This is a genomic window from Enterobacter cloacae complex sp. SHL022, from assembly GCF_049237785.1.
GTDB lineage: Bacteria > Pseudomonadota > Gammaproteobacteria > Enterobacterales > Enterobacteriaceae > Enterobacter > Enterobacter hormaechei_C.
In genome coordinates this window covers 170,444-400,613 of sequence record NZ_JBMKJH010000004.1, presented here as the reverse complement: position 1 = coordinate 400,613, position 230,170 = coordinate 170,444, and the positions used below count along the sequence as shown (strand labels likewise).

Genomic DNA, 230,170 nt, shown 5'->3' with positions numbered 1-230,170 from the left:
TGGAAACCCTGCGGATCTTTGGTCGTGGTGAAGCGGAAACCGAAAACATTCGCCTGGCGTCGCAGGATTTTCGTCAGCGCACCATGGAAGTGTTGCGCATGGCCTTTCTCTCTTCTGGCGTACTTGAATTTTTCACCTCCCTGTCGATTGCGCTGGTGGCGGTTTACTTTGGTTTCTCCTACCTCGGCGCGCTGGACTTTGGTCACTACGGTACGGCGGTTACGCTTTCCGCTGGGTTCCTGGCGCTGATCCTGGCCCCGGAATTTTTCCAGCCGCTTCGCGATCTCGGCACCTTTTACCATGCCAAAGCGCAGGCGGTGGGTGCTGCCGACAGCCTGAAAACCTTCATGGAAACGCCGCTGGCGCATCCGGAGCGTGGTGAGGTAACGCTGAATACGAACGATCCGGTGACCATTGAAGCACAGGATTTTTCTGTTCTGTCGCCTGAAGGCAAAGTACTGGCCGGTCCGCTGAACTTTACCCTGCCTGCCGGGCAACGTGTGGTGCTGGTGGGTACCAGCGGCTCAGGTAAAAGCTCATTGTTGAATGCGCTTTCAGGTTTTATGGCGTACACCGGATCGCTGCGTATCAACAAAACGGAGCTGCGCGAGCTCGATCCTGATGCCTGGCGTAAACAGCTAAGCTGGGTGGGGCAAAACCCGCAGCTGCCAGCTCCGACGCTTCGCGAGAATGTGCTGCTGGCACGCCCGGATGCGCGTGACGATGAGCTGCAATCGGTCCTCGACCGCGCCTGGGTCAGCGAGTTTCTGCCGCTGCTTGCGCAGGGTATCGATACCGTCATTGGCGATCAGTCTGCCGGGCTGTCAGTAGGCCAGGCACAGCGCGTCGCGGTTGCCCGTGCGCTGCTGAACCCCTCTTCGCTAATGCTGCTGGACGAACCCGCCGCCAGCCTGGACGCTCATAGCGAGCAGCGCGTGATGGATGCGCTTAACGCAGCCTCACGCCAGCAAACCACCCTGATGGTGACTCACCAGCTGGAAGGTATTGCCGACTGGGATCAGATCTGGGTGATGGAAAACGGACACATTGTTGAGCAAGGCGACTACGCCGCGCTTGTTGCCGCGCAGGGGCCGTTTGCGACCCTGCTGGCGAACCGTCAGGAGGATATCTGATGCGCGCCCTGCTTCCGTATCTTGCACTGTATAAACGCCACAAATGGATGCTGACGCTCGGGATCGTGCTGGCGATCGTCACGCTGCTCGCCAGCATCGGCCTGCTTACGCTTTCCGGTTGGTTCCTCTCCGCGTCTGCGGCCGCAGGCTTTGCCGGACTGTACAGCTTTAACTACATGCTGCCTGCCGCCGGGGTGCGCGGCACGGCGATTACGCGAACTGCCGGGCGCTACTTCGAGCGTCTGGTCAGCCACGACGCGACCTTCCGCGTGCTGCAACACCTGCGTATTTATACGTTCAGCAAACTGCTGCCCCTCTCCCCTGCCGGGCTGGCACGTTTTCGACAGGGCGAATTACTCAACCGCGTGGTCGCGGATGTGGATACGCTGGATCACCTCTATTTGCGCGTCATTTCACCCATGGTGGGCGCGTTTGTGGTGATTGTCGTGGTCACGCTGGGGTTGAGTTTCCTGGATGTTCCCATCGCACTGACGCTCGGCGGCATCATGCTGATGACGCTGATTATTCTGCCACCCCTGTTTTATCGTGCAGGTAAAACCACCGGGGAAAACCTGACGCGCCTGCGCGGGGAATACCGCCAGCAGCTCACCGCCTGGTTGCAGGGACAGGCCGAGCTCACCCTTTTTGGCGCCAGCAAGCGCTACCGCGCCCGCATGGAAAATACGGAGCTGAACTGGCATGAAGCCCAGCGTCGCCAGTCTGAACTGACCGCTTTCTCCCAGGCGCTGATGATGTTAATTGGTGGGATTGCCGTAATCGCCATGCTCTGGATGGCCTCCGGTGGCGTGGGCGATAACGCGCAGCCTGGCCCGCTAATTGCGCTGTTTGTTTTCTGTGCCCTGGCAGCCTTTGAAGCCTTAGCCCCGGTTACGGGCGCCTTTCAGCATCTCGGCCAGGTGATTGCCTCTGCGCTGCGCATTACGGATATTGCCGAGCAGGAGCCGGAAGTGAAGTTCAGCGCGGGTCAAACCGCTGTGCCGGAGCAGGTCGCGCTGACGCTCAGCAATGTCACTTTCGCCTACGACAAGCCGGCGCAAAACGCGCTGGAAGACATCACCCTTTCTGTTGATGCCGGGCAGCGCATTGCGATCCTTGGCCGTACGGGATGTGGAAAATCGACACTTCTGCAACTTCTCACGCGCGCGTGGGACCCACAGCAGGGCGAGATTCGGTTTAACGACGTTCCGCTGTCTGGTTTTAGCGAAGCGGCCTTGCGTAAAACGGTCAGCGTCGTGCCCCAGCGGGTGCATCTGTTCAGCGCTACGCTGCGCGATAATCTTCTTCTGGCGGCACCAGACGCCTCCGACGATACGCTGCGGGCAATGCTGGAGCATGTTGGGCTGCACAAACTGCTTGAAGACGATGGCTTGAACAGCTGGCTGGGTGAAGGGGGTCGACAGCTTTCCGGCGGCGAACTGCGTCGTCTGGCCATTGCGCGTGCGCTGCTGCACGATGCGCCGCTGATGTTGCTGGATGAACCGACAGAAGGACTGGATGCCACGACTGAGAGTCAAATCCTTGATTTACTGGCGAATGTGATGAAAGGTAAAACCGTACTGATGGTCACGCACCGTCTGCGCGGGCTGGTGAATTTCGATCAGATAATTGTGATGGACAACGGACACATAATTGAGCAAGGTAGTCACGCAGAGCTGCTGGCAAAACAAGGTCGCTACTACCAGTTTAAACAGCGCCTGTAGACTATATTTGTAGCGTCCTCTCTCGCGTACTGGAGTTCTGTTGTCATGCGCCTGGTGCAGCTTTCTCGCCATAATATTGCGTTCCCTTCACCGGAGGGGGCGCTGCGTGAACCTAACGGCTTGCTGGCTCTGGGCGGCGATCTCAGCCCGGCACGGCTCTTAATGGCTTACCAGCGCGGCATCTTCCCGTGGTTTTCGCCTGGCGACCCGATCTTATGGTGGTCTCCCGACCCGCGAGCCGTGCTGTGGCCTGGGCAGTTTCACCTGAGCCGCAGCATGAAGCGGTTTCATGCAAAATCACCCTTTCGCGTCACGCTCAATCACGCCTTCGGCCAGGTTATCGAAGGCTGCGCTGAAGATCGTCATGAAGGCACCTGGATAACCCGCGATATCATTATCGCCTACCACCAGCTTCATGAGCTGGGCTACGCGCACTCTATTGAAGTATGGAAAGAGGATAACCTCGTCGGCGGAATGTACGGCGTGGCGCAGGGCACGCTGTTCTGCGGCGAGTCGATGTTCTCCCGTGCCACGAATGCGTCAAAAACCGCGCTGCTGGTGTTTAGCGAGGAATTTGCCCGACGTGGCGGACGGCTGATGGATTGTCAGGTGCTGAATGAGCACACCGCCTCGCTCGGCGCCGTTGAAATCTCCCGCCGACACTATATCGAACATCTTGAACAATGCCGAAAAGAGACCCTTCCACGCGATTTTTGGGTTCCCAGAGCGCTCTTTATGCCCAATGCCTAAATGTTTTCCGCATATTTTTTATGAGGGTGTTATAATTATGCCGCAGAGTAGCTTCTGCCTGTTGCCCCGCCGCCGTTTGGGACCCTCGCTTCAGATAACGTCCTGACGTTTATCCTGTCGTCTCCCCTTTACGAATGCGCTTTCCGTTCGGTTGTACCGTGACGCTTGGGCAATACGCTGAGACTGTTTTGCTGCGTTTTAAACGCGCAATTCTTTACTTAATTGAGGAATTTCGGCATTATCTTGCCGGTTCAAAACTTGGTAGTGATACCCCAGAGGATTAGATGGCCAAAGAAGACAATATTGAAATGCAGGGTACCGTACTTGATACGTTGCCTAATACCATGTTTCGCGTAGAACTGGAAAACGGTCACGTGGTAACTGCGCACATCTCCGGTAAAATGCGCAAAAACTATATCCGCATTTTGACGGGCGACAAAGTGACTGTTGAACTGACCCCGTACGACCTGAGCAAAGGCCGCATTGTCTTCCGTAGTCGCTAATTGTTTTCGCCTGTAATGGCAGATGAATATTTAAAAGGTCGGGATATTCCCGGCCTTTTTTATTTATGGTCTTAGTGTGGCTGTGTCGGCAGATGTATAGTCATGCACGGGTTCATGGGTACGATTAAATCTTCAGCCATCGCGTGGGTGATGTCATGCAGCAGTCCCGTCAGGTGCGGCAGCATATCGCGGTCAACATGCGATACCAGCAGCACATGGTTTAACGCCCGGCAGTAGTCGCATTTCGTTTCGGTATCTTCCAGCAACCACTCTTTTTGTCGCGGTTGCTCCGCGTCGTCCTCAAATTCAACCACCTGAAAATCACGCATTGACTCTGTGAGGCCGGATTTCACCTCTTCCAGGTAGGCTCCGAGGCAACGGCAAACGGGCTGCGTTTGCGGAAGTGATTTGCAGTCGAGGAGGATTTCGGTGAGCAGTTTGCAGCGCTCGGCAAGGGTTGGGAGATCGGGGTTGAGGGAGAGTTCGCTATAGAGCTGGGAGATAGACTGGTTTTCCATATTCATAATTTCCATATTAAAAGCTGAAAACTACCACCAGAAACGCCAACTTCGGGTGGCAGACTGAACCGGTTTGGCGTACCGACCATATGGAAAATCGGCGCTTCAAAAGAAGCCCCGGTTCAGTCCACCATAATAGAAGATACGGATTATACCGCAGCTAAAAAAAGAGTGAACGAAACCAATGATGTTGCGTTAGCAACATCTTTCCATATGTGTGTAATCAGGACGCCAATCCCGACACCTGATTTTGCAGGTGCGCCGCCATTTTATTACTGTGAATTTATCCAGCAACTGACTTCGAAAGAATCTGGAAAGCGCCTCGCAAAATTCCTCTGCGGTCTGTTGCCCTCACCCCAACCCTCTCCCACGGGGAGAGGGAGAAAACACTAAAAACGACAACACTGTTGTCGTTTTGCTTTTACCCTGGCACGCATAAAAAAACCGGGCTTTTGCCCGGTTTTTAGACCTACGTAAGAAATCAGTGAGCCGCTTCCGGCTTGTGCTTCGCCGCACTCTGGAAATCGTACGTCAGTTCGTTCTTCGCCTGATCCAGCCCTACCGTGACCTGGCCGCCGTCCACTAGCGAGCCAAACAGCAGCTCGTTCGCCAGCGGTTTTTTCAGGTTGTCCTGAATCACGCGCGCCATCGGACGAGCGCCCATCGCACGGTCGTAGCCTTTCTCAGCCAGCCAGTTGCGGGCCTCCTGGCTCACTTCCAGCGACACGCCTTTCTGATCCAGCTGAACCTGCAACTCGACGATAAACTTGTCCACCACCTGATGGATCACCTCGGTAGACAGGTGATCGAACCAGATAATGTTGTCCAGACGGTTACGGAACTCCGGCGTGAAGATCTTCTTGATCTCTTCCATCGCATCGGTGCTGTTATCCTGGTGGATCAGGCCGATGGATTTACGCTCGGTTTCCCGCACGCCCGCGTTGGTGGTCATCACCAACACCACGTTGCGGAAATCGGCCTTGCGCCCGTTGTTATCGGTCAGCGTCCCGTTGTCCATCACCTGCAACAGGATGTTGAACACGTCCGGGTGCGCTTTCTCGATTTCATCGAGCAGCAGGACCGCGTGCGGATGCTTGATAACCGCGTCCGTAAGCAGGCCGCCCTGGTCAAAGCCCACATATCCCGGAGGCGCACCAATCAAACGGCTGACGGTGTGACGCTCCATATACTCGGACATATCAAAGCGCAGCAGCTCAATGCCCAGCGCTTTGGAGAGCTGAACCGTCACCTCGGTTTTCCCCACGCCGGTCGGACCGGCGAACAGGAAGGAACCAACCGGCTTGTGGTCATGCCCCAGGCCAGCACGGGCCATCTTGATCGCTTCGGTTAAGGCCTCAATGGCTTTATCCTGACCAAAGACCAGCATTTTCAGGCGATTGCCGAGGGTGCGCAGGGTATCACGGTCGCTCTGAGAAACGCTCTTCTCAGGAATACGCGCGATGCGGGCCACCACGGACTCGATATCCGCCACGTTCACGGTTTTCTTACGCTTGCTGGCTGGCATCAGGCGTGCACGCGCACCTGCCTCATCAATCACGTCGATCGCTTTATCCGGCAGATGACGATCGTTGATGTATTTCACCGCCAGCTCCACCGCCGCACGGACCGCTTTCGCGGTGTAACGCACGTCGTGGTGTGCTTCGTACTTGGTTTTCAGGCCGTTGATGATCTGCACCGTTTCGTCAACCGACGGCTCGGTAACGTCGATTTTCTGGAAACGACGCGCCAGCGCACGATCCTTCTCAAAGATGTTGCTGAACTCCTGGTACGTCGTGGAGCCCATCACGCGGATCTTGCCGCTGGAGAGCAGCGGTTTGATCAGGTTAGCGGCATCCACCTGGCCACCGGAGGCCGCACCTGCGCCGATGATGGTGTGGATCTCATCGATAAACAGGATGCTGTTGGTGTCCTGCTCCAGCTGTTTTAACAGCGCTTTGAAACGTTTTTCGAAATCACCGCGGTATTTGGTGCCCGCCAGCAGCGAGCCAATATCCAGCGAGTAGATGGTGCAGTCGGCAATCACTTCCGGCACGTCGCCCTGCACAATGCGCCAGGCCAGCCCTTCGGCAATCGCGGTTTTACCCACGCCAGATTCCCCCACCAGCAGCGGGTTGTTCTTGCGTCGACGGCACAGCACCTGGATGGCACGCTCCAGCTCTTTGTCGCGACCAATCAGCGGGTCGATACCGCCAACGCGAGCAAGCTGGTTAAGGTTGGTGGTGAAGTTTTCCATACGATCCTCCCCGCCTGCTTGCTCTTCATTGCTGTTGATCTGTCCGCTGGGATCCGATGCCTGGTTAGGCTCGTCTTTTCGCGTTCCGTGAGAGATGAAGTTAACCACGTCGAGCCGGCTGACTTCGTGTTTGCGCAGCAGGTAGGCCGCCTGGGACTCCTGTTCGCTGAAGATGGCGACTAAGACATTGGCGCCAGTCACTTCGCTACGTCCGGAAGACTGGACGTGGAAAACCGCGCGCTGCAACACGCGCTGGAAGCTGAGCGTCGGCTGCGTGTCGCGCTCTTCTTCACTGGCTGGCAGCACCGGTGTGGTTTGTTCGATGAAGGCTTCGAGTTCCTGACGTAGCGCCACCAGATCCACGGAGCAGGCTTCCAGCGCTTCGCGGGCAGATGGGTTGCTAAGCAGTGCGAGCAGCAGGTGCTCGACGGTCATAAACTCATGTCGGTGCTCACGCGCTCTGGCGAAAGCCATGTTTAAACTGAGTTCCAGTTCTTGATTGAGCATAGGCACCTCCCCCAATTTTATGCCTTATCAGGCCTTTTCCAGCGTACACAGCAACGGATGCTCGTTCTCCCTCGCATAGTCGTTCACCATCGCTACTTTGGTTTCCGCGACTTCGGCAGTGAAGATGCCGCAGATCGCTTTGCCACGATAATGAACGGTAAGCATCAGTTGCGTTGCACGTTCAACATCATAAGAAAAGAACTTTTGTAGCACGTCAATAACAAATTCCATCGGCGTGTAATCATCGTTCATTAACATAACTTTATACATAGATGGCGGTTTTAGCGCGTCGCGCACTTTATCTTCCGCCAGCTGGTCAAAATCCAGCCAATCGTTGGTCTTACCCATTATGCATAACCACTTTGAATCTACCTCAGATGTTAGATAACAATCATCTATTACTGTCATCCGCGATGTCTGTCACAAACTGTTGCAATAGCGTTAACTGCCTCAAATTTTGGTTGATTATTGTCCCAACTCCAGCGCCAAACGCTTGACGGCTTCTTCCGTTTCTCTAAATTGTACAAGCGTGAGTTGGCGAGGTTTTGAACAGCCCCCACTCCACCACCGGTTCATTCCATCTTAATTTATAAGATTTACGAAGGATGTCGAAGCATGGAAATGGGTACTGTTAAGTGGTTCAACAACGCCAAGGGGTTTGGCTTCATTTGCCCCGAAGGCGGCGGCGAGGATATCTTCGCTCACTATTCCACCATTCAGATGGATGGTTACAGGACGCTCAAAGCCGGGCAGTCCGTCCGGTTCGATGTACACCAGGGGCCAAAAGGCAATCACGCCAGTCTTATCGTGCCCGTTGAAGCAGAAACGGTTGCATAGCTCTCTGATTCATTGTGTACACCCCGCAGGCAAAATGCCAGCCCGATCGGCTGGCATTTTTATTTTCGGGCTATTCCCGCGCCAGCGCATCCACCGGATCGAGCCGCGCCGCGTTTCGCGCCGGCAGCCAGCCGAAAAGAATACCGGTGAAGGTGGAACATAAAAACGCCGTCAGGATCGCCATCGGCGAGAAGCCAATTTCCCAGCCCGGTAAGAAGAGCTGGAGCGCGAAGGCGATCATCATCGAAAGCGCAATCCCCATCGCGCCTCCCACCAGACACACCAGCACCGCTTCAATCAAAAACTGCTGGAGCACGTCGCTGGCTCTGGCCCCGACCGCCATGCGGATGCCTATCTCCCGCGTACGTTCGGTCACCGACACCAGCATAATGTTCATCACCCCAATCCCGCCGACGACCAGCGAAATCACCGCCACCAGCGTCAGGAACAGCTGAAGAGTACGTGTGGTCTTTTCCGCCGTTTTCAAGAGGCCGTCCATGTTCCAGGTGAAGAAATCCTTTTTCCCGTGGCGCAGGGTTAACAGCCGCTCGAGCTGCTGTTCCGCCAGCGCGCTGTCGTAGCCCTCCTTCACTCGCACGGTAATGGAGTTAAGCCAGGACTGCCCCATAATGCGCCCGGAAATGGTGCTGTATGGCAGCCAGACGCGCAGGATCTTGCTGCTGCCAAACATGGACTGTTTCTCTTCCGCCACACCAATCACCGTGGCGGGCATGTTACCCACCAGGATCACTTCCCCCACTACACGGGTTTTATTGGGGAAAAGCTGTCTGCGCGAGTTCGCGTCCAGCACCACCACCTGCGCCCTGCCCGCCAGCTGCTCCGCGTTGAAGGTCGCCCCTTCGCTAAAGGTCATGCCGTAGACGTTGAAGTAATCTCCGCTGACGCCGTTAGCACTGGCCGCCACGTCGATGTTGCCGTAGCGCAGACGCAGGTTTTGCGACACGGCAGGCGTGGCGGAGTTCACCCACGGCTGCTTCTGAATAGCCGCCAGATCGTCGTATTTCAGCGCCTGCTGATACTGCGGCTCGTCGTCGCCAAAATCTTTGCCGGGGTAAACGTCGATGGTGTTAGTCCCGATGGCCCGAATATCCGCCAGCACCAGCTGTTTCGCCGCATCGCCCACCACCACAATCGACACCACCGAGGCAATACCGATAATGATGCCGAGCATGGTCAGCAGAGTGCGCATTTTGTTGGCCGCCATCGCCAGCCAGGCCATGGTCAGCGCCTCGCGGAAACCGCTGGAAAACTGGCCCCAGCCGGTGGACACAGGCAAAGCTTCTTTCGCCGCCGCCGCTCTGGACTGACGCGGCGGCGGGTTGCTGACCAGCTCGCCGTCGTGGATCTCGATGATGCGTTCCGCCTGCGCCGCCACCTGCGGATCGTGGGTGACGATAATCACCGTATGCCCCTGATCGCGCAGTTGATGCAGGATCGCCATCACCTCTTCACCGGAATGGCTGTCGAGCGCACCGGTTGGCTCATCGGCGAGGATCACCTGTCCGCCGTTCATCAGCGCGCGGGCAATACTCACGCGCTGCTGCTGACCGCCGGAAAGCTGCGAAGGCTGATAATCAACACGCTCCGCCAGCCCAAGACGCGTTAACAGCGCCTTCGCGCGTTCAAGGCGTTTTTTGCGCTCGACGCCCGCATACACCGCCGGCACTTCCACATTCTGCGCCGCGCTCAGGTGTGAAAGCAGATGGTAACGCTGAAAGATAAAGCCAAAATGCTCGCGACGCAGCTTCGCCAGCGCGTCGCCGTCCAGGGTGGAAACATCCGTCCCGGCCACGCGATAGGTGCCGCTGCTGGGCTTATCCAGACAGCCAAGAATGTTCATCAGCGTTGATTTACCCGAGCCCGACGCCCCGACAATCGCCACCATTTCACCGGCTTCAACGCGCAGGGAGATGCCCTTCAGCACCTCCACCGGCCCGTCGCCGGACGGATAGCTGCGACGAATGTCATTCAGCTCAAGCAGCGCCGTCATTGCGCGGCTCCAGGCAGGGTTTCGCTGGTGACCACTTCTTCACCCTCTTCCAGCCCTTTTACCACCACCACGTCGGTGTCGTTACGCGCGCCAATCACTACTTCCCGCTCGCGGGTTTCGCCGTTGCGCAGCACTTTCACCTTGTAGCGATTGTCCCCGGCGGATTCGCCCAGCGCGGAGAGCGGAACCGTCAGCACGTTTTTCACGCCGGTCAGCTGGATATGCACCTGGGCGGTCATGTCCAGACGCAGCACGCCCTGCGGGTTTGGCACCTCAAAACGCGCATAGTAGAAGATGGCGTCGTTAACTTTCTCCGGCGTCGGCAGGATATCTTTCAGCACCCCTTCATAGCGGGTTTGCGGATCGCCCAGCACCGTAAACCAGGCTTTCTGCCCCGGCTTAAGGTGAATGACGTCCGCTTCGGATACCTGGGCTTTCACCAGCATGGTGCTCATATCCGCCAGGGTCAGGATGTTTGGCGCCTGCTGCGCGGCGATGACCGTCTGGCCTTGCAGGGTGGTTATCTGCGTCACTTCCCCGGCCATTGGCGCAACGATTTGCGTGTAATCGAGGTTGGTTTTCGCCGTATCCAGCGAGGCCTGATTCCGTTTGATTTGCGCATCGATGGTGCCAATCTGCGCCTGCTTCACCGCCAGCTCCGTGGCGGCTGTGTCCAGATCCTGTTTCGAGATGGCCTGCGTTTTCGCCAGCGCCTGCTGGCGCGTCAGGGTGACCTGAGCGAGATTACGCTCCGCCTGAGCCTGCGCGCGCTGCGCGCGCAGCTCCATCAGCGTCGCTTCCACTTCGCGGATCTGGTTTTGCGCCTGCTCAGGATCGATCACGCCCAGCAGCTGGCCTTTTTTAACCTTATCGCCAATCTCAACTGACAGGGTTTTAAGCTGACCGCTGACCTGCGCGCCCACGTCAACCTTACGCAGGGCATCCAGTTTCCCCGTCGCCAGCACGTTTTGTTGCAGCTCGCCCGGACGAACAATCAGCGTTTGATACTGTGGTACCGGCGCGTTCAGTACCTTCCATAACCAGAATCCGCCCGCTAACACCACTACCGCCAGCAGCAGAAACAGCTTTCTGCGTTTTCCCTTCAGGTTCATAAATATTCCAAATAGTTGTTCTGGCTATCATCACCGTTGATTTTATCTAAACCACTCCTCAACGAAACCCCCGATCCCCGTAATCGTCGGGAATTGTTTACCCGATGTTGATAAAGCGCCTGCTGAAATAGCGATATTCCACCAGAAGCAGGATCTAACATGTCTTCCATCGTCGATACACCTTATTCAACGCTGCCCCAGCCTAAATCGGGCTGGCAACTGTTTAAAAGCCTGACATCGGGTTCCCTCACGCCGGGGCTGGCGTGGCAAAATCCGGCCTATCGACGTAAGTTTATGTTGCGCTCGCTGGCAACGCCGTTCACCACTGCGCGCCTGCTCGGAAACCTTGCAAAACAGCCCCGTCTGATGCAGATCCTGCGCGTGCAGCCCGGCCTGCCGTGCCGCCTGCACCGGCCGTGGCTGACCGTAAATATGGGTCGTCAGAATACGCTGGACGCATTGAACGATCACTATCAGATGATGAGCCGCCATCTTCCGGCGTCGCTGCTCAACGGCTACCTCTCCAGCCAGGGCATCACGCTGGTGACGTTAACGGGCAAAGAGGAACAGCAGTTTAGCGTTCGCCTGAGCGCGGATGCGTTTCTGGACAAAGAAGGGGAAGCGACCCTCACTTTTTGCGACCACCAGAACACGGTGCTGGCCGAGCTGACCTTTACGCTGTGCAAATACCAGGGCAAGACAACGCTCTTCATCGGCGGAATGCAGGGGGCGAAAGCGCATGTCCCGCACGAGCACATTCAGCTGGCGACCAAAGCCTGTCACGGACTGTTCCCAAAACGTCTGCTGGTTGAAGCGGTCATGACGCTGGCAGGCGCCTTCCCGGTCGAGCAGATCCTCGCGGTGAGTAACGCCACCCACATCTACCGCAGCTGGCGCTATCGCAAGAAAAAAGAGGGAAAATTGCTGGCTGACTATGACAGCTTCTGGCGCTCCCTTGGCGGACAGCAGCAGGATAACGGCAACTTTGCCCTGCCACTGACCATGCCACGCAAACCGATGGAAGAGATTGCGAGTAAAAAACGGTCCGAATACCGCCGCCGCTATACCCTGCTTGATAGCCTGATCCAACAGGTTTCGCAGGCGACTGACCGCTAATCGGCCCTCCCGCGAGCCAGCCAGAGGACGCGGGAGAACATTTTACGCAGCAGCGTGGGCACCGACTCCACGCCTCGCCTGCCGGCTTCCGTCGCGACTTCAATGGCCAAATCCGGTTTTGACGACCGATGGATAGCTTTGGCAATCACCCGACGCATGTTCATGGGTACATCCACCGGGATCATCGCCACGCGGTGAAAGACGTCGTCAAATCCCTGACGGTACATAAAGTGCTCCATGTCCATCGCAGGCAGCGCGGTCAGATGTTCCCGCTCCTCTTCACGATCGTTATTGAGCAGGCTGCGCACGGTCGCCGCATATTTTTTACCCGCCTCATCGCCATCCACCAGCACGTGCCACTCTATCCCCATCCGGCGCGCAAATTTGATCAGCGGTTTTAAGCCAGACTGAGCAAATTCGATCACTTTGATCCCTTCGGCATCAAAGTGGTGCCCGCACTGGCGAGCCAGCTCGTTTATCACCCAGGTTTCCGTTTCCCCTTCCACCAGCAACCAGCAGCGAGCAAACAGGGAAGAGGCACGGTTAAAACGGATATGAAACGCAATCCGTCGGCCATCTTCGGCATTTAACCCGCCGGGCCCGAGCCGGTAGGCGGTGACCCGCGACGATTCACGCACCAGGCGGCAGACATACTCTACCGGCGTCAGAGAGAGCAGCTCTCCGGAATTCGTGGTGGTGACTCGCTGCAACGGCAGCAGATTAAGAAGATGCCACGCCACGGAAAGCATAATCGGGTGGAGCCGCGTTTCCGGATCTTCCACCAGCAGCAGCGGGCGCGCGTCCCGATCCAGGCGCACCGTCCCTTTCGCCTGTAAAAGCGTGGAGAATAAACCCAGCAGGATCACCCGATGCGTACGCCCGCCGGGGCGGTCGATCATGCGGTTGATAATATCGAGATAGCGCCAGCTTCGTTGTTCATCGTGCGAGCGGCGACGCATCAGACGGTGGCGCGCCTGCCCCGTTCCCTGCTCGGAGAAGTAGTGCTCCAGCAGTTGTACCATGGCAGACAGTCCCTGACGGATCTGGCCGTCGGTGAGGTTCTGCGGCCGTGAGACCAGTTCACGGGCGAGGAAATCCAGTTCGCGGGCGGTTACTTCCACCTCGGGCATATTCGGCACGGTGCCGTTACGGATCCGCCGCATAAAACGCGCGTCGCGTAAGCGCAATACGGGGGAGAGGCGGATAAGATGTCGGGCAAGCTCGTCAATATTATCGAGCGGGATCGGATTCCCCTTCTCATCAAGAAATTCACGCAGGGTTAATACCCCGTCGTTTTGCGCCATTTCGCCCTCAAGGCGATAGAAAATACGCTGGAACCCATCTTCACAGGGAACCCAGCAGGCCGACATAGGGCGAAAACGACGCACGCGATGGCGGCCGGGCTCGGATTCGCGGAAGGTCAGAATGATATGCAGGTGTTTCTCGCGCCCGTTGACATCCCCCGGCGGAAACCAGAAGTCATCATGAACGAAGTGGTACAAGTTCTCTTCGGGCGAAAGCAGCAGCGTCAGGGCATCCAGCAGGCTGGATTTACCCCAGGCGTTTTCGCCTATCAGGACGTTGTTCTGTTCCAGTTGCAGCGACAGGCGGTTAATCCCGCGAAACCCGACAATCTCCACACGTTCGAGTAGCATACATCCCCCGCAATTCGGCCACTTTTTCCTTCAAGTTATCAGCAGTATAGCGGCAGGCTGTGGGTCACGACAGCAGAATATACGCCCCCTTAATTATTGGGCTATGCTCTAATTACCTCCGTTCTGAACAAGGATTGACATCACATTGCCTTAAATCAAATTTAGTGAATTTATTTGAGTGGCGAAGGGATGTTGATGGTTTCAAAATACTGGCTCTTTGAGTCGTCATCCCTTTATGGCGATATAACCCGCGCGCAGGAATGGGCGCGGACGTTTATTATTGAGGTGGTTATGTTCAGAAAATTAGCGGCAGAATGCTTTGGCACATTCTGGCTGGTGTTTGGTGGCTGCGGTAGCGCAGTACTGGCAGCCGCATTTCCGGAATTAGGTATTGGATTTGTCGGCGTCGCGCTGGCATTCGGTTTAACCGTATTAACCATGGCATTCGCCGTGGGGCATATTTCCGGCGGTCATTTCAACCCGGCCGTCACATTAGGTTTATGGGCGGGCGGACGTTTCCCGGCGAAAGATATTATTGGCTATATTATTGCCCAGGTTATTGGCGGTATTATTGCCGCGGCGGTGCTGTACGTAATTGCCAGCGGAAAAGCCGGGTTTGACGCCGCGGCCAGCGGATTTGCGTCGAACGGCTTCGGCGAACACTCGCCAGGCGGCTACTCAATGCTGTCTGCTATCGTGATTGAAATTGTGCTCACCGCAGGTTTCCTGTTGGTGATCCACGGCGCAACGGACAAATACGCGCCTGCGGGCTTTGCCCCCATCGCTATTGGTCTGGCGCTGACGCTGATCCACCTCATCTCCATCCCGGTGACCAACACCTCCGTTAACCCGGCGCGCAGCACCGCGGTGGCTATTTTCCAGGGCGGCTGGGCGCTTGAACAGCTGTGGCTATTCTGGGTGATGCCAATTATCGGCGGTATTCTGGGCGGCGTGCTGTATCGCACCCTGCTGGAAAAACGCGATTAATGGTTTTCCCCCCTCTCCCTGTGGGAGAGGGCCGGGGTGAGGGCATCAGGCCGCACCACCCCAAATAGACAAGCCGGGTAAGGCGTAGCCGCCACCCGGCTTTTTTTGTAGCTTTACCTCACAGCCTTTATTGGGTAGTGTCTCTGGCGCTTAACTGATACTCAAAAGGACCGGCTGTTCATGTTCTCAGGACTCCTCATCATTCTTCTGCCCCTGATTGCGGGCTACCTTATTCCGCTGCGTCATGAATCGGCCTTAAAGCTTATTAATCGTTTTCTCAGCTGGATTGTTTACGTCATTCTGTTCTTTATGGGGATCAGCCTGGCCTTCCTGGATAATCTGGCGACGAACTTGCTTTCCATTCTGCATTATTCTGCGGTTACGGTAGTGGTTATTCTGCTGTGCAATATTGCCGCGCTGTTCTGGCTGGAACGCACTATTCCCTGGAAAAATCACCATCATCAGGAAAAGCTTCCCTCCCGTATTGCGATGGCGCTGGAATCATTAAAGCTGTGCGGCGTGGTGGTACTCGGTTTTTTACTGGGTCTGACCGGCTGGGCATTTTTACAGCACGCAACGGAAGCCAGCGAATATACGCTTATTTTCCTGCTCTTCCTGATTGGTATTCAGCTGCGAAATAATGGCATGACGCTGAAACAGATTGTCCTTAACCGCCGGGGCATGATGGTTGCCGTTATCGTTGTGGCCAGCTCACTGGCGGGGGGAGTGATTAACGCCTTTATTCTCGATCTGCCGCTGAAAACCAGCCTGGCGATGGCGTCCGGTTTCGGCTGGTATTCGCTCTCAGGTATTCTGCTGACCGAATCGTTTGGTCCGGTGATCGGCAGCGCCGCCTTCTTTAACGATCTGGCGCGCGAGCTGATAGCCATCATGCTGATCCCCGGCCTGGTACGCCGCAGCCGCTCTACTGCGCTGGGCCTGTGCGGGGCCACCTCAATGGACTTTACCCTGCCGGTGTTACAGCGCTCGGGAGGGCTGGAGATGGTTCCTGCCGCCATTGTACACGGCTTTATTCTGAGCCTGCTGGTACCCATTCTGATGGCGTTCTTCTCAGCCTGATACTGCTTTGGCGGTAGTGAACCTGCCGCCAAAATTGCGCTAAATCAATAACCCTCCACTTAGTATAAGAAAGCACTTTTCTCTGCTGTAGCACAGGCATAACCTTAAACATGTATCTCAAATATAACTTTAACAGGTGTGATTATGTTTTGTGTGCAATGTGAACAAACCATCCGTACCCCAGCAGGCAACGGCTGCTCTTACGCGCAGGGTATGTGCGGCAAAACCGCAGAAACGTCCGATCTCCAGGATCTGCTGATTGCGGCGCTGCAAGGCTTGTCCGCCTGGGCCTTCAAAGCCCGTGAATATGGCATTGTCGATCACTATGTCGACAGCTTTGCGCCGCGCGCATTTTTCTCCACGCTGACCAACGTTAACTTCGATTCTCCACGCATTGTGGGCTATGCCCGCGAAGCGATTGCCCTGCGTGAAGCCCTGAAAGCGCAGTGCCTGAATGCCGACGCCAGCGCCCGCGTGGACAACCCGATGGCGGAGCTACAGCTGGTGAGCGACGACCTGGGCGAGCTACAGCGTCAGGCCGCAGAATTCACCCCAAATAAGGACAAAGCGGCAATTGGAGAGAACATCCTCGGCCTGCGCCTGCTGTGCCTGTACGGTCTGAAAGGTGCTGCGGCCTATATGGAGCACGCGCACGTACTCGGCCAGTACGATAACGCTATTTACGCCCAGTACCACAAAATCATGGCATGGCTGGGCACCTGGCCTTCCGACATGAACGCCCTGCTGGAATGCTCGATGGAAATCGGCCAGATGAACTTCAAAGTGATGAGTATTCTGGATGCCGGTGAAACCAGCACCTACGGCCACCCAACGCCAACGCAGGTCAACGTCAAAGCGACCGAAGGCAAATGCATCCTGATCTCCGGTCATGACCTGAAAGATCTCTACAACCTGCTGAAGCAGACCGAAGGCACCGGCGTTAACGTCTATACCCACGGCGAAATGCTGCCCGCGCACGGCTACCCGGAGCTGCGTAAATTTAAGCATCTGATCGGTAACTACGGCAGCGGCTGGCAGAACCAGCAGGTGGAGTTCGCCCGCTTCCCTGGCCCAATTGTTATGACCTCTAACTGCATCATCGACCCGACCGTCGGCGCGTATGACGACCGTATCTGGACCCGCAGCATCGTCGGCTGGCCGGGCGTGAGCCACCTTGAAGGCGACGATTTCGGTCCGGTTATCGCTCAGGCGCAGCAGATGGCAGGCTTCCCGTACAGCGAAATCCCGCACCTCATCACCGTCGGTTTTGGCCGTGAAACCCTGCTGGGTGCGGCGGATTCCCTGATTGACCTCGTCAGCCGTGAAAAACTGCGTCACATCTTCCTTATCGGCGGCTGTGACGGCGCGCGCGGGGAACGTAACTACTTCACCGATTTCGCCACCCGCGTACCGGAAGACTGCCTGATCCTGACCCTGGCCTGCGGTAAGTACCGTTTCAACAAGCTGGACTTCGGCAACATCGAAGGTCTGCCGCGCCTGGTGGATGCGGGTCAGTGTAACGATGCGTATTCAGCCATCATTCTGGCGGTCACGCTGGCAGAGAAACTGGGCTGCGGCGTGAACGACCTGCCGCTGTCGCTGGTGCTCTCCTGGTTCGAGCAGAAAGCGATCGTTATTCTGTTGACCCTGCTCTCTCTCGGCGTGACCAACATCGTCACCGGGCCGACCGCGCCAGGCTTCCTGACGCCGGACCTGCTGGCCATCCTGAACGAGAAATTTGGTCTGCGTTCCGTGACCAACGTTGAAGATGATATGAAGCAACTGCTGAGCGCGTAAGGAGTAACTCATGACCATGCCAACCTCACAATGTCCGTGGCGGATGCAGGTTCATCACATCCATCAGGAGACGCCGGATGTGTGGACGCTGTCGCTGCTGTGCCATGACTACTACCCGTACCGCGCAGGTCAGTATGCGCTGGTGAGCGTGCGTAATTCGGCGGATACCCTGCGCGCCTACACCCTCTCCTCCACGCCGGGCGTGAGCGAATACATTACGCTCACCGTTCGTCGTATTGATGACGGCGCAGGGTCCGAGTGGCTGACCCGGGACGTGAAGCGCGGGGATTACATCTGGCTGTCTGACGCGCAGGGCGAGTTTACCTGTGACGACAAGACGGAAGATAAATTCCTGCTGCTGGCGGCAGGCTGTGGCGTGACGCCGATTATGTCGATGCGTCGCTGGCTGGCGAAATACCGTCCTCAAGCCGACGTGCAGGTGATTTTCAGCGTGCGTTCCCCGGAAGATGTGATTTTTGCCGAAGAATGGCGCAACTATCCGGTGACGCTGGTCGCGGAAAACAACGCCACGCATGGCTTTGTCGCGGGGCGCCTGAGCCGCGAGCTGCTGCAAAGCGTGCCGGATATTGCGAACCGTACCGTGATGACCTGCGGCCCGGCGCCTTATATGGAGATCGTGGAGAAAGAAGTGAAAGCGCTCGGCGTGACCCGCTTCTTCAAAGAGCAGTTCTTCACGCCTGTAGCGGCAGCGGCGACCAGCGGGATGAAGTTCACGAAGCTGCAACCGGCGCAGACTTTCTTTGGCCGCGTGGGCACCACGCTGCTTGAAGCGCTGGAAAGCAACAACGTGCCGGTAGTGGCGGCCTGTCGCGCCGGGGTGTGCGGTTGCTGTAAGACCAAAGTGGTTTCCGGTGAGTACACGGTCACCAGCACCATGACGCTGACCGACGCGGAAATTGCCGAGGGCTATGTGCTGGCATGTTCGTGCCATCCGCAGGGCGATCTTGTGCTCGCATAATCTGTCGTGGTTCACCTGTAGGCCCGGTAAGCGTCAGCGCCACCGGGCTTTTTGCCGGGTGGCACTACGTTTACCCGGCCTATGTTGTGCCTACTGCCTGTACGGCAGCCCGTTATTTGTTTGACTTTGCCAGGCGCGTCGCGCAGAAAAACCACCTGTACTTAAAGAGGACTGAGCAGGCAATACAGCGACTTTCTTCTAAGCTTGTAAGCGATATCACATAAAGGAGAAGGACCACCATGAAACAAACCGTGGCTGCATACATAGCGAAAACCCTGGAGCAGGCTGGCGTAAAGCGTATCTGGGGCGTCACCGGCGATTCGCTGAACGGACTCAGCGACAGCCTCAACAAGATGAAGACCATTGAATGGATGCCCACCCGCCATGAAGAGGTCGCCGCCTTTGCCGCGGGTGCCGAAGCGCAGCTCACGGGCGAACTCGCCGTCTGTGCAGGTTCCTGCGGACCGGGAAACCTGCACCTTATCAACGGTCTTTTCGACTGTCACCGCAACCATGTTCCGGTGCTGGCGATTGCCGCACATATTCCGTCATCCGAAATCGGCAGCGGCTATTTTCAGGAGACGCATCCTCAGGAGCTGTTCCGTGAATGCAGCCACTATTGCGAGCTGGTCTCATCACCGGAGCAGATTCCACAGGTGCTGGCGATAGCCATGCGTAAGGCGATCCTGAATCGCGGGGTTTCGGTGGTTGTGCTGCCGGGGGACGTGGCGCTGAAGGCCGCACCTGAAACCGCCACCACCCACTGGTACTCTGCGCCACAGCCAACCATTACCCCTGCCGAAGAAGAGCTGAAAAAGCTGGCGCAACTGCTGCGATACTCCAGCAATATCGCCCTGATGTGCGGCAGCGGCTGCGCCGGTGCGCATAAAGAGCTGGTGGAATTTGCCGGCAAGCTCAAGGCGCCAGTGGTGCACGCCCTGCGCGGGAAAGAGCACGTTGAATACGATAATCCGTACGATGTCGGCATGACCGGGCTGATCGGTTTTTCCAGCGGCTTCCACACCATGATGAACGCCGACACGCTGATCCTGCTCGGCACTCAGTTCCCGTACCGCGCGTTCTACCCGACGGATGCCAAAATTATCCAGATCGACATTAATCCCGGCAGCATCGGTGCGCACAGCAAGGTGGATATGGCGCTTATCGGCGATATCAAATCCACCCTCGCCGCCCTGCTGCCGCTACTGGAAGAAAAAACGGACCGCAAATTCCTGGATAAAGCCCTGAGCGACTATCGCGATGCGCGTAAGGGGCTGGACGATCTCGCCAAACCGAGCGAAAAAGCGATCCACCCGCAGTATCTGGCGCAGCAGATCAGCCACTTCGCCGACGACGATGCCATCTTCACCTGCGACGTGGGTACGCCCACCGTCTGGGCAGCACGCTACCTGAAAATGAACGGCAAACGACGCCTGCTTGGGTCGTTCAACCATGGCTCAATGGCCAACGCCATGCCGCAGGCGCTGGGCGCAAAAGCGACGGCACCGGAACGTCAGGTGGTGGCGATGTGTGGCGACGGCGGGTTCAGTATGCTGATGGGGGATTTCCTGTCGGTGGCGCAGATGAAGCTTCCGCTGAAAATCGTGGTCTTTAACAACAGCGTGCTGGGCTTCGTGGCGATGGAGATGAAGGCCGGAGGCTACCTCACGGACGGCACCGAGCTGCACGACACCAACTTCGCCCGCATCGCCGAAGCCTGCGGTATCACCGGTATTCGGGTGGAGAAAGCCTCAGAGGTGGACGACGCCCTGCAACGCGCCTTCGCCATCGACGGCCCGGTGCTGGTGGATGTGGTGGTCGCCAAAGAAGAGCTGGCGATCCCGCCTCAAATCAAGCTGGAACAGGCCAAAGGATTTAGCCTCTACATGCTGCGCGCCATCATCAGCGGGCGCGGTGACGAGGTGATCGAACTGGCAAAAACCAACTGGCTCAGGTAAAACATCTGGCATCGCCTTTTTAAATATAAGGACATGCCATGATTGATTTACGCAGTGATACCGTTACCCGTCCGGGCCGCGCCATGCTCGAAGAGATGATGGCCGCCCCGGTCGGGGACGACGTCTACGGCGATGACCCGACGGTCAACGAACTCCAGCGCTATGCGGCCGAGCTGAGCGATAAAGAGGCTGCTCTGTTCCTGCCCACCGGCACGCAGGCTAACCTGGTGGCGCTGCTGAGCCACTGCGAGCGCGGCGAAGAGTATATCGTTGGCCAGGGGGCGCATAACTACCTGTACGAAGCCGGCGGCGCGGCGGTGCTCGGCAGCATCCAGCCGCAGCCGATCGATGCTGCGCCGGACGGTACGCTGCCGCTGGACAAAGTCGCGGCGAAAATCAAAGCCGACGATATTCACTTCGCCCGCACTAAACTGCTGAGCCTCGAAAACACCCATAACGGTAAAGTCTTGCCGCGCGAATACCTGAAAGCGGCATGGGATTTTACCCGCGAGCGCAAGCTCGGCCTCCACGTTGACGGCGCACGTATCTTCAACGCCGTGGTGGAGTACGGCTGCGAGCTGAAAGAGATCACCCAATATTGCGACTCGTTCACCATTTGCCTCTCTAAAGGGCTGGGCACGCCGGTAGGTTCCCTGCTGGTTGGCAGCGCAGACTACATCAGACGCGCCAACCGGTGGCGCAAAATGACCGGCGGCGGGATGCGTCAGGCGGGTATTCTGGCGGCTGCCGGACTGTACGCCCTGAAAAATAACGTGTCACGCCTGAAAGACGATCACGACAATGCGGCGTGGATGGCAGCGCAGCTGCGTGAAATCGGCGCTGATGTCATGCGACACGACACCAACATGCTGTTTGTCCGCGTCGGCGATGAGCATGCTGCCGCGCTGGGCGACTTTATGAAAGCCCGAGGCGTGCTGATCAACGCCTCCCCGGTCGTGCGACTGGTGATGCATCTTGACGTTAACCGCGAGCAGTTGACCGAGGTGGTGAAACACTGGCAGGCGTTTTTACAGCGTTAAGGAGCATACCGTGCCGCAACGTATTCTGGTGCTCGGCGCCAGCGGGTATATCGGTCAGCATCTGACCACTGCGTTAAGCCAGCAGGGGCACCAGGTGCTGGCAGCGGCACGCAACACGGAACGCCTGCAAAAGCTACATTTGCCTGGCGTGACGTGTCACAACGTTGACCTTAACTGGCCGAAAGCGCTTCCTGCGCTGCTGGAAGGGGTCGATACGCTTTACTACCTTGTCCACAGCATGGGCGAAGGCGGCGATTTTATCGCCCACGAGCGTCAGGTGGCGATGAACGTTCGTGATGCGCTGCGGCAAACGCCGGTGAAGCAGGTGATTTTTTTAAGCTCACTCCAGGCGCCTGAGAACGAGCAGTCAGATCATCTGCGCGCCCGACAGCTGACGGCAGAAACGCTGCGAAGCGCCCGTATCCCCGTCACCGAACTCCGGGCAGGGATCATCGTCGGCGCGGGTTCCGCCGCGTTCGAAGTGATGCGCGATATGGTCTACAACCTGCCTGTGCTGACGCCGCCGCGCTGGGTACGCTCGCGCACCACGCCCATTGCGCTGGAGAATTTACTCCACTATCTGGTGGCATTGCTGGATCACCCGGCGGAGCAGCATCGCGTGCTGGAGGCGGCAGGCCCGGAAGTGCTGAGCTATCAGGCGCAGTTCGAACATTTTATGCGGGTGAGCGGCCGCCGCCGCTGGCTGATCCCCATCCCCTTCCCGACCCGCTGGATATCGGTGTGGTTTTTGAATGTGATCACCTCCGTGCCGCCGACGACCGCCAAAGCGCTGATCCAGGGGCTGAAGCACGATCTGCTGGCGGACGATCGCGCGCTGCGCGCCTTAATCCCTCAGGAATTGATCCGCTTTGACGACGCGGTGCGTAATACGCTGAAAGAAGAAGAGAAGCTGGTGAACTCCAGCGACTGGGGCTACGACGCGCAGGCGTTTGCCCGCTGGCGGCCCGAGTACGGCTATTATCCGAAACAGGCGGGCTGTACGGTCAAAACCACGGCCAGCCTGGCAGCGCTGTGGGAAGTTGTGAACCAGATTGGCGGCAAAGAGCGCTATTTCTTCGGCAATATTCTGTGGCAAACGCGCGGCGCGCTGGATCTGCTGGTCGGTCACCGGCTGGCAAAAGGGCGCCCTGCCCATCCCTGGCTGAAGGTGGGCGATACCGTCGACAGCTGGAAGGTGATTATCGTTGAGCCGGAAAAACAGCTGGCGCTGCTGTTTGGCATGAAGGCGCCGGGGCTGGGGCGGCTCTGCTTCACCCTGAAGGACAAGGGCGACCATCGTGAACTGGACGTTCGGGCATGGTGGCATCCGCACGGAATGCCGGGTCTGTTTTACTGGTTGCTGATGATCCCGGCACACCTGTTTATCTTCCGCGGAATGGCGAAACGGATTGCGCTACTGGCAGAAGAAAAGCGGGAAAATAACTAAATAAAACTCTTAATCTTTCACCTTTCCCATTGCAACACATCGTAATTCACGAAAGAATGCGCACGAAATTCTTTTCAACACAGTGGATTGTTATGAAGGTACTGGTTACCGGGGCGACCAGCGGCTTAGGCCGAAATGCGGTCGAGTTTCTGCGCAACAAAGGCATCAGCGTGAGGGCCACCGGTCGCAATGAGGCGATGGGTAAGCTCCTGCAAAAAATGGGCGCTGAATTTGTCCATGCCGATCTGACGGAGCTGGTCTCCTCTCAGGCCAAAGTGATGCTCGCCGGTATCGATACGCTGTGGCACTGCTCCAGTTTTACCTCCCCGTGGGGTACCCAGGAAGCCTTTGATCTCGCCAACGTGCGCGCCACGCGCCGTCTGGGTGAATGGGCCGTCGCCTGGGGCGTGCGTAACTTTATTCATATTTCCTCTCCGTCGCTCTATTTCGACTATCACCACCATCGTGATATTCAGGAAAATTTCCGCCCGGCGCGCTTTGCCTGTGAGTTTGCCCGCAGTAAAGCGGCGGGCGAAGAGGTGATCGACCTGCTGGCCCAGTCAAACCCGCACACCCGCTTTACCGTGCTGCGTCCGCAGAGCCTGTTTGGGCCGCACGACAAAGTCTTTATCCCGCGACTGGCCCAGATGATGCATCACTACGGCAGCGTGCTGTTACCGCGCGGCGGCGATGCGCTGGTGGACATGACCTATTACGAAAATGCCGTTCACGCCATGTGGCTGGCGAGCCAGCCGGAGTGCGATAAGCTGGTGTCGGGGCGCGCGTATAACATCACCAACGGCGAACCCTGTACCCTGCGCAGCATTGTGCAAAGGCTAATTGACGAATTAAAAATCGACTGCCGGATCCGTTCCGTTCCCTACCCAATGCTGGACATGATTGCCCGCAGCATGGAGCGTTTTGGCAGCAAATCGGCGAAAGAGCCTGCGCTGACGCATTACGGTGTGTCGAAGCTCAACTTTGATTTTACGCTGGATATTTCTCGGGCGGAGAACGAGCTGGGATATAAACCGATTGTCTCGCTGGATGAAGGGATAGTGCGTACGGCGGCGTGGTTACGGGATCACGGGAAGTTGCACCGGTAAGCGTTCCAGCCTCATGTAGGCCGGGTAAGCGCAGCGCCACCCTGCAAAAAACAGAGAGTGCGGACTGATGCCCTCACCCCGTCCCTCTCCCACAGGGAGAGGGTGCAGACACTAAAACGGCAACCCTGGGGGTTGCCGTTTGCTTTTACAGAGCCGTCCAGGCTTCAGCCCATGCCAGACCTGCGCCTGGTTCATAGTACGTTGGAGAGTTGTTACACCAGCCGCTGTACGGGAACGGTTTGCACTGGAACAGTTTACCGTGGTTGTTCACGATATCACCGGCGTTGTACTTGCTGTTCGCGCTCCATGCCGGGTAAGACGTATCTTCTCCGGATGGCGTTGCCGCTTTCGCTTTCACGTTCAGCAGGTAAGACGTGGTGCTGCTCAGCTCGCCATCGCTGACGGTCAGGCTCACTTCATACTGCTGCGCCGTCGCAGACTCTGGCGCTGTGAAGGTCACAACCGCTTTGTCCTGACCGGTAACAGTCTGACCATCCTGGGAACGCCAGGTATACGTCAGTTTGTTGCCATCAGGATCGGTGGAGCCTTCCGCACTCAGAGAAACCTGCGCACCTGCTTCCACTGCACCGATCGGACCGGCAATCTGCGCAACCGGCGCGTGGTTCACCACAACAGGTTCGACCGGGGTTTCATCCGGCGTTGGTGTTGGCGCTGGCGTTTCATCGCCAGATGGCGTCGGTGTTGGCGTGACCGGGGTTTCGTCCGGGGTAACGGAAGAACTATCATCGTTAACGATTTTCACGTTAAAGAACTTCTGCACGCACTTGCTGTAGTCACCTTCTTTAAAGGCGCTGAACGGAGTCTGGTAGCCCACCAGCTGGCAAGAGTAGGTTTTGCCGTCCGGGGTATCCGCGCTCCATCCCCAGTCCTGTTCCCAGTAAATCTTCAGGGCGCCTGCGCCACCTTCGTCGAACTGCTTCATGTTGGCGCAACCCAACACTTCGTTCGCCGGAACAGGCACTTTCAGGTAGTTTGCAAACTCTTTGTAGTATTTGATACGGTTCTGAGACTGCGCAATTTCAGTCGGGCCGCCGCACTCAACGCCGCCGTTGATGATCTGGGTGGTCACACCAAAGCCCGGAACCAGACCGTTGGCTTTATCGTGGTCGTTCGGCTGCCATGTACCGTCGATCACCTGCAACATGCTTGGTTTTGGCGGCTGCGGATAGGCGAAGAAGAAGATCGCACTCGCCAGGTTTAGCCAGGTGTCCGCCACCAGCTCAGGTTTGTCGAGCAGCGTACGCACGTCGCCGTACATCGCTTCAGAGAATGGACCGTAGTTGTAGTTGTAAGACAACTGTTTCGCACCGCGTCCGAAATAGCTCAGGAAATCGCCGTCTTTATCTTTACCGCAAGGCCAGGTCTGTCCTTGCCAGACGTCCGGGTTACATTCGCCGTTATAACCGCCCTTCTGCCCTTCGCTCCAGCCCATTTCACGTACGTGGACCAGCGCCTGACGCCATTCGGCTTCCGGACGCCAGCTTTCGTGGCCGCCAGTTTCCTGGGCAAAGTGGGCAAACATGGTGGCCAGCTCTTTGCGACAGATGGCGTCGCTGTCACGACCGTCATTATAGGTTTTACACAGCGCCGGGAATTTACCCACGGCTTTCAGGAAGTTGCTGTAGGTATAGGCCTGGGCGCGCAGCGGGAAGAGATATTCCCAGTCGCTGGCTTTCACAATCCCTTCAACGCGTTTAACGTTGTCCGGGTTCGCCGCCCGGCCTGGCTCAATCAGTTCGACCTGCGCGTTATCCAGCGTCTGGATGGTCTCTTTAACCGAAGCCATCAGCGGGAAGTCCGTCAGTTCCTTCTCTTTCTTCGCCAGATCGCTGGCTTTGATGGTGTACGGCTCACTGCTGGTCTCCTTCAGATTCGCAGCCTGGGCCATGAATGGCGCCACGCAGGCTCCCGCAATGAGTACACTCAGTAACGTCCTTTTGTTCATTTCAGTTTTCCTGTTCGTTTCAAATTAAATGTTAATATCCCGGCTTAGGTATTACTCCGTTAATACATAAACCACATTCAGCTGTTTTCACTTTTCGAAGAACACCTTCAGGAATTCTTCAAAAATAAAAAACGTTAATAACGTGCCGCTAATTTCAGTTGCTGATATTTGGCCCAGACCTTATGGGCATATTTCATCCTCTGCGGATAATTTTCTTTTTTCAGTCCGGCGTTATACGCGCCAACGGCTTCCCAGTTGTAGCCATACACCCTGATCATCCCGGAAAGGATAGAAGCCCCGACCATGATCGAAGTACACGGCTCCGTGATTAATCGATATTCGTCGATGCCTCTGCTTTCCAGCGCGGTAAAATGCGAACTGTTGATTTGCATCAGCCCGACATCCCGCGTGCCATCGCGGTTTTGCCCAACCGCATACGGATTCATTCCGGATTCCACATTCGCTATCGCGTACAGTAAATAAGGATCGACATGATAATAATGCGCCGCTTTATCCCAACAATTTGCCAGTGCGCTTTGGCTTATTATCAATAACAACAAAATTAACTTTTTCATTTTTACCTGCTGACAGTTTCGGTTATTTCTCCTTACCAACATCCTGTAAAATGAATTTTGAATCACTCCCCCTCTAAAGGGGGAGTGATTAATGGGTTAGATTATTTGCAATCTGTTGATGCGCCTTCTTTTACCCATACGTCGCTGTTGGCTGGGTTATCACCACGGGTCCACCATTTCGCACGGTAAACGTTACCTTCATAGGTGGTAGTGTCGCCGCCGTTGTAGACCAGGTCAGAACGCCAGTTCATCTTCACGTTGCTCACCAGCTCCCATGCATCCACACCGAAGCCAGGCTGATTGCCCTGAGTCCAGTACTTCGCTTTCCACACCAGATGGTCGAAGCTTACGGTATCGCCACCGTTGTAGATTTTGCTGGATTCCCACGCCGCGTATTTGCTGGCGTTAGCATCCACAGGTGCATCGCAGCTTCCTTTGTCAGACGGAGGAGTCACATCATCAGCCGGAGGGGTAACGTCATCCACCGGGTTAGTGTCTTCGTCAGCAGGTACCGGTGCAGGCGCCGCTTTCGGATTCACGGTAACCTGGACGTTAGACTGCACGCTGGTCTTACCGTCGCTCACTACCACGCTCAGGGTGTAGGTAGACGTCGAGCTCACTTCCGGCGCCGTGATATTCACGTTCGCGGAGTCAGTTCCGGTGGCGTGCATATCTGCTGGTACGCTCCAGGCGTAGGTCAGCGCATCACCGTCTGGGTCCGCAGCCTGGGCATGCAGCGCATAGGTTTCACCAGATTCAAGCGTGATCGCTTCCATTGGGTTTAAAACCGGTGCCTGGTTAGCTTTCGGTGCCTTGTTCACCACCTGGACATCAATCGCGTTGCTCAGGCCTTTTGCATCGGTCACCGTCAGGCGGAACGTCATGGTCTGGTCGGTGTTCGCTGCCGCAACATTGAAGGTCGCTTTCGCTTTGGTGCTGTTGTTGATGGTGACAGACGGACCAGAGACCTGAGTCCATTTGTAGGTAATCGCATCGCCATCAGGATCGCTGGAAGCAGAGCCATCGAGCGTGACGGTTGCCGGGCCAGACACGTTCTGATCGGCAGAGGACGCGATTGGCGCGTGGTTGGTGACCACCGGATCAACCGGAGTCGAGTCGCCGCCCAGCAGGCTTTCGTTCATCGCATTCAGAATGTCGCCGGTATCAGAGTCGATAGACCACGCGAACAGACCGCCCAGTTTATTGGCCAGAACATACTTGCCTTTCGCCGTGGTTGAACGCGCATCTTCATACGAGATCAGGTCGCCGGTGGATTTGTTGAAGACGTAAGGGGCTTCAGCGGTCGTGTCGTAGCCGTATTCCCAGCCCGGTTTGCCTTTGTATTCGTTCACGATCTGACGATAGTCAACCACGCCCGGTTCCCAGGTGCCTTTCACCATGCCGGTTGCCGTACCGGTGAATGGATTGTCACCGGTGTAGCCATGCACGCCGGTCCAGCCGCGGCCATACATGCCCGCACCCACCACGATCTTGCCTGGCTGTACACCCTGCGCAAGCAGCGCGTTAACGCCGTTTTCAGTGGTGTAATCAGTGTCCGGACGCCATGCTGGCGCACGCAGCGCAGCCTGGTGGCCGAGAACGGTGTTGCTCCAGCCGCCGTAGAAGTCGTAGCTCATCAGGAAGATGTGGTCGAGATACTGCTGAGCCGTGGTGTAATCCACGTCTTCGATCTTATCGCGGCCTGCACCGATGGCGCTGGTCAGTTCATAGGTACGGCCCGTCTGTGCAGACAGCTCGTTCAGCATGGTGCGCAGGTCGTGCATCAGTGCGGTATAGGTCGCTTTATCCTGCTGCGGGTTACCCAGGTTTTCGGTTACACCGCCACCTCCCGGGAATTCCCAGTCGATATCCACGCCGTCAAAGAATTTCCACGTCTGGAGGAAATCTTTCACAGAAGAGACAAAGCGTGCTCGGATAGCCGGGTCGCCCATGTGGAAGAACGGATCGGAAAGCGTCCAGCCGCCGATAGATGGCAGCACTTTCAGGCCTGGATGCGCTTTTTTCAGCGCCATCAGCTGGCCAAAGTTACCTTTGTACGGATCATCCCAGTTGGAGACGCCAGCCTGTGGTTTTTGCAGCGCAGCCCATGGGTCGTGGATCGCCACGGTAAAGTCAGGACGGCCCTTACAGTCGTTCTGAAGCACGCGGAAGCTGTTACCACCTTCAATGGTTTTCAGGCCGTCGTTGATGCCGTCACCGCCACAGATTGGAATGAAGCCGTACAGAATGTGGTTGAGGTTTGCCGCAGGGATCTTATCAACCGGGAAGTTACGGTCGTAAACGCCCCATTCCGGGAAGTAGGCCGCAACCACTTTATCGGTATGCTTCGCGAACGCTTTGTTGTTCTCCTGGAGAGACGTATTCAGCGGCAGCAGGTGGCTACCGTCGGTGTCAGCCACAATAATCAGCTTACTGGCGCTTTTCGCACAGCCGCTGGCATTACAGACTTCAACCTGTTCCTGATAACGCCCGCCTTTTTTCACTTTAAACGTTGCAGAGCCCGTCGCACCGGCTGCGCCGGTCCATACGGTCTGTCCGTCCAGCAGAACTTTCGCAGAAGTTGGCGCATCACCACTCCAGACGTTCCACTCAACTTTTACATCCACGCCATCGTTATGCACTTTGACAAGATTGTTATAATCCTGTGCAGCCTGATCCACTTCCACCAGGGCAAATTTGTCATTGCCATAGCCGATCGTCGGTGCACCTGGCGCTGCTGCAAATGCGGAGCTGGTTGCCGCCGCAATAAAGAGCGCCAGATATTTTGGCTTCATAAATTTCATTTTTATTTCCTGATAAATTTATTTATAACGTAGTAACCCATGTCTTCCGTGAGATCATGGATGCGTTTCGCGTAATGCGTATTTAACCAACGTGAGTGCCGTGAACAAAAAATTGTTGCTGCGTTGTATTCCTCCATTAAAAGATACAAGCCAAATCCCGTGTAGCTTATATCTCTTACGATACACTGAGCGTAAAGGATCGTCCTTTCCTTCCTCCATCAAAAAGATTTATAAAAAATCTTGACCTGTATATTTAAAATGTGAAAGCAATTTGCTGACTAATAAAAACCCCTATTCCAGCAAAGGCGAGATAAGGACCAAAAGAAATAGTGAGGTTATTTTTATTTAAATTATTTACGGCGAAATAACCGACAATACCGCTTAACGCTGCCGCCAGTTCAATAGAGGGCAACGCCTGCCAGCCGCACCAGGCGCCCAGCGCCGCCAGTAGCTTAAAATCCCCGTAACCCAGACCTTCTCGTCCCGTGATCAGACGAAAAGCCCAGTAGAGCAGCCAGAGCGACAGATAGCCCGCCACCGCGCCGAACAGCGCATCGCGTAGCGGCAACGTGTGGTCAAACACATGAAGCAAGAGACCTGCCCACAGCAGCGGCTGGGTCAGGCAGTCCGGAAGCAACTGGTGCTGCCAGTCGATCATGGCCAGCGGCAGTAAAAAAGCCGCCAGTAACCACAAAGAGAACAGTGCCTGAACGTCCGGCATGCACCAGGCCGTGATGCCAAAAAACAAGGCGGAGATCAGTTCGACCAGAAAGAGTCGCAGCGGGATCGCGCTGCCGCACTGGTGGCAGCGCCCCCGTAATAAAAGCCAGCTGAGCAGCGGGATGTTTTCCCACGCGGCGAGCGCATGCTGGCACACCGGACAGTGCGAGGCCGGAATGAGCAGATTACCGCTCCCCTCCTCATCCATCACCATCCCCGGTACGCGTTCGGCGACAACGCCAAGAAAACTGCCCACAATGCCGCCCAGGATCGCACTCATTATCGGGAACCCTACCGGAAAGGCATCCCGCATCAGCGCGAAGGTATTCATGCGTTTTTTGCCCAGGTGAGTTGCACCTGCGCTTTCACATCGCTGAGGTGGTCAACCGGCGTGAGGTTTATTTTTTGCAATCTCACACCGGTGGTCTGATTAATTTCACGCAGCCAGCTTTTTAATTCATACACATTAACCCGATTCACCACGAACGATAAAGTTTGCCCCTCCTGGCGCACATCCGTCAGCGAAAGGTTAATTTCATGGGCGCTATTCTCGACCACCGTACGCGGATTATCCGTTTTGACTAACTGGATCTGAAGATGATTTTTATCAATTTCACTGCGCATCCAGTTAAGCGTCTCTTTTTGTCTTTTAAGTGTCGATTTACTATTTTTAATCATATTATCCAAGGGGATCACTCCTGTGTAATACACCGCTGCCCCCACAATGGCAACGGCACATATTTTTAAAATGATTTTTTCCCGGGCGCTGTAATTCTGATAGCGCGCTTTCAGCTGTGCGATTCGCTCTTTCATTTATGTTTCCCTGCGATCATGGCGGTATACGGTTCGGTTGTTGAAACAGGCTGTAAGGTAAAATCAAAATTCTCACTGGTCTGGTTAACAAACGCCTGCAACGCGGGCTGGTTTTGCGCGCTGACGCTCAGCGTCAGGGTGTTTTGCTGCGCATCGTATTCCAGCAGATCGATCTCCATCGCAGGGACTGACTGCCGGGCTTTCTCCAGCTCCTCAAGCTGAAGAAAGAACCCCTTGCTCTGTTTTTTCAGGCTTTGGCCAAAGTGATATTTGATATTGGTCTGCTGCCGCATGCTGGGGAAATGGTGCTGATAAACCTGGACGATCTCCTGCTGCACCCGATTTTCCTGCTGCACCAGCATCCAGGCCATCGCAATGCGTGGCCCCAGCAGCAGACCAACAGACAGCACGCCCGCCGCCACCATCGCGGCTTTCATCCTTTTCGCTGCCCGCCCATGACCGGCCTTAAGGCTGAATTCACCGTGAAGCAGGTTAACGCGACAGGTTTGCCACTGCGGCTGGATCAGCGCCAGCGGATGCTGCCAGGCATGCTGCACGTCAATGTGCACCTTCGCAGGCGCATCGCCGTAACACCACACTTCCCCGACCCCGGCTTTCTGCATTAACAGCGGCAGCAGGGTTGCCTCCATTTCACCCGCCACATGGGGCGATAAACGCAGCCAGTAGCCATCATCCTGCGCGACCAGCGTGCTGCCCCCTGCCGTCACGGGCAGGAGCCAGGCATCAGGCAGGGCCTGAATCACGTTTAATCCGGCCTCCTGACAGCGGGTTAATGTTGCGCGCAGGCGGTCGGCGTCAATGGCCACGGCGTCGACGTCGGCGCCTTTTTTGTGGAGTACCGTCCAGTGGAGGTTGTCCACGTCGCCAATCAGCGTCTCTTCTGCCATCCACGAGAAGGCCATTCCCTGAGAAGCCACCTTTTTCGGTAGCCTAAAATGGCGGAAAATCATGTCGCTGGCGGGTAACAGGAGACAAACGCGCGTAGCCAGGGGGTGTTCGGCCAGCATCTCCAGGCTGTCGACCACCTCGACGCGCTCGCTGCCGGACTCACACCACATTATTTTCCCGCCCTCGCGGCTGTCGGGACGAACAAAAAGTACCTGTTTCATAACGTTCTACTTTTCTTATTCAATCATTCGGTAACGACGCTGCCACGTCACGATCTCACCGGCTTCGTTATTCACCTGAAGCTGGCTGACCACGCGAAGCGTTAATTCATCGGTATTGCCGGTGTAATTCACGCGGAAGTACCGGCTGTTTATAGAAAATTGATCCACCACCTGCGGGAGATCGTCTTTTAACTGCGGGAAGGCCTGCTCCAGCGCTTTGCTGAACGCTTCCATATTTTCCCAGCCCGATTCCGGACGCGAATCCAGCAGGCGAACGGCGTCATCCCGCGTGAGTTTTCCCGGGAACATGGCCGCCAGCACGGCGGCCTGTTCCGGTTGCAGGGTGTTCACGTCCACCTTGCTGGCGGCGTCCGGCAGCGCGCATAACAGCTTGCTCACCTTTGGATATGCCGTAACAGGGAACGCCGGCAGCAGTTTGATTTCCGCGATGCTGCGCATCATCTGATTTGCCGGTTGCCGCGCGGGCACGACGCCAGCCCACGCATCGCTTTCGGCCCCCTCCTTCGCCGTGGTGCTGTCACCATCGAGATAATCCACCAGCTGGAAATAGACCGCCTCCGCCGTGCCCGGACTGAGCCCACTTTCCGTCAGAAGTTGTTCTACAATCCGCGCTTTACGCGGTGTTTCCGCCACCGCGGGAGCGCTTTGCCCCTGGGGTGCGATGTCGGCGGTCAACAGGTTATTGACGTTAAAGCAGTCCTGCGCATCTTCCACCTGGCTCACGACCGTGTAATCTTCACCCTGCGTCTCCAGCGGCTGATGCCAGTCGCCGTCCAGCGCCAGCGGCTTGCTCTCGCCACTGGCGTCGGTCTGTAACCGGTCCTTCACCACTTTTTCCTGGGCCTGCATCGCCCAGCGCAGCTGCTGCTGGCTTACCTGATAATGCGTTTTCTGCAAATTACGGCAGAACTGCTGGCTGATTTTGGCGGCCAGCGCCGACATCATCACCAGCAAAATCAGCACCACCAGCAGGGCTACGCCCTGTTGTTGACGGATCCGCTTCATGGTCTGGTCTCCGGCGAAGGGGCAGGCGCAGGGGCTGCATCCGGGGGCGTCCCAGGCGCGTCGGCGGCTTTCTCTGGCGCCGCGGCAGCGGCCACCTCCTGCATATCACCCGGCGTGGTGAATACCCAGCGCCAGGTATCCCCGTTTTCCATCGTCAACGTAACCTCCACGCCGTCCGGCAGATGGGCGGCGTCGCTCCAGCTTTTCAGCCAGCCCTGACGATAAAACCGCCACTGCAATGATTTAACGCCGCTGACAATCGGCACTTCGTCAGGCTTAACGTCCGCCGGGCCGTCAATGACCGGCCAGACGTCGCGATACAAACACCCCTCTTCCAGCCGCCAGCGCACGCGCTCCAGCTGGACCGTTCCGCTCACGCCATTCAGGGTGGTCAGTTCAAGGGCATCGCCCGCCTGACGAAACAGCTCCGGCTCATTACGCGGGGCGCGCGCCTGAAGCTGGAAAAAATCACGCTCCATCAGACTCCAGGCGCGCTGAAGCTGGTTGAGCTTTGCGGCGCTGGCATCCGTCGCCGAACTGGTACGCATCGCGCCGTCCAGAATTTGCCAGGCCAGGGTGCTGATCACCGCGAAGATAGTCAGCGCAATCATGATCTCCAGCAGGGTAAATCCGCGCTGGCGTCGCGTTTTCTTCACTTGCTCTCTCCCGGCGGAATGATATGCAGGGAAATAACCGGCTGGCTCTCATCGCCTTCCGCATACACGCGTATTGTATTCGCCCAGACGTTGTCGGCGGTTTTCACCCGCTGCTTACGCCAGTTCCAGCTGCGCCCGCCCATGATTTCCGTCCCCTGCTGTTCAGCATCCGGGAAGTCGGTTTTCGTGAGCTGTGCTTCCGCCAGCTGGTTTTCCGCCACCCAAGTGGCCTGCAAGGTATCGGCCAGGCCATGGGTAAAACGCACGTTCAGGGAGACCGAGTTCATCAGCGCCAGCGCGGCGGTGGAGAAAATCACCAGAGCGACCATCACCTCCAGCAGCGTCATCCCCTTTTGCTTTTTGTTGCCGTTAGCCATCGTTTTCTACCGATACCGGCGCCGCACCTTGCGACACCACGCGGAAATGGTGCTGTTTGTCATAACTTTGCAGCGTCAGCGTAAAGCGGCTGATTTCACCGTCCGGTAAAAAGATCACCTGCGGCTCGGACGTCACCGTCGCGGCCAGGCGCTGCGGCGAGAGCGACACATGCATCTCTTCCGGAAAATCACCTTTGGTGGAAATGCGTCCGGCAGATAATGGCACCCAGTGACGCTCGCCATTTTCATCGGCGATCGTCACCAGCTGATATTTATCGGTGGCGATCACCAGCCCGACAATATTTCCGTCCATCACCGCACGGTCTGAACCATAATCAACGAGCGCTTTTAATTGCTGGCCAAATATATCCGCGCCGCTGCGCGAAGGAATGGTGGACACCACCATCATGGCGCAACTGGCAAATATCACCAGCGCCAGAATAATTTCCAGCAACGTAAAGCCGCGTTGATTTTTCATTATTTCTCTTTCTTATCCAGAGACCAGTTGGTAATGTCATCGGCGGTATTGGCTTCGCCGTCCGGACCGGCTGAGAAGACGTCCACCGCGCCGTGTTCACCCGGGCTCACCAGCAGATAATCATTGCCCCAGGGGTCCTGCGGCAGGCGACGGATATAGCCGTCCGTGCGGTAGCCGTTCGGGATTGGCGCGATTTCAGGTTTGGTCACCAGCGCCTGCAAACCCTGCTCTGTGGTCGGGTAGCGGTGGTTATCCAGCTTGTACATATCCAGCGAGCCTTCGAGCGCGACAATATCGCTGGTTGCTTTTTGCGTATCGGCTTTTTCCTTATTGCCCATTAAATTTGGCACTACCATACTCGCCAGTACGCCGAGAATAACAATGACCACCATTAATTCGAGCAATGTGAAGCCCGCCTGGCGAGCCAGGTTTTTACGTTTTAAAGCCATGATTTAACCTACCATATTATTAAGTTGCAGAAGCGGTTGTAATATTGAAAGCACGATGAATAAAACAATCGTCGCCATGGATACCACCAGCGCCGGTTCAAAGACCGACAGCGTTAATGTAATTCGATGTTGTAAGGCCGATTCCTGATTTTCCGCCGCGCGATCCATTAAATTACCTAATTCCCCGCTCTCTTCACCGGAGGCAATCATATACAGCATGGTGGGCGGGAATAATTTCGCCTGTTCCAGCGCCGCATACAGCGACGCCCCCTGGCGCACGGTGTCGGCGGCCTGCTCCAGCACCTGCCGGGCATAGCGGTTTTCGATACCGTCCATCGCGATATACATCCCCTCCAGCAGCGGCACGCTACTGGCCTGCAAAATACTCAGGGTACGGATATAGCGGGCGCTGTTGATGGCGCAGACCAGCTTTTTAATCGGCGAGCCGTTCACCAGCCAGCTGTGCCAGTGAAAACGGTTTTTGGCATTCCTCAGCCAGGTTTTGAAGCCGATAAAGCCGCCCCCCAGAATGCCCACAATATAAATGCCCCAGGCTTGCAGGAAATCACTTACCGCAATCAGCGTCCGGGTGGTGATCGGCAGCTGCTGCTTCATGTGAGTGAACTGCTCGATCACCTGCGGCACCACCGCCACCAGCAGGATGCTGATGACCGCGATGGCGACCACGGTGAGGGTTATCGGGTAGACCATCGCCTGCGTCAGCTTACTTTTCATTTTCTGGCGCTGCTCGTTGTACTCCGCCAGCTTCTCCAGCACGTCGCCCAGGTGACCGGTTTTCTCCCCGGCCATCACCAGCGTGCAGTAAAGCTTGTCGAAGGTGCGCGGGAACTGGCTGAAGGCATCGAACAGGGTGTGGCCTTCCACCACCTTCTCGCGGATCTCCACCACCATCGCCGCCAGCTTTTTGTCTTCCGTCTGCTTCGAGATCGCCTTCAGCGCGCTCTCCAGCGGCAGCGCGGCGTTGACCAGCGTCGAAAGCTGACGGGTAAACATCGACAGCACCGGAGTGGAGAGCTTCACCCCGGTTTTCGCTTTCCCGCCAGCCGCCGTTTCGCGGGTTTCGGTAATGCTGACGGGCATCAGTTTTTGCTCGCGAAGCCACTGGCGAACCTGCTTCTGCCCCTCGGCCTGTAACGTCCCGCGCTGGGTTTTCCCCGCGGCATCCGTCGCTGTCCAGGCGTAGAAAGCCATTATGCATCCCCCCCACGCTCGGCGGTGACGCGCATGACCTCTTCCAGAGACGTCACGCCGCCGATCACCTTCAGCAGCCCGTTTTCACGCAGGCTGTAGGCCTGCTTAAAGAGCTGCGTTTCGAGGGACATTTCGTCCTTATCTTCATGGATGGCGCGGCGCATGGCGCTGTCCACCACCAGAAATTCATGAATACCGGCGCGGCCCTGATAGCCGCTCTGACGGCAGTGTTCGCACCCCACCGCGCGGTAAATCGCTTCTGGCGGCGCGTCCATAAAGCTGAACAGCGCTTTTTCATTGGCGTCCAGCGGACTGGTGGTCCGGCAGTGCGTACACAGCCGACGCACCAGACGCTGGGCAATGACACCGAGCAACGATGAACCGATTAAGAAGGACTCCAGCCCCATATCCCGCAGACGGGTTATCGCCCCTGCGGCACTGTTGGTGTGCAGCGTCGACATCACCAGGTGACCGGTCAGCGACGCCTGCACCGCAATCTGGGCGGTCTCACCGTCACGAATTTCCCCGATCATTACCACGTCCGGGTCCTGACGCAGAATGGCGCGCAGCCCGCGGGCAAAGGTCATGTCCACGCGCGGGTTAACCTGCGTCTGCCCCACCCCTTCCAGCTCGTACTCAATCGGATCTTCCACGGTCAGAATGTTGCGTTCGTGGCCGTTCAGCGCTGAAAGAATGGCGTACAGCGTGGTGCTTTTACCGGAACCCGTCGGGCCGGTAACGAGGATGATCCCGTGCGGGCGTTCGATCAGCCCTTTCAGCTTCTCCAGTTCTTCATCAATCAGCCCCAGCTTGTTGATGTCGGGCTTGAGATTGCTTTTATCGAGCAGGCGCATCACCACGCGCTCGCCGTACTGGGACGGAATGGTCGACACACGCACGTCGATCGCCTTGCGACCGATGCGCAGGGAGATACGGCCATCCTGGGGGAGACGTTTCTCGGCGATGTCGAGTTTCGACATCACCTTGATTCGCGATACCAGCAGCGGGGCGAGCTTACGCGCCGGTTGCAGCACCGGGCGCAGCACGCCGTCAACGCGAAAGCGAATGCTCAGGGTGCGCTCGAAGGTTTCGATATGAATATCCGACGCGCCGTCCTTCACCGCCTCGCCGAGAATGGCGTTGATCAGGCGGATCACCGGCGAGTTTTCGTCGTTATCGAGCAGATCTTCGTTATCCGGGATCTCCTCGGTTAACGCCATCAGATCGATATCCGCGTCCATGTCGTCCACCAGCTGCTGCGACACGCCGCTGCTCTGCTGCCAGATTTTGGCCAGCATCTCATCAAACGCTTCCGGCGCCAGGGTGATCGGGACGAACGCGCGTCCAAGCACCCGGCGCACCTCCAGCAGTGCTAACGCCGGGGTGTCCTCACGGATATAGACGTCATTGTTGTAAAGCAGAACGCCGTTATATTTTGCGTAGTTGCTGCTACACAGGGATTTACTCAGTTCGTCCACGGTATCCCTCCGCCTTACTCTTTAAACGGATTGCGTGCCGCGGAGGTTTTCACCGGTGCGACGTGAGGGCTTGCTGAAGGAAACGCGGGCAGGACGGCGTTGTCGCTCGGCTCAACAATACCGAGCTTTTTCTCTTCCACGCGCTGCATCTGGCGCACCCGGATCTGGTCATATTTCTCTTTCGAGGCTGCGCTGTAGTTGTCGTCGTCACGCAGGACGGTGGTATGAATAAACACCATCAGGTTGCGTTTAGAGGTATCCTGCGAGGTGTAGCGGAACAGCTGCCCGACCAGCGGGATATCGCCGAGCAGCGGCACTTTGGAGACGGACTGTTTGGTCACATTTTCCATCAGGCCGCCGAGCACCACCGTCTGGCCACTGTGAACCATCACTTCGTTATTGATCGTGCGCGTGTTGAAGGTTGGGCCGAGGCTGGAATCTTCCGTCGCGCTGTTGTCAACGCTGGACACTTCCTGCTCAATCTTCAGGTGGATCATGTCGCCATCGTTGATTTGCGGCACAATCTTCAGCTTGGTACCGACGGTTTTACGCTCAACGGAGTTAAACACGTTGTCGCCGCTGGTGGTTTGCGAACCGGAAAGCACCGGCACATCCTGACCGACGTTGAATGACGCTTCTTTGTTATCCAGCGTGACCACGCTTGGCGTGGAGAGGATGTCGTTTTTGCCGTTGGTGGAGAGCGCGGTCATCAGCGCACCGAAATCACCGTTAAAGAAGCCGGTCGCAAGGCCCGTGAAGCTCGCCCCTTTCATGGTGCCATTTTTAATCTGGCTGATTGGCAGGCCGGTAGCGCCAAACTGCACGCCGCCGTGCTTGCTGGTCCACTGCACCCCAAGATCCAGGCCGTTGCCGTCCTGCACTTCGGCAATGATCGCTTCCACCAGCACCTGCGGACGGCGAATATCCAGCTTGTCGATCACCTTCTCCAGGGAGTTCATCACATTAGGCTGCGCAGTGATCACCAGGGAGTTGGTTGACTCGTCGGCGGTGATATTCAGATCGGTTGAGGCGCTCGCGGTTTTCGCTTTGGCCGCGCCCGGCTTGTCTTTCAGCTGCTCGCCAATCCCGGTCAGCACCGGCACCACTTTGGTGGCGCTGGCATATTTGAGGTAGAAGACGCGGGTATTCCCCTCGTTGTTCTGCTCGCGATCCAGCTGATGGATCAGGGAGCGGGTCCGCGCGCGCGCATCTTCCGAACCGCTGATCACCAGGCTGTTGGTTTCGTCATCCGCCACCACCTTGGTCGCCAGCTGCGGCGCGTTCTGCCCTTTCTGCTCTTCGTTGTTGAGGTTGTTCAACATATCCGAAAGTTCTTTGGCAGAGGCAAAGCGCAGCGGGATGATTTCGCGGCGCTGAATACCGTCTTTATCGACGCGCTGCACCAGATCCACCAGGCGGTTCACCACCGAGGCTTTACCGGTTAACAGCAGGACGTTGGACGGCTCAAAGTGCACCACGTTCCCGATGCCAGTGGCATCGTTGAGCTGACGCAGCAGCGGGGCCAGCTCGCGAACGGGTACGTTTTCCATGCGCACCACGCGGGTGATGATCTCATCACCTTTGCCCGGGTTCTTGCTGTCTGCCAGCGGCGCACCGGCGGTACGCGCCACGCTTGAGCGCACCACTTTGACCATGCCGTTGTCCAACGGGATCACCGACAGGCCGTAGAGATCCAGCACGCTCAGAAAGAATTGGTAGTACTCATCTTCTGTCAGCACGTTGTAGGTTCGGACCGAGACGGTGCCCTGGACGGACGGGTCGACCAGAATGGTTTTGTTGAGATTGCGGCCTACCGTATCGATAAACTCGCGAATATCAGTATTTTTAAAACTCGCGCTAAAGTTAGCTGCAAGCAGCGAACTGGAATATAACGACAATGCGGTCAGCGCCACGCACGCCCAGGGAAATTTTTTCATGTCTGCACACTTGTTAATTGTTTAGAACATTAACCCGAATATTTTCAAGGTGAGCGTGACGCCGCACGACGACATCCGCTTCTTTCATTTTCGACCAGTTGGCAATAATGCTTTTCGCTTTTGCTTCATCGGTCATATCGACAGAGTTAACCTGAACCGCCACATCGCCTTTTTCCAGACCTGACTGACTGTAAAAGGCGGAGGCATTCCTTGGATTTATCCTGTAGCCTTCCAGTCGGCCTTTTTCAATGATGGGTTTTAACACCAGATAATCATCAAGATGCAAACTTTCTGCGCCAGCATCTTTCGTCGATTTTGTAACCGGGCCGCTATCCACGCCCCCCTTAAAATAGTCCGGTTTATTTAACGCCAGTACCTGCGTAGCACCTTCATAATTAACCACCACATTATCTTTGTTTATTTCCTGAATAAATGCGTCGTTAAATCCGGCGAGAGGTTCACCCTCACGGTAGCTTCGCTGACCGCCTGGGGTTTTGATAACAGCAAAGGAGAGCCAGGCGTCATCACTGCGCACAATGCCCTCTATCTCCGCTGCCAGCGGGGCTTTTGCCGCATCCGCTAAGTTCTCCTGACGGACGGCAGCCGTAAAAAGCGTGAAGGGTTTATCTTCACGCGTTTTTTTCAGCGGCTGTAGATCAGCTTTAGCCAACTTATTCGTAACTTTTTTATAATCTTTTAAGGTGAGATACCCTTGCTGGCCGCTAAAAATGAGCAGCGCAAACATAATACAAGGCGTTATCCACCGTGACAGAAATGAGAACCTCATTTTTTATCCGGCCTATAGCAAAGCAAAAATAAGCAGCGTCATACTGCGCCAATATGGAGGAAAATAGTAATAAGCTGTTGCAAATACGACCACTGACTTCGCCACCAACTTTCATACAGAAAAATATTGACCGTATAAAATCCAGATGTTAGGCGCGGCCAGCTGGATATTTTTACCCTGTCTGCAAATTGACCGCTCAGGGGCATTACCTTACTTTCTGCTGCTGTTGCTATTCCTAATCAGAGACGGTCAGTCGTTATGTATCAGAGCCACTTTAATTTTAAAAATCCGCCATTCAGGACAATCACCCGTTTATCCGGTGATTTTCTGGTGCCTTATCATCAGGACGTGTTCAACCTGCTGAAAGAGAAAACCCAGCTGGCGGGTATTATCGGGCTTTTTTGCGACGACGCTCCGCTTCTGAGCCACTTCATCGACGCGCTGAAAGCCAGCAGCAATACCGTTATTGCCATCAACGCGTTTCCCAAACTGAGTGCCAGTAGCCTGCTGTACAAACTCAACCCGGGAACGAAAGCGATTAAAGATCGCATGCAGGCGGTGGATGCCGTCCTGCGCCAGTGGCAGGAGGGGAAAGCAAAATCCAGAGTGCTGACCATCGCCCATTCCGAAGCCATGAAGGAGAGCTGCCGTGAAGTCCTGGGAACGCTGCTCACGCGCGCCCAGGAGCTGAACTTCCGGCTCGCCGTGGTGCTGACGGGTGCTGCGGAGCAGGAACGCCTGCTAAAGCAACCTGAACTGCGCGAATATACGCACACACATCATGTCCTGCGCCCCCTCACCTGCCGCGAATACCTGAGCTATGTGCAGGCGCAGTGCGAAGAACACGACTGTGAACATTCGCCGTTGCCGCCTGCCCGCGTGCGCAAAATGCACACGCTGACCAAAGGCAACATCAGCAAACTGAACGCGCTGGCACACCTGTCAATGCTCGCCGCCTGGACGGAACGCGCGGCGCAGGTCAGCCCACGCCATTTACGTCTGGCGGCGGGAGAGATCCTGCCCGCCAAAAAACACGGTAAGCGCCTGGCAACCGTGGGGCTGTTTGCGTCCGTGCTATTTGCCGCCTGCGGCTGGTATTTTACCTCGTCGATCGGCGCGCGCCTGCCGATCCAGCTGCCGGTGCCCGTCAGCTGGAAACAGCAGACGCCAAAACCTGAGGCAGCCGTAGTGCCGGTTATCGACAACGAAATAGTTAATCAGCCGGATGCGATGCATCAGCTTTATCTCATGTGGGGGTATGACGCCTCGGCCGACGATGCGCTGTGCCAGAACGCCGCTAAAGTGAACCTGATGTGTAAACAGGGGAACGCGTCCCCGCAGACGCTGGCGCAGGAAGGGTATCCGTGGGTCAGTGAGCTGAAAACCAGCGGTCACCTTAACTATGCAGTGGTCGCCAGGGTCGGAGATACATCAATTGACTTGTTAATGAATAACCGGACCTGGCAGGTAAGCCGCAGCTGGTTTAACCGGCATGCGACCGGCAACTTCACCCAGTTGCACCGCCTGACACCGGAAGGAAAAGACGCGATCGGCACGGCCAGCGACAGCAAAGACATGGTCTGGCTCGATCAGCAGTTAAGCATCGCGTTGAGCCAGCCCGAAACGCATGCCCGGATCTGGACCGCAGAAATGATGAAACGCACCCGCGAGTTCCAGCAAAAAATGCATCTGCACGTGGATGGCATCCCCGGTGAAGAAACGCTGATGCAGCTGATGCGCGTGACCAACAGCACGCCGGGCGTACTGATTCAGGCAACCCGCACCACCCCGGACGCAAAAATGCAGGAGAAGAAAGCCTAATGTCGACCATCTGCCTTGCGGCCCAGCGCAGCTATACAACCGGGGAAGCGGTCTGGTTTTCGTACCGCCTCCCCAGCCTGAAAAACGTATTCGGCAAAACAGCGTTATGGCTGGTCGGGCTTTGCGCCATGCTGGTTGTCGGCCTGTATATGCACGTCTACTGGAACCTGCGCCACCCGGCACCTGAACCGGTCAACGCCAGCGTTGCCAAACCGGAAACGCAGCTTTCGGAAATGCATTACGTGTACGTGAGTAAACCGTTCCCGCATCCGCAGCCTAAAGTTGCGCCAGTGCATGTTGATGTTCCACCGATGCAGGATCTGCCGATCAGCAGTGATGATGCCGACTGGCAGCAGGCGCCCGAGGGCGCGGTGCCGCACGATACCTCGCGGGATACCTTACCCGGAACCGAGGCGCATGAGCACGATATCGCCCCCGCCAGCACGAGCAGTGAAGAGTCATCATTAACGGAATTATTTAAGCAGGCATTAAAAGAGCAGGAGCAGGATTATTCTCAAGGAAAAATTCCCGCGCCGCCGGTTGACGAAACGCAGGATAATTCACAAGCGAGTGTAAAAAACAGTGGAAATAGCCGTTCTCCTTTGAGTGAGAAAGGAGAACAGCGGGAGTAAGTATTAATATTTTTCAGGCAGTGCGGTGAGGTTAAGCAATCGACCTTTTTCCACCACAATATATTGACCTTTTTTCAGATCGGAGAGGATTTTGATAATAGTACTACGTGCGAGGTTAGTGTATTCCTGAATGTAATCATAAACGTTAATATCACGTTGCTGATGAACAGTCAGATCGTTAATCTCATATAAAAATTCACGAACAACAGAATACGCACTGCGGGCAACCAGAACATCATCACGTTTGCTCATCACGCATATGTACCAGGAAAGGACTTTGGTCAGGTCAGGCCACAGATTTTTTTCGGTCATCAGCTGGGCGAAGACCTCTTTCTTGATCGAGCGAACGACCGTATTCGTCCGGACAAGGCCGTACATATGGGTGGCGTTGTAATACATTGACGATAGGCCGAAAAGGCATTGTCCGGTGACAGTAAACATGCACAGTTCGTCAGATTCACGTCGAAATTCGACTTCGCCGCTGACGATGACATGAATGTAACCGGAATCAGTAGTGGAAATTTTCTGCCATTTCTTTAACGTTTTTTCTTCAACGCCTGCGGTTGCAGAAATAATTCTTTCCATTTCATATTGTGGACGTAATTTTTTTCCATAGATGCTTAACATTGTTATACCCGATTTAAGATGTGATTTTTTAAAATAAGATGGCTGCGGCATTTACGCCGAACCATAAATTTTTACCTGATGAAAATCTCAAGAATAAAAATAAAAGAGTAAAGTTTTTGATTAATTCGCTACATTACTTAGCGCGCTATGTGTCCATCTTAAATCGGGATAATTTTAAGTCAATTAACTAAAAATGAAATGAGTTTGTACTTAGGATTAATCTGATAGAAACTTAAGAAAATATACTCACTCGGGGGTAATCCGAAGGTTTACCCCTGCCCGTATTTCTCTAAAAGTGCTTCGGCAATCGCCATGGTTTCCACATCCGCTACGCCATTCCATAACTGCGGGCGGAAATGCATCTGGAAAACCATGATGATGCGTTTTTGCTGTGCGGGCGTGCTGTTTTCTGGCACCTCGTAACCGTAGCGCGCCAGCAGATCGAGCAGCGCTGCGGTATCAACCTGCTGATAATGCGGTCGGCCGTTGATATAAAAATTCACCCGCGCCGGATCGGGCCAGGCCCCGATACCCTGCTGCGCCAGCTCGCGCCACGGAAACATCGGGCCAGGATCGTCTTTGCGCTGCGGGGCGATATCCGAGTGTGCCACCACGTTCTGCGGTTTTATGTCGTAGCGGGCGATGATATCTCTGGCAAGCGGGATCAGCGCCGCAATTTGCCCCGGTTCGAAGGGGGTAAAGGTTTTCACGCCATCGGTTTGCCGCCAGCCGCGGTTTTCCAGCTCAATGCCGACGGAGGTATCATTTATGCGGTTGGTGCCACGCCAGAAGCTGATGCCCGCATGCCAGGCCAGCTCGCTCTCCGGGACCAGCTGCCAGATACGCGGTTTGCCCTGTGGTGCTGGGGGCTTTGCGGGAATGAGATAGTGAGAGCTGACGTTTTTATCGGTCAGGGTCGCAAGCGAGGTGTCGAAATCGTCGGCGGTGTAGTGAATAACCAGCACCTTTATACGCGGGTAGGCCGCCTGCGCCTGATGGCGCGTATCCAGATCGTACGCGCCTTTATCAACGATGCCCTCTTCCGAGGCGCATCCTGCCAGCAATATCGCCAGCAGGAGGGTTGAGAGCGAACGCTTCATCGACGGGTTTTCACCGCCGTACCGCTTACGCTCACCATCAGCATGCTGGCATCTTTCCCGACCGTTTCGTAGTCGATATCAATACCTACCACCGCATCCGCGCCCAGCGCTTTGGCCTGCTCGCCCAGCTCCTTAAACGCAATGTCACGCGCTTTACGCAGCTCTTTCTCGTACGCGCCGGAGCGACCCCCGACGATATCCCGAATGCCGGCAAAGAAGTCCCGGAATATGTTCGCGCCCAGAATCGCCTCACCGGTGACCACGCCGCAGTACTCGGTAATCGGTTGACCTTCCAGGGTTGGCGTTGTTGAAAACTGCATACTTTCTCTCCTTCTTTAGCGTTCAATGCGTTAGCAACTGCATTATCGGTTCGTTACGCTATGATTGAAAGGATAGTTAATAAATAAGGAAATCAACATGCGCTACTCTGCTTTAACGCTTTTAGTGCCATGCGCGCTGGTGCTCAGCGCCTGCACAACGCCGGTCACGCCAGCCTTTAAGGATATCGGAACCCGCAGCGGCCCTTGTATTGAGGGTGGCCCGGACGCCGTGGCGCAACAATTTTATGATTACCGTATTCAGCATCGCGGTAATGACCTGACCGCCCTGCGCCCGTACCTGAGCGATAATCTGGCGAAACTGCTCACCGACGCTTCGCGCGATCCGCAGCATAACGCCCTGCTGTCATCCGATCCGTTCTCAAGCCGCGCCACGCTGCCGGACAGCGCCGACGTCGCCAGCGCATCCACCATTCCAAATACCGACGCACGCAATATTCCCCTGCGCGTGAAGCTAACCCAGGGGACGCAAACCTGGCAGGATGAGGTGCTGATGATCCGTGAAGGCCAGTGCTGGGCAGTAGATGATGTACGCTACATTGGCGGCAGCGTTCATGCCCCGGCAGGCACCCTTCGCCAGTCGATTGAGAACCGCTAACGCATCCGTTAAATAAACGTTAACCCCGTAAAATGTCCGGCATTTCAGGCGGAATGCCGACATTTATACTCGCCCCCCTTTCCCGTCGCTATTTTGTGCTATGTTTAAGAGTAAACACGGGTTATATTTAACTTTTAACGCATAAATATTGCATAACTATTCTGTCAACGGTACTATCTGCGGCCTCAATTGCTATAGTTTGCCTGGATGAGTAAAGACTGCCCCGATGAGTATTAAACTAAACGGCATTAACTGCTTCTACGGCGCACACCAGGCGCTGTTCGACATTACGCTGAGTTGCCCGGAGGGCGAAACGCTGGTTTTGCTTGGCCCAAGCGGCGCGGGAAAAAGCTCCCTTCTGCGTGTTTTAAATCTGCTTGAAATGCCCCGTTCGGGAACGCTGGCCATCGCCGGTAACCATTTTGACTTCGCGAAAACCCCTTCTGATAAAGCGATTCGTGAACTGCGTCAAAACGTGGGCATGGTTTTCCAGCAATACAATCTCTGGCCGCATCTGACGGTGGTGCAAAACCTGATTGAAGCCCCGTGCCGCGTGCTTGGCTTAAGCAAAGACCAGGCGATGGCGCGTGCTGAAAAGCTGCTGGAACGTCTGCGTCTGAAACCGTACAGCGACCGTTATCCTCTGCATCTCTCTGGTGGTCAGCAACAGCGTGTGGCGATCGCCCGTGCGCTGATGATGGAGCCAGCGGTGCTGCTGTTCGATGAGCCGACCGCGGCGCTGGACCCGGAAATTACTGCCCAGATCGTGAGTATCATTCGTGAGCTGGCGGAAACCAACATTACCCAGGTCATCGTGACCCACGAGGTGGAAGTGGCGCGCAAAACCGCCAGCCGCGTGGTCTATATGGAAAACGGGTATATCGTTGAGCAGGGTGACGCGAGCTGCTTCACTAACCCGCAAACCGATGCCTTCAAAAACTACTTATCACACTGATGTGTTAGGGAAATTATAATGAAAAAAGTATTGATTGCCGCGCTGCTTGCTAGCGTCAGCCTTTCCGCTACCGCAGCCCAGACCATCCGTTTCGCCACTGAAGCGTCCTACCCTCCGTTTGAATCCATTGATGCGAACAACAAGATTGTTGGCTTCGACGTGGACCTGGCAAATGCCCTGTGTAAAGAGATCGACGCGACCTGTACCTTCAGCAACCAGGCGTTCGACAGCCTGATCCCAAGCCTGAAGTTCCGCCGTATCGACGCCGTAATGGCCGGTATGGACATCACACCGGAGCGTGAGAAGCAGGTTCTGTTCACCACCCCTTACTACGACAACTCGGCGCTGTTCATCGGTCAGAAAGGTAAATACGCCTCCGTTGACCTGCTGAAAGGCAAGAAAGTCGGCGTGCAGAACGGCACCACGCACCAGAAATTCATCATGGATAAGCACCCGGAAATCACCACCGTGCCGTATGACAGCTACCAGAATGCGAAACTGGACCTGCAAAACGGTCGTATCGATGCGGTGTTCGGGGATACGGCTGTCGTGACTGAATGGCTGAAAGCGAACGACAAGCTGGCTGCCGTGGGTGACAAGGTGACCGATAAAGACTACTTCGGTACAGGTCTGGGTATTGCCGTACGTCAGGGCAACACCGAGTTGCAGCAGAAATTCAACGCTGCGCTGGAAAAAGTGAAGAAAGACGGCACCTACGAAACCATCTACAAAAAATGGTTCCAGAAGTAATTCCTGATGAATGAAATTTTTCCTTTAGCAAGCGCCGCCGGGATGACCGTCGGCCTTGCCGTTTGTGCACTGATTATCGGCCTCGTACTGGCGATGTTCTTTGCGGTGTGGGAGTCCGTTAAGTGGCGCCCTGTCGCATGGCTCGGTTCAGCGCTGGTGACTGTGCTGCGTGGACTCCCGGAAATTCTGGTGGTCCTGTTTATCTATTTCGGCTCCTCACAGCTGCTGTTAACGCTGTCGGACGGCTTCACGATTAATCTCGGCTTTGCGCAAATCCCGGTGCAGATGCAGATCGAGAACTTCGACGTCAGCCCGTTCCTGTGCGGCGTGATTGCGCTCTCCCTGCTCTATTCAGCCTATGCGTCACAAACGCTGCGCGGCGCGCTGAAAGCGGTGCCACAGGGTCAGTGGGAATCCGGTCAGGCGCTGGGCCTGTCGAAAGCGGCGATCTTCTTCCGCCTGGTGATGCCGCAGATGTGGCGTCATGCCCTGCCAGGGCTGGGTAATCAGTGGCTGGTACTGCTGAAAGATACCGCGCTGGTAAGCCTGATCAGCGTGAACGATTTGATGCTGCAAACCAAAAGTATCGCCACCCGTACGCAGGAGCCGTTTACCTGGTACATCGTCGCGGCGGCAATCTACCTGGTGATCACGTTGCTGAGCCAGTACGTTCTGAAGCGTATTGACCTGCGCGCAACGCGTTTTGAACGGAGACCAGGCTGATGCTGGATTATTTACCCGAACTGATGAAAGGGCTGCACACCAGCCTGACGCTGACCGTCGCGTCTATCATCGTGGCGCTGATCCTGGCGCTGATCTTCACCATCGTCCTGACGCTGAAAACGCCAGTGCTGGTGTGGATTGTACGTGGCTACATTACGCTCTTTACCGGTACGCCGCTGCTGGTGCAAATCTTCCTGATTTACTACGGCCCGGGGCAGTTCCCGTCGTTACAGGAATACCCGGTGATCTGGCACCTGCTCTCTGAACCGTGGCTCTGCGCCCTGATTGCCCTCTCGCTGAACAGCGCCGCCTACACCACGCAGCTGTTCTACGGTGCCATTCGCGCGATCCCGGAAGGCCAGTGGCAGTCCTGCGGAGCGCTGGGCATGAGCAAGAAGGATACGCTGGCGATCCTGCTGCCCTATGCCTTTAAGCGCGCGCTCTCTTCCTATTCCAACGAAGTCGTTCTGGTGTTCAAAAGCACCTCACTGGCCTACACCATCACCCTGATGGAAGTGATGGGCCACGGACAGCTGCTGTACGGACGCACCTACGACGTAATGGTGTTCGGTGCGGCGGGTCTGGTCTATCTGGTGGTCAACGGTCTGCTGACGCTGATGATGCGTCTTATCGAGCGTAAGGCGTTAGCGTTTGAGCGCAGGAATTAACCACGCAAATGCATAAAACGGTATTCATGGAGCGGGTAACCTGATGGGTTATCCGCTTTTTTTTGTGATTGAAATAATACTTAATCATTTTTATTGCATATAAATTCATTAACTGGCATTGTACATCCAGGCCGCAGACACGGCGCATCAATAAGACAGACGGGAGCATTACAATGAAAAAGTTAGTTCTGGCCGCATTACTCGCAACCTTCGCCGCTGGCGCATCCGCCGCCGATAAAATCAATTTTGGCGTTTCTGCCACCTATCCGCCGTTTGAATCGCTGGATGCCAGCAACCAGATCGTCGGTTTCGACATTGACCTGGCGAAAGCGCTGTGCAAACAGATGCAGGCCGACTGCACCTTTACTAACCACGCGTTTGACAGCCTGATCCCGTCCCTGAAATTTAAAAAATACGATGCGGTGATCTCCGGCATGGACATTACGCCAGAGCGCAGCAAGCAGGTCGCGTTCACCGACCCGTACTACGCGAACTCTGCGGTGGTGATTGCGAAGAAAGGAGCTTATAAATCTTTCGACGAGCTGAAAGGCAAGCGCATCGGCATGGAGAACGGCACCACGCACCAGAAATACCTCCAGGACAAGCATCCTGAAGTGAAAACCGTGGCCTACGACAGCTACCAGAATGCCATTATCGACCTGAAAAATGGCCGTATCGATGGCGTATTTGGCGACACCGCAGTCGTGAATGAGTGGCTGAAAACCAACCCGCAGCTGGGTACAGCGACGGAGAAAGTGACCGATCCGCAGTATTTCGGCACTGGCCTCGGTATTGCCGTGCGTCCGGATAACAAGGCTCTGCTTGAGAAACTGAACGGCGCGCTGAAAGCGATCAAAGCTGACGGTACGTACCAGAAAATCAGCGAGCAGTGGTTCCCTCAGTAATCTCTTTTTGCCGGGTGGTCTGGCCTGCGGGGGTGGTCTGTAGGCCGGATAAGCGCAGCGCCACCCGGCAATTTCTCATAGCGGTACAAAGAACCTGAACCGCGCCCCGCTCACGGACTCCATCAGCCTGATCCCACCGCCGTGCAGCTCCAGCATTCTCTTCACGATTAACAGCCCTAATCCCCCACGGTTCTCCCGCGACGCCTGAGGATTTAACGCTGAAGGCCGCTGGAACAAATCGTCGCGCAGCGAGGCATCTACGCCCGTACCATTGTCTGCCACTTCGACCTGAAGTCGTTCATTCTCCTGCCAGACCGCCAGACGAATTTCTCCGCCGCTCGGCGTATGACGGATGGCGTTATCCAGAAGGTTAGTGACCACGCGCTCGATCATCGACACGTCGGCGTTCACCAGCGGCAATCGCCCCGGCACATCAATACGCAGGTTCACCTCGCGCGTGCGGGCGGTAAGCTCAAACTTCTGCGCCACGTCGGAAATCAGTTCAGCCATGGCAAAACGTTCGCGCTGGGGCTTGATGCCGCCGTACTCAAGACGCGCCAGCTCGAACAGCTGCTGCGACAGATGGCGTACCTTTTGCCCCTGACGCAGCGCGGTAGCGAGGTACTGCTGATGCTCCTGCGGCGACAGCGTGGCGGATTTGAGCGACAGCGTTTCCAGATAACCCAGCAGCGACGTCAGCGGGGTGCGTAAGTCGTGCGAAATGTTGGCGATAAACTCCCGGCGCTGGCGGTCGCTGTCGGCCAGCCGATCCCACTGAGAGGTGATTTTGCGCGCCAGCTCGATAAAGGTATTGCGCAGGATCGCCACTTCATCCTGGCCGGCAGGCTCAAGCGGCTGGGCCGCCAGCTGCTTAATCGCGCTGATGCTTTCCTGCTCCAGCCCGGCCACGTCCAGCGTGAGCTCTTTAACCGGGCGCGTCACCCAGTACCAGAGCAGCACCCCCGCCAGCAGACCAAACAGCGCCACCAGCAGCATCGACCACAGCGCCGTACTCCAGAGCGCTTTGTGCCAGGCCATCTCCGCCAGCGCGTTGGACTCTTCCCCCTGCAAAATAATGTACAGATACCCCTTCAGCTCGCCGTCCTGCCGCAGCGGGGTGGCGCTGAAGACTTTCTTATTCTGGCTTCGGGGATCGTCGCCAAACACCGGCATCACCGTCCCGCTCAGGAAATTCTGTATCGGCGCGAGGTCAATTTTTTGCCGCTGAATGTGCCCCGGCGGGGCGGCATCGGCCAGGATATCGCCATCAGGCGAGACAACATACAGCTCGACGCTCGGATTAAAGGTCATCAGCCGGTCGAACAGCGGTTTTAAGGCGCTGCGATCCACCCTGCCCTGCGAATCCAGAATCGCTTCCCGCTGCACAATCTGCTGCGCCAGCCCGCCGGAGAGCCGCTGCACCATCGCGTTGCCGTACTGCATGCTACTGTAGAGCTGCACCGCACAGGCGACGGTGGCGCAGAGCAGCAGTAACACCGTAAACAGCAGCGTCAGGCGCTGGCTCAGGCTAAAGCGACGCATCATGATTCTGCTCCGCAAATTTGTAGCCTTTGCCCCAGACGGTGCGAACGATCTCCGGCTCGGCGGCATCTTTTTCTATTTTGATGCGCAGGCGGTTAATATGGGTGTTGACGGTGTGTTCGTAGCCTTCGTGCTGATACCCCCACACCTGCTCCAGCAATGCCAGCCGTGAAAAGACCTCTCCAGGATGGCGAGCAAAAAAATAGAGCAGTTCAAATTCACGCGGAGTGAGATCGACGTGTTGACCGTTAAGACGCACGGTGCGCGCCAGCGGATCGATAGTCAGACCGTGCGCCTGAATAATGCCGTCCGTCTGCGCCTGGCCCATCGCCTGCTGTCGGCGGAACAGCGCCTTAATGCGGGCAATCAGCTCCTGCACCGAGAAAGGTTTTGCCAGATAATCATCCGCCCCGGTTTCCAGGCCGGTAATACGGTCAGTTTCACTGCTGCGGGCGCTAATGATGATAATGGGCAGGTAACGGGTCATCTGGCGGATACGGCGGCAAATCTCCAGACCATCAACATTCGGCAGCATCAGATCGAGGATCACCGCGTCCCACGGCTGTGTTTCAAGACGCTGTAAGGCGTTGCCCCCGTCGGGCTCGTGGGTAATGGCGTAGCCTTCATCTTCCAGGTTAAGACGCAGGAGTGCCGCGATATCGTGGTCATCTTCTACCAGCAGGATCTGCTTCATGGGTAAGCCTTCAATCATTTGTTATGTCGTAAGCTTACCTGATTTCGAGCGGGGGAAGAGTTCACATTTTGTTGAACATTGTGTGGGGTTTATGCCGGGGGGCGGCTTCGCCTTACCCGGCCTACGCTTTGGTTAACAACGTCAACACTTCATAATGGGCGGTATGGGGGAACATATCGAAAAGCTGAACGCGCGCGATGCGGTAGCCCGGCAGGCTGGCGATATCCTTCGCCATGGTCTGCGCGTTACAGCTGGAGTAGACGATGTACTCCGGCGCCATCTGGCTCAGGTAGTCGCAGAGCGCCTGGCCGATGCCCCGGCGCGGCGGGTTCACCAGCACCAGCTCCGGCACGTTGCCCTGCCCGGTCGCGAACTGCGTGGAGTCCAGCGCCTGGAAGTGCAGATTCGTCAGCCCCAGCTCCGCGGCGGACTGCTTCGCGCAGGCAATCGCTTCGGCGGAGATCTCAATGCCGGTGAGCTGCATGTCTGGCGTGGCACAGTGCAGGCCAAAGCCGCCGACGCCGCAGAACAGATCCCACATGTGATGAACCTGTAACGCACGCACCCAGTCGCGCGCGGTGGTGTACAGCGCGCTGGCGACGGTGGGGTTAGTCTGAAAGAAGCTTTGCGGACGGATCCACAGCGGCACGCCGTTAAAACGCTCCTCCAGCGCGTGCTGTTCGGTGAAGAAAATCTCTTTCTCCCCTTCCATGATCGCCATATGCACCGGCTGAATATTTGCGGTGATAACCTTGAGCTGCGGAAGCTGTTGCTGCAATCCCGGAAGTGCCGCGCGCAGCTGCTCCAGTTTGGTTTCCGAACGCAGCACAAAGCGCAGCATCATCCCGCCGTCGATCTGGCTTTCGGTCAGCAGAAGGTATTTCAGCTCGCCGCGCCTGCGGGCAACGTTATAGGGCGTTAACCCCGCCCGGGCGATAAACGGTTTCAGAGCGCTAAACACCGGCTCAAACGAGGCGGGATACAGCGGGCAGTCGGTTAAATCTTCCGGCGTACCGTCGCGGTGCAGCATCCCCAGCAGCGGCTTTTCAACGCTGCCGCTGACCACCATTTTGGCTTTATTGCGAAAGCCCTGCTCCGGGCCGCTGACGGGTGCGCACCACTCGCCCACCGCGTGTGCTGCCAGCAGCTGTTGCAGGTTGGCCATTTTGGCGGTGAGTTGTTGAGAGACCGGCTGTTCTATCCACTGACAGGAGCGGCAGCGTCCGGCGTCGTAGAGTGCGCACTGCATATGAAAACCTTAAGAAACAAGAGGGCTGCGATTATACACATTATTGCAGGCGGAAGAACCGCCGGCTCGAAGCTGGTGCAAATAGCAGGAACAGAACCAGCATATCCGGCAGTTTTTGCATCACCAGTGAATGGAAAATCTCACGTCGCGACTCACCGGGTATGCTGAACAGCTCCGGATAGCCATAGCCCAGCGAGGCGGCCCACAGGTAGCCTGCGGCGGTGATCTGCGTCAGCAGATACACCCAGCGCGCCCAGTTACGGCCTTTCACCAGCGAGAACGCACAGTAGATCTCAATAAACACCAGCATCAGGCTGCTGAGAAACACCAGCGTCAGATTCCACGTCTGCGCGCTGCGGTGAATAAATTCCCCCATTCCGCGCGGACCCAGCGTGTTCATTATCATCAGCACATCCAGACAGCGGATCATAATAATGGCGAGCGCCGCCACCTGCACCAGCGCAGGGACGTTCGGACGGGCGTGCGAATGACGTGTTTTTTGTAAGAATCCCAATGTTTTTACTTCCCTGAAAAACAGTGCCGCGTCATACGCGGCACATCACTGGAAATAGTAATTCCTTCAGCCGCGTCTTGCACGCTGGATATCGCGCACACGCTGTTTTTCCGCGCGCGCCATCAAATACCAGGCGATAAATCCGACAATTCCGACCACGCCAAGGATGATGGAGGCCAGGGCGTTGATCTCCGGATTCACCCCCATCCGCACGCTGGAGAAGACCAGCATCGGCAGCGTCGTCGCGCCCGGTCCCGACACAAAGCTGGCGATAACCAGATCGTCGAGCGAGAGCGTGAACGCCAGCAGCCAGCCGGAGATCACCGCCGGCATAATCATCGGCAGCGTGATGATGAAAAAGACCTTCAGCGGCGTGGCGCCGAGATCCATCGCCGCCTCTTCAATGGAGCGATCCAGCTCGCGCAGCCGCGAGGAGATGACCACCGCCACATATGCCGTACAGAAGGTGACGTGCGCCAGCCAGATGGTGAGCATCCCGCGATCCGCTGGCCAGCCGATGGCGTGCGCCAGCGCGACAAACAGCAGCAGCAGCGACAGCCCGGTGATCACGTCCGGCATGACCAGCGGGGCGGTGATCATAAACGCAAAACCATTTGCCCCGCGGAAACGGCCAAAGCGCACCATCACCAGCGCGGCAATCGTGCCCAGCACGCAGGCCATCGTCGCCGCCAGCGCCGCAATGGTCAGGCTCAGCCCCACCGCGCTCATCATCGCATCATCGTGGAACAGTTCGCTGTACCAGCGCGTCGACCAGCCCGCCCAGACGGTGACCAGCTTAGAGCTGTTGAACGAGTAGATCACCAGCATCAGCATCGGCGCATACAGGAAGGTAAAGCCGATAATCAGGATCGCAATTCGCCACGGGGAGCGTACTACCGGTAAGTTGTTCATCCGTGGTCTCCCATCTGTTTCTGCTGATGTTTGTGGAACCACATGATCGGCACGATCAGCAGCAGTAACATGACGATCGCCACCGCCGAGGCCACCGGCCAGTCGCGGTTATTGAAGAACTCCTGCCACAGCACGCGGCCAATCATGATACTGTCCGGGCCGCCGAGCAGTTCCGGGATCACAAACTCCCCGACCGCCGGGATAAACACCAGCATCGATCCGGCGATAATCCCGCCTTTGGTGAGCGGCACAATGACGCTGAAAAAAGTCTTCAACGGGCGTGCGCCGAGATCCAGCGAGGCTTCCACCAGCGAGTAATCGATTCGCGTCAGCGCCGTATAGATCGGCAGCACCATAAACGGCAGATAGGCATAGACAATCCCGATATACACCGCAAGGTTGGTGTGCAGGATCGTCAGCGGCTGGTCGATCACCCCAAGCCACAGCAGGAAGTTATTCAGTATGCCGTTATTCTTCAGGATCCCCATCCACGCGTACACGCGGATCAGGAACGACGTCCACGACGGTAAAATGACCAACAGCAGTAAAATATTTCGCGTCGACGGCTTGCTGTGCGCCACTGCCCACGCCAGCGGGTAGCCCATCAACAAGCAGCAAATCGTAGAAATAGCCGCAACCTGTAACGACTGCAAATAGGCTTCGAAATAGAGCGGATCGTCGGTCAGTTGCAGGAAATTACCGAGGTTTACGGTCAGCGTCAGCTGCCCGTCGGCCCACTCCCACAGATCGGTATACGGTGGGATCGCCCGCGCCATCTCCGCCAGGCTGATCTTAAAGACGATCAGGAACGGCAGCAGAAACAGCAGGATCAGCCAGATATAGGGCATGGCGATGACCAGCTTGCGGCCATGCGCCATCTGCATGCGCGCCAGCCAGAGCGCGAAACCGCCCGGTTTTTTGACGCGGGCTGGAGGTTCAAGTGTGCTCATGACCGCTCCTTATACCGTCAGGACTACGCAACTGTCCGCATCCCAGCACAGGCTCACTTCGTCGCCCCAGGTTGGCTGTCCCTTGCGATACCGGTGTTCGTTCTGTAACTGGGCGCTGAGCATCTGGCCGCTTTTCAGGCGGACATGGTAAATCGACAGATCGCCGAGATAGGCAATGTGTACCACTTCGCCCACGGCAAAGTTATAGCCATCGGCGGGTGGCTCATCGCATAGCATGATTTTTTCCGGGCGCAGGGCAACGTAAACCGGCACGTTGTCCACCACGGAGTTATCAGAATCAACCTTCAGCGGGTGCACCAGCCCCGGCGATTCAATCACCAGACCGTCGTCCTGGCGTTCCTTCAGCAGCCCTTCGAAGACGTTCACCGAGCCGATGAACTCCGCGCTGTAGCGGGTTGTCGGGTGTTCGTAAATCTCTTCCGGCTCGCCGATCTGCACGAACTTACCGCGATTCATGATCGCAATGCGCCCGGCCATGGTCATCGCCTCTTCCTGGTCGTGAGTCACCATCACGCAGGTCACCCCAACGCGCTCGAGGATATCCACCACTTCCAGCTGCATCCGGTCGCGCAGCTTTTTATCCAGCGCGCCCATCGGCTCGTCGAGCAGTAATAATTTTGGACGCTTCGCCAGACTTCTTGCCAGCGCCACGCGCTGACGCTGGCCGCCGGAAAGCTGATGCGGCTTACGCTTCGCAAACTCCTGCATATGCACCAGGCTCAGCATCTCCGCCACGCGCGCGGTGATTTCGGCTTTCGGCAGTTTGTCCTGCTTCAGGCCGAAGGCGATGTTCTGCTCAACGGTCATGTGCGGGAACAGGGCATAGGACTGGAACATCATGTTTATGGGTCGCTGGTACGGCGGCACGCTGGAGAGGTCTACCCCATCCAGCACGATCTGCCCGGCGGTGGGCTGTTCAAACCCGGCCAGCATGCGCAGCAGGGTCGATTTACCGCAGCCGGATGCGCCGAGCAAAGCAAAAATTTCACCTTTGTAGATCGTCAGGCTGACATCGTCCACGGCATGCTGGCCGTCGAAGGATTTGGTGAGGTTACGAATTTCAAGAAGCGGGGTCAGCGCTTTACGGACTTTCGCCTGCGGGCGGGGGATCGCGTCATTCACGGGGTGCTCTCCGGCATAGATCAACACTGGTGCAAACGCACCGTCAGGGTGCGCATCGCCGGGCGGCGCGAACGCTTGCCCGGCCTACGGGATTTGTCGGCCCGGTAAGCGACAGCGCCACCGGGCAACGATATCAAACGCCGTTACTTACCGCTTTTCACCTTGGTCCACGCGCGGGTACGCACACGGTCAATTTTTGGTTCCTGCACTTTCAGGGTGAAGAGCTTGGCAAACACATCGGCTGGCGGGTAGATCGCCGGATTATTGCGGATTTCTTCGCTCACCAGCGGCACGGAGGCCTTGTTACCGTTGGCGTAGTAGACATGGTCGCTGATGTGAGCAATCACGTCCGGACGCATCAGGTAGTTGAGGAACTGATACGCTTCCTCTTTGTTTTTCGCATCAGCCGGCATCGCGAAGACGTCGAAGAACGCCAGCGCCCCCTCCTTCGGAATGAAGTAGGAAACATTCACGCCGTTTTTTGCCTCTTTCGCGCGGTTCGCCGCCTGCCAGACGTCGCCCGCCCAGCCGATGGCCACGCAGATATCCCCGTTCGCCAGGTCGTTGATGTACTGAGAGGAGTGGAAGTAGCGAATATTCGGACGCAGCTTCAGTAGCAGGTCGGTCGCCGGACCGGTGTAGTCGTCGGCCTTGCTGCTGTTTGGATCTTTGCCGAGATAGTTAAGCACGGTGGCGAAAATCTCTTCCGGCGCATCGAGGAAAGAGACGCCGCAGCTTTTCAGCTTCTCGAGGTTTTCCGGCTTCAGCACTACGTCCCAGCTGTCCAGCTTGACGTCCGGGCCCAGCGCCGCTTTGACTTTATCCACGTTATAGCCAATACCGGTGGTCGCCCACAGGTAAGGCATCGCGTATTTGTTGTCCGGGTCGTGCTTCGCCACCAGCTTCAGCACGTCCGGATCGAGGTTTTTCCAGTTCGGTAATTTGCTCTTGTCCAGCGGCTGGAAGACACCGGCGGTCAGCTGACGCTCCAGGAAGCTTGCCGACGGCACCACCAGGTCGAAACCGGTGCTGCCCGCCATCAGTTTGCCTTCCAGCACTTCGTTGGAATCGAACACGTCGTAGACAACCTTAATGCCGGTCTCTTTTTCAAAATTCGCGACGGTGTCCGGCGCAATATAGTCAGACCAGTTATAGACGTGCAGCGTTTTTTGTTCCGCAGCGAGCGTGCCGGCAGAGACGGCCATCAGAGCACCCGCAACCAGACCCGATAACCATTTTTTATTCAAGGCGATCATATTGTTATTCCTTCTGAAAGTTCGTTAACAAACGAACCAAAACTGTGCAGCCTGAAGATATGCAATAATCATGCATAGTTTGTCGCTCTGCCCGAAATAAAATACCCCCCTCATCCCGGCAGGTTCCGCTCGCTTTTTTAAGCACCGCAAGAATAACTGTAGCCCGTGTCTCCGGCTATAGCCCAGACGAAAAAACGCCTTTTATCAATTTTTTATGCAGATTATGTCTACGTGATAAGCCGAAACGGCCGGAGAGGAGGTGAAAAACTCTTTAAAGAAAGGTTAAAAGCAGCAGAAAAAATGGTGTTATGCAGCCGCTCTGGCAGCGACTGCGCAAAAGTCAGACAGGCTTAGTGGAGAAAATTGGGAGATGCATCATTATTCTCGGCGTCATCTTCCGCGCTATACAGCAGGTGATGTGCGTTGGCTTCCATCATTACCATGGAAATTTGCTCTTCGCTCAGGCGCATAAACCAGGCGAACTGCTTGAAGGAGAGCCCCGCGCCGGAGAATAAAGACTGGCAAACCACCAGCTTTGGCAGATTATCATCCTGTATGTCGAGAAACGCTTTCACCGTCAAAGAACTGGCGTTGATCGCTGACAGATCGGATGCCAGCGCCAGCAGCGCGGACGGCTTTACTTCAGCCAGCGCCGAGAACAGGATCACGTCGTTAATCAGATCGATTTTGGCATCAAAAATGCCGTCGAAATTTTGCATGTGAGGCAGATGCAGCGCCTGGCAGGAGTCGCATTCGAAGAAAGTAATACCGGCATCATCGAGCCATTGACGTAACGTATCCAGTGTAGGTACGACCTGTAAATCCATCGCAGTGCAGCCTCTTAAATAAAAACGTTGTCCAGATTACGCAAAAAGTGCGCGCCGATCCATTTAACCGCCCGTTTTCAGGCAAAATCCCGGCGTCGCATGGCGTTCAATCCATGCGATCATTTTACCTGCAATATCGACGCCTGTGGTTTTTTCCACCCCTTCCAGCCCCGGCGAGGCGTTAACTTCCATCACCAACGGCCCGCGGTCGGCACGCAGCAGATCGACCCCCGCCACGTCCAGGCCCAGCGTCTGCGCCGCTTTCACCGCAATCTCACGCTCGCGCTCGCTGATAAGGGCCACCCGTGCGATACCGCCGCGGTGAAGGTTAGAGCGAAAATCGCCCTCTTTCGCCTGCCGCTCTATAGCGGCCACCACTTCATTGCCCACCACAAAGCAGCGGATGTCGCACCCTTTAGCCTCTTTAATATACTCCTGCACCAGAATATGGGCATTCAGACCGCGAAACGCATCGATCACGCTTTCCGCCGCCTGACGCGTCTCCGCCAGTACCACTCCAATACCCTGCGTACCTTCCACCAGCTTAATGACCAGCGGCGCACCGCCCACCATATCGATTAAATCGCTGGTGTCGTCCGGGGAGTGGGCAATCCCGGTGACGGGCAGATCGATCCCCTGGCGCGCCAGCAGTTGCAGCGAGCGCAGCTTATCGCGGGCGCGGGAGATCGCCACGGACTCGTTGAGCGGATAACTTCCCAGCATTTCAAACTGGCGCAGCGCGGCCGTGCCGTAATAGGTGATCTGGGAGCCAATACGGGGAATTACCGCATCAAAATGCGGGAGTTTGCGGCCTTTGTAATGAATCGACGACGCCGCAGGGTCGATGTTCATATAGCAGGACATCGGATCGAGGATCTCAACCTGATGTCCGCGTTTCGCCGCCGCTTCTCGCAGGCGTTTACATGAATAGAGCGTTCCATCCCGGGACAATATGGCAATTTTCACCCTGCACCTCTCTAAAGACATGGTAAAAGCCTGCCTATCATACACGAGGAGCAGGAGGAATGGATTACCGCGTTGCCCAGCCCTGTTTGTGCAGGTAGTCGAGAATGAACGGGCGGTTCTCCTTGATGATGGTGCGACGAATATGGTCGCTCCAGGTGTCGCGGCGGTTGTTGCTGTCGCGCGTCAGATAGTAGTTCGCCAGCTCTTCATCGTATTGATGCAGAACGTCCTGGTCGACCGGCTGGTAGTGGTTTTCATGCACCAGCATCGCAGCAGGAATGCGCGGCTTCAGATCCGGGTTATCCGCCGGCCAGCCGAGGCACAGACCAAACAGCGGCAGCACGTGTTTCGGCAGCTTCAGCAGTTCCGTCACGCTTTCGATGTTGTTACGCAGCCCGCCAATATAGACGCCGCCAAGCCCCAGTGATTCCGCCGCCGTGAACGCGTTTTGCGCCATCAGTGCCGTATCCACTACGCCCAGCAGCAGCTGTTCCGCCAGCCCCAGCTCGGCCTCAGGGCATATTTGCAGGTGACGGTTAAAATCGGCGCAGAACACCCAGAACTCAGCCGCCTGGGCAACGTGCTTTTGTCCGCCCGTCAGCGTTACCAGCTGCTCACGCATCGCCGGATCGGTGATGCGGATAATGGAGCTGCACTGCAAAAAGCTGGAGCTGGAGGTGCCTCTTGCGCTGTCGATGATCGCGTCCCGCTGCGCCTGGGTAATCGGCTCATCGGTGAAATGGCGAATGGAACGGTGGGAACGAAGCAGGTCAATGGTTGGCGTCATTTTGTCTCTCTTTGTGTTGCGTAAAACGTATGGCAGCCAGTATAGGCAATGATCCACCTGATGTAATTGGCGAAACATAGCCTGACTGTATCAAAGTGACAGGTGAAACCTTCTTTCCATGACGGCAGGTTATCGTGCACTATAGGTGCTATTCGCCGTCAGGCTTGTTTTTTGAGGAGAGAGAAATGTTTGCAGTAATTTTTGGTCGTCCAGGATGCCCTTACTGTGTGCGCGCGAAAGAACTGGCAGAGAAACTGACTGAAGAGCGTGATGATTTCAACTTCCGTTATGTGGATATCCACGCGGAAGGCATCACTAAAGCCGATCTGGAAAAAACCGTGGGTAAACCGGTTGAAACCGTGCCGCAGATCTTCCTCGATCAGAAACACATCGGCGGCTGCACCGATTTTGAGGCCTACGCCAAAGAACACCTGGGCCTGTTTGCGGCTCAGTAATGCGAAGACGCCCTCACCCTGAGGGCGTTTTTATTTACGGTGCTTCCGCTGTTGCAGCAGGCTGCGCGTAAATAAGAAACAGAGCGCGCCCAGCGCACACCAGAAAACGCCACTCAGTAGCCACGCCACTTCCTGCCAGACGCTTCTCGACGAGAGAAACAGCACGCGCATCAGAAGCAGGCAGAGCGGGGCCGCAAGCATTGCCCCAATAAGCGGCATCACCACCTCGCCTTTACGTGAGAGAAAACCGGCTACTACCCCCGGCAGGATGAAGAACAACAGGCCCAGCTCGGGATGACCGGACGCTCTGAAGGCGCCTTTCACGTTAAAAGCGAGTGACATGCAAACGACCGTAAACAGCAAAAAACAGCTGATTACGCCAGCCCAGTTTCGTTTAAAGTTCAAACTATCCTCCTGACTTATCTCTATCAAATACAAAAATCGTCCGGTGGACGCCCAGTCAGATAAAGCAATGCGGCAATCCTTGCCAAAGCACGCACAGAAGTCGTGCGATAATAGGTGGCTGTCGGTAGCTATTACGATTAAACTAACCGACTGCTAGTGTTTAGGGTATTTATCAGGAAGCAGGGAGATGCAAAGTGATTCCCTGACTCTGAAAACAGTAGCCCAAATAGTCCTTTCATTCAACAACTTACTGGTAAACAAGAAGTTAGCCTCCGTGAATATAAACGTCGCAGACTTGTTAAATGGGAATTACATCCTGTTATTATTTGTGGTACTGGCGCTGGGCCTTTGTCTGGGTAAATTACGCCTGGGTTCAGTTCAACTTGGTAATTCCATTGGCGTTTTAGTCGTCTCCCTGTTATTAGGTCAACAACATTTCAGTATTAACACGGACGCGCTTAACTTAGGTTTCATGCTGTTTATTTTTTGCGTAGGCGTGGAAGCCGGTCCGAACTTTTTTTCCATTTTCTTCCGAGACGGCAAAAATTACCTGATGCTGGCGCTGGTGATGGTCGGCAGCGCCCTGCTGATTGCGTTAGGGCTGGGCAAGCTGTTTGGCTGGGACATCGGCTTAACGGCCGGTATGCTGGCAGGCTCGATGACCTCCACACCGGTGCTTGTCGGCGCGGGCGATACGCTTCGTCATTCTGGCATGGCCGGCACGCCGCTTTCCTCCGCGCTGGACAACCTGAGTCTGGGCTATGCCCTGACCTATCTGATTGGTCTGGTGAGCCTGATTGTTGGCGCGCGCTATCTGCCAAAACTTCAGCATCAGGATCTCCAGACCAGCGCCCAGACCATCGCCCGCGAGCGCGGCCTGGACACGGACTCCAAACGTAAAGTTTACCTGCCGGTGATCCGCGCCTACCGCGTCGGGCCGGAGCTGGTTGCCTGGACCGACGGGAAAAACCTGCGCGAGCTGGGGATCTACCGTCAGACCGGCTGCTACATCGAACGTATCCGTCGTAACGGCATTCTGGCAAACCCGGACGGTGACGCGGTGCTCCAGATGGGCGATGACATCGCCCTTGTTGGCTACCCGGACGCCCACGCGCGTCTCGATCCGAGTTTCCGTAACGGGAAAGAGGTGTTTGACCGCGACCTGCTGGACATGCGTATCGTCACCGAAGAGATTGTGGTGAAAAACCACAACGCCGTGGGCCGCCGTCTGGCACAGCTGAAGCTGACCGACCACGGTTGTTTCCTCAACCGCGTGATCCGCAGCCAGATTGAAATGCCTATCGACGATAACGTGGTGCTCAATAAAGGCGATGTGTTGCAGGTCAGCGGCGATGCCCGACGTGTTAAAACCGTTGCCGACCGTATCGGCTTTATCTCGATCCACAGCCAGGTGACGGACCTGTTAGCCTTCTGCGCCTTCTTCATTGTCGGCCTGATGATCGGGATGATCACCTTCCAGTTCAGCAACTTTAGCTTCGGCATTGGTAACGCAGCCGGTCTGCTGTTCGCAGGGATCATGCTGGGCTTCCTGCGAGCGAACCATCCCACCTTCGGCTATATCCCTCAGGGTGCGCTGAACATGGTGAAAGAGTTCGGTCTGATGGTCTTTATGGCGGGTGTCGGCTTAAGCGCCGGGAGCGGCATTGGCAACGGCCTGGGCGCGGTCGGCTGGCAAATGTTGGTTTCCGGACTTATCGTCAGCCTGGTACCGGTGGTGATCTGTTTCCTGTTCGGCGCCTACGTGCTGCGCATGAACCGCGCCCTGCTCTTCGGCGCGATGATGGGCGCGCGCACCTGCGCACCGGCGATGGAGATCATCAGCGACACCGCGCGCAGCAATATCCCGGCGCTGGGCTATGCAGGCACCTACGCCATCGCAAACGTGCTGTTGACGCTGGCAGGTACGCTGATCATCATTATCTGGCCAGGACTCGGATAAATCTCAAGTTTGCGTGTGGCGCAAAAAATTTTCGTTACGCGCAGAACTTTTTACGCAGGGTGCAGTCATAACTAGTGCCACTGCTTTTCTTTGATGTCCCCAATTTGTGGAGCCCATCAACCCCGCCATTTTTGGTTCAAGGTTGATGGGTTTTTTGTTGCCTGCTATTATAACCCCTTCTAATCAATCAGTTAGGAACTAACAATTGCGACTGTGGCGGCAAAGTGGCGACAGCGCTCTACTTCCCGTTCCTTAGGCCTGTATCATGTCATCAAAAAATCAATCCCAGTATTTTTCAATTGCTGTATACATCCCTGAGGAATTGAAGCAGACTTTTGTAGAAGAATGCAGTGTTGTCGGCATTGACGCCAAAAGAGTACAATGTTTCTCCTCCAATCCAGGCATATGTGAATATCTGAGCATTTTAGTTGAACGTGGGCAGAAGTTTGCGCCATACCTTCTTAAGGTACTGAACTTGTTGCAGTCAAAATCCAAAATAAGAATTGAAGTCGCAGCCGATAGAAAAATCATAGACTTACAAGGTGTAAGTGTTGATGATGCTCTAAAGTTGATTCAAGCTGCTGATGCCATTCGGGTAATTGACCAGCAAGAACCGGAAGATATGAACAGTGATTCCGCAAAACACACAATCTGACTAATTGAGAATTCCAGTGAACTATATAGATCAATTTTGTTTCTACCTTGTACACTCCTAGAAGAGCCTGCACAACATTATTTATGATATGTGGTGGAGTCCTATCCTTATGTATAACATTACCGCTTCTACATTTATGGCTAACGACTGCAATAAAACCGATAGCACAAAACTATGAAACTTATATTTTATTAATTTCACTTGTAATAGGTGTTTCATTAGGAATTGTTGTTTTCAGCATAGTTGATTTGATTGTATTAACAATCTATGAACACCTCATTTCTAAAAAGAAAAAATCCCAAAGTGAATTAAAAGCGATTAAGGAAAAGAATATACGTGACGAAGTAATATTTTCAAATCTTAAAACTGCTTACTTCCATCTCAGCATTGATAATATTAATATTATTAGAAGCTTAATCACATTCCCTTCCCTTAGCTTTCATAGCGAACATGAAGATGTAAAATTCCTTGAAAAATCAGGGTGGATTGAAGCGTTAACTTACATCAGTGATGAGGAGAAGGTATATCAACTTAATCAAACAATCAGGTTATATGCTGATGATAGATGGAACGAGGAAGTAAATTTCAACACGGATCATTTTCATAGCTTTGACGCAGAAACAGCTATAGCCATTATTAATGCCATGTCCGATGTAAAAATCAAGGCAGAATTAGATGAGTTCAACTTTTCATTTTATAAGAGCGACATTGAAAAATGTTTTGAAGTAAGTGAGCTTACCGAGACGCTTTACTCTTTAAGATTCAAAGAAAGATATGAAAAAAAGTTTTCCGAGCTACACCTCAAACCTTTCAGAAGTGAGCGATTATTTTCTATAAAGGTTCGTGAAAACATTCCAGATTTAGACATTCCTTTTTAGGGTAACAGTGATTTTTTAAAAGTTCCTAATTGTCACTTTTTTCAGTGCATAAATCTTCTCAATATGCTGTCTGGGCTTGTCCTGACTGACATACAAACATATCCATCTAAGAGGCAAATAAATACGGCTCTTGCTTCAAACACACTTAAATCCACCATCGCCCTTAATTATCAATAAGTTACCAAAGAAGCAAGAAATTTGTTATATATTCAAAAATGAAAAACACTGAAATTCTTTTCAACCTTTTCAGTTTTGGATTTCTGCTTAACCGCCAGCACTGGTGCGGCCAAGCGGTCTGGTTTGAAGAAAAATAAAACTGAAAAATTTTTATGATCCAAAAACCGCAGGTGGGTGCGGTGTAGTGCGATTTTGGTCTGCGAAAGATTTTTTTGGCCATGCTGTGACGCGCCAGCGCCCTGCTGGGGGCTCGATCTGCTTTAAGGGTGGCGCTAACTGCCTGAAAGGCTGGAATACGCCAGAGCGCTACTAGTTGCGCGTGGCAAAGTCTGTATGTGATGATATTTCTGTTGGATTTTGGAACGAGTCACTCAATGTTGAACTTATCTATTCGCACTAAAAGCTCGCCGATAAATCGCATATTGGTTAAAAAACATCAAGTCATTATCCTAAAAATACCCTGCTTTTCATGAACATGATCTGCTTTGAACTTCCATATTAGTTACAGATATACGCTGGAGCGGATAGAAACACTATGGAGGGGACAGGAATGCAGTTTTCAAGTTCAGTAATAGCAATGCCGGTCTTAGTGGATGCAGCAAAAAATCGCTCAATTGAGCTGAAGTGCGAGGTCAGTAAGCATGTACCATTCTGAAGAGATCATCCGCCAGCTTCAGAGCCAAAAGATACTGGCAATGAAGCTGGACCGGGCGGTACGTGATGTAGGTGAAGAGGTAAAGAGCCACCTGAATAATATAGGTGCCGGTGCCCAACGCCTGCTGTACTACACCTCCTGCTTTACTGATGAATATTACGATGTATGCACCCGACAAAACCTGGAGGACGCTCGATTCCGAAAGGGCATATTCCATCTCATTTCTCGCTGGAACATCGTCTTTGACCTAATCAACACGTACGTAGAGGAGCTGGTTAAGGATTATTCCCCGGCAGAATTATCAGCGATACAGCATGCTCTAATGCGCGCTAACGTTTATATATCCACCAGCACGCTAACCTCGTATTCATTCTCTGCAGGCGTCGCATCGACTGTTTGCCTCTATGTGACCCTTCCACCTTCAGGGTTAAAGGTCGTTTCAGGATTAACGGGCGCGGCTATTGGAGGGCTGGGGATATACGGGGTTGTGCAAAAAGCTGCTGACAGCGCTCATCGCCTGCAAGTGATGCATCCCGCCTACTATCAAGCGTTATACCTGCAAGAACTGGAGATGATGTATTTCCTGGTGGAGCCTGCTTTTATGCGCGCGGGCGTGCTAACCCAGCAATGGACTGACAGTCAAAGCCCTTATGATGCTGCTGACACGATCCTGAAGCTAATGGGTAGACACTGATGGGCTTTTTAAGACGCTGGTTCAAATCTCAGGCTCAGTTTTTCTTCTGGACCTATGTCCCGATCATCCTCACGTTCATTTTTGGCTATGTCCTTGACGTTTACTTCCCTGAGGTTAGCCAGGGATTCATCCTCCTGTTTTACCTGGTAACACTGGGACTGGCTTACTGGATATGGCATTGAGGAACATCAATGCGTTACGCTTACTAATAAGGAAATTACATGTCTACACCCGCACACCTATGGCTAGAAGACGAGAACGGTTCGCCGATTATCGGTAGCTGCATGATGCCCACGCGTCTTGGTTCCATAGAGCTAAAATCGTTCTCCCACGGTGTAACCATTCCGGTTGATCCAAGCTGGGGTAAACTCACCGGCACGCGCGTCCATCGCCCTATTACGATAGTTAAAGAATTTGATCAGACTACCCCGCTTCTTTACCGCGCCGTGTGCGAAGGGAGAGTTATGAAGAAGGGGATCATTAAGATGTACCGCATTCTGGAGTCCGGGATCGAGGCCGAATATTTCAATATCGTGATGGAAAACGTTAAGTTCACGACAGTGGCACCCTTCATGACCCCTAACGGGATGAGCAGCACCCATCTTGAAACGCTCGAATTGCGTTACGAAGCAATCTCATGGAAGTACACGGAGGGGAATATCATTTACCGTGACACCTGGAACGATCGCTGCTGCGCCTGAGCACAGAAGAGCGTTGAAAGTGAGCAGATATAAAGAAACCGTCCCCCTGGGGCGGTTTCTTTCCCATGACTATCAGGAGTAGTCCGGACAAGCCATAAAGACTATTTTGACCTTAGCGAGTCCTCCAGTCGCTTTTTTATCCTTCCTGCTATCTCCTTCTTCTCTCCTTTACTACAATCACATATGATTTAATGCATATGAAACAAAACATTCAGGATGACAGAATGCTCCACCCGCTCCAGCTCTTCAAAACCCTCTCCGACGAAACGCGGCTCTCCATCGTCATGCTGCTCCGTGAAGCAGGAGAATTGTGCGTCTGCGATCTCTGCGCCGCGACCACCGAGCCGCAGCCGAAAGTCTCGCGCCATATGGCCTTACTGCGCGAGGCAGGGCTGGTCATCGATCGTCGTGAGGGTAAATGGATCTACTACCGTCTCTCTCCCAACATGCCCGCGTGGGCGGCAACCGTTATCGATAACAGCTGGAACTGCCTGCGAGAAGAGACACGTATGAAGCTGAAAAACCGCCTCCCGGGCTCGTGCTGACCAAAACACATTCACAAAAACAGATATAACGGAGTAAAAGATGTTTCTGGCAGGGGCTATTTTTCTGTTTACGCTGGTACTGGTTATCTGGCAGCCCAAAGGGCTCAGTATCGGCTGGAGTGCCACCATTGGCGCCGCGCTGGCGCTGGCGAGCGGTGTGATCCACGTTAACGATATTCCGGTGGTCTGGAACATCGTCTGGAATGCGACGGCCACGTTTATCGCGGTAATCTTTATCAGTTTGCTGCTGGATGAGTCCGGCTTTTTCGAGTGGGCGGCGCTGCACGTTGCTCGCTGGGGAAACGGTCGCGGGCGGTTGCTGTTTACCTGGATCGTGCTGCTGGGTGCGGCCGTGGCGGCGCTGTTCGCCAATGACGGTGCGGCATTGATCCTGACGCCTATCGTTATCGCCATGCTGCTGGCGCTGGGGTTCAGCAAGCAGGCCACGCTGGCGTTCGTGATGGCGGCGGGATTTATCGCCGATACCGCCAGCCTGCCGCTGATTGTCTCCAACCTGGTCAACATCGTCTCAGCGGACTTCTTTAAGCTGGGCTTTAGCGAATACGCCTCGGTGATGATCCCGGTTGATATCGCTGCGATTGCCGCAACGCTGGTGATGCTGCATCTGTTCTTCCGAAATGAAATCCCCCCCGAATATGACCTGGCAAAACTCCGCGAGCCTGCTTTGGCCATTCACGACCTGCCAACGTTCAGAACGGGCTGGATCGTGCTGCTGCTACTGCTCGTCGGTTTCTTTGTGCTTGAACCTCTGGGTATCCCGGTCAGCGCTATCGCAACAACTGGCGCGCTGATTTTGTTTGCCGTTGCTAAACGCGGGCACGCCATTAACACCGGAAAAGTGCTGCGCGGCGCGCCGTGGCAAATTGTTATCTTCTCGCTGGGGATGTATCTGGTGGTGTATGGCCTGCGCAACGCCGGGCTGACGGAGTCTCTTTCAGGCGTTCTTGATTACTTAGCCGGGTACGGACTCTGGGTCACCACGCTGGGAACCGGATTTATCACCGCCTTCCTGTCATCCATAATGAACAATATGCCAACGGTGCTGATTGGCGCGCTCTCCATTGAGGGTAGTGCTGCAACAGGGTTGGTTAAAGAGGCGATGATTTACGCTAACGTGATTGGCTGCGATTTGGGGCCGAAAATTACCCCCATCGGGAGCCTGGCTACCCTGCTATGGCTTCATGTGCTGGCACAGAAAAACATGACTATTACCTGGGGCTACTATTTCAGGACGGGCATCATAATGACGCTGCCAGTTCTCTTTGTGACGCTTGCCGCGCTGGCGCTACGTCTCTCCTTCACACTGTAATGAGTAACGGATATGAGCCATATCACTATCTACCACAACCCGGCCTGCGGCACGTCGCGCAATACGCTGGAGATGATCCGCAACAGCGGTACGGAACCCGAAATTATTCTCTATCTTGAGAACCCACCGTCGCGTGATGAACTGACAAGGCTGATTGCAGATATGGGGATTTCCATAGGCGATCTGCTGCGCAAAAACGTCGAGCCTTATGAGCAACTGGGCCTTTCACAGGGACATTTCACCGACGACCAGCTTATCGATTTCATGCTGCAATACCCTATTCTGATTAACCGTCCGATTGTGGTGACGCCGCTGGGTACCCGGCTGTGCCGCCCTTCTGAAGTCGTTCTCGACATCCTTCCGGACGCGCAAAAAGGGGCATTTACGAAGGAAGATGGCGAAGTCGTCGTTGACGCCAGCGGGAAAAAAATCTCCTGACATCAGGCGTGGCCGGGGCGAGCGCTATCAGACGGTATCCTCGCCTGCAATCCGCCCCACCATCACCCGGATCTCCTCCCGGGTTAACGGCGACCGGTCGGTTACAAAATGCAGCGTCATCCCCTCGATAAACGCATCCAGCGCACGGGCGGTGGCCGAATCAAACCACTGCTCAAGCGTAGTCTGGCTCATCTTCATCCAGTCCTGCATCACCGTTTTCAGCGCGGCGCTGCGGTGCATAAACGCGTATAACTGATACATCAGCGCCATATTGTGTGGCGTGGTCACGGCTGAACTGTGGATCAGCGTGGTAATGGCCTCGCACGCCCTCTCCCACCCGGTCACCCCCGCGAAGAAATCCCGGTACTGCTGAGACATCTGCTGCGTAAACCACGTGAAGGCCTCCTCCAGAAGCGACTCCATCCCGTCGAAATAGTAGGTCATCGACCCCAGCGGCACGCCTGCGCAGGTGGCAATTTTGCGGTGCGTGACGGCATGAATACCGTGCTCAGCAATGGTGTCCAGCGTCGCCTGGAGTATCTTCTCGCGGCGGTTAGGGTCGTTCGGTGGTCTGCTCATAAAATCCTCATCCAGTTTGTGTACAAATGTACACAAAGTTGCTAGTGTTGTCGCTATTGTTGTACTTCTGGTGCTGATCCCAATGACGCTAACTTCTCCTCGCAAAGCCCTGCATCTGCGCATGTGGGCGCTGTTTATGTTCTTCTTCATCCCCGGGCTGCTGATGGCTTCCTGGGCAACGCGCACCCCGGCAATCCGCGATACGCTGTCCGTCTCGACGGCGGAGATGGGGATCGTGCTGTTTGGCCTGTCGATTGGCTCGATGAGCGGCATCCTCTGCTCGGCCTGGCTGGTGAAGCGCTTTGGCACGCGCGCGGTGATTCGCACCACCATGTGCTGCGCCGTGGTGGGAATGCTCGGTCTGAGCGTGGCGCTGTGGTTCGCCTCGCCGCTGATGTTTGCCCTTGGGCTGATGGTATTTGGCGGCAGCTTTGGTGCGGCGGAAGTGGCCATTAACGTCGAGGGGGCCGCCGTCGAACAGGCGATGAACAAAACGGTGCTGCCGATGATGCATGGCTTTTACAGCCTCGGCACGCTGGCGGGCGCGGGCGTGGGGATGGCGCTGACGGCGCTGGGCATTGCGGCCAATGTGCACATTTTGCTGGCGGCGCTGGTCTGCATTATCCCGATCCTCACCGGCATCAGGGCTATTCCCGCAGGCACAGGACAACACGCCACGGACGAACAGAAGACTGCGGCAAAAGGGTTGCCCTTTTATCGTGATTTCCAGCTAATGCTGATTGGCGTGGTGGTGCTGGCGATGGCGTTTGCTGAAGGCTCGGCCAACGACTGGCTACCGTTGCTGATGGTGGACGGGCACGGATTTAGCCCCACCTCCGGCTCGCTGATCTACGCCGGGTTTACGCTCGGCATGACCGTCGGACGCTTTACCGGGGGCTGGTTTATCGACCGTTACAGCCGCGTGGCTGTCGTCCGTGCCAGCGCCCTGCTGGGCGGGCTGGGCATCGCGATGATTATCTTTGTGGATGTGGACTGGATTGCCGGCGTGTCGGTGATCCTGTGGGGACTGGGCGCCTCCCTTGGCTTCCCGCTGACCATTTCCGCTGCCAGCGATACCGGCCCCGACGCGCCGACGCGCGTGAGCGTCGTGGCGACCACGGGCTACCTCGCTTTCCTGGTGGGCCCGCCGCTGCTTGGATTCCTCGGTGAGCACTACGGGTTACGCAGCGCGATGCTGGTGGTATTAGGGTTAGTCATTATTGCCGCCCTGGTGGCGCGAGCGGTGGCAAAACCGGAAGCAGTAACAACGTCAATGGAGAAGGGATATGAGCGTTAAACTGATTGCAGTCGACATGGATGGCTCCTTCCTGAGCGATGCGAAAACCTATAACCGCGCGCGTTTTCTGGCGCAGTACGCGCGCATGAAAGCGCAAGGCATCCGTTTTGTGGTCGCCAGCGGAAACCAGTACTACCAGCTGATCTCATTTTTCCCGGAGATCGCCCATGAAATTGCCTTCGTCGCCGAAAACGGCGGCTGGGTGGTAGATGCGGGCGAAGACGTGTTTAACGGCGAACTGTCGAAAGAGCATTTTCTGACCGTCGCCACCCTGTTAAACGACGTGCCCGGCATTGAGATAATTGCCTGCGGAAAAAACAGCGCCTACACGCTGAAAACGTATAACGACCTCTTCAAAGCGATTGCTGCGAAATACTATCACCGCCTTGAAAGCGTCAGCAGCTTTGACAACCTCAACGATATTTTCTTCAAATTCGGGCTTAACGTCTCTGACGACGAAATTCCGCGCATTCAGGCGCTGCTGCATGAGAAGCTTGGCGACATCATGGTGCCGGTGACCACGGGACACGGCAGTATCGACCTGATTATCCCCGGCGTACACAAAGCTAACGGCCTGCGGATCCTGCAAGCGCGCTGGGGCATTGAGGACAGTGAAGTGGTGGCCTTTGGCGACAGCGGTAACGACGTGGAGATGTTGCGCCAGGCTGGGTTTGGCTTCGCGATGGCCAATGCCAGACCGCACATTAAGGCGGTGGCCCGCTATGAAGCGCCGAACAATAATGACGAAGGGGTGCTGGACGTAATTGATAGGGTGCTGGACGGGGAGGCGCCGTTTAATTGATTCCGTGCGCTCTGGTGCCCTCATCCTAACCCTCTCCCACAGGGCTGAGGGTTCCCCACAAAATAATGCCTGCACAGACGGCCCCCTCTCCCTTGAGGAAGAGGGCTGGGGTGAGGGGGAACATACGGCTCTGGTGGTCATTCCGTTCACTTTATGTTCCTTGCTACTCTGTAGCGACATGAGCGGTGAACGTGCCAGGGTGGCTCAGTCGCCACCACCCTGGCGACCCGGGCTCCCGGCGGAAAATCGCCGCTTCGCGGTGCCTTCGGCTTATTCCTTCCGGCTTATCGGGGACGGGCGGAGGTAACATCCCTGTAAAGCCCGCCCTCTCGGCGCATACCTGCGCCTCGCCCCGGCCTACAGGAAACGCCTCAGCGATTTACAGCCGGACCGAGGCATCGCTGAAAGCCCTCAGTTATTCTGAGGCAACGTTATCGCTTTTGCTTTCAAATTACTGGGGATCCCTCAGCCCACAGGGAGAGGGAACTGTCCCGAGCTCGCCCACGGGGGAGAGGGAATAAGGATTACGGTTGCAGCGCGTTTCCGACGCGTTTGTCCTTCAGGAACACCACCATCAGACCTACCCACAGCACACCGTTTGCGAGATTGAACAGGCTGAAGAGCCCGTTTCCGCCAAACGCATAAGCATGCTTGCTCACCTCAATTCCGACGGTGAAAATCAGCATTTGCAGCATCCCCATCGCGGCAGAGACCGTGCCTTTACTCATTTCACTGGCGAACAGCGTCAGGCGTACCAGACCGGCATTCGCCACGCCGATACCAAACGCGTAAATGCTCAGCCCCGCCGTCATCCACAGGTACGCATGAGACGAGGCTACGGTCGCCACCGCCGCAATAATCAGCCCTGCCGCTATGGGCCAACCGCCCATAATAATCAGCGAACGCACGGTACGGCGTGACGTCAGACGCGCCAGCACCAGGTTACCGATAATCAGCGCGCCAAAAATCGGCACCTGTAACAGGCCATACTCATAGCTGCTAAGCTGTTCGCCGCTGATGATAATGACCGGCGACTGGGCAATCCACGCCAGCAGCGGCAGGCTGACAAAGCCCGTCGCCAGCGCGCCCGCGACGAAACGGCCATTTTGCAGCACCGCCTTATAGTCACGCCCCAGCTCTTTAAGCGAGAGCTTTTCGCCCAGGCGGGTGGCGGTCTCCGGCATCGCACGGTGCAGACCAAAGAAAGAGATGGCCGCAAGCGCGGCAAAGAGCACGAACATCCCTTCCCACGGCGCGACGTGGACCCATGCGGCCCCCACCAGCGGCCCCAGAAGCGGTGCAATCAGCGCCACGTTCGCCATCAGCGCGGTAATTTTGATACATACCGCCTCCTCAAACGACTCCTGAATAGCGGCGTAGCCCACGGCACCAATAAAGCACAGGCTCACGCCCTGAAGAAAACGCAGCAACGTGAACTGCTCAATGTTCTGCGCCAGCAGCGTGGCGAGACAGGTGACGATAAACCATACCACGCCCGTCAGCATCACCGGGCGGCGGCCAATACGATCCGACAGCGGCCCTAAAAGCCACTGTAAAAACATGCCGCCCGCGAGATAGGCGGTCATCGATGTAGGTACCCACTCAATACCTGCGTTGTACTGCTCAACCACAGCCAGCATGCCTGGCTGGATCATGTCGTTGCCGATGTAGGTAGAGAATTCGTAAAGCACCAGACACAGAGGAAAAAGTAACGCCTGACGACCCAGACGATTACCGGAAGAAGAACGGTTTATCATGCAATCTCTTTAATATGAAAAAATCGCGATGAGTGTAATGAATTGCCGCTGTCTGAGATAGCAAATTAACGTGAAAAAACAGAAATAACGCACTTATCGTTGTTGTTTAAGGTTTCCTTAAGTTGCCCTCCTTATGATAGTGCTATTTCACGTTATTGACCGAAACTATGACACACGCCGTCAGCCCTTCAGAATTATCTAAGTTACCGACAAATAAGACAAAACGCCTTTACCGTTTGTCTGCCCGCTTTTATGGTTATCAGCTTTTCGTGCTGATCGTCCTTGCGCTGCTTTTTACCTGGCTTTCGCGCGATGAATCGCTTGACCGATGGATCACCGGCTTCTGGTATGACGCGGCGACGCATCATTTCCCGCTACAGCAAAATCCGCTGCTGGATCTGCTCAACCATCGGCTGGCGAAATATGTGGCCATTGCCCTGGCCGTCATCGCGCTGGTTTACGGGGCTTACAGACGCAATGCCCGGCTGGTGACGGCCGCGCTTCTGATGGGTCTGGGCGCGCTCGTTGTAGGAGCCCTGAAAAGCATGAGCCACCACAGCTGTCCGTGGGATCTGGTGGAGTATGGCGGCAAAGCCGTCTCGTATCCCCTGTTCAGCGCGATTCCGGCAGACAGCGGACCGGGACGCTGCTTTCCCGGCGGCCACGCCTCAAGCGGGTTTATGGTGATGGGGCTGTTTTTTGCCTTCTGGCGTGAACGTCCACGCCTGGCCTGGACCTTTGTCGCGTTGGGCGTTGTTATGGGGCTGCTGATGGGATTCGGGCAGGTCATGCGCGGCGCGCATTTTTTCTCTCACAACCTGTGGGCCGGGTGGTGGGTCTGGTTTTCCCAGGTGCTGGTTTACGGGCTGGTTTCCGCCTGGTTTGCTAAAGAGTAACGAGATTATGTTAGAAAATCTGAACTACGAACTGTTTTACCTGCTCAACGCCACGCCGTCGTCACCGGAATGGATGATCGATCTCGCCACCTTCATTGCGAAAGATGTGATCAGCATTGTACCGGCGCTGGCGGTGATCCTCTGGTTATGGGGACCTCGTACACAGGTCACCGCCCAGCGCCATCTGGTGATCAAAATGGCGATGGCGATCGGCGTCAGCGTGCTGGCAAGCTACGTGCTGGGCCACGCCTTCCCACACGATCGTCCGTTTGTCGATCGCGTCGGCTACAACTTCCTGCACCATGCGCCGGACGACTCGTTCCCGAGCGATCACGGCACGGTGATCTTCACCTTTGCGCTGGCCTTCCTGTTCTGGCATCGCCTGTGGTCCGGCGTAGTGCTGATGGGCGTGGCGGTCGCCATCGCCTGGTCCCGCGTCTACCTGGGCGTGCACTGGCCGCTGGATATGGTCGGCGGTTTCCTGGTGGGGCTGATGGGCTGCGTCAGCGCAGCCATCCTGTGGAGCCTCTTTGGTCCGGCGCTTTATCGTGGATTATCACAGGCCTATCGCGTTCTGTTTGCCCTTCCGATCCGCAAAGGCTGGATACGTGACTAACCCCGGTCCGTCAGGTTACACTTGAGCCCCCGCCCTGCGGGGGCTCACTTTTTTAGCCCGAGGATCTATGGAAACACGTCGCGATGACCGCATTGCTCAGCTGCTCCAGGCGCTGAAGCGCAGCGATAAGCTGCATCTTAAGGAAGCCGCTACCCTGCTTGGCGTGTCTGAAATGACCATTCGTCGCGATCTGAACAGCGACAGCGCCCCCGTTGTGCTGCTTGGCGGGTATATTGTTCTGGAGCCGCGTAGCGCCAGCCATTATCTGTTAAGCGATCAAAAAACACGCCTGGTGGAGGAGAAGCGCAAAGCCGCGCGGCTCGCCGCCTCGCTGGTGCAGCCGCATCAAACGCTGTTTTTTGACTGCGGTACGACAACCCCGTGGATCATCGAGGCCATCGACAGCACCGTTCCGTTTACCGCCGTCTGTTATTCGCTAAACACCTTCCTTGCCTTGCAGGAGAAACCGGCGTGCCGGGTGATTTTGTGTGGCGGCGAATTTCATGCCAGCAACGCCATTTTCAAACCGCTGAATATTCAGGACACGCTGAGCAATGTATGCCCGGATATCGCCTTTTACTCTGCGGCGGGCGTGAATGTGAAACAGGGGGCAACCTGTTTTAATCTTGAAGAGTTACCGGTGAAACAGTGGGCGCTCAACGCCGCACAGCAGCATGTGCTGGTGGTTGATCACAGTAAATTTGGCAAGGTCCGTCCGGCAAGGATGGGTGAACTGTCGCGATTTGACGCCATCGTCAGTGATTGCCGCCCGGATGACGAGCTGGTGGCATACGCGAAAGCGCAGCAGGTGAAGTTGATGTATTGAGGTTATGCCGGGTGGCGGCTTCGCCTTACCCGGCCTACAACGGCTCGAACGTAGGCCGGGTAAGCGCAGCGCCACCCGGCAAAAACTTAGCTGAACCAGCTGCCAAACCAGCCGTGGAATTTCATTAACACAAAGTCCCATATCCGGCTGAAGAAGCCGCCCTCTTCCACCGCTTCCATTACCACCAGCGGACGCTGCTCAATGGATTTGCCGTTAAGCTGGAAATCTATCGTCCCGACCACCTGGCCTTTTTTTAACGGCGCGGTCAGCTGTGGCTCGGTCAGGGTATAGCTCGCTTTCAGGTTTTTCAGCTGGCCGCGTGGAATGGTGACGGACCCCGCTTCACCTGCCCCCAGGTTTACTTCACTTTTATCACCAAACCAGACGCGCTGGCTGACGAAGGTGGCGTCCGGCTTAATCGGCGTGACGGTTTCAAAGAAGCGGAAACCCCAGGTCAGCAGTTTTTCTGACTCGTTAAAACGAATGCGGTCGGTTTTCGTGCCCAGCACCACCGAGATCAGGCGCATATCGCCCTGCGTCGCAGAAGCCACCAGGTTGTATCCGGCCCCGGCAGTTGTACCGGTTTTCATGCCGTCCACGTTAACGTTACTGCTCCAGAGCAGGCGGTTACGGTTAGGCTGGCGAATATTATTGAAGGTAAACTCTTTCTCTTTATGGATGGCGTACTCATCCGGAACGTCATGGATCAGCGCTTTGCCCAGCAGCGCCATATCGCGCGCGGTGCTGAACTGACCCGGCGCATCCAAGCCGTGAACGGTTTTAAAGGTGGTATTGGTCAGACCCAGTTTTTTCGCGTAGCCATTCATCAGCCCAATAAACGAGTCCTGACTGCCCGCGACGTAATCGGCCAGCGCAATACAGGCATCATTTCCCGACTGAATAATGACCCCTTTATTCAGATCGGAAACGGAGACCTGATCACCGGGCTTCAGGAACATCACGGACGAGCCGCGCAGCGCCGGGTTACCGGTCGCCCAGGCATCTTTCCCGACGGTGACCATGTCATTCAGCTTGATCTTGCCCGCTTTTAACGCCTGGCCGACCACATAGCTGGTCATAATTTTCGTCAGGCTCGCCGGGTCGAGTTTTTCGTCGGCGTTACCTTCCGCCAGCACTTTCCCGCTGGCGTAATCCATCAGGATCCAGGCGCGCGCATCAACAGGCGGCGCTTCGGGCGCTGTCTGTTCCGCCGCATGAAGCGTTGGGGCAAAAAGGAAAAGCAGCGCCGAGCCTGCCGCCAGGCTGCGCAGAGAAGAAGTTTTTTGCGTCATAAATGCCACCCGAGTGTCCATTCTAAAAATCACGTCACAATCACCGTGTCGCAAGAAGCGATGAGTAATAGCGCACTACAGCCTTCAAAGAAACCTGTTCCAGGTAAAGTTTTTAAAGTTTATGCAATAACATTCAGATACGCTTTGATTGCGGGGTTTTTTTTAGCATCTGTTGCGTAATTGTTAGGTTTATCTCACCATGGCGAAAAGCTGACTCGGATTCACATCTCATCGGGAGTAAATATGATTACGCTGTGGGGCAGGAACAATTCGACTAACGTGAAGAAAGTGCTCTGGACGCTGGAGGAGCTGGATTTACCGTTCAACCAAATTATGGCTGGCATGGCGTTCGGCGTGAATAAAGACGCCGACTATCTGGCGATGAACCCAAACGGGCTGGTGCCGTTGCTGCGCGATGACGAGACAGACGCCACGCTGTGGGAGTCCAATACCATTGTGCGTTATCTTGCCGCGCAGTACGGCCAGGGTCGCCTGTGGGTTGAAAATCCGGCCCAGCGCGCGCAGGGCGAAAAATGGATGGACTGGGCAAACCAGACGCTTTCCCCCACGCACCGCGTGATCCTGATGGGGCTTATCCGTACGCCGGAAGCCGATCGTGATTATCCCGCCATTCATGCCGCCCAGGATGCGTGTGAGTCGCTGTTTGCGATGATGGACGACGAACTGGCGAAGCATACCTGGTTCTCCGGCGACACGTTCGGCGTGGGCGATATCGCCGTCGCCCCCTTCGTCTGGAACCTCACTAACATGGGTCTCAGCTGGACCCCGCGCCCTCACCTTGAGCGCTGGATCCAGCAGCTCAGCGAGCGCCCGGCGTATCGCAACGTGGTGATGATCCCGGTGACCTGATTACGACCCGGACGGGCTGACTTTCCAAAGCTGCCCGTCCGTCTCGTCGGTCAGCACGTACAGATAACCATCCGGCCCGACGCGCACATCGCGGATACGCTGATCTTTATCCCCAAGAATTCGCCCATCCTCCGTCACGCTATTGCCCTTCACGCTCAGCACGATGACGTCTTTCTCCTTCAGCGCGCCGATAAACAGCTTGTTTTTCCACTGCGGGAAGACGTCGCTGTTGTAGAACGCCATGCCGCTGACGGCGGGCGACACTTTCCAGACAAACAGCGGTTTTTCAGTGCCCTCAACGTGCTCGCCTTTCGCTTCCGGGATTTTCAGCCCGCTGTAATTGATCCCGTGCGTCGCCAGGGGCCAGCCGTAGTTTTTGCCCTTCTCAGGAATGTTAATCTCATCCCCACCGCGTGGTCCGTGTTCGTTGAGCCACAGCGTGTCACTCCACGGGTTCATCGCCATTCCCTGCGGGTTGCGAATGCCATAGGACCAGATTTCCGGGCGCGCTCCGGCGGTGTTCACAAACGGATTATCCGGTGGCACTTTTCCGTCCTCCGTCAGGCGCACCACCTTGCCCTGAAGCTTGTCCAGATCCTGCGCCGTCGGGCGCTGGTTGTTTTCACCCAGGCCAATAAAGAGATGGCCTTTGCCGTCGAACACCAGCCGTCCGCCAAAGTGGTTGCCGGTAGAGAGCTTCGGCATCTGTCGGAACACCACCTGGAAGCCCTCAATGCGCGAAAGGTCATCGCTCAACCGCCCGTAGCCCACGGCGGTACCCGCTTTGCCATCATTACCTGCCTCGGCGAAGCTGAGCCAGACCCGCCGTGACTGTGCAAAATCCGGGGCCAGCGCGACGTCCAGCAGTCCGCCCTGGCCGCTCGCCCACACTTTCGGCACGCCGACAATCGGATCGGAGAGCCCTTTTCCTGCCTGCCAGTGCTTAAGCTGCCCGTCTTTGAGCGTGATGAGCAGCCCCTTGTTATCTGGCAGAAACGCCAGCGACCAGGGGTGATCCAGTTTTGTCTGTAGCACGTCGACCTTAACCGTCTCAGGCGCTGCAAGCAGTGAAAGCGGGAATAACAAGACTGGAAGGAAAATCAGCGAGGATCGAGGCATAACGCACTCCTTTATCGACATATGGCTTAAAGATTAGCCACTGTTCCCGGGTGCGTTACCACTTTTACAAAAGCTTAATCAGAAGGGGGAGTTGCCTCCCCCGGGTTCAGTGCCGGGCAAGCGTTTCCGGCTTGTTCAGACACATGATGCAAAGCGCGAGCGTGGTCAGGCAGTTTTCAAGCTTCTCCGCGTTAACGGCAATAAAATTCGGGCAGTCGTGACGTCCGTTCATCAAACAGACTCCGGCGATGGAGAGCACCTCGGCGGCGCGGCGCAGCGCCACTAATTCGCTTTCAGCGCAGTGCGCTTTCAGGATGGGTGCTTTTTCACGCATGAAATTGCAAAGTTCAAAGAAGTTATCACGCAGATTTTCGCTTTCGCTGACTGACATATACCCTTTCGCCTTGCGGAGTTGCAGATATGCAGCCAGGTCGATTCGGGCGTTGATCAGCTTGTTAAGCAGATCGCGTTTCAGTCTGTCAACGGACATGCTATTCCTCCTCTGTCAGCCATGTTACCTCATTAAGAATAAGGTCATTTTTTGTACAATGTAATGCCTGGGATCAATAAACGATAACTGATTAACATTCTTTACAATGTTACAACGATTGCCGGCCTCAACTGCGCCATCAAGAGTGTATAAATCCCCTGCGATACGCTGTAAAATCCCGCCCTGATAACTCCATAATTGATGAATTTTTAACCTATGAGCAATGTTACGCACCCGCCGAAAATCGGCTTTGTCTCCCTGGGCTGCCCGAAGAACCTGGTGGACTCCGAACGCATCCTGACTGAACTTCGCACTGAAGGCTATGACGTGGTGCCAAGCTACGACAACGCCGACATGGTGATCGTCAACACCTGCGGCTTTATCGACAGCGCGGTTCAGGAATCCCTGGAAGCCATTGGTGAAGCCCTGACGGAAAACGGCAAAGTGATTGTGACCGGCTGCCTGGGCGCAAAAGAAGACCAGATCCGTGAAGTGCACCCGAAGGTGCTGGAGATCACCGGTCCACATAGCTACGAGCAGGTGCTGGAACATGTTCATCACTACGTCCCCAAACCAAAGCACAACCCGTTCCTGAGCCTGGTGCCGGAACAGGGCGTGAAGCTGACGCCGCGCCACTACGCCTACCTGAAAATTTCCGAAGGCTGCAACCATCGCTGCACCTTCTGCATCATCCCGTCGATGCGTGGCGATCTGGTGAGCCGTCCGATTGGCGAGGTGCTGGCAGAAGCCAAACGCCTGGCCGACGCGGGCGTGAAGGAGCTGCTGGTCATCTCCCAGGACACCTCCGCCTACGGCGTGGACGTTAAACACCGTTCCGGTTTCCACAACGGCGAGCCAGTGAAAACCAGCATGGTCGGCCTGTGCGAGCAGCTGGCTAAGCTCGGGATCTGGACGCGCCTGCACTACGTCTATCCTTACCCGCACGTTGACGATGTGATCCCGCTGATGGCGGAAGGCAAAATCCTGCCGTACCTGGATATCCCGCTACAGCATGCCAGCCCGCGCATTCTGAAGCTGATGAAACGTCCTGGCTCCGTTGACCGCCAGCTGGCGCGCATCAAGCAGTGGCGTGAGATCTGCCCGGATCTTACCCTGCGCTCCACCTTTATTGTCGGCTTCCCGGGTGAAACCGAAGAAGATTTCCAGATGCTGCTCGACTTCCTGAAAGAGGCGCGTCTGGATCGCGTCGGCTGCTTCAAGTACAGCCCGGTTGAAGGCGCAACGGCCAACGAGCTGGCGGACCAGGTACCGGAAGAGGTCAAAGAGGAGCGCTGGAACCGCTTTATGCAGCTGCAACAGCAGATCTCTGCTGAACGCTTGCAGGAGAAAGTGGGCCGCGAAATTCTGGTGATTATCGACGAAGTGGACGAAGAAGGCGCGATTGGCCGCAGCATGGCGGATGCGCCTGAAATCGACGGCGCGGTGTACCTGAACGGCGAAACCAACGTCAAGCCGGGCGATATTATTCGCGTGAAGGTCGAAAACGCCGACGAGTATGATTTGTGGGGCAGCCGGGTTTAATCTCCCCACGCCTCTGTTCCAGGCCGGGTAAGGCGTCGCCGCCACCCGGCACATTCCACAGCACTACCCTTTTATCCGCGGATCCAGCGCGTCGCGCAGCCCATCCCCCAGCAAATTAAACGCCAGCACGGTCAGGAAAATCGCCAGGCTCGGGAAGATCGCCACGTGTGGCGCAATCACCATATCCGCCCGCGCCTCGTTCAGCATCGCGCCCCACTCCGGCGTCGGCGGCTGTGCGCCTAACCCCAGAAACGACAGGCTGGCCGCCGAGATAATCGACACGCCTATGCGCATGGTGAAATAGACCACGATAGACGAGACCGTTCCCGGCAGAATATGGCTGAACAGGATGGTGGCATCGCTGGCTCCCATGCTGCGCGCCGACTCGATAAAGGTCTGCTGCTTCAGCACCAGCGTGTTGCCACGTACCAGACGCGCGAAAGCGGGAATCGAGAATACCGCCACGGCGATGATGACGTTCGCCATGCCGCTGCCCATCACCGCCACCACGGCAATCGCCAGCAGAATACCGGGAAAGGCAAACAGCACATCGCAGATACGCATGATGATGCGGTCCCACCAGCCTTCGTAGTACCCGGCCACCAGCCCCAACACGGTGCCAATTGCTGCGCCCATCAGCACCGCAAAGACCCCGGCCGCCAGCGAGATCTGCGCCCCTACCAGCACGCGGCTGAAAATATCGCGCCCGAGCGAGTCCACGCCAAACCAGTGCATCATCGACGGTCCATCGTTCAGCCGGTCGTAATCGAAGTAGTTTTCCGCATCAAACGGGGCTAACCAGGGGGCGATAATCGCCACCAGGATCAGCAGTAACACAAACAACCCGGCGACCATAGCGACGGGCTGACGACGGAATCGACGCCAGAACTCAATCCACGGGGTGCGAATATGGTCCGGCCTGATCCCCGGCATAGCGTTTAAAATGGCCTGGCGACGCCAGTTCAGTAATCGCATCTTACTTATACCTGATGGCCGGGTTAATGGCGGCGTACAGCACATCCACCACTAAGTTGATAAGAATAAACTCCAGCGAGAAAAGCAGGACTTCAGCCTGAATGACCGGATAGTCACGCATATCGACCGAGTCGACCAGCAGGCGCCCCAGCCCCGGCCAGTTAAAGACCTTCTCAACCACAATAGAGCCGCCCAGCAGGAAGCCGAACTGTAGCCCCATCATCGTGACCACCGGTATCATCGCATTACGAAAACCATGCTTCAGAATGACCCATTTCTCACTCACCCCTTTTGCCCGCGCGGTGCGAATGTAATCTTCGCTCAGCACGTCGACAAACGAGGCGCGGGTAAACCGAGCCATCACCGCCGCAACGGCCGCGCCAAGCGTCATAGAGGGAAGAATGTAGTGCTTCCAGGTGTCGGCCCCGACGGTCGGCAACCAGCCCAGCTCAACGGAGAAAATCTGCATCAGTAGCATGCCCAGCGCAAACGCCGGGAAAGAGATGCCGGTGACCGCCAGCGCCATACCGAGCTTATCCGGCCAGCGGTTGCGCCAGACGGCGGCGACAATCCCCGCTCCCAGGCCAAACACTACCGCCCAGCTCATACTGGCAATCGTTAACCAGAAGGTAGGCATAAAGCGGCTGGCAATCTCCTCCGACACCGGACGACGCGACACCATTGAGATGCCGAAATCGCCCTGAAGGACATTGCCAATGTAACGCAGAAATTGCCTGTACAGCGGCTGGTCAAGACCGAGCTGTTTACGCACCAGTTCAATAACCGTCGCATCCGCTTCCGGTCCGGCAATCAAACGCGCTGGATCGCCGGGCAGCATATGGACAAACAAAAACACCAGCACGGCCACAATCAGCAGCGTCGGGATAAGCCCCAGCAGGCGTTTACACACATAATTCAGCATGAGTTTTATTTTAAATCCGCGTCATCAAAGCTAAAGCCCGTATCCGGCATGATGTAAAAACCGGTCAGCGCTTTGTTGTGGGCTGAGACCAGTTTTTCCACCACCAGCGGCACCCACGGCGACTCTTTCCAGATAATGTCCTGCGCCTCTTTGTACAGGCGCGCTTTCTCTTCCGGTTTGGTGGTTTTCAGGGCATCGGCCAGATCTTTATCCACCTGCGGATTACTGTAGAACGCGGTATTGAACAGCGTTGGCGGCCAGTTCTGGGAAGCGAACAGCGGCGACAGGGACCAGTCCGCTTCGCCGGTTGAAGCCGTCCAGCCGGTGTAGAACATCCGCACGCCGCTCTCTTTCTGCCCTTTGCCTTCTACTTCCGCCGCTCGCTGTCCGGCATCCATCGCCGTGACCCTGGCTTTAATGCCCACCTGCGCCAGCTGCTGCTGGGTAAATTGCAGCACCTTCTGCGCGGTACTGTGGTTATGAGACGACCACAGCGTGGTGCTAAAGCCGTTCGGATAGCCCGCCTCTTTCAGCAGCTCCCGCGCTTTCGCCGGATCGTACGGCCATGGCTGGTAGCTCTGCGCATACTCGATGGCTGGCGGCATCACGCCCGTCGCGGGAGTGGCGTAACCGGCAAAGGCCACCTTCACCAGCGCCTGACGGTTAATGGCGTAGTTGATGGCTTCGCGCACCTTCGGGTTATCGAACGGTTTCTGCGTGACGTTCATGCTGATGTAGCGCTGCATAATCGACGGGCTGGCCACCAGCTCCAGCTTGCTGTTTTTCGCCAGCAGCGCCGCCTGTTCGTAAGGGATCGGGAAGGCAAACTGCGCTTCGCCGGTTTGCAACATCGCGGCACGGGTATTGTTGTCCACGACCGGACGCCAGGTGATTGTATCCAGCTTCGGCAGCCCCTGCTGCCAGTATCCGGCGAATTTTTTCACCTTCACATAATCGGTCTGGTTCCAGGTAAGCAGTTCGTACGGTCCGGTCCCCACCGGGTGGAAGCCAATCTCTTTGCCGTATTTTTTCAGGGCAGCGGGTGAAATCATCGCCGTCGCGGGATGCGCCAGGATATTGATAAACGCCGAGAACGGCTCTTTCAGGACGATCTTCACCGTCGCCGGGTCAACCACCTCGGTGCTGGCGATATTTTTATACAGGTTGTAGCGCTTAAGACCGTTCTCCGGATTGCTGGCACGGTCCAGGTTGATCTTAACCGCCTCGGCGTTGAAGTCGGTGCCGTCCTGGAACTTCACGCCGGTACGGAGCTTAACGGTATAGACCAGCCCATCGTCCGACACGGTATAGCCTTCCGCCAGCACGTTTTTCAGCTTCATCTCGCGGTCCAGGCCGAACAGCCCCTGGTAGAAAGATTTTGCCACCGCCTGAGAAAGGGTGTCGTTAGCATCATACGGATCCAGCGTCGTGAAGTTAGACCCCACAGCCACCACCACATCTTTCGCCGCGAACGCGGGGGCGGCGGCCAGCGCAGCCGTCACGCTCGCGGCAAGCAGCCATTGACGAGCAACAAAAGGAACCATTGTGTTCTCCTGCCTGTTGTAAGTTATAACCGCGAGAATGCATTGCCCTGACGCGGTGGTGCGACAAAATGACCGGGACCCACCTCACGCAGCGCCACGCGCTCAAGGGTTTCGCCCCGTTTACGAATATTGCTCGGCATTTCGTCCTGCAACAGCACGCGCTGGGCGTGACGATGCTCAGGATCGGCAACCGGTACGGCGGCCATCAGCTTGCGGGTGTACGGGTGCTGCGGGTTTTCAAACACCGCCCGACGGGGGCCGATTTCAACTATTTGCCCCATGTACATCACCGCCACGCGATGGCTGATCCGCTCCACCACCGCCATATCGTGGGAGATAAACAGAAACGCAATGCCTAAATCCCGCTGTAAATCGAGCAGGAGATTGATGATTTGCGCGCGGATGGAGACATCCAGCGCTGACACGGACTCATCCGCAATCACCACCTTCGGATTCAGGGCTAATGCCCGGGCTATGCAGATACGCTGTCGCTGACCGCCAGAAAATTCGTGCGGATAACGCCAGGCATGCTCCGGCTTCAGGCCCACGCGCTCCAGCAGCCACGCGACGCGGCGCTGCGCGGCTTCACCGTCGAGCAGGTTATGCACCCGCAGCGGCTCCATAATCGAGTACCCCACCGTATGGCGCGGATCGAGCGACGCATAAGGATCCTGGAATATAAACTGAATATCCCGGCGTACCGCCTGCAATTTACTGTTAGGTAGCGTGTCGATGCGCTCACCGTTGAAGGCGATGCTCCCCTCCTGCGACGCCACCAGCCTGAGCAGCGCCCGTCCGGTGGTGGATTTACCGCAGCCGGACTCCCCCACCAGCGCCAGCGTTTCGCCCGGCCAGAGATCAAAACTGACGTTTTCAACCGCATGCACTTCGCGCTTCACGCGATTGAGGATCCCGCTACGCAGCGGGAAACGGGTCACCAGGTCACGCACTTCGAGGATTGGCCTGCCGGGAACCACCGTATCCTGCTCGGTTTCGTCTTCCTGCTTGCCCTGTTCGGTCTGTGAGATCAGCGGAAAACGGCGCGGAAAATCACTGCCATTCATGGCCCCCAGACGCGGGACCGCCGCCAGCAGCGCTTTGGTATAAGAATGCACCGGCGCATGAAAGACCTGCTCCACCGTGCCGGTTTCCACGGCATTGCCCTGATGCATAACCAGCACCCGATCGGCAATGTCCGCCACCACCCCCATATCGTGGGTAATGAAAATCACCCCCATCTCCATCTCCTGCTGCAACACCTTAATCAGTTGCAGGATCTGGGCCTGAATGGTGACATCCAGCGCCGTGGTGGGTTCGTCCGCAATGAGTACCGCCGGACGGCACGACAGCGCCATCGCAATCATCACCCGCTGGCGCATGCCGCCGGAAAGCTGATGCGGGTAGCGGGACAAAATCGCGTGCGCCTCAGGGATACGCACCAGCTCCAGCATCCGTTTTGCTTCGTTGAGCGCCTCATCACCGCTCAGTCCCTGATGCAGGCGGATAGATTCGGCAATCTGCTCGCCCACCGGGAAAACCGGGTTCAGGGAGGTCATCGGCTCCTGAAAAATCATCGCAATGTCTGCCCCGCGCACACCCTGCATCCGGGACGCGCTCAGCTCGTTGAGATCGATAACCTGACGGTTGCGACGGCGCAACAGCATACGCTCGCTGGTGACCTGCCCGCCCGTCTGCTCAAGCAGACGCATCAGCGCCAGCGCGGTAACGGATTTACCGGAACCTGATTCGCCAACAATCGCCAGCGTCTCGCCGCGCCTGAGCGAAAACGATAAATTCTGTACTGCGGGGATGAACTGCCGCTCTTCCTGAAACGCAATATTCAGTTGGTGGACAGCCAGCACTTCGCAGTTGTCCAGCTCTTCACGGTGCGGCACGCAATGCCCCCTTATTCACGATAAATGCCTGTGCTGGGCGCATCGCCGGCATACCCCCACGCCCGGTACATTCCTTCACTGTTGAACGGCAGAGCCACGTTGCCCTCCCGATCCACCGCAATTAAGCCGCCAATCCCGCCCAGCGCCGGCAGTTTCTCCATCACTACCCGCTCGCAGGCTTCACTCAGGCTTAATCCGCCGTAATCCATTAGTGCGGTAATGTCGTAGGCCGCCAGCGCGCGGATAAACACTTCGCCGGTGCCGGTGCATGACACCGCCGCGGTGGCGTTATTGGCGTAACACCCGGCCCCCGGCAGCGGGCTGTCGCCGACGCGACCGGGAAGTTTGTTGGTGATGCCGCCTGTCGACGTCGCGGCGGCGAGGTTACCGGCTTTATCCAGCGCCACCGCGCCTACCGTGCCCATTTTGCTGCGTTCATCGAGCGGCGCGGCATGGTCCAGCTGCGTCATCCCCGCTGTACGGGCCTCCAGCAGTTGTCGGTAACGCTCCTCGGTGGAAAAAAGCTCGGGCGAGACCGTGTCCATACCGTGCTCGACGGCAAATTTTTCCGCCCCCGCCCCGGCCAGCAGCACATGCGGGCTTTGTTCCATCACCAGACGCGCGGCCAGCACCGGATTACGCAGACGGCTGACGCCCGCTACCGCGCCCGCTTTCAGGGTGACGCCGTCCATCACGCAGGCATCCAGCTCGTGCGTTTCATCGCGCGTAAAGACCGAGCCAATACCGGCATTAAACAGCGGACACTCCTCCAGCAGGCGCACCGCTTCGGTCACCACGTCCAGCGCGCTGTCGCCCGCTTCCAGCATCCGCTGGCCTGTTTCCACAATGGCGTTCAGCGCATCGATATAACGCTTCTCCTGCTCGGGACTGAGCTGTGCACGGGTGATTGCCCCGGCACCGCCATGAATTGCGATAACCGCTTTACTCATTTCGCATCACCCATCAGCCTGGCTGGCTGCTTTTTCTATAAATATCATTATCGTCGACGAATCTTCAGATGATTTTTGAATATAGAAAGACGCAACTGTGATGTAAAGCGTACACCCATCGGGTCATACAGTTAGCCGCACTTTTCTGCCATAATGAGCGCTTTCGTTGTTACTCCGCAGGAGCCCACCATGGATTTTACCGCCGGACTGATGCCGCTTGAGACGGCACTCTCGCAGATGCTTGATCGTATTACTCCCCTGCACGACGTTGAGACGCTGCCGCTTGTGCGCTGTTTTGGCCGTATTGCCGCGCGCGATATCGTCTCGCCGCTGAACGTGCCGGGGTTCGATAACGCGGCGATGGACGGCTATGCCGTACGTCTGGCGGATCTGCAAACGGGTCAGCCGCTGCCGGTGGCAGGGAAAGCGTTTGCCGGGCAGCCGTTCAACGGTGAGTGGCCAGCGGGCACCTGCGTGCGCATTATGACCGGCGCGCCGGTGCCAACGGGCTGTGAAGCCGTGGTGATGCAGGAAGAGACCGAACAAACGGACGACGGCGTGCGTTTTACCGCCAGCGTCAAAGCGGGACAGAATATCCGCCATATCGGGGAAGACATTACCCTGGGCGCAACGGTCTTTGCCGCCGGGCAAAAACTGACGGTCGCCGAACTGCCGGTGCTGGCATCGCTTGGCATCGCGGAGATTGACGTGGTCCGCAAAGTGCGCGTAGCGGTGTTCTCCACGGGAGACGAGCTACAGCTTCCGGGTCAGCCGCTGAACGAAGGGCAGATTTACGACACCAACCGTCTGGCGGTGCACCTGATGCTTGAGCAGCTGGGCTGCGAGGTGATTAACCTCGGTATCATTCCTGACGATCCGCAAAAACTGCGCGCGGCGTTTATCGACGCTGACGCCTCTGCCGACGTGGTGATCAGCTCCGGCGGCGTTTCGGTTGGCGAAGCGGATTACACCAAAACCTTGCTTGAAGAGCTGGGTGAAATCGCCTTCTGGAAGCTGGCGATTAAGCCGGGCAAACCGTTCGCGTTTGGCAAACTTCCGCACAGCTGGTTCTGTGGCCTGCCGGGTAACCCGGTCTCTGCCGCGCTGACCTTCTACCAGCTGGTGATCCCGCTGCTGGCGAAGCTTTCAGGCAACAATGCCAGCCCGCTGCCGGAACGTGTGCGCGTGCGGGCGGCAACGCGCCTCAAAAAATCACCGGGCCGTCTCGATTTCCAGCGCGGCATTCTGGCGCGCAACGCCGACGGCGAGCTGGAGGTGAGCACCACCGGGCATCAGGGTTCGCACATCTTTAGCTCCTTCAGCCAGGGTAACTGCTTTATCGTGCTGGAGCGCGATCGCGGCCACGTTGAGGCGGGCGAATGGGTTGAAGTGGAACGCTTTAACCACCTGTTCGGAGGCTGACATGACGATGGAACTGAGCGACCCGGAGATGATGCGCTATAACCGCCAGATCGTGCTGCGCGGATTTGATTTCGAGGGTCAGGAGGCGCTCAAGGCGGCCAGCGTGCTGGTTGTTGGTCTTGGCGGGCTGGGCTGCGCGGCAGCACAATACCTGGCTGCGGCGGGCGTCGGCAGCATGACGCTGCTGGATTTCGACACCGTGTCGGTGTCCAACCTGCAACGCCAGACGCTGCACAGCGACGCGACGGTCGGTCAGCCTAAAGTGGAATCAGCACGCACGGCGCTGGCGCGCATTAACCCCAACGTTCAGTTCACCCTGATTGACGCGATGCTGGATGACGACGCGCTGTTTGCGCAGATTGCACGGCATGACCTGGTGCTGGACTGCACCGATAACGTCGCCATTCGCAACCAGCTCAATGCGGGCTGCTTTGCCCATAAAACGCCGCTGATTTCCGGCGCGGCCATCCGCATGGAGGGGCAAATCACCGTCTTCACCTACGCTGAAGGAGAGCCCTGCTACCGCTGCCTGAGCCGTCTGTTTGGCGAGAATGCCCTCACCTGCGTCGAGGCGGGCGTAATGGCGCCGCTGGTTGGCGTTATCGGTTCCTTGCAGGCCATGGAGGCGATCAAAGTGCTGGCGCACTATGGCACGCCCGCCGCGGGTAAAATCGTGATGTATGACGCGATGACCTGCCAGTTTCGCGAGATGAAGCTAATGCGTAATCCCGGGTGTGAGGTGTGCGAAGGTTAAAGCAAACGGCAACCTTCAGGTTGCCGTTTTAGTGTTTGCTCCCTCTCCCTGTGGGAGAGGGTTGGGGTGAGGGCATCAGGCCACACCCATCAAATAGACGTCCGCCCAAACGCCCCCTGCCAGTCCTGCTCAAACTTCACAATTGCCGCATCCACCGCCGGAGAGGTAATAAACTGCTGCGCCACGTCCAGCGGCAGCGTGATGGACTCGCACCCTGCCAGCAGGCAGTCCAGCGCCTGGCGCGGGGTTTTAAAGCTCGCGGCCAGCACCTTTGACTGCGGCGCGTGCAGGGTCAGCAACTGTTGCAGTTCGACCACCGTCTGGATCCCGTCCCCGCCCTGCGCGTCCACGCGGTTCACGTAAGGGGCCACATACTCAGCCCCCGCCAGTGCGGACAACATCCCCTGCGCGGCACCGTACACCGCCGTACCCAGCGTCGGGATCCCTTCCGCTTTCAGCATCTTGATCGCCGCCAGCCCTTCAGCGGTCACGGGCACTTTCACCACCAGGTCATTGATTATCGCGCGCAGCTTACGTGCGTCTTCCACCATCCCCTCGGCAGTCTTCGCCATCACCTGAGCGAACAGCCGGCCCCTGCCGCCCAGCGCGTCGTGCAGCGCGGGCAGCAGCTCTTCCAGGGGGGTTTTACCCGCCGCCACAATGCTTGGGTTAGTGGTCACGCCCGCCAGCGGGAAGATACGCGCCAGCTTTTTGACTGCCGCAACGTCAGATGTGTCGAGATAAAGTTCCATGATGTCACCCTCAAATTTAGCCTGCACTTACCCTATCACAGCAAAACCTGCTCAGGAATTGACCCATATCAAGATAACTTTCATTCGAAAGTAATTTAATCTTCATATGTAATCCGAGGGCAAAAAAATGATCTTCAATATACAGCGTTACTCCACCCACGACGGCCCAGGTATTCGAACCGTGGTATTCCTGAAAGGCTGCTCGCTGGGCTGTCGCTGGTGTCAGAACCCGGAAAGCCGCTCCCGCAGCCGGGACGTGCTGTTTGATGCGCGTCTGTGCCTGGACGGCTGTGAACTGTGTCAGCAGGCCGCGCCGGGGTGTGTTGAACGCGCGCTGAACGGGCTGGTCATTCATCGTGAGAAGCTTAACGACGAGACGCTCACTGCCCTCACCGACTGCTGTCCGACCCAGGCGCTTACCGTCTGCGGTGAAGAGAAGCAGGTGGAGGAGATTATGGCCACCGTGCTGCGAGACAAGCCCTTCTACGACCGCAGCGGCGGCGGGATCACCCTTTCCGGCGGCGAGCCGTTTATGAATCCTGACCTGGCGCACGCCCTGTTTAAAGCCAGCCATGAACAAGGCATTCATACCGCCGTTGAAACCTGCCTTCACGTGCCCTGGCACTATATCGAGCCGTCATTACCGTACGTCGATCTGTTCCTCGCCGACCTGAAGCATGTCGACGGAGATGTTTTCAAGCAGTGGACGGACGGTTCGGCTAAGCGCATCCTGGACAACCTGAAACGCCTGGCCGCCGCCGGGAAAACGATCACCATCCGCGTGCCGCTGATCCAGGGCTTTAACGCCGATGAAGCGTCCGTTACCGCCATTACCAATTTCGCCGCCGATGAACTCGGCGTCCACGATATTCATTTTCTGCCGTATCACACGCTGGGCATGAACAAATACACCCTGCTCGGCCAACCCTACTCTGCCCCTGACAAACCGCTGGATAACCCTGCCCTGCTGGACTTCGCGCAGCAGTACGCCTGCCAGAAAGGGTTAACCGCGACCTTACGAGGATAAACTTATGACCACCCTGAATCTCAACACCCTCAGCGAGCGCATTAAGGCGCACAAAACGGCCCTGGTGCATATCGTGAAGCCGCCGGTCTGTACCGAGCGCGCCCAGCATTACACCGAAATGTACCAGCAGCACATGGACAAGCCGATCCCGGTGCGCCGCGCCCTGGCGCTGGCGCATCACCTGGCCAAGCGTACCATCTGGATCAAGCACGACGAGCTGATCATCGGGAACCAGGCAAGCGAAGTGCGCGCCGCGCCGATCTTCCCGGAATATACCGTCTCCTGGATTGAGAAAGAGATTGACGACCTGGCGGACCGTCCGGGCGCGGGCTTTGCGGTGAGCGAAGAGAACAAGCGCGTGCTGCATGCGATCTGCCCGTGGTGGCGCGGCCAGACGGTGCAGGATCGCTGCTACGGCATGTTCACCGACGAGCAGAAAGGCCTGCTGGAAACCGGCATCATCAAAGCCGAAGGCAACATGACCTCCGGCGACGCGCACCTGGCGGTGAACTTCCCGCTGGTGCTGGATAAAGGGCTGGACGGCCTGCGCGCCAAAGTGGCCGAGCGCCGCTCACGCATCAACCTGACGGTGCTGGAAGACCTGCACGGCGATCAGTTCCTGAAAGCCATTGATATTGTGCTGGAAGCCGTCAGCCTGCACATCAAACGCTTCGCCGATCTGGCGCGCGAGATAGCCTCCAGCGAAACCCGCGAAAGCCGCCGCGACGAGCTGCTGGCAATGGCGGAAAACTGTGACGTAATCGCCCACGAGCCGCCAAAAACCTTCTGGCAGGCGCTGCAGCTGTGCTACTTCATTCAGCTAATCCTGCAAATTGAGTCCAACGGTCACTCCGTATCCTTTGCCCGTATGGACCAGTATCTCTATCCGTACTACCGCCGCGACGTGGAGCTGGGCCAGAGCCTGGACCGCGAGCACGCCATCGAGCTGCTGCACAGCTGCTGGCTGAAGCTGCTGGAGGTGAACAAAATCCGCTCCGGCTCGCACTCCAAAGCCTCTGCGGGCAGCCCGCTGTATCAGAACGTCACCATCGGCGGCCAGAAGCTGGTCAACGGCGAGCCAATGGACGCGGTCAACCCGCTCTCCTACGCGATCCTCGAATCCTGCGGCCGCCTGCGCTCCACCCAGCCAAACCTGAGCGTGCGCTATCACGCGGGCATGAGCAACGACTTCCTCGACGCCTGCGTGCAGGTGATCCGCTGCGGTTTCGGCATGCCGGCGTTCAACAACGACGAAATCGTCATTCCGGAATTCATCAAGCTCGGCGTTGAACGCGACGACGCCTACGACTACGCGGCCATTGGCTGTATCGAAACCGCGGTGGGCGGCAAATGGGGCTACCGCTGCACCGGCATGAGCTTTATTAACTTCGCCCGCGTGATGCTGGCCGCGCTGGAAGGCGGCCGCGACGCCACCAGCGGCAAGGTGTTCCTGCCGCAGGAGAAAGCCCTCTCTGCCGGTAACTTCGATAACTTCGAGGAGGTGATGGCGGCGTGGGACACCCAGATCCGCTATTACACCCGCAAATCCATCGAAATTGAATACGTGGTGGATACTATGCTGGAAGAGAACGTCCACGATATTCTCTGCTCGGCGCTGGTTGACGACTGCATCGAGCGCGCGAAAAGCATTAAGCAAGGCGGCGCGAAGTATGACTGGGTTTCCGGCCTACAGGTCGGTATCGCCAATCTCGGCAACAGCCTGGCGGCGGTGAAGAAGCTGGTGTTCGAACAGGGCGTCATCGGCCAGCAGCAGCTGGCGGCGGCGCTGGCGGATGACTTCGAGGGGCTAACCCACGAGCAGCTGCGCCAGCGCCTGATCAACGGCGCGCCGAAGTACGGCAACGACGACGACAGCGTGGACCTGCTGCTGACCCGCGCCTACGAAACCTACATTGAAGAGCTGAAGCAGTATCACAACCCACGCTACGGCCGCGGCCCGATTGGGGGTAACTACTACGCGGGCACGTCGTCTATCTCAGCAAACGTGCCGTTTGGCGCGGCGACCATGGCGACGCCGGACGGGCGTAAGGCGCATACCCCTCTGGCGGAAGGGGCCAGCCCGGCTTCCGGTACCGACCACCTCGGGCCGACGGCGGTGATTGGCTCCGTGGGTAAACTGCCGACGGAAGCGATTCTTGGCGGCGTGCTGCTTAACCAGAAGCTGAACCCGTCGACGCTGGAAAACGACAGCGATCGCCAGAAGCTGATGGTGCTGCTGCGCACCTTCTTCGAGGTGCATAAGGGCTGGCATATTCAGTACAACATCGTCTCGCGCGAAACGCTGCTGGAAGCGAAGAAACACCCGGACCAGTACCGCGACCTGGTAGTGCGCGTCGCGGGCTACTCGGCGTTCTTCACCGCCCTGTCACCGGATGCGCAGGACGATATTATCGCCCGTACTGAGCATACGCTGTAATAGTGTATCCCCTCTCCCTTGAGGGAGAGGGAGAAAACACTAAAAACGGCAACCTCGGTTGCCGTTTTGCTTTTACTTTCGAATGAAATTAAATTTGTGCTCCCCGTCACCTTGTTATTAGAATGTTTCAAAACGCAGTGACCCAGGAGCATAGTATGACCGTAAAAGTTATCGTCACCGATATGGACGGAACTTTCCTTGATGATGCCAAGCAGTACGATCGTGACCGCTTCCAGGCACAGTTTAAACAGCTTAAAGCCCGCAACATTGAATTTGTTGTCGCCAGCGGCAACCAGTATTACCAGCTCATCTCGTTTTTCCCGGAACTGAAGGATCAAATCTCCTTCGTGGCGGAAAACGGCGCGCTGGTCTTCGATCGCGGCGAACAGATTTTCCACGGCGAACTGACCCGCCATGAGTCGCAGATCGTGATTGGCGAACTGCTGAAAGACAAAGGGCTGAACTTCGTGGCCTGCGGGCTGGAGAGCGCCTACGTCAGCGATAAAGCGCCGGACGCGTTCGTGGCGCTAATGTCAAAGCACTACCACCGCTTAAAGCGCATCAGCGATTACCGCGACATTGACGACGTGCTGTTTAAGTTCTCCCTGAACCTGCCGGACAGCGATATTCCTAATCTGGTGGATAAACTCCACGTCTCCCTGGACGGCATCATGAAGCCGGTCACCAGCGGCTTTGGCTTTGTCGATTTAATTATCCCCGGCCTGCACAAAGCCAACGGCATCAGCCGCCTGCTGAAGCGCTGGAAAATCTCTCCGCAAGAGTGCGTGGCCATTGGCGACAGCGGCAACGATGCCGAGATGCTGAAGCTGGTGAAATATTCCTTTGCGATGGGCAACGCGGCGGAAAGCATCAAAGAAATCAGCCGCTACAGCACTGACGACAACAACCATCAGGGCGCGCTGAACGTCATTCAGGCCGTGCTCGACAACCACTCTCCTTTCGACGTCTGATCCTTTCCTCGCCGGAGTCCTGCTCCGGCACCCTCACTCATTTTCCCGTCCTGTGGCGCAGGTCAAGTTTTTAAACTTGCATTAACTTATTTTTAACTTAAAGTATCGCTTGTAGATATTTTTACTTTCGAATGAAAGATGCGAGGCAGTTATGACCTTTACCAGTGAAACCTTGCCGGCGGATCACAAAGCGGCAATCCGTCAGTTGAAACGTGAGTTACGCGCGCAGATCGGCGACGTGCAGGCGGTGTTCGACAAGCTCAGCGACAGCATTGCCACCCGCGTGGCGGAAATTAACGCCCTCAAAAATAAAGGTGAATCCGTCTGGCCGGTAATTCCGTTTAACGATGTGAAAAACGGCACGATTACCGACGCGCAGCGCGAGGCCGTTAAGCGCCGCGGCTGCGCGGTGATTAAAGGTCACTTCCCGCGCGAGCAGGCGCTGGCGTGGGATCAGTCGATGCTCGACTACCTCGATCTGAACAAGTTTGACGAGGTGTACAAAGGGCCAGGCGATAACTTCTTCGGCACCCTGACCGCCTCCCGTCCGGAGATTTACCCGATCTACTGGTCGCAGGCGCAAATGCAGGCGCGCCAGAGCGAAGAAATGGCGCAGGTGCAGTCGTTCCTGAACCGCTTATGGACGTTCGAGAGCAACGGCAAGCAGTGGTTCGACCCGGACGTGAGCGTGATTTACCCGGATCGTATCCGCCGCCGTCCGCCGGGAACCACCTCGAAGGGACTCGGCGCGCATACCGACTCCGGCGCGCTGGAGCGCTGGCTGCTGCCTGCCTACCAGCAGGTCTTTGCCCGCGTGTTTGACGGCAACGTTGAGAAATACGATCCGTGGAACGCCGCGCATCGTACCGAAGTGGAAGAGTATACCGTCGATAACACCACCAAATGCTCGGTGTTCCGCACCTTCCAGGGCTGGACGGCGCTGTCGGACATGATCCCCGGTCAGGGGCTGCTGCACGTGGTGCCGATCCCGGAAGCAATGGCCTATATTCTGCTGCGTCCGCTGCTGGACGACGTGCCGGAGGACGAGCTGTGCGGCGTGGCGCCGGGGCGCGTGCTGCCGGTTTCCGAGAAGTGGCACCCGCTGCTTATCGAGGCGCTGACCAGCATTCCTGCGCTGGAGGCGGGTGATTCGGTGTGGTGGCACTGCGATGTGATCCACTCCGTCGCGCCGGTGGATAATCAGCAGGGCTGGGGCAACGTGATGTATATCCCCGCCGCACCGATGTGCGAGAAAAACCTCGCCTACGCGAAGAAGGTCAAGGAAGCGCTGGAAACCGGCGCGTCGCCGGGAGACTTCCCGCGCGAGGATTATGAAAAAACCTGGCAGGACCGCTTTACCGTGAACGATCTCAACATCCACGGCAAACGCGCGCTGGGCATGGTCTAGCTGTCGTACAGCCCTTCCCGCTCCACGGCGGTGCGTCGTTTTCCCTGACGTATCCGCCGTACCGACTCCCGCACGGTCAGCGTGCCGTTCAGCAGCAATGTGCCTACCGGCGCGTCCGGGCGCATGAGCCGCTGCTGGAGCATGTGTACCGCTTCCGTTCCCAGCTCATCGCGGGGAACATGCACGGCCGTTAATGGAACATCCTGAATCGCCGCCAGGTTAAAGCCGTCGATGCTCATCACCGAGACGTCCTGCGGCACGCGCAGGCCGTGGTTTTTTAAGGCGCTGATGGTGCCCGCCGCCATAAAGTCGCCGCCAACCAGGAATGCCGTCGGCAGGTCTTTTCCCTGCTGCTGATTTAGCCAATCGCTCACCAGCTGCTCCGTCTCTCTGGCGCTGAAGCTTGGCACCACCAGCAGATCGCGCTTGTCGTTGAACGCCAGGTTGTGGGACTGCCACGCGTCGCGAATCCCCGACAGGCGCAGCTCCATGGTGTAGCGACGTAGGCACAGCACGTTCATCACCTCGCGGTGCCCCATCTCGAACAGGTACTCCGCCGCCCGCTCGCCGATGGCGCGGTGATCCGGCGCAACGGCAGGCAGACGCATGTGCCGGTCGCGGCAGTTAATCAGCATGCAGGGTTTGCCCACGTCCACCGCCAGATCGTGGATATGCGGATCGTCAATACCAAGAAGAATGGCCGCCTGCGTGTCCGGCTCGTTCATCCGCGCCAGAAACAGCTGGGCGTCGCTGTCGTTCTCCTCCAGCGCGCAGTAGCGCAACCGGACCTCGTGGGAGGCAAGTGCTTTGCTCACGCTCTGGATCACGCGGTAGTAAAAGATGTCGGACCGCTCGTCGAAAGCGCGCTGCGGGGCAAAAACCACCAGGCTGTTAAGCAGCAGACGCCCTGCCGCCATGCCGTCCATTACCCCCAGCTCGCGCGCGCACGCCAGCACCTTTGCACGCGCTTTTTCGCTGGTATTCGCTTTCCCCGCCAGCACCCGCGAAACGGTGCTGATGGAGAGCTGCGTACGGGCCGCGATTTCGGTGATTTTTAGCCTTTTGTCCATTTTGTGATCTGGCTCCATTTGCGAAATGAAAAAATTTTCATAGCGTGTGTGTCAGGCAATAACTGACGTGAATGCCATCATGCCAGAGTGTTTTCGTCGGTTATGAGAAATTTTGCACAAAATCCACTTTTGCCCACTCATTTTCTTCCTTAAGGTGAACTTGTCACACAGCTTCCATACTAGTTGTATAGCAACTTAAGCATTATAAGCGGATTGAAATCAAAGGCATAACAATCTGTGTGACACCTGAACCTCCGTCCCCTTACCGTCCGTCTTGTGGAGAGTAAAATGAGTCAGGACATCAATAACACCATTGCGACAAGCAAAACCCGTCGCGTCATCAAGAACCTGCGCTGGTACGTGCTGCTGCTGTTTTTGCTGGGCGTCACCGTTAACTACATCACCCGAAATTCCTTAGGTATTCTCGCTCCGGAACTGAAAGAGAGCCTCGGGATCACCACCGAGCAATACTCCTGGATCGTCGGCGCGTTTCAGATCGCCTATACCATTTTCCAGCCCCTGTGCGGCTGGCTGATTGACGTCATTGGCCTGAAGATTGGCTTTATGGTCTGCGCCGGGATCTGGGCGCTGATGTGTATTTTCCACGCGGGCGCCGGAAGCTGGCTGCACCTGGCCATACTGCGCTTCTTTATGGGGGCTTCAGAAGCCGCTGCCACCCCGGCGAACGCCAAAACCATCGGCGAATGGTTCCCGAAATCAGAGCGTCCCGTTGCTGCTGGCTGGGCGGGCGTGGGCTTCTCCATCGGCGCGATGCTGGCTCCGCCTATCATCTACTTTGCTCACGCCTCGTTCGGCTGGCAGGGCGCGTTTATGTTTACCGGCGTGCTGGCGCTGCTGTGGGTGATCCTCTGGTGGGCGTTCTACCACAACCCCGAGCAGCACCCGAACCTGAGCAAGGACGAGCTGGCGTTTATCAAGCAGGATAACGAACCAGCGCCGGTCAAATTGCCCTTCCTGACCGCGCTGAAAACCGTTTCAAAAAACAAACGTTTCTACGGTATCGCCATTCCGGCCTTTATGGCAGAACCCGCCTGGGCGGTGCTGAGCTTCTGGGTGCCGCTGTACCTCGCCAAAGAGCACGGCATGGACCTGAAGCAGATTGCGATGTTTGCCTGGCTGCCGTTCCTCGCCGCCGACCTCGGCAGCGTGGCGAGCGGCTACCTGACGCGTCTGTATACCCGCCTGTTCGGCTGCTCCCGCGTGAACTCGGTGGTGGCCAGCTCCGTCACAGGCGCGTTTCTGATGATTTCACTGGCGGTCGTCGCCGTAACCCGCGACCCGTATATCACCATCGTGCTGATCTCCATCGGCGGCTTCGGGCACCAGATCATCTCCTGCATGCTCAGCGCCCTGGTCGTGGAGTCATTCGACAAAGGCCAGATGGCGACCGTCAACGGCATGCGCGGCTCGGCGGCGTGGATCGCCAGCTTCCTGTTCTCGCTGTTAATCGGTGTGACCGCCGACAAAATCGGCTTTAACCCGCTCTTTATCGCCATGGGCTTCTTTGACCTGATTGGCGCTCTCTTCCTGGTAGCATTTATTGCTGAACGTCGCGCCAAGCGCGCCTGATAGTGGATGTATTGCATATGAAAACCCTGAAAAACTGGACCCTTGATACGCAGTCGGCAAACCATCTGGAACTGCTGGTCGATAGCCAGCACCGCCTGTGCCTGTATGTGCTGGAAGAGAACCTGTTCCGCGTGCTGATCAAGCGTAAAGGCGAGCTGGCGCTGGACCGCACCTGGAGCATCGCACCGGAAAAAGACGTGCCGTGGGAAGGTCGCCGTCGTGACGATATCAGCGGCTTCTCCTGCCCCGCCTGGACGCTGACGCAGCAGGACGATACGTTAACCGTGGCAACCGAGCAGCTGCGCGTCACCGTCCACCAGCCGCTGTGGCTGGAGTGGCACTACCGCAATGACGCGGGCGAGTGGCAGCCGCTGGTCAATGACCGCCCGACCAGCGCCTACCTGCTGAACGCCCACGGTGACGGCGTGGCGCACTATCTCAGCCGCCGTAAGGATGAACGTTTTTACGGTCTGGGTGAGAAAGCGGGCGATTTACAGCGCAACGGCAAACGCTACGAGATGCGTAACCTGGATGCGATGGGCTATAACGCGGCCAGCACCGATCCGCTGTACAAGCACATCCCGTTCACCCTCACCCGTCGCGATGATGTGAGCTACGGTCTGTTCTACGATAACCTGAGCAGCTGCTGGCTGGATCTGGGTAACGAGATCGACAACTATCACACCGCCTACCGCCGCTGGCAGGCGGAAGCGGGCGATATCGATTACTACATCTTTACCGGCAGGCGCGTGCTGGACGTCACTAAAGCCTTTGTTCGCCTGACCGGAAAAACGCTGTTCGGACCGAAATGGAGCCTGGGCTACAGCGGCTCAACCATGCACTACACCGACGCGCCGGACGCGCAGAATCAGCTGATGAACTTTATTCGCCTGTGCGAAGAGCATGCCATTCCGTGCGACTCGTTCCAGCTCTCCTCCGGCTATACCTCGATTAACGGCAAGCGCTACGTCTTTAACTGGAACTACGACAAAGTGCCGCAGCCGAAGGTGATGAGCCAGGCGTTCCACGACGCGGGGCTGCGGCTTGCGGCCAACATCAAGCCTTGTCTGTTGCAGGATCATCCCCGCTACAGCGAAGTGGCGGAACGCGGCCTGTTCATTCGCGATTCAGAAACCGATGCGCCTGAACGTTCCAGCTTCTGGGATGACGAAGGATCGCACCTCGACTTCACCAACCCGCAGACGGTGCAGTGGTGGCAGAACGGCGTGACCACGCAGCTGCTGGAGATGGGCATCGACTCCACCTGGAACGACAACAACGAGTATGAAGTGTGGGACGGGGAAGCGCGCTGCTATGGCTTCGGCCAGGAGATCGCCATCAAGCACATTCGCCCGGTGATGCCGCTGCTGATGATGCGCGCTTCGCTGGAGGCCCAGCAGCGCTTTGCGCCGGAGAAACGTCCGTATCTGATCTCCCGCTCCGGCTGCGCCGGGATGCAGCGCTACGTTCAGACCTGGAGCGGCGACAACCGCACCAACTGGGACACCCTGCGTTATAACATCCGCATGGGGCTGGGCATGAGCCTGTCCGGACTGTTCAACGTCGGTCACGATGTCGGCGGTTTCTCCGGCAACAAGCCGGATGCCGAGCTGTTCGTGCGCTGGGTACAGAACGGCGTGATGCACCCGCGCTTTACCATTCACTCGTGGAACGATGACCACACGGTGAACGAGCCGTGGATGTATCCGGGCGTCACGCCTGCCATCCGCGGCGCGATTGAGCTGCGCTACCGCCTGCTGCCGTATCTTTACACCCTGCTCTGGCAGGCGCACGCCGACGACGAACCGATGCTGCGCCCGACCTTCCTCGACCACGAGCACGATGCGCAAACCTTCAAAGAGTGCGACGACTTCCTGCTGGGCCGCGACCTGCTGGTCGCCAGCGTCGTCGAAGCCGGGCAGCGCGAGCGCCGCGTCTGGCTGCCGGATAACGAAACGGGCTGGTACGATTTTTACACTCACGCGTGGTATGCGGGCGGGCAATCCATCGTCCTGGATGCGCCGCTGGAAAAACTGCCGCTGCTGGTGCGCGCTGGGGCCGGTCTGCCGCTCAGCGAGCGCATCCGTCACGTGAGCGCCGATAAAGACGATACCCGTGAGCTGAAGCTGTTCCCGGTGAAAGGCGTCGGCACAACCTCGGGGCTGCTGTTTGAAGACGACGGTGAAAGCTGGGGCTACCTGAACGGCAATGCGCTGTGGGTGGAATGGGAAATGGTGTGTGATGGCGCAAGTATCAACCTGAAGGTGAACGCTCGCGGCGACTATCGTCCGGCATGGAAGGCGCTGAAGGTATCATTACCGGCGGAGGAAAAACGTACGCTGCGGGTGAATGGAGTTGAAGGGGGCGAGTGGGTGGTGTAGTGCGGCCTGTAGCCCTCACCCTAACCCTCTCCCACAGGGAGAGGGGATAAAATGTAGGCCGGGTAAGGCGAAGCCGCCACCCGGCTATTTTTAACTCTCGATACCTTTACTGCGCAGGTAATCTTCGTAGTTACCGGTGAAGTCCACCACGCGCTCTGGCGTAATTTCGATCACGCGGGTCGCCAGCGAGCTGACGAACTCACGGTCGTGAGAGACGAAGATCAGGGTGCCCTGATACATCTCCAGCGCCATGTTCAGGGATTCGATCGATTCCATATCCAGGTGGTTAGTCGGTTCGTCCATCACCAGAATATTCGGTTTTTCCATCATCAGCTTGCCGAACAACATACGGCCCTTTTCACCACCGGAGAGCACTTTGGCGGGCTTTTTGATGTCGTCCTGGCTGAACAGCAGACGCCCCAGAATGCTGCGTACCGCCTGCTCATCGTCGCCTTCCTGCTTCCACTGGCTCATCCAGTCGAAGACAGTCAGATCGTTTTCGAATTCATATTCATGGTCCTGCGCGTAGTAACCAATCTGCGCGTTTTCAGACCATTTCACGGTTCCGTTGTCCGGTTGCAGTTCACCCACCAGGGTTTTCAGCATAGTGGATTTACCCACGCCGTTGGCGCCGAGGATGGCAATCTTCTCGCCCACTTCCAGCAGCAGGTTGAAGTTTTTGAACAGCGGGCCTTCATCGAAGCCTTTGGTGAGGGCTTCCACTTCCAGCGCGTTACGGAACAGCTTCTTGTCCTGCTCGAAGCGGATGAACGGGTTCTGACGGCTGGAGGCTTTAACCTCTTCCAGCTTGATTTTGTCGATCTGACGCGCACGCGAGGTCGCCTGACGCGACTTAGAGGCGTTGGCGCTGAAGCGGCTGACGAAGGATTGCAGGTCCGCAATCTGCGCTTTCTTCTTGGCGTTGTCGGCCAGCAGACGTTCACGTGCCTGGGTTGCCGCCGTCATGTACTCATCGTAGTTGCCCGGATAAACGCGCAGCTCGCCGTAGTCCAGATCCGCCATGTGGGTACACACCATGTTCAGGAAATGACGGTCGTGCGAAATGATGATCATGGTGCTGTCGCGATCGTTCAGCGTCTGCTCCAGCCAGCGGATGGTGTCGATGTCCAGGTTGTTGGTCGGTTCGTCGAGCAGCAGGATGTCCGGGTTAGAGAACAGCGCCTGCGCCAGCAGCACACGTAGCTTCCAGCCTGGCGCAACTTCGCTCATCGGACCATAATGCTGTTCAACAGGAATGCCGACGCCCAGCAGCAGCTCGCCCGCACGCGCTTCCGCAGAGTAGCCGTCCATTTCGCCGTATTGCGTTTCCAGGTCGGCCACTTTGTAACCGTCTTCTTCGCTCATCTCAGCCAGACCGTAGATACGATCGCGCTCCTGCTTCACTTCCCACAGCTCCGCATGCCCCATGATCACGGTGTCGAGCACGGTGAACTCTTCGAAGGCGAACTGATCCTGACGCAGCTTACCGATGCGCTCGTTAGGGTCGAGCGACACGTTACCGAGCGTTGGCTCCAGGTCACCGCCGAGGATCTTCATAAAGGTGGATTTTCCGCTACCGTTGGCACCAATCAGGCCGTAACGGTTGCCGCCGCCAAATTTGACGGAAATATTTTCGAACAGCGGCTTACTGCCAAACTGCATAGTGACGTTGCTGGTAACTAACACGGAGAGATTCCTGCGAAAAGTGTGATAAACGCGGCATTATGCCACAATTCCGAATTGAGATCCCGTGTTGCAGTAATCCACTAAACTTTAACAAAATCGAAAAAAATGTGATTTCGTACACATCTGAATTCCCAGTTAACGGGAATGCACATATAATGCGCTCCCATTACTGATTCAGACTTATCAACTCATCGCCAGAATGGCTTAGATACCTCGCATAACATGAACATGAAATTAACAACGCTTTTTGCGGCGGCGTTAGCCGTAGTAGGTTTTTGTAAGACCGCGTCTGCGGTGACGTATCCCCTGCCGACAGACGGAAGCCGTCTGGTGGGTGAAAACCAGGTGGTGACGGTGCCGGAAGGTAACACTCAGCCGCTGGAATACTTCGCGGCGCAGTATCAGCTCGGCCTGTCTAACATGCTGGAAGCGAACCCGGGCGTTGACCCGTATCTGCCGAAAGCGGGTACCGTACTCAACATTCCACAGCAGCTGATCCTGCCGGATACCGTGCACGAAGGTATCGTAATTAACAGCGCCGAAATGCGTCTGTATTACTACCCGAAAGGCACCAACACCGTTATCGTTCTGCCTATCGGTATCGGTCAGCTGGGTAAAGACACCCCGCTGAACTGGACCACCAAAGTGGAGCGTAAGAAAGCGGGCCCAACCTGGACGCCGACCGCCAAAATGCACGCTGAGTACATTGCTGCCGGTGAACCGCTGCCAGCCGTTGTGCCTGCCGGCCCGGATAACCCGATGGGTCTGTACGCGCTGTACATTGGTCGTCTGTATGCCATCCACGGTACAAACGCCAACTTCGGTATCGGCCTGCGCGTAAGCCACGGCTGCGTGCGTCTGCGTAATGAAGACATCAAATTCCTGTTCGATAACGTGCCGGTTGGTACGCGCGTGCAGTTCATTAACGAACCGGTGAAAGCGACGTCAGAGCCGGACGGCAGCCGTTACATTGAAGTGCATAACCCGCTGTCCACCAGCGAAGATCAGATCAACAACAACGAAATCGTACCGATTAAGCTGACCAGCGCGGTGCAATCCGTTACCTCTCAGGCGGATGTTGACACGACCATCGTTGACCAGGCGATTCAGAACCGTTCCGGTATGCCGGTGCGTTTAAACTAATCGTGATAATTAAAAAAGCGGACCTTGAAGTCCGCTTTTTTTTATCCGTTATTCACGATAACGATGCCGCCATGGTCATAGCGATAGTGACAATGGGCGTACTCCAGCGGCGTACCATCTTCCAGATAGATCACCTGCTCTACCTCCAGCACCGGGTCGGTTGGCTCGCAGACAAGGTGCTGCATATCCAGCGCACTGGGCTTCAGCGCCCGCACCACCCGATACGATCCCATGATCTTCAGCCCCAGCGTCTCCTGCACATACCGGAATACCGAACTTTCAAGATGGGTTTTGTTCAGACCGGGGACCAGATTGAGCGGCATTACCGTGGCGTCCAGAGACATCGGCTCACCGTTTAGTAAACGCAGACGGATAAAGTCATAGATCGGCGTATCCGGATTTATCATCAGCGATGCCTGCTCTTTCTCGTTCGGGAAGCGCAGTTCGAAGTGCACAACCTGACTGCTCACCGTGCCTAAATGTTCCCAGGTTTTGGTCGCCCCGAAGTAGTCGCTGCCGGAGAGATCCCACTGGGAAAGCTGGAGGAAATTTTTGCGGATGAACGTGCCCTGCCCCTGTCGGGTATAGACCAGCCCTTCAACGATCAGCTGGCGCATCGCCTGCTGAATGGTCATCCGGCTGGTGCTGAACTCCGCCGCCAGCGCGAACTGGTCCGGCAGCGGTTCATTGGCGGCGTACTGCTGGGTAATAATGCGTTTCTTAATTTCCCGCGCTATGGTGATGTACTTCGCCGCCATCTTCCTTCCTTTCAGTTAGTTTTCTATCCCGCTGTTTTTCAAGGCCACTCGCTCGGCCACCTTTAGGAAAGGCAGGTAGAAGAATACACCAAATACGATGATTGCCAACTGCACCACCACCGCCCGCCAGTCCCCCGCCGTCGCCAGCCAGGCGCTGAGGATCGGCGGGGTCGTCCACGGGATCATCACCACGCAGCGCGACATGAACCCCAGCGTGGTACAGAGCCACGCAAAGTAAATCCCGATAGCAGGCAGCAGCACAAACGGGATCATAAGCGGCAGGTTAAAGACTATCGGCAGGCCGAAAATCACCGGCTCGTTGATGTTAAACAGACCCGGCGCCAGCGACAGACGCGCCACCTGCTTCGCTGATTTCTGTCTTGAGAAGATGAAGATAGCGATCAGCAATGAGATTGTGCTGCCCGTCCCGCCCACCATGCCAAAGGTCGGCACAAAGATGTTGTTGATGATATGCGGGATCGGCTGACCGTTGGCGAAGGCCAGCATGTTCTCGTTGGTGTTGATCAGCAGGAACGGCTCCAGCACCACGCTGTTAACGACTGACTGATGAATACCGAGGGTGAACAGAAAGTTACCGAAGCTGTAGATGAAAATCGTCCCCGGCAGGCTGGTGTTGATCAGCCGCAGCGGCTGCTGGATAAAGGTCGTAATGAGATGGATCAGGTCCGTGTGTAGAACGTTTGCCAGTATGGCCGCCAGCACCGCAAACAGGGAGAGCGTGAGGATCGTCGGGATCAGCGCGGTAAAGGATTTGCTCACCGCTGGCGGTACGTTCTCCCCGAGCGAAATGTGCAGTGCTCTGAGCCGTGAAATGGCGATAAACAGCTCGGTTGAGAGCAGCCCAATCAGCACCCCGGCGAAAATCCCGGTGGAGCCAATATTGGCGAACGTCAGCACCTGGGTGACGTTCACCGTGGCGTCGCTGCCGACGGGGGTAATCTGTAAGCGCATCGGCATCATGATAATGAAACTGCTGACGGCGATAACCACTGCCGAGACCGGATTGTCGAAATCTTTGTTACGCGCCAGCGACCAGGCGATCATCGGGGCCAGCAGCAGCGCGGCGATGTTCAGCGTGCCGTTGATAATCGCCTCGCCCCACACCTTAAACTGCGTAAGCGTGTCGCCCGCAAAAATCCACGGGAACACCACGTTATTCACCAGCACCGCCAGACCGGCAAGGATGAAAATCGGCATTACCGTGGCGAAGGCATCGCGCAGGGAGCGAAGATGCACCTGGTTTGCCAGGCGCGCCGAGAACTCTACAAATTTATCGACAAAAGACTGCATGTGCGGTGTTATTTTTGTTTCAGACATAGCGGAGTGTTCCCATTAATCAGTCACAAAAACGGCCCGGCAGCGTACGGCTTACATCTCGCGTCCGTTGGTATGGATAACCTGTTTTAACCACGCGTAGCTCTTCTTCGGCACGCGCTTCAGGTCTTTCAGGTCGTGATTTTCACGGTTGACGTAGACCACGCCGTAGCGCTTGCGCATGTCACCCTGCGAGCTGAGAATGTCAATCAACCCCCAGCCGAGATAGCCCATCACCTCTGCCCCATCCTCGAATATTGCCGCTTTCATCGCCTCGATGTGCGCCCGGTGGTAGTCGATGCGGTAGGTGTCCTCAACCGGATTCACGCCATCCCAGGACTCAATCACCCCAATACCGTTCTCAATCGGGAATACCGGCATCCGCCAGTCGTTGGCGTAGCGGGTGATGATGGTGCGAAAGCCCAGCGGATCGATCTGCCAGTTCCACTCGGTGGCCTTCAGGTACGGATTGTTTTTCTCGCCGTGCAGCAGGTAATAGTTAACCGGCGTGCCTTCCGGGATGGCATCGCTGTCCAGCGTTTTGCTGGCGTAGTAGCTGAAGGCCATAAAGTCGTTCTTCGTGCGCGCAAACAGCGCGAGATCGTCTGCGCGGTAGATATCGCCGAAGCCCTCCTGCTCCACCACCGCCATTACCGCCGGGCTGTAGCCCTGGCCCGCGAAGACGCGCAGCAGGTTCTGGTTGAGGAATTCGTCGTACTGCTGGGCGCAGAAGATATCGCGCGGTTTGCAGGTGGCCGGATAAATCAGCTGGTGCGCCAGCATGCCGCCCATCAGCTTGCCCGGCTTAGTCTGGTGCAGGTATTCGGTCAGAGTCATGTGCGCCACCATCGCATGGTGCTGAAGCTCATACAGCTCACGCAGGGTTTGCTCACCTTTCATGTAACCGGAAATGCGAAAAGCTTCCGGCATATGGAAAATGTTCTGCTCGTTGAAGGTCAGCCAGTACTTCACCCGGTCAGCGAAGCAGTCGATCATCTTTTTGCCGTAGCGGATAAAGGCGTCCACCACGCGGCGATCGTTGAAGCCGTTGTACTCCTGCGCCAGCGCCAGCGGCATATCGAAGTGGTAGAGACAGACCATCGGCTCGATACCGCGGGCGAGCAAATCGTCAATAAAGCGGTCGTAAAAGGCGATGCCCTCGTCGTTGAACTCGCCGTCACCCTGCGGGCAGACGCGGCTCCAGGAGATCTGGAAGCGGTAGCAGTTCATGCCCAGATCCTGCATCAGGTCGAAATCTTCCCGGTACCGGTGGTAGGAGTCGGTCGCCACTTTCCAGTCAGAGATGTTTTCACCGGCTTCCCGAATGTCATACACCGACATCCCCTTCCCGCCCTCATTCCAGGCCCCTTCCGTCTGCATGCTGGATACCGAGTTGCCCCATAAAAAGTTGGCTGGCAGTGATTTGTTCATGGTTGCTCCCTTTATGCCTAGTCATTTAAATTTCATGACTAGTCATATAGGCGAAGATGAAATGTCGATCAAAGGTGTGGATCGTTTTTTGTGAGGTTGATGGAAATAAAAAGCCCCGGCAGTTGCCGAGGCTAAGTTCCTGTTTAACGTTTAAAGCCCGCTTTCGGCTGCAATTTTTGCCTGGGCAATTGCTCCGGCATTGAATATGGGATGCTCTTGATTGTTCGTTAAGTCACGAACGCGGTAGATTTTCCATGCATCATCTTCACGACGAAGAAATACTTCAAGGTGAATGCTCCTCCCGCCACCGGCCCCTTCCATCACCTGGACTACTTCCCCGTTTAAAAATGGCCTTGCGTTTTCCACCCGTAACGCAGGTATCCATTCGCGGGCGTAATCCTGGGTATACATAAAATAGTCAGACTCTATTAATTCTTGTTCCGGGATATCCTGAATAGCACCAATGCGAGCAATAGTATCAGCAGAAACATATTTACGCAGTTCGTCGGCAGGATAGGGCCTGGCTTCATTACTGCCGAATGCACAAAGATAGGATTTATAAAATGATTCGGTAGTATCTTTCGCACTCTGATCTTGACTGGCAGCAGAACTACATCCCACCAGCAACATAGCGACTGATAAAAATATCCTTTTCATCAATGCATCCTGTAAATTTTAAAGGATGGTTGCATTTTGCGGTACCCAGGCCCCGGATTCATGCTTTTTTGAACAAAATCAGAAATCCACTGCGTGCCGTCATACATAGTCATGTGACCTATGCCGTTTCCTCCGGGATAAGGCTGTATCACAGCCACATCGCCAGCTATTAAAGTCGAACCGGGCGGCAGCTCACGGAATCCAGCACGTAATAATTCCGCCCCATAATCTTTTGCATAATCTGTATTAGGCACATTAACACCTCCAGCCAGAATCGCCAGACGGGTAAACTTAGCACATTCACTATGAGAGTGCCCCAGCGCGTGTGAATGGAGATACGAAACAGCAACATCTTTATTCCAACTCATTCTTAGTTCCCTTAAGTAAGAACGGAATTATTGTGCCAGTCATTAACCTGATGTTGGTTAAATAATGCTTAAATTTGTCCGGCCAAAATATTACTTTCGCGCCCAATAAAAAGGCCGGATTCGCTGCGCGGATCCGGCCAGAGTCATCGCTGTTAAAAGATTATCCGCGCGGGGCGTCGCCAAAGACGCTGTAGTCTGGCAGCCGCACCTGCTGATACGGCTCCCAGCCGCCGCCGAGGGCTTTGTAGAGCGCCACCAGATCAAGCGCGCTCTGCACCTGCGCCTGCGCCCGCTGCTGTTCGGCCTGAGCGAGCTGACGCTGGGCGTCCAGCACGTCAATAAAGCTGGCGATCCCCTGCCGGTAGCTGTCGCTGGCGAGATCAAAGGCGTTTTGCAGCGCGTCGATGGTTTTCGCCAGGCCCGCTTCACGCTGCTGGTCGGTGCGATAGCTCACCAGCGCGTTTTCAACGTCGCCGAGCGCCGTCAGCACCGTCTGACGATAGTCCAGCACCGCCGCCCCCTGCTGCGCGCGCGCCACCTTAACGCTGGAGACCAGCCGACCGCCCTGGAAAATCGGTATGGAAACCTGCGGGCCAAAGCTGTAGAAGTGGCTGCTCCAGTCGGTTAGCCAGTTGGATTCGCTGTTGCGCAAGCCAAACTGCCCGGAGAGGGTAAAGCTCGGGAACAGCTCTGCCACCGAGACGCCAATCTGCGCCGTGGCGGCATGGAGATTCGCCTCCGCTTCGCGCACGTCCGGGCGACGGCGCGCCAGGGTGGACGGAATACCGGTCTGCACAATATCCGGCAAGGCAGGCATCGACTGCACGGATTGCAGTTCGGCATCCAGCGCCCCCGGCGGTTTGCCAAGGAGGATCGCCAGCCCGTTCATCGCCTGGCGTTCCTGCGCCTGATACTGCGGCAGCTGCGCTTCAAGATTGCCCAGCTGCGCCCGGGCATTCTCCACGTCCATCTGCGGCGACAGCCCGCCCCGCTGGCGGCTTTCGGTCAGATCCAGCGTCTGCTGTGCGCTTTCAATTTGCGTATTAAGCGTGGCAATGATGCTCTGCGCCCCACGCAGCTGTAGCCACGCCCGCGCCACTTCGGCTTCCAGCGAGACCAGCACATCGTTACGCTGCTCGATCGCTGCCCGCTGCTGCGCCTCGGCCGCTTCTACCTGACGGCGCACCTTGCCCCACAGGTCGATTTCCCACTGGGCGTCGAAGCTGCCCTGATAGAGGTTAATCGGCTGCGTCAGCGGGCCTAACGCGCCCCGCAGTTCAGGATCGACATTATTCAACTGGTCGTACACGCCGTGGGATTTTAGCTCCCCTTCCAGCCCAAGCTGCTGGCGCGTCGCCTGCACATTGCCATTCACCGACGGGAAAAACGCCCCGCCGGCCTGGTTAATCTGTTCGCGCGCCCCGGCAATGCGTAATACGGTTTGCTGTAGCGTCAGATTTCCGGCGATGGCGCGTTCAATCAGGCTGTCGAGCTGCGGCGAGCCGAAGGTTTTCCACCAGCGCGGGTTAGTGGCGGCGGAGGAAGTTTGCGATTTCACCGCGCTGTCGCCCTTATCGTTCCAGTGCGTGGTGGCGAGCGGTGCAGGCTGTTGGTAGTCCGGCCCGACGGCGCAACCCACCAGCAGCATCATTATCATCAGGGGGTGTAAACGTCTGTGTATCATCAGTGTGCTCCTGCACTCCCCTCGCTCTTAACCGGCGAGAGCAATAAACAAAACGGAATCAGTAATAAGGCCACCGCGCTCAGAATGGTGAAGACGTCAATGTAGGCCAGAAAGCGCGACTGCTCGATCATCGTCTGGTACATCCGTCCAGTGGCAATGCCGGTCGGATCGCCCACCTGAGTGGTGAAGTTCTGGATCGCCTGGGCGCTTTCGCGAATCGCCAGCTGGAATTGCTCGTTAAACGGCGAAGCGTGGTAAGCCAGATGCGCGCTGTGCGCCTGCGAGCGCTCGGTGATCGCCGCCGTCGAGAGCGAAATCCCAATCGAGCCGGCCACGTTGCGGAACATGGTAAACAGCGCCGCCGCGTCGGCGTTAAGCCGCCTCGGGATCGAGATAAAAGCAATTGTGGTGAGGGGCACAAACAGGAACCCCAGTCCAATCGACTGAGCGCTGCGGAACAGCACCAGCGTTTCGAAATCGATATCCGGCGTCAGCGTGCGGGACCAGAAGAACGACACCGCCAGGCAGGTAAAGCCGAAGGCGATGATCCAGCGCGTCTGCACCACCGGCATCAGCTTCAGCACCAGCGGGATGGTCAGCACAATCAGCACCGCGCCGGGCGAGAGCACCAGCCCGGACCAGGTGGCGGTATAGCCCAAATCCTGCTGTGCCAGTTGCGGAATAACCACCGAACTGCCGTACAGGATCATCGCCATCCCCGCCATCAGCAGGCTGGAGATCGCAAAGTTGCGGTCCTTCATACAGTGCAGATCCACCACCGGCTTTCTGGCATACATCAGCCAGTAGATCGCGCCGATAATACCGACCAGCGTCAGTACAGCGAAGGTGCGGATAAAGTTCGAATAAAACCAGTCATCATCTTCGCCCCGGTCGAGCATCACCTGCAAACAGCCAAGACCGAGGGCGATCAGGCCGATCCCCGTCCAGTCGACGGTGAGCTTCTCTTCCGACTTTTTCTCCCACGGCGGATCTTCCAGCAGCTGATAGATGGCCAGCACCGTCACAATCCCTACCGGGATATTGATAAAGAACACCCAGCGCCAGGAGTAGTTATCGGTGATCCAGCCCCCCAGCGTGGGGCCGAGTACCGGCGCGACGATAATGGCAATGGATGAAAGGCCAAAGGCTTTGCCCCTGTCCTCCGGCTTAAAGTAGTCGAGTAGCACCGACTGCTGGGTAGGCTGCAACCCGCCGCCAAAGAACCCCTGCATCACGCGGAACAGGATGATTTGCCATAGCTCGGTGGCGATACCGCACAGGAACGAGCAGATGGTGAACATCACAATGCAGATCAGGAAGAACTGTTTGCGGCCAAACAGGCGGCTGAGAAAGGCCGAAATCGGCAGCACGATGCCGTTCGCCACCAGGTAGCTGGTGAGCACCCAGGTGGATTCGTCATAGCTGGCCGAGAGCGACCCCGCGACGTGGGGCAGCGCCACGTTGACGATGGTGGTGTCCAGAATTTCCATAAACACCGCCAGGGTGACCACAATCGCCACCGCCCACGGGTTACTGGCTGGCTTCCAGTTATCGTGGCTGTGATCCGTCATTCCACGGTGACCTTCGGTTCAACCGACAGCCCCAGCGGCAGCGGCTTGTTCGGATCCAGCCCTTTATCAATCACGATTTTCACCGGTACGCGCTGAACGATCTTCACAAAGTTACCGGTGGCGTTTTCCGACGGGAAGGCGGAGAAGCGCGAGCCGCTGCCCTGCTGGATGCTGTCGATATGGCCTTCCAGCTCCATATCCGGCCAGGCATCGACGGACACGGTCACTTTGTCGCCCGGCTTCATGCGCTCAAGCTGCGACTCCTTGAAATTCGCCACCACCCACACGTTCGGGGAAACCAGCGAGAACAGCGCCGTGCCGGCCTGCACCAGCGTACCGGGCTGGACGTTGCGTTTGGTGACGAAACCGTCGAACGGGGCGCGGACTTCGGTATAAGAGAGGTTCAGGTTGGCGGTTTCCAGCTGCGCTCTGGCCTGATCGACCTGGCGTTCGCGGGCTTCGACGTTGGTCTCCTGCTGGCGGATTTGCAGCTGGACCTGCTCCGCCACCTCCAGCTGCGCCTGGGCGCTGGCCAGCCCCGCCTGCGCACTGCGCAGCTGAGCGTTCGCGGCATCGATACTTTGTTGCGTGGTCGCGCGCGGGTCAACGTCGCGCTGACGGCGGTACTCCGCCTGCGCGTTGGCCATATCCGCCTGGGCTTTAAGTACCTGGGCTTTGGCTTCATCACGCTGGGCGGGATATTGCACCTTCGAGAGCGCCAGCTGCGCCTGCGCCTGATGCAGCTGCGCAACCGCCAGCCCAAGCTGGGCCTGAGCCTGATCGCGCTGGGCGGTGGTATCACGCGGATCGATCACCACCAGCACATCCCCTTTTTTCACGCGCTGGTTATCCCGTACGCGAAGTTCTGTGACGTAGCCTGCCGTTTTTGGGGCAATGGTCACTACGTCGCCATCGGTAAAGGCGTCGTCGGTGGTCTCTTCGTTACGGGTTAAAAACCACCAGACCAGCGCCACAATCACCATCACGATGACCACGATACCAAGGATAATTAACGGTTTTTTCCCCGGGCGCTTGCGCTCGTTATTGTTTTGATCCTGCTCGTCAGCAGGTGGGTTTTGATCTTCTGCCATAGTTCAGCAACGGTCCTGTCAGTGAGCGGCATCACACTATGCCGTTCACTAAAGCTAGGACGTTGCTATACATTTGCCAGGAAAAACTGACAAATTGCGCACTATATGAGAAGGAATAGTCCGAAACCGACCGCCGCTGACCAGAGCAGCATCGGGATTGACCATAAATGGAAGCGCCACCAGATGCGGCGATCGTTGGCCATCCGCAGGGCGATGAGGTTAGCCAGCGAGCCGGGCAGCAGCCCAAAGCCGCCGACGTTGACCGCCCACGCCAGCAGTACCGTAGGGGGAACATAGTTAAGCAGCAAAATGGTGGACGGCACGTTACTGATCACCTGCGAGAGACCAATCGCCGTCAGCCATAATCCCGGCTGCGACAGACCGCTGACGCTATGGAGAACGTTCTGCAATACCGGGAGCTGGATCAGCAGATGGACGTCAATAAACATCGCCATAAACACCAGCAGCAGCGTCCAGTCAACGCTCACCAGCACCCGCCGGGCGAGGAACAGGAAGCCGCACGCCACCAGCAGCGCGCCCGCCAGCGCCTGGTTTAATTCCAGCGCGGTAAGGAAAACGATATACAGCCCCAGGCAACTCCAGACGAGACGCGGCTGCCACTGGGGGCCGGTTGTACCGCTGTGGTACTGCAACGATTTATTCGGGAAAGCAAACCAGCCCACCGCCAGCAGCGACGCCACGATCGCCAGCGCCAGCGGCGCCATCTGCCCGGTAAATGCGGTAAACGACAGGCCGGAGCGTCCCCACAGCAGAATGTTCTGCGGGTTACCGATCGGCGTGAGCAGCGAGCCCGCATTGACGGCCAGCGCTTCAAAGATAATCAGACGGGTAACCGGTATTTCGCACAGCTTACGCAGCGTGAGCGTAAGCGGCACCACGATAAACAACGCCACGTCATTAGTGAGAAACGTCGACAGCAGCGCCGCCGAAAAGACCATGAACAGGGCCAGCTTGCGCTCGGTGGCGAAGCGGCGCACCATTTTGCGCCCCAGCACGTCAAAATAGCCGCTCAGCTCCACGCCTTTGGTGAGCATCATCAAACCGCTCAGGGTAATTATGGTGCGCCAGTCTATGGCCGCCGGCCAGGTGTGCGGCGTGAAGGGCACAAAGACGCTGAGCCCAACGCCAGTGATAAGTAAAAGATGGAAAAAGCGATCGCGTTTCAGGGCCTGCAAGCCGGGGATGTTCATTCAGCGGAGGGACCGTATTTGAGCGTAAATTCGCGGAACTTCACCAGCGTCTCTTCGCTGACGTGGTGTTCCATACCTTCGGCATCCCGACGGGCAATTTCCGGGCTGACGCCCAGCACCAGTAAAAAATTCTCGACGATCTGATGGCGCTCGCGGCTCTCCTGCGCCAGTTTTTCGCCTTCAGCGGTGAGAAACACCCCGCGCCAGGGGATCATCTCGATCAGCCCGACCGACGCCAGACGTTTTAACATTTTGGCAACGGTTGGCTGCGACACCCCAAGGCGTGCGGCCATATCCACCTGGCGCGCTTCTCCAACCTCACGAATCAGATCAGAGATCAGTTCGACATAATCATCAATCAGCTCCCGGCGATGCGCCTCGCGCACCTGGCGGAAGCCTTCCACATGCTCTTCAACGTTCACCAGTTGCGTCGTTTTTTTTGTTGTTGGCTTACCTGCGCGACGGTTCATTGTGCTTCCTCAATGGGGTTGACGCTTCCAGCGCCCTGTAACGGAGCGCACATTGTAAACCATAGCTCTACAAGCACAAAAAATTAACGAATTAGCCATAGCTATACAATATAGCCTGTGCTATATCTGTATGTAATGCAGTCACCCTTCACGGATCGAAGGGATCATGAATCAGGAGGTCTTATGAATGAATTCAAGAGGTGTATGAACGTGTTTACCCACTCTCCTTTTAAAGTGCGCCTGATGCTGTTGAACATGCTGTGCGATATGTTTAACGCCAAACCCCAGCAGGACGACAACTCTTCCCACTAAGCGGCGTCGCGGTACGCCGCTTCATTTTCCTGTCACACTTTCGCTGTAAGCTGGCCTGTTCCCGATTATTTTTGCGTATTTGCAGCCCCCTTCGCAAAACATCTGTTTAGCAACTGTTGACCTTAATTCACGCTCGCACTATCTTCTTGCAGCCCTGCACAATTTGCGGCTCGCTGAAGCGGACCTCTCATTCCCTTTCCACGCACTGTCCGGCAGGCTTTGACCCTTGACGCCAGGGTGAGCACATGGCGTTTTCGTGATAGTGATCTATGAACGTAACCCTGATTGATACACTTGTTACCCGCAGCCGGGGCTTAAGCCCGTGGACGGGATTCTATTTTTTGCAATCGCTGTTGATTAACTTTGCTCTTGGCTACCCCTTTAGCCTGCTTTATGCCGTCGGGTTCACCTGTATTCTTCACCTTCTCTGGCGAAGCGCACCGCGCATGCAGAAGGTGCTTATCGGGATCTGTTCTCTGGTTGCTGCCGCCTATTTCCCGTTTGGCCAGGCCTATGGCGCGCCAAACTTTAATACCCTGCTGGCGCTCCACTCCACCAATATGGAAGAGTCCACAGAGATCCTGACGATCTTTCCGTGGTACAACTACGTGGTTGGCCTTTTCATTTTTGCCCTCGGCGTGATTGCGGTTCGCCGTAAGCCCGTCGGGAAAAAGGCATGGGGTAAAATTGAAAGCCTGTGTCTGGCCTTTAGCGTGGTGACGTTTTTTGTTGCGCCGGTACAAAATCTGGCCTGGGGCGGCGTGTTTAAGCTTAAAGATACCGGGTATCCGGTGTTTCGCTTCGTCAAAGACGTGGTGGTGAATAACGAGGAAGTGCTCGACGAGCAGGCACGTATGGCCGAGCTTTCCACCATGAAAGACACCTGGAACGTGCTGGCGGTGAAACCGAAGTATCACACCTACGTGGTGGTGATCGGAGAAAGCGCGCGTCGCGATGCGCTCGGCGCGTTTGGCGGTCACTGGGATAACACGCCGTTTGCCAGCGCCGTTAACGGTACGCTGTTTACCGACTACGTGGCGGCCAGCGGCTCGACGCAGAAATCACTCGGTCTGACGCTCAACCGCGTGGTGGATGGAAAACCGCAGTTTCAGGATAATTTTGTCACCCTGGCCAACCGGGCAGGTTTTCAGACATGGTGGTTCTCTAACCAGGGACAGATCGGCGAATATGATACCGCCATCGCCAGCATCGCGAAGCGTGCCGACGAGGTACAGTTCCTGAAAAGCGGTGATTTCGAAGCCGATAAAAACACAAAAGATGAAGCGTTGCTAAAAATGACGGCGCAGGTCTTTGCTACTCAGCGCACCCAGCCGCAGCTGATTGTCCTGCACCTGATGGGGTCACACCCGCAGGCATGCGATCGTACCGGGGGAAAATATGCGGAGTTTGTGCAATCCAAAGAGACGTCCTGCTACCTCTACACCATGACGCAAACCGACGATCTGCTCAGCAAGCTGTACGGGCAGCTGCGCAACAGCGGCGACAGCTTCTCGATGGTCTATTTCTCTGACCACGGCCTGGCGTTTAAGGAGCGCGGTAAAGAGGTGCAGTATCTGGCCCACGATGACAAGTTCCAGCAGAACTTCCAGGTACCGTTTATGGTGCTGTCGAGTGATGACAAAACGCATCGCATTATAAAAGCGCGCCGTTCCGCGAACGATTTCCTGAAATTCTTCTCACAGTGGACGGGGATTAAGGCGAAAGAGATAAAAAATGATTACCCGTTTATCTCCGGGAAGAAGGGCCCGCCAGTTTACATTACCAACTTTAAGTTACAGAAAGTCGACTATAACCATCTTGGGACGGATATTTTCGATATTAAGAGTGAGTAATTTCTGCCGTTTCGTGCGGGCTGATGCTCACCCTGGCCCTCTCCCACGGGGAGAGGGTACAAACAAAAAAAATCCGCCACATTGGGCGGATTTTTTACTGGCTCACCGAAGTGATTAGAAGCGGTAACCTACGCCCGCGATCCAGGTGCCAACGTCAACGTTGCGGATACGGCTCTGCTCATAGGAGAAGTCCAGAGCAACGTTTTCGATTGGGTTGAACTGCATACCTGCGCCATAGGAGAAACCATAGTCGCTGTTGCTTGCAGTACGGTTCAGACCCTGGTTTTCGGTCTGCTGGAATTTACCGTAGCCAACACCTACAACACCGTAGATGCTTGCCCAGTCATTCAGGCGGTAAGCAGGACCCGCGGTGATGCCGTAGTACTGACCTTTATTGTAAGAGCCATTTTCAGTACGATCTTTCTCGGTGTAAGTGAAAGAACCGATCACACCCAGCGGGTTGTTGTCTTGCTCGTAACGGTACTTCAGGTTGAAACCGTTGGTTTTGTTCATCACGCCCTGCATATCGCTCTGAGCGTAACCACCGGTTACAGTAGAAGTTGCCGCTACAGCGGTACCTGCGGAAACAGCCAGAACAGCTGCCAGTGCTGAAAGACATGCAATTTTTTTCATAACCACCTCAAATGTGCTTCAAGTAAGTCCGTAAGTTTTAAATATATCAAAAAATTCTGTGAAACTCTTTGTCATTCACGATGTCTAATGCGACCTTTCCTGTAACAGAACATTTCCAGCACCAGCTATCTCGTTCAAATAACTCCAGATTTTCACCTGTAAATGCTAATAGTGCGCGTCATCGCCATTTAGTTCATCCAGATTATTCCTAATCTTTCAGGCGATAAAATCATCAACGTTTTCTCATTTTACGGATTTTCCCTGGATTTTTTTCAACAGTAGCTCAACCGTTGCAGCATATTTCCATTACACTGCGACTTTTACCTCATTTGACATAAATTGACAGGAGAAAGGATGCCAGGTTTACCCCGTAAATCGTCGGTCTGGATGCCGGTGGCAGTCATACTTATCGCGATGATGTCCATACAAAGCGGCGCGTCGCTGGCAAAATCGCTGTTTCCGCTGGTTGGTGCGCCCGGCGTCACGGCGCTGCGTATCGCATTAGGCACCCTGATCCTCGTGGTTATCTTTAAACCCTGGCGGCTACGGTTTAAAAAGGAGCAGCGACTGCCACTGCTTTTTTATGGGCTGGCACTGGGAGGGATGAACTACATGTTCTATCTCTCTATTCAGACTATCCCGCTGGGGATCGCGGTCGCGCTTGAATTTACCGGCCCGCTGGCGGTTGCCCTCTTCTCTTCTCGTCGTCCGGTAGATTTTATCTGGGTCATACTGGCCGTGCTGGGGCTATGGTTCCTGCTGCCGCTCGGGCAAAGCGTTTCACAAATCGATCTGACAGGGGCAGCTCTGGCGCTGGGCGCGGGGGCATGCTGGGCGGTGTATATTCTCACTGGCCAGCGTGCGGGCGAAGAGCACGGCCCCGCGACGGTCGCCTTAGGCTCACTAATTGCCGCCGTAATCTTTGTCCCAATCGGAATGGCACAAGCGACAGACTCAATATGGCAGTGGTCAATCCTGCCGGTTGGTCTGGCGGTTGCCATTCTCTCTACGGCCCTGCCCTACTCTCTGGAGATGATCGCCCTGACGCGCCTGCCCACGCGCATTTTTGGTACGCTCATGAGCATGGAGCCCGCGCTGGCCGCCATCTCAGGAATGATTTTCCTCGGTGAAACCCTGACCCTGGTACAAACGCTGGCGCTCTGTTCCATTATCGCGGCGTCAATGGGCTCCACCCTGACCATGCGCCCGGAACCTAAAGTGCAAAAAATCGATCTCAACTAGGCCTTAAATTCTGCATGGCTAACCCGCCATGCAGAATATACGCCTCGTCAGTACTTCAAATAATTTCTTACAAACTATCTTGTATTGCCAAAATATTTCACCTTCCCGGCTTCCCGAAGAATGAATTAAGATTGATCTGTATCAACTTTAATAAACTACTTATTTTTCAATAAGTTGATAATACAATCTTACTTTCACTATTAAACCAATAGGCAGAGCCAAACCGCAGAGAAAAAATCCGGTGCTATACTTAGTCCCGTAATTACCTGGGACACAAACATCAAGAGGATATGAGATTATGAGTACCGCTAAACTGGTGAAAACGAAAGCGTCTAATCTGCTTTATACCCGTAACGATGTATCGGATAGCGATAAAAAAGCGACCATTGAGCTGCTGAATCGCCAGGTGGTCCAGTTCATCGATCTTTCGCTGATCACCAAACAGGCTCACTGGAATATGCGCGGTGCAAACTTTATTGCCGTTCATGAAATGCTGGATGGCTTCCGCACAGCACTGGTGACTCACCTGGATACCATGGCCGAACGTGCCGTACAGCTGGGTGGCGTGGCACTGGGTACCACACAGGTGATCAACAGCAAAACGCCATTGAAAAGCTATCCGCTGGATATCCATACCGTTCAGGATCACCTGAAAGAGCTGGCGGACCGCTACGCGATTGTGGCGAATGATGTTCGTAAAGCGATTGGCGAAGCCAAAGATGAAGATACTGCTGATATCTTCACTGCCGCATCACGCGACCTGGATCAGTTCCTGTGGTTTATTGAGTCCAACATCGAATAATCCCTGCGGATTTTCCGAATAACCCTCGCCCCTGGCGGGGGTTTTGCACATTTATGGTGCGCACTTTTGCCCGCAACGGCCGCAAAAGTGAATAAAATGTAATAATCACCTCACACAACCGTTAACGGAAGATTGTTTTTTCGTCAGATTCTGCGCTAAATATCCCCCTGTCAGAAGACCTTAACGAAGCGCACCAAAACGGTGCTCCATTCTGGTGCAACCTGGCAGGATTGCCACGCTTTTCGTGCAATGCGTGACATCATCCCCTTTGCAAAACAACAGCTTGTAAAACTGGCATGATTTTTTCATTGTGCCTGAGGTTCTCGCAGGGGATCGCCCCGTGGATATAAAAGGAAATGCTATGAAGTCTGTATTAAAAGTTTCACTGGCTGCACTTACCCTGGCGTTTGCGGTGTCCTCGCAGGCTGCCGACAAACTGGTTGTGGCGACGGACACGGCGTTCGTACCGTTTGAATTTAAACAGGGTGATAAATACGTTGGTTTTGACGTGGATCTGTGGGCCGCTGTCGCAAAAGAACTCAAACTGGATTACACCCTGAAGCCAATGGACTTCAGCGGCATTATCCCGGCACTGCAAACCAAAAACGTTGACCTGGCGCTGGCAGGCATCACCATTACCGAAGAGCGTAAAAAGGCCATCGATTTCTCTGACGGCTACTACAAAAGCGGCCTGCTGGTGATGGTGAAAGCGGATAACAACGATGTGAAAAGCGTGAAAGATCTCGACGGTAAAGTGGTCGCCGTGAAGAGCGGCACTGGCTCAGTTGATTACGCGAAAGCCAACATCAAAACCAAAGACCTGCGTCAGTTCCCGAACATCGACAACGCTTACATGGAACTGGGCACCAACCGCGCGGATGCGGTGCTGCACGATACGCCTAACATCCTTTACTTCATCAAAACTGCCGGTAACGGCAAGTTCAAAGCGGTAGGTGATTCTCTGGAAGCTCAGCAGTACGGTATTGCATTCCCGAAAGGCAGCGACGACCTGCGTAACAAAGTTAACGGCGCGCTGAAAACCCTGAAAGAGAACGGCACCTATAACGAAATCTACAAAAAATGGTTCGGTACCGAGCCTAAATAATTTCACCTGACTTCAGGTTTGTAACGCCCGGTGGCGCTTAAGCTTACCGGGCCTACGTTTTTCGTTTTTCACCACGGTATACAGGAATACATCATGCAGTTTGACTGGAGCGCCATCTGGCCTGCCATTCCACTCTTGCTTGAAGGCGCTAAAATGACCCTGTGGATTTCGGTCCTCGGTCTGGTTGGCGGGTTGATTATCGGTCTTGTCGCCGGTTTCGCCCGCACCTATGGTGGCTGGATTGCAAATCACATCGCACTGGTTTTCATCGAAGTGATCCGCGGCACACCCATTGTGGTGCAGGTCATGTTCATCTACTTCGCCCTGCCGATGGCCTTCACCGACCTGCGCATCGACCCGTTCAGCGCCGCCGTTGTCACCATCATGATCAACTCCGGCGCCTACATTGCGGAAATTACCCGCGGTGCGGTGCTGTCGATTCATAAAGGGTTCAGTGAAGCTGGCCTGGCGTTAGGTCTTTCCCGTCGCGAAACCATCCGTCACGTGATCCTGCCGCTGGCGCTGCGCCGCATGCTGCCGCCGCTGGGTAACCAGTGGATCATCAGCATCAAAGACACCTCGCTGTTTATTGTTATCGGCGTGGCAGAGCTGACCCGTCAGGGCCAGGAGATCATCGCGGGTAACTTCCGCGCCCTGGAAATCTGGAGTGCGGTCGCCGTTGTCTACCTGATTATCACGCTTGTCCTGAGCTTTGTTCTGCGTCGTCTTGAAAGAAGGATGAAAATCCTGTGATTGAATTTAAAAACGTTTCCAAGCACTTTGGCCCAACCCAGGTGTTGCACAATATCGATTTGAACATCAGGCAGGGCGAAGTGGTGGTGATCATCGGGCCGTCCGGTTCCGGTAAATCCACCCTGCTGCGCTGCATTAACAAGCTTGAGGAGATCACCAGCGGCGATTTGATCGTCGATGGTCTGAAGGTTAACGATCCGAAAGTGGACGAGCGCCTGATCCGCCAGGAAGCGGGCATGGTGTTCCAGCAGTTCTACCTGTTCCCGCACCTCACGGCGCTGGAAAACGTGATGTTTGGTCCTCTGCGCGTGCGCGGGGCCAGCAAAGCGGCAGCGGAAGCGCTGGCAAAAGATCTGCTGGCGAAGGTTGGTCTGGCGGAGCGTGCCCACCACTATCCTTCCGAGCTGTCCGGCGGCCAGCAGCAGCGCGTGGCCATTGCCCGTGCGCTGGCGGTGAAGCCAAAGATGATGCTGTTCGATGAGCCAACGTCGGCACTCGACCCGGAGCTGCGTCACGAAGTGCTGAAAGTTATGCAGGATCTGGCGGAAGAAGGCATGACGATGGTCATCGTTACCCACGAAATCGGCTTTGCCGAAAAAGTGGCGTCCCGTCTGATCTTCATTGATAAGGGCCGCATCGCGGAAGACGGTAATCCGCAGACGCTGATTGCGAACCCACCAAGCCAGCGCCTTCAGGAGTTCCTGCAACACGTCTCCTGATAACCACACACAGAGCCGGGCATGCCCGGCTTTTTTATGCCGGATTGTTCCCAAAAACTCCCCTCCGCTCCGCGCGCTCTATACTTATCATTTTGCACGATATTTTTGTCGGAGGACGCCGTGCCGTGGATCCTGTTGCTACTGTTTAGCCTGTTTAGCGCGCCATCACTTGCTGTAACCCTTCCCGGCGTCACCACCGGAGCCACCGCCACCCAGCAAAATGCGCCGCCAGAGCCAGACGCTGAAAAGAAAAAAGCCGCTTACGGCGCGCTTGCCGACGTGCTTGAGAACGACACGTCCCGGCAGGAGCTGATCGATCAGCTGAGGAAGGTGGCCGCCACGCCGCCTCAGGATCCGGTTCCAGCTGTTGCGCCGCCGGAAGCCGAAGAAGAAAAAACGGTGCTGGAAAACGTCACCGACATCAGTCGCCGCTACGGGGAAGCCCTGTCGTCGCGTTTTGCCCAGCTCTATCGCAACCTGGTTGGCACCTCACATAAGCCTTTTAATCCTCACACCTTTTCCGCCGCCGCCACCCAGTTTGCTATTCTGGCTGGCGCCGTCTTCATTTTTTACTGGCTGTTGCGCCTGTCTGTCTGGCCGCTTTACCGGAAAATGGGACAGTGGGGACGCAAAAAGAATCAGCATAAAAGCAGCTGGCTGCATCTTCCGGCAATGATTACCGGGGCGTTTGTCATCGATTTGCTGCTGCTGGCCCTGACGCTGTTTGTCGGTCAGCTGCTGGCTGACCGCCTTAATACTGGAAACAAAACCATCGCGTTTCAGCAGGGACTGTTCCTCAATGCGTTTGCCCTGATTGAGTTCTTTAAAGCCCTCCTGCGGTTGATCTTCTGCCCGCGCGTGCCGGACCTTCGCCCCTTCGCCATTTCGGATCAGAGCGCCAAATACTGGGCGGTGCGGCTTAGCGTGCTGAGCGGGTTGATCGGTTATGGCTTGTTGGTTGCCGTGCCGATTATTTCCAACCAGGTTAACGTGCAGTTCGGGGCGCTGGCGAACGTGCTGATCATGCTGTGCATTACCGTCTGGGCGCTGTACCTCATCTTCCACAATAAAAAAGCGATCACCGACAGCCTGCTGCACCTGGCCGATCGCTCCCTCTCCTTTTTCAGCCTCTTTATTCGCGCCTTTGCGCTGGTGTGGCACTGGCTGGCCAGCGCCTATTTTATTGTGCTCTGTTTCTTCTCCCTGTTCGACCCGGGCAATAGCCTGAAATTTATGATGGGGGCGACGTTCAAAAGCCTGGCGATTATCGGCATCGCGGCCTTTGTCTCTGGCCTGCTTTCCCGCTGGCTGTCGAAAACGATCACCCTGTCGCCGCAGGTTCAGCGTAACTACCCGGAACTGCAAAAGCGGGTGAATGGCTGGATGACCGTATCCCTGAAGGTGGCGCGTATTCTGACGGTCTGCGTGGCAATTATGCTGCTGCTGAACGCGTGGGGGCTGTTTGATTTCTGGAACTGGCTGCATAACGGCGCGGGGGAAAAGACCGTTGATATTCTTATTCGTATCGCGCTGATCCTGTTTTTCTCCGCCGTCGGCTGGACGCTGCTGGCAAGCCTTATCGAAAACCGTCTGGTGTCGGATGTCCACGGCAGGCCGCTACCGAGCGCCCGCGCCCGCACGCTGCTAACCCTGTGCCGCAACGCGCTGGCGGTGATCATCAGTACCATCACCATCATGATTGTGCTGTCGGAAATCGGCGTGAATATCGCCCCGCTGCTGGCGGGTGCCGGTGCGCTGGGGCTGGCGATCTCCTTCGGTTCTCAGACGCTGGTGAAGGATATTATCACCGGCATTTTTATCCAGTTTGAGAACGGGATGAATACCGGGGATCTGGTGACCATCGGTCCGCTCACCGGCACGGTCGAGAGGATGTCCATTCGCTCCGTCGGCGTGCGTCAGGATACCGGCGCGTACCACATTATTCCGTGGTCATCGATCACCACCTTTGCCAACTTTGTGCGCGGCATTGGTTCGGTGGTGGCGAATTATGATGTCGATCGTCACGAAGATGCAGATAAGGCGAAGCAGGCGCTGCGGGATGCGGTGAACGAACTGATGGAGATGGAGGATATTCGCGGGCTGGTGATTGGTGAACCATCGTTCGCGGGCATCGTCGGGCTGACGAACACTGCCTTTACCCTGCGCGTGTCGTTCACCACCCAGCCGCTGAAGCAGTGGACGGTGCGCTTCGCCCTCGACAGCATGGTGAAAAAACACTTCGATCTGGCGAACGTGAGAGCGCCGGTGCAGACGTATCAGGTATTGTCGCCGCCCGCTTCGCCGCTCCCTCCGCAGGAGCCGACGCTGTAAACGAGCCGGGTGGCGGCTTCGCCTTACCCGGCCCGAGAAACGATTATTTGCGGCGTTTATTATCGTCCATAAAGGACCAGGCAATAAAGCGGCTCTGCTTCTGGCCCTGCGCCATCTCTTTTTTAACCACTTTCACCGCGCCGACGTCGGTCAGCGCGCGGTAAAGCGGCGGCAGGTTATCGCCACGGGAGACCAGCGTGGTAAACCATTTCACCTGACGACCGAAGCCCTTACTCTCGGTAATCATGCGCAGAATAAATGCCACTTCCCCGCCCTCGCACCACAGCTCCTGCTGCTGGCCGCCAAAGTTCAGCGCGCCATCTTCAGCCTGGCCCAGGTTACGCCGCTTGCGTTCACTTCCCGCACGAGCGGAGGCGGCGGAGTCGTGGAATGGCGGGTTGCACAGGGTGGCATCATATTGTTCGTTCTTATGAATAATGCCGTTGAAAATAGCAGCGGCATCCTTCTGACGACGCAGACGAACGGCCCGGCTTAACCCCGGGTTAGCGTTGATAATGGCCTGCGCGCTGGCGAAGGCCTCGGCACCGATCTCGCTACCGGTAAACCGCCACTGATATTCATGTGCGCCTATCAGGGGGTAGATCAGGTTCGCGCCCGTACCGATATCAAGCACGGTGGCCTGTTTTGGCACCACGCCGCCATTGTCATCCGCCAGCAGATCGGCAAGATGATGGACGTAATCCGCACGTCCTGGCACCGGTGGGCAGAGAAAGCCATCCGGGATGTCCCAGTGCGTAACGCCATAAAAATGGGCCAGCAGCGCTTTGTTCAGCGTCTTAACCGCCAGCGGATCGGCAAAGTTTACCGACGGTTCACCGGCTGGTGTCTGAACAATAAAATCCTGCAATTCGGGGCAGCTCAGGCACAGGGCTTTCATGTCGTAGCGGCTACGGTGGCGGTTACGCGGGTGCAATCCCCGCTTTTGGGAAGTCATGGCATTCTCCTTTAAACAGCCGCGTAAGATACCCTGTGACGGCGCGGGGGTAAATATCTGTCTGAGTCGCACAAAAAAACGACAAAAATCATCGACCTGTATGTCTATGATCTGTCAACAAATTGTCAGAATTTATCGTTCAAAAAATAAGCAGATCATCATCAAATTTTTGCGCTAAATCACACGCGTCAGGCTTCTAAACTTAAGAGGAATCACCTGTTGTTTCCCCTGAGGATGTGATTATGAAAAAATATCTGACCTTTATTATTGCGGGTGCGCTGGCAGGCGCATCTTTCTCAGCCTGGTCCGTTCAACCTCTGACCGACAGCAACGACACCAGCCAGCTACGTGCGGCGGGGACGGTCTCTGTCAGCCGGGCAAGCAACCTTGATGACCTTCAGGACAAGCTGGCCGAAAAAGCGCGTCAGGAAGGGGCTAAAGGCTTCGTGGTGAACGCTGCCGGTGGCGATAACCATATGTACGGCACCGCGACCATCTATAAATAATCGATTTCCTTCCCACACTGCATCTGCCAGGCAGATGCAGTTCTCATTCCCTTCCTTCGCCTTGACTGTGCGTTTTTTAACCCCATATTAAGATGAATGGCTTAAACAGATCAGGAGAACATGATGGCTTCCGGCTGGGCGAATGACGACGCCGTTAACGAACAGATCAACAGTACTATTGAAGATGCGGTCGCGCGTGCTCGCGGTGAAATTCCACGCGGCGAAAGTTTGACGGAATGCGAAGAGTGCGGAGATCCGATTCCTGAGGCACGGCGTAAAGCCATTCCTGGCGTACGGCTATGTATTGCCTGTCAGCAGGAGAAAGATTCGAAAAATTCGATACATTCAGGATATAATCGCAGAGGATCGAAAGACAGCCAGTTACGTTGACTTTCCTTTACCGAAGTTAACCGCGCCAGCCGTTTACTTTACGCTCACGACTTTTAGCGAAACGCGTAGCAAATCGTGCCCTTCCGATGGCTTCTGTAAAGCGCATCCACAAGAAGTGTCAATTCCGCTTCTGAATTTATTAATAATCAATAAGTTATTTGTCATTCAATTTTTTTGATCAACCACGTCAATTCTCTTCGATTTTATCTTCCGCTAAAAACCGTGATACTTATCACATCGACGGAACATCGTCCCTTTAACAGAATAACCTGCGAGAATTGACCTATGAAAACCATCAAATATGCTGTTGCCGCTGTTGCCCTGTCCGCTCTCTCTTTCGGCGCTTTCGCCGTAGAGCCAGTCTCCTCTACGCAGGCACAGGATCTGAACAAAATCGGGGTGGTGAGTGCTGAAGGCGCGACCACGCTGGACGGTCTGGAAGCTAAACTGGCGGAAAAAGCAGCCGCTGCCGGCGCAAGTGGATACACCATCACGTCCACTAACGGTAATAACAAACTGAGCGGTACTGCGGTTATCTACAAGTAATCGAACGAATTATGCTCCACCCTCACCATACCCTCTGGTGAGATGCTCCAACCCTCATTGACCCTGTTGTTGTTACCCTTGTTTGCCCGTCCGCCACTGGACGGGCTTTTTTTTGCTTAAAACGACTGTGCCACGCGCTGCAATCCGGCTTCCACGGATGCCACTTCCCCTGCCGCCAGCAGGCAGCAGGCCATTTGCAGCTTGATCGACTGAGGAACCGGCACCTTTCCGGCCAGACACTGTACGATCCAGTGCGCGGTGACCTGCGGATCTTTTGACTCGGGCAAGATCACATCGCAGTTCTCTTCCCCACGTTCCAGTACGACCCGCGTCCCGGCAGGCTCAATCAGCATCAGCTGTGGACAACGCTGCGGGTTGGCATAAACCTCCCCTTCCGTCCCGTGCATCAGCAGCGCCCGCCCGCCGATTTCGGCAAAAAATTGTCCGACCCGCGTCACGTACTCCGGATGGGAGACGCTGGAAAGACGTAGCGCGGCGTCTTCGGCAAACGGCGTCGCCAGCTTCGCCAGGGTGTGGGCGCTGTTACGTACTCCCATTCGCCATCGCATGTCCAGCTGCTTTTCCAGCGGCGGGCAGAGCGCGCGCACGGGAATATAGACCGGCTGGTTCCCCTCCAGTTTGGCCCGCGCCTGGCCAGCATGGAGAGTAGGTTCGATGCCTAATAATTCCAGAATGGTTTCTGTCAGCACGCGCGTTGGATCTTCGCTCACGCCATGCACCACCACCGGGAAACCGAGTTTCTGCAACAGAATAGCCAGCAGCGGCGTGAGGTTTGCCTGCTTACGCGCGCCATTGTAGGTCGGGATCACTATCGGCATCGGCTTCGTGACGGGCGGGGTTAAACGCATCGTCTGCGACTGCATGGCCTCATAAAAACCCCGCATCTCCGCCTCACCTTCCCCTTTGATGCGCAGCGCAATCAGAATGCCGCCCATTTCCAGCTCCGGCACGTCGCCATTCAGCATATGCGTGTACAACGCACGGGCCGTTTCCTGGTCCAGATCGCGAGCATGGTTTTTCCCACGCCCTACCTCTTTGATAATTTTGCGGTAATCCACGACATTTCTCCTGACAGCATCATCTTGTTAACAATATAGCCCGATGGACACGCACCCGATAGTGTTTTGTGATCATTATCAACCTGCTGTTTTCAGATAAAAAAATAAACTCAAGCATTATTTGCAATATTTGTGATTGGGACAAAAGATTCGTCTCTGTCCTTTTTTTGATTAAATAAACATCGAAAAGTCATTAAAGGTCAACGGTGAAACGTCCAGGCAACGTTTTTGCCAGAAACACATCGGGATTTACTATGAACAAGGTTGCATTAGGGTTGTTTATCGCCGCAACGGTGGGATGTTCTGCATCTGCATTTGCGGCAACCAACGGTGAAGGGCAGATTAATTTCACCGGAGAAATTATCGATTCTGCTTGCCAGGTCGTGAATGGATTAAGTAATCCATTAGATGTTCAGTTGGGAAAAGTATCTAAAACGGTATTTACCGGCGCAGGCTCTACCAGCACATTAACGAAGTTTGATATTAAGTTAACCAATTGTCCGGAAACCGTAACCTCGGCAGCGATTAACTTCGGTGGTACCCCGGATGCGGATAATAATGCCGCGCTGGCGTTAACGCCCGATACCGATGCGGCTACCGGTGTGGCTATTCAGCTGGTTGACACGTCCGGGCAGCCTGTCAGCCTGTATACCCCTTCGAAGCAATATCCTTTAGCCTCCGGCACGGCGGTTAACGATCTGGAGTTCGGTGCGCGTTATATTCAAACCCAGGCGGCAGTCACCGCGGGCCCTGCTAACTCTGTATCAACCTTCACCGTTATTTATAACTGATCTTATCAATCCTGAGATATTAATGCTTTTGCGAGCATTAATATCTCATCTTTTTATTGAGAAATCTTTATGCGCCACGGTTATTTACTGAGCATTCTTTTACTGGTAGCAGCCTCGGCACAGGCGGGGGTCGTGATTAATGGCACCCGGCTGGTCTATCAGGGAGATAAAAAGGAATCATCTCTCGGTCTTTCAAACCCGGATACCACGGATTATCTGGTGCAGTCCTGGGTCGATTCTGGCGGTAAAAACCAGGCCAAAGCCCCGTTCCTGATCACCCCGCCGCTTTTTCGACTGGATGCGAAAGAGGATAACGTCCTGCGCGTAGTCCGTACGGGAGGAAATTTACCGGAAGACAGGGAATCTCTGTACTGGCTGAATATTAAAGCGATCCCGTCCTCGAAGCATGTCGAAGGGGTAAATACGCTGCAAATTGCCATTAATACCCGCATTAAATTGCTCTATCGCCCGTCAGCGGTAAAAGGCAGACCAGAAGATGTGGCCGATAAACTTGAATGGCATCGCGAAGGGAATGATTTAGTGGTGAATAATCCCACACCTTTCTTTATGAATTTTCAGACCGTCACCCTGAATGGACAGAAAGTCAAAAAAGCCACCTGGGCTGTGCCGAAAACTGAAACGCATTTTGCTTTACCTGGCAACGTCGGAGGTTCTACCGTCGCGTATTCCATTATTACCGATTACGGCAGCATCAGTCAGACATGGTCTAAACCCGTTCATTAATCGTATTACCCGGTAATAAAATCATCATGTACAGCCATAAAAAGCCGTTCACCTGCCGATTTTCGTCATTGCTGATGGCTATTTGTTGCCTGGCAATGGCGATCTTTGCGCAGCAGGTTTTGGCTGATGATTATTTTAACCCTGCCCTGCTGGACATTGATAACCCGCAGCAGGGAAAGACCGATCTGTCTGTCTATGAAAAAGGTCCCGGCCAGGCACCAGGTAAATATCAGGTCGCGATCTTTATCAATAACAATAAAATTGATACCCGCGACGTGACCTTCAACTTAGTTAAAGATCCACAGGGCACCAGCACGCTCCAGCCTTGTTTTACACTGGACGAATTAAAGAGCCTCGGGATCAAAACGCAAAAATATCCGCAGCTGAGGGCAGAAGGTCAGTGCGCCGATCTACACGCCATCCCTTCGGCATCCGCGACCTTTCGCGTGCGCAATCAGCAGCTGCTGCTGAGCATTCCGCAAAAGGCGCTCGGTCAGGTTCCTCGCGGTTACATCGACCCGAAAGAGTTTGACGAAGGGATCAACGCGGGCCTGCTTAATTACAGCGTCAACGCCAGCCAGAGCCATGCGCGCCAGCAGGGTGAAGAGAATAGCAGCAGCCAGTACGTTAACCTGCGTCCCGGCTTCAACATCGGGGCATGGCGCGTTCGTAACTACTCCACCTGGAATCGCAGCACCACGGGTCATGAGGAGGAACAGAAATTCACCTCCGTTTATACCTATGCGCAACGCGATATTGTGGCGATGAAAAGTGACGTGACGGTGGGCCAAAGCACCTCACCTTCCGACGTTTTTGACAGCGTCCCCTATACCGGCGTGGAGCTAAAATCCGACAGCGACATGCTGCCGGACAGCGAGAAAGGCTATGCCCCTATTATTCGCGGCAGCGCCCACAGCAACGCGCTGGTGATGGTCCGCCAGAACGGGTACGTAATTTATCAGAATACGGTCGCGCCGGGTGCGTTCGAGATTAACGACCTCTACCCCACCGGCAGCAGCGGCGACCTCCGGGTCACGGTGAAAGAAACAGACGGCAGCGAAAGCCACTTCGTGGTGCCGTTTGCCTCCGTGCCGGTATTGCAGCGTGAAAAAAACCTGCGCTACAGCGTAACCGCCGGGCGTTATCGCTCTTATGACAAAGACGTTGAAAAGACCCCGTTTGCCCAGGGAAGCGCCATCTACGGTTTACCCTTCGGCTTCACGGTCTACGGCGGCGTGCAGCAGAGTAACCATTATCAGTCACAGGCGATTGGCGCCGGGAAAAACATGGGCGATCTGGGGGCGTTCTCCATTGACGTAACCCGCGCCAGAGCTCTGTTGAAAAAACAGCAGTCCAGCAAGGGCCAGTCATGGCGCATCCGTTACAGCAAAGATTTCGCCGGTTCGGGCACCAACTTTACCCTTGCGGGCTATCGCTATAACAGCAAAGGGTTTTACACCCTGGACGACACCATGGAGTCATATACCCGCTCCGACAACTGGTCTGCACCGCAGCAGCGCCGCGCCCGAACCGAAGCCACCATCGACCAGACGCTGCCGGAAGGCTGGGGATCCGTCACCCTGAGCATGGTGAAAGAGACGTACTGGAGTCAGAGCCAGAACATGACCTCGATGAGCGTCAGCTACAACAATAGCTGGCACGGGGTGAGCTACAGCCTCAGCTACAGCATGAACAAAAACACCCAGGACAGCGATGAAGACGGTAACGAGGTGACAAACGACAACCAGTTCTCGCTGAGCGTCTCGGTGCCGCTGGACCGCTGGATGCATAACACCTGGGCCACCTACAACCTGAACAACACCAAAGACGGCACGACGCAGAACATCGGCCTGAACGGCACGGCGCTGAAAGAGGACAACCTGAACTGGAACATCCAGGAAGGGCTGAGCAGCATCGGCAGCGGTAACTCCACCAGCATCAACGCCGATTACAAAGCGACATATGGCGAAGTGAGCGCAGGCGTCAGTCAGGATAAGTATCAGCAGACCCTGAACGTCGGTTTGCAGGGCGGCGTGGTTGCCCATGCGAACGGAATAACCCTGAGCCAGCCGCTCGGTGACACCATCGCGCTGGTGAAAGCGCCGGGCACGCACGGAACCCATATCACGAACCAGACGGGCGTCGAGACCGACTTCCGCGGCTACACCGTCGTGCCGTTTGTTACCGCGTATCGCCGCAACACCATCGCGCTGGATACCGAAACGCTACCGGACAACGCCGACGTCACCCACGCGGCGCAGATCGTGACGCCAACCCGCGGGGCCGTGGTGCGCGCCAGCTTTAACACCCGCGTGGGTAACCGCGTACTGATGACGCTTACGCAAAAGGGTAAACCGCTGCCCTTCGGCGCAACGGTCACCACCGAGGATAAGGACAGCGAATTTATTGTCGGGAATGACGGCCAGACCTACCTCTCTGGTCTGCCGCAGCAAGGGCATCTCTACGTTTCCTGGGGACAGGGGGCGAACGAGCACTGCGTCGCTGACTATGCGCTAACGGATGAGAAAGAGAAAACCAGCATCATTAACGCTGCCGCGCCGTGTCACTGATCCACCGTTCAGGCTAACGATTATGCAAATGATTAAACAGTGCTTTTTCTTACTGGTTCTGGGAACCGCCGCGTTATTTATGCCGCATGCGAAGGCGACCTGTACCACGCCGGATCTGCCCAAAATGATTAACATGGCCTCCATTTCTGTCCCGACGACGCTGGCGGTTGGTGCAACCATTCCGGGTACAGAGCAGAGCGTTCATGTTGCCGGGCACTGCGATCAGAGTATCGACAGCGGACTGGAAATTGTCTCGTGTTACTACGGTACCGGAGCGGAAATTCCGGGGCTGAAGGGAGTATACGAATCCGGCGTACCGGGTGTCGGGGTCGCATTGATGAACGATCAGGGTCAGCGAATCAGCGGAGCAGGCGGAGTACAGTGCGATTCACGCGGAACGCCTGTTGGCTATGTTTCTGGCGATGGCACACAGTCGTTTAACTTTGACGTCACGCTTGAACTGGTCAAAACAAGCGACGCCGTGACCTCCGGCACGCTGGTGCAGTCTCAGACCGAATTTGGCATTGGCGTTTTCGGTCACGAAGGGATCGGCAGCCCTAACCATATTGCGTATGCAGGTAACGTCATTTTGCATCAGGTCACCTGCTCTGTTTCGCCAAAAAATCTCACCGTTAATTTGGGTGATTTTCCCGTCAGTGATTTTATGAGCGTGGGTTTTTTATCCAGCCCCGCTCAAACGTTTAATATCACCGTTAACTGTGACACAACCGTTCAGCCTGAGCTAAAAATCACCAGTGCTAACGGCTACGAGACGGCATTCGAGGGGGTGATCAAACTGACGAAGCAGACAGGCATGGCAACGGGCGTCGGGGTGAGAATGCTGTTTGATGACCGCATTGCGACCTTTGATACCTACGTCAACACTCAAAGCCAGGCCGTTGCCAATGAAACGCTGGAGATCCCCTTTCAGGTTCGCTACGAGCAGATCAACGATGTGGTGACGCCCGGCCCCGCCAACACCGTAGCAACCATCACTCTCGCCTATAAGTGACCAACATGAAAAAGACAATCGCGTTTCTGACGATGGGCTTACTGGCCCAGGCCCACGCAGACGATATTCAGATCCAGATGACGGGAAATATTTACGCCAATACCTGCATCATTGACAGCGCCAGCCGCAACCTGACGGTGGACTTAGGCCAGACGGTGTCGGGCAGTTTTAAAGACGTGGGGGATACCGGCGAGTGGAAAGACTTTTCCCTGTCAGTATCGCACTGTCCTGCCACGCTGGCGCTTGCCACGGCCTTTTTCTATGGCCAGGCAGACAGCGTGCATCCGACCAAATTTGCCAATATCGGCAGCGCAAAGGGGCTGGCGCTGGAGCTGGCAGACCGGCAGGACAAAATACTGATTGCCCCGCAGGCCGCCTTTAACGCCGCCATCAATCCGAGCGACCACACGGCAACCTTTCCCCTGTCCGCGCGCTACTACGCCACCTCAATGCCCGTCACTGCCGGGACGTTCAGCAGCGTGATTCAGGTGACATTCACTTACCAGTAGGACCGCGCCTCTTTGCACGGATGCTTTTTGTACGCCCGGCAGAGGGTTTTGCCGGGCGTTTTTTTACCTCCGGCACTTCTGGCTGCTCAATCGGGAAGATCGGCAGCGCATTCAGCAGCCGTTGGCCGTAGTTTTTGGTGAGCAGTCGTTTGTCATAAATCACCACCTCGCCCCAGCAGCCGTGGCTACGGATCAAGCGCCCGACCTGCTGAATAAGGTTAAACGACGCCGCAGGCAGGCTTTGCACTTCAAACGGATAACGGTTCAGGCTTTTCAGCCATTCGCCTTCGGTGATCACCACCGGGCTGTCGATGGGCGGGAAGGCAATTTTGTGGATATGCACCTGCGTCAGGTAGTCACCTTTCAAATCAAGCCCTTCCGCAAAGGACTGTAACCCCACCAGCACGCTGCGCTCGCCGTTATCAATGCGTTTACGGTGGGTTTCCACCAGCCGATAGCGCGGCTGATCGCCCTGCACCAGCAGGAGCAAGCGCAGATCGGTGACGTGCTCCAGGAAGCGTTGCATCGCGCGGCCGCTGGCAAACAGCACCAGCATACCGGGGTATTTTTTACTCTCAACCTGCTCGCGGAAGTAGGCCGCCATTTCCGCAATATGCTGCTCTTCGTTATCGATAAGCGGCTCATAGTTCATGCGCGGGATCACCAGCTTGCCCTGCTCACAGTGGTTGAACGGCGAGTCCAGGGCCACAAAACGGTCCCCCGCTTTCTCTTTCAGGCCGCTCATTTCCTGCAACCTTGAGAAGCTGTTCAGTGAACGCAGGGTCGCCGATGTCACTACCACGTGCGGCACGCTGCGCCAGATCAGCTTTTCCAGCTGATCGGCCACGCGGATGCCCACGCAGTGGAAGAAAAGATGTACCTGCCCGTCTCGCACTTCGCGGGTGGCCCACTTTGTCACCGGCGCGCCGGACGCCTGCGCCATTGAGGCCAGCCGCCAGAGTTTGCTCTGCGCCTCAAACATGCCCAGCGCGCGGTTCATTTGCAGCAGAATGCGGTGCAAGCGCACCACGTCATGGGTACCGGTTTTCTCGCTGAGATCATTTAAGAACATCTCCGCCAGCCCGCGCAGCTTTTCAAGGTGCTTCGCCAGCTGCTGACAAATTTCCATCACTTCCTGCGGCAACTCCCCCATCGCAAAGCGGTGTTCCGCCTCCTGGGTGGCGGGGAGATACAGGTTAAGAATGTTATTCAGCGAGGCGATGAGGCCGTACACCTCTTCACAGTGCTCGCTCAACCGCTCCGGAACCGCCAGCGGCGGCGTGGTTTTCGGGCGGAACTGCTCCATGCAAGTTGCCACCAGCTTACAGAACAGATCCAGTTGCAGGCGAAACCACGGGGCGGTAATTTCCGCGCTCATCTCCAGCGCATCCCGCGCCACGTCGGGCAGATGATGACCTTCATCGAGCACCAGCAGCAGGTTTTTGGGCTCCGGCAGGACCGCTTCACTCTCCAGTGCGGCCATCACCAGCGCATGGTTGGCGACAACCACCTCCGCTTCCTGAATCTCACGCCGGGCAACAAAGAAAGGGCATTCGCGGTAGTAGTGACAGTTGCGGTTCAGGCAGCTCGCTTTATCGGTGCTGAGCCTGCGCCACAGGTCGTCGCCGATCGCCTGGCTGGTGTGATCCCGCAGGCCGTCCCACCTGTAGCTGTCGAGATCGGCCTTCAGCTTTGCGCACTGCTCCTGCTCCGCCTTGTTGTTTGGCGTCAGCTCGTCATCAAGAAACGCGAGCAGATCCTGCTGGGCGGGTTCACTGCTGGCCAGCGCCGCCAGATTGCGCGGGCAGACGTAGCGCCCGCGACCAAAGGCGGCGGTGAAGCGTAAATCGGGGATAATTTTGCGCAGCAGCGGCAAATCTTTGCTGAAGATCTGATCCTGCAAGGCCACGTTGGCGGTGCTGACCACCAGCGTTTTGTCCTCCTCCCGCGCGATGGCGATGCCGGGAATGAGATACGACAGGGTTTTCCCGACGCCGGTCGGGGCTTCAATCGCCAGATGTCGCCCGTCGTCCCCGGCGAGCGTTTTTGCCACGTCGGCAATCATCTGCCGCTGCGGCGCTCGGGGGATAAAATCGGGGATCTGCTGCTGTAGCGCCTTATACCAGGCGCCTATTTGCGCTTTCAGCGCAGCGGTTAAAGCCATCGGTAAACCTGAAATACTGTATAAACAGCCACTATTGTGGCACTTTCTCTCCGCTGCCGCAAAAAGAAAAGCCCGGCTTTACGACCGGGCTTCCAGATTACTGCGGGTTAGCAGGTTTACGCGGGCGGCGTCGGCGCTGCCCCTCGCCTGCCGGTTTCCCTTCGCCGCTACGCCACGGGTTTTCACCGGCTGGTTTGCTGTCGTTATTACGACGCGGCGGTTTGCCCGAAGATTTCGGCGCGCCACCTTCTGAACGGCGCGGCTGCTGACCGCGACCACCGCCGCCCTGACCGCGCCCGCCACCCTGACGACCGTTCTGAATTGGCTCGGCTTTGATCGACGGGTCCACTTCATAGCCCGGGGTTTCAATGCGCGGGATCTCTTTCTTCAGCAGGCGTTCAATGTCGCGTAGAAGCTTGTGTTCATCCACGCAAACCAGAGAGAGCGCTTCCCCGGTTGCCGCCGCACGGCCGGTACGGCCGATACGGTGAACGTAATCTTCCGGCACGTTTGGCAGCTCGTAGTTCACCACGTGCGGCAGCTCTTCGATATCCAGACCGCGTGCGGCGATGTCGGTCGCCACCAGCACGCGAATGTCGCCAGATTTAAAGTTCGCCAGCGCGCGGGTACGCGCGCCCTGGCTCTTGTTGCCGTGGATCGCCGCGCTGCGGATGCCGTCTTTATTCAGCTGTTCCGCCAGGTGGTTGGCGCCGTGCTTGGTGCGGGTAAAGACCAGCACCTGCTGCCAGTTGCCCTGACCGATCATCTGAGAGAGCAGCTCCCGCTTGCGCTTCTTATCCACAAAGTGAACGTGCTGCGTCACCTGCTCAGAGGCGGTGTTGCGGCGCGCGACTTCCACTTCCAGCGGGTTATGCAGCAGCTTTTCCGCCAGCGCCTTGATCTCGTCGGAGAAGGTCGCGGAGAAGAGCAGGTTCTGACGACGCGTCGGCAGCTTCGCCAGCACGCGGCGAATGTCGTGGATGAAGCCCATGTCCAGCATACGGTCGGCTTCGTCCAGCACCAGGATTTCGATGTTATCGAGCTTCACCGCGTTCTGGTGTTCCAGATCTAGCAGACGCCCCGGTGTTGCCACCAGCACGTCCACGCCGCCGCGCAGCTTCATCATCTGCGGGTTAATGCTTACCCCGCCGAAAACTACCAGCGAACGAATGTTGAGGTAGCGGCTGTATTCACGCACGTTCTCGCCAATCTGGGCCGCCAGCTCGCGGGTTGGGGTGAGGATCAGCGCACGCACCGGACGACGGCCTTTGGCGTGCGGCTGGTTTTTTACCAACAGCTCCAGCAGCGGCAGGGTAAAGCCCGCGGTCTTACCGGTACCGGTCTGCGCGCTTGCCATCAGGTCACGGCCCTGCAAAACGGCCGGAATGGCCTGCTGCTGGATAGGGGTTGGCTCAACGTAGCCCTGCTCTGCGATGGCGCGCAGAATTTCCGGGTTCAGACCAAGGGAATCAAAAGACATAAAAACTCCGAACCGCCCCGACCATCACAGGTGTAGTTTTCAGGGAGATATAACGAATAGAAGGACAAAAACCACAATGTCGCGAAGGTGCGGAGTGTAGCAGCTTTTGTGACGTGGCGCATAAAATATCCCCGGCGATGACTCGACGTTTGCGCAAATCAGGCATAATCTTAATCAATCGATTGATTAATTTTTAATGCTGCTATGAATACAACCCCAACGACAACCAAAGGCGAACAGGCGAAAAGTCAGCTTATCGCCGCCGCGCTGGCGCAGTTTGGCGAGTATGGTCTGCATGCCACCACGCGGGATATCGCCGCTCAGGCCGGGCAGAATATTGCGGCCATCACCTACTATTTTGGCTCAAAAGAGGATTTATACCTCGCCTGCGCCCAGTGGATCGCGGATTTTATCGGCACCAGCTTTCGCCCGCACGTGGAAGAAGCCACCGCGCTGTTCAGCCAGCCAGAGCCTGACCGGGCTGCCATCCGCCAGCTGATCCTTAACGCCTGTCACAACATGATCCGCCTGCTGACGCACGACGATACGCTGAACCTGAGCAAATTTATCTCCCGCGAGCAGCTCTCCCCCACTGCCGCGTACCAGCTGGTGCACGATCAGGTGATCGCCCCGATGCACAGCCATCTGACCCGGCTGATCGCCGCCTATACCGGACGGGACGCCAGCGATACCGACACCATTTTGCATACCCACGCCCTGCTGGGCGAAGTGCTCGCCTTCCGTCTGGGGCGTGAGACCATCCTGTTACGTACGGGCTGGACACAATTCGATGAGGATAAAGCCGCGCAAATTAGCCAGGTCATTACCTGTCACGTTGATCTGATCCTGCAAGGCTTAACGCAAAGGAGCCAGAAGTCATGAAAAAACCTGTCGCCATCATTCTGGTGGTTGTTGTCTTGCTTGCCGCGGGAACAGGCGGCTGGCTGTGGTATCAGAGCCAGCAGGATCGTGGCCTGACGCTGTATGGCAACGTGGATATCCGCACCGTGAACATGAGCTTCCGCGTTGGCGGACGGCTTGCCTCGCTGAACGTTGACGAAGGCGATGCCATCAAAGCCGGGCAGACGCTGGGGATGCTGGACAAAGCCCCGTTTGAGAACGCGCTGATGCAGGCAAAAGCAGGCGTCTCCGTCGCACAGGCGCAATACGACCTGATGCTGGCGGGCTATCGCGACGAAGAGATCTCCCAGGCGGCCGCTGCCGTTAAGCAGGCAAAAGCCGCCTATGACTATGCGCAGAATTTTTATAACCGTCAGCAAGGCTTATGGAAAAGCCGTACTATTTCCGCCAACGACCTGGAAAATGCGCGCTCATCCCGCGACCAGGCACAGGCGACGCTGAAATCTGCCCAGGATAAGCTAAGCCAGTACCGCACCGGTAACCGTGCGCAGGACATTGCCCAGGCGAAGGCCAGCCTTGAGCAGGCGCAGGCGCAGTTAGCCCAGGCGGAGCTGGATCTGCACGACACCACGTTAATCGCCCCGTCTGACGGCACGCTGATGACCCGCGCCGTGGAGCCGGGCAGCATGCTCAGCGCGGGCAGCACCGTGTTAACGCTCTCCTTAACCCGTCCGGTGTGGGTGCGCGCTTACATTGATGAGCCGAATCTTGGCCAGATGCAGCCGGGCCGCGAACTGCTGCTCTATAGCGACGGTCGCCCGGACAAGCCTTATCACGGCAAAGTGGGCTTCGTCTCCCCTACCGCCGAGTTCACGCCAAAAACCGTTGAAACCCCGGACCTGCGTACCGACCTGGTGTATCGCCTGCGCATCATCGTCACCGATGCGGACGACGCGCTGCGTCAGGGCATGCCTGTTACCGTGACCTTAAACGACGGGGAACGACATGAATGACGCGGTTATCCAGCTCAACAATCTGGTCAAACGCTTCCCGGGAATGGCTAAACCGGCGGTCGCACCGCTGAATTGTACGATTCAGAAAGGCTATGTGACCGGGCTGGTGGGGCCGGACGGCGCGGGTAAAACCACGCTGATGCGGATGCTGGCGGGATTGCTGAAGCCGGATGAAGGCAGTGCCAGCGTGCTTGGACTCGATCCGATCAAAGACGACGCGGCGCTCCACGGCATACTCGGCTATATGCCGCAGAAGTTTGGTCTGTACGAAGACCTGACGGTGATGGAAAACCTCAACCTGTACGCCGACCTGCGCAGCGTCACCGGCGAAACCCGGGAGAAAACCTTCGAGCGCCTGCTGGCGTTCACCTCCCTCGGCCCGTTCACCGAACGGCTGGCGGGCAAACTTTCCGGCGGGATGAAGCAGAAGCTGGGGCTGGCCTGCACGCTGGTGGGCGAACCGAAGGTGCTGTTGCTGGATGAACCCGGCGTCGGCGTGGACCCGATTTCCCGCCGTGAACTGTGGCAGATGGTGCACGAGCTGGCGGGTGACGGCATGCTGATCCTCTGGAGTACCTCATACCTTGATGAAGCAGAACAGTGCCGCGACGTGCTGCTGATGAATGAAGGCGAACTGCTCTATCAGGGCGAACCCACCGAGCTGACGCAAACCATGGCCGGGCGAAGTTTTCTGCTGCACAGCGCGCAGGAATCCAACCGCACGCTGCTGCAACGGGTGCTGAAGCTGCCCCAGGTGAGCGACGGGATGATTCAGGGCCGTTCGGTGCGCGTGATCCTCAAAAAAGAGGCCACCGCCGACGATATCCGGCGTGCGCAGGGGATGCCTGAGATCGACATGACAGAGACCGCGCCGCGCTTTGAAGATGCGTTTATCGATCTGCTGGGCGGGGCGGGAACCTCAGAATCACCGCTTGGCGCCATTCTGCACACGGTGGAAGGTACGCCGGGCGAAACGGTCATAGAAGCGAAATCGCTCACCAAAAAATTCGGCGACTTCGCCGCCACCGATAACGTCAATTTTGCCGTGAAGCGCGGCGAGATATTTGGCCTGCTCGGGCCGAACGGCGCAGGGAAATCCACCACCTTTAAAATGATGTGCGGCCTGCTGGTACCAACCTCCGGCAAAGCGCTGGTGCTGAACATGGATCTCAAAGTCAGCTCCGGCAAGGCGCGCCAGCACCTGGGCTATATGGCGCAGAAGTTTTCGCTCTACGGCAACCTGACGGTGGAGCAAAATCTGCGATTTTTCTCCGGCGTCTACGGCCTGCGGGGACGGGCACAGAATGAGAAGATCGGCCGCATGTGCGACGCCTTCGGCCTGACCGATATCGTCTCACACGCTACCGACGCTCTGCCGCTTGGCTTCAAACAGCGGCTGGCGCTGGCCTGCTCGTTGATGCACGAGCCGGATATCCTGTTTCTTGATGAACCTACGTCAGGCGTGGACCCCCTCACCCGCCGTGAATTCTGGTTGCATATCAATAGCATGGTGGAAAAAGGCGTGACCGTGATGGTCACCACCCACTTTATGGACGAGGCGGAGTATTGCGACCGTATCGGGCTGGTCTATCGCGGCAAGCTGATTGCCCACGGCACGCCGGATGACCTGAAAGCGCAGGCCGCCGACGACGCGCAGCCAGACCCGACCATGGAGCAGGCGTTTATCACCCTCATTCACGACTGGGATAAGGAGAATACTCATGCGCAGTAACGCCCTCTCCTGGCGCCGGGTGCGCGCCCTGTGCGTTAAAGAGACGCGTCAGATCGTGCGCGACCCCAGCAGCTGGCTGATTGCGGTGGTGATCCCCCTGCTGCTGCTGTTTATCTTTGGCTACGGCATTAACCTGGACTCCAGCAAGCTGCGGGTCGGGATTTTACTCGAACAGCAGAGCGAAGAGGCGCTGGACTTTACCCACGCCATGACCGGTTCGCCCTACATTGACGCCACCATCAGCGACAATCGTCAGGAGCTGATCCAGAAGATGCAGGCCGGGAAGATTCGCGGTCTGATCGTCATTCCGGTGGATTTTGCCGCCAACATGGCGCGGGCGAATACCGATGCGCCGATCCAGGTCATCACTGACGGCAGCGAGCCAAACACCGCGAACTTCGTGCAGGGCTACGCGGAGGGGATCTGGCAGCTCTGGCAGATGCAGCGCGCCGAGGACCGGGGGGAAAAGTTTGAACCGCTGATTGACGTGCAGACACGCTACTGGTTTAACCCCGCCGCCATCAGCCAGCACTTTATTATTCCGGGCGCGGTAACGATTATTATGACGGTGATCGGCGCGATTCTGACCTCGCTGGTGATCGCCCGCGAATGGGAGCGCGGCACCATGGAGGCGCTGCTCTCGACCGAAGTGACGCGCGTCGAGCTGCTGCTCTGCAAGCTGATCCCCTACTACTTCCTCGGCATGCTGGCGATGCTGCTCTGCATGCTGGTGTCCGTCTTTATCCTCGGCGTGCCGTACCGCGGCTCGCTGGTGGTGCTGTTCTTTATCACAAGCCTGTTTTTACTCAGCACGCTGGGGATGGGGCTGCTCATCTCCACCATCACCCGCAACCAGTTTAACGCCGCGCAGGTGGCGCTGAACGCCGCTTTCCTGCCGTCAATAATGCTCTCAGGGTTTATCTTCCAGATAGACAGTATGCCTGCCGTCATCCGCGCCGTGACCTACATTATCCCGGCGCGCTACTTCGTGAGCACGCTGCAAAGCCTGTTCCTGGCGGGGAATATTCCGGTAGTGCTGATTATCAACACGCTGTTTTTAATGGCGTCGGCGGTGATGTTTATCGGGTTGACGTGGATGAAAACCAAACGGCGGTTAGATTAAGGAGCGCGCATGTTTCACCGTTTATGGACACTGATCCGCAAAGAGCTGCAATCCCTGCTGCGCGAGCCGCAGACCCGCGCCATTCTGGTGCTGCCGGTGCTGCTTCAGGTTGTACTGTTTCCGTTTGCCGCCACGCTGGAGGTCACCAACGCCACCATCGCCATTTACAACGAAGACAATGGCAAGCATTCCGTCGAGCTGACGCAGCGTTTCGCCCGCGCCAAAGCCTTTACCCATGTCCTGCTGCTGCAAAGCCCGCAGGCGATCCAGCCCACCATCGACACGCAGAAAGCATTATTGCTGGTGCGCTTCCCGGCGGATTTCTCCCGCAATCTGGATACCTTCCAGACCGCGCCGATGCAGCTGATCCTCGACGGGCGTAACTCCAACAGCGCCCAGATTGCGGCCAACTACCTCCAGCAGGTGGTGAAGGACTACCAGCAGGAGCTGATGGACGGCAAACCTAAGCCCAACAACAGCGAGCTGGTGGTGCGCAACTGGTACAACCCGAATCTGGACTACAAGTGGTTTGTGGTGCCGTCGCTGATCGCCATGATCACCACCATCGGGGTGATGATCGTCACCTCGCTGTCCGTGGCACGCGAACGTGAGCAAGGTACGCTGGATCAGCTGCTGGTCTCGCCGCTCGCCACCTGGCAGATATTTGTCGGCAAGGCGGTGCCGGCACTGATTGTCGCGACGTTCCAGGCCACCATCGTGCTGGGGGTGGGAATATGGGCGTACCAGATCCCGTTTGCCGGATCGCTGGCGCTGTTTTACTTCACGATGGTGATTTACGGGCTGTCGCTGGTGGGGTTTGGGCTGCTGATCTCCGCACTATGCTCAACGCAGCAGCAGGCGTTTATTGGGGTGTTTGTCTTTATGATGCCGGCGATTTTGCTTTCTGGGTACGTTTCGCCAGTGGAGAACATGCCGGTGTGGTTACAGGATTTGACGTGGATAAACCCGATTCGTCACTTCACGGATATCACCAAGCAGATCTATCTGAAGGATGCGAGTCTGGATATTGTGTGGGGAAGTTTGTGGCCGCTACTGGTCATCGCGGCCACTACGGGCTCAGTGGCCTATGCGATGTTTAGACGAAACATCGCGTAGCTTTTTCTCTTTGGTGAGCAACGACACCACCGCGGGTCCTGCGAGGATAGCCAGACCCGCCAGGGCCAGCAGCAGGTTGTTTTGCAGCACGCGTGACAACAGCCACAGGACGATCATTGCCGCACCAAAATACCAGGTGGTGGTGAGCTCTTCGAGCACATCTCCCACTTCGCGCCAGCGCGCGTCGTGATGACGCTGTAAAAACAGCATCGACAGCACGGTCACGCCGTAAACCACGCATAACCCTAAGCCAACACGCACCAGCGTGCCGCTCATCCAGCCCATCACCAGTACGGCCACGACCAGTAAATGCAACATTATCTGCCAGCAACTCAAACCGGTTGCGACACGAACGCGTTGTTGCCACTTCATGGCTTCTCTCCTGAAGGATTTTTCTCTGCTAATTCAGACTACCGCACTTTACGGAAAATTCCGTAACGCCGCATCTTTTTGTGACGCCTACTACACTTTATTTTCATCGGGATAGTCACCCAGGAAGGTGTTTATGAGCAAAAAAACGCAGCATTTCTCGCTTAAGGTGCTGACGATAAACATTCATAAGGGCTTCACAGCATTTAACCGCCGCTTCATTTTACCGGAGCTGCGCGACGCGGTGCGCACCGTCAGCGCCGATATTGTCTGCCTCCAGGAGGTCATGGGCGCGCATGAAGTGCACCCGATGCATTTCGAAAACTGGCCCGACACGCCCCACTACGAGTTTCTGGCGGATACCATGTGGAGCGATTACGCCTACGGGCGCAATGCGGTCTACCCGGAGGGGCATCACGGTAACGCGGTGCTGTCGCGTTTTCCTATCGAGCATTATGAGAACCGGGACGTCTCCGTTGGCGAGAGTGAAAAACGCGGGCTGTTATACTGTCGTATCACCCCCCCAGAGCTCGATTTTCCCATTCATGTAGGCTGTGTTCATCTTGGCCTGCGTGAAGCCCACCGTCAGGCCCAGCTACAGATGCTGGCAGACTGGACAAATGCGCTGCCGGAGGGCGAGCCCGTGGTGGTGGCCGGTGATTTCAACGACTGGCGACAGCGTGCCAACCATCCGCTGAAGGTGAATGCGGGGCTGGAGGAGATTTTCACCCGCGCACGCGGTCGTCCCGCGCGAACGTTTCCGGTGCGCTTCCCCCTGCTGCGCCTTGACCGTATCTACGTAAAAAATGCCCACGCCAGCAGCCCGACGGCGCTGGCTTTACTCAACTGGCGACATCTCTCCGACCATGCCCCACTCAGCGCGGAGATCCACTTATGAAATGCACATGGCAGGAAGGTAACCGTATTACGCTGCTGGAAAATGGCGATAACTATTATCCGGCGGTTTTTGAGGCGATTAGCCACGCACAGCAGAAAGTCTTTCTGGAAACGTTCATCTGGTTTGAAGATGACGTGGGCAGGCAGTTGCATAGCGCACTGCTGCATGCCGCTCGTCGCGGTATAAAAATCGAGGTCCTGCTCGACGGATATGGTTCGCCGGATCTCAGCGACGAATTTGTTAACGAGCTCACCGCCGCAGGGGTGGTGTTCCGCTATTACGATCCCGGCCCGCGTCTGTTCGGCATGCGCACCAACCTGTTCCGCCGTATGCACCGCAAAATTGTGGTGGTGGATGAAACGGTGGCCTTCGTTGGCGGCATTAACTACTCCGCCGAGCATATGTCGGATTACGGTCCCGAAGCGAAACAGGACTACGCGATCCGTATCGAAGGGCCGGTAGTGCAGGACATCCAGCTGTTCGTGCTGGAAAACTTACCCGGCAAGGAGGCCGTCCGCCGCTGGTGGCGACGCCGTCACCGCCCGGAGGAGAACCGCAAGCCCGGCGAGGCGCAGGCCCTGTTCGTCTGGCGTGATAACGAGGAGCATCGGGACGATATCGAGCGTCATTACCTGAAGATGCTGGCGAACGCGAAGCGCGAGGTGATTATCGCCAACGCCTATTTCTTCCCCGGTTACCGGATTTTGCATGCCATGCGCAACGCGGCCCGACGCGGCGTGAGCGTGAAGCTTATCGTGCAGGGGGAGCCCGATATGCCGATTGTGAAGGTGGGCGCGCGTCTGCTCTATCGCTATCTGGTCAAAAGCGGCGTGCAGATCTATGAATATCGCCGCCGCCCGCTGCACGGCAAAGTCGCCGTGATGGACGATCACTGGGCGACCGTCGGCTCCAGTAACCTCGATCCACTGAGCTTATCGCTTAATCTGGAAGCGAACCTCATCATCCACGATCGCCAGTTTAATCACACCCTGCGCGATAACCTTCAGGGTCTTATTAATAAAGACTGCGTGCGTGTGGATGAGTCCATGGTGCCGAAACGGAGCTGGTGGAACGTGGGCATCGGCGTGGTGGTGTTCCACTTCCTGCGCCACTTCCCGGCCATGGTGGGCTGGCTGCCCGCGCATACGCCGAAACTGGCGCTGGTGGATCCGCCTGTGCAACCCGAAATGGAAACCCAGGACCGCGTAGAGGCGGAAGATGGAGGGAAAACCTGATGTCGAAATCTCATCCTCGCTGGCGGCTGGCGAAAAAAATCCTGACCTGGCTGTTCTTTATTGCCGTCGCGGTCCTGCTGGTGGTGTATGCCCAGAAGGTGGACTGGGAAGAGGTGTGGAAAGTTATTCGCAACTACAACCGGACAGTCCTGCTGGGTGCCGTTGGGCTGGTGATTGTGAGCTACCTGATGTACGGCTGCTATGACCTGCTGGGACGCGCCTACTGCGGGCATAAGCTTGCCAAACGGCAGGTTATGCTGGTGTCATTCATCTGCTACGCCTTTAACCTGACGCTGAGCACCTGGGTGGGCGGGATTGGTATGCGCTATCGCCTGTACTCCCGCCTTGGCTTACCGGGCGGCACCATTACGCGTATTTTCTCCTTAAGCATCACCACCAACTGGCTGGGGTATATTCTGCTGGGCGGGGTGATTTTCACCATCGGCGTGGTGCAGCTGCCTGCGCACTGGTACATCGATGAGGCCACTCTGCGCATTCTGGGCATCGTACTGCTGCTGATCATCGCGGCCTACCTGTGGGCCTGCGCCTTTGCCAAACGTCGTCACATGACCATTAAAGGCCAGAAGCTGGTGCTGCCGTCATGGAAGTTTGCCGTCCTGCAAATGGTGGTTTCCAGCGCCAACTGGATGGCGATGGGGGCCATTATCTGGCTGTTAATTGGCGAAGATGTGAATTACTTCTTTGTGCTGGGCGTGTTGCTGGTAAGCAGTATTGCCGGGGTGATTGTGCATATTCCGGCGGGTATTGGCGTACTGGAAGCGGTGTTTATCGCGCTGCTTGCGGGGGAGCATGTGTCTCACGGGACGATTATCGCCGCCCTGCTCGCGTACCGCATGATCTACTACTTCCTGCCGCTGGCGCTGGCAACGGTCTGTTATCTGGTGCTGGAGAGTCGGGCGAAGAAGCTGCGCGCGAAGAACGAGAAGGCGATGGCAAAATAAAAGCAAATCGGCAACGAAGTTGCCGTTTTTAGGGTTTGTTCCCTCTCCCTGTGGGAGAGGGTCAGGGTGAGGGCATCAGACAGCGCCACCCTCACTAACGACGGTTGCCGAAGATACGCAGCAGCATCAGGAACAGGTTGATGAAGTCCAGATAAAGCGTCAACGCGCCCAGAATCGAGTATTTGCGCAGGTTTGAACTGTCACGAACATCAATTTGCTCACCGATGTTTTTCAGCTTCTGGGTGTCGTAGGCGGTTAAGCCCACGAAGATCACCACCCCGATATAGGTCACCGCCCACATCAGCGCGTCACTCTTCAGCCACAGGTTCACCAGCGACGCCAGCACAATCCCAATCAGCCCCATAAACAGCATGTTGCCGAAGCCGCTCAGGTCACGTTTGGTGGTGTAGCCGTACAGGCTCATCACACCGAACATCCCGCCGGTCACCACAAAGGTGCTGGCGATGGAGGAGTAGGTGTAAACGATGAAAATACTGGAAAGCGTCAGCCCGGTCAGCGCCGAATAGAGCATAAACAGCGTGGTCGCCATACCCGAGCTGAGCTTGTGCACCAGCCCGGAGAGCACAAATACCAGCGCCAGTTGCGCAATAATCAGCCCAAAGAAGGTGATTTTGCTGGAGAAGATAAACATCATCAGTTCAGGCGTGTTTGCCGCATACCACGCGATAAACGCGGTAAGCAGCAGGCCAACCGTCATCCAGCCATATACCTGAGCCATGTAGGTTTGCAGCCCGCTACGGGTCTGCTGAACTATCGAATCGGAACGCGGAAATCGGTCCATGATTCACTCCTGATTAAGTAAACACACACGTTAAGACTAACACATCCACGTAAACCTGTTACCAACGGCTGGCGGCATGCTTATCGCTGTCGCGTGATTCCACCCAGCGCTCACCTTCCGGCGTCGCTTCACGTTTCCAGAACGGCGCTTTGGTTTTAAGATAATCCATGATGAACTCCCCCGCCGCAAACGCACTCCCGCGATGGGCGCTGGTGACGCCGACAAACACAATCTCTTCGCCGGGCCACATTTCGCCGATGCGATGGATAACCGTAACGCGACCCAGCGGCCAGCGGCCTCGCGCCTCTTCGACAATGGCCGCCAGTGATTTTTCGGTCATCCCCGGATAGTGCTCCAGCGTCAGCGCTTTTACGCTGTCGCCGAGATTATGATTACGCACTTTCCCGGTAAACGTCACGACCGCGCCGTCTTCATCGCGCTCTGCCAGCCAGCTGTATTCGGTACCGACGCTAAAGCGCTCAGGGCCGACCAGAATTCGGGTTTCCGTCATCCTAACCCCCTGTGACCGGCGGGAAGAAGGCCACTTCGTCCCCATCGGCCAGCGGGTGGGTCAACTCCACCAGCGTCTGATTCACGGCGGCCAGCAGTTTGCCTTCATCCAGCGCCAGCGCCCAACGGTCGCCCTGCGCCGCCAGATGCGCACGCAGGGCGGCGACGTTTTCGAAAGAGCCGTCCAGCGTCAGGCTGTCGGTATTGACCAGCTCACGGACATGGGCAAAAAAGAGCACCTTAATCATGGCTTTCCACCTTAAAATCACCGGATTTGCCGCCGCTTTTTGCCAACAGACGCACCGGGCCAATCACCATATCTTTCTGCACCGCTTTACACATGTCGTAGATGGTCAGCGCCGCCACGGAGGCCGCCGTCAACGCCTCCATCTCCACGCCGGTTTTCCCGGTTAAGCGGCACAAGGACTCGATACGCACGCGATTATGCGCCGGCTGCGCCTGCAAATTTACCTCCACTTTGCTGAGCATCAGCGGATGGCAGAGCGGAATGAGGTCCCAGGTACGTTTAGCGGCCTGAATACCAGCGATACGGGCGGTGGCAAACACATCACCCTTGTGATGGCTGCCGTCGATAATCATCGCCAGCGTCTCCGGCAGCATGGTGATGAACGCTTCAGCACGCGCCTCGCGCACCGTTTCGGCTTTGGCGGAGACATCCACCATATGCGCTTCGCCAGCGGCGTTTATGTGGGTCAGTTGTGACATAGCTTATTTCTTTAAATGGGGATGGAAGTTACACGGACGGGTACGAGCATCCAGCTGCGGGGCAATAATGTTTTCCCACGCGGTGCGGCAGGCTTTGGTCGACCCCGGCATGGCGAAGATCAGCGTCTTGTTCGCCACCCCCGCGACAGCACGGGACTGAAGCGTAGAGGTACCAATCTCTTCAAACGAGAGCATGCGGAACACTTCGCCGAAGCCTTCCACTTCGCGATCGAACAGCGGGAGCAGCGCTTCCGGCGCCTGGTCGCCTGCGGTAAAGCCGGTGCCGCCAGTGATCAGCACCACCTGGACGTCATCGTTCGCAATCCACTGTGAGACCTGAGCGCGAATGGCGTAACGGTTTTCTTTGACGATCGCTTTATCAACAATCTGGTGTCCGGCTTCGTGTGCCGCCTCGCGCAGCCAGTGGCCGGAGGTATCATCCTCTTCACCACGACGTTCGGAAACGGTAAGAATAGCAATGCGTGTCGGGATAAATTCCGCGCTTACTTGACTCATCTTCTGGTTCCTTCTAAAGCCTGATTACCCGCCGATATAGGACAGGTTCTGAGTAATGCCGGTGTTGCCCTGATGCAGGAAATGGGTCTGCTTTTTGTGCGTCAGCGCCTCGGAAATGCGTGCTTCAAGCGCGTCCTGTTGAGCGTCATCTTCCAGCAAATCGCGCAGATCGACGCCGCCATCCCCGAACAGGCAAAGATGGAGCTTGCCAACGGAGGAGACACGCAGGCGGTTGCAGCTGGCACAGAAGTCTTTTTCATAGGGCATGATCAGGCCGATTTCGCCTTCATAATCCGGATGACAAAAAACCTGCGCCGGGCCATCGCTGCGCTGGCGGATCTGATGGATCCAGCCGCGTTTCAGCAGCTCGTCGCGCAACACCATGCCGGAAATATGGTGACGGCGGAACAGCTCGCTGCCCTCGCCCGTTTCCATCAGCTCGATAAAACGCAGTTGAATGGGACGGGATTTAATCCACGCCAGGAAGGTGTCCAGCTGATGGTGGTTTACGTCGCGCATCAGCACCGTGTTGACTTTGACTTTTTCGAACCCGGCGGTAAACGCCGCATCGATGCCGTCCATCACCTGGCGGAACTTGTCCTGACCGGTAATGGCGTGAAACTGCCGGGCATCAAGGCTGTCCACGCTGACGTTGATCGCCGTCAGCCCCGCATCGCGCCAGTTCGCCACGTCACGCGCCATGCGGTAACCGTTGGTGGTCACCGCGATCTGGCGGATACGTTCGTTTTCACGCACGGCGGCAATAATGTCAGGGAAATCACGACGCAGGGAGGGCTCTCCCCCGGTAAGACGCACTTTTTCCGTGCCGAGTTCCGAGAACGCACGCGTAACGCGGCGTACTTCATCCACGGAGAGAAAGCCATTATTGGTGACGCTGCCCGGCTTGTAGCCATCGGGCAGGCAGTAGGTGCAACGGAAGTTGCACACATCGGTAATCGACAGACGCAAGTAGTAAAACTTACGCGCGAAAGCATCAGTAAGTTGTGAAGCCATGTACACCTTTCCAGATCGGGAGGCACAGTCATTTCTTTCTGTACCCTGGTGGCAAATCCGCCACGGCCAGGGCGCCATATCTCTCGACACAGGCGCCAGGGCTAGAGTGTATGTTTTCAGTTTTGAAAACGTGGTTATGGCGATAGTAGCGTGGAAATCGCCACTTCGCCATTGTCGCTTATCGCTATATAAATTTATACATAACGATGTTATCGTGCATTTTCACTACAGAATACGCAAAAACAGCGCTTTCGCATTGATATACGTCATTATGGATTGTGAGAGGCATCGTCTTTTAGGAGTAGTTGCGTTACTGTGACGCAAGCTTAACAGGATAAGGAATAGGTATGCGCAATCGCACTTTTGCGGATCTGGACCGCGTGGTCGCTCTTGGCGGAGGTCACGGGCTGGGACGGGTTATGTCGTCGTTATCGTCACTGGGCTCACGCCTGACGGGCATCGTGACAACAACGGACAACGGCGGCTCAACCGGGCGGATCAGACGTGCTGAAGGCGGGATAGCCTGGGGCGACATGCGCAACTGCCTCAACCAGCTCATCACTGAGCCAAGCGTGGCCTCGGCGATGTTTGAGTACCGTTTTGGCGGGAATGGCGAACTTTCAGGCCATAACCTTGGAAATCTGATGTTAAAGGCGCTGGATCACCTGAGCGTGCGCCCTCTGGAAGCGATCAATTTAATTCGTAACCTGCTAAAAGTGGATGCGTTCCTGATCCCAATGTCCGAACAGCCGGTAGATTTGATGGCGATCGATGCTGACGATCACGAAGTGTATGGTGAAGTGAATATCGACCAGCTTCTTCTGCCGCCAAAAGAGCTGATGACCTACCCCAGCGTACCCGCAACGCGTGAAGCGGTAGAAGCGATTGGCGAGGCCGATCTGATCCTGATTGGGCCGGGAAGTTTTTACACCAGCCTGATGCCGATCCTGCTGGTGAAAGAGCTGGCGCAGGCGCTGCGCAGAACGCCTGCGCCCATGGTCTATATCGGTAATTTAGGCCGCGAACTCAGCCCGGCGGCGGCAAGCCTGTCGCTGGCGGATAAGCTGGACCTGATGGAACAGTACGTTGGTAAGAAAATTATCGATGGTGTCGTGGTCGGGCCGAAAGTGGATGTATCGGGGATTGGCGATCGCGTGGTGGTGCAGGAGCCGCTGGAAGCCAGCGATATTAAATATCGCCACGACCGCCATCTGTTGCGCGAGGCGCTGGAAAAGGCGATTCAGGCATTAGGTTAGGTTCGTTTTGTGCGGCCTGATGCCCTCACCCCGGCCCTCTCCCACAGGGAGAGGGAGAAAACGCCACCGGGCAAAAAACTACGATGCCGCAATAAACAGATCCCGCAGCTGATGCAGCTGATCGCGGATTTGCGCAGCCTCTTCGAACTCCAGGTTCTGCGCATGCTGCATCATCTGCCCTTCCAGCTCGTGGATCTTCTGCTGCAACGCTTTCGGCGTCAGCGCGACGGTATCCTCTTCCACCACTGAACGGGCCTTGCCGCGGCCTTTCGCTTTAGTCTTCGCAATGTTCTGACCCAGCGCCAGGATATCCACCACCTTCTTGTTCAACCCCTGCGGCGTGATGCCGTGCTCTTCGTTATAGCGCTGCTGCTTCTCGCGACGACGTTCCGTTTCGCCAATCGCTTTGGCCATCGACGGGGTGATTTTATCCCCGTACAGGATCGCCTTCCCGTTGACGTTACGCGCGGCGCGGCCAATGGTCTGGATCAGCGAGCGCTCGGAACGCAGGAAGCCCTCTTTGTCCGCGTCCAGAATCGCCACCAGCGACACCTCAGGCATATCCAGCCCTTCTCGCAGAAGGTTAATCCCTACCAGCACGTCGAACTCGCCCAGACGCAGATCGCGGATGATCTCCATACGCTCCACGGTATCGATATCCGAGTGCAGATACCGCACCTTCTCACCGTGTTCTTCCAGATACTCCGTCAAATCTTCCGCCATACGTTTGGTGAGCGTGGTAACCAGCACGCGCTCGTTGATGGCGGAACGGGCACGTATTTCCGAGAGCAGATCGTCCACCTGCGTCGCCACCGGACGCACCTCGATAATCGGATCCAGCAGCCCGGTCGGACGCACCACCTGGTCCACCACGTCATCACCGGATTTTTCCAGCTCGTAGTTGCCCGGCGTCGCCGATACGTAGATGGTCTGCGGAGCAAGCGCCTCAAATTCTTCAAACTTCATCGGACGGTTGTCCAGCGCTGACGGCAGTCGGAACCCGTACTCCACCAGCGTCTCTTTACGCGCGCGGTCACCGCGGTACATCCCGCCGATCTGGGGGATCGTAACGTGGGATTCGTCGATCACCAGCAGGCCGTCCGCCGGAAGGTAGTCAAACAGCGTCGGCGGCGCTTCGCCCGGCCCGCGCCCGGAGAGGTAGCGCGAGTAGTTTTCGATGCCGGAGCAGTAGCCCAGCTCGTTCATCATCTCCAGATCGAACTGGGTACGCTGGCTCAGGCGTTGCTCTTCCAGCAGCTTATTGTTCGCCAGCAGCACCTTGCGGCGGTCCGCCAGCTCAATTTTGATCTCTTCCATCGCCTGCACGATACGCTCGCGTGGCGTCACGTAGTGCGTTTTCGGGTAGATGGTGAAGCGCTGGATCACCGACTCGACGTGACCGGTCAACGGATCGAACAGCGACAGGCGTTCAACCTCTTCGTCGAACAGCTCCACGCGCAGCGCCATGTCGTCCGATTCCGCCGGGAAGATATCAATCACCTCGCCACGCACGCGGAAGGTCCCGCGCTGGAACGCCTGATCGTTACGGGTGTACTGCAACTCCGCCAGACGGCGCAAAATCGCCCGCTGATCGATGATCATCCCCTGCGTCAGGTGCAGCATCATCTTGAGATAGAGATCCGGATCGCCCAGGCCGTAGATCGCCGACACCGAGGCCACCACCACCACATCACGACGCTCCAGCAGCGCCTTGGTCGCCGACAAACGCATCTGCTCGATATGTTCGTTCACCGAGGCATCTTTCTCGATAAACGTGTCGGAGCTGGGAACGTAGGCTTCCGGCTGGTAGTAGTCGTAGTAGGAGACGAAATACTCCACCGCGTTTTCCGGGAAGAACTCTTTCATCTCACCATACAGCTGCGCCGCCAGCGTTTTGTTCGGCGCGAGGACCATCGTCGGACGCTGGAGATCGGCAATGACGTTGGCAATGGTGAAGGTTTTGCCCGAACCGGTAACCCCCAGCAGGGTCTGGTGCGCCAGCCCGTCCTCCAGCCCCTCTTCCAGGCGACGAATAGCCTCGGGCTGATCCCCGGAAGGACGGAAAGCAGAATTCAGTTTAAACGGTTTACTCATGGGCGACGACCTGATGACAGAATAAGCGGCAGGTGAGTAATTTTACTCGTTGTGGCCAGGATTGCCAGTAAAAAACACTGGATGAAAAACCAGTAGCGTGTCAGGATATTTAGCGTAGCGCAGAGAGGATTAGTGCGTTCGCGAGCCAAATTTCGACTGTGACAAAATAAAACACCAGCCTCAGGGGGTTATCCCCAGAACTATTACTTTTTTAACATTTGTCAAGGGCGGTTATGAAAGTTTTATGGCAACAGGTGTCGCTGGCGTTGAGGGAATTGCTTTTATCTAATTCGTTAAAAAATAAAGACTAATTTATTAAGCCGCGTTTCCCATCAATTTGGTCGTAACCCGCGTATTCTCTCGCTTATCGCGTGTTTTCTAACTCTAATGCACAAGGTTATCCACAGGAATAGTGGATAACTGCCTCCAGCCCGTACAGCATGCACTTCAGCAAATTCCCGGTTTTTCCCACGAAGCGGCAGTAAAAAATTTTTATCACTCTTTTTTGCCTGGAAAACGTTCATTTTTTCATAAGCAACTGGCGAGATCTTAATCACAATTCCGTCATTTCTCCTGCACCACGATTCGACATACGCGGCACCGGGAGTGTGCAATTCCTATAAACGTTCAGCTTTTGATAGTGAGTCATTCCTAAAAATGGCCTTTTTTTGATCATTATGAAGTTCCTGGCAGGCGTTTTGCAGACATCACTCTTGCATCACCCCACACATTTTTAAGGAGAGAAAGATGTTGAGTCTGCGTGCTGTAAATCAGTTTTACGGAAGCCAACATACGCTATGGAACGTGAATATCGATTTCCCGCAAGGCATCTGTACGGGCATTGTTGGCCTGCCTGGCATGGGTAAATCCACGCTTATGAACTGCATTACCGGAAAGGTGCCCGTCGAGAGCGGCACCATCATCTGGCACGAGGCTGGCGCGCCGCCGCGTAATTTGCTCAGCCCTGCGTCAGCATTCACGGCGCCGCCGACGATAGGCTACGTCCCGCAGGATCGGCGGATATTTTCCCAGCTGACCGTCGATGAAAATCTGCATATCGCTATGCGGGCGACGGGGAAACTCGACCCGACATCAAAAAATGACGTGTACGCCCTGTTTCCGGAGCTCTATCCGCTGCGACAGAGCCGTGCCTCTGCGCTGTCCCCCGACGACCAGTATCAGCTGGCTCTCGCCAGTGCGCTGGTTAATCGCCCGCGCGTGTTGATTCTGGATGAGCCCATGTATGGCGCAGGGCACGGTTTCGCGCGCAGGCTGGGGCAGCTGCTGGTGCGGCTGAATCGGGAGCTGGGAATGACGGTGCTGTTAGCTGAGCAACAGCTGTCGTTTATCCGCCGGGTAGCGGATCGTTTCTGCATGCTCTATCGCGGGCGTAACGTGGCACAGGGCCACGTTAACGAGCTGGATGACGACCTTATTGCGCACTGGATGGCGCGGGACATAAGGCGCTAAGGTCAAGATAGCGTCCGGTTTCCGCCTGCTCTGCGCCGTCGGCAAGCCACGGGATCTCGCCGAGAAACGGCGCAGGCAGCCCCCGCTTCAGCGTCGCCAGGTACTCAGCATGACGTTTACCCGGCGCAACCACGTCATTGGCAATCCACCCTGCCAGACGCAACCCGGCCTGCTGCACGGCCTGAGCGGTCAGCATGGCGTGATTGATACAGCCAAGCTTCACGCCGACCACCAGAATGACCGGAAGCTGCTCGGCCTGCACCCAGTCAGCAAATGTCTGCTCGTCGGACAGCGGGGTAAACCAGCCGCCAGCCCCCTCCACCAGCACCCAGTCGGCCTGCGTTTCCAGGTCGCGTAACCCGGAAGAGAGCACCGAAAAATCAATCGGACGATCTTCATCGGCGCTGACGATGTGCGGCGAGGTGGGTTCAGCAAAGGTATAGGGGTTCACCGCAGAATAGGCCAGCGCAAGGCTGCTATTACGCTGTAGCGCCAGCGCATCGGTATTGCGTAAGCCTTCCGGCGTCATCTCGCTGCCGGAGGCTACGGGCTTATACCCGGCAGTTGTTTTCCCCAGCAGACGCGCCGCCTGCAACAGCGCGGCGCTGGCAACCGTTTTACCGATTTCAGTGTCCGTGCCGGTAACAAAATAACGTTCAGTCACGTTCAATAATCCCATGAAAAAGATGATAAGAGAGCGGGAACCGGCCCCGCTCCTGCGGCCAGGTCAGCTCGAGACGCTGGAGTTGGCCGCGGGTAAGGGGTTTCTTCTCCCGTCCGGCGTGCAGGTGCGTCGCGCCTATGCCCTTAAGCGATCGCATGGCGCTTAACGCATCGCTAAATTCGAGGGTGACGGTCTGGACCACGCTGCGATAGCGCCAGCCTGCCAGCGCCTGAGTGACCTGTTCGTGCGAGAGAAACCGGTTGGCATGAGGCTGTGCATCCACTGCCCTCCACGCCTGATTCAGCTCCGGCAACGAACTTTCCAGCAGGGTGGTAAAGGCCACCGCTCCGCCGGGCCGCGCCACGCGGTATAACTCGCGTAGGGCCTGCGGCAGGCTGGCGCACCACTGCACCGCCAGATGGCTCCAGACGAGGTCAAACAGCGCATCCTCCAGCGGGATGGCCTCGATATCGGCCACCAGATAACGGTCTGCTGACTGCTGCTGGCGGGCTTCATCCAGCATCTGCGCGGATAAATCCAGCGCCGTGACGTGGCTACCTGTTGCGCGCCAGTAACGGCTATTGCCACCTGGCCCGCAGCCTGCGTCGAGCACCTGCGCAAAACGCCCGTCACCGAGCGCGGCCAGCAGCCCGCGGGCGCTCAGGCGTTGCAGCTCATCGTGCTGTGAATAGCTTTGCGCTGCCCGGCCAAACGCGGCGGCAACGGCCTGTTTATTGACGAGAGACATACAGTGCCTCCAGAAGCGTATCGATATCCTGCGGCTCATGCGCTGCCGTGAGCGTCAGACGCAAGCGCGCGGTGCCTGGTGGCACGGTGGGTGGGCGGATCGCCGTGACCCACTGCCCGCATTCTCGTAGCGCCTGTGCCACCATCAGCGCCCGATGGTTTTCACCCACAATTACGGGCTGAATGGCGCTGTGCGAGTCGGTAAGCCGGTAAGACAGCTCGCTTATCCCCCGGCGAAAACGCTGAATATGGTCGGCCAGGCGCGCCCGGCGTTCAGCGCCGTCTTCGCCGCGGATCACCGCAAGCGACGCAGAGAGCGCCACGGCCTGCGCCGGGGGCATGCTGGTGCTGTAGATCAGGTGACGGGCGAACTGCACCAGGTAATCGGCCACCGGCTCGCTGCACAACACCGCGGCGCCGCTGACGCCGAAGCCTTTGCCGAAGGTGACCACCAGCAGTTCCGGCCTGACGCGTTGCTGGTGCGCGCTTCCGCGCCCCTCCTCGCCGGTGACGCCAATGCCGTGGGCATCGTCGACCAGCAGCCAGGCGTTCTGCTGTTTTGCGACGTCATGCAAGGTGGCAAGGGGCGCGCTGTCGCCGTCCATGCTGAATACCCCTTCCGTCACCGCCAGCTGAAGCCCAGAACAGGGTTTACCCAGCAGAACGTTCAGCTGAGAGGCATTGTTATGGGCAAAACGCCGCAGCTGCGCCGGGCTGAGACTGGCCGCTTCAAGCAGAGACGCGTGGCTCAGGCGGTCCGCGACGATGCGGTCATCTTTGCCCATCAGGGCGGCAATCACCGCCTGATTCGCGGCAAAACCGGAGATAAACAGCAGCGCCCGCGGGTAGCCCAGCCAGTCGGCCAGCTCTTCCTCCAGCGCCTGATGCGCCGTGGTGTAGCCGCTGACGTGCCCGGAGCCGCCGCTGCCCACGCCGTAACGATCCGCGCCCTGCTGCCAGGCGCGAACGATCTGCGGGTGCTGGCTCAGTCCCAGATAATCGTTGCTGGAGAAATTACAGAACCGCTCTCCTTCCCGGGTGAGAAAACGGCCTGCACCGTTTTCCACTACCCTGCGCACCCGAAACGCATCCGCCGCCCGCCGCTCGTCGAGCGCGGTCCTGATACGTGCCTGCCAGGTCATACGGCTGCCGCGTTGTAGAACTGGTCGGTGTCGGCGTTAAAAATCTGCTGCTCCAGCTGCTGCTGTTGCTCGTTATCCCCCGCCTGTACCCCGGTCTGGTGTGGGTTCAGCCCCAGCTTGCGGAACAGCTGGACATCTTTGTCCTCTTCCGGGTTTGGCGTGGTCAGCAGTTTACAGCCGTAGAAGATGGAGTTGGCCCCGGCCATGAAGCACATCGCCTGGGTCTGCTCGCTCATCTGCTCGCGACCGGCAGAGAGGCGAACGTAAGAGGTCGGCATCATGATGCGCGCCACCGCGATGGTGCGGATGAAATCGAAGGCATCCACGTCCTCGTTATCCGCCAGCGGCGTCCCTTTTACCTTCACCAGCATGTTGATGGGCACGCTTTCCGGCGGGGTCGGCAGGTTTGCCAGCTGTAACAGCAGGCCGGCACGATCTTTTACCGTCTCGCCCAGTCCCACGATCCCGCCGGAACAGACCTTGATCCCCGCATCACGCACTTTATCCAGCGTGTCCAGACGCTCCTGATAGGTGCGCGTGGTGATGATGTTGCCGTAGAACTCCGGCGAAGTATCGAGGTTGTGGTTGTAGTAATCCAGCCCCGCCGCCGAGAGACGCTGCGCCTGCTCCTCGTTCAGCGTACCCAGGGTCATGCAGGCTTCAAGCCCCATCTCCTTCACCCCCTTCACCATCTGCTCCAGATAGGGCATGTCGCGGTCATGCGGATTTTTCCACGCCGCGCCCATGCAGAAGCGGGTCGAGCCAGCGTTTTTGGCCTTGCGCGCGGAGTCGAGCACCTGCTCCACTTCCATCAGGCGCTCGGATTCGAGACCGGTTTTATAGCGCGCGCTTTGTGGGCAATATTTGCAGTCTTCCGGGCAAGCCCCGGTTTTGATCGACAGCAGCGTGCTGACCTGAACATGACGCGGATCGAAGTGCTGGCGGTGCACCTGTTGCGCCTCAAACATCAGCTCCAGGAAAGGTTTATTGAATAATTCAGTGACTTGCGACATCGTCCAGCGTGCGTGGTGAGCCATCGGGCTTCTCCAAAGGGTTTTGTTAATTGTCGGTTCGGTTTATACTTGTAAACCTAAAACTTTTCAAAATGGTTTACAAGTCGATTATGACCCAGGACGATCTCGCCTTCGACAAGCAGCATATCTGGCACCCTTACACCTCCACGACCCGCCCCCTTCCCGTCTATCCGGTAGCCTCTGCCCACGGCTGCGAGCTGCATCTCGCCAGCGGCGAGCGGCTTGTTGACGGGATGTCCTCCTGGTGGGCGGCGATCCATGGCTACAACCACCCGCGTCTGAACGCGGCGATGAAAGCGCAGATTGACCAGATGTCACACGTGATGTTTGGCGGGATCACGCACCAGCCCGCGGTGGATTTATGCCGTCGCCTGGTAGCGATGACGCCTGAATCGCTGGAGTGTGTTTTCCTGGCCGACTCCGGCTCGGTGGCCGTGGAAGTAGCGATGAAAATGGCGTTGCAGTACTGGCATGCGAAGGGCGAAACGCGCCAGCGGTTCCTCACCTTCCGCAACGGCTATCACGGCGACACCTTCGGGGCGATGTCGGTGTGCGATCCGGACAACTCCATGCACAGCCTGTGGAAAGGCTACCTGCCGGAAAACCTGTTTGCGCCAGCCCCGCAGAGCCGCTTCGACGGCGAATGGGACGAGATGGACATGGTGGGCTTCGCGCGGCTGATGGCGGCCCATCGCCACGAGATTGCCGCCGTTATTCTCGAACCGATTGTGCAGGGCGCGGGCGGAATGCGGATCTATCACCCCGAGTGGCTGAAGCGCATTCGGAAGATGTGCGACCGCGAAGGAATTTTGCTGATTGCCGATGAGATCGCCACCGGCTTTGGCCGTACCGGGAAGCTGTTTGCCTGCGAGCATGCGGGGATCGCGCCGGATATTCTGTGCCTGGGGAAAGCGCTCACCGGCGGCACCATGACGCTCTCCGCCACGCTTACCACGCGCCAGGTTGCCGACACCATCAGCGACGGTGACGCGGGCTGCTTTATGCACGGCCCGACGTTTATGGGCAACCCGCTGGCCTGCGCCGTGGCAAGCGAAAGCCTCGCCATTCTGGAGAGCGGCGCGTGGCAGACGCAGGTGGCGGCGATTGAGGCGCAGCTGAAGCAGCAGTTAAGCGCGGCGGCGGAGGCGGAATACGTCGCGGACGTCCGCGTACTGGGCGCCATCGGGGTAATCGAGACAACGCATCCGGTGAACATGGCCGCGTTGCAGCGCTTCTTCGTTGACCAGGGCGTGTGGGTGCGACCTTTCGGTAAGCTGATTTACCTCATGCCGCCGTACAGCATTTCTGCGGATCAGCTCCGCAAGCTGACCGGGGCAGTGGTTGAAGCCGTTAACACTTCAGCGCATTTCGCGATTTAACCCCATGCGTTACACTTTCTGAATGAGTGAGTAACGAGGAAAATCGGATGAAAATCATCAGTAAAGATTTGCGCGACGGCGAAAAGCTGCCGGAACGTCACGTGTTTAACGGGATGGGTTATCAGGGGGATAATATCTCTCCCCATCTGGCGTGGGACGATGTACCAGCGGGAACCAAAAGTTTTGTTGTGACCTGCTACGATCCGGATGCGCCAACCGGGTCGGGCTGGTGGCACTGGATCGTGGCAAACCTGCCCGCCGACACGCGCGTATTACCGCAGGGCTCCGGTTCCGATCTGGTTGCTCTGCCTGACGGTGCGATTCAGACGCGCACTGACTTTGGCAAAGCGGGCTACGGCGGCGCGGCGCCGCCAAAAGGGGAAACGCACCGCTATATCTTCACCGTGCACGCGCTGGATGTGGACAAGATTGAGGTCGACGAAGGGGCGAGCGGCGCGATGGTAGGCTTTAACGTGCATTTCCATTCGCTGGGTAGCGCGTCGATTACGGCGATGTATTCGTAATCGTGCGGGCTGATGCCCTCACCCCGGCCCTCTCCCACAGGGAGAGGGTTAGGGTGAGGGTAAAAATCACAGCACGGAAGGCAATAACCCCACCAGCCGCCCTTCTTCCAGAAGCTGCATCGCCTTATCAATATCCGGCGCAAAGAAGCGGTCGTCATCGTAGTGCGTAACGTGCTCGCGCAGCGTATGACGCGCCTGCTCCAGCAGCGGGCTGGATGTTAGCCCTTCGCGCAAATCAATACCCTGACACGCCGCCAGCCACTCCACCGCCAGCACGCCGCGGGTGTTAGAGGCCATCTCCCACAGACGACGCCCGGCAGCCGGGGCCATCGACACGTGATCTTCCTGGTTGGCTGAGGTTGGCAGGCTGTCCACGCTGTGCGGGTGCGACAGCGCCTTGTTCTCGCTTGCCAGTGCCGCGGCGGTGACCTGGGCGATCATAAAGCCCGAGTTCACGCCGCCGTTACGCACCAGGAATGGTGGCAGCTGGGACATGTGCTTATCCATCATCAGCGCGATTCGACGCTCAGACAGCGCCCCGATTTCGGCAATCGCCAGCGCGATATTATCTGCCGCCATCGCCACCGGCTCGGCGTGGAAGTTGCCGCCAGAAACCACCTCGTTTTCCTGGGCAAACACCAGCGGGTTATCGGACACCGCATTGGCCTCCACCAGCAGCACTTCTGCCGCCTGGCGCAGCTGAGTCAGGCATGCGCCCATCACCTGCGGCTGGCAGCGCAGGGAATACGGATCCTGCACCTTCTCGCAGTTATGGTGTGATTCGGCAATGTCGCTGGTATCGGTAAGTACGTGGCGGTACATGGCAGCGGCATCAATCTGACCGCGCTGGCCGCGCACCTCGTGGATGCGGGCATCGAACGGACGACGCGAGCCGAGCACCGCCTCAGTGGTCAGTGCACCGCACACCACCGCCGAGGCGAACAGATCTTCCGCTTCAAACAGACCGCGCAGCGCGAAAGCGGTCGACGCCTGCGTGCCGTTGAGCAGCGCCAGCCCCTCTTTTGCCGCGAGGGTGATCGGCGTTAAACCGGCTTTTTTCAGCGCCTCTTTCGCAGGCAGCCACTCCCCTTGCCAGCGCGCCTGGCCTTCACCCAGCAGGAGCAGCGACATATGCGCCAGCGGCGCCAGATCGCCGGAGGCGCCGACGGAGCCCTTCGCCGGGATCCACGGATAAACTTCCGCATTGACCAGCGCCATCAGCGCCTGGATCACGCTCAGACGAATGCCGGAAAACCCACGCGCCAGGCTGTTGATTTTCAACACCATCATCAGGCGGACGATCTCATCGTCCAGCGGCTGGCCAACCCCCGCCGCGTGCGACAGCACCAGCGAACGCTGTAAATTCTCCAGATCGTGCGTGGCGATGCGGGTCTGCGCCAGCAGGCCAAACCCGGTATTGATGCCGTAGGCGGTGCGCCCCTCCGCCACAATCGCCTCCACGCAGGCCACGCTGTCGTTAATGGCACGGTGGGCGCTTTCATCAAGGGAGAGTGTCACCGGCTGACGCCAGACGTGACGCAGCTGTTTGAGCGTCAGCGAGCCGGGAGTAAGTGTTAACGCGTTCATGCAGGCTTTCCTTGTGTGGCGGGGATCATCGGCAGGTTCAGGCCCTGCTCTTTGGCACAATCAATGGCAATCTCGTAACCCGCATCCGCGTGACGCATCACGCCGGTTGCCGGGTCGTTGTGCAGCACGCGAGCGATACGCGCGGCCGCTTCATCAGTTCCGTCACAGACGATGACCATCCCGGAGTGCTGGGAGAAGCCCATCCCGACGCCGCCGCCGTGGTGCAGCGACACCCAGGTCGCGCCGCTGGCGGTGTTCAGCAGGGCATTCAGCAGCGGCCAGTCGGAGACCGCATCCGAGCCGTCGCGCATGGCTTCGGTTTCACGGTTCGGACTGGCGACAGAGCCGGAGTCCAGGTGGTCGCGGCCAATGACGATCGGCGCGGAGACTTCGCCGCTGCGCACCATTTCGTTAAAGGCGAGGCCGAGTTTTTGCCGCCACTCCAGCCCGACCCAGCAGATACGCGCCGGCAGGCCCTGGAAGTTAATGCGCTCGCGCGCCATATCCAGCCAGCGATGCAGGTGTTCGTCATCGGCGACAATCTCTTTCACTCTGGCATCGGTTTTGTAGATATCCTCCGGATCGCCGGACAGGGCAACCCAGCGGAACGGCCCAATGCCGCGGCAGAACAGAGGACGGATATAGGCGGGCACGAAGCCGGGGAAGTCAAAGGCGTTATTCACACCCATCTCTTTCGCCATCTGGCGGATGTTATTCCCGTAATCAAAGGTCGGAATACCCATCTTACTGAAGGCCAGCATCGCGGAGACGTGTTCCGCCATGGCGCGTTTAGCCGCCAGTACCGTGCCCTCAGGATCGGTTTCCGCTTTTTGCTGGTAGTCTTCCCACGTCCAGCCTTTTGGCAGATAGCCGTGGAGCGGATCGTGAGCGCTGGTCTGGTCGGTGACCAGATCCGGACGCACGCCGCGCGCCACCAGTTCCGGCAGAATATCCGCCGCGTTGCCGCACAGGGCAACCGACACGGCTTTGCCTTCAGCGGTGTACTTTTTGATGCGCGCCAGCGCGTCATCGAGGTTGTCGGCCTGTTCATCGACATAGCGGGTACGCAGACGGAAATCGATGCGGCTCTGCTGGCACTCAATGTTCAGGGAGCACGCGCCCGCCAGCGTCGCGGCCAGCGGCTGCGCGCCGCCCATGCCGCCCAGTCCGGCGGTGAGCACCCAGCGGCCTTTCAGTGAGCCGTTATAGTGCTGACGGCCCGCTTCCACGAAGGTTTCATAGGTGCCCTGCACAATCCCCTGGCTGCCGATGTAGATCCAGCTACCCGCGGTCATCTGGCCGTACATGGCCAGCCCTTTTGCGTCCAGCTCGTTGAAGTGTTCCCACGTCGCCCAGTGCGGCACCAGGTTGGAGTTGGCAATCAGCACGCGGGGCGCATTTTTATGGGTTTTGAATACGCCAACCGGTTTGCCGGATTGCACCAGCAGCGTTTCGTCGTTTTCGAGATTCGTCAAAGACTCGACAATCGCGTCATAGCACGCCCAGTTGCGTGCGGCGCGGCCAATGCCGCCGTAGACCACCAGCTCGTGGGGATTTTCTGCTACCTCAGGATCAAGGTTGTTCATCAACATGCGCAGCGGTGCTTCGGTGAGCCAGCTTTTTGCGGTGAGCGTGGTGCCGCGCGCGGCGCGGACATCCTGCTTGCGGTATTTATCTGACGACATTGTGTGTTCCTCATAAGGGACAGATGATGCATTTAGATATACTTGTATAGACAAGCACACACAAGGTCGGATTTAACAAAAAAGATACAATTTTGCTATATTGCGTTAGCGATCACGCTTATAAAACTTATGACATAAAGTGGCCCTGCAACCGGTAGCGATTTCCCGGGAACAGCAGCTTCGCATGCGACACAATTTGCGAGGACGACCAGGTACGACGGCGGATCAGCAGGCAGGGATCGTGCTCTTTAATACGCAACAGCTCGCATTCCTGCGGCGTGGCGCGCACGGCTTCCACGATATGCTCCCCTTCCGTCAGCGGGGCGACGAGCGAGAGATACGCATGCGGTGTGGTTTGGGTGTAATCCTGATTCAGATAGTCCGGTATCCGCTCCGCGTTGACGCAGCGATCTTCAATCTGGACCGGAATGTCGTTCTCATAGTGCACCATCACCGAATGGAAAATCCGGGTGCCCTCGGTAACGTTCAGCTCGATGGCCTGTTCGGCGCTGGCCTGCGTCTCTTCAAGCACCAGCACCTCGCAGTGGTGCTGATGGTTGCGGGCGGCAATTTCATCGGCAATGCTGCGGATTTCAAACAGCGCCGACTGTCCTTTTGGCTCCGCCACAAATGTCCCGACCCCTTGCAGGCGCACCAGCAACCCTTCATCGGTCAGTTCACGCAGTGCGCGGTTGATGGTCATTCGGCTAAAGCCAAACTGCGCCACCAGCTCGGCCTCGGACGGAATGCGGTCGTGCGGGCGCCAGACGCCGGCGGCGATTTTTTCGCTGATCGCCTGCTTCACCTTTTCGTAAAAAGGCGCGGGAGGACTCGGCTGCGGCAGGGGCGAGCGTGAAAACATCATGACTCCTTGAATGTTGTTATGCCCACCAGTGAGCAATTTGCCAGGCCAGTCGGGCGGCAAGCTTCGCCCCCTGACCGTCCCGATCGTAGTGCGGATTAAATTCCACCAGATCCGCCGCCTGTAGTTTACCGCTTCGGCAGATACGCTCAATCACCGGGAACAGATCCAGCGCCGGGATCCCCAACGCCGCAGGGGCGGACACGGCGGGCATTTCTGCGGCAGGCAGCACATCGAGGTCAACGGTGAGATAAACCCGGTCTGCCTGCGTAAGCACGCTATCCAGCGCGGATAGCGCATCCCGGCGAAAATCGAGATCTTCAACCAGCGTCACGTTCAACCGCTCAGCTTCCTCCCACAGCGCCTGAGTATTCGCCGCACGGCTTACCCCCAGGCAGGCGTAGTGAAACACCCGAGACTGAGACGCGCAGTAGTGCGCCAGCTGGCGGAACGGCGTGCCGGACGTTGCCCGTTCAGCCTTGCGTAAATCGAGGTGCGCATCCAGGTTGATCACCGCAATGCGATCGTTCGGAAAGGCGTCCAGCACGCCGCGCCCGTGCGCCCAGGCGGTTTCATGTCCACCGCCGAAAACCAGAGTACGCATCCCGGATTGCTGGCACGCGGTTATGGCCTCGCTCAGCGCCTGCTGTGCCGCCTCCAGCGCGTGGCCTTCAACATAAACAGAACCCATATCCACGAGGCGCGCATGCCCCTGATGGCTCGCCATATTCGCCAGCGCGCCGCGCAACACATCGGGCGCCTGTGCAGCACCGGGCCTGCCCTGGTTACGCTTAACCCCTTCATCACATTCAAAGCCCAGCAGGGCAATGCCTGACGGCACGGGAGAAAAGTGTTCGCGCTGCTGTATGGTCTGGAAGAGACGTTTCGCGGTGCTGGACTCGGCGCTGTCGTCACGCCCCTGCCAGACCTGCGGGGAGACGGGATGCCATAGTTTCATGCTACCTGCCCCCGAAACACGCGTTGATGCAAAGGATTCCGCCCCGGCTCGTAAACCATCTCAACCGGATGATTCGCCTCCCAGACGACGAAATCAGCCACATAACCGGGCTTTAACTGCCCGTGCGTCGCAGCACGTCCTAGCGCCTGCGCCGCATGCCGCGTCACGCCAGCCCAGGCCTCTTCCGGCGTGAGGCCAAACTGGACGCAGGCCATGTTCATTGCCAGATGCAGGCTGGCAAACGGACTGGTGCCCGGGTTGTAGTCGGTAGCCACCGCCATCGGCACACCCTGCTCTCTGAGCTGCGCCACCGGTGGACGCTGGCGCTCCTGAAGAAAATAGAACGCGCCGGGGAGCAATACCGCCACCGTGCCGCTTTGCGCCATCGCCTGAATACCTGCATCATCGAGATACTCAATATGATCGGCCGACAGCCCTTTATACTGGCTGACCAGCGCCGCGCCGCCAAGATTCGACAGTTGTTCTACATGCCCTTTTACCGGGATCCCGAGCGCGGCGGCGGCCCGGAACAGGCGCTCGGTTTGCGCCGGGGTAAAGCCGACGTTTTCACAAAACACGTCCACCGCTTCAAATAACTCTTTTTGCCACAGCGTGGGCATGATCTGCTCACAGACCAGCGCCAGATAGGCATCCGGATCCTGTCGGTACTCGGCAGGAACGGCGTGCGCGGCCAGCAGCGTCGGGCTGATATCGACCAGATTATTCAGGCTGAGCTGGCGGGCAACCAGCAGCATTTTCTCTTCGGCTTCGGCATTCAGACCGTATCCTGATTTGATTTCAACGGTCGTTACGCCTTCATTCATCAGCCGCTGGAGTCGCTGCTGCGCCACCGTCAGGAGCGTTTCCGGCGAACTGTTGCGGGTGGCCGTGACCGTGGCGTTAATTCCGCCGCCCTGCGCGCTAATGGTCTGATATGACACGCCGTTAAGCCGTTGCTCCCATTCCGCTGCACGATCGCCGCCGAACACCAGGTGGGTGTGGCAATCGATCAGGCCGGGAGTAACCAGACGCCCGTCGAGATCGACACACTGACAATGCCCGGAGGGGATCTCGGATTCAGGAATAATGGCCAGAATCGTCTGGCCGCGCACAACGAGGGCATGTTGTTCTCTCAGGCCGTAGGGTTCCGCCTCGCCTGTCGCCAGGGTTGCCAGTCGCGCATTTCGCCATATAACATCATCGGGATTAAGCTGCTGCATGTGCCTTCCACTTGTCATGGGTTGTATAGACATTTATTTTCATCTGCCGCCTGCTGTCAACCGCATTGGGGGAAAATGTTATTTATTTGTGATGACTTTCCCGTCGCCTGCGGGCAAAAATGCAACTTTTCCGGTTTTTATCTTCCCGTTTCGCTCAACTTAGTATAAAAAAGCAGGCTATTTCGTCTATCCAGATAAGACTTGCATACCCAGGAGCATTACCTTGAATATTTCCAGGATTTCCCGTCTGGCGTTGGCACTCGCCTTTGGCGTGACTTTATCCGCTTGCAGTTCAACACCACCGGATCAGCAACCTTCTGAGCAGGTTGCTCCGGGCACCGCTTCCCGTCCGATCCTGTCAGCGGCTGAAGCGAAGAACTTCACCCGTGCGCACTATTTCTCGGCGATGGATCCCAATGCAGCCCCGTGGACGCCTTCTTCTATTAACCTGCCGAAACAGCCAGACTTCGTTGTCGGCCCGGCCGGGGCGCAGGGCGTTACACACACCTCTATTCAGGCAGCCGTTGATGCCGCAATCACCAAACACAGCGCATCTCGTCAGTACATTGCCATCCTGCCGGGTGAATACGAAGGAACCGTTTATGTTCCGGCGGCACCGGGAAGCATTACACTTTACGGCCTGGGCGAAAAAGCGGTCGACGTAAAGATTGGCCTGGCGATTGATTCAGAGATCGACAGCACCACCTGGCGCCATCTGGTAAACCCGGCCGGTAAATACATGCCAGGTAAACCGGCGTGGTATATGTTTGATAACTGCCAGCGCAAGCGTGCCGCCACCATTGGCGTGATGTGTTCGGCGGTATTCTGGTCACAAAACAATGGCCTGCAATTGCAAAACCTGACCATTCAGAACACCCTGGGCGACAGCGTTGACGCAGGTAATCATCAGGCCGTGGCGCTGCGTAGCGATGGCGACAAGGTACAGATTAACAACGTCAATATCCTGGGCCGCCAGAACACCTTCTTCGTGACCAACAGCGGCGTGCAGAATACCCTTCAGAACAACCGTCTGACGCGTACTCTGGTCACCAACAGCTACATTGAAGGCGACGTGGATATGGTCTCTGGCCGCGGCGCGGTGGTATTTGATATCACCGACTTCCGCGTGGTGAATTCACGTACGCAGCAGGAAGGTTACGTCTTTGCACCGGCCACGCAGTCTAACCTGTTCTATGGCTTCCTGGCCGTGAATAGTCGCTTTACTGCTGCTGGCGATGGCGTGGCGCAGCTTGGTCGCTCTCTGGACGTGGACTCCGCCACTAACGGCCAGGTAGTGATCCGCGACAGCGTGATTAACGAAGGCTTTAACATGGCGAAACCGTGGGCGGATGCGGCGATCTCGAAACGTCCTTTCTCCGGCAACACCGGCACGGTGGATGATAAAGACAACGTGCAGCGTAACCTGAACGACGCTAACTTCAACCGCATGTGGGAATACAACAACCGCGGTCTGGGTAGCAAAGTGGTTGCTGAGCCGAAGCAGTAAAATGCCTGCTGCCGGGTGGCGGCTGCGCCTTACCCGGCCTGCCACATGCATTAACCGCGCATAAAAAACCTCGCATTTGCGAGGTTTTTTTTCGTCTACGGATCAATGAGCGTTAATCACAACCCACATCGGCCCTTGTCCGACCGCATAGCGTCCTTTCTCTTCCAGTAGACCCTGCACGCCCTGGATTTCATAGAGCGCAATGTGGTGGGATTTCTGCCCCGCCGCAATCAGGTACTTGCCGCTGTGGTCGACATTAAAGCCGCGCGGCTGGGTTTCAGTTGGCTGGAAGCCTTCAACTGCCAGAACGCTGCCGTCTTCAGAGACGCTGAAGACGGTGATCAGACTGGAGGTACGGTCACAGGCATACAGGTGACGGCCATCCGGCGTGATGTGAATGTCTGCCGCCCAGCGTGTGTCAGAGAAATCAGATGGCATCATGTCCAGCGTCTGTACGCACTCGATCTGCCCGTTAGGATCGTTCAGCTCCCACACGTCTACCGAGCTGTTCAGCTCGTTAACGACATAGGCATACTGCTGATTCGGATGGAAGACCATGTGGCGCGGGCCTGCGCCTTCAACGGTGGTGACTTCCGCCGGGCTCTGCGCGACCAGATGGCCGTCATCGCTCAGGGTAAACAGGCAGATGCGGTCCTGCTTAAGCGCTGGCACCCACAGCGTGCGGTTATCCGGCGAAATGTTGGCTGAGTGGCAACCTTCGAGCCCTTCTACCACGTCGACGGTTTCAACGGGAATACCGTCTTCCAGGCGGGTGACGCTCACGGAGCCTGCATTGTAGGAGCCGCTGAAGATAAAGTTGCCTTTATGGTCAGTGGAAATATGGGTCGGGCTGCCCGGCAGCGGGGCTTCTGCGGTATAGGTCAGCGCGCCGTCATCCGGGGAGATGCGGTATGCCAGTACGCGGAATTCGGGGCGTACGCCGACATAAAGAAAACGTTTATCCGGGCTGACGACCATCGGCTGCACCTGGCCTGGCACATCAACAACCTGAACCAGCGTAAGCGAACCTTCTGTATTCAAACGCCAGACATGGATCTGCTGACTTTCAGGACTGGCGGTATAAACGGTTTGTTTCATGAATACTCCTGATTATTTTTAACGGTGAATGCTGAATTGTAGTCCGGGATTTTGCAGGGTTCCGCTCTCGGTGTACCATCCCGACAGACCTTAAATTCAACATTAACCCGGAAGAAAAAATGACCTCGCGAGTGATTGCCCTGGATTTAGACGGAACACTGCTTACCCCTCAGAAAACCCTGCTCCCCTCTTCTCTTGAGGCCCTCAAACGAGCCCAGGAAGCGGGGTATCAACTTCTCATCGTAACGGGTCGACATCACGTAGCCATTCATCCTTTTTATCAGGCACTGGGCTTAGATACACCTGCAATTTGTTGTAATGGCACCTATTTGTATGATTATCAGGCAAAAAAGGTTTTAGCCTCCGATCCGCTTCCCGTTACGCAGGCGCTGCAATTGATTGATTTACTGGATGAGCACGCCATTCACGGCCTGATGTATGTGGATAACGCCATGGTGTATGAACGCCCTACCGGCCATGTGATCCGCACCAGCAACTGGGCTCTGTCTCTGCCGGAAGCGCAGCGTCCGGTGTTTACTCAGGTTTCCTCCCTGCGCCAGGCGGCGGAAGACGTCGAAGCAATCTGGAAATTTGCCCTGACCGATGAAGACACCGCCAAACTGAATACCTTCGCAAAACTTGTCGAGCATACGCTGGGTCTGGAATGTGAATGGTCCTGGCACGATCAGGTGGATATCGCCCGCAAAGGCAACAGCAAAGGAAGGCGTCTGACCCAGTTCGTTGAATCGCAGGGCGGATCAATGCAGGACGTAATTGCTTTCGGCGATAACTATAACGACATCAGCATGCTGGAAGCGGCCGGAACGGGCGTGGCGATGGGTAATGCCGATGACGCGGTGAAAGCGCGCGCTGACGTGGTGATTGGTGATAACACCACCGACAGCATCGCGCAGTATATCTATACCCACCTGCTGTGATCAGGCGGTTATGGAAACGCTCTTGATTTGCGCGTAAAGCCACAGGCCAGGCTTGATACCCAGCTCATCCCTGGCCCACGGGCTGATGCGCGCCCACAGCGTTCTGCTGCCCACTTCCAGCTGCACTTCCACCTGGCCGTTATCATCAAAACACTGCGCCACTTTTGCGCGCAAAATATTGCGGATACTGGTTTGCAGCGGCGGTTGCAGGACCAATGAGACATCCGACGCCTGAATGCGGATCCGTAACGTGGACTGAATCGGCGTATCGATTTTATTCACCCACAAATGCTGATCGCCCAGCGCCAGCGCGGTCATCGCGTAGTGCGGATGGTGCTCCAGCACGCTCACCTTCAGAATGCTGCTCTGCTGCTCCTTTGGCAGCCATGGATGCATAACGCTGCTGCCCCACACCTCCTCCAGATTGCCGAATGCCTTCACCCTGCCCGCTTCGAGCACCAGCACTTTGTCGGCCAGATGTAAAATCTCATCCAGCGAATGGCTGACGTAGAGCATTGGCACATTGATTTCCCGCGCCAGACGTTGCAGATACGGCAGCAGCTCGCGCTTGCGCGGAATATCCAGCGAGGCCAGCGGCTCATCCAGCAGCAGCAGTTCCGGCGCGGTTAACAGGGCGCGGCCAATCGCCACACGCTGTTTTTCACCACCCGACAGCGACGACGGCAGACGATCCAGCAGCGGTTCGATGCCCAGCAGCGCCACCAGCTTATTGAACTGTCCGGCCATGCTTTTTGCCATGCCGTAACGCAGGTTCCCGCGAACGCTGTAGTGCGGAAACAGGCGCGCATCCTGAAACACATAGCCGATACGGCGTTTGTCCGGTGACAGGCAGACCTTCTTCTCCGCGTCATTTAAGACGCGGTTATTTAGCACAATACGGCCAGACTGGGGACGCGTCAGGCCGCTAATCGCATTAATCAGAGACGTTTTCCCCGCCCCGGACACGCCAAAAATGGCGGTGATACCGCTGGCAGGCAGCGTTTCGTTCAGCGTCAGGGTGTGACTGCCCAGGGTTTGCGTAAAGTTGAGTTCCAGCATCACGATTTCCCCATCCGTTCACGGCTGAGGCGCGCCAGCCACTCAGACACCAGCAGCGAGACCAGAGCGAGCACAATCGAAATAATACACAGCCGGGCCGCCGCACCTTCGCCGCCCGGGGTCTGAATCAGGGTATACATGGCCGACGGGATGGTCCGCGTCTCGCCGGGAATGTTCGACACAAAGGTGATGGTCGCGCCAAACTCACCCAACGAGCGGGCGAAGGCTAACACCGTACCGACGATAATGCCCGGTAACGTAAGCGGAAGCGTAATGGTCAGGAATACCCGCCAGCGGCCTGCGCCCAGCGTGCGGGCGGCCTGTTCTAACCGGATATCCACCCCTTCCAGCGCCAGGCGGATAGCGCGCACCATCAGCGGGAAGGACATTACTGCCGCGGCCAGAACCGCGCCGCGCCAGCTGAAAGCAAAGGTCAGTCCGAACCAGTCGTACAGCCACTCGCCAATAACGCCGCGTCGCCCCATGGAGATCAGCAGCAGATAGCCGACCACCACAGGCGGCAAGACGAGCGGAAGATGAAGAACACTGTCGAGCAGGGCTTTGCCTGGAAACTTCACGCGAACCAGTAACCAGGCAAAGAACACCCCAAAGGGCAAACTCAGCGCAACCGCCAGGGAAGAGACTTTCAGGCTCAGCAGCACGGCCTGCCATTCAGGTTCGGTCAATATCATTCGTGAGTCGTAAATCCGTAACGTTTAAAGATAGCGGACGCTTCCGGCCCCTTCAGGTAGTCAACGAAGGCCGTCACGCTCGCATTTTTATGCCCATCAACTATCGCAACAGGATATTCCACTTTCTTATGCGAGTCTTCCGGGAAGGTACCCACTACCTTCACGCCTTTACTGGCGACGGCATCGGAGCCGTAAACGATCCCGAGTGGCGCTTCGTTACGCTCCACCAGCGCCAGCGCGCCACGCACATCTTCTGCGGGAGCCAGCTTCGGCGATAAGGTTTCCCATGCGCCAAGTTTTTGCAGCGCTTCTTTCGCATAAATCCCGGCAGGAACATGCTCCGGATCGCCCACCGCCAGACGACCACCGTTGAGCAGACGGGTCCAGTCCGTCTGTTTGTTGATGGCGATGTCGCCCTGCTTGCTGTTTGCGGGTGCAACCACCACCAGGCTATTTCCCAGCAGCGTTTCGCGGGTAGCCGTATCAACAGATTTTTTCTCCACCGCGTAATCCATCCATTTCTGATCGGCAGAGATGAACAGATCCGCGGGCGCCCCCGCTTCAATCTGGCGGGCCAGCGTGGACGAGGAGGCAAACGACGAGACCACCTCGACGTTTTTCTCTTTTTTGTATACCGCAGCAATATCCTGCATCGCGTTAGTCAGCGACGCCGCCGCAAAGACCGTGATTTTTCCTTCATCCGCCAGCGCGTGGCCGGTGAGTGAGAGAGTCAGCGTTGCCCCTGCGAAAAGGCGTACCCATGAACGTGCCATTTGAAGCTCCTGTGCGTATCGTTATATACAAATAAATATAACGATATATCGCAGGCGTTCCTAGCGCTAAATCGTACCCATTAATGCGTAAACTCAAGGAACGTTGTAAAAGATATCGGCGGGAGAGGAATAAACTTGAGAGCAAAACGCCCGGGCTGGCCGGGCGTTTTGGAGGAAATCATTGCTGCTTTTTAGGCTGGTCACGACGATGACCAATGTTCGAAAAGACGTTGAACACTTCACCCAGGCCGTAGATGGCACCGAGGATGATAGCCATCACTACTGGCACCATGATTACCGCGAATACCAGACTTTTCAACAACTCTAACATGGTTTTCTCCAGATCTTGTGAACGGCTTATTCTACCCTGAAAAGTAAGAAAAACATCCCCTTTTGTGCGGTGCGCTTTCCGCCCCCGGGCATTTGGGTCACAATAGCCTTTTTGCCGGGACACTGTTATGCAGGCCGAAATTCTCCTCACCCTACGACTTCAGCAGAAGCTTTTCGCCGATCCGCGACGTATCGCCCTGTTAAAACAAATAGAACAAACTGGCTCGATTAGCCAGGGAGCAAAAAACGCCGGCATCAGCTATAAAAGCGCCTGGGATGCGATTAACGACATGAACACCCTGAGTGAACACACGCTGGTTGAGCGCGCCACCGGCGGGAAAGGCGGCGGCGGCGCCGTGTTGACGCGTTACGGGCAACGTCTGATCCAGCTCTACGATTTACTGGCGCAGATCCAGCAAAAAGCATTTGATGTGCTGAGCGATGACGACAACCTGCCGCTGGACAGCCTGCTGGGCGCCATCTCCCGTTTCTCTTTGCAGACCAGCGCTCGTAACCAGTGGTTTGGTACGGTGACGGGGCGCGATCATTCGCAGGTGCAGGAGCATATTGAGATCCTGCTCGCGGACGGCACGACGCGCCTGAAAGCCGCCATCACCGCGCAAAGTGGTCAACGCCTTGGGCTGAACGAAGGTCAGGAGGTGCTGGTATTACTCAAAGCGCCCTGGATCGGCATCGCGCTGAACCCTGAGCAGGCCGCAGAGGCCGACAACCAGCTGCGGGGACGCATCAGCCACATCGAGCGCGGCGCAGAACAGTGTGAAGTGCTGATGACCCTGCCGGATGGACAGTCGCTCTGCGCCACCGTTCCGGTGAACGACGCGACCGAATTAGACGAAGGTGCTGTGGTGACCGCATATTTCAATGCAGACAGGGTAATTATCGCCACATTGTGCTAAGCGCATTGACAACCCTGCTTACACTGAGTATCCCTGACATCTGTTGCTGCAAAAAATGGGATAACACATGTCATCATTGCATATTTCGCAAGGCACGTTTCGTCTTAGCGATACCCGTACCTTATCGCTGCCAGAGTTAACCCTTCGCGCCGGAGAAAGCTGGGCGTTTGTGGGCTCTAATGGCAGCGGAAAATCCGCGCTGGCCCGCGCTTTGGCTGGCGAAATAACCCAACTGAAGGGTGAACGTCGGTGCACCTTTACCCGGCTGACGCGCCTTTCCTTCGAACAGCTGCAAAAGCTGGTCAGCGATGAGTGGCAGCGTAACAATACCGATTTGCTCAGCCCCGGCGAAGAAGATACCGGCCGCACGACGGCGGAAATTATCCAGGATGAGATAAAAGATCCTGCCCGCTGTCAGCAGCTGGCGGAGCAATTTGGCATTACCGCCCTGCTTAACCGCCGTTTCAAATATCTTTCTACCGGTGAGACGCGCAAAACGCTGCTGTGTCAGGCGCTGATGAGCGAGCCGGAACTCTTGATCCTGGATGAACCGTTTGACGGACTGGATGTACAGTCCCGCGCGCAGCTGGCAGCGTTGCTGGCGTCGCTTAACCAGCAGGGATACACCCTTGTACTGGTCCTGAACCGCTTTGATGAGATCCCGGATTTCGTACATTATGCAGGCGTGCTGGCGGACTGTAGCCTGACCGAAACCGGCGAGAAAGCCGTACTGCTTCGGCAGGCGCTGATTGCGCAGCTGGCCCACAGCGAGAAACTGGACGGTATTGCCCTGCCGGAGCCGGATGCGCCTTCGGCGCGCCACGGGCTGGATCCTGACCAGCCGCGCATTGTGCTGCGCGATGGGGTGGTTGCTTACGACGATCGCCCTATTCTTAATCACCTCAGCTGGACGGTTAATCCTGGTGAGCACTGGCAGATCGTCGGCCCCAACGGGGCGGGTAAATCCACGCTGCTGAGCCTGATCACCGGGGATCACCCGCAGGGATACAGCAACGATCTCACCCTGTTCGGCCGTCGCCGCGGCAGCGGGGAAACCATCTGGGATATCAAAAAGCACATCGGCTATGTCAGCAGCAGCCTGCATCTGGACTACCGGGTGAGCACCACGGTGCGAAACGTGATCCTCTCTGGCTTCTTCGACTCCATTGGTATTTATCAGGCGGTATCCGACAAGCAGCACAAGCTGGCGCAGCAGTGGCTGGATATTCTGGGTATGGATAACCGGGTCGCCGATGCACCCTTCCACAGCCTGTCGTGGGGGCAGCAGCGGCTGGCATTGATCGTCCGCGCGCTGGTCAAGCACCCTACGCTGCTGATTCTGGATGAACCGTTGCAGGGGCTGGATCCGCTCAACCGTCAGCTGATCCGCCGCTTTGTGGATGTCCTGATTAGCGAAGGTGAAACCCAGCTGCTGTTTGTGTCCCACCATGCTGAGGATGCCCCGTCCTGCATCACCCATCGGCTGGAATTTGTGCCTGACGGCGAGCAATACCGCTACCTGCTGAGCAAAATCGATTAACGCTCGGAGGGCGCTGCCCTCCGCTTTTCAGACAACCTGCAACAATACATCTTTATCTCTTTGATCTACAATGCACTCAGTCTGAGAAAAAGCGCGTGTGAAAACCAGTGTAAACGATACCACTATTTTATCCCATGTCACACTTTTCGCGTCTCTGATATGCTATGGTTAATTCATACCATAAGCCTAATGGAGCGAAATATGCGAGTTCTGGTAACAGGTGGTAGCGGTTACATAGGAAGTCATACCTGTGTGCAACTGCTGCAAAGCGGCCACGATGTCGTCATTCTTGATAACCTGTGCAACAGTAAGCGCAGCGTGCTGCCGGTCATTGAACGCCTTTCGGGTAAACAGCCGACTTTCGTTGAAGGCGATATCCGCAATGAAGCATTGATGACTGAAATCCTTCACGATCACGCGATTGAAACCGTTATCCACTTCGCGGGCCTGAAAGCGGTTGGCGAATCGGTGGCAAAACCGCTTGAGTACTATGACAACAACGTCAACGGTACCCTGCGTCTGATCTCCGCCATGCGTGCGGCCAACGTTAAAAACTTTATCTTCAGCTCTTCCGCAACCGTCTACGGCGATCAGCCAAAAATTCCTTACGTTGAAAGCTTCCCGACCGGTACGCCGCAAAGCCCGTATGGCAAAAGCAAGCTGATGGTAGAGCAGATCCTGACCGACCTGCAAAAAGCCCAGCCTGAGTGGAGCATCGCGTTGCTGCGCTACTTCAACCCGGTCGGCGCGCATCCTTCAGGTGATATGGGCGAAGATCCGCAGGGCATTCCTAACAACCTGATGCCGTATATCGCGCAGGTTGCCGTAGGGCGTCGCGATTCCCTGGCGATTTTTGGTAACGATTATCCCACCGAAGATGGCACCGGCGTGCGCGATTACATTCACGTCATGGATCTGGCCGACGGCCACGTGGCGGCGATGCAGCAACTGGCGGACAAACCGGGCGTGCATATTTACAACCTCGGCGCCGGGATTGGCAGCAGCGTGCTGGATGTGGTGAATGCTTTCAGTAAAGCCTGCGGCAAGCCGGTGAAGTATCACTTCGCTCCCCGCCGTGATGGCGACCTCCCGGCTTACTGGGCCGATGCCACCAAAGCGGATAAAGAGCTCAACTGGCGTGTCACCCGCACGCTCGATGAAATGGCACAGGATACCTGGCACTGGCAATCACGCCATCCGCAGGGCTATCCGGACTAAGGATTTGTCATGACGCAATTCAATCCCGTCGATCACCCGCATCGTCGTTTTAACCCGCTCAGCGGGCAATGGATTTTAGTTTCACCGCATCGCGCCAAGCGCCCCTGGCAGGGGGCGCAAGAGACGCCTGCCAAACAGACGCTGCCGCAGCATGATCCGGACTGTTTCCTCTGCCCGGGCAATACCCGCGTGACGGGCGATAAAAACCCGGACTACAAAGGCACCTTCGTGTTTACTAACGACTTTGCCGCGCTGATGACCGATACGCCGGACGCGCCGGAAAGCCATGACCCGCTGATGCGCTGCGAAAGCGCCCGCGGCACCAGCCGCGTGATCTGCTTCTCGCCCGATCACAGCAAAACGTTGCCGGAGCTGAGCGTGGATGCCCTGAAAGAGGTGGTCAGCACCTGGCAGGTGCAAACCGCGGAGCTGGGCCAGAGCTATCCGTGGGTGCAGGTGTTTGAAAATAAAGGCGCGGCGATGGGCTGCTCCAACCCACATCCGCACGGTCAGATCTGGGCGAACAGCTTCCTGCCGAACGAAGCCGAGCGTGAGGACCGACTGCAAAAAGCGTATTTCACCCAGAACGGTTCGCCTATGCTGGTGGATTACACCCAGCGTGAGCTGGCGGATGGCAGCCGTACCGTGGTGGAAACCGAACACTGGCTTGCGGTAGTCCCTTACTGGGCGGCGTGGCCATTTGAGACGCTGCTGCTGCCGAAAGCCCATGTTCAGCGCATTACCGAACTCAGCGACGCCCAGCGTGACGACCTGGCGCTGGCGCTGAAAAAACTGACCAGCCGCTACGACAACCTCTTCCAGTGCTCCTTCCCCTACTCCATGGGCTGGCACGGCGCGCCGTTTAACGGCGAAGAGAATCAACACTGGCAGTTACATGCACACTTCTACCCGCCGCTGCTGCGCTCAGCAACGGTACGTAAATTCATGGTGGGCTATGAAATGCTGGCGGAAACCCAGCGCGACCTGACGGCGGAACAGGCGGCAGAACGTCTGCGTGCCGTTAGCGACGTCCATTACCGCGAATCAGGAGTCTAAAAATGAGTCTGAAAGATAAAACACAATCCCTGTTTGCTGAAAAATTTGGCTACCCTGCCACCCATGTTATCCAGGCGCCAGGCCGCGTTAATCTGATCGGCGAGCACACCGACTATAACGACGGTTTTGTCCTGCCGTGTGCCATCGACTACCAGACGGTGATCAGCTGTGCGAAACGCGACGATCGTCATGTGCGAGTAATCGCCGCGGATTACGGCAACGAAATTGACGAATTTTCCCTCGATGCGCCGATCGTGACCCACGACAGCCAGCAGTGGTCGAACTATGTTCGCGGCGTGGTGAAGCACTTGCAAAAGCGTAACAAGAATTTCGGCGGGGCCGATCTGGTGATCAGCGGCAACGTGCCGCAGGGGGCGGGATTAAGCTCTTCCGCATCTCTGGAAGTGGCGGTCGGCACCGTGTTCCAGCAGCTTTATCATCTGCCGCTGGACGGGGCGCAGATCGCCCTGAACGGTCAGGAAGCGGAAAACCAGTTCGTGGGCTGCAACTGCGGCATTATGGATCAGCTGATTTCCGCGCTGGGCAAGAAAGAACACGCTTTGCTGATTGACTGTCGCTCCCTCGGGACCAAAGCGGTTCCGCTGCCTAAAGGTGCGGCTGTGGTGATCATCAACAGCAACTTCAAACGCACCCTGGTGGGCAGCGAGTACAACACCCGTCGCGAACAGTGCGAAACCGGCGCGCGCTTCTTCCAGCAGCCAGCCCTGCGTGATGTCTCACTTGATGAATTTAACAAGGTCGCCCACGAGCTGGACCCGGTTGTCACGAAGCGCGTGCGCCATATACTGACCGAAAATGCCCGTACCGTAGAAGCCGCCTCCGCGCTGGCGAAAGGTGACCTGAAACGGATGGGCGAGCTGATGGCCGAATCGCATGCCTCCATGCGTGACGATTTCGAAATCACCGTGCCGCAAATCGACACCCTGGTTGAAATTGTGAAAGCCACGATTGGCGACAAAGGCGGCGTGCGTATGACCGGCGGCGGATTTGGCGGGTGCGTCGTCGCCCTCGTGCCGGAAGAGCTGGTCCCTGCCGTCCAGGACGCCGTGGCTAAGCAGTACGAAGCCAAAACGGGCATCAAAGAAACTTTCTACGTCTGTAAAGCATCACAAGGAGCCGGACAGTGCTAAACGAAATACCTACACTCGCACCGGATGGTCTGCCGTATCGCCTGTTAACCCTGCGCAACAGCGCCGGGATGGTGGTTACGCTGATGGACTGGGGCGCAACGTTACTTTCTGCCCGCGTACCGATGCCTGACGGCAGCGTGCGCGAAACCCTGCTCGGCTGCGCATCGCCGGAGCAGTATATCGAGCAGACCGCTTTTCTGGGCGCATCCATAGGCCGCTACGCTAACCGCATCGCCAGAAGCCGGTTTACGCTGGACGGCGTAACGTATTCCCTGCTTGCCAGCCAGGGCGAAAATCAGCTGCACGGCGGCCCGGAAGGGTTTGATAAACGTCGCTGGAAGATTGTGCAGCAAAATGACGGTGAGGTCTGGTTCTCTCTGGACTCCCTCGATGGAGACCAGGGTTTCCCGGGCAATCTCACCGCAACGGCGCGCTTCACCCTGACCGAAGATAATCGCATCGCCATTGAGTACCGCGCGACCGTCGATAAGCCGTGCCCGGTCAACCTGACTAACCACGCCTATTTCAACCTTGACGGTAATCAGACCGATGTCCGCAGCCACAAACTCCAGATCCTGTCGGACGAGTATCTGCCGGTCGATGAGATGGGTATCCCTTATCAGGGGCTGAAACCGGTAAGCGGTAATAGCTTTGATTTTCGTCAGCCGAAAACCATCGCCCAGGATTTCCTGAGTGATGACGATCAGCGCAAGGTGAAAGGCTACGACCACGCGTTCCTGTTGCAGGCGAAAGGCGATCTTTCTCAACCTGCCGCACAGGTCTGGTCTGCTGATGAGAAGTTACAGATGACGGTCTACACCACCGCCCCCGCCCTACAGTTCTATTCCGGTAACTATCTGGAGGGTACCACGGCGCGCGAACATGACGCCTACGGCGCCTGGCAAGGACTGGCGCTGGAGAGCGAGTTCCTGCCAGACAGTCCTAACCATCCTGAATGGCCGCAGCCGGACTGCGTGCTACGTCCGGGTGAAGAGTACGTAAGCGTCACCGAGTATCATTTCATTCCGCGCGCTTAATGTCCGGCGGCGCACGGGCCTACAAATGTAGGCCTGATAAGCGAAGCGCCATTCGGCAAAAAAGCCTGGCCCTCACCGCGAGGGCTTTTTTATCTCCGCCTTGCTGAAAATAGCGGCGATCGCAGACAAAATCATAACCCTGGATTCACATGCATCTTACACTCTCGAACTATTTTCGCTATGGTTAGGGTTAAGCGTTGCTGCTGGCACAGTCACGGCAATATAATGAGAATTGTTATCATTCAAAATGCTTGAGGAGTAAGAAATGGCTAATACTAAGCTTGTCCTGGTGCGCCACGGCGAAAGCCAGTGGAACAACGAAAACCGCTTCACCGGTTGGTATGACGTTGATCTGTCCGAGAAAGGCGTGAGCGAAGCAAAAGCGGCAGGTAAACTGCTGAAAGAAGAAGGCTTCACCTTTGACTTTGCTTACACCTCTGTGCTGAAACGTGCCATCCATACCCTGTGGAACATTCTGGACGAGCTGGATCAGGCCTGGCTGCCGGTTGAGAAATCCTGGAAACTTAACGAGCGTCACTACGGTGCGCTGCAAGGTCTGAACAAAGCGGAAACCGCAGAAAAATACGGTGACGAGCAGGTTAAGCAGTGGCGTCGTGGTTTTGCGGTTACGCCTCCAGAGCTGAGCAAAGATGACGAGCGCTACCCGGGCCACGATCCGCGTTACGCGAAGCTGACTGAGGCTGAACTGCCGCAGACCGAAAGCCTGGCGCTGACCATCGACCGCGTTGTGCCTTACTGGAACGAAACCATTCTGCCACGCCTGAAAAGCGGCGAGCGCGTCATTATCGCTGCTCACGGTAACTCCCTGCGTGCGCTGGTGAAATACCTGGACAACATGGGTGAAGATGAAATCCTCGAGCTGAACATCCCTACCGGCGTGCCGCTGGTGTACGAGTTCGACGAAAACTTCAAGCCAGTTAAACATTACTACCTGGGTAACGCCGACGAAATCGCTGCAAAAGCGGCAGCCGTGGCGAACCAGGGTAAAGCGAAGTAATATTTGCCGGACATAAAAAAAGCGTGGAGAAATCCACGCTTTTTTGTTACCCGCAACAAACTTAGCCGCGACGCGCTTTTACCGCATCCGCCAACTGACGCAGGATCGCATCGGTATCGTCCCAGCCAATGCAGGCATCCGTCACGCTCTTACCGTAGACCAGCGGCTCGCTGCCCTCCAGGTTCTGGTTGCCTTCAACCAGATGGCTCTCAATCATCACCCCAATCACTGCGCGTTCACCGCTGGCGATTTGCTGACACACATCTGCGCCGACTTCCATCTGCTTTTTGAACTGTTTGCTGGAGTTGGCATGGCTGAAATCGATCATCACCTGCGGTGCCAGACCTGCTTTCTCCAGCCCTGCTTTTACCTCCGCTACGTGTTTAGCGCTATAGTTAGGCTCTTTACCGCCGCGCAGTATGATATGGCAATCGCCATTACCGCTGGTATTCACGATAGCCGAGTGGCCCCACTTGGTCACCGACAGGAAGCAGTGCGGCGCGCCCGCCGCATTAATGGCGTCAATGGCGACCTTGATGGTGCCATCAGTGCCATTTTTGAAACCCACCGGGCATGACAGGCCAGACGCCAGCTCGCGGTGAACCTGAGATTCAGTCGTACGCGCACCAATAGCGCCCCAGCTCATCAGGTCAGCCAGATACTGCGGGGTGATCATATCGAGGAATTCTCCGGCAGCAGGCAGCCCGCTGTCGTTGATCTCCAGCAGCAGCTTACGCGCAATGCGCAGGCCGTCGTTAATCTGGAAACTGTTGTCCATATGCGGATCGTTGATTAACCCTTTCCAGCCCACGGTGGTACGCGGTTTTTCGAAATAAACGCGCATCACGATTTCCAGTTCGCCTTTCAGCTCTTCACGCAGGGCGAGCAGACGCGACGCATACTCTTTGGCCGCAGCAGGATCGTGAATGGAGCATGGCCCGATCACTACCAGAAGACGATCGTCGCTACCTTTCAGGATCTTGTGGATCGCCTTGCGGGCATGAGACACCGTGTTGGCGGCATTTTCGGTGGCGGGGAATTTTTCAAGGAGCGCTACGGGAGGTAATAACTCATTGATCTCTTTAATGCGTAAATCGTCGTTCTGATAATTCATCTTCTTTCCGGCTCTGCCATATCTTTAGTAATGAAAGCAATCCTTTCAATCTAACTTGTCGGCCACGAAGTGTAAACGGGCTTTTACACTTCGCGCAGATAATTCCTGGAATTCGCCTAAAATACGCAACAAAATAGCGAAAAATGAGATCTGGCCTAAGCTTTTTACTTGTAACGACTGTTTTTAAATATTTATACGCGATTCCATCCTGACATAATTCAGGAGTCCGGAATCTTTCGCCACTGAACAAGATGCACTGTTGGAGAATGTTATCCAGCGTAACGATAAGAACAGGAGCACCATGATGAAAATGACGAAACTGACTACGCTTTTCCTGACGGCAACCCTTACCCTGGCAAGCGGTAGCGTACTGGCTGCTGATGCAGGCTCATCCGGCAGCAACGGCGACGCGAATGCCGCTGCCGAAGCAGGCCAGGTTGCGCCGGATGCAAAACAGAATATCGCGCCAAACAATGTTGATAACAGTAATATCAACACGGGCAATACCAATACTGGCGGGACGAACACAGGCACGATGAACCATGAGGGTATGACTACCGACGAGGTGCATAAAAACTCAGTCTGTAAAGACGGGAAATGCCCGGACCCGAATGACAAAGTGGGCAGCGATGCCAATACCAAAACGGACGGTACTACCCAGTAACCTTCCATAAGGTAAAACAGGGAGAGCGAATGCTCTCCTTTTTTATTTAAGCTCTTAAAAACGCTACACTAAAAATAATAATAAATCAGGAACGATACCATGGCGCACTCCCACTCCCATTCCCACTCCACTGGCGATGAAAATGCCAAACGGCTTTTGCTGGCTTTTGGCGTCACTGCCACCTTTATGATTATTGAGGTCACAGGCGGACTGATATCCGGATCGCTGGCGCTGCTGGCCGATGCAGGACACATGCTTACCGATGCCGCGGCGCTGCTCTTCGCGCTGCTGGCCGTGCAGTTTGCCCGTCGCCCTCCCAATACCCGCCACACCTTTGGCTGGCTAAGGCTGACCACGCTTGCCGCCTTTGTGAATGCGATTGCCTTAGTGGTGATTACCATACTCATCGTCTGGGAGGCTTTTCAGCGCTTTCGGCATCCTCAACCGGTAGCTGGCACAACGATGATGATGATTGCCATTGCCGGCCTGGTTGCCAATATTCTGGCGTTCTGGATATTACATCGCGGCAGCAGCGAAAAAAATCTGAACGTGCGGGCCGCAGCGCTGCACGTGCTCGGTGATTTGCTGGGTTCTGTTGGTGCGATTGTGGCCGCGCTGATCATTATGGGTACGGGCTGGACCCCCATCGACCCGATTCTTTCCGTGCTGGTATCGTGCCTGGTATTGCGCAGCGCCTGGCGGCTGTTAAAAGAGAGCGTCAATGAGCTGCTGGAAGGCGCGCCCACATCACTGGATATTGGCGAACTGAAGCGCAACCTGAGTCGCTCCATTCCTGAGGTTCGTAACGTCCATCACGTTCACGTCTGGCTGGTGGGTGAGAAACCTCTTATGACGCTGCACGTTCAGGTTGTTCCACCCCACGATCACGACGCGCTGCTTGAACGTATTCAGCATTTCCTCGAGCATCACTATGAGATTGCGCACTCCACTATCCAGATGGAGTACCAGCCTTGCAGCGGGCCAGACTGCCACCTTAACGAGGCGCAGTCCGGCCACTCACACGCACATCATCATTAACGGGAAAGCGCGCGAGAGCCACGCTCACGCGCGCTGTTAATCCACATGCGGCTGCCGTTGAGAGCAATGAAGGTCAGGAGCATATACTCCAGCGACATGGCATAAACGCCCTGAAGGGCAAAAATCACCACGCTAATCACGTTAATCACCACCCACAACAGCCAGTTCTCAACGTATTTACGGGTCATCAGGATCATTGCGGCAATCGACAGCACCATCATGCAGGAATCCCAGAACGGGAAGGCATCCGGCTGAAGCTCAGGCATCGTCACGTTCAATCCCAGTCCCGACATCACCGAGACTGCCACGCGCGTCAGGAAGGCAAATACCGGATCAATAAAGACGGTCATAAAGCCGATAGCCACCACGCAGGCCGCGAACCAGGCGATGGCTTTAGGCAACGGCAGCCAGCGGATTTGCAACTCCGCCTCCTGCTGGCTGTTTTGCCGAGACCAGGCGTACCAGCCATAGATATTGGCCGCGAAGAAGAACAGCTGTAGAAGCAGGCTGGCGTAGAGCTGGATCTGGAAGAAGATGATCGCAAACAGCGTGACGTTTATCAGCCCGAACGCATAGTTGCTGATCTTCTCAAGGCTGGCCAGCCAGATACAGAGTAAACCGGCCAGCGTACCCACCGCTTCAATCCACGACAGGTCATAGCCGCCCGCACCAATCGGGATATGAACTAGGATGTTCTGTGTGCTAAAAAAATCCATTTTTTCTCCGGGGCGTAATAAGTTAAGTACGTAGTGTAGCCGCAAAATCCAGCATACGGTTAAGTGGAATTAACGCGCCTTCACGCAGAGCGGCATCCACGTGGATCTCATGCGCTGCGCCACCGTTCTCAAGCGCCTCCGAAATCGCTTTGAGCCCATTCATCGCCATCCACGGGCAATGCGCGCAGCTTCGGCAGCTTGCCCCTTCTCCGGCGGTTGGCGCTTCAAGCAGCTCTTTTTCCGGCACGGCCTGTTGCATTTTGTAGAAGATACCGCGATCGGTCGCCACGATGAGCTGCTTGTGTGGCAGCGTTTTTGCCGCGTTAATTAACTGGCTGGTTGAGCCGACGGCGTCCGCCATGTCGACGATCGACTGCGGAGATTCCGGGTGCACCAGTATCGCGGCCTGCGGGTATAAGCCTTTCATCCGGGTCAGCGCCTGGGTCTTGAACTCATCGTGGACGATACAGGCCCCCTGCCAGCACAGCACATCCGCACCGGTCTGTTTTTGTACGTAGTTTCCCAGGTGACGATCGGGCGCCCAGATGATTTTCTCCCCCAGGCTGTCCAGATGTTCAATCAGCTCAACGGCGATACTGGACGTCACTACCCAGTCCGCCCGGGCTTTCACCGCCGCAGACGTGTTGGCATAGACCACCACGGTACGGTCAGGGTGGGCATCACAGAAGGCGGTGAACTCATCAATCGGGCAACCGAGGTCAAGGGAGCATTCGGCATTCAGCGTCGGCATCAGTATGGTTTTTTCCGGGCTGAGGATTTTTGCCGTTTCGCCCATGAAGCGCACACCTGCAACCAGCAGCGTGGAGGCAGGATGTTTAGCACCGAAACGCGCCATTTCCAGGGAATCTGAGATACAGCCGCCCGTCTCTTCCGCCAGCTGCTGAATTTCCGGGTCGGTGTAGTAATGCGCCACCATCACCGCATCACGCTCTTTAAGCAGGCGCTTGATTTTCTCTCGATAGAACTGTTTTTCATCCCGGCTTAGCGGAGCAGGCTTTGGCGGGAAGGGATAGATTGCGGTTTCGGGATCAAACATCACACTCATTATGGCTTCTCGTTTTACTGGCTTAACAATATTGCCTTTGTTTTGCATGAGATAACAAAAATGAGGCAATGGTGTTTTGTATACTAAACAAGATAGCGAATTTGAGGGGGAATGTCATCGGGAATTGATGCCGGTAGCATCTGTCGGGTGGCGGCTTCGCCTTACCCGACCTACAAGGCACTGGCGAACGACAGATAGCAAAAAGGCGCCTTTAGGGCGCCTTTTTACACTGGTGGGTCGTGCAGGATTCGAACCTGCGACCAATTGATTAAAAGTCAACTGCTCTACCAACTGAGCTAACGACCCCTTACGGGATGTACTTCAAATCTATTCAGGCTGGTGGGTCGTGCAGGATTCGAACCTGCGACCAATTGATTAAAAGTCAACTGCTCTACCAACTGAGCTAACGACCCCTTACGGGATGTACTTCAAATCTATTCAGGCTGGTGGGTCGTGCAGGATTCGAACCTGCGACCAATTGATTAAAAGTCAACTGCTCTACCAACTGAGCTAACGACCCATTCGGGTGTTGCCTGAATTATCACTCGGTACCAATAAAATTGGTGGGTCGTGCAGGATTCGAACCTGCGACCAATTGATTAAAAGTCAACTGCTCTACCAACTGAGCTAACGACCCGAGTGGTGGGTGATGACGGGCTCGAACCGCCGACCCCCTCCGTGTAAAGGAGATGCTCTACCAACTGAGCTAATCACCCACTCTGTACTGCCGGAACTGCTTTAAGTGGTGGGTCGTGCAGGATTCGAACCTGCGACCAATTGATTAAAAGTCAACTGCTCTACCAACTGAGCTAACGACCCACTTTTGCGCTGCTTTCACGTTGTTTGATATCCCGTGGCAACGGCGGCATATATTACTGATTTAAGAATTCTGCGCAACAAAAATTTCGATGAAGATCACTTAACTGCTTAGGAATCATGCTGCACGACCAGAAATAACGCGATTTCTGGTCATGCGATAATCAACCCATCGAACTCAAACGTTTTTGTGCCTGTTTGGCGCCGTCTGTACCCGGGAATTTCGCAACCACCTGCTGATAAACCGCTTTGGCTTTTGCAGTGTCGCCTTTGTCCTGCATGATCACGCCGACTTTATACATCGCATCAGGCGCTTTCGGTGATTTCGGGTAATTTTTCACCACAGAGGCAAAATAAAACGCCGCATCATCCTTTTTACCCTTGTTGTAATTCAACTGACCCAGCCAGTAGTTCGCATTTGGCTGGTAAGTGGAATCAGGGTACTTCTTAACGAAGTTCTGAAACGCAACGATAGCATCGTCCTGGCGCGATTTGTCCTGCACCAGGGCAATGGCCGCGTTGTAGTCCGTATTCGCGTCACCGCTCTGTACAGGCGCACCAGACGACGCGGAGGCATCTGCCGCAGGTGCAGGCGTCGCCGCACCGCTTTGATCGCCTGCTGCTGGCTGTGCTGCTGCTCCGCCGCTGTTCAGGCTATCCATCTGCAACAAAATTTGCTTCTGGCGCTCCACAACCTGATTAAGCTGATACTGACTCTCCTGGATCTGACCACGAAGGGAATCAATATCATTCTGGTTATCGGAAAGCTGCTGCTGGAGTTGAGTTAAAAGCTGGCTGTGAGCGTTAGAAATACGCTCGAGTTGAGTGACTCGATCTTCTACCGAGCCTGAGCCGACACTACTGATTGGTGCCTGAGCAAAAGCGGCCCAGGGGGCCGCTATTCCAACCAGTAACGACAGACTCATCAGATGATGTCTGAAGTTACTGCTCATGCAATTCTCTTAGTAAACGAGTACGGCACGACGGTTTTTGGAGTAAGCCGCTTCGTCGTGACCCAGTACTGCTGGTTTTTCTTTACCGTAAGAAACGATGGAGATCTGGTCAGCAGAAACGCCTTTACCCTGGAGGTACATTTTAACAGCGTTTGCACGACGTTCACCCAGGGAGATGTTGTACTCCGGAGTACCACGTTCGTCCGCATGACCTTCTACGGTGACTTTGTAAGACGGGTTGCTACGCAGGAAGTTTGCGTGCGCATCCAGCATTGCAGCGAAGTCAGAACGAATGTCGTATTTATCCAGATCGAAGTAAACGATGTTGTTCTGCTGTAACTGCTGCATCTGAAGACGCGCTTGCTCTTCAGAAGACATATTGCCATTGCCGTTAGCGTCCATACCGGTGCCGGCACCCATCATGCCTTCGCCGCTCTGGTCATTGCTTGCGTTCTTGTTAGAAGAACACGCTGCGATTGCCATAACAGGCAGAGCGATCATCAGCCCCTTCAGCACTTTGTTCAGTTGCATTTCTAAGATTCCTTTAGTAATCAATTAATTATTATTACAGATACGGCGACCAGGCAGGTGATTTTACCTGTCCATCAGTTGCCGGAAGACGCGCTTTGAAACGCCCATCTGTAGAAACCAGATTCAGCACGGATCCCATCCCCTGAGAAGAGCTGTAGATTACCATGGTGCCGTTAGGTGCCAGACTTGGCGTTTCATCCAGGAACGTTGACGACAGTACTTGTACGCCCCCCGTTACCAGATCTTGTTTGGCAATGTGCTGCTGACCACCCGCAGTACTGACCATTACCATTGTTTTACCATCGGCACTGACGTCAGCATCCTGGTTCTGAGAACCTTCCCAGGTAATACGCTGCGCTGCTCCGCCGTTGATATTCACTTTATAAACTTGTGGACGACCTGCCTGGTCAGACGTAAATGCCAGATTCTGGCTGTCCGGGAACCAGGTTGGCTCAGTGTTGTTGCTACGACCATCCGTGACCTGACGGATCTGACCAGAACCAATATCCATCACGTACAGGTTCAGGCTACCGGTTTTAGACAGGGCAAACGCCAGCTTGGTACCGTCCGGAGAGAACGCAGGCGCACCGTTGTGACGTGGGAATGACGCAACCTGACGCACAGCACCGTTAGAGAGCGTCTGGATGACCAGCGCGGAACGGCCGCTTTCGAAGGTCACGTACGCCAGCTTAGAGCCGTCCGGAGACCATGCCGGAGACATCAGCGGCTGTGGTGAACGGTGTACGGTGAACTGGTTGTAACCATCGTAGTCAGAGACGCGCAGCTCATAAGGGAACTGGCCGCCGTTGGTCTGTACTACGTACGCGATACGGGTACGGAACGCACCTTTAATACCGGTCAGCTTCTCAAACACTTCGTCACTCGCCGTGTGGCCTGCATAACGCAGCCACTGCTTGTTCACCTTATACGTGTTTTGAGCCAGAACGGTACCCGGCGCACCGCCAGTATCCACCAGCTGATAAGCGACGTTATAGCCGCCGTCTGGCGCAGGAGTAACCTGTCCGACAACCACGGCATCAATACCCAGTGCAGACCATGCAGCAGGTTGAACTTCCTGAGCTGTACCCGGCTGCTGCGGCAGACGAGAACGATCTAAGGGGTTAAATTTACCGCTGTTACGCAGGTCAGCTGCAACAATGCCGCCAATATCTTCAGGCGCAGCGCCCGGGCCTGCCCACTGGAACGGAACGACACCGATTGGACGCGCTGAGTCGTTCCAGTCGGTAATGTCGATGCTTACTGTGGCATGCACTGCTGACGTCAACAGTACTAAAAAACCAAAAGCTAATCGTAATGCCTGCTTCATCATATCTCCCTTATCCGAACAATAAGTCCTGGATAATTTAGCAGAAGGTTAACAAACTCAAATACACAAAACTATCAGAACCCGATAACAGCAGCTCTGCTTATGGCTTAAAGTTCAGCGAAGCGTCTTTGAACACTTCATAGACAGCCTGTGATGGAGGTTTTGGCAGTTTTGCCTGATTCACTGCCACAAGTGCAGCCTGGCATAACGCTTCATCTCCCCCTTCTGACTCAACGCTCAGCACCATACCATCCGTAGCCAGTTTAATATGCAGTCGGCACGTTTTCCCGGTATAGAGCGATTTATCGTTAAGTCTGCTGGCAATAGCCGCGGCAATCTGATTCTTATAGTCGTTGATCTCAGCGCCAGAAGCACCGTTGTTCTTAGTGTTACCACTTCCTGCCGGTGCTGCGTTACTTCCTTTCGCCCCTCCGCCCGTTTTCGGTGCATTCTTACCGGAGCTCAGGTCCCCCAGCAGATCGTCAACCCCTGCGGCAGCGGCTTTTTCCGCAGCAGCGGCCTTCTTAGCTGCGGCTTTTTCAGCAGCAGCTTTCTTATCAGCAGCGGCTTTCTCAGCTGCCGCTTTTTTATCAGCAGCGGCTTTTTCCGCAGCGGCGGCTTTTTCTGCCGCAGCTTTCTCGGCGGCGGCCGCTTTTTTAGCAGCATCGGCAGCCGCTTTCTTCTCTGCTTCCTGCGCAGCTTTTTTGGCGGCTTCCGCTTCGGCTTTCTTCTGTGCGTCAGCGGCAGCTTTTTTCGCCGCTTCGGCTTCTGCTTTCTTCTTCGCATCAGCAGCGGCTTTCTTCGCCGCTTCGGCTTCCGCTTTCTTCTGCGCATCAGCAGCCGCTTTCTTCGCGGCTTCTGCGGCTAACTTAGCCTGAGCATCTGCCTGCGCCTTCGCGTCTGCCGCGGCTTTGGCTGCCGCCTCTTCCGCCTGCTTCTGCTGTTCCTGAGCTTTCTTCGCTGCGGCTTCAGCCTGTTTCTGCTGCTCCGCCTGCTCTTTAGCGGCTTCCTGCGCCTGCAAACGCTCTTTCTCAAGCTGCTTCAGACGTTCCTGCTCGGCGGCCTGCTTTTCACGCAGCTCTTCCGCCTGCTGTTGCGCCTGTTTTTCACGCTGTTCTTCCGCGCGTTTTGCGCTCGCCTGCTGCTGTTGCTGGCGATTATAGTTCTGCACTACCGCACCGGGATCCACCATGACGGCGTCGATGGACGAGCCCCCACCGCCGCCTGATGCATCAAGGTGCTCATCGAACGAACTCCAGATCAGCACTGCAAAAAGAATTACGTGCAGCACTGCGGAGACGATTATCGCTCGCTTAAGCTTGTCGTTCTGTTCGGTTGCCTTTGACACTATCGGTTCCCAAAAACTACGCAGATGATCAAATAGGCTGAGTCATTAAGCCAACTGACTTAACGCCCGCGCTATGTAGCAAGTTCAGCGCTTTGATAATTTCATCATATGGTACGTCTTTCGCACCACCGATTAAGAAGACCGTCTTCGGATTTGACTCCAGACGTCGTTGCGCTTCAGCAATAACCTGCTCTGGCGGAAGCTGATCCATACGATCTTTCTCTACCACCACGCTGTACTGCCCTACGCCGGAAACCTCAATGATGACCGGAGGATCGTCATTGGTGCTTACCGCCTGTGATTCTGTCGCATCCGGCAGATCAACTTCCACGCTCTGGGTGATGATGGGCGCTGTCGCCATAAAGATCAGCAGCAGCACCAGCAGCACGTCCAGTAACGGAACGATATTGATTTCGGACTTGAGCTCGCGACGACCTCGTCCACGCGATCTGGCCATGGTTTACCCCTTGTTGCTCTCGGTGCTGGTAAACGCCTGACGATGCAGAATCGCGGTGAACTCTTCCATAAAGTTGTCGTAGTTCAGTTCCAGTTTGTTCACGCGCTGGTTCAGACGGTTGTACGCCATTACCGCCGGAATTGCGGCGAACAGACCGATTGCGGTCGCGATCAGTGCTTCTGCGATACCCGGTGCAACCATCTGCAACGTTGCCTGCTTCACCGCCCCCAGGGCGATAAAGGCGTGCATGATCCCCCACACCGTACCAAACAGGCCGATATACGGGCTGATGGAGCCAACGGTTCCGAGGAATGGAATATGCGTTTCAAGATTTTCCAGTTCGCGGTTCATGGAGATGCGCATCGCACGCGACGCCCCTTCTACCACGGCTTCCGGCGCATGGCTGTTAGCGCGATGTAAGCGAGCGAACTCTTTGAAACCGCTGTAGAAAATTTGTTCGGAGCCTGAAAGGTTATCACGGCGTCCCTGGCTTTCCTGGTACAGACGAGAAAGCTCAATTCCCGACCAGAACTTATCTTCAAACGCTTCGGCTTCGCGGCCGGCGGCATTAAGGATACGCGTTCTCTGGATGATGATGGCCCAGGATGCGATTGAAAAACCAATCAAAATCAACATGATAAGTTTAACCAGAAGGCTTGCCTTCAGGAACAAATCAAGGATATTCATGTCAGTCACTGCTTAAACTCCGCGACAATAGACTTAGGAAGCGCACGAGGCTTCATTATGGTTGGATCAACACAGACAATCAGGACTTCAGCTGAGTTCAGTACCGTGTTCTCTGCATTGACTATCCGCTGCGTGAAAACCAGTGAAGTTCCGCGCATTGATGTAATTTCTGTTTGAACTTCGAGCATATCGTCGAGTCTGGCAGGCGCAAAATACTCAAGCGTCATCTTGCGTACCACGAAGGCAACTCGCTCAGCCAACAGCACCTGTTGACTAAAGTGATGATGGCGCAGCATCTCTGTGCGTGCCCGTTCATAAAAAGCAACGTAGCTGGCGTGGTAGACCACACCACCGGCATCGGTATCTTCGTAATAGACACGTACCGGCCATCGAAACAGCGTTGTATTCACTTTACATCCCGGTAATACAAGAAAAGTTGGAGCTTTCAAACTTCGCTACTATACGCGCGGGAATGATGGTTTGGAATGGGGGAAAGTAAACGGAGAGTAAATTTTTATGGGCCATGGTAAGCCCATAACGTTAACGGACATTTCTTATTCAGAAGAAGAAGAAAATCAAACCGGCGAGGAGAACCAGATCGGCAATCAGTGGGCAGAAGATGCCCTGCCAGTGTAGCGCTTTCGGACGAAAGCCGACACCGTGAATCACGCCTGCGCACACAGCCCACATAATCAGGAAACCGTGCCAGATTTCAAGCTCGCTGGTTTTCGCCGCGAAGCGCGACGGGTCCCAGAAGATACAGCCTGCCAGCAGTAATGCCATAATGAGGGAAAGCGCCCTCAAGGGGCGCTTATCCATTACCGCATATAAGGTTGCGATAATATTCATTAGTGCTTTTCTTCACCTGCTTTGGTCGCTTCTACATGCTCAAGCGCCAGGGCAGTGATGACACCAAACGCACAGGCAAGAAGCGTCCCTAAAATCCATGCGAAATACCACATATTCAGCTCCTTACTTAGTACATAGAGTGGGTGTTGCTTTCGATATGTTCTTTAGTGATGCGACCGAACATTTTCCAGTAACACCAGGTGGTGTAGAGCAGGATAATCGGTACGAACACGCAAGCAACATAGGTCATTAAGTTCAGCGTCAACTGACTGGACGTTGCATCCCACATGGTCAGGCTGGCATTCATCATGGTGCTGGATGGCATCACGAACGGGAACATCGCAATCCCCGCCGTCAGGATGATGCACGCCAGCGTCAGTGAAGAGAATACGAACGCCAGAGCGCCTTTCTCCAGACGAGACGTCAGCACGGTCAGCAGCGGCAGCAGCACACCCAGAGCCGGGATAGCCCACAGCGCAGGAGTATTGTTGAAGTTCACCAGCCATGCACCGGCCTGACGCGCCACTTCTTTGGTCAGCGGGTTAGACGGTGCAGTATGGTTGATCGCGGAGGTCACCACGTAACCATCAATACCGTACACCACCCACACGCCAGCCAGCGCGAAGCAGACCAGCGTCACCAGCGCCGCCACCTGAGCGGTAGCGCGGGAACGCAGGTGCAGTTCACCTACGGTACGCATCTGGAGATAGGTTGCGCCCTGGGTGATGATCATCGCCACGCTCACCACGCCCGCCAGCAGACCAAACGGATTCAGCAACTGGAAGAAGTTACCGGTGTAGAACAGACGCATATATTCGTCGACGTGGAACGGTACGCCCTGCAACAGGTTACCGAACGCCACACCAATGACCAGCGGTGGAACGAAGCTACCGATGAAGATGCCCCAGTCCCACATGTTACGCCAGCGGGTGTCTTCAATCTTGGAACGGTAGTCGAAACCCACCGGACGGAAGAATAAAGAGGCCAGCACCAGAATCATCGCCACATAGAAGCCGGAGAACGCAGCCGCGTAGACCATCGGCCAGGCAGCGAACAGCGCGCCGCCTGCGGTGATCAGCCACACCTGGTTACCGTCCCAGTGCGGGGCGATGGAGTTGATCATGATTCGACGCTCGGTGTCATTACGACCGAGGAAACGGGTGAGCATGCCCACGCCCATGTCGAAACCATCGGTGACCGCGAAACCAATCAGCAGAACACCGATCAGCAGCCACCAGATAAAACGCAATACTTCATAATCGATCATTTGATGACTCCTGTCTTAGCGTGCCGGCTGAGTAGTCGCAACAGACTGCTCGTAGTGATAGCGACCGGTTTTCAGGCTGCTTGGGCCAAGGCGCGCGAACTTGAACATCAGGAACAGTTCAGCCACCAGGAACAGGGTGTACAGACCGCAAATGAGCAGCATGGAGAAGATCAGGTCGCCTGCGGTCAGGGAGGAGTTCGCTACCGCTGTTGGCAGCACCTCACCGATCGCCCACGGCTGACGGCCATATTCCGCAACAAACCAGCCGGACTCGATAGCAATCCATGGCAGTGGGATACCGTAAAGCGCGGTGCGCAGCAGCCATTTTTTCTCACCGATACGGTTACGAATGACTGACCAGAACGAGGCCGCGATGATCAGCAGCATGATAATGCCGCAACCCACCATGATGCGGAACGCGAAGTACAGCGGCGCAACGCGTGGAATAGAGTCTTTGGTTGCCATCTGAATCTGCGCTTCCGTCGCGTCAGAGACGTTCGGGGTATAGCGTTTCAGCAGCAGACCGTAACCGAGGTCTTTCTTCACGTCGTTAAATTGATCGCGAACGGCCTGGTCGGTAGAGCCGGCGCGCAGCTGTTCCAGCAGCGAGTAAGCTTTCATCCCGTTACGGATACGCTCTTCATGCTGCACCATCAGATCTTTCAGGCCAGTCACCTGTTTGTCGACGGAGCGCGTGGCGATAATACCCAGAGCGTAAGGAATTTGAATGGCGAAGCGGTTTTCCTGCGCTTCCTGGTCAGGCACGCCGAACAGGGTAAACGCTGCCGGTGCCGGCTGGGTTTCCCATTCAGCTTCAATTGCGGCGAGTTTGGTTTTCTGCACGTCGCCCATTTCGTAACCGGATTCATCACCCAGAACAATAACGGACAGAATCGCGGCCATACCGAAGCTTGCTGCAATAGCAAAAGAACGCTTGGCGAACGCGAAGTCACGGCCGCGCAGCATATAGTAGGAGCTGATGCCCAGCACGAACATCGCGCCGCACACATAGCCAGACGCCACGGTGTGAACGAATTTAACCTGGGCAACCGGGTTCAGGACCAGCTCAGCGAAGCTGACCATCTCCATACGCATGGTTTCGAAGTTGAAATCAGATGCGATTGGGTTTTGCATCCAGCCGTTCGCCACCAGGATCCACAGTGCGGACAAGTTGGAGCCTAATGCCACCAGCCAGGTTACCGCCATATGCTGGACTTTACCCAGACGGTCCCAACCGAAGAAGAACAGACCTACAAAGGTGGATTCGAGGAAGAAGGCCATCAGACCTTCAATGGCCAGCGGCGCACCGAAAATATCCCCCACATAGTGGGAATAGTAAGACCAGTTTGTCCCGAACTGGAACTCCATGGTCAGACCGGTTGCCACGCCCAGCGCAAAGTTGATACCAAACAACTTGCCCCAGAACTTGGTCATATCTTTATAAATCTGTTTGCCGGAGAGGACGTAAACCGTTTCCATGATGGCCAGCAGGAACGCCATACCGAGCGTCAGCGGCACAAACAGGAAGTGGTACATCGCGGTCAAGGCAAACTGTAAGCGCGACAGTTCGACTACGTCTAACATTATGACTCCTTGCTCATCGCATGAAGACTCCGAGAGTGAACCCCGTTAGATAAGGATCCACACGCATGCCCCAATACAAAGTTATCTGCTTCCCTTCTTCGTTGCTTATTCTCTACAAGAGGAAAAAGCAATGATGAAAGGTTACAAATACGTTAAGAAAAAACCAAATTGATCCCGTAAATATAATACGCTGCAAAACCCTTACAATAAACAGGTTTTTATTCGAACAGATTTACGTTTTTCGACGGCGATCAATTTATAGCAAAATTACCACTTTTCGGCCATTTTGATAGGGAACAATTTAACGCCTTTTGGAGCCTTTTTCCAAGGATTAAACATTGATTTAAATCAAAAACGGCCAGAGCTGTTAATGATGTTTCTTTGTGGTGCGGATAGTAAAAACCTTGTTAATGATATGTACATTTAAAGGCGTTGATGGTTATAAAAGCCAGAAGATAATATAAACAGTTGTGATTTTTATTAACGCGCGTGAAAAAACGCATTTTGCCGGAAGATAAACATATAATGTTATCTGCTTCACAGTATTTTTCTTTCGCTTTGCTACCTGCCGAAACGATTACATTTTATTCACTTTTAATAATCTTAAAATTAACACCCTTTCGTGACTATTTGATGAAATAAAGGCCGCAGGAATGCGGCCTTTATTTTATTTTGAGGATTACCTTTCAATTTTCATGCTGAAGGTACGTGACTGGCCTGGCCGGAAAGACCCCATAATGGCTGAGCCCTCTTCCCCTTGCGCCTTGTACACCTCATTCATGTCCGTTTCGCAGCAGGCCTGGACCTCACGGTTCACAGACAAAGCCACGTCACAGGAGCGGGTCTCCGAAGGGTTGTACAGACGAAGAATCATCTCGTCACGATCCTCCGCTTTTTTCAGCACACTGAGTACGCATCCGTTAGGGGGCAGTGTTAGCAGGCTATAGCTACAGGGGGTGGTGAAAGAGGCGCGGTTAAGCTTCATCGCATCCCACGGAATTTTGTTATAACAGTGCACTGGCGTTAACCACGACTTCGCCTGCTGCGCAACGCCAGCACTGACGGGCAAACCATTAAAACTGAACAGGCTAAAGCGACAGGTTAACTGGCCCCGCATCTGCGAATCAGGCACCGGCATTTTGATCCCGGACGGTCTGCCGGGGCGCAGCAGTAAATCTTCCTTCCCAAGCACCCCCACGCCGCGAAGCAACGTCAGGGCAAACGTTTTTTGACGCTCGCCAGTCACTTCAAATTCGCGTAACCCTTCGGTAAACAGCGCCATCCCGTTACGCCGTTCCTGGAGCACCGCGTAGTTAAGCAGATTCCACACCGGCAGCGGCGCTTCCTTCCAGCCCTCCTCCTGCCAGTTCGCCATCGCTTCATCCTGTACAGGTCGCGTCAGCGAACCGAACTGGGTATCGGCTAACACCGTGTCTGTGGTAAATGGCGTCGGGATCAGCACCCGCACACGGTGGTCATCCGCGTGATTTCCGAGACGCGCCTCAACGTCGATACGTCGGCTGTTATGGCTGAGCGTGACCGTGAGCTCTGCCTCAAGCGTTCCCGTCTGCTGACGCGCAGAACGTTCAGCGAGATCCGCCGGCACCGCCATGCGATGGCGGATCACCGCCCTGCTCTGCCAGGCCTCGTGGATCACCTCAACCTCATGTTCGCCTTGCACGGAAGTGAGTCTCCACTCTTCCCGTGAAGGCGAGTAGTCGTACTCATCGCCATCGTCCGAGCTCTCTTCTATTTCCAGCGCGCGGTCATAGATAAGCCCGGACGCTTTATCGAGCAGACGCAGGGTGCCGTCGTCGTTTAACGTTATTTCCCAGAAAGCATTTTCCAGTAATGCCTCCGACGTTGTTTCTGGCGCCAGCAGCTTGCCAGCCACGTGCGGCTCGATATAGAGCGTGCGGTAACCCATTGATGGCAGGATCTGGTTGAGCTGGATATCAAACTCCATAAAGGGATCGTAGTTGCCGTAATGCACAATCTGCCGGTCTATTAAGCCGGGGTCGATTTCACGCGCGCTGCGCAGGCAGTAAGGGATTTCATTCCCCCTATCGTCCAGCAGGCGGAACTGGCTGGCGCGCAGACGTATCGTAGTGTTAATCACTTCCTCACGCGGCCAGGGCGTGAGGTTAAACATCACCAGTTTGTCTTCCTCGCACTGCGGCATGTTGTCGACAATCTTGCGCATATAGAAGCATGTCAGGTTATCGGCCATGTCTTCCGCCAGCTCGAAGCGTGACATCACCTCACGATGCACTTTGTCACTACAGCAGCAGCCGATACTGTCATGGGCGTGATTCTTGAGGATCTCTTTCCACATTTTTTCCAGCAAGCCGTGGTGATACTCAAAGCCCAGCGTCCAGGCAAGCGTGGCCAGCGGCTCAAGGACATTGACGATTTTATGCTCTATCCGGGCGTGGGCGATTTTGATGTCCATTCGCGTGGAGCCTATTGTCCGGTGCACCCGCATATATTTACCGTCAATAAACTCTCCTTTCAGCGTCGCCAGTTCATCGCGGTGCTCGTCAATGTGGTCAAACACCTCCTCGAAGCGGCTCATCACAAACTGACGCTGCGGATAGATTTCGCGCAGCTTATCCATCACCGCAAAGATGTTCTGCTGGAGCGGCATCTGATCATGGCCGTTAGGCAGCAAAATTTCTTTCGTCACGGAGGCTTTTTCCAGCACCTCGAAGTACGTGTCGAGCCGTTTGCGCAGCCCGGCCTCATCCTCCGGTAAGTACTTACCAATCGCGTAGCCCAGCGGTAGCACCTGTGCCGTCACTTCACTGCCGTCCTGACTTTGCCAGAGAAATTCGGTTTTATCGGTACCATGCCGCTCGGAACACCCGCGCCAGAACATGGTGCGCGTGATGCCAAAACCGTTGTAAATGTGTGGCAGCTGGGAAGACATGCCGAAGGAGTCCGGCAGATAGCCAATTTTCATCGGCTCGCCAAAGGCCAGACAGTCGCGAATGCCGTACATCAGATTTCGGACAATCGACTCGCCGGAGACAAGGGTGGTGTCCGTCTGGGTATACCACGGCCCGATAATCAGCTTCCCGGCCGCCACCAGCGCCTTCACGCGTGGCCTGTTTTCCGGTTTCACGGCAAAATAATCTTCCAGCACCGCCGTCTGGCCGTCGAGAACGTAGTATTTATACTCTGCGTCCTGCTCAAGACGGGTGAGGATCTCTTCCATATTATTGACCAGAAGAATACGTGACGCTTCGGTGGTGAAGTACCACTCCCGGTCCCAATGCATATGTGGCGTGATATGAACGCGAGATACAGCTTTCATCTTCGTTTCCTGTCAGTGCGTGTTTAGGATGTTATGTCTTCAGTCACGTAGGTGCCGCTCTTCACGGCCTGGCGTCGCCAGAGGAGTAAAATGAGCGTAGAGATTGCGGCGCCAATCAGCGCGGCGCCAAACCAGCCGGCAGCGGCCAGCACGCCGCCCAGCCCGGCATCATGCAGTAAGAAGAGAGAGAAAATGCCCGCGCCCGGGGTGGATAGCCCAATCCCCATCGCCCCGACAATCGCTCCGGTCGCCATTGACCCCAGAACAAATGAGCCGATGACCCGCAACGGATCCTCGATAGCCATCGGAATTGCTCCTTCGGTGATGCCCGCCAGCCCCAGCAGCCAGGTGGACTTGCCGGTTTCAATTTCGAACTGTTTGAACAGGTTCGGAGCCAGCATCGTTGATGCCGTCACGGTAAAGGCCGATACCATTTTGACGGAGGCAAAAATCGCATAAGGCCCGTATACGCCATTGGCCATCGCCCCCAGACAGAACGCGTAAGAGGCTTTGTTGACCGGACCGCCCAGATCGAACGAGCACATAAAGCCCAGGATCGCCCCCAGCAGCAGCGCGTTCGCGCCGGACAGACCGTTAAGCCAGGCGGTGAGGGCGTTATTGATCCAGGCCACCGGTTCGCCGATCACAAACAGCATCAGGCTGCCTGCGCCCAGCACGCCAATCACCGGATAAAGATAAAAGGTCAGAAAGCCGTTGTAGCGGCTACTCAGCCGGATGTGGTTTTTCACCCAGCGCATCAGGTAGCCCGCAATCAGCCCGCCGACGATGGCCCCCAGAAAGCCGGAGCCGATCATATTGGCGGCAAGACCCGCCGCAAAGCCTGGCGTTAGCGCAGGTTTATCCGCCAGCGAATAAGCGGTGTAGGCCGCCAGAACAGGCACCATCAGAATACCGAGCATCCCGCCGCCCAGTTTGCGGTACATCCACAGCCACGAATTTTCCTGATCGAACAGATGCTGCAAGCCCAGGATTTGCGCCAGCAGTACCGACACGGCCAGCACCGTGCCGCCAGCGACAATCAGCGGCACCGCAAAGGAGATACCGCTGAGCAGCGCCTGCTTGAGTTCGGTTTTAACGCACTTTTTCGCGTCCGTGTCGACGTGTGCAGGACGCACATCGGATACAGGCTGTAGCGCCAGCGCACGCTCAATGAGCGCTTCCGCATGGCGCAAGGGTTCCGCGACGGGCACGGAAATGGCGGGGATCCCCTGAAAACGCTCGCGCTCTTTAATCGCCACTTCCGCCGCGAAGATACACGCTTTTGCCTCCTGCAACTGCTGCGCGGTGATGCGCCCCTCAATACCGTTTGCCCCCTGCTTTTCGACCACCACATTGACGCCGAGCTTTCGTCCCGCTTTTTCGAGATACTCCGCTGCCATGTAGGTATGGGCGATCCCGGCCGGACAGGCGGTAACGCAGACGATCGTCGGGGCATTCTCCGCAACGGCGGTTTCTTGCGCCTCAGGCGCCGTTTCCAGCGCTGCAAGCACCGCTTCCGCGCTGGTCGCCGTCATCACGCGCGCCCTGAGATCGTCATCCGCCAGGCGAGACGTCAGTTCCGTCAGGACCTGAATATGCGTTGACCCCGCTTGTGCGGGGGGAATGGCGAGCAGAAAAATCAGCTCGACCTCCTCCGGTCCGTCTACGCCTTCCCAGGCCAGCGGCTCGCACAGTGTGGCCACGGCAAAAGCCGCTTCCTTTACCGCCGCTGATTTACCATGAGGTACGGCCAGCCCCTCGCCCAGCGCCGTCGGGCCAAGCGATTCGCGATGGAAAACCTCTGCCAGAAACGTATCGGCGTCGGCTATTTTGCCCAACGCTACCAGCCGCGTCGCAAGCTGACGGATTGCCTCATCACGGCTGGTAAACTGCGCCTGCACGCAGACAGCACGGGGGTCGGTCAGAGTCGTCAGGTTCATAAAGATCCTCACCTATCCAAAGTTATTGTCTGGGGAGGATTGTGGCAGAGCGAATAATACATTTATGTGATCATTTTCACTAACACCGAAATTTGTATCTTATTTGTATTATTTACAAATCCGACGCTGAAGGCATAATTCCCTGAAAAGGTATTAAATAGGCGTGACCCAATGGGCAATAAACCGATGTACCGGCAGATCGCCGATGCGTTCCGCGAGAAAATTAATGCCGGTGAGTTAAAACCTGGCGACGCGCTGCCGACAGAATCCAGCCTTCAGGAGGCGTTTAGCGTCAGCCGTGTCACCGTGCGGCAGGCGTTGAAGCTGCTCGCCGACGAGCAGATCATCGAAAGCATTCAGGGCAGCGGCTCGTATGTAAAAGAGGAGCGGGTGAATTACGATATTTATCAGCTTACCGGCTTTTACGAAAAACTGGCGGATCGCAACGTCGATACGCACAGCGACGTCAGCGTCTTCGAAGTGGTGAAAGCCGATGAGCGGCTCGCGGCAAAACTGGCGCTCAATCCAAATGATAAGGTCTGGCACGTCAAGCGCGTACGCTTCATCAGGGAAAAGCCGGTGAATCTGGAAGAGACATGGATGCCGCTGGCGATGTTCCCCGACCTCACCTGGGAAGTGATGGAACAGTCGAAATACCATTACATTGAGCAGATCAAAAAGATGGTTATCGATCGCAGCGAGCAGGAGCTGGTGCCAGTCATGCCATCGGACGAGGCGATTGCCGCCCTGGCGCTCGATCCGGCAAAACCGATTCTGGAAAAAGTCTCCCGTGGCTTTCTGAAAGACGGCCGGATATTTGAATACAGTCGCAACGTGTTTAACTCCGACGACTATAAATTCACTCTGGTGGCTAAACGCAGACAATAAAAAAAGGCCGCTTTACAGCGGCCAACCATGTCGAAACGGACATTTTTTTATACTTCAACGCGCCCCATACGGGGAGCAGAGAGGACTTACTTAATGATGGATTTCAGTGCTTCACCGATATCCGCCAGGCTGCGAACGGTTTTCACGCCTGCGGCTTCCAGTGCTGCGAATTTCTCATCAGCCGTACCTTTACCGCCTGCGATAATCGCGCCCGCGTGACCCATACGTTTGCCTTTCGGCGCGGTCACACCCGCGATGTAACCCACCACCGGCTTGGTCACATGATCTTTGATGTAAGCAGCCGCTTCTTCTTCCGCGCTACCACCGATCTCACCGATCATCACGATCGCTTCGGTCTGTGGATCTTCCTGGAACAGCTTCAGGATGTCGATGAAGTTAGAGCCCGGGATCGGGTCACCGCCGATGCCCACGCAGGTGGACTGGCCGAAACCGTAGTCGGTGGTCTGCTTAACCGCTTCATAGGTCAGGGTACCGGAACGGGACACAATGCCCACTTTGCCTGGGCGATGAATGTGGCCCGGCATGATGCCGATTTTGCATTCGCCCGGGGTGATAACGCCTGGGCAGTTCGGGCCGATCATGCGCACGCCTGCTTCGTCCAGCTTCACCTTCACGGTCAGCATATCCAGCGTCGGGATACCTTCGGTGATGGTGATGATCAGCTTAATGCCTGCGTCGATCGCTTCCAGAATGGAGTCTTTGCAGAACGGCGCCGGAACGTAGATCACGGTCGCGGTTGCGCCCGTCGCTTCTACGGCTTCACGCACGGTGTTGAACACCGGCAGGCCCAGGTGCGTGGTGCCGCCTTTACCTGGCGTTACGCCGCCTACCATCTGCGTACCGTAGGCAATTGCCTGTTCGGAGTGGAAAGTCCCCTGGCTACCGGTGAAGCCCTGGCAGATAACCTTGGTATCTTTATTAATTAAAACGGACATTATTTCCCCTCCACTGCGGCAACAACCTGCTGAGCTGCATCCGTCAGACTTTTCGCTGCAATAATATTCAGGCCGCTGTCAGCCAGTTTTTTCGCGCCGAGTTCAGCGTTGTTCCCTTCCAGACGTACAACAACCGGAACGTTAACGCCCACTTCTTCTACCGCGCCGATGATACCGTCGGCGATCAGGTCGCAACGTACGATACCGCCGAAGATGTTCACCAGAACCGCTTTCACGTTGCTGTCAGAGAGAATGATTTTGAACGCTTCGGTTACGCGCTCTTTGGTTGCGCCACCGCCCACGTCGAGGAAGTTCGCTGGCTCACCGCCGTGCAGCTTAACGATGTCCATGGTGCCCATTGCCAGGCCCGCACCGTTAACCATGCAGCCGATGTTGCCATCCAGCGCCACGTAGTTCAGTTCCCACTGTGCAGCCTGCGCTTCACGCGGATCTTCCTGAGACTGGTCACGCATTTCGCGCAGATCGGACTGGCGGAACAGCGCGTTGCCGTCAGCGCCCAGCTTGCCGTCGAGGCAGATCAGGTCGCCCTGGGTGGTGATCACCAGCGGGTTGATCTCGATCAGCGCCAGATCGCGCTCCAGGAAGATGGTCGCCAGACCCATGAAGATCTTGGTGAACTGCTGAACCAGCTTGCCTTCCAGACCCAGTTTGAACGCCAGCTCACGACCCTGGTAAGGCATTGGGCCCGCCAGCGGATCGATAGCCACTTTGTGGATCAGGTGCGGGGTCTCTTCCGCCACTTTTTCGATTTCCACACCGCCTTCGGTAGACGCCATGAACACCACGCGACGGGAGCTACGGTCTACGACTGCGCCGAGGTACAGTTCTTTCGCGATGTCGGTCGCCGCTTCAACCAGGATCTGGTTAACCGGCTGGCCGTTCGCATCTGTCTGGTAGGTTACCAGACGCTTGCCGAGCCAATGTTCAGCAAACGCACGGATCTCTTCTTTGCTCTTAACAACCTTCACACCGCCCGCTTTACCACGGCCACCAGCGTGAACCTGACATTTAACTACCCACGGGCCGGCACCGATTTTAGACGCGGCTTCTTCTGCTTCACGCGGGGTAGTACAGGCATAACCCACCGGAGCCGGTAAGCCATACCGGGCAAACAGCTGTTTGGCCTGATATTCATGTAAGTTCATGTGTTCTATCCATCCTTCAGGTAATCGTTAGGTAGTGCTTTTGTAGGCCCGGCAACCAACGCGCCGCCGGGCAAGACTGCAAAAACTAGACGTCCAGCAGCAGACGCGTTGGATCTTCCAGCAGCTCTTTAATGGCAACCAGGAAGCCTACGGACTCGCGGCCGTCGATCAGGCGGTGATCGTAAGAGAGCGCCAGGTACATCATCGGCAGGATCTCCACTTTACCGTCTACCGCCATTGGACGATCTTTAATGGCGTGCATACCCAGGATCGCGCTCTGCGGCGGGTTGATGATCGGGGTAGACATCAGCGAGCCGAACACGCCGCCGTTGGTAATGGTGAAGTTACCGCCGGTCAGGTCCTCAACGGTCAGCTTGCCGTCGCGGCCTTTCACGGCCAGCTCTTTGATTTTCTTCTCAATTTCAGCCATACCCAGGGTATCTACGTCACGCAGAACCGGGGTCACCAGGCCGCGTGGAGTAGAAACCGCCATGCTGACATCGAAGTAGTTGTGGTAAACCACGTCATCGCCATCGATAGACGCGTTCACTTCCGGGTAGCGTTTCAGCGCTTCAACTACCGCTTTCACGTAGAAGGACATGAAGCCCAGACGGATACCGTGACGTTTTTCAAACGCGTCACCGTACTGCTTGCGCAGGTCCATGATTGGTTTCATGTTGACTTCGTTGAAGGTAGTCAGCATCGCGGTGGAATTTTTCGCTTCCAGCAGACGCTCGGCCACGCGCTTACGCAGGCGGGTCATTGGCACGCGTTTTTCGCTACGTGCGCCCAGAGCGGGCTGTGCCGCTGGTGCTGCCGCAGGGGCTTTCGCTTCCGCTTTCGCCTCAGAAGGCGCTTTTGCCAGATGCTTGTCGATGTCTTCACGCGTCAGACGGCCACCCACGCCGGTGCCTTTGATGGCTGCCGGATCGAGGCTGTGCTCAGCCAGCAGGCGACGGATCGCCGGGCTGAGCGCGTCGTTGGTCTGATCGGACAGAGACGCCTGCTGGCGCTGGGCCGGGGTAGACGCTTTTTCTTCAGATTTGGCGCTGGACTCTTTGCCCGCGCTGTTACCTTCACGCAGGCGACCCAGGATCTGGCGAGAAGTGACGGTCGTACCTTCATCTTCCAGGACTGCATCCAGAATGCCATCCGCTGAAGCCGGTACTTCCAGTACCACTTTGTCAGTTTCGATTTCTACCAGCACTTCGTCACGGGTTACCGCGTCGCCTGGTTTTTTGTGCCAGGTGGCGACGGTTGCATCTGCTACGGACTCAGGCAGGTCGGGAACAAGAATATCTACGCTACTCATTATGTATCCTTTAATTAATCGACGTTCAGCGCGTCATTGACCAGATCTTGTTGCTGCTTCTGGTGAACGGACATATACCCTACCGCCGGAGAGGCGGAGGCCGGGCGACCTGCATAACGCAGGGCAGACCCAAATGGAATCACTTCACGGAAATGATGCTGGCTGCAATACCATGCGCCCTGGTTGAGCGGCTCTTCCTGGCACCAGACAAAATCATGAACGTGAGCGTACTGTTTCAGCACTTCCTGCATCGCCTGATGCGGGAACGGATAAAGCTGTTCGATACGCACGATGGCGACATCTTTCTGATCGTTCTTACGGCGCTGTTCCAGCAGGTCGTAATAAACCTTACCAGAACACATTACGACACGCTTAACGGCCTGCGGATCCAGCTCGTCAATTTCACCGATGGCCGGCAGGAAGGTGCCGTTTGCCAGCTCTTCCAGGCTGGAGACCGCCAGTGGATGACGCAGCAGGGATTTTGGCGACATGACTACCAGCGGACGGCGCATACCGCGCAGCGCCTGACGACGCAGCATGTGGTAAACCTGAGCTGGGGTCGACGGCACGCAAACCTGCATGTTCTGCTCGGCGCAGAGTTGCAGATAACGCTCCAGACGCGCGGAGGAGTGCTCCGGCCCTTGTCCTTCATAGCCGTGCGGCAGCAGCATCACCAGACCGCACATACGGCCCCACTTCTGCTCACCGGAGGAGATGAACTGGTCGATAACCACCTGCGCACCGTTGGCGAAGTCACCGAACTGCGCTTCCCAGATTGTCAGGGTGCGGGGTTCTGCGGTGGCATAGCCGTATTCGAAGGCCAGAACCGCTTCTTCTGACAGCACGGAGTCCCAGACCTTGAACTGGCCCTGACCGTTATGCACGTGCTGAAGCGGAGTATACGTTGAACCGTTAGACTGGTTATGCACAACCGCGTGACGGTGGAAGAAGGTGCCACGACCCGCATCTTCACCGGACAGACGAACCGGAATACCTTCGTCAACCAGCGTCGCATAGGCCAGCGTTTCCGCCCCGCCCCAGTCGAACAGCTTCTCACCCGCCGCCATGGCCTGGCGATCGCCATAGATCTTGGCCACGCGGGACTGCATCTCGATCGCTTCCGGCACGGTGCTGATGCGTTTAGCCAGCTCCTGCAAACGCTTCATCTCAACCTTGTTCGGGTAGCTCTCGTCCCACTCGTGGTTGAGGTACGGCGACCAGGTAAAGGAGTGCATGTTCATTGGACGCAGCTCTTTGACCACGCATTCACCCGCGTCCAGCGCGTCGCGATAAAGATTGACCATTTCGGTCGCATCTTCAAGCGTCGCCACTTTTTCGCTTTCCAGCTTGTCAGCATAGATTTTACGCGGCGTCGGATGTTTTTTGATTTTCTGGTACATCAGCGGCTGGGTTGCACTTGGCTCATCCGCTTCGTTGTGGCCGTGACGGCGGTAGCAGAAGAGGTCAATGAACACGTCGCGCTTGAAGGTGTTACGGAAGTCCAGCGCCAGACGGGTAACGAAAGCAACGGCTTCAGGGTCATCCGCGTTAACGTGGAAAATTGGCGCCTGAACCATTTTACCGATGTCGGTGCAGTACGGGGTGGAACGCGCATCCAGCGGGTTAGAGGTGGTGAAGCCCACCTGGTTGTTGATTACGATGCGAACGGTACCGCCCACTTCATAACCACGCGCTTTCGACATGTTCAGGGTTTCCTGAACCACGCCCTGCCCTGTGACCGCCGCATCACCGTGAATGGTGATTGGCAGCACTTTATTGCTGCTCGGCTCGTCCAGACGATCCAGACGCGCACGCACGGAACCGATAACCACCGGGCTAACGATTTCCAGGTGCGACGGGTTAAATGCCAGCGCCAGGTGAACCTGACCGCCCTCGGTTTCGATATCAGACGAGAAGCCCATGTGGTACTTCACGTCACCGGTGCCGAGGTGCTCTTTATGTTTACCCGCAAATTCGTCGAACAGATCCTGCGGCTTTTTACCCAGCACGTTAACCAGCACGTTAAGGCGTCCACGGTGCGCCATGCCCAGCACCACTTCGCGCGTACCGCTCTTACCGGCATGACGAATCAGCTCTTTCAGCATCGGGACTAACGCATCGCCGCCCTCCAGTGAGAAGCGTTTTGCGCCAGGGAATTTCGCGCCCAGATAGCGCTCAAGGCCTTCCGCTGCGGTCAGTTCGCTGAGGAAACGTTTTTTCTCTTCTGCTGAGAAATTCGCGTGGCCTGCCACGGATTCGATACGCTGCTGGATCCAGCGTTTCTCTTCGGTGGAGGTAATGTGCATATATTCCGCGCCGATGGAGCCGCAGTAGGTTTGCTTGAGCGCGTCAATCAGATCGCCCAGCTTCATCGTGTCTTTGCCGATGGCAAAAGAACCTACGTTAAAGCTTTCCTGGAAATCGGCCTCGGTCAGATCGTGATAAGCCGGATCGAGATCCGCTACACGTTCCTGCTGCCACAGTCCCAGCGGATCGAGATTCGCATGCTGGTGACCACGGAAGCGATAAGCGTTGATAAGTTGCAGGACTTTTACCTGCTTCGCATTGGTGTCAGGGTCGGAAATCGCAGAAGAGTAACGTGAGGCATCCTTCGCCAGACGACGGAAATAATCACGTGTTTTTGAATGGAATTGATCCGGTTTGACCCCTGTACCAGGCAACTGCTGGAACATGGAACGCCAGTTTGCGTCCACTGAGTCAGGATCGGTTAAGAAGTCTTCATAGAGCTGTTCTATCCAGCTCTGGTTTGAACCAGAGAGGTAAGAAGAGTCCAGCCAGGCTTTCATTGCGCCGTTCTGCATCGTGATCCCTTAAGCATTTTTATGCTTACTTTCGCCGTAGAAACTACCACGCACACCACGTGTACGTGCCGGGGTTCACCTGCGAGCTCTTTTCATTTGGCCCGCGAAGGAACCTTTAGAAACTGTCTAAACTTCAGGGCAGTTTTTAAAGGTTTCTGCAATCTGTCCCCTCTCCCTTTGGGAGAGGGTTAGGGTGAGGGGAACAGCGCTCCCCTCTCACTACTTACGCACTGCGCTGCAACAACATCGACTTAATATGGCCGATGGCGCGCGTTGGGTTCAGCCCCTTAGGACACACACTGACGCAGTTCATGATGCTATGGCAGCGGAATACGCTGAAAGCGTCACTTAGCCCTTCCAGACGATTCTCGGTTTCGGTATCGCGGCTGTCGATCAGGAAGCGATAGGCAGCCAGCAGACCCGCAGGGCCGATAAATTTATCCGGATTCCACCAGAACGACGGGCATGACGTTGAACAGCATGCACAGAGAATACACTCGTACAACCCATCGAGTTTTTCACGCTGCTCAGGAGACTGTAAGTGCTCGCGAGCGGGTGGATTTTGCCCATTATTCAATAAGTAAGGCTTAATCTTCTCATATTGTGCATAGAATTGCCCCATGTCCACCACCAAATCACGCACGACCGGCAGGCCAGGCAGAGGACGGATAACAATTTTCTGGCCAGGGCGGTTTAGCGCAGAAATTGGCGTGATGCAGGCCAGGCCATTTTTGCCGTTCATGTTCACACCGTCAGAACCACACACCCCTTCACGGCAGGAGCGGCGGAACGACAGCGTAGGATCTTTCTCTTTCAGCTGGATTAAGGCATCCAGCAGCATCATGTCGCGACCTTCTTCCGCTTCGAGGGTGTAATCCTGCATACGCGGAGCATCGTCTACATCCGGGTTATAACGATAAACTGAGAATTCGAGTTTCATTATCCTGTCTCCGCATTAGTAAGTACGAATCTTCGGCGGGAACGCCGGACGCAGTTTCGGTTCCATATTAACGCTACGACGCGTCATGGTTTCCGACTCTGGCAGATACAGGGAATGGCACAGCCAGTTTTCGTCATCACGATCCGGGAAGTCGAAGCGGCTATGGGCGCCACGGCTTTCGGTACGGAAGTTTGCCGACATCGCAGTGGCGAACGCGGTTTCCATCAGGTTATCCAGCTCAAGGCACTCAACGCGCTGGGTGTTGAACTCGCTGGAGGTATCGTCCAGACGGGCATTCTTCAGACGCTCGCGAATCGCTTTCAGCTGCTCAAGCCCTTTGGCCATCGCGTCACCTTCACGGAATACCGAGAAGTTGTGCTGCATACACTCTTGCAGCGCTTTACGAATTTCCACCGGATCTTCGCCGTTACGGTTGCCGTTCCAGCGGTTGAGGCGCTCAAGAGAGGCATCGATTTCGTCGTCGGTCGCATCACGCAGCGCGCCCTGCTCGGCAATAGATTCCTGGAGATGCAGCCCCACCGCACGACCAAATACCACCAGGTCCAGCAGGGAGTTGCCGCCCAGACGGTTTGCGCCGTGCACGGATACGCAGGCGATTTCGCCTACCGCGAACAGGCCTGGGATGACCACGTCTTCGCCCTGCTCGTTCACGGTCAGCGCCTGACCGGTCACTTTGGTCGGAATACCGCCCATCATGTAGTGACAGGTTGGGATAACCGGAATTGGCTCTTTCACCGGGTCGACGTGCGCGAAGGTGCGGGACAGCTCCAGAATGCCCGGCAGACGGGATTCCAGCACTTCTTTACCCAGATGGTCGAGTTTCAGCTTCGCGTGTGGACCCCAAGGGCCGTCACAGCCGCGGCCTTCACGAATTTCGATCATGATGGAACGCGCCACCACGTCACGGCCCGCCAGGTCTTTCGCGTTTGGCGCATAACGCTCCATGAAGCGCTCGCCATGTTTGTTCAGCAGGTAGCCACCTTCACCACGGCAGCCTTCTGTCACCAGTACGCCCGCCCCGGCGATACCGGTTGGGTGGAACTGCCACATCTCCATGTCCTGGACCGGCACGCCCGCGCGGATAGCCATACCGACACCATCACCGGTGTTGATGTGGGCGTTGGTGGTGGACTGGTAAATACGGCCTGCACCGCCGGTCGCCAGCACCGTAGCGCGGGCTTTGAAGTAGACCACTTCACCAGTTTCGATGCACAGGGCGGTACAACCCACCACGGCGCCATCGGCGTTTTTCACCAGATCCAGCGCATACCACTCGGAGAAGATGGTGGTGTGGTTTTTCAGGTTCTGCTGATATAACGTGTGCAGCAGCGCGTGGCCGGTACGGTCAGCCGCCGCTGCGGTACGTGCCGCCTGCTCGCCGCCGAAGTTTTTCGACTGGCCGCCAAACGGACGCTGATAGATGGTGCCATTTTCCAGACGGGAGAACGGCAGACCCATGTGGTCCAGCTCCAGAATCGCTTCCGGGCCGGTTTTACACATATATTCGATGGCATCCTGGTCACCGATGTAATCGGAACCTTTTACCGTATCGTACATGTGCCATTCCCAGTTATCTTCATGGGAATTACCCAGCGCAACGGTGATACCGCCCTGCGCAGACACTGTGTGGGAACGGGTCGGGAATACTTTAGAGAGCAGCGCACAGGTCTGGCCGCTCTGGGAAATTTGCAGTGCGGCGCGCATACCTGCGCCACCCGCACCAATCACAACAGCATCAAATTCTCTGACTGGCAGTTTCATTACACACCCCACACCACAACAAATCCATAAATGACGTAAACCAGCAGAGCAACAACAATAATCAGTTGCAGCGGAAGGCGAATCGCCAGCGGTTTAACGTAATCGGTCAACACCTGCCACATGCCAATCCAGGCATGAATAAGGATGGAGAACAGGGCCAGCAGGGTGAACACTTTGGTGAAGGCCGATCCGAAGAAACCACTCCAGATTTCCCACGTCAGCGTCCCGCTGGTCGCGAAGAAACCGATCATATAGATGATGTAAAGGGTGAGAACGATGGCGGTAGCACGGACCAGGATGAAGTCATGTACGCCGTTGCGTCCTAATGCGGAGGCGTTGCTTACCATACGAGAACTCCTGCGAGAAGTGAAAGCACGACAGTGATCACAAATGAAATGTTAGCGGTACGTTTACCGGCCTCGAACGTCTCTTCCAGGTAGCCAAAGTCCATCAGCATATGGCGAACGCCACCAACCACGTGATAGGCCAGCGCGGTCAGAATGCCCCACATGATAAATTTCACGAAGAAGCTGTTCATGATGGCTGAGGCCTGGAGGAATCCTTCAGGGGATGAGAGGCTGGTTCCCAGTAACCACAGCAAGATACCGACCGCCACAAACGTAATCACACCAGAAACACGGTGCAGAATGGACGCTATTGCTGTTACAGGGAATCGGATCGTTTTGAGATCCAGATTGACAGGTCTTTGTTTTTTCACATTTCTTATCATGAATAACGCCCACATGCTGTTCTTATTGTTTCCTTCCTCCGGACTGCGATGCGGGTCAGACAGCGTTCCTTTTCTATAACTGCGCGTCATGCAAAACATTGCTTCCAAATGCTAAAACGACACGTTACAACGCTGGGTGGCTCGGGATTGCAGGGTGTTCCGGAGACCTGGCGGCAGTATAGGCCGTTCACAAAATCATTACAATTAACCTACATACAGTTTGTTGGGTTTTCTCTGGAACAGTGATCGGGGTCACGATAACAACATCTTTTTAAATTTTAATCATCTGATTTGACAAATGTTAAACAATATTGTTACAAACGTCATCAGAAAAGGCATATAATGCGCAAAAGTTATGAGGTCTCTCTTTCACCTGACAAATAGTTATGTAACAGTGTGATGGTATTGACCGAAGTTATCAGGACAGTTATTAGTGATATACAGGTTTGAATAATTCGGACTGCAAAAACGCTGATTTGCTGTTGTTTCACTGATATTTCATTCGTTTACCTGCAAGGCGCCATAGCTCTGTACCCTGGTTTCTCCTCGTGAGCTGAGCGGTAAGCCAAATAACAATCTGGTAACGATGATTAACAGCTGAAAGCAAATCCGGTAAAGCGCAGTCTTAAGCATAAGGCGCTAAGGAGACCGTAAATGGCTGATACAAAGGCAAAACTCACCCTAAATGGTGATGATGCTATTGAACTGGATGTGCTAAAAGGCACGCTCGGTCAGGATGTTATTGATATCCGTACGCTGGGTTCCAAAGGGGTATTCACCTTTGACCCTGGATTCACCTCCACCGCATCTTGCGAATCCAAAATCACCTACATTGACGGTGACGAAGGTATCCTGCTCCATCGCGGCTTCCCCATCGATCAGTTAGCCACCGAATCCAACTATCTGGAAGTGTGCTACATCCTGCTGAACGGCGAAAAACCGACGCAGGCTCAATACGATGAATTTAAAACCACCGTGACCCGTCACACCATGATCCATGAGCAGATTACCCGTCTGTTCCATGCGTTCCGTCGTGACTCTCATCCGATGGCGGTTATGTGCGGTATTACCGGTGCGCTGGCGGCGTTCTACCACGATTCTCTGGACGTGAATAACCCACGTCACCGTGATATCGCGGCGTTCCGTCTGCTCTCCAAAATGCCTACCATGGCGGCGATGTGTTACAAATACTCTATCGGTCAGCCGTTTGTGTATCCACGCAACGACCTCTCCTACGCGGGTAACTTCCTGCGCATGATGTTCTCCACGCCATGCGAAGAGTATGAAGTGAACCCGGTGCTGGAGCGCGCGATGGACCGTATTCTGATCCTGCACGCTGACCACGAACAGAACGCCTCGACCTCTACCGTCCGTACCGCAGGCTCTTCCGGCGCGAACCCGTTCGCCTGTATCGCTGCGGGTATCGCCTCCCTGTGGGGACCGGCGCACGGCGGCGCGAACGAAGCAGCGCTGAAGATGCTGGAAGAGATCAGCTCCGTTGAGCATATTCCTGAGTTCGTGCGCCGCGCGAAAGACAAGAATGACTCCTTCCGTCTGATGGGCTTCGGTCATCGTGTTTACAAAAACTACGACCCTCGCGCGACCGTCATGCGTGAGACCTGCCACGAAGTGCTGAAAGAGCTGGGCACCAAAGATGATCTGCTGGAAGTGGCGATGGAGCTGGAACACATCGCGCTGAACGACCCGTACTTCATCGAGAAGAAACTCTACCCGAACGTCGATTTCTACTCTGGCATTATTCTGAAAGCGATGGGCATTCCGTCTTCCATGTTCACCGTGATCTTCGCCATGGCGCGTACCGTGGGCTGGATTGCGCACTGGAACGAAATGCACAGCGAAGGCATGAAAATCGCCCGTCCTCGTCAGCTGTATACCGGCTACGAGCAGCGTGATTTTAAGTCTGACCTGAAGCGCTAAAAGTTAAGCCCGGTGGCGCTACCGCTTACCGGGCCTACAAATGCGAAACATAGGCCGGGTAAGGCGTAGCCGCCACCCGGCTTTTTTATTTTTGACAATGTGGACACCAGTAAAAGGGTCTCGAAGAGAGCATAATCCTGTCGATAATCCCGCCGCACCGCTCGCACTTCTTCCCCGCCCGATGAAACACCTTGAACCGGAACAGCGCCCCGTGATGCTTGTTCTCATCCACCATGCCGCGCGTGTTGTACGACAGCCGCGGGATGTCCAGCAGCGCGTGGGACAGCGCCTCAAGCTGTTCATCGCTCAACTGCGACGCTTTGTGCTGCGGTGCCAGCCCGACTTCCCAGAGGATCTCCACCCGCAGGTAGTTTCCCAGCCCTGCCAGAAATGCCTGATCGAGCAACAGCCCGGAAAACTGCCGGTTGCGGAATGTGGGCGATAGCAGTCGGGTCTTCACATCGCTCGCCGTCAGGCGCATATCCAGCACGTCCGGCCCAACCCGCTGTAAGAACGGATGCGTGAGCAACTGCTCTGGCGTTAACATTTCGATATCAGAGGCGCTGTAGAGCAGGATCGCCTTATCCGCCGTTTGTAGCCGCACTCGCAGCACGCGGGTCGTTTGCGGCTGCTCGTCCGCCTCCACCACCCGCCAGACGCCGTAAAGCTGATTATGGCTGTATAACGTCAGGTTATGGGAAAAGTGGGTGAGTAACGCTTTGCCGCGCGTTTCAATGTGGGTCACCGTCTGCCCCACCAGCTGCGATTCAAACGGCTTGAGTTGAGGAAAGGCAAACCAGACGTGTGTCAGAGGTTTGCCCTTTATCGCCGCCTCCAGGCTATCCGCCGCGCGGCGGATCTCCGGACCTTCTGGCATGTTATTGTCCTTTCATGATTATTCTGCGCTGACAACAATGCCCTCTTCCGAGAACGCCGCCCGCAGGCGTCGCGCAAACTGGAGCGCATGCTCGCCGTCACCGTGTAAGCACACCGTATCAGCCTGAACGTTTGCCGTTGTACCCTCCGTTGAGGTTACTCGCCCGAAGCGCACCATCTCCAGCGTCTGCGCCAGCGCTTTACCTTCGTCGGTGATCAGCGCACCGGCCCGCGTGCGCGGAACCAGGCTGCCGTCCGGCAGGTATCCCCGATCGGCAAACACTTCCTGCCGCGTGCTCAGCCCCAGCCGTTCGCCGGCACGAATAAGCTCGCTGCCCGCCAGGCCCACCAGCACCAGACGCGGATTGCAGTCCCGCACCGCGCGGGCAATGGCATCCGCCAGCACCGGATCTTTCGCCGCCTGGTTATAGAGCATGCCGTGCGGCTTGACGTGGCGCAACACGCCATTCTCAGCGCGCACTATCGCCTCCAGCGCGCCGATCTGGTAGAGCATTTGCGCGTAAACCGTCTCAGGCGGCAGATCCATCGCCGTGCGGCCAAAGTTTTCCCGGTCCGGAAAGCTGGGGTGAGCGCCTATCGCCACGCCGTTTTTCATGGCATTGCGCACGCTCGCCAGCATGGTCTGCGCATCGCCGGCATGAAACCCGCAGGCGATATTCACCGAGGAGACCAGCGTCATCAGCGCCGCATCGGCGCTGCTGCCCTCTCCCAGATCGGCGTTTAAATCAATCTTTACCATCGAGCCTCCACGCCAGCTGTTCGAGATAACGCTGCTGATCCTGCCGGGCTTTCAGTGCCTCCTCCAGCGAACACTGCACAAAATGAATTGGCTGACCGAGAGGAATTTGCGCCAGATGGTAGCGATCGGCTTCGATAATGCAGGCAATACGCGGATATCCTCCCGTGGTTTGCGCATCGTTCATCAGTACGATGGGCTGTCCGTTGCCTGGCACTTGAATCACCCCCGGCAACAGACCATGGGAAAGCAGCTCCCGGTCAGTCGTGCGGGTCAGCGGCTGTCCCTGAAGCCGGTAACCCATGCGGTTACTCTGCGGGCTGATCTTCCACGGCGAGCGCCAGAAAGACTCTTTCGCGGCTTCATCAAACTCCTGGTATTCCGGTCCTGGTAAGGCGCGGATCACGTTCCCCCACAGCAGCTGTTTCACGCCCTGCGTGGTGGTGAAATGGCGCGTTGAGGTCTTTATTCGCAGACGATCGCCGTCGCGCAGCAGCCGTCCTTCATGGCCGCCCATTCCCGCTTTCTGGTCGGTGCTGGATGAGCCCAGCACCTCCGGCACGTCGATCCCCCCCGCTACCGCAAGATAGCTACGCACGCCGTGCAGAGGACGCTTGAGCGTCAGACGCTGCCCGGCCTTCGCCCGCAGGCGCCAGCCGGTCCACACCGCTTTGCCGTCCAGCGTCGCGTCACAGCCCGCGCCGGTTAAGGCAAACCAGGCTTCCTGACCAAACTCAATCACGCACTGACCCAGCGTAATTTCTAACGCCGCCGTGCTGCCTGCGTTACCTACCAGCAGGTTGGCAATCTCCAGCGAGGGACGATCAAGCGCACCGCAGTAGCTCACGCCCGACTGACGCAGCCCAAAACGCCCGGCATCCTGTACCGAGGTGTAAAGCCCTGCGCGAATAAGCGTTAACATACTCCCTCCTTCTGCGGGATAAAGCGCAGCGTATCCCCCGGACGCAGGAGTATGGGCGCGTCCTGGCCTGGTTCGAATAACGGCGTGGACGTGTGCCCAATCAGCTGCCAGCCTCCCGGTGAAGCGAGCGGATAAATTCCCGTTTGCTCGCCACCAATCGCCACGCTGCCCGCCGGTACGCTCAGGCGCGGCTCAGCCCGGCGCGGCGTATGCAGCTGGGGCGATAACCCGCCCAGATAAGGGAAACCCGGCTGAAATCCCAAAAACCAGACAACATAGTCGACTGAGCTATGCAGCTCCACAACCTGCTTCTCCGTTAATCCACAGTGCTCGGCCACCACGCCAAGGTCGGGGCCTCCCTTGCCGCCATAGACAACCGGGATCTCAATCGTGCGCGATTCCGGCTCCAGCGCCTCGCTCTCCTCCCACCAGCGTTGCAGACGCTCAATGGCATCCAGCGCCCCCGTGTGCGGATCACGCAGCACCACGGTGATATTATTCATACCCGGAATAGCTTCAACCACGCCGGGTAGCTCGGGCAGTCGCTGAGCCAGACGCCAGATACGCTTTTGCGTAGCAAGCGTCACCGGAGGCTCAAGTTCCAGAACCACTGCGGTTTCACCCAGAAGATAACAACGCGCTCGCTGCACTTAACTACCTCTCATCAGGCCGGATTAGGGATATCAATAAACGTCACATCCAGATCGGTATTTTCCGTCAGCCACTCGCTGAGGGCGCGGATGCCGCCACGCTCGGTGGCGTGATGGCCCGCCGCGTAAAAATGCAGGCCTTGTTCACGGGCTGAGTGGATAGTCTGCTCGGAGACTTCGCCGGTAATGAAGGCGTCGACACCAAAACGCGCCGCGCTGTCAATAAAGCCCTGGCCGCCGCCGGTGCACCATGCCACGCGCTTCACGGTATCCGGCCCGGTGTCGCCGCACCACAGCGGACGACGCCCCAGGCGCGCTTCGATCCACGAGGCCAGCTCCAGACCCGGAACTGGCATCGACAGTTCGCCCCACGGCACCAGGGGTTCAATTTCACCCATCACGGTAATCCCCAGCAGTTGCGCAAGCTGAACGTTGTTCCCCAGCTCAGGATGCGCATCGAGCGGCAGGTGATAGCCGTACAGGTTGATGTCATTCGCCAGCAGCGTTTTGAGTCGGTTGCGCTTCATGCCGCGAATAATCGGTGATTCGTTTTTCCAGAAATAACCGTGGTGGACAATCACCGCATCGGCTTCCTGACGCACCGCCTCATCCAGCAGCGCCTGGCTTGCCGTCACGCCGGTGATGATTTTTTGCACCGTCTCGCGCCCCTCCACCTGCAAGCCATTCGGGCCGTAGTCGCTAAACGAAGCCGTGTTGAGTTTTTCGTTAATCAGGCGTTCCAGTTCACTGTTTTTCATCATCATTCTCTCAAACTTTTCGGGCGGCTTCGTACGCCGCCAGCGTGGCGACGCGCGCCTGTTTATGGTCGACAATGGGACGGGGATAGTTCAGGGTAACACGCTGTTTATCCGCCCATACCCAGGGTTCATGAATGGCTTTGGCCGGGACATCCTTAAGCTCAGGCAGCCAGCGACGGATAAACTCGCCGTCGGCGTCAAATCGTTGCCCCTGCGTGGTCGGATTGAAGATCCGAAAATAGGGAGCCGCATCCGTTCCGGTGGAGGCCGCCCACTGCCAGCCGCCGTTATTCGCCGCCAGATCGCCATCGATCAGCTGAGAGATAAAATAACGCTCTCCGGTTCGCCAGTCGATAAGCAGATCCTTCACCAGGAAGCTGGCGGTAATCATACGCAGACGGTTATGCATCCACCCGGTTTCATTGAGCTGCCGCATAGCCGCATCAACAATCGGGAAGCCGGTGAGCCCATGCTGCCATGCCTTAAGCAGCTTCTCATTCGACTGCCACTGTACCTGTTCGGTCCAGTGAATAAAGGGCCGATGTTTACACAAATCAGGATGATACGTCATCAGATGGCGATAAAACTCACGCCAGATTAGTTCGTTCAGCCACACTGCGCCCGCCCCCCCGTCTAAGGCCTGAGGCTGTTCCGCCAGCAGGCGATGTAAACACTGGCGTGGAGAGAGCGCGCCCAGCGCTAAACAGGCCGACAAGCGGCTGGTGCCTTCAATCGCTGGAAAATCCCGTCGCGCCTCGTACTCCGCCGCCCCCTGCGCGCAGAACTGACGCAACCGGGCGATGGCCGCTTTCTCGCTGGCGGGGAACACTGTTTCATCGAACGACTGCTGGGGATAATTCAGCCTGATCGCCGGCAGATCCGTTATCGTTTCCCCTCTCACGGACGGGGCGGTAACGCACTCAGGTAGTCCCTCTTTCAGGCGTTTGATAAAGGCATTTTTAAACGGCGTGAAAACTTTATACATCTCGTGACTGCCGGTCATTACGCTGCCAGGCGCGAGCATCACGCTGTCATCAAAGCCTTCACAGACCACGCCCGCGAGGGATTTCTCCAGCTGACGATCCCGCTGCTGCTCGTTGAATTCATACTGATAGTTGTAATAAAGATGCGTTACTGCGTGCTGCTGGCAGATTGCCTGCACCGTCTGGCGCTGCGCGGCAAAATCATGGACCTCTTTATAGATCAGCGGAATGCCTTTTTCGGCCAGTGAATGTTGCAGGTCATTCAGATACGCGCTGAGTAGTGCCGCTTGCCGGGGCGCCATGTCGTGCTGCCGCCACTGTTCAGGCGTGGCGATAAACAGGGCCAGCACATTCGCGTCTTTAGCGCGGCAGGCCGCCGCGAGAGCGAAGTTGTCGTGAATGCGTAAATCCGCGCGAAACCAAACCAGATGGGTGGGCATAAAACTCCAGGCAATTGTCCATTATGTCCGTAAGGGCATGCCGTAAAAGGAAAAAGGCATGCATTGAACTACTTTGCCATGAAGTGTAGACGGGATGAAATAAAAAAGGCCGCCCGAGGCGGCCTTAACGCTACTTGTCCTGCGCTATCGGGGTAAAGGCAATAAACACATCCGGTTTATCACACTTTACAACGAGTGCGCTGGCGACAATGAACGCGATGCATAAATAGCGTTTCACTATGCGGTCCCTGCTGCTAACCGCTCCACCTATCACCACCGGTGATAAATCGGTGGACACAAGCCCGGGTAGGTGGGCTGCTTTACGGCTATGGATACACCTTTCCCAGGACCGATGCCCATTTGCGAGATGGCGGAAAGGGACGTGGCATCATAATTAACACCAACGCCAAAAGTAAGTTATTTCAGTAAAATTAGGAATTTATAAAGGTGAAGTGGATTGCGAACTTTTTAAAGAAGGGTATGATAAAAATCCCGGGTAGGGGCTGCAAGATTACCCAACGGACCGCGAATCCCGAGGGACAAAAAAACCGCCACTTTGCTGTAGGCGGTTTTTTTATGGCTACGATGTCACACCGTATCAGTAGAAATCGCAGGTTGCTTTCTCGGCCTGATCCATCCACACCGGCTTCTCGCTGGTTTTCGCCCAGACGCGATGCAGGTAACTGTAGAAACGTGCGCGATCTTTCCAGAACAACATCACCGGCAGGGCCAGCACGCCAGCCACAACGGCGAAAGTGCGACGCATGAAAATGATATGAGCCGGAAACTCTTTATAAAGATCCATATTTTTCTCCCCTGTAGTTGGCCGGAAACCGTCTCCGGAAAATGTGAAATCTGTGACCTGGTTAAAATAATACCGCTTTGTTTGTAATTTTACTACTCATCCGACCACTTATTTTCATCCATTTCGTGAATATTTTCATTCATGCCTGTAATTAAGTTACAAAAAAGTTAACGATTTACTTACCAATAGTTAAATTGTGGCTTTTCGCTTTTTTATACTTTTTTTACACCTGCCCTTCTGATTTTTGCGAAATCTTTGCGCCACAAATCCTACCGTTTGTACAACAACAAAAGTCACCCGGAGGTGGAGTGTGAGTGCAGGTCTGATTGCCGGCATCGTGCTGGTGTTCCTGTTATTGGGTTATCTGATTTATGCCCTGATTAATGCGGAGGCATTCTGATGGCTGCTCAGGCGTTTTTGCTTATTGCCAGCTTTTTACTGGTACTGTTTGTGTTCGCCAGGCCGCTGGGAACAGCGCTGGCGCGGCTGATAAACAACGTGCCATTGCCGGGCACGCGAAATATTGAAAATGTGCTCTGGCGCATTTCAGGTATCAGCGACCGGGAAATGAACTGGCGCCAATACCTGATGGCGATACTGCTTCTGAATATCGTGGGGCTTATTGCCCTCTTTACGCTGCTAATACTCCAGGGCAGTCTGCCGTTGAACCCGCAGCATTTACCGGGGTTATCCTGGCATCTGGCACTGAACACGGCGGTCAGCTTTGTCACCAACACCAACTGGCAGTCTTACGCCGGTGAAACCACGCTCAGCTACTTCAGCCAGATGGCCGGGTTAACCGTGCAGAACTTTCTTTCTGCGGCCAGCGGTATCGCGGTGATCTTCGCCCTGACGCGCGCGTTTGCCCGTCAGAATGTCAGCACTCTCGGCAACGCCTGGGTTGATGTCACACGCATCACCCTTTGGATCCTGGTGCCTGTTGCGCTGATTATTGCCCTGTTCTTTATTCAGCAAGGCACTCTGCAAAACCTGCTGCCTTATACCCCTTTCACCTCGCTTGAAGGGGCCAGGGAACTCCTGCCAATGGGGCCGGTGGCGTCGCAGGAAGCAATCAAGATGCTGGGCACCAATGGGGGCGGCTTCTTCAACGCCAATTCATCGCATCCGTTTGAAAACCCAACGGCGTTAACCAATTTTGTACAGATGCTGGCAATCTTCCTGATCCCCACCGCGCTCTGCTTCGCCTTTGGCGATGTAGTTAACGATCGCCGCCAGGGCCGTACGCTGCTGTGGGCCATGTCGTTAATCTTCGTGGTCTGCGTAGCACTGGTGATGTGGGCCGAATGGAACGGCAACAGCCACTTCATGCAGCTGGGGGCTAACAGCAATATCAACCTGGAAGGCAAAGAGAGCCGCTTCGGCATTCTTGCCAGCAGCCTCTATGCGGTGGTCACCACGGCGGCCTCCTGCGGGGCGGTGAACGCCATGCATGACTCTTTCACCGCGCTCGGCGGCATGATCCCGATGTGGCTGATGCAGATTGGCGAGGTAGTTTTCGGTGGGGTCGGTTCGGGGCTGTACGGCATGCTGTTGTTCGTCCTGCTCGCCGTGTTTATCGCCGGGCTGATGATCGGCCGCACGCCGGAATATCTCGGCAAAAAAATCGACGTCCGCGAAATGAAATTAACCGCGCTGGCGATCCTGGTCACCCCCGCCCTTGTGCTGCTCGGTACCGCGCTGGCGCTGATGACCGACGCCGGGCGCAGCGGCATCTTTAACCCGGGCATTCACGGCTTTAGCGAAGTGCTTTACGCCGTTTCGTCTGCCGCAAACAACAACGGCAGCGCCTTTGCAGGGTTAAGCGCCAACTCACCGTTCTGGAACTGTCTGCTGGCGTTCTGCATGTTCGTCGGTCGTTTCGGCGTGATTATTCCCGTCATGGCGATCGCCGGAACACTGGTGAATAAGAAGATCCAGCCGACCACCACCGGTACGTTACCGACTCACGGCGCGCTGTTCGTCGGCCTGCTGATTGGCACCGTTCTGCTGGTAGGTGCCCTGACCTTTATCCCCGCCCTCGCGTTAGGCCCGGTTGCGGAATATCTCTCTTTACGCTGATTTTGCGGAGAATTTTTCATGAGTCGTAAACAACTGGCCCTGCTCGAACCGACCTTAGTTCGTCAGGCCCTCATGGATGCGGTAAAAAAACTGAGCCCGCGCGTCCAGTGGCACAACCCGGTGATGTTTATTGTCTGGACTGGAAGTTTACTCACCACCGTACTGGCGATTGCCATGGGAACGGGACACCTTTTGGGGAATGCAACCTTTACCGGCGCCATCAGCCTGTGGCTGTGGTTTACCGTGCTGTTCGCCAACTTCGCCGAAGCGCTGGCGGAAGGCCGCAGTAAAGCGCAGGCCAACAGTCTGAAAGGGGTCAAAAAAACCGCCTTTGCGCGCAAATTACGCGAACCTAAATACGGCGCGCACATGGACCACGTACCGGCGGATGAACTGCGTAAAGGTGACGTGGTGCTGGTGGAAGCCGGCGACATCATCCCCTGCGACGGGGAAGTGATTGAGGGCGGCGCGTCGGTAGACGAAAGCGCCATTACCGGGGAATCCGCACCGGTGATCCGTGAGTCGGGCGGAGATTTCGCCTCAGTTACCGGCGGAACGCGCATTCTTTCCGACTGGCTGGTGATCCAGTGCAGCGTTAACCCGGGCGAAACCTTTCTCGACCGGATGATCGCCATGGTGGAAGGCGCACAGCGTCGTAAAACGCCGAACGAGATCGCCCTGACCATTCTGCTGGTGGCGCTCACCATTGTCTTCCTGCTGGCAACGGCGACCCTGTGGCCCTTCTCCGCCTACGGCGGTACAGCGGTCAGCATCACCGTACTGATCGCCCTGCTGGTCTGTCTGATCCCCACCACTATTGGTGGCCTGCTTTCCGCGATTGGCGTGGCGGGGATGAGCCGTATGCTGGGCGCTAACGTCATCGCCACCAGCGGACGCGCCGTTGAAGCGGCGGGGGACGTAGACGTGCTGCTGCTGGATAAAACCGGGACCATCACCCTGGGCAATCGTCAGGCCTCTGACTTTTTACCTGCTCCCGGCGTGGATGAAAAAACGCTGGCTGACGCGGCGCAGCTTTCCTCGCTGGCCGATGAAACCCCGGAAGGCCGCAGTATCGTGATCCTCGCCAAGCAGCGCTTTAACCTGCGCCAGCGCGACGTACAAAGCCTGCACGCTACGTTCGTTCCCTTCACGGCGCAAACCCGCATGAGCGGCATTAACATTCAGGACCGGATGATCCGTAAAGGGTCCGTTGATGCCATTCGCCGTCATATTGAAGCCAATAATGGACACTTCCCCCCGGAAGTCGACCATCTGGTGGAAAGCGTGGCGCGTCAGGGGGCAACCCCGCTGGTGGTGGCGGAAGGTGCAAGCGTTCTGGGGGTGATCGCTCTGAAGGATATCGTTAAAGGCGGTATAAAAGAGCGTTTCGCCCAGATGCGTAAGATGGGCATTAAAACGGTGATGATCACCGGGGATAACCGTCTGACTGCGGCGGCCATTGCCGCCGAAGCGGGCGTGGATGATTTCCTTTCCGAAGCGACGCCGGAAGCAAAGCTGGCGCTCATTCGCCAGTATCAGGCGGAAGGTCGTCTGGTGGCGATGACCGGCGACGGCACCAACGACGCCCCGGCGCTGGCGCAGGCCGACGTGGCGGTGGCAATGAACTCCGGTACCCAGGCGGCAAAAGAGGCGGGCAACATGGTGGATCTCGACTCGAACCCGACCAAGCTGATCGAGGTGGTGCACATCGGGAAGCAGATGCTGATGACGCGCGGCTCGCTGACCACGTTCAGTATCGCCAACGACGTGGCAAAGTATTTCGCCATCATTCCGGCGGCGTTTGCGGCAACCTACCCGCAGCTAAATGCCCTGAACGTGATGCACCTGCACTCTCCGGCCTCGGCCATTCTGAGCGCGGTGATCTTCAACGCGCTGATTATTGTCTTTCTTATTCCGCTGGCGCTGAAAGGGGTGAGCTATAAGCCGCTGACGGCCGCCGCCATGCTGCGCCGTAACCTGTGGATTTACGGTCTGGGTGGGCTGGTGGTGCCCTTTATTGGGATCAAGGTTATCGACATGTTGCTAACGCTGTTCGGGCTAGTTTAAAAGGTGGATCCAATGACGATGTTACGTCCCGCTATACTGTTGTTTATTCTGCTGTCTCTGATTACCGGCGGGCTTTACCCGCTGATGACTACCGCGCTGGGCCAGTGGTGGTTTCAGGATCAGGCCAACGGCTCGCTGATTATCCAGAACGGTGAAAACCGCGGCTCGCGTCTGATTGGGCAGAACTTTACGGACCCACGCTACTTCCAGGGACGCCCTTCCGCCACTGCGGAAAGCCCGTATAATCCAATGGCCTCCGGCGGCAGCAATCTGGCGGGCAGTAACCCTGACCTGGACAAAGCCATTGCTGAACGCGTTGCCGCCCTGCGCGCTGCGAATCCGCAGGCCAGCCGTGAGGTGCCGGTTGAGCTGGTCACCGCCTCCGCGAGCGGGCTGGATTACAGCCTGACGCCGGACGCGGTGGTCTGGCAGATCCCACGCGTGGCCGCCGCCCGTCAGCTGACCGTCGAGCAGGTGAGCCAGCTGGTTGCAGAACATACGCAAAAGCCGCTGGTCAGCTTCATCGGCATGCCGGTAGTGAACATTGTTGAGCTGAATCTGGCGCTGGATGCGCTAAGGAAGAACTAAATGACCGACGAGCCCATGCGCCCGGATCCGGACAGGCTGCTTGAACAGACGGCTGAAGCCCACCGTGGCAAGCTGAAAATTTTTTTCGGCGCCTGCGCGGGTGTCGGGAAAACCTTCGCCATGCTGACGGAAGCCCAGCGGCTTCGGGCGCAGGGGCTTGATATTCTCATCGGCGTGGTGGAAACCCACGGTCGCAAAGAGACTGCTGCGCTGCTGACGGGGCTGGCGACGCAGCCGCCCCAGCGTATCAGCCATCGCGGGCGGCTGGTCACGGAGTTTGATCTTGATGCCGCCCTCGCCCGCCGCCCTGCCCTGATCCTGATGGACGAACTGGCGCACAGCAATGCGCCAGGCTCCCGCCATCCGAAGCGCTGGCAGGATGTTGAGGAGCTGCTTGAGGCAGGCATTGACGTCTTCACCACGGTGAATGTTCAGCATCTGGAAAGCCTGAACGACGTGGTGAGCGGCGTAACCGGTATCCAGGTGCGGGAAACCGTCCCCGATCCGTTTTTTGATTCTGCCGATGAAGTCGTACTGGTTGACCTGCCGCCGGACGATCTGCGCCAGCGCCTGCACGAAGGCAAAGTGTATATTGCCGGCCAGGCCGAACGCGCCATCGAACATTTTTTCCGCAAAGGAAACCTGATTGCCCTGCGCGAGCTGGCCCTGCGCCGCACCGCCGATCGCGTTGATGACCAGATGCGCGCCTGGCGAGACCTACAGGGACAAGAGCGCGTCTGGCACACGCGGGACGCCATTCTGTTATGCATTGGTCACGGCAGCGGCAACGAAAAACTGGTTCGCACCGCCGCCCGGCTGGCAGCGAAATTTGGCAGCGTCTGGCACGCGGTCTACGTCGAAACGCCGCAGCTGCATGGCCTGCCGGAAAATCAGCGCCGCGCCATTTTGAGCGCGCTGCGGCTGGCGCAGGAGCTGGGCGCCGAAACCGCAACCCTTTCCGATCCGCAGGAAGATAAAGCCATTCTGCGCTACGCGCGGGAGCACAACCTGGGCAAGATTGTCATTGGACGTCGCCAGCACCGCCGCTGGTTTAGCCGCGAATCTTTTGCCGACAGGCTGGCCCGCCGCGCGCCGGATCTTGATTTAGTCATCGTCGCGCTGGATGACAAGCCCGCCCCCCTGCCCAACCGTACGCCGGACGCTCGCACCTTTGGCGATAAATGGCGCATTCAGATCCGGGGCTGCATGGTGGCCGTGGTCCTCTGCGCCCTGATTACGGTGATTGCCAGCCAGTGGCTCATCGCCTTCGACGCCGCCAATCTGGTCATGATTTATCTGCTCGGCGTCGTTGTGGTCGCGCTCTTTTATGGCCGCTGGCCGTCGGTGCTGGCGACGGTGATCAACGTCATCAGCTTCGATCTCTTCTTTATTGCTCCGCGCGGGACGCTTGCTGTCTCGGACGTGCAGTACATTCTGACCTTTGCCGTGATGCTTACCGTCGGGCTGGTGATCGGGAATCTGACGGCAGGCGTGCGCTACCAGGCACGCATTGCCCGCTATCGCGAGCAGCGCACGCGCCATCTGTATGAAATGTCAAAATCGCTGGCGGTTGGCCGCACGCAGCGAGATATCGTGCAGACCAGCGAGCAGTTTATCCGTTCGACCTTTCATGCCAGTAACCTGATTTTGCTCCCCGACGAACAAGGGCGCCTTCGCCCGCTGACCTCCCCTTCGGGGATGACGCCCTGGGATGAAGCGATTGCCCGCTGGAGTTTCGATAAGGGTTTACCTGCCGGAGCCGGCACCGACACGCTGCCCGGCGTGCCTTACCAGATCCTGCCGCTGCGCAGCGCGGATAAAAATCACGGGCTGGTCATCGTCGAGCCGTCTAACCTGCGTCAGCTGATGATCCCCGAGCAGCAGCGCCTGCTTGAAACCTTCACCCTGCTGGTCGCCAGCGCCCTTGAACGGCTGGCGCTCACCGCCAGCGAAGAGCAGGCGCGGCTGGCAAGCGAGCGCGAAAGTATTCGCAACTCGCTGCTGGCAGCGCTGTCTCACGATTTGCGCACGCCGCTTACCGTGCTGTTTGGCCAGTCCGAAATTCTGACGCTGGATCTGGCGGCGGAAGGATCAAAGCACGCGATGCAGGCTAGCGAAATTCGCCAGCACGTGCTGAATACCACGCGCCTGGTGAACAACCTGCTGGACATGGCGCGCATTCAGTCCGGCGGGTTTAACCTCAAAAAAGAGTGGCTCACCCTTGAGGAGGTTGTCGGCAGTGCGCTGAAGATGCTGGAGCCGGGTCTCGGCGGGCGCCATATTGAGCTGGACATGCCGGAACCCCTGACGTTAATCCATGTGGATGGCCCGCTGTTTGAGCGCGTGCTGATTAATCTTCTGGAAAATGCCGCTAAATACGCCGGGGCAAAGGCCCGGCTGGGGATTGCTGCCAGGGTGGATAAACGTGTGCTGCGGCTCGACGTCTGGGATACCGGGCCGGGTATTCCGGCCGGACAGGAGCGCGCTATATTCGAAAAATTTGCGCGCGGTAATAAGGAATCCGCCATTCCTGGCGTTGGGCTGGGGCTGGCGATCTGCCAGGCGATTGTCGACGTGCATGGCGGCACCATTTCCGCAGAGAACCGCCCGGAAGGTGGGGCACGCTTTTGTGTTACACTTCCTCTGGAAAGCCCACCAGAACTTGATGAATTACCAGAGGATTTGTGATTAACGTTCTGATTGTTGAAGATGAGCTCGCTATCAGCCGATTTCTGCGTACCGCGCTGGAAGGCGACGGTTTGCGCGTTCATGAAGCCGGAACGCTTCAACGAGGGTTGATTGAAGCCGCGACCCGCAAGCCAGATCTGGTGATCCTGGATCTGGGACTTCCGGATGGCGACGGCATCGATTTTATTCGTGAGGTGCGTCAGTGGAGCCAGATGCCTATTCTGGTGCTCTCTGCCCGCACCGAAGAGACGGATAAAATCGCCGCGCTGGATGCCGGAGCGGATGATTATCTGATCAAACCGTTTGGCATTGGCGAGTTACAGGCCCGGCTTCGTGTGGCGCTGCGTCGACACAGTGCCACCTCCCCTTCCGACCCGGTGTACGCCTTTGGCGATATCCGCGTCGATCTTGCTGCACGCCGCATCGTAAGAGGAGAAGAAGAGATCCACCTTACGCCTATTGAGTTTCGTCTGCTGGCCGTGCTGCTCAATAACCATGGTAAAGTGTTAACGCAGCGACAGCTGTTAAGCCAGGTCTGGGGGCCGAATGCTGTCGAGCATAGTCACTATTTACGCATTTATATGGGACACCTTCGCCAGAAGCTTGAAGCCGATCCCGCGCGTCCTCGTCATTTATTAACAGAAACCGGTATCGGATATCGGTTTATGATCTGAATAAGTATTCACTTTAATTTTAAATAAAAACTTACCAGCCTGAATATAGCCATGAAAATAACGATGAGATTATTTTCACGGCTATATTCGCCCTCTTTAAACACAATTAAAACATCGATTTAACACCGAACCAACAAAACAGCATTTTGATCTGTGTTATTCACTCAAAACGACTAATTATTTCTGAAATGATCGGTTATTGGTGATCTGTTTCACAGTTAATCCCTTTTCCCTGGATAAAATGACCATGCTTTCAATTACTGAAAGGAAACTGAACATGGAAAACAATAATCGTTTAATGCCCCATATAAGGCGGACAACACATATCATGATGTTTGCCCACCGAAACTGTTTTGACTTTCATCTCTTTAACGCCCGGTAGTCCTTCGACTTCTGGCGCATCTGCTTACAGGTCATCCTGAAAAACGCTATTTTACAGGCTGTTGCCTGTGAACACCTGCGCTCATTCCTTGTGATTCAGATTCTCTGCAACCGGGCGGACTGAATTCTACTCAGCAAAAAAGCAATTAACTGATTTCGTATCAGCGGACACGCTTTGCTTTTTTTTCCGGAAATAATCGATTTCTTTACCGCAAGAAGTCGAGGGCCCCATATTGCCTGAAATAAAGAGATAAAGATGAAAACGTTAAAAATTGCCGTCAGCCGTGCCTGCCCTGAATGCTTTACCACTTCGCGCGACATTGTGGATATCACCGCATCGGATTATATTGATGTGGCAGCCGTGGTTCTGGCCGTCAGCGATATTTTCAATGGCGCCATAGAAGAAATAGAAGCCACGGGATTCGGTATTCCGGTGTTTATTGCCACGCATAAAGAAGAAAGGGTTCCGGCTGAATTTCTGTCGCGTATTCACGGCGTTTTTGAGTACTCCGACACCAGCAATGCGTACTACGGACGCCAGCTTGAAGCGGCTGCGCAGAAGTACGAAACCCAGCTCCGCCCGCCGTTCTTCCGCGCGCTGGTCGATTACGTCCAGCAGGGGAACAGTGCGTTTGACTGCCCCGGACATCAGGGAGGCCAGTTCTTCCGCCGCCATCCGGCCGGAAACCAGTTTGTCGATTTCTTTGGCGAAACGCTTTTCCGCGCCGATCTGTGCAATGCCGACGTGGCAATGGGCGATCTGCTGATCCATGAAGGCGCGCCATGCATCGCCCAACAGCATGCGGCAAAAGTCTTTAATGCGGATAAAACCTACTTCGTGCTGAACGGCACCTCCTCTTCCAACAAGGTGGTGCTCAATGCCCTCCTCACGCCAGGCGATCTGGTGCTGTTCGATCGCAATAACCATAAATCTAATCACCACGGAGCACTGTTACAGGCAGGCGCGACGCCGGTGTATCTGGAAACGGCGCGCAACCCGTACGGGTTTATCGGCGGTATTGACGCACACTGTTTCGACGAGAGTTACCTGCGGGAACTGGTGTCAGAGGTCGCGCCTGGTCGCGCGCGGGATGAACGTCCCTTCCGTCTGGCGGTGATCCAGCTGGGCACCTACGACGGTACCATTTATAACGCCCGTCAGGTGGTGGATAAGATTGGTCACCTGTGCGATTACATTCTGTTTGACTCCGCCTGGGTGGGTTACGAGCAGTTTATCCCGATGATGGCCGACTGCTCACCGCTGCTGCTGGAGCTGAACGAAAACGATCCAGGCATTCTGGTTACCCAGTCGGTGCATAAGCAGCAGGCGGGCTTCTCGCAAACCTCGCAAATCCATAAGAAGGACAGCCATATAAAAGGCCAGGCGCGCTATGTCCCGCATAAGCGCCTCAACAACGCCTTTATGATGCACGCCTCCACCAGCCCGTTCTATCCGCTGTTTGCCGCCCTGGATATCAACGCCCGCATGCACGAGGGGCAAAGTGGGCGCAACATGTGGATGGACTGCGTGGTGACCGGTATCGAAGCACGGAAACTGATCCTTCAGAACTGTCAGTTTATTCGTCCGTTCGTGCCAGAGACGGTGGA

Annotated in this window: 213 protein-coding genes, 6 tRNA genes and 1 riboswitch (2 of these 220 cut by a window edge); of the genes, 96 read left to right on the top strand and 123 right to left on the bottom strand. The window is 56.3% G+C overall.

Annotation, left to right across the window (positions count from 1 at the left end):
• The 4 genes from cydD to infA form a co-directional block, all read left to right on the top strand.
• Positions 1-1,133: the 3' portion of a heme ABC transporter permease/ATP-binding protein CydD gene (cydD, locus tag ACOTZD_RS11230; protein ID WP_047654009.1), read on the top strand. It extends 634 nt beyond the left edge of the window; the window shows 1,133 of its 1,767 coding nt (coding positions 635-1,767); its start codon lies off the left edge, out of view; its stop codon occupies positions 1,131-1,133.
• Positions 1,133-2,854: a heme ABC transporter ATP-binding protein/permease CydC gene (gene cydC, locus ACOTZD_RS11225; protein WP_058659442.1), complete on the top strand. Its 1,722-nt coding sequence runs from the start codon at positions 1,133-1,135 to the stop codon at positions 2,852-2,854. Before cydD ends, cydC begins: the two co-directional genes overlap by 1 nt.
• A 45-nt stretch (positions 2,855-2,899) precedes the next feature.
• The gene (gene aat / locus ACOTZD_RS11220; RefSeq protein ID WP_032608953.1) at positions 2,900-3,604 is read left to right on the top strand and encodes a leucyl/phenylalanyl-tRNA--protein transferase; all 705 of its coding nucleotides are present in this window, start codon (positions 2,900-2,902) and stop codon (positions 3,602-3,604) included.
• A gap of 284 nt (positions 3,605-3,888) precedes the next feature.
• The gene (gene infA, locus ACOTZD_RS11215; RefSeq protein WP_002211347.1) at positions 3,889-4,107 is read left to right on the top strand and encodes a translation initiation factor IF-1; all 219 of its coding nucleotides are present in this window, start codon (positions 3,889-3,891) and stop codon (positions 4,105-4,107) included.
• 71 nt (positions 4,108-4,178) lie between these two features.
• On the opposite strand, the gene ACOTZD_RS11210 is transcribed toward infA, so the two are convergent.
• From ACOTZD_RS11210 to clpS, 3 genes are all read right to left on the bottom strand, one after another.
• On the bottom strand, positions 4,179-4,640 hold the full coding sequence (locus ACOTZD_RS11210; protein WP_080338193.1) for a hypothetical protein: 462 nt from the start codon (positions 4,638-4,640) through the stop codon (positions 4,179-4,181).
• Between the two features lie 466 nt (positions 4,641-5,106).
• The gene (gene clpA / locus ACOTZD_RS11205) at positions 5,107-7,386 is read right to left on the bottom strand and encodes an ATP-dependent Clp protease ATP-binding subunit ClpA (protein WP_006809407.1); all 2,280 of its coding nucleotides are present in this window, start codon (positions 7,384-7,386) and stop codon (positions 5,107-5,109) included.
• A gap of 27 nt (positions 7,387-7,413) precedes the next feature.
• Positions 7,414-7,734 (bottom strand): ATP-dependent Clp protease adapter ClpS, encoded by a 321-nt coding sequence (clpS, locus tag ACOTZD_RS11200; RefSeq protein WP_006174393.1) that lies wholly within the window; start codon positions 7,732-7,734, stop codon positions 7,414-7,416.
• 267 nt (positions 7,735-8,001) lie between these two features.
• On the opposite strand from clpS, the gene cspD reads away from it, so the two are divergent.
• Complete coding sequence (cspD, locus tag ACOTZD_RS11195) at positions 8,002-8,223, top strand: cold shock-like protein CspD (protein WP_006809408.1); 222 nt, start codon at positions 8,002-8,004, stop codon at positions 8,221-8,223.
• A 70-nt stretch (positions 8,224-8,293) separates the two neighbouring features.
• On the opposite strand, the gene macB is transcribed toward cspD, so the two are convergent.
• Both macB and macA read right to left on the bottom strand, forming a co-directional pair.
• Positions 8,294-10,234, bottom strand: coding sequence for a macrolide ABC transporter ATP-binding protein/permease MacB (macB, locus tag ACOTZD_RS11190; protein WP_174402391.1), 1,941 nt, complete (start codon positions 10,232-10,234; stop codon positions 8,294-8,296).
• Complete coding sequence (gene macA, locus ACOTZD_RS11185; RefSeq protein ID WP_017384842.1) at positions 10,231-11,346, bottom strand: macrolide transporter subunit MacA; 1,116 nt, start codon at positions 11,344-11,346, stop codon at positions 10,231-10,233. Before macA ends, macB begins: the two co-directional genes overlap by 4 nt.
• A gap of 159 nt (positions 11,347-11,505) precedes the next feature.
• Here macA and ACOTZD_RS11180 point away from each other — a divergent pair, with 159 nt between their 5' ends.
• Positions 11,506-12,462: a VirK/YbjX family protein gene (locus ACOTZD_RS11180; protein ID WP_022650714.1), complete on the top strand. Its 957-nt coding sequence runs from the start codon at positions 11,506-11,508 to the stop codon at positions 12,460-12,462.
• Here ACOTZD_RS11180 and ACOTZD_RS11175 read toward each other — a convergent pair.
• On the bottom strand, positions 12,459-14,117 hold the full coding sequence (locus tag ACOTZD_RS11175) for an ATP-dependent endonuclease (protein WP_023324396.1): 1,659 nt from the start codon (positions 14,115-14,117) through the stop codon (positions 12,459-12,461). The genes ACOTZD_RS11180 and ACOTZD_RS11175 overlap by 4 nt on opposite strands.
• A 291-nt stretch (positions 14,118-14,408) precedes the next feature.
• Between ACOTZD_RS11175 and aqpZ the strand changes: the two genes are divergently transcribed.
• From aqpZ to ACOTZD_RS11135, 8 genes are all read left to right on the top strand, one after another.
• Positions 14,409-15,104: an aquaporin Z gene (gene aqpZ / locus ACOTZD_RS11170; RefSeq protein WP_026080729.1), complete on the top strand. Its 696-nt coding sequence runs from the start codon at positions 14,409-14,411 to the stop codon at positions 15,102-15,104.
• A gap of 180 nt (positions 15,105-15,284) precedes the next feature.
• Positions 15,285-16,184: a lysine exporter LysO family protein gene (locus ACOTZD_RS11165; protein ID WP_022650712.1), complete on the top strand. Its 900-nt coding sequence runs from the start codon at positions 15,285-15,287 to the stop codon at positions 16,182-16,184.
• 144 nt (positions 16,185-16,328) lie between these two features.
• Positions 16,329-17,981: a hydroxylamine reductase gene (gene hcp / locus ACOTZD_RS11160; RefSeq protein WP_017384847.1), complete on the top strand. Its 1,653-nt coding sequence runs from the start codon at positions 16,329-16,331 to the stop codon at positions 17,979-17,981.
• 10 nt (positions 17,982-17,991) lie between these two features.
• Positions 17,992-18,960 (top strand): NADH oxidoreductase, encoded by a 969-nt coding sequence (gene hcr / locus ACOTZD_RS11155; RefSeq protein WP_126542568.1) that lies wholly within the window; start codon positions 17,992-17,994, stop codon positions 18,958-18,960.
• Positions 18,961-19,199: 239 nt separating this feature from the next.
• A complete protein-coding gene (gene poxB, locus ACOTZD_RS11150) occupies positions 19,200-20,918 on the top strand; it encodes a ubiquinone-dependent pyruvate dehydrogenase (RefSeq protein ID WP_017693711.1) in 1,719 nt (572 codons plus the stop codon).
• Between the two features lie 38 nt (positions 20,919-20,956).
• Positions 20,957-21,958: a low-specificity L-threonine aldolase gene (ltaE, locus tag ACOTZD_RS11145; protein ID WP_126542567.1), complete on the top strand. Its 1,002-nt coding sequence runs from the start codon at positions 20,957-20,959 to the stop codon at positions 21,956-21,958.
• A gap of 10 nt (positions 21,959-21,968) precedes the next feature.
• Positions 21,969-23,405, top strand: coding sequence for an SDR family oxidoreductase (locus ACOTZD_RS11140; protein WP_045332338.1), 1,437 nt, complete (start codon positions 21,969-21,971; stop codon positions 23,403-23,405).
• 92 nt (positions 23,406-23,497) lie between these two features.
• Positions 23,498-24,511 carry an NAD-dependent epimerase/dehydratase family protein gene (locus ACOTZD_RS11135; RefSeq protein ID WP_032661724.1) on the top strand — a complete coding sequence of 338 codons (1,014 nt, stop codon included), beginning with the start codon at positions 23,498-23,500 and terminating at the stop codon, positions 24,509-24,511.
• A 145-nt stretch (positions 24,512-24,656) separates the two neighbouring features.
• Here the strand turns inward: ACOTZD_RS11135 and ACOTZD_RS11130 are convergent, their stop codons facing one another.
• From ACOTZD_RS11130 to gspC, 15 genes are all read right to left on the bottom strand, one after another.
• Positions 24,657-26,477 (bottom strand): chitinase, encoded by a 1,821-nt coding sequence (locus tag ACOTZD_RS11130; RefSeq protein ID WP_174402390.1) that lies wholly within the window; start codon positions 26,475-26,477, stop codon positions 24,657-24,659.
• Between the two features lie 134 nt (positions 26,478-26,611).
• Complete coding sequence (iagB, locus tag ACOTZD_RS11125) at positions 26,612-27,052, bottom strand: type III secretion system invasion protein IagB (protein ID WP_022650708.1); 441 nt, start codon at positions 27,050-27,052, stop codon at positions 26,612-26,614.
• A 101-nt stretch (positions 27,053-27,153) separates the two neighbouring features.
• Positions 27,154-29,856 (bottom strand): glycosyl hydrolase family 18 protein, encoded by a 2,703-nt coding sequence (locus ACOTZD_RS11120; RefSeq protein WP_171854412.1) that lies wholly within the window; start codon positions 29,854-29,856, stop codon positions 27,154-27,156.
• Between the two features lie 253 nt (positions 29,857-30,109).
• Positions 30,110-30,907 carry a prepilin peptidase gene (locus tag ACOTZD_RS11115; RefSeq protein ID WP_022650706.1) on the bottom strand — a complete coding sequence of 266 codons (798 nt, stop codon included), beginning with the start codon at positions 30,905-30,907 and terminating at the stop codon, positions 30,110-30,112.
• Complete coding sequence (gene gspM / locus ACOTZD_RS11110) at positions 30,904-31,389, bottom strand: type II secretion system protein GspM (protein WP_022650705.1); 486 nt, start codon at positions 31,387-31,389, stop codon at positions 30,904-30,906. Before gspM ends, ACOTZD_RS11115 begins: the two co-directional genes overlap by 4 nt.
• A complete protein-coding gene (gene gspL, locus ACOTZD_RS11105) occupies positions 31,386-32,519 on the bottom strand; it encodes a type II secretion system protein GspL (protein ID WP_048209015.1) in 1,134 nt (377 codons plus the stop codon). Before gspL ends, gspM begins: the two co-directional genes overlap by 4 nt.
• 15 nt (positions 32,520-32,534) lie before the next feature.
• Positions 32,535-33,545, bottom strand: coding sequence for a type II secretion system minor pseudopilin GspK (gene gspK / locus ACOTZD_RS11100; protein WP_023315728.1), 1,011 nt, complete (start codon positions 33,543-33,545; stop codon positions 32,535-32,537).
• Positions 33,542-34,201, bottom strand: coding sequence for a type II secretion system minor pseudopilin GspJ (gene gspJ, locus ACOTZD_RS11095; protein WP_058675255.1), 660 nt, complete (start codon positions 34,199-34,201; stop codon positions 33,542-33,544). The genes gspK and gspJ overlap by 4 nt, the downstream gene beginning before the upstream one ends.
• On the bottom strand, positions 34,198-34,578 hold the full coding sequence (gene gspI, locus ACOTZD_RS11090; protein ID WP_048209018.1) for a type II secretion system minor pseudopilin GspI: 381 nt from the start codon (positions 34,576-34,578) through the stop codon (positions 34,198-34,200). Before gspI ends, gspJ begins: the two co-directional genes overlap by 4 nt.
• Positions 34,571-35,056 (bottom strand): type II secretion system minor pseudopilin GspH, encoded by a 486-nt coding sequence (gene gspH / locus ACOTZD_RS11085; RefSeq protein WP_023315725.1) that lies wholly within the window; start codon positions 35,054-35,056, stop codon positions 34,571-34,573. Before gspH ends, gspI begins: the two co-directional genes overlap by 8 nt.
• Entirely contained in the window at positions 35,056-35,505 is a 450-nt protein-coding gene (gspG, locus tag ACOTZD_RS11080; RefSeq protein WP_003858352.1) for a type II secretion system major pseudopilin GspG, read from the bottom strand. The genes gspH and gspG overlap by 1 nt, the downstream gene beginning before the upstream one ends.
• Positions 35,506-35,508: 3 nt before the next feature.
• Positions 35,509-36,717 (bottom strand): type II secretion system inner membrane protein GspF, encoded by a 1,209-nt coding sequence (gene gspF, locus ACOTZD_RS11075; RefSeq protein WP_174402389.1) that lies wholly within the window; start codon positions 36,715-36,717, stop codon positions 35,509-35,511.
• Positions 36,717-38,195 (bottom strand): type II secretion system ATPase GspE, encoded by a 1,479-nt coding sequence (gene gspE, locus ACOTZD_RS11070; protein ID WP_045337398.1) that lies wholly within the window; start codon positions 38,193-38,195, stop codon positions 36,717-36,719. Before gspE ends, gspF begins: the two co-directional genes overlap by 1 nt.
• 14 nt (positions 38,196-38,209) lie before the next feature.
• The gene (gene gspD / locus ACOTZD_RS11065) at positions 38,210-40,132 is read right to left on the bottom strand and encodes a type II secretion system secretin GspD (RefSeq protein WP_022650699.1); all 1,923 of its coding nucleotides are present in this window, start codon (positions 40,130-40,132) and stop codon (positions 38,210-38,212) included.
• 13 nt (positions 40,133-40,145) lie between these two features.
• Positions 40,146-40,877, bottom strand: coding sequence for a type II secretion system protein GspC (gene gspC, locus ACOTZD_RS11060; protein WP_063855805.1), 732 nt, complete (start codon positions 40,875-40,877; stop codon positions 40,146-40,148).
• Positions 40,878-41,177: 300 nt separating this feature from the next.
• On the opposite strand from gspC, the gene ACOTZD_RS11055 reads away from it, so the two are divergent.
• Complete coding sequence (locus ACOTZD_RS11055; RefSeq protein WP_047053861.1) at positions 41,178-42,740, top strand: ExeA family protein; 1,563 nt, start codon at positions 41,178-41,180, stop codon at positions 42,738-42,740.
• Complete coding sequence (locus ACOTZD_RS11050) at positions 42,740-43,372, top strand: hypothetical protein (RefSeq protein ID WP_023315719.1); 633 nt, start codon at positions 42,740-42,742, stop codon at positions 43,370-43,372. The genes ACOTZD_RS11055 and ACOTZD_RS11050 overlap by 1 nt, the downstream gene beginning before the upstream one ends.
• A gap of 3 nt (positions 43,373-43,375) precedes the next feature.
• Here ACOTZD_RS11050 and ACOTZD_RS11045 read toward each other — a convergent pair whose 3' ends face one another.
• The 3 genes from ACOTZD_RS11045 to ACOTZD_RS11035 all read right to left on the bottom strand — a co-directional run bounded on the left by ACOTZD_RS11045 (position 43,376) and on the right by ACOTZD_RS11035 (position 45,419).
• Complete coding sequence (locus ACOTZD_RS11045) at positions 43,376-43,999, bottom strand: helix-turn-helix domain-containing protein (protein ID WP_022650695.1); 624 nt, start codon at positions 43,997-43,999, stop codon at positions 43,376-43,378.
• A gap of 269 nt (positions 44,000-44,268) precedes the next feature.
• Positions 44,269-45,099, bottom strand: a complete 831-nt coding sequence (locus ACOTZD_RS11040; protein ID WP_045617792.1) for an N-acetylmuramoyl-L-alanine amidase — start codon at positions 45,097-45,099, stop codon at positions 44,269-44,271.
• Complete coding sequence (locus tag ACOTZD_RS11035) at positions 45,096-45,419, bottom strand: heavy metal-binding domain-containing protein (RefSeq protein WP_003858361.1); 324 nt, start codon at positions 45,417-45,419, stop codon at positions 45,096-45,098. The genes ACOTZD_RS11040 and ACOTZD_RS11035 overlap by 4 nt, the downstream gene beginning before the upstream one ends.
• Positions 45,420-45,516: 97 nt before the next feature.
• Here ACOTZD_RS11035 and ACOTZD_RS11030 point away from each other — a divergent pair, with 97 nt between their 5' ends.
• The 6 genes from ACOTZD_RS11030 to artJ all read left to right on the top strand — a co-directional run bounded on the left by ACOTZD_RS11030 (position 45,517) and on the right by artJ (position 50,036).
• On the top strand, positions 45,517-46,035 hold the full coding sequence (locus ACOTZD_RS11030; protein WP_023315717.1) for a lipoprotein: 519 nt from the start codon (positions 45,517-45,519) through the stop codon (positions 46,033-46,035).
• A 226-nt stretch (positions 46,036-46,261) separates the two neighbouring features.
• The gene (gene artP / locus ACOTZD_RS11025) at positions 46,262-46,990 is read left to right on the top strand and encodes an arginine ABC transporter ATP-binding protein ArtP (protein WP_006809439.1); all 729 of its coding nucleotides are present in this window, start codon (positions 46,262-46,264) and stop codon (positions 46,988-46,990) included.
• 18 nt (positions 46,991-47,008) lie between these two features.
• Positions 47,009-47,740 (top strand): arginine ABC transporter substrate-binding protein ArtI, encoded by a 732-nt coding sequence (artI, locus tag ACOTZD_RS11020; protein WP_006174322.1) that lies wholly within the window; start codon positions 47,009-47,011, stop codon positions 47,738-47,740.
• Positions 47,741-47,746: 6 nt separating this feature from the next.
• Positions 47,747-48,463 (top strand): arginine ABC transporter permease ArtQ, encoded by a 717-nt coding sequence (gene artQ, locus ACOTZD_RS11015; RefSeq protein ID WP_003858367.1) that lies wholly within the window; start codon positions 47,747-47,749, stop codon positions 48,461-48,463.
• Entirely contained in the window at positions 48,463-49,131 is a 669-nt protein-coding gene (gene artM, locus ACOTZD_RS11010) for an arginine ABC transporter permease ArtM (protein ID WP_003858369.1), read from the top strand. The genes artQ and artM overlap by 1 nt, the downstream gene beginning before the upstream one ends.
• 173 nt (positions 49,132-49,304) lie before the next feature.
• A complete protein-coding gene (artJ, locus tag ACOTZD_RS11005) occupies positions 49,305-50,036 on the top strand; it encodes an arginine ABC transporter substrate-binding protein ArtJ (RefSeq protein ID WP_015571008.1) in 732 nt (243 codons plus the stop codon).
• Positions 50,037-50,111: 75 nt separating this feature from the next.
• On the opposite strand, the gene ACOTZD_RS11000 is transcribed toward artJ, so the two are convergent.
• The 11 genes from ACOTZD_RS11000 to nfsA all read right to left on the bottom strand — a co-directional run bounded on the left by ACOTZD_RS11000 (position 50,112) and on the right by nfsA (position 60,876).
• Positions 50,112-51,581 (bottom strand): sensor histidine kinase, encoded by a 1,470-nt coding sequence (locus tag ACOTZD_RS11000; protein ID WP_174402388.1) that lies wholly within the window; start codon positions 51,579-51,581, stop codon positions 50,112-50,114.
• Complete coding sequence (locus tag ACOTZD_RS10995) at positions 51,565-52,272, bottom strand: response regulator transcription factor (RefSeq protein WP_022650690.1); 708 nt, start codon at positions 52,270-52,272, stop codon at positions 51,565-51,567. The genes ACOTZD_RS11000 and ACOTZD_RS10995 overlap by 17 nt, the downstream gene beginning before the upstream one ends.
• A 121-nt stretch (positions 52,273-52,393) precedes the next feature.
• On the bottom strand, positions 52,394-53,521 hold the full coding sequence (rlmC, locus tag ACOTZD_RS10990) for a 23S rRNA (uracil(747)-C(5))-methyltransferase RlmC (protein ID WP_045337503.1): 1,128 nt from the start codon (positions 53,519-53,521) through the stop codon (positions 52,394-52,396).
• A gap of 40 nt (positions 53,522-53,561) precedes the next feature.
• Entirely contained in the window at positions 53,562-54,059 is a 498-nt protein-coding gene (locus ACOTZD_RS10985) for a YbjO family protein (RefSeq protein ID WP_086527936.1), read from the bottom strand.
• Positions 54,060-54,101: 42 nt separating this feature from the next.
• The gene (gene potI, locus ACOTZD_RS10980) at positions 54,102-54,947 is read right to left on the bottom strand and encodes a putrescine ABC transporter permease PotI (protein ID WP_003858378.1); all 846 of its coding nucleotides are present in this window, start codon (positions 54,945-54,947) and stop codon (positions 54,102-54,104) included.
• The gene (gene potH, locus ACOTZD_RS10975) at positions 54,944-55,897 is read right to left on the bottom strand and encodes a putrescine ABC transporter permease PotH (protein ID WP_017384875.1); all 954 of its coding nucleotides are present in this window, start codon (positions 55,895-55,897) and stop codon (positions 54,944-54,946) included. Before potH ends, potI begins: the two co-directional genes overlap by 4 nt.
• A gap of 9 nt (positions 55,898-55,906) precedes the next feature.
• Positions 55,907-57,040 carry a putrescine ABC transporter ATP-binding subunit PotG gene (gene potG, locus ACOTZD_RS10970; RefSeq protein WP_017693732.1) on the bottom strand — a complete coding sequence of 378 codons (1,134 nt, stop codon included), beginning with the start codon at positions 57,038-57,040 and terminating at the stop codon, positions 55,907-55,909.
• Between the two features lie 143 nt (positions 57,041-57,183).
• Complete coding sequence (gene potF, locus ACOTZD_RS10965; RefSeq protein WP_023315715.1) at positions 57,184-58,296, bottom strand: spermidine/putrescine ABC transporter substrate-binding protein PotF; 1,113 nt, start codon at positions 58,294-58,296, stop codon at positions 57,184-57,186.
• A gap of 350 nt (positions 58,297-58,646) precedes the next feature.
• Positions 58,647-59,123: a YbjN domain-containing protein gene (locus ACOTZD_RS10960; protein ID WP_003858385.1), complete on the bottom strand. Its 477-nt coding sequence runs from the start codon at positions 59,121-59,123 to the stop codon at positions 58,647-58,649.
• Between the two features lie 63 nt (positions 59,124-59,186).
• Complete coding sequence (rimK, locus tag ACOTZD_RS10955) at positions 59,187-60,089, bottom strand: 30S ribosomal protein S6--L-glutamate ligase (protein ID WP_032608931.1); 903 nt, start codon at positions 60,087-60,089, stop codon at positions 59,187-59,189.
• Between the two features lie 64 nt (positions 60,090-60,153).
• Complete coding sequence (gene nfsA / locus ACOTZD_RS10950; RefSeq protein ID WP_003858388.1) at positions 60,154-60,876, bottom strand: nitroreductase NfsA; 723 nt, start codon at positions 60,874-60,876, stop codon at positions 60,154-60,156.
• Between the two features lie 185 nt (positions 60,877-61,061).
• Here nfsA and ACOTZD_RS10945 point away from each other — a divergent pair, with 185 nt between their 5' ends.
• Entirely contained in the window at positions 61,062-61,331 is a 270-nt protein-coding gene (locus ACOTZD_RS10945; protein WP_006809455.1) for a GrxA family glutaredoxin, read from the top strand.
• Between the two features lie 30 nt (positions 61,332-61,361).
• Here the strand turns inward: ACOTZD_RS10945 and ACOTZD_RS10940 are convergent, their stop codons facing one another.
• A complete protein-coding gene (locus ACOTZD_RS10940) occupies positions 61,362-61,736 on the bottom strand; it encodes an inner membrane protein YbjM (protein ID WP_017384878.1) in 375 nt (124 codons plus the stop codon).
• 274 nt (positions 61,737-62,010) lie between these two features.
• Here ACOTZD_RS10940 and ACOTZD_RS10935 point away from each other — a divergent pair, with 274 nt between their 5' ends.
• The 8 genes from ACOTZD_RS10935 to arsC all read left to right on the top strand — a co-directional run bounded on the left by ACOTZD_RS10935 (position 62,011) and on the right by arsC (position 69,769).
• Entirely contained in the window at positions 62,011-63,696 is a 1,686-nt protein-coding gene (locus tag ACOTZD_RS10935; RefSeq protein WP_032610193.1) for an aspartate:alanine antiporter, read from the top strand.
• 265 nt (positions 63,697-63,961) lie between these two features.
• A complete protein-coding gene (locus ACOTZD_RS10930; RefSeq protein WP_045898218.1) occupies positions 63,962-64,351 on the top strand; it encodes a hypothetical protein in 390 nt (129 codons plus the stop codon).
• Positions 64,352-64,434: 83 nt separating this feature from the next.
• The gene (locus ACOTZD_RS10925; protein WP_174402387.1) at positions 64,435-65,229 is read left to right on the top strand and encodes a hypothetical protein; all 795 of its coding nucleotides are present in this window, start codon (positions 64,435-64,437) and stop codon (positions 65,227-65,229) included.
• Positions 65,230-66,047: 818 nt separating this feature from the next.
• The gene (locus tag ACOTZD_RS10920; protein WP_032657854.1) at positions 66,048-66,755 is read left to right on the top strand and encodes a hypothetical protein; all 708 of its coding nucleotides are present in this window, start codon (positions 66,048-66,050) and stop codon (positions 66,753-66,755) included.
• Between the two features lie 221 nt (positions 66,756-66,976).
• The gene (locus tag ACOTZD_RS10915; RefSeq protein ID WP_023305768.1) at positions 66,977-67,456 is read left to right on the top strand and encodes an Hcp family type VI secretion system effector; all 480 of its coding nucleotides are present in this window, start codon (positions 66,977-66,979) and stop codon (positions 67,454-67,456) included.
• 224 nt (positions 67,457-67,680) lie between these two features.
• Complete coding sequence (locus tag ACOTZD_RS10910; RefSeq protein ID WP_171853839.1) at positions 67,681-68,001, top strand: metalloregulator ArsR/SmtB family transcription factor; 321 nt, start codon at positions 67,681-67,683, stop codon at positions 67,999-68,001.
• Positions 68,002-68,041: 40 nt separating this feature from the next.
• Positions 68,042-69,331 carry an arsenic transporter gene (locus ACOTZD_RS10905; RefSeq protein WP_421636275.1) on the top strand — a complete coding sequence of 430 codons (1,290 nt, stop codon included), beginning with the start codon at positions 68,042-68,044 and terminating at the stop codon, positions 69,329-69,331.
• Positions 69,332-69,343: 12 nt separating this feature from the next.
• Complete coding sequence (gene arsC, locus ACOTZD_RS10900; protein WP_022650684.1) at positions 69,344-69,769, top strand: glutaredoxin-dependent arsenate reductase; 426 nt, start codon at positions 69,344-69,346, stop codon at positions 69,767-69,769.
• A 27-nt stretch (positions 69,770-69,796) separates the two neighbouring features.
• Here arsC and ACOTZD_RS10895 read toward each other — a convergent pair whose 3' ends face one another.
• Complete coding sequence (locus tag ACOTZD_RS10895) at positions 69,797-70,348, bottom strand: TetR/AcrR family transcriptional regulator (RefSeq protein ID WP_174402027.1); 552 nt, start codon at positions 70,346-70,348, stop codon at positions 69,797-69,799.
• 82 nt (positions 70,349-70,430) lie between these two features.
• Between ACOTZD_RS10895 and ACOTZD_RS10890 the strand changes: the two genes are divergently transcribed.
• Both ACOTZD_RS10890 and ACOTZD_RS10885 read left to right on the top strand, forming a co-directional pair.
• Positions 70,431-71,645 (top strand): MFS transporter, encoded by a 1,215-nt coding sequence (locus ACOTZD_RS10890; RefSeq protein WP_174402026.1) that lies wholly within the window; start codon positions 70,431-70,433, stop codon positions 71,643-71,645.
• Positions 71,635-72,447 carry a Cof-type HAD-IIB family hydrolase gene (locus tag ACOTZD_RS10885; protein WP_048243673.1) on the top strand — a complete coding sequence of 271 codons (813 nt, stop codon included), beginning with the start codon at positions 71,635-71,637 and terminating at the stop codon, positions 72,445-72,447. The genes ACOTZD_RS10890 and ACOTZD_RS10885 overlap by 11 nt, the downstream gene beginning before the upstream one ends.
• Before the next feature lie 524 nt (positions 72,448-72,971).
• On the opposite strand, the gene ACOTZD_RS10880 is transcribed toward ACOTZD_RS10885, so the two are convergent.
• Positions 72,972-74,204: an MFS transporter gene (locus ACOTZD_RS10880; RefSeq protein WP_022650680.1), complete on the bottom strand. Its 1,233-nt coding sequence runs from the start codon at positions 74,202-74,204 to the stop codon at positions 72,972-72,974.
• A gap of 167 nt (positions 74,205-74,371) precedes the next feature.
• On the opposite strand from ACOTZD_RS10880, the gene ACOTZD_RS10875 reads away from it, so the two are divergent.
• The 3 genes from ACOTZD_RS10875 to deoR all read left to right on the top strand — a co-directional run bounded on the left by ACOTZD_RS10875 (position 74,372) and on the right by deoR (position 76,542).
• The gene (locus ACOTZD_RS10875) at positions 74,372-75,100 is read left to right on the top strand and encodes a phosphatase PAP2 family protein (protein WP_174402025.1); all 729 of its coding nucleotides are present in this window, start codon (positions 74,372-74,374) and stop codon (positions 75,098-75,100) included.
• Positions 75,101-75,107: 7 nt separating this feature from the next.
• Positions 75,108-75,716 carry an undecaprenyl-diphosphate phosphatase gene (gene ybjG / locus ACOTZD_RS10870; protein ID WP_003858405.1) on the top strand — a complete coding sequence of 203 codons (609 nt, stop codon included), beginning with the start codon at positions 75,108-75,110 and terminating at the stop codon, positions 75,714-75,716.
• A gap of 67 nt (positions 75,717-75,783) precedes the next feature.
• Entirely contained in the window at positions 75,784-76,542 is a 759-nt protein-coding gene (deoR, locus tag ACOTZD_RS10865) for a DNA-binding transcriptional repressor DeoR (protein ID WP_022650678.1), read from the top strand.
• An 86-nt stretch (positions 76,543-76,628) separates the two neighbouring features.
• On the opposite strand, the gene dacC is transcribed toward deoR, so the two are convergent.
• Positions 76,629-77,834, bottom strand: coding sequence for a serine-type D-Ala-D-Ala carboxypeptidase (dacC, locus tag ACOTZD_RS10860; RefSeq protein WP_022650677.1), 1,206 nt, complete (start codon positions 77,832-77,834; stop codon positions 76,629-76,631).
• Positions 77,835-78,077: 243 nt separating this feature from the next.
• Here dacC and ACOTZD_RS10855 point away from each other — a divergent pair, with 243 nt between their 5' ends.
• The gene (locus ACOTZD_RS10855) at positions 78,078-78,704 is read left to right on the top strand and encodes a glutathione S-transferase family protein (protein ID WP_003858411.1); all 627 of its coding nucleotides are present in this window, start codon (positions 78,078-78,080) and stop codon (positions 78,702-78,704) included.
• Here the strand turns inward: ACOTZD_RS10855 and ACOTZD_RS10850 are convergent, their stop codons facing one another.
• Both ACOTZD_RS10850 and bssR read right to left on the bottom strand, forming a co-directional pair.
• Positions 78,705-79,823, bottom strand: coding sequence for a PQQ-dependent sugar dehydrogenase (locus ACOTZD_RS10850; RefSeq protein WP_022650676.1), 1,119 nt, complete (start codon positions 79,821-79,823; stop codon positions 78,705-78,707). It lies immediately after the preceding gene.
• 106 nt (positions 79,824-79,929) lie between these two features.
• Complete coding sequence (bssR, locus tag ACOTZD_RS10845) at positions 79,930-80,313, bottom strand: biofilm formation regulator BssR (protein WP_032620009.1); 384 nt, start codon at positions 80,311-80,313, stop codon at positions 79,930-79,932.
• Positions 80,314-80,529: 216 nt separating this feature from the next.
• Between bssR and rimO the strand changes: the two genes are divergently transcribed.
• Entirely contained in the window at positions 80,530-81,855 is a 1,326-nt protein-coding gene (gene rimO / locus ACOTZD_RS10840) for a 30S ribosomal protein S12 methylthiotransferase RimO (RefSeq protein ID WP_022650675.1), read from the top strand.
• Positions 81,856-81,918: 63 nt separating this feature from the next.
• On the opposite strand, the gene gsiD is transcribed toward rimO, so the two are convergent.
• Genes gsiD through iaaA form a run of 5 tightly spaced genes read right to left on the bottom strand, consistent with a single transcriptional unit; the run spans position 81,919 to position 88,141 of the window.
• Positions 81,919-82,830 (bottom strand): glutathione ABC transporter permease GsiD, encoded by a 912-nt coding sequence (gsiD, locus tag ACOTZD_RS10835; RefSeq protein ID WP_003858425.1) that lies wholly within the window; start codon positions 82,828-82,830, stop codon positions 81,919-81,921.
• 1 nt (position 82,831) lies between these two features.
• A complete protein-coding gene (gene gsiC, locus ACOTZD_RS10830; protein WP_006809475.1) occupies positions 82,832-83,752 on the bottom strand; it encodes a glutathione ABC transporter permease GsiC in 921 nt (306 codons plus the stop codon).
• A gap of 5 nt (positions 83,753-83,757) precedes the next feature.
• Positions 83,758-85,296, bottom strand: a complete 1,539-nt coding sequence (gene gsiB / locus ACOTZD_RS10825; protein WP_003858426.1) for a glutathione ABC transporter substrate-binding protein GsiB — start codon at positions 85,294-85,296, stop codon at positions 83,758-83,760.
• A 23-nt stretch (positions 85,297-85,319) separates the two neighbouring features.
• The gene (gsiA, locus tag ACOTZD_RS10820; protein ID WP_174402024.1) at positions 85,320-87,191 is read right to left on the bottom strand and encodes a glutathione ABC transporter ATP-binding protein GsiA; all 1,872 of its coding nucleotides are present in this window, start codon (positions 87,189-87,191) and stop codon (positions 85,320-85,322) included.
• Between the two features lie 11 nt (positions 87,192-87,202).
• Positions 87,203-88,141, bottom strand: coding sequence for a beta-aspartyl-peptidase (gene iaaA / locus ACOTZD_RS10815; RefSeq protein WP_063401545.1), 939 nt, complete (start codon positions 88,139-88,141; stop codon positions 87,203-87,205).
• 189 nt (positions 88,142-88,330) lie between these two features.
• On the opposite strand from iaaA, the gene moeA reads away from it, so the two are divergent.
• The gene (moeA, locus tag ACOTZD_RS10810) at positions 88,331-89,563 is read left to right on the top strand and encodes a molybdopterin molybdotransferase MoeA (protein WP_032608916.1); all 1,233 of its coding nucleotides are present in this window, start codon (positions 88,331-88,333) and stop codon (positions 89,561-89,563) included.
• 1 nt (position 89,564) lies between these two features.
• Positions 89,565-90,317 (top strand): molybdopterin-synthase adenylyltransferase MoeB, encoded by a 753-nt coding sequence (gene moeB / locus ACOTZD_RS10805; RefSeq protein WP_022650669.1) that lies wholly within the window; start codon positions 89,565-89,567, stop codon positions 90,315-90,317.
• 89 nt (positions 90,318-90,406) lie between these two features.
• Here the strand turns inward: moeB and fsa are convergent, their stop codons facing one another.
• On the bottom strand, positions 90,407-91,069 hold the full coding sequence (gene fsa, locus ACOTZD_RS10800) for a fructose-6-phosphate aldolase (RefSeq protein WP_022650668.1): 663 nt from the start codon (positions 91,067-91,069) through the stop codon (positions 90,407-90,409).
• 127 nt (positions 91,070-91,196) lie between these two features.
• Between fsa and ACOTZD_RS10795 the strand changes: the two genes are divergently transcribed.
• From ACOTZD_RS10795 to ACOTZD_RS10780, 4 genes are all read left to right on the top strand, one after another.
• A complete protein-coding gene (locus ACOTZD_RS10795; RefSeq protein WP_059520783.1) occupies positions 91,197-92,096 on the top strand; it encodes a glycyl-radical enzyme activating protein in 900 nt (299 codons plus the stop codon).
• Positions 92,097-92,100: 4 nt separating this feature from the next.
• Positions 92,101-94,533: a formate C-acetyltransferase/glycerol dehydratase family glycyl radical enzyme gene (locus ACOTZD_RS10790; protein WP_174402023.1), complete on the top strand. Its 2,433-nt coding sequence runs from the start codon at positions 92,101-92,103 to the stop codon at positions 94,531-94,533.
• 155 nt (positions 94,534-94,688) lie between these two features.
• Complete coding sequence (locus tag ACOTZD_RS10785) at positions 94,689-95,504, top strand: Cof-type HAD-IIB family hydrolase (RefSeq protein WP_137047670.1); 816 nt, start codon at positions 94,689-94,691, stop codon at positions 95,502-95,504.
• Between the two features lie 151 nt (positions 95,505-95,655).
• Positions 95,656-96,912: a DUF1479 domain-containing protein gene (locus ACOTZD_RS10780; protein ID WP_023324369.1), complete on the top strand. Its 1,257-nt coding sequence runs from the start codon at positions 95,656-95,658 to the stop codon at positions 96,910-96,912.
• Here the strand turns inward: ACOTZD_RS10780 and ACOTZD_RS10775 are convergent.
• Positions 96,909-97,982, bottom strand: coding sequence for a LacI family DNA-binding transcriptional regulator (locus tag ACOTZD_RS10775; protein WP_045346767.1), 1,074 nt, complete (start codon positions 97,980-97,982; stop codon positions 96,909-96,911). The two genes, ACOTZD_RS10780 and ACOTZD_RS10775, sit on opposite strands and share 4 nt — an antisense overlap.
• Before the next feature lie 288 nt (positions 97,983-98,270).
• Between ACOTZD_RS10775 and ACOTZD_RS10770 the strand changes: the two genes are divergently transcribed.
• Entirely contained in the window at positions 98,271-99,572 is a 1,302-nt protein-coding gene (locus ACOTZD_RS10770) for an MFS transporter (RefSeq protein WP_045346768.1), read from the top strand.
• 17 nt (positions 99,573-99,589) lie between these two features.
• Positions 99,590-101,953, top strand: coding sequence for a TIM-barrel domain-containing protein (locus ACOTZD_RS10765; RefSeq protein WP_174402022.1), 2,364 nt, complete (start codon positions 99,590-99,592; stop codon positions 101,951-101,953).
• Positions 101,954-102,043: 90 nt separating this feature from the next.
• Here the strand turns inward: ACOTZD_RS10765 and ACOTZD_RS10760 are convergent, their stop codons facing one another.
• On the bottom strand, positions 102,044-103,639 hold the full coding sequence (locus tag ACOTZD_RS10760; protein WP_003858434.1) for an ABC-F family ATPase: 1,596 nt from the start codon (positions 103,637-103,639) through the stop codon (positions 102,044-102,046).
• A 222-nt stretch (positions 103,640-103,861) separates the two neighbouring features.
• On the opposite strand from ACOTZD_RS10760, the gene ldtB reads away from it, so the two are divergent.
• Positions 103,862-104,782, top strand: a complete 921-nt coding sequence (gene ldtB, locus ACOTZD_RS10755; protein ID WP_003858435.1) for a L,D-transpeptidase — start codon at positions 103,862-103,864, stop codon at positions 104,780-104,782.
• A gap of 41 nt (positions 104,783-104,823) precedes the next feature.
• Here ldtB and ACOTZD_RS10750 read toward each other — a convergent pair whose 3' ends face one another.
• The 10 genes from ACOTZD_RS10750 to mntR form a co-directional block, all read right to left on the bottom strand.
• Positions 104,824-105,540, bottom strand: a complete 717-nt coding sequence (locus ACOTZD_RS10750; RefSeq protein ID WP_023305749.1) for a GntR family transcriptional regulator — start codon at positions 105,538-105,540, stop codon at positions 104,824-104,826.
• A 15-nt stretch (positions 105,541-105,555) separates the two neighbouring features.
• Entirely contained in the window at positions 105,556-106,878 is a 1,323-nt protein-coding gene (locus ACOTZD_RS10745) for a PTS sugar transporter subunit IIC (RefSeq protein WP_096946505.1), read from the bottom strand.
• Positions 106,879-106,929: 51 nt separating this feature from the next.
• On the bottom strand, positions 106,930-108,306 hold the full coding sequence (locus tag ACOTZD_RS10740) for a glycoside hydrolase family 1 protein (RefSeq protein WP_174402021.1): 1,377 nt from the start codon (positions 108,304-108,306) through the stop codon (positions 106,930-106,932).
• Between the two features lie 150 nt (positions 108,307-108,456).
• Positions 108,457-108,963 carry a YbjP/YqhG family protein gene (locus ACOTZD_RS10735; RefSeq protein ID WP_174402020.1) on the bottom strand — a complete coding sequence of 169 codons (507 nt, stop codon included), beginning with the start codon at positions 108,961-108,963 and terminating at the stop codon, positions 108,457-108,459.
• Positions 108,963-109,331 (bottom strand): hypothetical protein, encoded by a 369-nt coding sequence (locus ACOTZD_RS10730; protein ID WP_174402019.1) that lies wholly within the window; start codon positions 109,329-109,331, stop codon positions 108,963-108,965. Before ACOTZD_RS10730 ends, ACOTZD_RS10735 begins: the two co-directional genes overlap by 1 nt.
• 160 nt (positions 109,332-109,491) lie before the next feature.
• Positions 109,492-111,015, bottom strand: a complete 1,524-nt coding sequence (locus ACOTZD_RS10725) for an efflux transporter outer membrane subunit (RefSeq protein ID WP_061856307.1) — start codon at positions 111,013-111,015, stop codon at positions 109,492-109,494.
• Positions 111,015-112,586, bottom strand: coding sequence for a DHA2 family efflux MFS transporter permease subunit (locus ACOTZD_RS10720; RefSeq protein ID WP_015571056.1), 1,572 nt, complete (start codon positions 112,584-112,586; stop codon positions 111,015-111,017). Before ACOTZD_RS10720 ends, ACOTZD_RS10725 begins: the two co-directional genes overlap by 1 nt.
• Positions 112,583-113,677 carry an HlyD family secretion protein gene (locus ACOTZD_RS10715; RefSeq protein WP_174402018.1) on the bottom strand — a complete coding sequence of 365 codons (1,095 nt, stop codon included), beginning with the start codon at positions 113,675-113,677 and terminating at the stop codon, positions 112,583-112,585. Before ACOTZD_RS10715 ends, ACOTZD_RS10720 begins: the two co-directional genes overlap by 4 nt.
• 101 nt (positions 113,678-113,778) lie before the next feature.
• Positions 113,779-114,888 (bottom strand): anion transporter, encoded by a 1,110-nt coding sequence (locus tag ACOTZD_RS10710; protein WP_058658418.1) that lies wholly within the window; start codon positions 114,886-114,888, stop codon positions 113,779-113,781.
• The gene (gene mntR, locus ACOTZD_RS10705) at positions 114,885-115,358 is read right to left on the bottom strand and encodes a manganese-binding transcriptional regulator MntR (RefSeq protein WP_022650657.1); all 474 of its coding nucleotides are present in this window, start codon (positions 115,356-115,358) and stop codon (positions 114,885-114,887) included. Before mntR ends, ACOTZD_RS10710 begins: the two co-directional genes overlap by 4 nt.
• 183 nt (positions 115,359-115,541) lie before the next feature.
• On the opposite strand from mntR, the gene mntS reads away from it, so the two are divergent.
• Both mntS and ACOTZD_RS10695 read left to right on the top strand, forming a co-directional pair.
• A complete protein-coding gene (gene mntS, locus ACOTZD_RS10700; protein ID WP_017384915.1) occupies positions 115,542-115,670 on the top strand; it encodes a manganase accumulation protein MntS in 129 nt (42 codons plus the stop codon).
• Between the two features lie 269 nt (positions 115,671-115,939).
• A complete protein-coding gene (locus ACOTZD_RS10695; protein WP_099544280.1) occupies positions 115,940-117,523 on the top strand; it encodes a phosphoethanolamine transferase in 1,584 nt (527 codons plus the stop codon).
• Positions 117,524-117,637: 114 nt separating this feature from the next.
• Here the strand turns inward: ACOTZD_RS10695 and ompX are convergent, their stop codons facing one another.
• Positions 117,638-118,156 carry an outer membrane protein OmpX gene (ompX, locus tag ACOTZD_RS10690; RefSeq protein ID WP_003858450.1) on the bottom strand — a complete coding sequence of 173 codons (519 nt, stop codon included), beginning with the start codon at positions 118,154-118,156 and terminating at the stop codon, positions 117,638-117,640.
• Between the two features lie 354 nt (positions 118,157-118,510).
• Between ompX and rhtA the strand changes: the two genes are divergently transcribed.
• From rhtA to ybiO, 6 genes are all read left to right on the top strand, one after another.
• Positions 118,511-119,398 carry a threonine/homoserine exporter RhtA gene (gene rhtA, locus ACOTZD_RS10685; protein ID WP_022650655.1) on the top strand — a complete coding sequence of 296 codons (888 nt, stop codon included), beginning with the start codon at positions 118,511-118,513 and terminating at the stop codon, positions 119,396-119,398.
• A 298-nt stretch (positions 119,399-119,696) separates the two neighbouring features.
• Positions 119,697-120,200, top strand: a complete 504-nt coding sequence (dps, locus tag ACOTZD_RS10680) for a DNA starvation/stationary phase protection protein Dps (protein ID WP_000100801.1) — start codon at positions 119,697-119,699, stop codon at positions 120,198-120,200.
• A gap of 361 nt (positions 120,201-120,561) precedes the next feature.
• Positions 120,562-121,305 carry a glutamine ABC transporter substrate-binding protein GlnH gene (glnH, locus tag ACOTZD_RS10675; RefSeq protein ID WP_003858455.1) on the top strand — a complete coding sequence of 248 codons (744 nt, stop codon included), beginning with the start codon at positions 120,562-120,564 and terminating at the stop codon, positions 121,303-121,305.
• A gap of 93 nt (positions 121,306-121,398) precedes the next feature.
• On the top strand, positions 121,399-122,058 hold the full coding sequence (gene glnP / locus ACOTZD_RS10670) for a glutamine ABC transporter permease GlnP (RefSeq protein WP_003858462.1): 660 nt from the start codon (positions 121,399-121,401) through the stop codon (positions 122,056-122,058).
• Positions 122,055-122,777, top strand: coding sequence for a glutamine ABC transporter ATP-binding protein GlnQ (gene glnQ / locus ACOTZD_RS10665; protein ID WP_003858465.1), 723 nt, complete (start codon positions 122,055-122,057; stop codon positions 122,775-122,777). The genes glnP and glnQ overlap by 4 nt, the downstream gene beginning before the upstream one ends.
• 120 nt (positions 122,778-122,897) lie before the next feature.
• Entirely contained in the window at positions 122,898-125,108 is a 2,211-nt protein-coding gene (gene ybiO / locus ACOTZD_RS10660; protein ID WP_049126559.1) for a mechanosensitive channel protein, read from the top strand.
• A 43-nt stretch (positions 125,109-125,151) separates the two neighbouring features.
• On the opposite strand, the gene rlmF is transcribed toward ybiO, so the two are convergent.
• Positions 125,152-126,063, bottom strand: coding sequence for a 23S rRNA (adenine(1618)-N(6))-methyltransferase RlmF (rlmF, locus tag ACOTZD_RS10655; RefSeq protein WP_174402017.1), 912 nt, complete (start codon positions 126,061-126,063; stop codon positions 125,152-125,154).
• Between the two features lie 242 nt (positions 126,064-126,305).
• Between rlmF and mcbA the strand changes: the two genes are divergently transcribed.
• The 3 genes from mcbA to ybiJ all read left to right on the top strand — a co-directional run bounded on the left by mcbA (position 126,306) and on the right by ybiJ (position 127,505).
• Positions 126,306-126,569, top strand: a complete 264-nt coding sequence (gene mcbA, locus ACOTZD_RS10650; protein ID WP_003858470.1) for a DUF1471 family periplasmic protein McbA — start codon at positions 126,306-126,308, stop codon at positions 126,567-126,569.
• 123 nt (positions 126,570-126,692) lie between these two features.
• The gene (locus tag ACOTZD_RS10645; protein ID WP_174402028.1) at positions 126,693-126,959 is read left to right on the top strand and encodes a DksA/TraR family C4-type zinc finger protein; all 267 of its coding nucleotides are present in this window, start codon (positions 126,693-126,695) and stop codon (positions 126,957-126,959) included.
• 285 nt (positions 126,960-127,244) lie between these two features.
• Positions 127,245-127,505: a DUF1471 family protein YbiJ gene (gene ybiJ / locus ACOTZD_RS10640; protein WP_003858474.1), complete on the top strand. Its 261-nt coding sequence runs from the start codon at positions 127,245-127,247 to the stop codon at positions 127,503-127,505.
• 116 nt (positions 127,506-127,621) lie between these two features.
• Here ybiJ and ybiB read toward each other — a convergent pair whose 3' ends face one another.
• On the bottom strand, positions 127,622-128,584 hold the full coding sequence (gene ybiB, locus ACOTZD_RS10635) for a DNA-binding protein YbiB (protein WP_174402016.1): 963 nt from the start codon (positions 128,582-128,584) through the stop codon (positions 127,622-127,624).
• A gap of 254 nt (positions 128,585-128,838) precedes the next feature.
• Between ybiB and ACOTZD_RS10630 the strand changes: the two genes are divergently transcribed.
• From ACOTZD_RS10630 to ACOTZD_RS10610, 5 genes are all read left to right on the top strand, one after another.
• Positions 128,839-129,375, top strand: a complete 537-nt coding sequence (locus ACOTZD_RS10630) for a fimbrial protein (RefSeq protein ID WP_003858476.1) — start codon at positions 128,839-128,841, stop codon at positions 129,373-129,375.
• Between the two features lie 69 nt (positions 129,376-129,444).
• Entirely contained in the window at positions 129,445-130,119 is a 675-nt protein-coding gene (locus ACOTZD_RS10625) for a fimbrial biogenesis chaperone (protein WP_023324355.1), read from the top strand.
• 26 nt (positions 130,120-130,145) lie between these two features.
• On the top strand, positions 130,146-132,689 hold the full coding sequence (locus tag ACOTZD_RS10620) for a fimbria/pilus outer membrane usher protein (protein ID WP_421636274.1): 2,544 nt from the start codon (positions 130,146-130,148) through the stop codon (positions 132,687-132,689).
• Positions 132,690-132,711: 22 nt separating this feature from the next.
• Entirely contained in the window at positions 132,712-133,701 is a 990-nt protein-coding gene (locus ACOTZD_RS10615; RefSeq protein WP_003858481.1) for a fimbrial protein, read from the top strand.
• Positions 133,702-133,706: 5 nt separating this feature from the next.
• Complete coding sequence (locus ACOTZD_RS10610) at positions 133,707-134,210, top strand: fimbrial protein (protein ID WP_003858483.1); 504 nt, start codon at positions 133,707-133,709, stop codon at positions 134,208-134,210.
• Here ACOTZD_RS10610 and dinG read toward each other — a convergent pair.
• Positions 134,197-136,374: an ATP-dependent DNA helicase DinG gene (gene dinG / locus ACOTZD_RS10605; RefSeq protein WP_023315673.1), complete on the bottom strand. Its 2,178-nt coding sequence runs from the start codon at positions 136,372-136,374 to the stop codon at positions 134,197-134,199. The two genes, ACOTZD_RS10610 and dinG, sit on opposite strands and share 14 nt — an antisense overlap.
• A gap of 97 nt (positions 136,375-136,471) precedes the next feature.
• Positions 136,472-137,854: an ATP-dependent RNA helicase RhlE gene (rhlE, locus tag ACOTZD_RS10600; protein WP_174402014.1), complete on the bottom strand. Its 1,383-nt coding sequence runs from the start codon at positions 137,852-137,854 to the stop codon at positions 136,472-136,474.
• 204 nt (positions 137,855-138,058) lie between these two features.
• Between rhlE and cecR the strand changes: the two genes are divergently transcribed.
• Genes cecR through ACOTZD_RS10575 form a run of 5 tightly spaced genes read left to right on the top strand, consistent with a single transcriptional unit; the run spans position 138,059 to position 143,699 of the window.
• On the top strand, positions 138,059-138,736 hold the full coding sequence (gene cecR, locus ACOTZD_RS10595; RefSeq protein WP_003858489.1) for a transcriptional regulator CecR: 678 nt from the start codon (positions 138,059-138,061) through the stop codon (positions 138,734-138,736).
• Positions 138,733-139,728: a secretion protein HlyD gene (gene hlyD, locus ACOTZD_RS10590; protein WP_174402013.1), complete on the top strand. Its 996-nt coding sequence runs from the start codon at positions 138,733-138,735 to the stop codon at positions 139,726-139,728. The genes cecR and hlyD overlap by 4 nt, the downstream gene beginning before the upstream one ends.
• On the top strand, positions 139,721-141,460 hold the full coding sequence (locus tag ACOTZD_RS10585) for an ATP-binding cassette domain-containing protein (protein ID WP_421636273.1): 1,740 nt from the start codon (positions 139,721-139,723) through the stop codon (positions 141,458-141,460). Before hlyD ends, ACOTZD_RS10585 begins: the two co-directional genes overlap by 8 nt.
• Positions 141,450-142,583: an ABC transporter permease gene (locus tag ACOTZD_RS10580; RefSeq protein WP_174402012.1), complete on the top strand. Its 1,134-nt coding sequence runs from the start codon at positions 141,450-141,452 to the stop codon at positions 142,581-142,583. Before ACOTZD_RS10585 ends, ACOTZD_RS10580 begins: the two co-directional genes overlap by 11 nt.
• A 9-nt stretch (positions 142,584-142,592) precedes the next feature.
• A complete protein-coding gene (locus tag ACOTZD_RS10575) occupies positions 142,593-143,699 on the top strand; it encodes an ABC transporter permease (protein ID WP_003858497.1) in 1,107 nt (368 codons plus the stop codon).
• On the opposite strand, the gene ACOTZD_RS10570 is transcribed toward ACOTZD_RS10575, so the two are convergent.
• Positions 143,661-144,071: a YbhQ family protein gene (locus tag ACOTZD_RS10570; RefSeq protein WP_003858499.1), complete on the bottom strand. Its 411-nt coding sequence runs from the start codon at positions 144,069-144,071 to the stop codon at positions 143,661-143,663. The genes ACOTZD_RS10575 and ACOTZD_RS10570 overlap by 39 nt on opposite strands.
• Before the next feature lie 133 nt (positions 144,072-144,204).
• Between ACOTZD_RS10570 and ACOTZD_RS10565 the strand changes: the two genes are divergently transcribed.
• From ACOTZD_RS10565 to ACOTZD_RS10555, 3 genes are read left to right on the top strand one after another with little or no spacing between them, the layout of a single operon-like run.
• A complete protein-coding gene (locus ACOTZD_RS10565) occupies positions 144,205-144,966 on the top strand; it encodes an endonuclease/exonuclease/phosphatase family protein (RefSeq protein WP_023315668.1) in 762 nt (253 codons plus the stop codon).
• Positions 144,963-146,201: a cardiolipin synthase ClsB gene (clsB, locus tag ACOTZD_RS10560; RefSeq protein WP_003858503.1), complete on the top strand. Its 1,239-nt coding sequence runs from the start codon at positions 144,963-144,965 to the stop codon at positions 146,199-146,201. Before ACOTZD_RS10565 ends, clsB begins: the two co-directional genes overlap by 4 nt.
• Positions 146,201-147,163, top strand: coding sequence for a lysylphosphatidylglycerol synthase domain-containing protein (locus ACOTZD_RS10555; protein WP_003858505.1), 963 nt, complete (start codon positions 146,201-146,203; stop codon positions 147,161-147,163). The genes clsB and ACOTZD_RS10555 overlap by 1 nt, the downstream gene beginning before the upstream one ends.
• Positions 147,164-147,257: 94 nt before the next feature.
• On the opposite strand, the gene ACOTZD_RS10550 is transcribed toward ACOTZD_RS10555, so the two are convergent.
• From ACOTZD_RS10550 to moaA, 6 genes are all read right to left on the bottom strand, one after another.
• Positions 147,258-147,965 (bottom strand): Bax inhibitor-1/YccA family protein, encoded by a 708-nt coding sequence (locus ACOTZD_RS10550; RefSeq protein WP_003858508.1) that lies wholly within the window; start codon positions 147,963-147,965, stop codon positions 147,258-147,260.
• Between the two features lie 58 nt (positions 147,966-148,023).
• Entirely contained in the window at positions 148,024-148,476 is a 453-nt protein-coding gene (gene moaE / locus ACOTZD_RS10545) for a molybdopterin synthase catalytic subunit MoaE (RefSeq protein WP_003858509.1), read from the bottom strand.
• A 1-nt stretch (position 148,477) separates the two neighbouring features.
• Positions 148,478-148,723 carry a molybdopterin synthase sulfur carrier subunit gene (gene moaD, locus ACOTZD_RS10540; protein WP_174402011.1) on the bottom strand — a complete coding sequence of 82 codons (246 nt, stop codon included), beginning with the start codon at positions 148,721-148,723 and terminating at the stop codon, positions 148,478-148,480.
• Positions 148,716-149,201: a cyclic pyranopterin monophosphate synthase MoaC gene (gene moaC, locus ACOTZD_RS10535; protein WP_003858511.1), complete on the bottom strand. Its 486-nt coding sequence runs from the start codon at positions 149,199-149,201 to the stop codon at positions 148,716-148,718. Before moaC ends, moaD begins: the two co-directional genes overlap by 8 nt.
• A gap of 3 nt (positions 149,202-149,204) precedes the next feature.
• A complete protein-coding gene (moaB, locus tag ACOTZD_RS10530; RefSeq protein WP_003858514.1) occupies positions 149,205-149,717 on the bottom strand; it encodes a molybdenum cofactor biosynthesis protein B in 513 nt (170 codons plus the stop codon).
• A gap of 24 nt (positions 149,718-149,741) precedes the next feature.
• On the bottom strand, positions 149,742-150,731 hold the full coding sequence (gene moaA, locus ACOTZD_RS10525; protein WP_023315666.1) for a GTP 3',8-cyclase MoaA: 990 nt from the start codon (positions 150,729-150,731) through the stop codon (positions 149,742-149,744).
• A riboswitch (molybdenum cofactor riboswitch) is annotated at positions 150,719-150,852 on the bottom strand. Its footprint overlaps the gene before it by 13 nt.
• Before the next feature lie 226 nt (positions 150,853-151,078).
• On the opposite strand from moaA, the gene yvcK reads away from it, so the two are divergent.
• The gene (gene yvcK, locus ACOTZD_RS10520) at positions 151,079-151,987 is read left to right on the top strand and encodes a uridine diphosphate-N-acetylglucosamine-binding protein YvcK (RefSeq protein ID WP_023299636.1); all 909 of its coding nucleotides are present in this window, start codon (positions 151,079-151,081) and stop codon (positions 151,985-151,987) included.
• 78 nt (positions 151,988-152,065) lie between these two features.
• On the opposite strand, the gene uvrB is transcribed toward yvcK, so the two are convergent.
• Positions 152,066-154,081 (bottom strand): excinuclease ABC subunit UvrB, encoded by a 2,016-nt coding sequence (uvrB, locus tag ACOTZD_RS10515; RefSeq protein WP_003858519.1) that lies wholly within the window; start codon positions 154,079-154,081, stop codon positions 152,066-152,068.
• Positions 154,082-154,828: 747 nt separating this feature from the next.
• On the opposite strand from uvrB, the gene ACOTZD_RS10510 reads away from it, so the two are divergent.
• The gene (locus ACOTZD_RS10510) at positions 154,829-155,551 is read left to right on the top strand and encodes an ABC transporter ATP-binding protein (protein ID WP_063944402.1); all 723 of its coding nucleotides are present in this window, start codon (positions 154,829-154,831) and stop codon (positions 155,549-155,551) included.
• Here the strand turns inward: ACOTZD_RS10510 and bioD are convergent.
• The 4 genes from bioD to bioB are packed head-to-tail and all read right to left on the bottom strand — an operon-like array spanning position 155,514 to position 159,141.
• Entirely contained in the window at positions 155,514-156,215 is a 702-nt protein-coding gene (bioD, locus tag ACOTZD_RS10505) for a dethiobiotin synthase (RefSeq protein WP_174402010.1), read from the bottom strand. The genes ACOTZD_RS10510 and bioD overlap by 38 nt on opposite strands.
• Positions 156,208-156,963, bottom strand: a complete 756-nt coding sequence (gene bioC / locus ACOTZD_RS10500; protein WP_174402009.1) for a malonyl-ACP O-methyltransferase BioC — start codon at positions 156,961-156,963, stop codon at positions 156,208-156,210. The genes bioD and bioC overlap by 8 nt, the downstream gene beginning before the upstream one ends.
• The gene (gene bioF, locus ACOTZD_RS10495; RefSeq protein WP_174402008.1) at positions 156,947-158,104 is read right to left on the bottom strand and encodes an 8-amino-7-oxononanoate synthase; all 1,158 of its coding nucleotides are present in this window, start codon (positions 158,102-158,104) and stop codon (positions 156,947-156,949) included. The genes bioC and bioF overlap by 17 nt, the downstream gene beginning before the upstream one ends.
• The gene (gene bioB, locus ACOTZD_RS10490; RefSeq protein ID WP_017384942.1) at positions 158,101-159,141 is read right to left on the bottom strand and encodes a biotin synthase BioB; all 1,041 of its coding nucleotides are present in this window, start codon (positions 159,139-159,141) and stop codon (positions 158,101-158,103) included. The genes bioF and bioB overlap by 4 nt, the downstream gene beginning before the upstream one ends.
• Before the next feature lie 86 nt (positions 159,142-159,227).
• Here bioB and bioA point away from each other — a divergent pair, with 86 nt between their 5' ends.
• Together bioA and ACOTZD_RS10480 are read left to right on the top strand one after the other, a co-directional pair.
• The gene (gene bioA / locus ACOTZD_RS10485) at positions 159,228-160,517 is read left to right on the top strand and encodes an adenosylmethionine--8-amino-7-oxononanoate transaminase (protein ID WP_032628176.1); all 1,290 of its coding nucleotides are present in this window, start codon (positions 159,228-159,230) and stop codon (positions 160,515-160,517) included.
• Between the two features lie 47 nt (positions 160,518-160,564).
• Positions 160,565-161,041 (top strand): kinase inhibitor, encoded by a 477-nt coding sequence (locus ACOTZD_RS10480; protein WP_003858531.1) that lies wholly within the window; start codon positions 160,565-160,567, stop codon positions 161,039-161,041.
• Between the two features lie 66 nt (positions 161,042-161,107).
• Here ACOTZD_RS10480 and hutH read toward each other — a convergent pair whose 3' ends face one another.
• From hutH to hutI, 5 genes are all read right to left on the bottom strand, one after another.
• Entirely contained in the window at positions 161,108-162,628 is a 1,521-nt protein-coding gene (gene hutH / locus ACOTZD_RS10475; RefSeq protein WP_003858532.1) for a histidine ammonia-lyase, read from the bottom strand.
• Positions 162,625-164,313 carry a urocanate hydratase gene (hutU, locus tag ACOTZD_RS10470; protein ID WP_003858533.1) on the bottom strand — a complete coding sequence of 563 codons (1,689 nt, stop codon included), beginning with the start codon at positions 164,311-164,313 and terminating at the stop codon, positions 162,625-162,627. The genes hutH and hutU overlap by 4 nt, the downstream gene beginning before the upstream one ends.
• 127 nt (positions 164,314-164,440) lie before the next feature.
• Positions 164,441-165,175 carry a histidine utilization repressor gene (locus tag ACOTZD_RS10465; RefSeq protein ID WP_003858534.1) on the bottom strand — a complete coding sequence of 245 codons (735 nt, stop codon included), beginning with the start codon at positions 165,173-165,175 and terminating at the stop codon, positions 164,441-164,443.
• Between the two features lie 19 nt (positions 165,176-165,194).
• On the bottom strand, positions 165,195-166,133 hold the full coding sequence (hutG, locus tag ACOTZD_RS10460; protein ID WP_003858535.1) for a formimidoylglutamase: 939 nt from the start codon (positions 166,131-166,133) through the stop codon (positions 165,195-165,197).
• Positions 166,130-167,353: an imidazolonepropionase gene (gene hutI, locus ACOTZD_RS10455; protein ID WP_174402007.1), complete on the bottom strand. Its 1,224-nt coding sequence runs from the start codon at positions 167,351-167,353 to the stop codon at positions 166,130-166,132. Before hutI ends, hutG begins: the two co-directional genes overlap by 4 nt.
• A gap of 223 nt (positions 167,354-167,576) precedes the next feature.
• Here hutI and ACOTZD_RS10450 point away from each other — a divergent pair, with 223 nt between their 5' ends.
• A complete protein-coding gene (locus ACOTZD_RS10450) occupies positions 167,577-168,860 on the top strand; it encodes a putative acyl-CoA thioester hydrolase (protein WP_174402006.1) in 1,284 nt (427 codons plus the stop codon).
• A gap of 102 nt (positions 168,861-168,962) precedes the next feature.
• Here ACOTZD_RS10450 and pgl read toward each other — a convergent pair whose 3' ends face one another.
• Positions 168,963-169,958, bottom strand: coding sequence for a 6-phosphogluconolactonase (gene pgl, locus ACOTZD_RS10445; RefSeq protein WP_022650634.1), 996 nt, complete (start codon positions 169,956-169,958; stop codon positions 168,963-168,965).
• A 119-nt stretch (positions 169,959-170,077) separates the two neighbouring features.
• Between pgl and ACOTZD_RS10440 the strand changes: the two genes are divergently transcribed.
• Positions 170,078-170,896, top strand: a complete 819-nt coding sequence (locus tag ACOTZD_RS10440) for a pyridoxal phosphatase (RefSeq protein WP_023324340.1) — start codon at positions 170,078-170,080, stop codon at positions 170,894-170,896.
• On the opposite strand, the gene modC is transcribed toward ACOTZD_RS10440, so the two are convergent.
• From modC to ACOTZD_RS10420, 4 genes are all read right to left on the bottom strand, one after another.
• Complete coding sequence (gene modC, locus ACOTZD_RS10435; protein ID WP_003858541.1) at positions 170,897-171,955, bottom strand: molybdenum ABC transporter ATP-binding protein ModC; 1,059 nt, start codon at positions 171,953-171,955, stop codon at positions 170,897-170,899.
• Positions 171,955-172,647, bottom strand: coding sequence for a molybdate ABC transporter permease subunit (modB, locus tag ACOTZD_RS10430; protein ID WP_022650632.1), 693 nt, complete (start codon positions 172,645-172,647; stop codon positions 171,955-171,957). The genes modC and modB overlap by 1 nt, the downstream gene beginning before the upstream one ends.
• Entirely contained in the window at positions 172,644-173,420 is a 777-nt protein-coding gene (gene modA / locus ACOTZD_RS10425; protein WP_022650631.1) for a molybdate ABC transporter substrate-binding protein, read from the bottom strand. Before modA ends, modB begins: the two co-directional genes overlap by 4 nt.
• A gap of 178 nt (positions 173,421-173,598) precedes the next feature.
• Positions 173,599-173,751, bottom strand: a complete 153-nt coding sequence (locus tag ACOTZD_RS10420; RefSeq protein WP_003858549.1) for an AcrZ family multidrug efflux pump-associated protein — start codon at positions 173,749-173,751, stop codon at positions 173,599-173,601.
• A 127-nt stretch (positions 173,752-173,878) separates the two neighbouring features.
• Here ACOTZD_RS10420 and modE point away from each other — a divergent pair, with 127 nt between their 5' ends.
• The 7 genes from modE to gpmA all read left to right on the top strand — a co-directional run bounded on the left by modE (position 173,879) and on the right by gpmA (position 181,687).
• Positions 173,879-174,667, top strand: a complete 789-nt coding sequence (gene modE, locus ACOTZD_RS10415; RefSeq protein ID WP_048210461.1) for a molybdenum-dependent transcriptional regulator — start codon at positions 173,879-173,881, stop codon at positions 174,665-174,667.
• Between the two features lie 67 nt (positions 174,668-174,734).
• Positions 174,735-176,207: a molybdate ABC transporter ATP-binding protein ModF gene (gene modF, locus ACOTZD_RS10410; RefSeq protein WP_022650629.1), complete on the top strand. Its 1,473-nt coding sequence runs from the start codon at positions 174,735-174,737 to the stop codon at positions 176,205-176,207.
• Positions 176,208-176,408: 201 nt separating this feature from the next.
• Complete coding sequence (gene galE / locus ACOTZD_RS10405; RefSeq protein WP_003858554.1) at positions 176,409-177,425, top strand: UDP-glucose 4-epimerase GalE; 1,017 nt, start codon at positions 176,409-176,411, stop codon at positions 177,423-177,425.
• Positions 177,426-177,434: 9 nt separating this feature from the next.
• Positions 177,435-178,481 carry a galactose-1-phosphate uridylyltransferase gene (gene galT, locus ACOTZD_RS10400; protein WP_022650627.1) on the top strand — a complete coding sequence of 349 codons (1,047 nt, stop codon included), beginning with the start codon at positions 177,435-177,437 and terminating at the stop codon, positions 178,479-178,481.
• A gap of 2 nt (positions 178,482-178,483) precedes the next feature.
• The gene (galK, locus tag ACOTZD_RS10395; protein WP_003858559.1) at positions 178,484-179,632 is read left to right on the top strand and encodes a galactokinase; all 1,149 of its coding nucleotides are present in this window, start codon (positions 178,484-178,486) and stop codon (positions 179,630-179,632) included.
• A complete protein-coding gene (gene galM / locus ACOTZD_RS10390; RefSeq protein WP_003858560.1) occupies positions 179,626-180,669 on the top strand; it encodes a galactose-1-epimerase in 1,044 nt (347 codons plus the stop codon). The genes galK and galM overlap by 7 nt, the downstream gene beginning before the upstream one ends.
• 265 nt (positions 180,670-180,934) lie before the next feature.
• On the top strand, positions 180,935-181,687 hold the full coding sequence (gene gpmA, locus ACOTZD_RS10385; RefSeq protein WP_003858562.1) for a 2,3-diphosphoglycerate-dependent phosphoglycerate mutase: 753 nt from the start codon (positions 180,935-180,937) through the stop codon (positions 181,685-181,687).
• A gap of 61 nt (positions 181,688-181,748) precedes the next feature.
• Here the strand turns inward: gpmA and aroG are convergent, their stop codons facing one another.
• On the bottom strand, positions 181,749-182,801 hold the full coding sequence (aroG, locus tag ACOTZD_RS10380) for a 3-deoxy-7-phosphoheptulonate synthase AroG (RefSeq protein WP_003858564.1): 1,053 nt from the start codon (positions 182,799-182,801) through the stop codon (positions 181,749-181,751).
• A gap of 304 nt (positions 182,802-183,105) precedes the next feature.
• On the opposite strand from aroG, the gene ACOTZD_RS10375 reads away from it, so the two are divergent.
• The gene (locus ACOTZD_RS10375) at positions 183,106-183,465 is read left to right on the top strand and encodes a protein YbgS (protein WP_003858566.1); all 360 of its coding nucleotides are present in this window, start codon (positions 183,106-183,108) and stop codon (positions 183,463-183,465) included.
• 99 nt (positions 183,466-183,564) lie between these two features.
• Complete coding sequence (gene zitB / locus ACOTZD_RS10370; protein ID WP_003858568.1) at positions 183,565-184,503, top strand: CDF family zinc transporter ZitB; 939 nt, start codon at positions 183,565-183,567, stop codon at positions 184,501-184,503.
• On the opposite strand, the gene pnuC is transcribed toward zitB, so the two are convergent.
• The 21 genes from pnuC to mngA form a co-directional block, all read right to left on the bottom strand.
• Entirely contained in the window at positions 184,500-185,219 is a 720-nt protein-coding gene (gene pnuC / locus ACOTZD_RS10365) for a nicotinamide riboside transporter PnuC (protein WP_023315654.1), read from the bottom strand. The two genes, zitB and pnuC, sit on opposite strands and share 4 nt — an antisense overlap.
• Before the next feature lie 22 nt (positions 185,220-185,241).
• Complete coding sequence (nadA, locus tag ACOTZD_RS10360) at positions 185,242-186,285, bottom strand: quinolinate synthase NadA (RefSeq protein WP_003858573.1); 1,044 nt, start codon at positions 186,283-186,285, stop codon at positions 185,242-185,244.
• 230 nt (positions 186,286-186,515) lie between these two features.
• Positions 186,516-186,591: transfer RNA gene (locus tag ACOTZD_RS10355), tRNA-Lys, on the bottom strand.
• Between the two features lie 31 nt (positions 186,592-186,622).
• Positions 186,623-186,698, bottom strand: a tRNA-Lys gene (locus tag ACOTZD_RS10350).
• Positions 186,699-186,729: 31 nt separating this feature from the next.
• Positions 186,730-186,805, bottom strand: a tRNA-Lys gene (locus ACOTZD_RS10345).
• 41 nt (positions 186,806-186,846) lie between these two features.
• Positions 186,847-186,922 (bottom strand) — tRNA-Lys (locus ACOTZD_RS10340).
• Positions 186,923-186,925: 3 nt separating this feature from the next.
• Positions 186,926-187,001 (bottom strand) — tRNA-Val (locus tag ACOTZD_RS10335).
• A 27-nt stretch (positions 187,002-187,028) separates the two neighbouring features.
• A tRNA-Lys gene (locus ACOTZD_RS10330) sits at positions 187,029-187,104 on the bottom strand.
• Positions 187,105-187,265: 161 nt separating this feature from the next.
• Complete coding sequence (cpoB, locus tag ACOTZD_RS10325) at positions 187,266-188,054, bottom strand: cell division protein CpoB (protein ID WP_003858574.1); 789 nt, start codon at positions 188,052-188,054, stop codon at positions 187,266-187,268.
• Between the two features lie 9 nt (positions 188,055-188,063).
• Positions 188,064-188,585, bottom strand: coding sequence for a peptidoglycan-associated lipoprotein Pal (pal, locus tag ACOTZD_RS10320; RefSeq protein WP_003858578.1), 522 nt, complete (start codon positions 188,583-188,585; stop codon positions 188,064-188,066).
• Positions 188,586-188,619: 34 nt separating this feature from the next.
• Positions 188,620-189,912 carry a Tol-Pal system beta propeller repeat protein TolB gene (gene tolB / locus ACOTZD_RS10315; RefSeq protein WP_017384962.1) on the bottom strand — a complete coding sequence of 431 codons (1,293 nt, stop codon included), beginning with the start codon at positions 189,910-189,912 and terminating at the stop codon, positions 188,620-188,622.
• A 100-nt stretch (positions 189,913-190,012) separates the two neighbouring features.
• Positions 190,013-191,260, bottom strand: a complete 1,248-nt coding sequence (gene tolA / locus ACOTZD_RS10310) for a cell envelope integrity protein TolA (protein ID WP_058648699.1) — start codon at positions 191,258-191,260, stop codon at positions 190,013-190,015.
• A gap of 28 nt (positions 191,261-191,288) precedes the next feature.
• The gene (gene tolR, locus ACOTZD_RS10305) at positions 191,289-191,717 is read right to left on the bottom strand and encodes a colicin uptake protein TolR (RefSeq protein WP_003858589.1); all 429 of its coding nucleotides are present in this window, start codon (positions 191,715-191,717) and stop codon (positions 191,289-191,291) included.
• A 3-nt stretch (positions 191,718-191,720) separates the two neighbouring features.
• Positions 191,721-192,413: a Tol-Pal system protein TolQ gene (gene tolQ / locus ACOTZD_RS10300; protein ID WP_003858590.1), complete on the bottom strand. Its 693-nt coding sequence runs from the start codon at positions 192,411-192,413 to the stop codon at positions 191,721-191,723.
• The gene (ybgC, locus tag ACOTZD_RS10295) at positions 192,410-192,814 is read right to left on the bottom strand and encodes a tol-pal system-associated acyl-CoA thioesterase (protein WP_003858593.1); all 405 of its coding nucleotides are present in this window, start codon (positions 192,812-192,814) and stop codon (positions 192,410-192,412) included. The genes tolQ and ybgC overlap by 4 nt, the downstream gene beginning before the upstream one ends.
• Positions 192,815-192,962: 148 nt before the next feature.
• Positions 192,963-193,253, bottom strand: coding sequence for a cyd operon protein YbgE (ybgE, locus tag ACOTZD_RS10290; protein WP_003858596.1), 291 nt, complete (start codon positions 193,251-193,253; stop codon positions 192,963-192,965).
• Positions 193,253-193,366 (bottom strand): cytochrome bd-I oxidase subunit CydX, encoded by a 114-nt coding sequence (gene cydX, locus ACOTZD_RS10285; protein ID WP_003858598.1) that lies wholly within the window; start codon positions 193,364-193,366, stop codon positions 193,253-193,255. The genes ybgE and cydX overlap by 1 nt, the downstream gene beginning before the upstream one ends.
• A gap of 14 nt (positions 193,367-193,380) precedes the next feature.
• Entirely contained in the window at positions 193,381-194,520 is a 1,140-nt protein-coding gene (gene cydB / locus ACOTZD_RS10280; RefSeq protein WP_003858599.1) for a cytochrome d ubiquinol oxidase subunit II, read from the bottom strand.
• 15 nt (positions 194,521-194,535) lie between these two features.
• Positions 194,536-196,104 carry a cytochrome ubiquinol oxidase subunit I gene (gene cydA / locus ACOTZD_RS10275; RefSeq protein WP_003858601.1) on the bottom strand — a complete coding sequence of 523 codons (1,569 nt, stop codon included), beginning with the start codon at positions 196,102-196,104 and terminating at the stop codon, positions 194,536-194,538.
• Positions 196,105-196,783: 679 nt separating this feature from the next.
• Complete coding sequence (gene mngB, locus ACOTZD_RS10270; RefSeq protein ID WP_174402005.1) at positions 196,784-199,420, bottom strand: mannosylglycerate hydrolase; 2,637 nt, start codon at positions 199,418-199,420, stop codon at positions 196,784-196,786.
• Positions 199,421-199,443: 23 nt separating this feature from the next.
• Positions 199,444-201,360, bottom strand: coding sequence for a PTS 2-O-a-mannosyl-D-glycerate transporter subunit IIABC (gene mngA / locus ACOTZD_RS10265; RefSeq protein ID WP_059294773.1), 1,917 nt, complete (start codon positions 201,358-201,360; stop codon positions 199,444-199,446).
• A 171-nt stretch (positions 201,361-201,531) separates the two neighbouring features.
• Between mngA and ACOTZD_RS10260 the strand changes: the two genes are divergently transcribed.
• The gene (locus ACOTZD_RS10260) at positions 201,532-202,248 is read left to right on the top strand and encodes a GntR family transcriptional regulator (RefSeq protein WP_032665443.1); all 717 of its coding nucleotides are present in this window, start codon (positions 201,532-201,534) and stop codon (positions 202,246-202,248) included.
• Positions 202,249-202,334: 86 nt separating this feature from the next.
• Here ACOTZD_RS10260 and sucD read toward each other — a convergent pair whose 3' ends face one another.
• The 8 genes from sucD to sdhC all read right to left on the bottom strand — a co-directional run bounded on the left by sucD (position 202,335) and on the right by sdhC (position 211,971).
• On the bottom strand, positions 202,335-203,204 hold the full coding sequence (gene sucD, locus ACOTZD_RS10255; protein ID WP_003858609.1) for a succinate--CoA ligase subunit alpha: 870 nt from the start codon (positions 203,202-203,204) through the stop codon (positions 202,335-202,337).
• Positions 203,204-204,370: an ADP-forming succinate--CoA ligase subunit beta gene (gene sucC / locus ACOTZD_RS10250; protein ID WP_003858611.1), complete on the bottom strand. Its 1,167-nt coding sequence runs from the start codon at positions 204,368-204,370 to the stop codon at positions 203,204-203,206. The genes sucD and sucC overlap by 1 nt, the downstream gene beginning before the upstream one ends.
• A gap of 85 nt (positions 204,371-204,455) precedes the next feature.
• Entirely contained in the window at positions 204,456-205,682 is a 1,227-nt protein-coding gene (odhB, locus tag ACOTZD_RS10245) for a 2-oxoglutarate dehydrogenase complex dihydrolipoyllysine-residue succinyltransferase (protein ID WP_421636272.1), read from the bottom strand.
• Between the two features lie 14 nt (positions 205,683-205,696).
• Positions 205,697-208,504 (bottom strand): 2-oxoglutarate dehydrogenase E1 component, encoded by a 2,808-nt coding sequence (gene sucA / locus ACOTZD_RS10240; protein WP_003858615.1) that lies wholly within the window; start codon positions 208,502-208,504, stop codon positions 205,697-205,699.
• A 223-nt stretch (positions 208,505-208,727) separates the two neighbouring features.
• Positions 208,728-209,444, bottom strand: coding sequence for a succinate dehydrogenase iron-sulfur subunit SdhB (gene sdhB, locus ACOTZD_RS10235; RefSeq protein ID WP_003858617.1), 717 nt, complete (start codon positions 209,442-209,444; stop codon positions 208,728-208,730).
• Positions 209,445-209,459: 15 nt separating this feature from the next.
• The gene (sdhA, locus tag ACOTZD_RS10230; protein WP_003858619.1) at positions 209,460-211,226 is read right to left on the bottom strand and encodes a succinate dehydrogenase flavoprotein subunit; all 1,767 of its coding nucleotides are present in this window, start codon (positions 211,224-211,226) and stop codon (positions 209,460-209,462) included.
• On the bottom strand, positions 211,226-211,573 hold the full coding sequence (sdhD, locus tag ACOTZD_RS10225) for a succinate dehydrogenase membrane anchor subunit (RefSeq protein WP_003858621.1): 348 nt from the start codon (positions 211,571-211,573) through the stop codon (positions 211,226-211,228). The genes sdhA and sdhD overlap by 1 nt, the downstream gene beginning before the upstream one ends.
• Positions 211,567-211,971: a succinate dehydrogenase cytochrome b556 subunit gene (gene sdhC, locus ACOTZD_RS10220; protein WP_026080740.1), complete on the bottom strand. Its 405-nt coding sequence runs from the start codon at positions 211,969-211,971 to the stop codon at positions 211,567-211,569. The genes sdhD and sdhC overlap by 7 nt, the downstream gene beginning before the upstream one ends.
• Before the next feature lie 639 nt (positions 211,972-212,610).
• On the opposite strand from sdhC, the gene ACOTZD_RS10215 reads away from it, so the two are divergent.
• Positions 212,611-213,894: a citrate synthase gene (locus tag ACOTZD_RS10215; protein WP_003858624.1), complete on the top strand. Its 1,284-nt coding sequence runs from the start codon at positions 212,611-212,613 to the stop codon at positions 213,892-213,894.
• An 85-nt stretch (positions 213,895-213,979) separates the two neighbouring features.
• On the opposite strand, the gene nei is transcribed toward ACOTZD_RS10215, so the two are convergent.
• From nei to ACOTZD_RS10180, 7 genes are all read right to left on the bottom strand, one after another.
• Positions 213,980-214,771, bottom strand: a complete 792-nt coding sequence (gene nei / locus ACOTZD_RS10210) for an endonuclease VIII (RefSeq protein WP_003858627.1) — start codon at positions 214,769-214,771, stop codon at positions 213,980-213,982.
• 18 nt (positions 214,772-214,789) lie between these two features.
• Positions 214,790-215,530 (bottom strand): 5-oxoprolinase subunit PxpA, encoded by a 741-nt coding sequence (gene pxpA, locus ACOTZD_RS10205; protein WP_003858628.1) that lies wholly within the window; start codon positions 215,528-215,530, stop codon positions 214,790-214,792.
• Entirely contained in the window at positions 215,517-216,449 is a 933-nt protein-coding gene (pxpC, locus tag ACOTZD_RS10200; RefSeq protein ID WP_003858630.1) for a 5-oxoprolinase subunit PxpC, read from the bottom strand. The genes pxpA and pxpC overlap by 14 nt, the downstream gene beginning before the upstream one ends.
• Positions 216,443-217,099, bottom strand: coding sequence for a 5-oxoprolinase subunit PxpB (pxpB, locus tag ACOTZD_RS10195; protein WP_003858633.1), 657 nt, complete (start codon positions 217,097-217,099; stop codon positions 216,443-216,445). Before pxpB ends, pxpC begins: the two co-directional genes overlap by 7 nt.
• 14 nt (positions 217,100-217,113) lie before the next feature.
• Positions 217,114-217,857, bottom strand: a complete 744-nt coding sequence (locus tag ACOTZD_RS10190) for a type 2 GTP cyclohydrolase I (protein ID WP_003858635.1) — start codon at positions 217,855-217,857, stop codon at positions 217,114-217,116.
• 10 nt (positions 217,858-217,867) lie between these two features.
• Entirely contained in the window at positions 217,868-219,280 is a 1,413-nt protein-coding gene (gene phrB, locus ACOTZD_RS10185) for a deoxyribodipyrimidine photo-lyase (protein WP_174402004.1), read from the bottom strand.
• 598 nt (positions 219,281-219,878) lie between these two features.
• On the bottom strand, positions 219,879-220,085 hold the full coding sequence (locus ACOTZD_RS10180; RefSeq protein WP_003858637.1) for a YbfA family protein: 207 nt from the start codon (positions 220,083-220,085) through the stop codon (positions 219,879-219,881).
• 310 nt (positions 220,086-220,395) lie between these two features.
• Between ACOTZD_RS10180 and kdpF the strand changes: the two genes are divergently transcribed.
• From kdpF to speF, 8 genes are all read left to right on the top strand, one after another.
• Positions 220,396-220,485, top strand: coding sequence for a K(+)-transporting ATPase subunit F (gene kdpF / locus ACOTZD_RS10175; RefSeq protein WP_003858638.1), 90 nt, complete (start codon positions 220,396-220,398; stop codon positions 220,483-220,485).
• Positions 220,485-222,164 carry a potassium-transporting ATPase subunit KdpA gene (gene kdpA, locus ACOTZD_RS10170; RefSeq protein ID WP_116290454.1) on the top strand — a complete coding sequence of 560 codons (1,680 nt, stop codon included), beginning with the start codon at positions 220,485-220,487 and terminating at the stop codon, positions 222,162-222,164. The genes kdpF and kdpA overlap by 1 nt, the downstream gene beginning before the upstream one ends.
• 18 nt (positions 222,165-222,182) lie before the next feature.
• Positions 222,183-224,231, top strand: coding sequence for a potassium-transporting ATPase subunit KdpB (gene kdpB, locus ACOTZD_RS10165; protein WP_032665446.1), 2,049 nt, complete (start codon positions 222,183-222,185; stop codon positions 224,229-224,231).
• Between the two features lie 12 nt (positions 224,232-224,243).
• Positions 224,244-224,819, top strand: coding sequence for a potassium-transporting ATPase subunit KdpC (kdpC, locus tag ACOTZD_RS10160; RefSeq protein ID WP_003858641.1), 576 nt, complete (start codon positions 224,244-224,246; stop codon positions 224,817-224,819).
• Positions 224,820-227,507 (top strand): two-component system sensor histidine kinase KdpD, encoded by a 2,688-nt coding sequence (kdpD, locus tag ACOTZD_RS10155; RefSeq protein ID WP_032657594.1) that lies wholly within the window; start codon positions 224,820-224,822, stop codon positions 227,505-227,507.
• Positions 227,504-228,181, top strand: coding sequence for a two-component system response regulator KdpE (kdpE, locus tag ACOTZD_RS10150; RefSeq protein WP_003858643.1), 678 nt, complete (start codon positions 227,504-227,506; stop codon positions 228,179-228,181). The genes kdpD and kdpE overlap by 4 nt, the downstream gene beginning before the upstream one ends.
• A gap of 277 nt (positions 228,182-228,458) precedes the next feature.
• On the top strand, positions 228,459-228,563 hold the full coding sequence (gene speFL / locus ACOTZD_RS10145; protein WP_003858645.1) for a leader peptide SpeFL: 105 nt from the start codon (positions 228,459-228,461) through the stop codon (positions 228,561-228,563).
• Positions 228,564-228,818: 255 nt separating this feature from the next.
• Positions 228,819-230,170: the 5' portion of an ornithine decarboxylase SpeF gene (speF, locus tag ACOTZD_RS10140; RefSeq protein WP_022650609.1), read on the top strand. Its footprint extends 847 nt past the window's final position; 1,352 of the gene's 2,199 nt are visible here — the first part of the coding sequence; its start codon is at positions 228,819-228,821; its stop codon lies off the right edge, out of view.

Excerpts from the sequence above, each read along its gene's own strand:
- cydC (WP_058659442.1), top strand. The coding sequence starts at position 1,133 with ATGCGCGCCCTGCTTCCGTATCTTGCACTGTATAAACGCCACAAATGG.
- aat (WP_032608953.1), top strand. The coding sequence starts at position 2,900 with ATGCGCCTGGTGCAGCTTTCTCGCCATAATATTGCGTTCCCTTCACCG.
- infA (WP_002211347.1), top strand. The coding sequence starts at position 3,889 with ATGGCCAAAGAAGACAATATTGAAATGCAGGGTACCGTACTTGATACG.
- ACOTZD_RS11210 (WP_080338193.1), bottom strand. The coding sequence starts at position 4,640 with ATGGAAATTATGAATATGGAAAACCAGTCTATCTCCCAGCTCTATAGC.
- clpA (WP_006809407.1), bottom strand. The coding sequence starts at position 7,386 with ATGCTCAATCAAGAACTGGAACTCAGTTTAAACATGGCTTTCGCCAGA.
- clpS (WP_006174393.1), bottom strand. The coding sequence starts at position 7,734 with ATGGGTAAGACCAACGATTGGCTGGATTTTGACCAGCTGGCGGAAGAT.
- cspD (WP_006809408.1), top strand. The coding sequence starts at position 8,002 with ATGGAAATGGGTACTGTTAAGTGGTTCAACAACGCCAAGGGGTTTGGC.
- macB (WP_174402391.1), bottom strand. The coding sequence starts at position 10,234 with ATGACGGCGCTGCTTGAGCTGAATGACATTCGTCGCAGCTATCCGTCC.
- macA (WP_017384842.1), bottom strand. The coding sequence starts at position 11,346 with ATGAACCTGAAGGGAAAACGCAGAAAGCTGTTTCTGCTGCTGGCGGTA.
- ACOTZD_RS11180 (WP_022650714.1), top strand. The coding sequence starts at position 11,506 with ATGTCTTCCATCGTCGATACACCTTATTCAACGCTGCCCCAGCCTAAA.
- ACOTZD_RS11175 (WP_023324396.1), bottom strand. The coding sequence starts at position 14,117 with ATGCTACTCGAACGTGTGGAGATTGTCGGGTTTCGCGGGATTAACCGC.
- aqpZ (WP_026080729.1), top strand. The coding sequence starts at position 14,409 with ATGTTCAGAAAATTAGCGGCAGAATGCTTTGGCACATTCTGGCTGGTG.
- ACOTZD_RS11165 (WP_022650712.1), top strand. The coding sequence starts at position 15,285 with ATGTTCTCAGGACTCCTCATCATTCTTCTGCCCCTGATTGCGGGCTAC.
- hcp (WP_017384847.1), top strand. The coding sequence starts at position 16,329 with ATGTTTTGTGTGCAATGTGAACAAACCATCCGTACCCCAGCAGGCAAC.
- hcr (WP_126542568.1), top strand. The coding sequence starts at position 17,992 with ATGACCATGCCAACCTCACAATGTCCGTGGCGGATGCAGGTTCATCAC.
- poxB (WP_017693711.1), top strand. The coding sequence starts at position 19,200 with ATGAAACAAACCGTGGCTGCATACATAGCGAAAACCCTGGAGCAGGCT.
- ltaE (WP_126542567.1), top strand. The coding sequence starts at position 20,957 with ATGATTGATTTACGCAGTGATACCGTTACCCGTCCGGGCCGCGCCATG.
- ACOTZD_RS11135 (WP_032661724.1), top strand. The coding sequence starts at position 23,498 with ATGAAGGTACTGGTTACCGGGGCGACCAGCGGCTTAGGCCGAAATGCG.
- ACOTZD_RS11130 (WP_174402390.1), bottom strand. The coding sequence starts at position 26,477 with ATGAACAAAAGGACGTTACTGAGTGTACTCATTGCGGGAGCCTGCGTG.
- iagB (WP_022650708.1), bottom strand. The coding sequence starts at position 27,052 with ATGAAAAAGTTAATTTTGTTGTTATTGATAATAAGCCAAAGCGCACTG.
- ACOTZD_RS11120 (WP_171854412.1), bottom strand. The coding sequence starts at position 29,856 with ATGAAATTTATGAAGCCAAAATATCTGGCGCTCTTTATTGCGGCGGCA.
- ACOTZD_RS11115 (WP_022650706.1), bottom strand. The coding sequence starts at position 30,907 with ATGAATACCTTCGCGCTGATGCGGGATGCCTTTCCGGTAGGGTTCCCG.
- gspM (WP_022650705.1), bottom strand. The coding sequence starts at position 31,389 with ATGAAAGAGCGAATCGCACAGCTGAAAGCGCGCTATCAGAATTACAGC.
- gspL (WP_048209015.1), bottom strand. The coding sequence starts at position 32,519 with ATGAAACAGGTACTTTTTGTTCGTCCCGACAGCCGCGAGGGCGGGAAA.
- gspK (WP_023315728.1), bottom strand. The coding sequence starts at position 33,545 with ATGAAGCGGATCCGTCAACAACAGGGCGTAGCCCTGCTGGTGGTGCTG.
- gspI (WP_048209018.1), bottom strand. The coding sequence starts at position 34,578 with ATGGCTAACGGCAACAAAAAGCAAAAGGGGATGACGCTGCTGGAGGTG.
- gspH (WP_023315725.1), bottom strand. The coding sequence starts at position 35,056 with ATGAAAAATCAACGCGGCTTTACGTTGCTGGAAATTATTCTGGCGCTG.
- gspG (WP_003858352.1), bottom strand. The coding sequence starts at position 35,505 with ATGGCTTTAAAACGTAAAAACCTGGCTCGCCAGGCGGGCTTCACATTG.
- gspF (WP_174402389.1), bottom strand. The coding sequence starts at position 36,717 with ATGGCTTTCTACGCCTGGACAGCGACGGATGCCGCGGGGAAAACCCAG.
- gspD (WP_022650699.1), bottom strand. The coding sequence starts at position 40,132 with ATGAAAAAATTTCCCTGGGCGTGCGTGGCGCTGACCGCATTGTCGTTA.
- gspC (WP_063855805.1), bottom strand. The coding sequence starts at position 40,877 with ATGTTTGCGCTGCTCATTTTTAGCGGCCAGCAAGGGTATCTCACCTTA.
- ACOTZD_RS11055 (WP_047053861.1), top strand. The coding sequence starts at position 41,178 with ATGTATCAGAGCCACTTTAATTTTAAAAATCCGCCATTCAGGACAATC.
- ACOTZD_RS11050 (WP_023315719.1), top strand. The coding sequence starts at position 42,740 with ATGTCGACCATCTGCCTTGCGGCCCAGCGCAGCTATACAACCGGGGAA.
- ACOTZD_RS11045 (WP_022650695.1), bottom strand. The coding sequence starts at position 43,999 with ATGTTAAGCATCTATGGAAAAAAATTACGTCCACAATATGAAATGGAA.
- ACOTZD_RS11040 (WP_045617792.1), bottom strand. The coding sequence starts at position 45,099 with ATGAAGCGTTCGCTCTCAACCCTCCTGCTGGCGATATTGCTGGCAGGA.
- ACOTZD_RS11035 (WP_003858361.1), bottom strand. The coding sequence starts at position 45,419 with ATGCAGTTTTCAACAACGCCAACCCTGGAAGGTCAACCGATTACCGAG.
- ACOTZD_RS11030 (WP_023315717.1), top strand. The coding sequence starts at position 45,517 with ATGCGCTACTCTGCTTTAACGCTTTTAGTGCCATGCGCGCTGGTGCTC.
- artP (WP_006809439.1), top strand. The coding sequence starts at position 46,262 with ATGAGTATTAAACTAAACGGCATTAACTGCTTCTACGGCGCACACCAG.
- artI (WP_006174322.1), top strand. The coding sequence starts at position 47,009 with ATGAAAAAAGTATTGATTGCCGCGCTGCTTGCTAGCGTCAGCCTTTCC.
- artQ (WP_003858367.1), top strand. The coding sequence starts at position 47,747 with ATGAATGAAATTTTTCCTTTAGCAAGCGCCGCCGGGATGACCGTCGGC.
- artM (WP_003858369.1), top strand. The coding sequence starts at position 48,463 with ATGCTGGATTATTTACCCGAACTGATGAAAGGGCTGCACACCAGCCTG.
- artJ (WP_015571008.1), top strand. The coding sequence starts at position 49,305 with ATGAAAAAGTTAGTTCTGGCCGCATTACTCGCAACCTTCGCCGCTGGC.
- ACOTZD_RS11000 (WP_174402388.1), bottom strand. The coding sequence starts at position 51,581 with ATGATGCGTCGCTTTAGCCTGAGCCAGCGCCTGACGCTGCTGTTTACG.
- ACOTZD_RS10995 (WP_022650690.1), bottom strand. The coding sequence starts at position 52,272 with ATGAAGCAGATCCTGCTGGTAGAAGATGACCACGATATCGCGGCACTC.
- rlmC (WP_045337503.1), bottom strand. The coding sequence starts at position 53,521 with ATGCAGTGCGCACTCTACGACGCCGGACGCTGCCGCTCCTGTCAGTGG.
- potI (WP_003858378.1), bottom strand. The coding sequence starts at position 54,947 with ATGAACAACTTACCGGTAGTACGCTCCCCGTGGCGAATTGCGATCCTG.
- potH (WP_017384875.1), bottom strand. The coding sequence starts at position 55,897 with ATGAGCACACTTGAACCTCCAGCCCGCGTCAAAAAACCGGGCGGTTTC.
- potF (WP_023315715.1), bottom strand. The coding sequence starts at position 58,296 with ATGATCGCCTTGAATAAAAAATGGTTATCGGGTCTGGTTGCGGGTGCT.
- ACOTZD_RS10960 (WP_003858385.1), bottom strand. The coding sequence starts at position 59,123 with ATGGATTTACAGGTCGTACCTACACTGGATACGTTACGTCAATGGCTC.
- nfsA (WP_003858388.1), bottom strand. The coding sequence starts at position 60,876 with ATGACGCCAACCATTGACCTGCTTCGTTCCCACCGTTCCATTCGCCAT.
- ACOTZD_RS10945 (WP_006809455.1), top strand. The coding sequence starts at position 61,062 with ATGTTTGCAGTAATTTTTGGTCGTCCAGGATGCCCTTACTGTGTGCGC.
- ACOTZD_RS10930 (WP_045898218.1), top strand. The coding sequence starts at position 63,962 with ATGTCATCAAAAAATCAATCCCAGTATTTTTCAATTGCTGTATACATC.
- ACOTZD_RS10925 (WP_174402387.1), top strand. The coding sequence starts at position 64,435 with ATGATATGTGGTGGAGTCCTATCCTTATGTATAACATTACCGCTTCTA.
- ACOTZD_RS10920 (WP_032657854.1), top strand. The coding sequence starts at position 66,048 with ATGTACCATTCTGAAGAGATCATCCGCCAGCTTCAGAGCCAAAAGATA.
- ACOTZD_RS10915 (WP_023305768.1), top strand. The coding sequence starts at position 66,977 with ATGTCTACACCCGCACACCTATGGCTAGAAGACGAGAACGGTTCGCCG.
- ACOTZD_RS10910 (WP_171853839.1), top strand. The coding sequence starts at position 67,681 with ATGCTCCACCCGCTCCAGCTCTTCAAAACCCTCTCCGACGAAACGCGG.
- ACOTZD_RS10905 (WP_421636275.1), top strand. The coding sequence starts at position 68,042 with ATGTTTCTGGCAGGGGCTATTTTTCTGTTTACGCTGGTACTGGTTATC.
- arsC (WP_022650684.1), top strand. The coding sequence starts at position 69,344 with ATGAGCCATATCACTATCTACCACAACCCGGCCTGCGGCACGTCGCGC.
- ACOTZD_RS10895 (WP_174402027.1), bottom strand. The coding sequence starts at position 70,348 with ATGAGCAGACCACCGAACGACCCTAACCGCCGCGAGAAGATACTCCAG.
- ACOTZD_RS10890 (WP_174402026.1), top strand. The coding sequence starts at position 70,431 with ATGACGCTAACTTCTCCTCGCAAAGCCCTGCATCTGCGCATGTGGGCG.
- ACOTZD_RS10885 (WP_048243673.1), top strand. The coding sequence starts at position 71,635 with ATGAGCGTTAAACTGATTGCAGTCGACATGGATGGCTCCTTCCTGAGC.
- ACOTZD_RS10880 (WP_022650680.1), bottom strand. The coding sequence starts at position 74,204 with ATGATAAACCGTTCTTCTTCCGGTAATCGTCTGGGTCGTCAGGCGTTA.
- ACOTZD_RS10875 (WP_174402025.1), top strand. The coding sequence starts at position 74,372 with ATGACACACGCCGTCAGCCCTTCAGAATTATCTAAGTTACCGACAAAT.
- ybjG (WP_003858405.1), top strand. The coding sequence starts at position 75,108 with ATGTTAGAAAATCTGAACTACGAACTGTTTTACCTGCTCAACGCCACG.
- deoR (WP_022650678.1), top strand. The coding sequence starts at position 75,784 with ATGGAAACACGTCGCGATGACCGCATTGCTCAGCTGCTCCAGGCGCTG.
- dacC (WP_022650677.1), bottom strand. The coding sequence starts at position 77,834 with ATGACGCAAAAAACTTCTTCTCTGCGCAGCCTGGCGGCAGGCTCGGCG.
- ACOTZD_RS10855 (WP_003858411.1), top strand. The coding sequence starts at position 78,078 with ATGATTACGCTGTGGGGCAGGAACAATTCGACTAACGTGAAGAAAGTG.
- ACOTZD_RS10850 (WP_022650676.1), bottom strand. The coding sequence starts at position 79,823 with ATGCCTCGATCCTCGCTGATTTTCCTTCCAGTCTTGTTATTCCCGCTT.
- bssR (WP_032620009.1), bottom strand. The coding sequence starts at position 80,313 with ATGTCCGTTGACAGACTGAAACGCGATCTGCTTAACAAGCTGATCAAC.
- rimO (WP_022650675.1), top strand. The coding sequence starts at position 80,530 with ATGAGCAATGTTACGCACCCGCCGAAAATCGGCTTTGTCTCCCTGGGC.
- gsiD (WP_003858425.1), bottom strand. The coding sequence starts at position 82,830 with ATGCGATTACTGAACTGGCGTCGCCAGGCCATTTTAAACGCTATGCCG.
- gsiC (WP_006809475.1), bottom strand. The coding sequence starts at position 83,752 with ATGCTGAATTATGTGTGTAAACGCCTGCTGGGGCTTATCCCGACGCTG.
- gsiB (WP_003858426.1), bottom strand. The coding sequence starts at position 85,296 with ATGGTTCCTTTTGTTGCTCGTCAATGGCTGCTTGCCGCGAGCGTGACG.
- iaaA (WP_063401545.1), bottom strand. The coding sequence starts at position 88,141 with ATGAGTAAAGCGGTTATCGCAATTCATGGCGGTGCCGGGGCAATCACC.
- moeA (WP_032608916.1), top strand. The coding sequence starts at position 88,331 with ATGGATTTTACCGCCGGACTGATGCCGCTTGAGACGGCACTCTCGCAG.
- moeB (WP_022650669.1), top strand. The coding sequence starts at position 89,565 with ATGACGATGGAACTGAGCGACCCGGAGATGATGCGCTATAACCGCCAG.
- fsa (WP_022650668.1), bottom strand. The coding sequence starts at position 91,069 with ATGGAACTTTATCTCGACACATCTGACGTTGCGGCAGTCAAAAAGCTG.
- ACOTZD_RS10795 (WP_059520783.1), top strand. The coding sequence starts at position 91,197 with ATGATCTTCAATATACAGCGTTACTCCACCCACGACGGCCCAGGTATT.
- ACOTZD_RS10790 (WP_174402023.1), top strand. The coding sequence starts at position 92,101 with ATGACCACCCTGAATCTCAACACCCTCAGCGAGCGCATTAAGGCGCAC.
- ACOTZD_RS10785 (WP_137047670.1), top strand. The coding sequence starts at position 94,689 with ATGACCGTAAAAGTTATCGTCACCGATATGGACGGAACTTTCCTTGAT.
- ACOTZD_RS10780 (WP_023324369.1), top strand. The coding sequence starts at position 95,656 with ATGACCTTTACCAGTGAAACCTTGCCGGCGGATCACAAAGCGGCAATC.
- ACOTZD_RS10775 (WP_045346767.1), bottom strand. The coding sequence starts at position 97,982 with ATGGACAAAAGGCTAAAAATCACCGAAATCGCGGCCCGTACGCAGCTC.
- ACOTZD_RS10770 (WP_045346768.1), top strand. The coding sequence starts at position 98,271 with ATGAGTCAGGACATCAATAACACCATTGCGACAAGCAAAACCCGTCGC.
- ACOTZD_RS10765 (WP_174402022.1), top strand. The coding sequence starts at position 99,590 with ATGAAAACCCTGAAAAACTGGACCCTTGATACGCAGTCGGCAAACCAT.
- ldtB (WP_003858435.1), top strand. The coding sequence starts at position 103,862 with ATGAACATGAAATTAACAACGCTTTTTGCGGCGGCGTTAGCCGTAGTA.
- ACOTZD_RS10750 (WP_023305749.1), bottom strand. The coding sequence starts at position 105,540 with ATGGCGGCGAAGTACATCACCATAGCGCGGGAAATTAAGAAACGCATT.
- ACOTZD_RS10745 (WP_096946505.1), bottom strand. The coding sequence starts at position 106,878 with ATGTCTGAAACAAAAATAACACCGCACATGCAGTCTTTTGTCGATAAA.
- ACOTZD_RS10740 (WP_174402021.1), bottom strand. The coding sequence starts at position 108,306 with ATGAACAAATCACTGCCAGCCAACTTTTTATGGGGCAACTCGGTATCC.
- ACOTZD_RS10735 (WP_174402020.1), bottom strand. The coding sequence starts at position 108,963 with ATGAAAAGGATATTTTTATCAGTCGCTATGTTGCTGGTGGGATGTAGT.
- ACOTZD_RS10730 (WP_174402019.1), bottom strand. The coding sequence starts at position 109,331 with ATGAGTTGGAATAAAGATGTTGCTGTTTCGTATCTCCATTCACACGCG.
- ACOTZD_RS10725 (WP_061856307.1), bottom strand. The coding sequence starts at position 111,015 with ATGATACACAGACGTTTACACCCCCTGATGATAATGATGCTGCTGGTG.
- ACOTZD_RS10720 (WP_015571056.1), bottom strand. The coding sequence starts at position 112,586 with ATGACGGATCACAGCCACGATAACTGGAAGCCAGCCAGTAACCCGTGG.
- ACOTZD_RS10715 (WP_174402018.1), bottom strand. The coding sequence starts at position 113,677 with ATGGCAGAAGATCAAAACCCACCTGCTGACGAGCAGGATCAAAACAAT.
- ACOTZD_RS10710 (WP_058658418.1), bottom strand. The coding sequence starts at position 114,888 with ATGAACATCCCCGGCTTGCAGGCCCTGAAACGCGATCGCTTTTTCCAT.
- mntR (WP_022650657.1), bottom strand. The coding sequence starts at position 115,358 with ATGAACCGTCGCGCAGGTAAGCCAACAACAAAAAAAACGACGCAACTG.
- mntS (WP_017384915.1), top strand. The coding sequence starts at position 115,542 with ATGAATGAATTCAAGAGGTGTATGAACGTGTTTACCCACTCTCCTTTT.
- ACOTZD_RS10695 (WP_099544280.1), top strand. The coding sequence starts at position 115,940 with ATGAACGTAACCCTGATTGATACACTTGTTACCCGCAGCCGGGGCTTA.
- ompX (WP_003858450.1), bottom strand. The coding sequence starts at position 118,156 with ATGAAAAAAATTGCATGTCTTTCAGCACTGGCAGCTGTTCTGGCTGTT.
- rhtA (WP_022650655.1), top strand. The coding sequence starts at position 118,511 with ATGCCAGGTTTACCCCGTAAATCGTCGGTCTGGATGCCGGTGGCAGTC.
- dps (WP_000100801.1), top strand. The coding sequence starts at position 119,697 with ATGAGTACCGCTAAACTGGTGAAAACGAAAGCGTCTAATCTGCTTTAT.
- glnH (WP_003858455.1), top strand. The coding sequence starts at position 120,562 with ATGAAGTCTGTATTAAAAGTTTCACTGGCTGCACTTACCCTGGCGTTT.
- glnP (WP_003858462.1), top strand. The coding sequence starts at position 121,399 with ATGCAGTTTGACTGGAGCGCCATCTGGCCTGCCATTCCACTCTTGCTT.
- rlmF (WP_174402017.1), bottom strand. The coding sequence starts at position 126,063 with ATGACTTCCCAAAAGCGGGGATTGCACCCGCGTAACCGCCACCGTAGC.
- mcbA (WP_003858470.1), top strand. The coding sequence starts at position 126,306 with ATGAAAAAATATCTGACCTTTATTATTGCGGGTGCGCTGGCAGGCGCA.
- ACOTZD_RS10645 (WP_174402028.1), top strand. The coding sequence starts at position 126,693 with ATGGCTTCCGGCTGGGCGAATGACGACGCCGTTAACGAACAGATCAAC.
- ybiJ (WP_003858474.1), top strand. The coding sequence starts at position 127,245 with ATGAAAACCATCAAATATGCTGTTGCCGCTGTTGCCCTGTCCGCTCTC.
- ACOTZD_RS10630 (WP_003858476.1), top strand. The coding sequence starts at position 128,839 with ATGAACAAGGTTGCATTAGGGTTGTTTATCGCCGCAACGGTGGGATGT.
- ACOTZD_RS10625 (WP_023324355.1), top strand. The coding sequence starts at position 129,445 with ATGCGCCACGGTTATTTACTGAGCATTCTTTTACTGGTAGCAGCCTCG.
- ACOTZD_RS10620 (WP_421636274.1), top strand. The coding sequence starts at position 130,146 with ATGTACAGCCATAAAAAGCCGTTCACCTGCCGATTTTCGTCATTGCTG.
- ACOTZD_RS10615 (WP_003858481.1), top strand. The coding sequence starts at position 132,712 with ATGCAAATGATTAAACAGTGCTTTTTCTTACTGGTTCTGGGAACCGCC.
- ACOTZD_RS10610 (WP_003858483.1), top strand. The coding sequence starts at position 133,707 with ATGAAAAAGACAATCGCGTTTCTGACGATGGGCTTACTGGCCCAGGCC.
- dinG (WP_023315673.1), bottom strand. The coding sequence starts at position 136,374 with ATGGCTTTAACCGCTGCGCTGAAAGCGCAAATAGGCGCCTGGTATAAG.
- rhlE (WP_174402014.1), bottom strand. The coding sequence starts at position 137,854 with ATGTCTTTTGATTCCCTTGGTCTGAACCCGGAAATTCTGCGCGCCATC.
- cecR (WP_003858489.1), top strand. The coding sequence starts at position 138,059 with ATGAATACAACCCCAACGACAACCAAAGGCGAACAGGCGAAAAGTCAG.
- hlyD (WP_174402013.1), top strand. The coding sequence starts at position 138,733 with ATGAAAAAACCTGTCGCCATCATTCTGGTGGTTGTTGTCTTGCTTGCC.
- ACOTZD_RS10585 (WP_421636273.1), top strand. The coding sequence starts at position 139,721 with ATGAATGACGCGGTTATCCAGCTCAACAATCTGGTCAAACGCTTCCCG.
- ACOTZD_RS10580 (WP_174402012.1), top strand. The coding sequence starts at position 141,450 with ATGCGCAGTAACGCCCTCTCCTGGCGCCGGGTGCGCGCCCTGTGCGTT.
- ACOTZD_RS10575 (WP_003858497.1), top strand. The coding sequence starts at position 142,593 with ATGTTTCACCGTTTATGGACACTGATCCGCAAAGAGCTGCAATCCCTG.
- ACOTZD_RS10570 (WP_003858499.1), bottom strand. The coding sequence starts at position 144,071 with ATGAAGTGGCAACAACGCGTTCGTGTCGCAACCGGTTTGAGTTGCTGG.
- ACOTZD_RS10565 (WP_023315668.1), top strand. The coding sequence starts at position 144,205 with ATGAGCAAAAAAACGCAGCATTTCTCGCTTAAGGTGCTGACGATAAAC.
- clsB (WP_003858503.1), top strand. The coding sequence starts at position 144,963 with ATGAAATGCACATGGCAGGAAGGTAACCGTATTACGCTGCTGGAAAAT.
- ACOTZD_RS10555 (WP_003858505.1), top strand. The coding sequence starts at position 146,201 with ATGTCGAAATCTCATCCTCGCTGGCGGCTGGCGAAAAAAATCCTGACC.
- ACOTZD_RS10550 (WP_003858508.1), bottom strand. The coding sequence starts at position 147,965 with ATGGACCGATTTCCGCGTTCCGATTCGATAGTTCAGCAGACCCGTAGC.
- moaE (WP_003858509.1), bottom strand. The coding sequence starts at position 148,476 with ATGACGGAAACCCGAATTCTGGTCGGCCCTGAGCGCTTTAGCGTCGGT.
- moaD (WP_174402011.1), bottom strand. The coding sequence starts at position 148,723 with ATGATTAAGGTGCTCTTTTTTGCCCATGTCCGTGAGCTGGTCAATACC.
- moaC (WP_003858511.1), bottom strand. The coding sequence starts at position 149,201 with ATGTCACAACTGACCCACATAAACGCCGCTGGCGAAGCGCATATGGTG.
- moaB (WP_003858514.1), bottom strand. The coding sequence starts at position 149,717 with ATGAGTCAAGTAAGCGCGGAATTTATCCCGACACGCATTGCTATTCTT.
- moaA (WP_023315666.1), bottom strand. The coding sequence starts at position 150,731 with ATGGCTTCACAACTTACTGATGCTTTCGCGCGTAAGTTTTACTACTTG.
- yvcK (WP_023299636.1), top strand. The coding sequence starts at position 151,079 with ATGCGCAATCGCACTTTTGCGGATCTGGACCGCGTGGTCGCTCTTGGC.
- uvrB (WP_003858519.1), bottom strand. The coding sequence starts at position 154,081 with ATGAGTAAACCGTTTAAACTGAATTCTGCTTTCCGTCCTTCCGGGGAT.
- ACOTZD_RS10510 (WP_063944402.1), top strand. The coding sequence starts at position 154,829 with ATGTTGAGTCTGCGTGCTGTAAATCAGTTTTACGGAAGCCAACATACG.
- bioC (WP_174402009.1), bottom strand. The coding sequence starts at position 156,963 with ATGTCTCTCGTCAATAAACAGGCCGTTGCCGCCGCGTTTGGCCGGGCA.
- bioF (WP_174402008.1), bottom strand. The coding sequence starts at position 158,104 with ATGACCTGGCAGGCACGTATCAGGACCGCGCTCGACGAGCGGCGGGCG.
- bioB (WP_017384942.1), bottom strand. The coding sequence starts at position 159,141 with ATGGCTCACCACGCACGCTGGACGATGTCGCAAGTCACTGAATTATTC.
- bioA (WP_032628176.1), top strand. The coding sequence starts at position 159,228 with ATGACCCAGGACGATCTCGCCTTCGACAAGCAGCATATCTGGCACCCT.
- ACOTZD_RS10480 (WP_003858531.1), top strand. The coding sequence starts at position 160,565 with ATGAAAATCATCAGTAAAGATTTGCGCGACGGCGAAAAGCTGCCGGAA.
- hutH (WP_003858532.1), bottom strand. The coding sequence starts at position 162,628 with ATGAACGCGTTAACACTTACTCCCGGCTCGCTGACGCTCAAACAGCTG.
- hutU (WP_003858533.1), bottom strand. The coding sequence starts at position 164,313 with ATGTCGTCAGATAAATACCGCAAGCAGGATGTCCGCGCCGCGCGCGGC.
- ACOTZD_RS10465 (WP_003858534.1), bottom strand. The coding sequence starts at position 165,175 with ATGTTTTCACGCTCGCCCCTGCCGCAGCCGAGTCCTCCCGCGCCTTTT.
- hutG (WP_003858535.1), bottom strand. The coding sequence starts at position 166,133 with ATGAAACTATGGCATCCCGTCTCCCCGCAGGTCTGGCAGGGGCGTGAC.
- hutI (WP_174402007.1), bottom strand. The coding sequence starts at position 167,353 with ATGCAGCAGCTTAATCCCGATGATGTTATATGGCGAAATGCGCGACTG.
- pgl (WP_022650634.1), bottom strand. The coding sequence starts at position 169,958 with ATGAAACAAACCGTTTATACCGCCAGTCCTGAAAGTCAGCAGATCCAT.
- ACOTZD_RS10440 (WP_023324340.1), top strand. The coding sequence starts at position 170,078 with ATGACCTCGCGAGTGATTGCCCTGGATTTAGACGGAACACTGCTTACC.
- modC (WP_003858541.1), bottom strand. The coding sequence starts at position 171,955 with ATGCTGGAACTCAACTTTACGCAAACCCTGGGCAGTCACACCCTGACG.
- modB (WP_022650632.1), bottom strand. The coding sequence starts at position 172,647 with ATGATATTGACCGAACCTGAATGGCAGGCCGTGCTGCTGAGCCTGAAA.
- modA (WP_022650631.1), bottom strand. The coding sequence starts at position 173,420 with ATGGCACGTTCATGGGTACGCCTTTTCGCAGGGGCAACGCTGACTCTC.
- ACOTZD_RS10420 (WP_003858549.1), bottom strand. The coding sequence starts at position 173,751 with ATGTTAGAGTTGTTGAAAAGTCTGGTATTCGCGGTAATCATGGTGCCA.
- modE (WP_048210461.1), top strand. The coding sequence starts at position 173,879 with ATGCAGGCCGAAATTCTCCTCACCCTACGACTTCAGCAGAAGCTTTTC.
- modF (WP_022650629.1), top strand. The coding sequence starts at position 174,735 with ATGTCATCATTGCATATTTCGCAAGGCACGTTTCGTCTTAGCGATACC.
- galE (WP_003858554.1), top strand. The coding sequence starts at position 176,409 with ATGCGAGTTCTGGTAACAGGTGGTAGCGGTTACATAGGAAGTCATACC.
- galT (WP_022650627.1), top strand. The coding sequence starts at position 177,435 with ATGACGCAATTCAATCCCGTCGATCACCCGCATCGTCGTTTTAACCCG.
- galK (WP_003858559.1), top strand. The coding sequence starts at position 178,484 with ATGAGTCTGAAAGATAAAACACAATCCCTGTTTGCTGAAAAATTTGGC.
- gpmA (WP_003858562.1), top strand. The coding sequence starts at position 180,935 with ATGGCTAATACTAAGCTTGTCCTGGTGCGCCACGGCGAAAGCCAGTGG.
- aroG (WP_003858564.1), bottom strand. The coding sequence starts at position 182,801 with ATGAATTATCAGAACGACGATTTACGCATTAAAGAGATCAATGAGTTA.
- ACOTZD_RS10375 (WP_003858566.1), top strand. The coding sequence starts at position 183,106 with ATGAAAATGACGAAACTGACTACGCTTTTCCTGACGGCAACCCTTACC.
- zitB (WP_003858568.1), top strand. The coding sequence starts at position 183,565 with ATGGCGCACTCCCACTCCCATTCCCACTCCACTGGCGATGAAAATGCC.
- pnuC (WP_023315654.1), bottom strand. The coding sequence starts at position 185,219 with ATGGATTTTTTTAGCACACAGAACATCCTAGTTCATATCCCGATTGGT.
- nadA (WP_003858573.1), bottom strand. The coding sequence starts at position 186,285 with ATGAGTGTGATGTTTGATCCCGAAACCGCAATCTATCCCTTCCCGCCA.
- cpoB (WP_003858574.1), bottom strand. The coding sequence starts at position 188,054 with ATGAGCAGTAACTTCAGACATCATCTGATGAGTCTGTCGTTACTGGTT.
- pal (WP_003858578.1), bottom strand. The coding sequence starts at position 188,585 with ATGCAACTGAACAAAGTGCTGAAGGGGCTGATGATCGCTCTGCCTGTT.
- tolB (WP_017384962.1), bottom strand. The coding sequence starts at position 189,912 with ATGAAGCAGGCATTACGATTAGCTTTTGGTTTTTTAGTACTGTTGACG.
- tolR (WP_003858589.1), bottom strand. The coding sequence starts at position 191,717 with ATGGCCAGATCGCGTGGACGAGGTCGTCGCGAGCTCAAGTCCGAAATC.
- ybgE (WP_003858596.1), bottom strand. The coding sequence starts at position 193,253 with ATGAATATTATCGCAACCTTATATGCGGTAATGGATAAGCGCCCCTTG.
- cydX (WP_003858598.1), bottom strand. The coding sequence starts at position 193,366 with ATGTGGTATTTCGCATGGATTTTAGGGACGCTTCTTGCCTGTGCGTTT.
- cydB (WP_003858599.1), bottom strand. The coding sequence starts at position 194,520 with ATGATCGATTATGAAGTATTGCGTTTTATCTGGTGGCTGCTGATCGGT.
- cydA (WP_003858601.1), bottom strand. The coding sequence starts at position 196,104 with ATGTTAGACGTAGTCGAACTGTCGCGCTTACAGTTTGCCTTGACCGCG.
- mngB (WP_174402005.1), bottom strand. The coding sequence starts at position 199,420 with ATGAAAGCTGTATCTCGCGTTCATATCACGCCACATATGCATTGGGAC.
- mngA (WP_059294773.1), bottom strand. The coding sequence starts at position 201,360 with ATGAACCTGACGACTCTGACCGACCCCCGTGCTGTCTGCGTGCAGGCG.
- ACOTZD_RS10260 (WP_032665443.1), top strand. The coding sequence starts at position 201,532 with ATGGGCAATAAACCGATGTACCGGCAGATCGCCGATGCGTTCCGCGAG.
- sucD (WP_003858609.1), bottom strand. The coding sequence starts at position 203,204 with ATGTCCGTTTTAATTAATAAAGATACCAAGGTTATCTGCCAGGGCTTC.
- sucC (WP_003858611.1), bottom strand. The coding sequence starts at position 204,370 with ATGAACTTACATGAATATCAGGCCAAACAGCTGTTTGCCCGGTATGGC.
- odhB (WP_421636272.1), bottom strand. The coding sequence starts at position 205,682 with ATGAGTAGCGTAGATATTCTTGTTCCCGACCTGCCTGAGTCCGTAGCA.
- sucA (WP_003858615.1), bottom strand. The coding sequence starts at position 208,504 with ATGCAGAACGGCGCAATGAAAGCCTGGCTGGACTCTTCTTACCTCTCT.
- sdhB (WP_003858617.1), bottom strand. The coding sequence starts at position 209,444 with ATGAAACTCGAATTCTCAGTTTATCGTTATAACCCGGATGTAGACGAT.
- sdhA (WP_003858619.1), bottom strand. The coding sequence starts at position 211,226 with ATGAAACTGCCAGTCAGAGAATTTGATGCTGTTGTGATTGGTGCGGGT.
- sdhD (WP_003858621.1), bottom strand. The coding sequence starts at position 211,573 with ATGGTAAGCAACGCCTCCGCATTAGGACGCAACGGCGTACATGACTTC.
- sdhC (WP_026080740.1), bottom strand. The coding sequence starts at position 211,971 with ATGTGGGCGTTATTCATGATAAGAAATGTGAAAAAACAAAGACCTGTC.
- ACOTZD_RS10215 (WP_003858624.1), top strand. The coding sequence starts at position 212,611 with ATGGCTGATACAAAGGCAAAACTCACCCTAAATGGTGATGATGCTATT.
- nei (WP_003858627.1), bottom strand. The coding sequence starts at position 214,771 with ATGCCAGAAGGTCCGGAGATCCGCCGCGCGGCGGATAGCCTGGAGGCG.
- pxpA (WP_003858628.1), bottom strand. The coding sequence starts at position 215,530 with ATGGTAAAGATTGATTTAAACGCCGATCTGGGAGAGGGCAGCAGCGCC.
- pxpC (WP_003858630.1), bottom strand. The coding sequence starts at position 216,449 with ATGTTAACGCTTATTCGCGCAGGGCTTTACACCTCGGTACAGGATGCC.
- ACOTZD_RS10190 (WP_003858635.1), bottom strand. The coding sequence starts at position 217,857 with ATGAAAAACAGTGAACTGGAACGCCTGATTAACGAAAAACTCAACACG.
- phrB (WP_174402004.1), bottom strand. The coding sequence starts at position 219,280 with ATGCCCACCCATCTGGTTTGGTTTCGCGCGGATTTACGCATTCACGAC.
- ACOTZD_RS10180 (WP_003858637.1), bottom strand. The coding sequence starts at position 220,085 with ATGGATCTTTATAAAGAGTTTCCGGCTCATATCATTTTCATGCGTCGC.
- kdpA (WP_116290454.1), top strand. The coding sequence starts at position 220,485 with ATGGCTGCTCAGGCGTTTTTGCTTATTGCCAGCTTTTTACTGGTACTG.
- kdpB (WP_032665446.1), top strand. The coding sequence starts at position 222,183 with ATGAGTCGTAAACAACTGGCCCTGCTCGAACCGACCTTAGTTCGTCAG.
- kdpC (WP_003858641.1), top strand. The coding sequence starts at position 224,244 with ATGACGATGTTACGTCCCGCTATACTGTTGTTTATTCTGCTGTCTCTG.
- kdpD (WP_032657594.1), top strand. The coding sequence starts at position 224,820 with ATGACCGACGAGCCCATGCGCCCGGATCCGGACAGGCTGCTTGAACAG.
- speFL (WP_003858645.1), top strand. The coding sequence starts at position 228,459 with ATGGAAAACAATAATCGTTTAATGCCCCATATAAGGCGGACAACACAT.